Below are 216,531 nucleotides of genomic sequence, written 5' to 3'. Positions count from 1 at the left end.
CACACCCGTTCCCATGCCGAACACGGAAGTTAAGCTCTTCAGCGCCGATGGTAGTTGGGGGATCTCCCCCTGTGAGAGTAGGACGTCGCCAGGCAATATGTGAAAAGAGTAGCTCAGTGGAGTTACTCTTTTTTATTCTTGGAAAGAAGTAGCTGATGTTTCAGATTAGGTGAAAATTGGTAAAATACGCATATAACAAAAAAGTGACGCAAATATCACCGAAAACGACGCATAAAATAAAATTATGACGCAAATATCCCCGGAAATGACGCAATAAAGTTAAAAACGACGCAATTCCTACCAAGTAAGTCCATTCTAAACATACATCTCCCCATCAAAAGTCCGCCAAAGGCTCATTTCCCCTTCATTTCTTCTCTGAAGTTTCCCATATGACTTTATTTTCTGCAGATTCCCATCTTACCCCTCATTTTCCACCAGATGCCTACCCAAAATCAACAACATGTCCCCATCTCCCAACCTGAAACACTAGCCAGACATTCCTCCAAGTCAGGGGTAGGAGCAAGATCGAGAACCGAAGAGATTCATCCTCTCGTTATGAGCTATACCCTTCAGCACCGACAGTCATTGAACTTCCTAATATATTCCTTATTATATTCGGAGAAGTTGACTTCTTCTTCCATTAGTTCTACGATATTAGTAAATAGAGGTTTGATCTGAAAGGGTGGTACTCTTGCAAGGTTCTTCTAGTACAATGATTGATTCGTTTTTAAAGTGGCTTGAACAGGAAGGTAAATCAACAAATACCATTTCGACTTACCATCAAGAACTTAAGAAATTTGAACAATGGCTTCAGGGGAATCATCAGGAACTTGAAGATGTGGCTCAGAAGGATGTTCAGGACTACATACTGTTTTTAGAAGAAAAGGGGAAGAGCCCGATTACAACGGATAAAATACTCGGGGCAATCCGAACTTTTTCAAAATATGTAAAGAAGCCTCATATTACACTGGGGATTCATATTCAAAAGGCGGATAAGAAAGATGAGATAGAGGTTCTTACAAAACAAGAGTGTGAGAGGTTGTTATCTGAAGTAAGAGAGCATGAGAATGAAAGAAACATAGCCATTGTATACATGCTTCTCCATACAGGGATCAGAGTGTCTGAACTTTGTGAGTTGGATCAATCTGATCTTGATTTTCAAGAGGGCGTTCTCAAGGTAGTGTCATCTCATGATGACGAAAGGATTATTCCGCTTTCTGAAGAATTGAAACATCATCTCTTGATTTATTTACCGTTGAATCCGGGGGATAAGGCTTTGTTTGTGTCAAAATCCAATGAAAGGTTAACGGAGCGAGCTGTACAGTATATGTTGAAGAAATACGGTGTAAATGCTCAGAAGTTACGTCATACCTTTTGCCAGCAATTGATAGATAAGGGTGTGAGCCTGGAAGTGGTGTCTAAGCTTGCTGGTCATAAGGATATTAATGTCACGAAGAAATATGCAAGATCGAGGTTGCAGCATGCGGAGTACGAGGATGCGATCCGAAAGACTTTTTCACCTGAGTGATTGCAAGAACGTAATAATATAGAACCCCCCCTTATTTAAATGAATAAGGGGTTTTTGTCATGAAGTATGTCGGAATTTTTGTTATGGATGTCTACATATATATACAATATTATTTATCTGCCTCCTTTATGATAGTACATACTACATGGATGGGGGGATATTGATTGTATGAGAACGGCTTTAATGGTTGGACTTATTGTTGTAACACTTTTCACCTTGATAAGTGGGAAGCTGTATTGGAATGATAGGATTGAGAGGGTACATGCCGAAGGTCAAACAGCGCAACATCCAATTGAAGAAAAGGATATTAGTGAAGATACTGAGCCCGAAAAAAGAAAGAAGATCGCAGATGTCGTTACACTCGATAAGTTGAACTATCTTCCGAAAGAATTGCAATCCAAATTTCGAGATAAAGTGGCCTCTGGACAACCCGTCACTCTTGCCATTCTAGGTTCGGCTTCTACCTCTACTAAAGAAGGGGCATGGCCGAACTTGCTGAAAGAGAAATTGATGAATACATATGGTCCGTCTGTGATCAAGGTTACAACGAAAGAAATAGCTAATAAAACATCCACACAAGTTATTCATGAAAAACTTCTCGATGGACTGGCAGCATCCAAGCCGGACATTTTACTCATTGAGCCTTTTCTATTATATGATAACTCCAAATTATCGATGGAGGACCGCTTAAAAAATCTTTCGACCATCATTAAACAATTTAAGTCTACCAATTCAGGTGTTACGGTTATGATTCAACCGTCCAATCCTATCTATCAGGCCTATTATTATCCTAAAGAGGAAAGTGACCTGGAGGAATATGCATTAGCCCATGGTTATATCTATCTTGATCATTGGAAAGCGTGGCCGAATGGGGAGTCGGATAACCTATTAAGCTACCTTACTGGTGAAGGGCTACCTAATGAAAAAGGTAATGCCGTTTGGTCACGGTTTTTAATAGATTATTTTATTCAACAAGCTACTGGTTGATCAATTTTATTGTCTGAAAATGTTGTCGATAATAAATTATAGATTATTCAGACTTTTATATAATATAATTGTAAATATAATGAAAATATACAGGGAGGAGGACATGGTTTGCCTGTCTATTATATGAAGGAGATTTGGACACCCCTCAAGATCATTGGTATTAAATTTTTCAGGTGTGAAGAGAAGAGTGTTTACGTAAAGGTGTTTCAAAATCCCCGCAGAAGGCTGTTTAACTAAATAGATAGGGGTCAACATCAATATGTACGATAAAGGCAAAACCATTGAAAGATGGTGACGCAAAACTATAGGGGCTAAGGTTCGTAGACTATGCCTGCCAGTTGCCGAATACATATCCTATCATGCGTTCAGTTTAAACCTTGCAGAAAGGTTTTTTTATTTGGCCAAAAATGGTCGAGAAGTCAGCTTTGATAGAGCATTTGCAAAAAAGGCAGATAAACAAAATGTTTATCCGCCATGCATCAATGCCCTATTTTGTTATTTTCATGGATAGATACTCAAGCCCGTCTGTTTCAATGAAAGAACATCCTCCCGGAGCGGGCGTTTTCAATACCTCAATAGACAACTTATTTAACAATTTCATCAAGTGTGCTTGTTCAGAAGGGCTTAGAATAAATTGAACACCGTATCTAAAGAAGTCAGAATGAGGTTCTTGCTTCCATACTACTTTCCCTGGAAGACTGATTGTTTCGCCAAGGATGACAGTATTGAAATCAAATACGATGCCCGGGGATGCAGGCAATCTCAAATGAGTCAGGAATCGTAATCCGCCCGGTCCGATATTTTCTACCAGTACTTCTGTTGTTCCTACTTTTGCAGGCTTCCCATTTACGCTGGCTATGGTCATATCCGTTTTTAGGGGGTACGTAAAGTCGATTCTGAATACATCACGTCTTTCCTCCATGGGGAGTAGGGTTTCAACCTGCTCCGGCTGAAGGACCGGCTCTCTTAGATACCGATCGAAGTCTTCAGGAGGAATGGGCTTACTGAATAGGTACCCCTGTATACTATCGCATCCATTCTCCAGTAGGAACCTTCGCTGACTTTCTGTCTCCACACCTTCTGCTACTACAGTCAAGTGCAATCCATGTGCCAAGTTTATGATGGATTTTGTGATTTCGGTATCACTCTCATTCAGGTAGTCCCGTATGAAGCTCCGATCAATTTTGACGGTATCAACGTTAAATTTCTTTAAATATAAGAGAGAAGAGAACCCGGTGCCAAAGTCATCCAAGGAAAATCGTACGCCAATCTCTTTCAATCTTTCTACAGATGATATAAATGATTCTTCGTTCTGGATCAGTACACTTTCTGTTATTTCGAGATCCAGCAATGAAGGGTCTACACCGTTTTCTTCTATTATACCGAGAATGGTTTCGACCCAGTCATTTCGCAGAAAACGTTTGGGTGACATATTGATGGATATCGGAATGAGTGGAACTTGTAAACTTCCCCATTCTCTTACTTGCTGACATACTGTTTGGAGCACCCAATCGGTGATGGGGATGATGAGCCCGTTTTCTTCAGCGATCGGAATGAATTCATGAGGGGAGATCAGTCCCCACTCTGGATGCTGCCACCTGATTAGGGCTTCTGCTCCGACCAAGCGCCCGGATTTGCTGTCGACTTTAGGTTGGTAATGTAAGAGAAGTTCGTCATTCTTTAGTGCTTTACGTAAATCCTTTTCTAATTGAAATACTTTGAAAGACTCTATATTCATGGATGACGTATAGATTTGGAAATTATTCTTGCCCATATCTTTTGCTCTGTAAAGGGCTGTATCTGCTCTCATCATGAGCGTCTCCGGATCTTCTCCATCGATTGGAAACAGTGTCATCCCGATGCTTGCCGTGATAAATAATTCATAGCCTTCAATAAAGAAGGGTTCTTCCAAGGAGGCGATCAGGTTCTTGGCGAACGAAATGGCTTCTTCTATATCCTGTATGTGGCGAAGTAGAATCGTGAATTCGTCTCCGCCCATCCTTGCGACGAGATCAGGGTCAGGAGTATTCTGTACGAGCCGGGAGGATATCTCTTTAAGGAGGATATCTCCTTTTTGGTGCCCAAGGGTATCGTTGATCCGTTTGAATCCATCCATATCTATGTATAAAATGGCAAATTGCTTCTTTAATATGCTGGAGCTCTCTATAAGAGTGTCAAGTTCCACTTCAAACTTTCTTCGGTTCGGAAGGTCGGTTAAATAGTCATGGTAGGCATGGTGGGCCATGGCTTCTTCTGACTTGATCTGCTCCGTTATGTCTGTGATGATCCCGTCCATTCGTATCAGTATACCTTCAGGGTTGAATACGGGTATCGTATGATCCTCGACCCAGCGGATATGCCCTTCCTTATGGATGATGCGATAGCGTCCTTTTGGAGGTTTGGTTTCGGCCAATATTTCTTGCCTTGAATGGTAGTATGGTAGATCGTCAGAAGCGATGAGGTCCGACCAAATAATCTTTCCTTCTTCGAATTCCTGGCTTGTGTACCCGGAAATATTCTCAATTCCCTTTGAAGTAAACAGAATCTTGTTTTCTCGTACATCCATGGACCAGATTCCTGCGTCCAGATTATCGTAGATTTTCTTGACATACTGTTCCTGCTCTTTCATCTTCGTTTGGATGTGTACTTGCTCTGTGATATCATGTGACGTTCCGATCATTCGGACAGGAAGCCTGTTTTCATCAAGAAGGACATCTGCATATTGATTTACGATCCGCAGAGAGCCGTCTTTTTTTATGATTCGATAGGAAATGCTGAAGAAACATTTCTCTTCAATGGCTTTCCGATATTGAGTATCGAAATTCTCCCGATCATCTGGGTGGATGCGCTCGTATACTTTTTCATAGGTAGGGGTCTCATCCTTATCCATATCGAACAGAGTATACATTTGATCGGACCAAAGAGCTGTATCAGAAACGATATCATAATCCCATGTTCCGAGGTCCACAAGTTCCTCTACCGTATTGGCACTCATTTCTAGTTTTGAAAGAATGGATTTCTGAGCTTCCCATTCAGAGATGTCACGAATGAGCAGAACGATAGCGAAGACCTTGTTCCGGTTGAAGAGAGGCTGAAAATGGACATTTGTTTCAATGAGCTTCCCATTTCGACGGATATGTGCACATCGATACTGCTGGTATTCCCCTTTGACAGCCATACTGAAATGCTCAAGAGTATCCGGGATATAGGGCTGTGGAACGCATTCAGAAATAAAATGCTGAATATTCTTAACTTTTTGATCAAAAAATGATTTGATCGCTTTATTTGAGGCAAGCATTTGGCCTTCGAGATCCAGGATATAAACAGGATCAGGATAATGATCAAATAATAATTCATATATATTCATCAGCTGCTCGTCATCAACTGAACCATTTTGAGATTTTCTTAGAAGATTCATAACATTAATCAAGCAACTTGCCCCTTTCGAAACATGAATTACGATATAAAAACTTACAATTTTAATAAAAATATACCATAAGAATGATGGGGAATGGAATGAACCATATGCATAATTCGACTAAAAAAACCCTATTTCCTCAAATTATGAGATTTTTATCAATAATATACAAATATAAATGGAAATACTCTGGAAATGATATATAATAGTAATAAAGTCTCGTTTCTTTAAAAAATCAGATAATAGAGACTTATATAAAAAGGAAAAAGGATGGTGTTGGGTTTGAAAGGTTTAAAAGAGATGGTTACTCGATGGACGACGGCGATCAGTCCTGCTTATGATGGGATTCATCAAACAGTCGTCCATGATTTTGGAAGGACGAAGACGTCGAGTAAGAAATCGGCAATGGACATACTGGATGAATCCTGTCTTACGCACAGGTCGACGTATGATGGCAGGATCAAAGCCGTCCGGCACGCATTCCGCTACCCTAGAAAGACACCTCTTATGATTTGCCCGCAGCAGTACATTTATGCGATACCCACCAAGGCCCCAACCGATTATGACTGCATCTGGCTGTTCTGTCAGCATATTGAATCGACCTCCACCTCAGAAGGAAAAACCTATGTTCATTTTACCAACGGAGAAAAGCTTGCCATCAATTGCTCCGAGAGCGTCATCATGAAACAGCGGGAGCGGGCGGCAGTCACCATGACCCATTTCTCCACCATCCCGACAATCTCATCCTTGAATCGGAACGAAACCGAACTCTATCTCCCGGGATTTCAATCAAACCTCCCCAACCCGGACGGATTCGGCGCGCATCACTGAGGGACGGACCTCTAAAAAAATAACCAAAACAGGAGTAGGAAACTTGTTCCAACTCCTATTTGTGGTTGTTCTACATTTCTAGTAAAATCCTCCTTTATTCCCACATAAAACATAGGTCTAATCTAAAATTAAATTTCATATAATATAAAATTCAATTGAAATAATATTTTAAACGTGAGTATAATAGAGTTAATGAAAACGCATACAGCTTTGTGGGAGGAATGACGTGTGAAAGAGGATAATGTTTTCGAATTATCAACAGAGAAGGTGAACCGGAATACGCTGGGAATCGATACGGCGGGTACCGGTGAGATTCTTCGAATGATGAATGAGGAAGATCAGAAGGTGGCTTCGGCTGTTAAGCTGGTGATTCCACAAATAGAAGAAGTGGTCGACAAGGTCGTGACGTCTATTTCTCAAGGTGGAAGGCTGATTTATATGGGGGCAGGTACGAGCGGGAGGCTTGGTGTCCTGGATGCCGTGGAATGTCCACCGACGTTCAGTGTGGACAGTGACGTGGTAGTCGGTTTGATCGCGGGTGGAGAAAAGGCATTTGTAAAGGCGGTTGAAGGAGCCGAGGATGACGAGGGGCTCGGTGTATCTGACTTGAAGGAAATCGGATTGACGAAAGCGGACACGGTTGTCGGCATTGCTGCGAGCGGCCGTACCCCATATGTGATCGGCGGACTGAAATATGCAAGGGAGTTAGGGGCGACAACGGTGGCTCTATCTTGTAATACGGGGTCCAAAATCTCTGCTGAAGCAGAACATGCGATTGAAGTCGATGCAGGACCAGAAGCATTGACGGGATCCACCCGGTTAAAAGCAGGTACGGCGCAGAAAATGGTTCTGAACATGATCTCGACAGCAGCCATGATCAAGCTCGGAAAGGCATATGGAAACCTGATGGTGGATGTGAACATCAGCAACTACAAGCTTGAACAGCGGGCGATCGGGATCATCGAAAGCATCACGGGAGCCGATAAGGATATGGCAGCAGCGACGTTGAAGAAGGCGAATAACGAAGTGAAACCCTCGATTGTGATGATCATTCTTGGCTGCGGATATGAGGAAGCGAAGAGCAGGTTGGAAGATGCGAACGGATATGTCCGGCTGGCCATTGAAAAATAGTCTATTCGTATAGGGGTACCCGTCCACTCGCATTCATAGAGATAAAGTGGAGGGTGGATCAAGAAATGAAAGGGGAAGGTGAAATTGACAAACAAAGAACTGGCTGGAGTCCTATTGGAACGGTTTGGCGGTGCTGATAATATCGCAAGCTATGAACATTGCATGACGAGATTAAGAGTAAAGGTATATAACGAAGAGCTCATAGATAAAGCAGAAATTAAAAGAATAGAGGGTGTGCTCGGATTTGTGGAGGATGAAACGTATCAGGTCATCCTTGGACCCGGGAAGGTCAATAAGGTGACGGAAGAATTCGGGAAGCTGGTTGCGGACAAGAAGGGAGAGCTTGACTTAAAGGCAAGGGCAGCAGAGCAAAAGGCTGATCTTAAGAAGAAGAATGCGACACCGTTCAAGCTTCTCCTGCGTCGCGTCGCGAACATCTTCATTCCCCTGATTCCTGCGTTGATTGCGTCCGGCTTGATTACGGGGTTCACGAAGTTCTTCGTACAGGCTGGCTGGTTGAACGGTGAATCACAGCTTGTCATGATGCTCTCCATCATCGGTAGTGGATTATTCGGCTACCTTGGTATCCTTGTCGGGATGAATGCGGCGAAAGAATTTGGGGGATCGGCGGCACTCGGTGGTTTGGCGGGTATCTTGATCATCAATCCGGCGATCGGTGACGTAACGCTGTTTGGGGAGAATCTTCTTCCAGGGCGGGGCGGGTTGATCGGAGTCTTGATTGCCGCCATATTCATGGCTTTTGTTGAAAAAAATGTTCGAAAGGTCATCCCGCAGGCGGTCGATATCATTGTGACGCCTACGATAGCGCTACTTGTTACAGGTTTATTGACGTACACCGTATTTATGCCGGTCGGCGGTTTTATCTCAGATTTGATTACCAATGGTCTACTTTCTCTTATTGATATGGGAGGCATTGTTGCCGGATTCGTTCTTGGTGCCACCTTCCTGCCACTCGTGGTGACTGGACTGCATCAAGGGTTGACGCCAGTCCATTTGGAATTGATCAATACGATCGGGGACGATCCCCTCTTGCCAATCCTTGCCATGGGTGGTGCCGGTCAGGTTGGAGCGGCGTTTGCCATCTTCATGAAAACAAAGAAGAAAAAGTTGAAGAGAGCGATCGGCGGGGCGCTTCCTGCCGGGATGCTCGGTATTGGTGAGCCTTTGATCTTTGGTGTGACTCTGCCTTTAGGGCGACCGTTTTTGACAGCGTGTTTAGGAGCGGGGTTCGGTGGGGCATTCCAGGCTTACTTTGATGTCGCAACCTTCGCGATAGGGGTATCGGGACTTCCTTTGATTTTCTTAGTTAACGCCGGAGAAATCCTCTACTATACTCTTGGACTATTGATTGCCTATGCAGCAGGTTTCGCTTTAACGTATCTGTTCGGGTTCAAGGATGAAATGGCGAGTGAATTTGAATGATCGGGATCTCCGTTTATCTGTCTGATGAAGAAGATGCTGAAGAGCGGATTCTTCGAGCTTCTTCATCGGGTATCAAGCTTGCCTTTACCTCTCTTCATATACCGGAAGAATCGGATGTGACTTCTGAACGCGTCGGAAATCTTTTATCCCTATTTAAAAAGGAAGGGTTTGAGGTGTTCGCGGATGTATCGAAGAAAACACCCGACATGCTTGGACTCAGTGGTTTTGAAGAGCTGAAAGAACTGGGCGTCACCTCCTTGAGGCTGGATGATGGATTTACGACGGAAGAAATGCTGGAGTTGTCCCTTAAGTTTCGAATTGCCATCAATGCCAGTACGGTGGGGGAAATAGAACTGCAGAAATGGATTGAAAGTGGACTGGAAACGGGGAATATGATTGCCTGGCATAATTTTTATCCAAAGCCGGGAACGGGGTTGGATGAAACGTATTTCCTCGAACAGCAGAACCTCTATGATTCGTTATGCATACCCGTGTATGCGTTTATCCCAGGGGATGAAAAAATGCGGGGGCCACTGCATCTGGGGCTGCCCACTTTGGAAGATCACCGTCAACAAAGTCCATATGTGAGTGCTGTACAATTGAAGCGGTGGGGCGTGAAAGGTTTGTTTGTTGGAGATCCCGGTTGTTCCACTGAGCTCCTGCAAAAGCTCGAACGCTTTGATCGGGAAGATGTCATCGAACTTTCTTACAATGGTAGCGGGGAAATAGAAGGAGCGTATCAGCTTCGTCCTGATCCAGGGAGGGATGTGTTGCGACTGCTGGATACAAGGACGAATGATAATGTTCCTCCATCAAATACGGTTGAAAGACCACGGGGCACGATTACGAGGGATAATAATTCCTATGGACGGTACAGAGGAGAGATGCAGATTATCAGGCATGATCTGGCTCGTGATCCTGCTGTCAATGTGATGGGGAGGATCTGTCAATCCGATTTTCCTCTATTAGAATCTCTTCAACCAGGTCAAAAGATTCAACTCGTAAGAGGGACGGACCTTATTGAATAGTGTAGAAAAGAGCATGGGATTTTAAATCATGCTCTTTTCTCATTCGCACGGTATAAACCACGAACGTTTTCATTACATTTTAAATATTGTAACCGAATTCTCTTTAATTTCTGTTATGATAATATCAGTGAATATTTCGACAATAACCGGAATGAAGGGAATGCCGATCAATGACTAGTGCTTCAACCATGCTGATACAATACCTGGAAAACCATTCGGATGAATTTTTACATAATTGGCTTAAGAGAATCGTGATTTCAGAAAACGATATTTATAAAGAAGAAGTGTTGAACAATGGCATGAAAATGTTCCAATTGGTGAAGCGTGCGATTGTGAAGCCCCTCAGTGAAGAAGAGATCACCATCCTTGCCCACAAGACGGCTTTGGAACGAGTCAATGCCAACGTGAATATTAGCGAGTTTGTTTACAATGTAAACATAGGGAAGAGTATCATTATTAAGTGGGTGAGCAATTCTGGCATAGAGCTTCGGCAATTACAGCCCATATTCGAAGATATTAATGCTCTGTTTGATCGATTTTCTTACCTTGCCGTTCGAAAATATACGGAAATCAAAGAGCAGCAGCTTCAGGAGAAAGAGCTGTATATCGACCAGACTCATAAAGAACGGTTGACGATCCTCGGCCAGATGAGCTCGAGCTTCGTACATGAGTTCAGGAACCCGTTGACGTCCATCATTGGATTCACCAAACTCTTACAGAACGACCATCCCGAGCTACCTTACCTGGATATCATGCAGCATGAACTTGAACAATTGAATTACCGCATCTCACAATTCCTCCATGTATCGAGGAAAGACTTAATTGACAGCACGAGGGAAGAAATCATTCTGACCGAGCACCTGGAAGAGACAATCGAGTTCCTGTACCCGAGCCTGCTTGATGGGGATGTATCCATTGATTTCAATTGTGAAGGTGACATCAGGGTACTTGGAAACAGGGATGAGTTAAGGCAGGTATTTCTTAATTTGATTATGAACTCCATCGATGCCCTTCAAGAAGTGGAAGGAGATAGGCAGATCCATGTGTCCTGCAAGGTAAGAGAGGGACGGACCAATCTGGAGATTTCGAACAATGGCCCTCGAATCAAAGAAGAGACGATCGGAGCGATTTTTGAACCTTTTTATACAACCAAGGACCTTGGAACGGGAATAGGTCTTTATATTTGTAAAAAGCTGATTGAAAAACATGGGGGAGAAATACTATGTCAGTCTAATGAGGAATGGACGACCTTTACGATCGGTATACCTGTGGAATTGAATGTAGCTCAGTAATGAAAACACCTCATTCATTTGGAATGAGGTGTTTTTAAAGTGGAATGAAGGACGGGTGGTCTGCCGATCGAATAATAATCGATGGTAGTACTCTTTGCTTCTTCAAGGGAAAAGCAATTTCGTCCATCAAAAACGATTGGGGTTTTCATTAGCCTGGAAATGGTTTTCAGTCGTAAGACCTTAAATTCTTCCCATTCGGTCGCAATGAATAACATGTCTTGATCCTCAATGGCGTCGAAGCAATTATCTGCGAATGTCACTTTCGACCCAAGGATGGATTTCGCATTTTCCCGGGCCACCGGGTCGTATACCGTTACCTCGGCACCTTCTTCCAGTAATTGTTTGATCATTTCCAAGGAAGCAGCTTCTCGGATATCGTCCGTATTCGGTTTGAAGGAAAGACCCAACATTCCTGCTCGCTTACCCTTTAAATCCTTTACGACTTCCTTCGCCTTTTGTACAAGTTTCACCTGTTGTTTCGCATTGACGTGAATCACGGCTTCCAATAAATCGAACTCATGCTCAATTTCCCCTGCTATTTGAACAAGGGCATTCGTGTCTTTCGGAAAGCATGAGCCCCCATAGCCTATCCCTGCTTGCAGAAAGGAAGGGCCAATTCGGTTGTCCATTCCCATCCCTTTTGCCACATCTTCCACGTTTGCCCCAAGCTTTTCACATAGGTTGGCGATTTCATTGATGAAGCTGATTTTTGTTGCCAAAAATGCGTTAGAAGAATATTTAATCATTTCGGCACTTTCAATAGAAGTGTGTAAAATCGGCACTTCAAATGGCGCGACCATTTCTTCCAGTTTTCTTGCTGTATCGTCATCTTCGGTACCGATGACGATCCGGTCACCGTTGAAGGTGTCATGAATGGCGGAGCCTTCTCTTAAAAATTCTGGGTTCGAGGCGATCATAAACCTGCGAGCTGGAGAGGAATGAGCTTCAAGCCAGGATTTCACCTTGCGATTGGTTCCTACCGGCACAGTGCTTTTTGTTACCACGATCGTCCCATTCTTTCGGATGTGGGAGCCGATTTTTTCAGCCACATCCTGGAGTGCAGACAGGTCGGCGGAACCATCCGGACGGGAAGGGGTCCCTACGGCGATGATGATGACTTCAGCTTTGTCACACGCGACTTGATAGTCTGTAGTGAAAGAAAGATGGCCGGATCCAGCATTTTTTTGCAGTAAACGTTCTAATCCTGGTTCATAGATGGGGGAATGGCCGTTTTTTAACATGTCTACTTTCTCCCTGTTTGCGTCAAGACAGATGACGTGATGCCCGATTTCTGCGAGGCATGTGCCTGTCACAAGACCTACATAACCTGCTCCAATCACGGATATATTCATTCCACTCCCTCCTTTTCCAGCAATTCTTTCAGGTATGACGTTAAATGCCTTTTCAGCTCGGGCCTCTTCATGGCACATTCGATCGTCGCTTTAATGAATCCAAATTTATCTCCGATGTCATATCGATCTCCGTTAAAGACTTTGGCATACATCGCATGATCCTTATTATATTCGTTCAATGCGTCGGTCAATTGAAATTCCCCGCCAGCACCCAATTGTAATTTTTCTAAATACGTAAATATATCAGGAGTCAGAATGTATCTCCCCATGATTGCCAGAGTGGAGGGAGCTTCATGAGGAAGCGGCTTTTCAACGAGTCCCTGGATTTTATGGATCGAATCCTCTTCCCTTTTTTTCGTAAGTAAAGGATCGACGACCCCATACTTCGATACGTCTTCATCCTTTACTTCCTGAACCCCGATGATGGGAGATTGAAACTCATTGTAAGAGTCAATCAGTTGACTGACACACGGTTGTTCAGAAAGAATCATATCGTCTCCAAGCATGACGGCAAAGGGATCATCCCCGATGAAGGAACGGGCACACAGAACTGCGTGCCCCAACCCGAGAGGCTCCTTCTGCCTGATATAATGGATGTTTGCGAGATTTGCGATGGACTGAACTTCCTCAAGGGCGTCCCATTTTTCTTTTTTCTCCAATGAAGCTTCCAGTTCATAGGATTTATCAAAGTGGTCTTCAATACTCCTTTTGCCTCGCCCGGTAATGATGATGATATCCGTGATGCCGGAATGAACGGCCTCTTCTATGATGTATTGAATGGTCGGTTTATCTACGATCGGTAGCATTTCCTTCGGTTGAGCCTTTGTAGCCGGAAGAAATCTCGTACCCAGTCCCGCTGCAGGGATGATGGCTTTCGTGACTTTTTTCTTCGTTGGGAAGGATGATGCCAATAATAAGGAGAGATCAGATGGTTTCACTCTATACACCTCCGAAAATATGTATCTTCTTCTATATTATCAGAGGCGAGGGGAGGATATCCCTTGGGAAAGGTTGGTTTTACGAAGAATTTACATTGAGTATGGATGATGGGATTTCTGTTCAGACTGACGATTATATTGAGTGGAGGTCAGGTGAAAGTCGTGAAGGAAGATGGCAGTCTGTTCGTCGGTTTGTTCTGGGGAGTGTTATTCAGTATCCCTCTTTGGATTTCGATAGTGGGGTGGGTGAAGATGTGGCGGTGGATGTTCGGGTGAAGGACCTTATTGGAATTAAGGGTCGACAAATGTAAAAACCCCACTGAATATTCATCAAGATTCAGTGAGGTCATATAGTCGGTCATCCAATCACAGCCGCGCGTTTCCGCTCTTTCATAAAGTCACTCAGTCTCTCAGCCGGAACCGGTCTGCTGAAGTAGTATCCTTGAGCATACTCACATTGTAATTCCTTCAGCCACTCCAGTTGGGACTCAGTCTCTACACCTTCAGCCACGATGGTTAGCTTCAAATGTTTGGCCATGGCGTGAATGGCTGAAACGATCGCTTTATTGGATTCATGTTCGTCCAGTCCCATAATGAAGCTTCTGTCGATCTTCAGCGTTTGAATCGAGAATTTCTGTAGATAGCTTAACGAACTGTATTCAATGCCGAAATCATCGATTGCGATGGAGACGCCGATCTCCCGCAAGGCATTCAATTTCGCCAGTGCTTCTTCGACATGATGCATGGTTGTGCTTTCAGTGACCTCTAGCTCGACGAGGGAAGGAGGAACATCGTATGTCGTTACCACATTCCGCACCATTTCCACAAAAGTGGCATCATGAAACTGCCGGGATGAAACATTGATAGATACCTTGAAGTCATAGCCTTCATTCTTCCAAACTTTAAGCTGCTTGCAGGCTTCAATCAGAATGCGCTCCCCGAGTGGGATGATCAATCCCGTTTCTTCTGCCAGGGGAATGAAATCCGCAGGTGGTATCAGTCCTTTTACCGGGTGATTCCATCTGATCAATGCCTCGACTCCAACGACTCTGCTCGTCGTCAAAGAGAGTTGTGGCTGATAATACAACTCAAATTCTTCGTTGATTAGCGCTTTTCTAAGGTTTTCTTCCAGTTCAATCGGATTGATCCCCTTCTCTTCAAGCTGATCGGAAAAGAGAAGCTGATAGGCTCCTTCACTCTTTTTCATCGTATACATGGCGATATCCGCTTTTTTCAAAAGAGTGGAAAGGTCATGGCCATCATGGGGGTAGAGGGAGATCCCCATGGAAGTGCTTGTCATAATTTCATGCCCGCCAATGTCAAAAGGTGTCTTCAGGCTTTCGTGGATCGCTGCCGCCATTTTATGGACGTCACTCCTGCTATCGATGGACGGAAGCAATATGATGAATTCGTCCCCACTCATCCGTGCAATGAACCCCTTCGTTCCCAATACCCTCACGCATCTTTTTCCTACCCGGGAGATGAGTTCATCTCCATATCCATGGCCCAATGTGTCATTGACAATTTTAAATCGGTTCAGGTCGAGTAGAAGGAGAGCCATCTGCTTATTACCTTCTAGCACCCTTTGCTCAAACTCTTCGTTAAAATACCGTCTGTTCGGTAATCCGGTCAGTTCATCATGAAAAGCGAGATACTGGATCTTTTTCTTGTCACGAATTGCTTCCGTAATATCCGTCGCCAGTACGTGTGCTCCAGTTACTTCTCCATCAAGATGGATGGGGACTACGATTACTTGAATGGACATGATATGCCCTTTTTGGTGAGGGAATTCCATTTCAAATTTTGATGGATTTCCAATCAAGGATTGTTGAAACGCCATCTGAATCTGGTCCAAATCTTTCTCCATCACATAGTTGCGGAACCCCTTGCCCACCATTTCATCTATAGAGTAACCCGTCATGTCTGCAGCCCGTTCATTTGCTTCCACGATGACCGCATCCCGGTTATAGGTGAAGATGGCAGAAAGATTATTCTCATATAATGATTTGTATTCCTGCTCTTTCTCGTAAATCTCCTTCATCTGCTTTTTATGCAAATCATTGGCTAAGTGATCTGGGATGAACCAAAGAATTAAAAGGAGGGCCATTTCAATAATGAAGGGGATCATATGATTGTTTTCCACAAGGGAAAGATACGATCCATATTTCACAGGAGAAAGGAGGGAATAAGCCGTCAGATAGGTAATACCGGAGAACCCGAGACCCATCACAATGCTCCAAAAAACAATCTGCTTTCCTTGATAGGAGCTGCTCTCCTGATTATTAAGCTGTAAGAGCATCCGGAAAAAGGGAAAGGTCACACCAAGTGTCATCAGAATCGTTAAACAGATATACATGGGTTTGAAAACGATATGAGGATAGATCAATCCACTATACGTGGCGAAGTTTCCCGCCATCATGATCAGGGAAAAGATGAACCCGCCTCTTAAGAAATTCACTTTATCCGTATTCACGTCCTCAAACAGACGAAGAGATAGATAAATACTGAAAAAACATATCACAAAAAAAATCGGAGCGAAATAGAAAAAGCGTTGAATGAAGATCTCGTAAGAAATCATCAACGTTACAGACGCATGAAGCAGACAATAAAACAACGTATAAGTAAAGGAAGGAAGCAAAAGCTCCTTCTTTCTTAACGCTTGCTTTTGACCATTTCGTTTAAAAGCTTCCTTCAGTGAAAGGTAGCTGCAGCTAGCCGATAAGAGGATGCTCATTATGATATTGATGGATATCACCAGGAAATCAGCCATTAGTACCTCCGTCTAAATACCTATTTATAACATTATATCATGTATTTCGACAGAATTTTCTTTTTATCTACTATTCTTAAGGTTTTATAGAGAAACGTTTCTTATTATGAAATAAAGATTTTTCGACATTGGGTATAAGTGCTTGAGATGTAGCATGATCTATTTGAAGAACTTGTCAACCAAATTAAGTGATTTGTAAATGAAATGAAAAAATATCCAAATAAATGAAATATTTATAGGTTCATAATCGTCTAATATGTATAAAGGAAAAACGGGGGGAATGGGATGTCTGACAACAGGCTGGTAGCAGATTGGTTTCATCTTTACAGTGACTCGATTTATACGTTTCTTGTCTATCGGATGGGCTCAGCGGATGTGGAAGATCTTGTTCAGGAAGTGTTTATACGGGCGTTAAACTCACTGGATTCTTTTGAGGGAAAAGCGAATCCTAAGACATGGTTATATTCCATTGCGAGAAATTTGGCTCTTGATGAACTGAGGAAAATGAAAAGAAGTAGATGGTTCAATACTTCATTTTCATCCATTCGCCATGAAGGAGCCTCATTCGAAACCCCTGAATCTCTTTATTTTCTTAACGAAGGAAGCCGAGAGCTTCTTGCAGTTATACAAAACCTAAAATCGAATTATCGTGATGTGTTGATATTAAAAGGAGTAAATGACTTTGACGTAAAGGAAACGGCTACGATTCTTGGGTGGACGGAGAATAAAGTTCGAATCACGTATCACCGGGCGTGTAAAAAGCTGCAATCGATAACAGGAGGATATCCAAATGAAGAAAGTTAACGAAGAAAATTTCAAACAAGAGCTTCCACAGTTACAATTAAACGAATCGGCGAAGGAACGGATTCATACTACGCTTCTCAATCATCAACCATCTTCACCTTCTAAGAAGAACCTGTGGCAGAGAGGTAAATGGAGTAGTTTAGTTGCCACAGCACTTGGTATTTTCGTATTTTCATTGCTTACAGTCTATATCATTTCAGAAACAGAGAGAAACAGGGAACATGAACGATATGTTATGGCACAGGAAGAAATTCAAACGGCCTATGATGAAATGGAAGGAAACTTGCAAAGTACAGAAGAAGGCCAACTGTTGGTTCCAATAGCGGATTCAAAAATGAAGTCGGCTCAATCGTCACTTTCAAAGGTTGATGCATCTGAAAATGAAAAAGGAAAGAAAAAGTTAATTTCCTTGATGAGAGAAATTGAAATGTACAATCACACCGTACCACAAGCCAATGAGCTCCAAAACCATATAAATGATATCAACAAAATCCTTTCTCAAAGCGTTTTTGACGAAGACCTTGAGGAGAGCATATCTGTGCTCAAAGATGAGATGACAAGAAAAATGAAGACGTTTGATCGACTAGAAAATGCTTCCCTCAAAGCGTTTTTAGGTAAATATACCGACAGGGTGAATACTCTAGAGAATGAGTTTAACAAGTATATGGAGATCCAGGAAGAAGTTCAAGATCTTAATAAACTGGCTGAAGAACAATCGGTCGGAGCGCAGGATTTTGATCAGAGGGTAGAGAAGGTAATGAATCAGGTTCAGCGTTTATCAAACAAACAAATGGCTGTCTTGATGGAGGACGAAATCAACAAGGCGAAAGCCAAGTATCAGCAGCTTAGAGTGGATGCAGAAGAGAAAAAGCGTAAAGAAGAAGAGAAGATAGCCTATGAAACAGCTTCAAACTCAAACGAAATGAACAGCAGCGCAGGATCGAAAGACAAGGACGAAGAAAATGTAAATTCGAACAGTCCTGAAGAAGAGTTGTACCCGTTGGAGTTTACCATGACTGATTCAAATGGGTTTACATTCAAACTGAGTCGCGATTTTGACAAATATCAAAAAGGAAAAGGATATGATGAAATCGCCCGCAGATATGGAGCGCGTTTCTACTATACTCCACACTCAGATATGTCCCATGTCATCATTGGCAGAAAAATCATCGCAACCGTATCTCTTGTATCAGGAGCCCCAGTTGAATATAAAGACCTTTTCATTGATCTTATGACCTATCAGTCTAAGAAATATACAAGGGAACAATTTGCGGCCATTGTTGAAGGCGTCATTGAGAGCGGAGAGCCTTATACAGTAGAGGAAGGGAACGGGGGAGAATTACTGAGTTTAGAAAATGGGGTATTGCGCTATGATAGTTGGTAGATTTGTACTGAATGAAGGCAGGATCTTGCTATTGGGAGAGCAGAAGATAGTGACTTCAGAACTGGCCATAAGAAAGTGCAATTATTAAATAGTTGCTAAGTAAGCTGTATCTTTCGTAAGTAAGATACAGCTTTTAGTATGGGTGATTTTCTGAATGCATAAGAAAATAGTCGTTTTTAACCATCCCGAAAAGGGTAACCCTATACTAAAGAACATAATTTTAATTCAACCAATAGGAGGGACCCATTTTGATCAGCCAAACGAGAGATATTGTCCAGAAATCATTGGATGCGTTATTAGAGGATCATTCATTTTTACCGGATGTCAAAGGAGAGACAAGAAAGAAAGCGTTTACGTCTCTAACGTCGATTCTATCGACGCCGAATCACGTACATAAATCGTATTTGAGGATTCCGCTGGGGGATGAGAAGGTTGTCCGGATTCCCGCATTCCGTGTCCAGCATAACAATGCCCTCGGACCTTATAAAGGAGGAATCCGGTTCCATGAATCGGTGAATGAGGAAGAAGTCGTGAACCTGGCTTCATTAATGACCTTGAAAAATGCTTTACACGATGTTCCTTTTGGTGGCGGGAAAGGCGGGATCATCCTGAATCCCCGGGAGTACTCGGAGAAAGAGCTTCACTTGATTTCAAGGAAATATGTGCAGTACTTCAGTGATATCCTCGGTCCCGATAAGGATATCCCGGCACCTGATATGGGATCCGGCGAGCGGGAGATGGATTGGATGATGGCAGAGTATAAGAGCATTCGTCCCGGGATGCCATATAGAGGGAGCTTTACAGGGAAAAGCATCGTAAATGGAGGCTCCCTTGGACGGAGGGAAGCGACGGGGAAAGGAGTGTTCTTCACTTTCCGTTATCTCGTTCATGACTTTGTGAGGGAGCAGAAGAGCCTGCTGACGAAGACGGATAATATCTTCGCAAAAACGGCTCTCGATTATGAGGATCGACCTTTGACGATTGCCGTCCAGGGGTTTGGGAACGTCGGATCGGTGGCAGCCCTTGAAGCCCATCAATCCACTCATTTGCAAAATAAAGTGGTGGCGGTGAGTGACCGGAATGTGACGCTATTCAATGCAGATGGCTTGGATATTCCTGCTTTGGTTGAATTTACGATGAAGAATAAAGGGGATCTGCCGACCAAGGAGGAACAGCTGAATGAAATCAGCGTAAAGGCTGATATTCGTGACCGTGATGAAGTCCTCTTTCTGGACGTCGATGTCCTGATGCTTGCAGCCCTTGAAGATCAGGTTCATAAAGATAATGTAGGGAAAGTGAAAGCGAGGATCATCGTCGAAGGGGCGAATGCGCCAATCACCACCGAAGCGGATTCAACTTTGAGTAAAAAAGGAGTCATCATCATCCCGGACATCCTCGCCAATGCCGGAGGGGTCATCGTCTCCTACTTCGAATGGCTGCAGGGAAGGGAAACCCAGTTCTACACCGAGGAAGAAGTATTCAACCTCCTCTACGACAAAATGAAAACAACCTTGGACACCGTGCTGCCGCTCTTCTTCGGAGACCCATTCCCACTCCGTCAGAACTGCTACATCCACTCCGTTATGAAACTATCGACGGTCCTATATCGCCAAGGGAAACTGTATTAAGATTTGAGGGACGGACCTTCATTCCTAGGACTTGGTCCTAGGAATGAAGGTCCGTCCCTCTTTTCCTCTTTGAAACTAAAACGGGAAGATGTTATAGTTGAATCTAGAATGGGAATTGAACAAAACACTGATTTGGTCAGGAGGTTTAAAATCGAGGATGTCTATTGATCGAAGGGAATTGATTGTGGAAGCGGCGACGAAGTCTTTTTCGTTGTTTGGGTATAAGGCGACGACGATGGATCAAGTAGCAAAGCTTGCAAATGTCGGGAAAGGAACGATATACACGTTCTTTAAGAATAAAGATGAATTATTTGAAGAAATCGTTTATACAATGGTAAGGGAAATGAAATCGTCAGCAGATCTTGCCATTCAACCTGACAACAGCTTTTATGAAAATGTCCACCAGGCATTGACTAAGCTGCTTGAGTACCGTACAGACCATCAACTGATGCTGAAGCTTATCGAGGAAGAAAAGCAAATCGGTACCCGTGCTGTACAGGAAATGCTTCATCATATTGAGAATGAATTGATAGCGTATGTGAAAAGCAAGATTGATCGGGCTATGGAGAGTGGGCAGATCAAGCCGTGCGATACGGAAATCGTTTCATTTATCTTGTTGAAGGTATACATTTCACTGGTATCTGATTGGGAACGGAATCATCCACCCCTATCGTCTGAAAAAATCGCCGCAATCATGGAGGATTATTTACTGAAAGGATTATCCACGTAAATGGTCCTTCCTTTTTTTAGAGTCCTATGACCAAATGGTGAAAATAGTCATATATTCGAAAGGAATTGATAAAATGAAAGGATTGCATTCACTCAAGGGTGAATTTCGTAACATTTTCACGAATAAGACCCTGTTGATTGCCGTCTTAGCCGTATTGTTTATCCCTGTGTTATACAGCGGTACGTTTCTTTGGGCATTCTGGGATCCGTACGGACAGGTGGATCAGCTCCCTGTCGCCGTCGTCAACAATGATAAGGGTGCCGATTTCAACGGTGAAGAACTAACAATTGGAAAAGACTTTATAGAAGATCTGAAAGAAAACGACACATTCGATTGGAGATTCGTAGATGAGGAGAAAGCCGATAAGGGTCTTGAGAACCGGGATTATTATTTGAAGATCGAAATCCCGGAAAACTTCTCCGAAAACGCGACGACCCTCGAAGACGTTCATCCTGAGAAATTGGAATTGGTCTATACGGCCAACCAAGGCTCAAACTATCTTTCTTCTAAAATAGGAGACTCAGCGATTGAGAAAATTAAGGAAGAGGTATCGGGAGCGGTCACCAAAACCTATGCCGAATCGATGTTCGATAAAATCAAGGAGGTCGGGGACGGCTTGACTGAAGCCAGTGATGGTGCAGGTGAACTGAACGATAAGCTGGGAGATGCTACATCGGGTTCTAATGACCTCCATGACGGGATCGACGATGCTTCTGAAGGAGCGAATAAGCTAGAAAATGGAGTCAACTCTGCCCAGAACGGAGCAGGTGAACTGAAAGAAAATATCGGCAAAGCACAAAACGGCGCCAAAGACCTGAACGGCGGTGTCAACAGCATTAACAAAGGAGCCCAAACGCTGAATGAAAAGCTTCAGGAACTCGCCGGGAAATCCACTTCCTTTTCAACAGGTGTCGATACTGCGTATACGGGCTCCCAAAAGGTATTGAACAGCCTTCAATCTTTTGATGCAGCCCTCGTGCAATTGACAGAAGGGAACCAAAAACTTCTGACCGGGGCGAAGGACTCACAGAAAGGTGCCCAGGATCTTGCAAGTGGCCTTCAGAAGTCACTGGCCGGATTAAATGAAATGAATGGTAATCTGCCTTCTTTGGCAGAAGGTTCAAAAAAGGTGGCAGATGGTGCAGCATTATTATCTGGCAAAGCCATTGATTTTAAAAATGGTGCCAGCGATACAAAAACAGGATCTGATCAGGTCAGCCAAGGGCTCCAAGAAGCAACGGCCAATGTCGACGCGCTGATCGAACAGGAGCAGGATCCTGATCAGAAGCAACGCTTGCAAGAATTAAAATCATCTCTTGGTGAATTGTCTGGTGGTAGTCAGAGAGTAAGTGGAGGATTGCAACAGCTTTCTGACAATGCAACTCTGCTCCAGTCCAAATCGGAAGAACTCTCATCGGGTGCGAAAGAAGTATCTGATGGACAGTCAAAGATCTTAAACGGATTCAGTCAAATCACAGAAGGTCAACAGCAGTTGGCAGACGGAGCGGATCGACTGGCTGAAGGTCAAAATCGACTTGTATTAGGTCTTTCCCAAGTGGAAGAAAAGGTTTCAGACGCTCAAAATGGAATCCACCAACTACTAGACGGAAGCACCGCTCTAACGAAAGGGCTCGGTAAACTCGACAAAGGAACCGATGCCCTTCAAGAAGGGTCTACGAAACTCGCAAAAGGATCGTCGGACCTGGCAGATGGAACGAGCCAATTATCATCAGGCTCTAATCAACTGGTCAACGGTCTCGGCGGATTGTATGACGGTTCTGGTAAACTATATAACGGACTGGGAGAATTGAGAAACGGTTCGACGGATCTATCTTCGGGTCTCGGTAAACTGTCAGACGGCTCAACCGACCTGACAGATGGATTAAATAAACTAACGGATGGATCATCTGAGCTGAAAGATGAGCTTGCTGACGGTGCAAAAGATGTAAATGACGTCAACTCCAATGACGATATTTATGACATGTTCGCAAAGCCTGTCACACTCACCGACAAGCCGATTCATGATGTACCGAACTATGGAACGGGCTTCACTCCATACTTCCTGTCACTCAGCTTGTTTGTCGGAGCGCTCGTGATTTCGATCATCTTCCCAATGAGGGAACCGGCCGTCACTCCGCGAAGCGGATTCGGATGGTTTATCGGGAAGTTTGGGGTCCTGATGTTTGCAGGGCTGTTCCAGGCTCTTCTTGCGGATTCCATCCTATTATTTGGACTCGACCTTGAAGTGACGAGTATTCCGCTCTTTATTATGATGAGCATCCTGGCGAGCTGGACTTTCTTATCGATCGTCCAATTCCTGGTGACATCCCTTGATAATCCAGGCCGATTCCTTGGGATTCTTATCTTAATTTTACAATTGACGAGCAGTGCAGGAACTTACCCAATCGAATTGGTCCCTGAATTCCTGCAGCACTTCTCAAACTTCCTACCGATGACGTATACGATATCTGCTTTCAGGGCCATTATCTCCACAGGGGATTATGCGTTCATGTGGCATAATGTGATGTTCACCCTCATCTTCTTATTTGTGGCAACAGGAGGAACCATCCTTTATCTCACATTCAGATTTCGTATTCTTCGCAGGAAGCATTACAGAGAAATAGAAGCATAATGGAAAACCGGAGACTTTGTTCTCCGGTTTTTTTCGTTCGAGGTGCCCTTTCTTCTTTCAAGTCCCTATATAAAGGGTGAAAGGAGGTGAGGTACATGGCAACAGCGGATCTGAAATCGACGAGAATTCGTTTGGCTTACAATGATGGCCAGGACGAGAAAGGGAAACCTACATTCGCGTACAAATCGTACAGCTACATCAATGCCCTTGCTTCGGCAGATGACATGAACAGCGCAGCTTTATCCATCGCCAGTCTGTCATCCAAAGCGCTTTTCAACGTTGAGAAGCTGCAGAACTTCGACATTAACGAGTAAGCCCAGGTGAAATTTTTCGGAAAGGAGGAATAACTTATGGCGAAAGTATTGGAACTTGAATTCAAAACGGAAGCGGGGAAGTCAGCGAAATTATCCATCAATGACCCCATCGAGCCGATTGACACAGTGGCTGTGAAAGCGGCGATGGACAATCTGGTTGCAACCAATGTATTTGGAAGTGCGACGGGTGCGTTTGTCAGTGTGGAAGGAGCCCGTGTGGTGGAGCGTAATGTGACGGATTATGATGTGATGTAATGAAGTAGAAGTGTCCTCTCTTAATGGGGACACTTTTTTCGTAAGAAAAGAGTAACCCCTAAAAGGGCTACTCTCTATGAAGCATTATTTCTCCAACAATCCCTCAGCCTGCTCCAACACCTTCGCACCATTCATCATTCCATAGTGCATCCCGTCGATGACATCGACTTTAATATGATGGGGTGCAGCTTTTTCGGTGATTTTAGAAGATAGATAGCGGACTTGAGGTCCGATCAGGATCACGTCCAGTTTATCTAAATGATTGCTTAGGTCAGCTTCGGAAGTGGCATTGATTGTGGCCTCGAGGCCTTTTTCTTCTGCCGCTTTACGCATTTTCTGCACCAGCATACTCGTTGACATGCCTGCTGAACAGACCAGCATGATATTCATATAAAACACTCCTTAACGGGATTGATGGATTTCAATGATTTCCTGAGCGAGTTCTTTGACGGTGATAGCGTTCATTAGATGATCCTGTGCGTGAATCAATAGAATCGTAGGGTTCTCTCCATCACCACTCGCTTCTTTTTGTAGTAATTGAGTTTGATAGTGATGTGCCTGATGTACTTCTTTCTCTGCTTCTGCCATTTTCTCTTCTGCCGTTTCGAATTGTTTCTTTTTTGCAGCTTGCAGGGCTTCCATGGCGGAAGAACGGGCGTTACCGGCATGTAAGATGATGTGAAATGAGATTTCTTCCAGTGTTAAAGTCATGCGATTTTATCACTCGTTTCAGTTGTTTTCTTTAATTGGGCACGTTCAGATGCAAGCAGGAATGGGATGTACATAAGTGTTGCGATTGTCAGATTCATTAGCTGTAGAACGATACCACTCCAAGATCCTCCTGTAACAAGGTATCCACTGATGATCGGTGGTGTCGTCCAAGGAACGATCGCTACGGTTTTTGGTACGATTCCCAAGCTCAGTGCAAAATATGATGTAACCGTCAGGACAACTGGTACAATTAAAAACGGAATGAACATCAGCGGGTTTAATACGATCGGTAATCCAAAGATGACCGGTTCGTTAATATTGAAAATTCCAGGTGCGGCTGACAGTTTTCCGACAGTACGGTAATGTTTTGTTTTCACCACAAGGAAGATGGCGATGATCAGGGCGATGGTCGTACCGGAACCACCCATGTACACATACGCGTCAAAGAAAGGCTTGGTGACGATGTACGGAACGTCGAAAGCACTTGTGCCTGCTGCGAACAGCTGCTGATTTTTTTCGATTAAAGGTAGGTAGATCGGTTCTATGATCGGACCTAAAATGTTCGTGCCGTGTAACCCGAAGAACCATAAGAAATGATTTAAGAAAGCAACGACAATGGCGGATGGCAGTGAGTTCGATACGGCTTGCAATGGTTCCTGGATTAACGTAAATACGATTTCAAATAGGCTTTTTTCTGCAAAAGAAGTTAAGAGGGCTTGAATAAGACCAACAAGAATCAGGATGATCGTGGCTGGAATCAGCGCTTTGAATGATTTAACAACACCTTCCGGAACCCCGTCCGGCATGCTGATCGTAAACTTCGAGCGAATTAACACCTTAAATAATTCCGTGACAAGGAGGGACGTAATGACGGCGACGAAGATCCCTTGAGCACCGGTCCAGGCGTAGGAGATGCCCCAGTCTTCTGTTACCGGCGTGAGAATGATGAGGGAAGCGATCGACACTAATGCCGCTGACAACCCATCGATGTGATAGGATTTCGCCAAGTGATAACTGATGGATGCGGCGACAAGCAATCCAAGAATCGCAAAGGAACCATTCCACATATTTCCTCCGACGGATTTCCAGCTTTCACCGAATACAGACACCATGAAATTTTGAAAGGCATCAATCGGCAGGTTATTCAATAACACTGCCAGGGATCCAACGATAATCAGTGGCATGATCGAAACGAATCCATCACGGATGGCGACCAGATGCCTTTGTGAGCCGATCCGACCTGCAACAGGCATAAACTTACTTTCCATAAACCCCATTACTCTACTCATTTTTCTTTCCCCCATTTGCTAGATTAATTGAATTGCGGCAGAAACTCTTTGTGAGCTTCCAATAATTCATCGACCAGCTGTCTTGCTACCCCTTCGTTCTGTATTAACGGATTCATCACCATGGCCTGATAGACATGAGTGTATTCCCCGGACCTGGCAGCTCGGATGACGAGCTCCTCGAACGCTTTCATCTGCAGGATGATTCCTTTGACAGATGGAGGAAGCGGTCCGACCGTCAGCGGTTGAGGTCCGTCCCTCGTAATGACGGCGTTGACTTCGATGACGGCGTCGTGTGGAAGGTCGGGAATGGATCCGTTGTTCAGCGTGTTGACGGTCTGGATGTCCCCCCTGTTGTTGTAGATGCTTTCCATCAGGCTGCAGGCTGCGTCACTGTAATAGGCACCTCCTCGATTTTCCAGTTCTTTTGGTTTTTCGTTCAACTCTTCTTTCCTATATTGAATGAAAAGTTCTTTTTCAACTTTTCGAACAACCTCTGCCCGTGTACCATTTTCTTCAAAGGCTTGAAGATCCTTTTCTAATACAGCGTCCCTTTGGAAGTAATATTGGTGATAAGGATTAGGGAGCATCCCCAGTGCCTGTAAAAATTCCTTTGACCATCCCAGTGAGACGATATTGGCTGGTGAATAGTCTACTTTTTGATGGATCAACTTATCGAGGACAAGGTCCGTCATATCCTCACCCTTGACCCAAACCCTTTTTCCAAACACAAAATGATTCATCCCTACAAATTCAATTTGTACTTCCTCTGCCTTACAATTCATCATCTCGGCTACGCTGTTTTTCATGTTGAAAGGGATATTGCATACACCGATGCCCTTCCTATGAGGACTGTATTTCAGCAATGCCTCCGTGACGATGCCTGCCGGGTTGGTAAAATTAATGAGCCATGCGTCAGGACAAATATTCTGGATGTCATGACAAATGTCCATCAGGACCGGTATGGTACGGAGGGCTTTAAAAATCCCGCCTGCCCCGTTGGTCTCCTGCCCAATGACACCATGGCTCAAGGGGATTCGTTCATCTTTCTCCCTGGCAGAGAGGCCACCCACCCTGATTTGTGTCGTGACAAAGTCAGCACCGATCAGGGCTTTCTTCCGGTCGAGCGTCCACTCCAACTCAATAGGGACACCGGCTTTCTTGATCATGCGACGAGCAAATTGGCCAACGATTTCAAGCTTTTCTTTTCCCGCATCGATGTCAACCAGCGTAATCGTCGACACCGGAAAATGGCGGTGTCTTTTGATGAACCCTTCAATGATTTCGGGTGTATAGCTGGATCCGCCTCCGATTATGACAACCTTTAATGACATTCTGTCGATCTCCTTTCGTCATGAAAGCGATTTCTATTTTTTATAATGTATCATACAAATTTTCGCTCGTCTATATATTGTAATAACAAATTAAGAAAATATGTCTCTTTTAAATTTATTTGTAATAACGAATTGAATTTATGATAAGATGAAGTATGGATAGAGAAATGAACGTGAATGTGTTATAAAAAATGTAGGAAGAAAGTGGAAGGGAGAAACAAAATGAAAGACACACAAGAAGCTAAGGCCCTGCATTCACATGTGAAGGAAAAGATCATTGAAATGATAAAAAATAAAGAATACGAACCGAATAGTAAGCTGCCTACAGAAGCCGAGTTTTGTGACACGTTCAATGTCAGCCGCACAACAATCCGGACGGCTCTCCAGCAGCTGACTCTTGAAGGCTATGTCTACCGGGAACAGGGAAGGGGAACCTTTGTGGCTGAAGAGAAGGTCAGTCAGATTCTTTCATCGACGATCGACAACTATACGGAACAATTACGTTTACAAGGGAAAAAGCCGAAGATCAAGGTTCTCAGCCTGAATGTGATCCCGGCAGAATCCGCAGTGGAAAAAGCACTCGAGCTGAAGAATGGAGATCCCGTTAATCGGTTGGAGAGGATTCGTTATTCGGACGGCTTACCCCTGCAGTATGAGGTTGCGTACCTGCCTTGGTACAAGACACCTGGTCTCGACAAAGACGAGTGTGAAAAATCTCTCTACAAACTGCTTGAGACGCAGTTTGAATTAAAAATCAAAAAAACAGTGGAATCAATCGAGTTGTTTTTAGCTGATGAACGAGTCTCTGAGAAGCTTGAAGTGCCGGAAGGAACACCATGTTTCATGATCGAAACCACAGCCTTTCTTGAAGATGGGTCGGTCATCGAATTTTCCAAGGCGGTCTTTAGAGGAGATAAAGCCAGTTTTCTTGTAGAACGAACCTATTAGAGAAAAAGGGGATGGGGGTTTATGAGAAATGTGATCATCAACGCAGATGATTTTGGTTTATGCCGGGGGGTGAATTACGGGATCTTGGACAGTCACCGGTTTGGCATTGTCAACTCTACGACGATGCTCGTCAATATGCCGGGAACAGAGCATGCAGTGGAACTTGCGCGGATTCATCCGGAACTGCAGGTCGGCATCCACTTATCGTTGACATGTGGCAGGCCGGTTTCAGGAGGCGTTCCTTCGCTAGTGAATGAGAAGGGGTATTTTCGATATACGAGCAGAATTTTCGAAGAGAAAGAAATCAATGTGAATGAGGTTGAAATGGAATGGGAAACGCAGATTGATCGATTTTTATCCTTCGGTTTGCCCCTTTCCCATATTGACAGTCATCATCATGTACATAGCTTCCGCCCCTTGATCCCAATAGTGAAAAGGCTGTCGGAGCGGTATGGGGTGCCTGTCCGGAATGTGTTTGAAGAAGATGTAGAAGGAATAAATCTACTGACCGATCAGTTTTCCATGGATTTTTATGGGGAGGGTGTGTCGGTTGAAGGATTAAAAGGAATCTTGAAGAGTAGTCGTGCTGGAGAGTCGCTTGAGATTATGTGTCATCCTGCTTATATTGATTCCTTTCTGAAGGAGAATTCTTCTTATTGTGAGGAACGGTTGAGAGAGTTGGATGTGTTGTCGAAATCGAATTTGTTATAACAAATATAAAGAGTGAGGGGAATCCCCTCACTCTTTTTGTGACTAGATGAATATCTCAATCGTATTTGATTCCTCGTGAAGCATTTTTTCCATTTCCTGCTGTTTCACTTTAACCCCGCCTTGACGATAACGGTTGGTCAATGATTCACCTTGTACCTCCTGCCCGTTCACCACAACCCGTTTTGGATCAGGCTGCCCAAGGTGATAGACAAACGTGACAGGACGGTTCAACATCTGAAATTCCATCTTCAATCCGTCAAGGTTGTCCGGAAGTACCGGATCGATGACTAGATTTTCCCCTTCCTGACGAATGCCAAGGCAGTTTGAAATCAATTGATTCATATAGATTCCCGGTCCGCTGGAGTAAATTCTCCATCCGCCTTTCACGGGCACGCTTCCGTCACGCAGTTCGTTGAAACGTTCCTGTGCTTCGTAGCGGGTATTGAATTTGCCGTCGGAGCTGCTGAAATAGGCATTGCTTTGTCTTCTTTCGGCGTTTGGCACGACGTCTTTCAGGCCGATTGGATTGATGATTTGCAGTCCATTCCATACTTCATCGGTTTTTCCCAGCTTCGCCATCGCTTCCACATAGCGGATATGAGCATGTACGTATTGCAATCCAATTTCACGGCCGAAATTTGAAGCCTGTTCGGCCCGTTTGAAATGGGTGCTTACACCGCCTTCGTATTTGGCCGGGCGGTTCATCAAGCGAACGCCGTCGGGACAGTACAGATGCTCCTTCACCAACTGATAATGAGAGTCAGCTTGTTCCGGTGTGAATAACTCGGAAATGATACTCCGGTTCATTGGCAGCAGACGGTAATGAATACCGGTCTTTGTATCGCTAGGATGAACCATGAACTCTGGGTTCCCCGGCTCTTCCATATATACAAATCCAGGAATGACGTCATCCTTCAGGATATACGTATTGAAATCCTCCTGTATTCCCCGTGCCAATGCACTGATTTCCTGTGATTCCTGATCGAATGTTCCCTCAAGGACCGTTCCCAGTTTCACAAGCACCTGATACGTAAGGGCGACGGTCCAGCTGCTTGCCATGTATTTCTTCAACTGAGCGTTGGCAGGCTGCAGGGTGTCATCCCAGTCTCCATCCCCATAAGAAGAGAGGAAGGTGTCATGGAGGAAGTTCTCCTTGATGTAGGAGATTTCTTTTTGAATATGATGAAGCAACGTTTCCTTTTCCTCTGTAAAACCAAATCCATCCCGCTCGGTGTAAGGGATCCTCTCATGCAGGATGTCATGATCGTTCGTCGCGGCGATGTAGTCACCAACGACTTTCAACGGCCAGACGATGATATCCCCGTGACTGTCGTCCTGTTGGAACTTGTAGTATCGATCAAACATGAACCATTGCGGCCAATTCCCGTCATCTTCATATTGATGGGAGTAGACGGTTTTGATGATTTCTTTAACAGATTGATAGTTTTGGGTGGCCATGAAGTATTCTGTCGGCCCCTGACATACATCACGGGTTCCCCATGCTGCACCGCCGTATTGCTCCAGTCCGTGTGGAACCGAATAATGGACGAGCATATTATGGGTATACCACCAGGCAAGGGCATTCACTTTTTTCAATTCATTGGGTACATTCTCTCCTAAAGAGAGTTTGAATCCGTTCATAACCTGGTGGTAGTAGGCACGATATGTTTCGATTTCTTCTGATAAGTCCCGTTCCTTTATCGGTTGTTCTTCCCCATGAATCGAACCTTGTATCGTCATCTTCCATTCAGCCGTTTTACTCACATTCATCACAATCAGGGAAGCAGAATCTTTTTCAACATGGTGAGCAATTCTGTCTTCGTTCCCTGTTGCAATGGAGGCGCCATCGACTTGGATTCGATACGTCAACTTCGGGAAAAACTTGCTGCTCTCAGACTGACGATCAGCCGTAATGATTAACCTATTGTCCTCTTGATCTACGTGGTACCCGACTTCATATTCATTGTTGTTCATGGACACTTGATTCGTCACGAGGTAGCGGTAGTGCTTTTGGTTTTTTGACTCAACATGAAGGCGCACTTCAGGTGAATCGACGACTGTGTAATTCGTGATGATCAGCGTATCATCGGCTGTTTTGTAGTACCAGCGAGCGTAGTTGAAGCCGATCTCAAACATTGAAGGCATGGTCAGTAAACGGTACACACCATCCATTTCAACGTAAATCCGCTGACCGGACGTTTTCATGACGTTCAAATGATTTCGTTGATTGGTCAGCATTTTATTGAAAGACGTGTTGCCGACCACGAGCTGTGAATTGAATAAACCATACATGAATGAAGTCGTCGTGATGGTATCTTCTTTCAGTTGATGATTGTTCCCTGACATCAGGATATGTCCATGGGGTCTTTCGGTCATCAGTTCCTTTTCTTTCAATACAACATGTTCATGGGTATCGGTGAAGAAGGAAAGAAGGGAGTCTCCCTCGCGTTCTTCATTATGTTTGGTTGGAAAATAAGTGCCGATCTCTTCCTCTGTCATCGATAGGGAAGGAAGGGGCTGTCCGATTTCCGGAAGGATCCGTACAGTCTCTTTTGATTCTTGAAAATCCGATTGGCAGTGCACTGCTTCTTCCCAGGCAGCTTGTATTTCTTCCTGGGATTCCAGTGAAGTGATGGCCGTTTCGTGATTTTCTTTGAATACCCCGTAGAAAACAAAGCGCTGTGTCCCGTTAAGTTGCACTTTTTCTGATTGTAGTGCGGAATAAGCGAATTCGTATTGGTAGACTTCGTTTGCCAGGGAGTCCTTTTTTAAGGCTTCGGGTACATTGGTGTCTTTATAGGCTAATCCGAAAAACTGAAATCCATCGGTCGAGTAGCCGATTGTCTTGTTGAGGGAGCCCTGTTGGATGTACGGGAATCCGCTTGATTGCGGCTGGTTTTGCCTGGAACAAAGAACGTATCCTTTCTCTTCATCCTGGAACACTTTGTGATCGATGTATTGTGACATATAGGCTTCGTTGGAACGGACGGCTCCCGAATCTGCAAGGCCGAGGTCCTGTCCGTAAATGACGTCCACTTCAGCATTCGTCCCATCAAGCGTCACATCCCAGAACCATATGCCTTTTTCTGTTAAGGTAAATGTGACTTCGTATGAAAGATGTTCGAATGTCCCCGTCCATCTGACTTGTGATTCGGAGAATTGAACAGTGCTTGATGATTTCACTCCAATAAGAGGGATGAAGCTGATTCCGGAATCTTTGTGAATGCGCAAATACAGATTATTGAGTGAGCCGTCGATGGGATTCGTCACTAACTGATTGATCATATTCTGTTTATGTGTGACGGCGAAAAGATCACCGCTTTTTAAAAATTCGAATACAAGCTCTCCTGATGTTAACTGAACATATGATTGCATCGTTTTCCCCTCGATTCTTTTATTTTTCCAACCTAAACGTTTGTTCCATGGTGTCCTGGCTGTTTCTTCCTATAAATACTGTAAACGTCCCTGGATCGCTTTTATATTGAAGGTCTGAATGGTGATACCTTAATTGATTCTCTGATAACGTAAACGTGATGTCTGCCGTTTCGCCCGGATCCAAGCTGATTTTCTGGAAATCCTTCAATTCCTTTACTGGGCGGATCACTTCGCCGCTGTGATCGCGGATATAGAGCTGTACGACTTCTTCGCCTGCCACCGGACCGTCATTTGTAACAGTAATCGAAATGTCCAACGTCTGCTCTTCGGTCATCGTTGCACTGGATAGCTTCAAGTCAGAATACGTAAAGGTCGTGTAGCTCAAGCCGAATCCGAATGGAAGCAGGGGCATGTTCGGGATGTCCAAGTATTGTGAGACATATCGTTCCTGTGCGTCGGGTGCCCCTTGGGGTCTCCCTGTATTAAAATGGTTGTAATAAACGGGAACCTGTCCGACGTGATAAGGGAAGGACATGGTTAACCGGCCGGACGGGTTTACGTCCCCATATAGTAAATCGGCAACGGCATTTCCGCCCTCAGTGCCTGGATACCATGCTTCGAGTACTGCGTGGGTTTGGTCCAACACTCCGTGCAAGTCGAGTGGACGTCCATTAAACAGGACAGCCACCATCGGCTTATCTAAAGATTTCAGATGTCTAATGAGCTGTAATTGAGCAGAAGGAAGCTGTATGTTCGCTCTGCACCCTGCCTCACCACTCATATTGGAGTCTTCACCGAGTGCCAGGAGGATGACATCCGCATCGCTGGCGGCCTTTAGAGCTTCTTCCGTTTGTGCATCTGTGATCGTTTCAATGTCACAGCCTTTGGCGACGGTCAAACGGCTGGTTTTTGAAAGAATTCCTTCCTTCATTGTGACGGCTTCATCTCTAGATCCCAGCCACGACCAAGGTCCCAAAATGTCTCCGCTTTCGGCGAAAGGACCGATCAGCGCTACTTTTTGTTCCTTTTTTAATGGAAGGATGGATTCGTTCTTCAATAATACGGAGGATTTCGCGGCCAGTTCACGTGCGGCCTTACGGTGTGCCGCGCTCATGATCACTTCAGATTCAAGCTCCACGTTCGCACCGCGATACGGATTTTCAAACAAGCCCAGCTTTTCTTTTAACTGTAGGATTCGCAATACGGCTTCATCAATGATAGACTGGTCCACCATTTTTTCCTCTACAAGCTCTTTTAAATGGTTCACATAGCCTGTAGTCATCATTTCAATATCCACACCAGCACTGATCGCTTTATACGCTGCTTCTTTTTCGTTCTCTGCCACGCCATGGGGAATCATTTCTTTCACAGCTCCCCAATCGGAAATGAGGACGCCATCAAATCCCATTTCTTCCCGCAGCAGCTGTCGCATCAACCGTTTATTACCGGTTGCAGGAATGCCGAAGACCGAGTTAAATGCGGTCATGACCATTTCGCAGCCTTCCTCGAGGGCGGCTTGATAGGCTGGAAGGTAATTCTCGCGAAGCTCTCTTTCAGACATATCGACGGTATTATAATCACGTCCGCCTTCAGGTGCCCCGTAAGCGGCAAAGTGCTTCACGCATGCTGCCACCCGTTCCACATCCGTCGTCAATTCTTCCCCTTGAAAGCCGCGGACGAACGCACGGGCAAATTCGCTATTCAGATAAGGGTCTTCTCCTGTCGATTCCATCACTCTTCCCCAGCGGGGGTCACGGACAAGATCGACCATCGGAGCGAACGTGACATGAACGCCGGAAACGGAAGCTTCCCTTGCTGCAATCTCTGCGCTTTTTTCCGTCAGTTCGAGATCCCATGAACAGCCGATCGCCAGAGGGACCGGGAAGATTGTTTTAAAGCCGTGGACGATATCGGACATGAATAGGAGAGGGATGCCCAATCGGTTTTCTTCCATGTGGGTGAGTTGAATATTGATGATTTCCTGTGCTCCGGATGCCCCGAGGACAGACCCGCTGTTTTGGATGATATCATCGGTGACTCCCATTTCAGCCATCGGTCCGGTGATTTGTCCCTGCTCTTTTGCCCCTTTGAAAAAAGGTGTCGCCAACTGCATGAGCTGAGCGATTTTTTCGTCCAATGTCATTTGATTCAATAATGATAGCAGCTTATTCTCCCTCATTGATAGAGCCTCCATAGTTCAAATTTATCAGCTTTAGTGAAACGTTTCGATTAACAATTGAGTTGAATTATAAGCGGGTTTCATATGATAGTCAACCCGTCTATTGACATCCAATAACTACCTTTTCCCTTCGTATATCAGTGTTTTAGTACTGATATAGAGGTTTGTTGCAAGCTTAATTCATTTTCAATTCAGTAATTTCTAAAAAAGAGTTGAAAGCGTATACACGTTTGATTATAATATAGTCATCGAAACGTTTCAATAACTTTGGATGACTTTTCATGTTAGGAGAACCCTTCTAATCTATGAAGTCTCATTCAATGACGCTTTACCATTTTTACTAGTTTCAAAACCAATGGAAATGGAGATGGGGAAAATGAGTAAGAAAATGTGGTCTTTACTGCTGATTGGTATTCTCGCTTTATCTACGATTCTTACAGCTTGCGGAGGCAACGGTGGATCGAAGGATGGAAAGAAAGAAATCACCGTTTGGGCGATGGGTGAGGAAGGTAAGAAGTTAAAGGAGATGGCTACAAAGTTTGAAGAAGAAAACAAAGACATCTCAGTGAAAATCCAAGCGATTCCTTGGGGGAATGCACATGATAAATTGCTTACGGCAGTCGCTTCCGGAAATGGCCCGGATGTCCTTCAATTAGGAACGACTTGGGTACCGGAATTTGCAGATGCAGGGGCGCTGCTAGACTTGACTCCTTATTTGGAAGACTACCCGGAATTTAAACCTGAAAATTACTTCGAAGGCTCTGTTACTTCTATGAAGTATGATGATAAAGTCATCGGGGTCCCTTGGTACATCGATACACGCGTATTATACTATCGTACAGATCTATTGAAGGAAGTCGGATACGACAAGGCTCCTGCTACATGGGATGAACTGAAGGATGCCGCAGGAAAGCTGAATGATCGTGGTGACGATGTATATGGTCTGGATATCGACCGTAATGACCAGATCACTCCATTCATCTTTGCATGGCAAAATGGTTACGAATTCGAAGGGAAGGACAAAATGAACTTTGATTCTCCTGAATTCAAAGAAGCAATACAGTATTACACGGACTACTTTAAAGAAGGAATCAGTCCTACGACAGAAGGAATCGATATCGTACAAGCATTTAAAGACGGCATGAAGCCAATGTTCTTCAGTGGTCCTTGGATGATCAACATCATCAACGATCAAGCACCTGACTTAAAGGATAAATGGGCAGTAGCCGTGATGCCTAAGAAAGAAACGAACACATCCAGCATGGGTGGATCCAATTTATCCGTCTTCCATAATTCTGAGAATGTGGACGAGTCCCTGAAATTCATTTCGTATATGAATAAAGTGGACACGCAAATGGAATGGCTGGACGTATCAAATACGCTTCCTTCACGTGTTGATGCATGGGAAGAGCCTAAGTTGAAAGAAGATCCGATGCTGTCTGTTTTCGGACAACAATTAGAAGATACGAAAGCATCACCGCAAATCAAAGAATTTGAAGTGATTGCACAGGAGTTCCTTTCTACCATTGAAAAGATTACGGTCGGTGGGGCCGATGTGGACAAAGAGCTTGAGAACTTCAACAAGAAAGCAAATGAAATCGTTAAATAGTAAGCAAGACCAATAAACAAAATGGACGCTGTCATAAACATAAAATGGAGTTACAGGTGTGCAGCCTGAACTCCATTTTTAGAATCATTGTGCGTACGTTTAGATAGGTGGGATATCATGAGCAATGGATGGAAAAACAGCATTAACAAAAATAAGCATCCCTATGTGTTTATTGCTCCTGCAGTGATCATATTAACCGTTTTCAGCATTGTGCCCATTATTGTCGCTTTTTTGATCAGTTTTACCGACCTTGATTTAAAAGGGCTCGCCGACTGGTCGAATGTCAGCTTCATCGGTATGGACAACTACTCGGCATTACTCACAGACGAATTGTTTCACAAATCGATATTCAACACTCTGTTCTATGTCATCATAGGTGTGCCTCTTGTCATCATATTCTCACTAGGCATCGCCTTGCTGCTGAACTACGGGACAAGTAAGTTGTTTACTGTCTTCCGCGGTGTGTACTACATGCCGTCGATTACGAATATCATCGCCGTAGCGGTCATCTGGGGGTTCCTGTACAACACGGAATACGGATTGTTTAACTATATTTTATCACTGCTGGATGTCGATAAGATTCCTTGGTTAGGAGAGCCAACGATCGCCAAGCTATCGTTGATTGTGTTAGCCGTATGGAAAGGGATCGGGATCAATATGATCATCTTTCTCGCTGCCCTGCAGGGGATTCCGAAGTCCTACTACGAAGCGGCGGAAATGGATGGGGCGAACCGCTGGCAGGTATTGTGGAATGTCACAATACCGTTACTCCGCTATGCCACTTTCTTCGTCACGGTTACGACGCTGATCGGATGGCTGCAATTCTTCGAGGAGCCATTTGTCATGACGAACGGAGGTCCCCTTGACGGTACGATCTCCATGGCCTTATTCATCTATCAAAAAGGGTTCCAGTTCAGTGAATTCGGCTATGCGGCAGCAGGATCATTCATCCTGTTCATCATCATTATCATCATCACGCTTCTTCAATTTAAGATGAGAAAATCTGATACAGAATATTAAGAACGAAACTATACAGTATCGGGGCTGAATATATGAAAACCAAAACAACGAAAACGAAGGTGGAAAAGCTCTTTATCATCCTGTTGCTTGCTCTCGGAGGAATCATTGTTTCCGTTCCTTTTATATGGATGATCTCAAGCTCATTCAAGCCTGAAAGTGAAGTATTACAAATACCGCCAAGCCTGATCCCGGAAAATCCGACACTCGAAAATTACGTAAATTTATTTGAAAGCATGAATTTCGGTGTGTATTTACGAAACACCCTGATTATCGTGTTATTCTCTTTTGTCGGCTTATTCTTTAATGCCATGGCCGGATATGGATTTGCCAAGTATCAGTTTAAAGGCAGGGAGAAAATCTTCTTTATCGTGCTTGCCACGATGATGATTCCGGCACAGGTTACCATGATCCCAGTTTATTTGATCCTGAATGAAATGGGACTGACGAATACGATGACGGGAATTGTGCTGCCAGGTCTCGCAGCAGCCTTCAGTATTTTCTTATTCAGGCAGTTCATGACGACAATCCCGACTGATCTGATCGAAGCGGCAAGGCTTGACGGGGCAGGGGAGTTCTATATTTTCTTCCGATTGATCGTGCCGATTGCGAAGCCGATCTTCGCGGTACAGGGTATCCTGACATTTATCGGGGCATGGAACAGCTTCCTATGGCCGCTGATCATCGCGAACGATGAAAGTCTCTACACATTATCTGTCGGACTTTCATTGCTGCAAGGGCAATACGCCAATAATTTCGGCCTGCAGATGGCGGGGGCAGCCTTCATGGTGGTCCCGATCATCATCATCTTCTCCTTCTTCCAGAAATATATCGTGGAAGGGTTTACGATGTCGGGTATTAAGTGAGTGACGTGTACCAGGTACAGAGCTGGATGAATGTACCTGGTACATTTCTTTTATCTTCAGTGGTGAAAACCAAGAACCTCTAATTCTTTACCTAACCAGTATTATTAAATTAGTGAGCAGAATTTTCTTTGCATGGAGCTAGGTGTTGACCGAGCATTCAGTGCCTCGATTTACCTGTTTTTCTGTATACAAACCAGCTACCTCTTACTACCAAAGGAGATTTGCTCCGCAGATCTTAATAGTTCTTTTAATAGGAACTATTTTAGCAAGTGTTTAAGGAATCTATGCAAAAAGATTGGAGCGGAAGGTGCTCGACTCCTGCGGGAAACGCGGGAAAGTTGAGACCCCACAGGGCTTTAGCCCGAGGAGGCTCAACTCACGCCCCGCGGAAAGCGAGCACCTGGAGCGGAAATCAACACTATATTATTGAGGTGAAACGATGGAAAAAGCATGGTGGCAGCAGTCCACAATTTATCAAATATACCCAAGAAGCTTCAATGATACGAACGGAGACGGTATCGGAGATCTTCAAGGCATCATTGAAAAGCTCGATTACCTCCAGCTTCTCGGGATCGATATTATCTGGCTAAGCCCGGTCTATCAATCCCCGAACGATGATAACGGCTATGATATTAGCAATTATTATGACATCATGGATGATTTCGGTACGATGGAAGACATGGAAAGATTGATTGAGGAAGCGAAGAAACGGGACATCCACATCATGATGGATCTCGTCATCAACCATACGTCGGATGAGCACCCATGGTTCATGGAGTCCAGGAAATCAAAGGACAATCCTTACCGGGATTACTATATTTGGAGGGAAAGTCAGGACGGTCCCCCGAGTGACATCCAGTCCGTTTTCAGCGGATTTGCCTGGGAACGGGATGAACAATCAGGCGAATATTACTTTCATCTTTTCAGTAAAAAACAGCCGGACCTCAACCTCCATAACCCGGAAGTCCGTGAGCATTTGTACAACATGATGAACTTCTGGCTCAGTAAAGGAGTCAGCGGATTCCGCATGGATGTGATCGATCTGATCGGGAAGGAAATAGATGAGAAAGTACTTACCAACGGGCCGAAGCTTCATGAGTATTTACAGGAGATGAACGAACGGGTCCTCTCTCAATATCCGACGGTCACGGTGGGGGAGACCCCTTCCGCTACGCCGGAAACCGCTCAGCTTTACACAGGGAAAGGACGGAATGAACTCGACATGGTGTTCACCTTTCAGCATATGTCCCTGGACGAAAGAGCCGGCGAAGGGAAATGGGCATTGAAGGAACTGGATTTCGTCGAGCTGAAAAAAGTGCTGAGCACCTGGCAGACATCCCTGTTTCAAAAGGGATGGAACAGTTTATACTGGAATAATCACGACCAGCCGCGTATCGTATCGAGGTGGGGGGACGACCAAGAATACCGAGTTGAATCCGCCAAAATGCTCGCAACCGTTCTTCATATGATGCAGGGTACCCCTTTCATTTATCAAGGTGAAGAAATCGGGATGACGAATATCGACTGGGATAATATCAGCCGCTATCGCGACATTGAAACGATCAACTATTTTCATGAAAAAAGATCTGAGGGCGTGCCGGAGAAGGAGATCATCCAATCGATCCGTGCGAAGGGAAGGGACAATGCCAGGACCCCTTTTCAATGGAATGATGAGGCTCATGCCGGCTTTACGAATAGTGTGCCTTGGATTGAAGTGAATGAGAACTATCCCGAAATAAATGCTCTACAGGCAATGGAAAATCAAGACTCTATCTTTTATCATTATCAAAAGCTCATCGCACTGAGGAAACGATTGGATATCCTCATTTATGGAGAGTATGAATTATTATTGGAAGATCATCCGGAGATCATGGCGTACACGAGGAAATGGGAAGGTCAAACCCTGTTGGTCGTCGCGAATTTTTACGGAGGAAATCCTGACTTTCATTTGCCTGAAGGACTGGATGAAGCTCATGGAGAAATGATCATCAGTAATTACTCCGATACGAGAGAAAAACCGTCAGGAATTGGGCGTCTTCGTCCTTATGAAGCCGTTGTGTATATATTGAATGATAGGGAAGAGTGAGGATAGGTAGGGTCTGGTTTGAAATATGTGGATTTTTCGACAAGAAGCTCATATATTTGTGAAATGGATCAAAAAGTCTTGCAAGTGGCTCATATATCTAGATTCCGGCTCATAAAAAATGGATGCGGATCATAAAGTCTGAAAACCGGCTCATATAAGGCTCGAGATATAGGTTTAAGAGGATGCAGATCTAAAATAAGACCTCATTAGGTCAATGTTTAAGAGGTTCTATCCGATGAACCACTAAAATGCTCGTTTCAATCAACATCGTAGTGAATGTCACTTGAAAAACAACCAATTAATTGAAACGCTTTCATGTATAATGAAAAGAAGAATCTAGTGAAGAAGGATGCCTTCATTTTTAGAAGCAATAGGATGTGAACTTATGGCAACCATCAAAGATGTGGCCAAGCTTTCCGGTGTCGCCGTTTCGACCGCTTCTTATGCACTGAACAACAGTAAAAAAGTGAGCGAAGAAACAAGACAAAAGGTATTAGCGGCAGCCAAACAATTGAATTACCAAAAAAACGGGCTTGCTTCCGATTTGAAAAGGACAAGTACCAATACCATCGCCTTGATATTGAGCGACCTCTCAGGTCCCTATTATTCTGAACTGATCAAGGGCGTACAGGATGTTACCTCCACGAATGGATATGATTTAATAGCTTGCAGTTCCATCGGAGGAGTGCAGTCGACCGCTGTTAAATTTCTGAAGGAAAAACGTGTAGATGGAGTCATCATCCTTGCTCATAATATCAACGACGAGACCATTCTCGAATCAGCAAGGGAAGGCTTTCCGATCGTTGTTCTAGACCGGAGCATCAAAAGCGATCACGTCACCCAGATCGAAGTCGACAATGTGCACGGAGCATTCGTGGCGACGGAACATTTGATTGAGAGGGGGAACCGGGATATTGCCTATATAAGCGGACCATACAACTCTCATGACAACGACCGGCGCTTCCAAGGTTTCCGGGAAGCGCTGAATAAAAACGGAATCGAATATAAATCAAAGTGGAAAGTATCTGGGGGCTTCACACGTGAAGGTGGCTATCAGGCTACCAAAATGCTGATCGCCCAGAGAGATGTCCCCGAGGCCATCTTCTATGCAAACGATGAAATGGCGATCGGCGGCTTACAGGCACTGAACGAAAAAAATATTTCCGTACCAGGGGATATTTCCGTCATGGGTTTTGATGATATCCAACTGTCAGAATATGTGTCCCCACCACTGACGACCATGAGGCAGCCGAAATATGAAGCCGGTGCACTGGCCGTTCACCTCATCTTTCAAATGCTCATGAAGGAAGAAGTCGATTCGTATTATAAATTGACTACGGAGCTTGTTGAAAGGGAATCGGTGAGGAAACGATAAAATAAGGAACCTGGTCTTTCCTGGATGGATGGGAGAGGCCAGGTTTTTATTACTAAAAGTTTTTGTTAATAAGACAACAAAGATTGCGCTTACATAAAACTCTATAAAAAATCATCTATTGACTTCCATTCCAATACCCAGTATTATCCTCTATAAGATAAAATTTTGAAAATTACATACATTCAATTATCCAGAGTGACCGAGGGATCAGGCCCTATGACGTCCGGCAACCTCCAGTATTGGAACGGTGCTAATTCCTGCAGAATGATTTCATTCTGAAAGATAAGTCGAGATAGACAAACGATGCTTCTTTCAGTTGAAAGAGGCATTTTTTTATTGGAGAAAAAGGGGTGTGCACATTGATCGAGATCCGGAATCTAGTGAAAACATACAAAACAAAAAAGCAGACGGTGGTTGGTGTTGATAACGTCTCTGTCACCATCCAAAAGGGAGAGATTTTCGGGATCGTCGGATACAGCGGAGCTGGGAAGAGTTCTCTCGTCCGCTGTCTGAATCTATTGGAAACCCCTACATCAGGGGAAATCATCATTGATGGGCAGGATTTTACGAAGCTCACTCCAAAAGGGCTCCGACTCGCCCGTCAGAAAACGAGTATGATCTTTCAGCATTTTCATCTCATCAAATCCAAAACGGTTTTTGACAATCTTGCCTTTGCTTTGAAAGCGGCACATGTTCCAAAAGCTGAGATCAAACCAAGAGTCGTTGAACTTCTCGAAATGGTCGGTCTATCCGACAAAGCGGATGCCTATCCTGCCCAGCTCAGCGGCGGACAGAAGCAGAGAGTCGGGATAGCAAGGGCCCTCGCAAACAATCCATCCGTATTACTTTGTGACGAAGCGACATCGGCTCTCGATCCGAATACGACGAAATCGATTTTAAGGCTGTTGAAGAAGATCAACAAAGAACTGGGATTGACGATCGTCCTCATCACCCACGAAATGGAAGTGGTGAAGGAAATCTGCGACCGGATGGCTGTGATGCAGGACGGGAAGATTGTGGAGGAAGGACCGGTGTATGACCTGTTTGCAAATCCGAAACAGCCTTTGACGAAGCAGTTTATCGAAACGATTCTCCAATTCGAACTGCCGCCTCATCTGGTGGAATCACGAACGGGGAAGCTTATCAAAATCCAATTCAAAGGATCCATCGCTGAGGAAAGCGTTGTGTCAGAGGTGTTTCAGCGGTACAAGGTACGGGGGAATATCCTTCATGGCAAGATTGAATATATTCAGGACGTTCCACTCGGGATCTTCATCATGGAGCTGATTGGTCCGTCGAGTGAGATCGATGCGGCGATCCACTATATCACAGCGAAGACACAAAGTCTGGAGGTGCTCGAGGATGCTGCCTGATTCATTGACTGCTATTTTACCAGAGTTGAATAAAGCCTTTTTTGAAACGGTGTATATGGTGGGGATCTCACTGGCTGTAGCGATTGTGCTTGGCTTACCACTGGGAATATTGCTATTTGTGACAGATAAAGGGTTGTTTTTACAAAATAATTTTATAAAAAAGGTCGTCGGATTCGTTGTGAATATGGTCCGTTCAGTTCCGTTCATCATATTACTAGTGGCCCTTTTACCTTTGACGAAGTTTTTGACAGGGACGACGATTGGACCGACGGCCGCTTCCGTATCCCTTTCGGTAGCGGGCATTCCATTTTTTGCGAGAATGGTAGAAACGTCTTTAAGGGAAATTGATAAGGGAGTCATTGAAGCCTCGGTTTCCGTCGGGGCAAGTCCTTGGATGATCATTAAAGATGTGCTGTTACCTGAAGCACGACCGGCCGTCATACAGGCCATTACGATTACAACGATCAGTTTAGTCGCCTATTCCGCTATGGCCGGCATCGTCGGTGGAGGTGGGGTCGGGGACCTGGCGATCCGCTTCGGATATTACCGATATGACAACACGGTGATGATCACTACCGTCGTGATTCTGATTTGTTTGGTTCAACTCATCCAATATACGGGTGATGTGTTTGCTAGATTAGTTGATAAACGATAACGACTTTAGGAGGAACAACGAGTGAAAAAGTGGATTTTAGTAGCAGCAATCGCACTAACAGTGAGCGTATTAGCGGCTTGTGGAGGAGAAGAGGCAAGCTCTGAAGATAAAAAAGAAGTGACGATCGGAGCGACATCCGGTCCATACAGTGATATGGTGACCAAGGCGATCAAGCCCGGTCTTGAAGAAAAAGGATATACGGTGGAAGTGAAGGAGTTCAGTGATTATATCCAGCCCAATAACGCACTGGCCCAGGGAGACCTTGATGCGAACCTGTTCCAGCACAAGATCTACATGGAGACCTTCGCGAAGGAGCATAACATGGATTTATCCGAAGTGATTGTCGTTCCGACGGCTCCGATGGGAATCTACTCTCAGAAGTTTGATTCGATTGAAGACATTAAGGAAGGCAGTGCCATCGCAATCCCGAACGATCCGACGAACGCAGCAAGAGCGTTTCAGATTCTTGAGGATGCAAAGCTGATCACGTTAAAACCGGACACGAATCCACTGACGGTTTCGGAGAAAGACATCGATGAAAACGTGAAAAACCTGCAGTTCAAGCCAATCGAAGCAGCACAGCTTCCAAGAGCCGTCGACAGTGTGGACCTGTCAGCAGTACCAGGCAACTATGCACTTGCGGCTGACATGGACTTACTGGATGCCCTTCAGCTTGAAGAAATGCCTGACCAATACCGTAACCGTGTAGTTGTCAACACAAAAGATGTCGACTCCCAACTCGCCAAAGACATCAAAGCAGTCGTAGAAGCGGAAGAATTTGAAAAAGTCATCGACAAAGAATTCAAAGGCTTCGGCAAGCCTAAATGGATGAAATAGAGGGACGGACCTCTAAAATTGGATTGATCGAAAAGTAGAATTGAAATTGGAGGGACGGACCTTAATTTTCGTCCGAAACCAGCAGGAAAATGTTATAGGGACGGGCTTCCGCATGAAAATGCGGAAGCCCGTCCCTCATCTATTATAAGCAACACTTCTTATACTTCTTCCCGCTTCCGCATGGGCAGGGGTCGTTGCGGCCTACTTTGTCACCGGTTTGGACGGGTTGTGGAACCAGGAGTGGTTGTTCAACCAATGAATGGTGCTCCACTTCTTCGATGAGATTTCTCCACTCGTCCAGTTTCGGATGATCAATCCCGTTCATGACGCAGTTCACGTAAAGGGACTCTTCCAGGCAAAGCATGTTTTCATCATAGCCTTCTTCTAGGAATGCTTCGACTTTTGGAATCGCGTCAGTTGACAACTGCTGACATAAATAATCTGAGATTAATGTTTTAGCGGTAATGTCATCTGTTTGATTGAATAATCTTAATAGGGCTTTTTCCGCTTCTTTGGTTTTGATTCTTCCGAGTACGTCCAAGGTGTAGAAATAAGTGTTGCCATACAACGCGACCTTTTCAACTTCTTGTACCACTTGCTCCGTCCCAATTTTTACCAGAGCATTGGCCACTTCCTCCAACAGCAAGTCATCTGCTTCCTCGTTCTTGAAGAGGTTCACAAGTTGTGAGATTACGCTCTCTTCCCGGATTTCCCCAGCCATATATACTGTGTATACGATCTCAAAGCCGACTAGCTCATCTTCCTTAATCTGTACTTCCCAGCTTTTAATTTCGCCTTTCTTAACGAGCTCGTGAATGATCCTTTTCCCTTGGTCAAAATACACTTGGTCATACTCATTCGTAGCCAAGTAATACATGATGTCAGCAAGCTCCATGAATAATTCCTCATCTTTTAAAGCGGGGAGCTTCGCAATTTTTTTCATTTGCCTTTCATCTAAAAACGGTTTTACTTCGTTACTGTACTTGATCAGCAATTCTGTATCGGCATTCGCTATTAATTGAATGTAGAAGAGTACGTCGGTATCTTTCTTGCTCAGGCTTTTTAACCGCTTGACTACCTCTTTCATCCCTTCCTCACTCAATGGCATGTACATTAAATATGGAAGTACAGGCGAGGAGTATTTCGAAACCTGTCCGCGGTCATGAGCTTTTAAACCGGTTAAGAATGTATCACCATTAACCAAATAAGAACCTTCCAGCATTTCAATCGCATACCTCTGCACAAACGGATCCTCACTGAAAAAGTAAGGCTCGACTCTCTCAACAAAACGGTTCATCCAATCATCCTTTATCAATTGTTTATTTCCTTCAGTGTAATGGGTTGAAGGGGAAAAGGGAAGAGGGACGGACCTTTGTTATGTCAACTCCAGGAGCGATGTTTGTGATAAGAACAGGGTTTCCTGAAAAAACACTGAGGTCCGTCCCTCAAAAAGTTCCGTTGTTAAAAAAGGGATTTCCGGTTTGGTATCGAATGTATATATTAACGGTATTATTAAGGAACTTTTCCTTAAATAATCAATCGACGGAAAAAGGAGATTTTTCATGGAATTAAAGCAGCTTGTCCAATCAGTAGAGAATGAAGTCATTGATATGCGCAGACATCTTCACCAGTATCCGGAGGTGAGTGGGGAAGAGTATGAAACATCTAAAACGATTCAGAAGAAATTGTCCGAAGCAGGCATCCCATTTAAAACCGGTTATGCAAAGACAGGTGTCCTTGGTATCATACAAGGTGAAAAGCCAGGCGGAACGGTCGCCCTTAGAGCCGATATTGATGCCCTTCCCATCCAGGAAGAAAACGATCTTCCCTACAAATCCACCATCCAGAATAAGATGCATGCCTGCGGCCACGACGCCCATACGTCTATGCTCATCGGTACAGGGAAAGTGCTCCATCAATTGAAGTCGGAAATAGTGGGTACCATCCTCCTTGTCTTTCAACCTGCAGAGGAAAATGCACCTGTCGGGGGATCGCAGCAGATGATGGACGATGGGGTGTTTGATGAATATACACCTGACGTCATTTTCGGACAGCATGTGTGGCCGGATCTGCCTGTCGGGGAGATAGGGGTTGTACACAACGAGATCATGGGTGCGTCAGACCGCTTCAAGATTACGGTCAAGGGTTCCGGTGGACATGCGAGCATGCCCCATCAGTCTAATGATGCCATCATCATCGCGAATAACCTTATCACACAGCTTCAGACGATTGTGAGCAGAAACACTGATCCCATTGATTCCGCGGTCCTTACGATCGGGAAAATCGAGGGAGGCTATCGATACAATGTCATCGCGGATGAAGTGAACCTTGAAGGAACGATTCGTACGTTTAAACCGGAAGTGAAAGAGATGGTGAAGAACCGTTTCTATTCCATTGTTGAAGGGATAGGGAAGAGTTTTGATGCCCAGATGACCATTGAATACTTGGACGGCTATCCGGCGACGATCAATTCACCTCAATGGGCAGATGAAGTACGGAATGCTTCCCGGAAGGTTCTTGGGGAAGACGCGACCCCAACCGTATCGCCATCTCTTGGAGGAGAAGATTTCTCCCGTTTCCTTCAGAAATATCCTGGAGCGTTCTACTGGCTGGGAACGTCTGTGAAGGATTCAGAACCTCAATATCCCCTTCATGATCCCCGGTTTAAGTTGGATGAACGTGCTCTAAGTAAAGGCGTAGAAGTGATGTCCCAGTTGGCGCTTGATACATTAAAGAACCTTAATGAAGAGGAGACTCGCAAATGACTCCACTCGAACAGTTTATTAAAGAACTAACGCCGACTCTCACTACTTTCAGGCGTACTTTTCATCAAAACCCTGAACTCGGATTTACAGAGTATGTGACCACCTATTTTATTGGCAAGGAACTGGTCAATCTCGGTTTCACGATTCACCTTGGAAAAGATGCTTTGGAATCTGAAGTCCGGATGGGGGTTCCCGCTAAAGACTATTTATCTCTTCAAGAAGAACGTGCCTTGAAAGAAGGGGTGGAGAAGAGCTGGCTCGATCAAATGAAAGGTGGACACACAGGTCTGGCAGCCACTTTAGACACAGGGAAGCCCGGGCCTCATATGGCGTTTCGTTTTGACATTGATGCCTTGCCTATCAATGAGTCTCAAAACCCAGAGCACTTTCCTACAAGTGAGAAATTCAACTCACGCAACCAAGACGTCATGCATGCCTGCGGACATGACGGCCACGCTGCCATCGGGATCGGTGTGGCAAGCTTCTTATCAGCATATAAAGATGAACTTGAAGGCAGGTTCACGATCCTTTTTCAACCGGCTGAGGAAGGTGGCAGGGGATCGAAGGCCATGGTGGAAAAAGGTTGGCTTAAGGATGTCGATTACTTTGCAAGCGGTCATATCGGAATCCGGGACACAAAGGTCGGAAGGGTCTATGCTACGACTCATTCTTTCCTCGCATCTTCCAAAATCAACGTCACGTATAAAGGTAAGGCTGCACACGCTGGCCTCGAGCCCGAGAAAGGGAAGAATGCTCTACTCTCTGCGGCTGCTGCCAGCCTGCACCTCTATACTATTCCACGTCATTCGGATGGGGCGACCAGAATCAATGTTGGAAAGCTTCAAGCCGGAACAGGACGAAACATCATTGCCGATGAAGCGCATCTCGAATTGGAAACAAGGGGAGAAACGACCAAGATCAATCAGTACATGCTAAAAGAAGCCCAGCGAATTCTCCAAGCATCAGGAGACCTCTATGGTGTGGAAACGGAAATCAATCTGGTAGGAGATACAGTGGAAGCCCGTTGCAACGAAGAATGGATTCAGTGGTTACAAGAAGTAAAAGAAGAAAGCCCTTATCTATCAGAAGTTGTCAACACCGTCCCGTTAAAGGCATCTGAGGATGTAACCTATATGATCAATGAAGTGCAAAGGCTGGGCGGGAGCGCAACGTTCATGGTTTTTGGCACTCCATTGAAAAACGGGCATCACCATCACGAATTCGATTTTGAAGAGAGTGTCCTACAGGTCGCGGTAGATGCCTTTGCCCGGCTTATTTTAAAACAATCACAACAAATAGAGGAGGTTTCACATTGAAAGAATGGTTGGATGCAACGTTAAAAGCATTAAACCTGGTCGATACCATGGACCAGCCCGCTGGATTTACGAGACTAGGATATTCAAAGGAAGAGCTGGCTTCCATGAATGTCTTTCGTGAGGTGGCAGAAAATCTGGGATTATCTGTCCGCAAAGACGAAGCAGGAAACCTTTTTGCCAGATGGGAAGGAGTAAAGCCACATGCCGTTCTGACAGGATCTCATCTCGATACGGTCGAAAATGGAGGCGGTTATGACGGTGCAGCCGGTGTCCTCTGTGGTCTTGGTGCCGTAAAAGTACTGAAGGACCGGGGATTCAAACCTCACCACTCCATAGAAGTAGTCTGCTTTGCCTCTGAGGAATCAGCTCGTTTCGGTGTTTCGACCATTGGGAGTAAGAGTGTGGCAGGAATCCTCGATAAATCAGTAGAAAACGTTAAAGACCGGCACGGGACAAGTATTAAGGACGCTGTAGAATCTACAGGCTTAGACTGGTCCTCCATAGAAAAAGCGGAACGATCCCGAGACGAAATCCTTTCTTTCATTGAACTCCATATCGAACAAGGGACTCAAATTGAAGATCATGGGGCACAGTTCGGAATCGTCCGCGGCGTGGCCTGCCCGATCCGGTTGAAAGTGAAAGTAGAAGGAATGGCCGGGCATACGGGCACGACTCCCATGGGGAAAAGAAGCGACGCCCTTGTGGCCCTTTCCCCACTCATTACATTCGTTTCCGAAGAGGCAGAAAAACTGTCCAATCGATCCTCAAAACCACTCGTGGCAACCGTTAGCACTTTAGACGTAAAACCGAACGTCATGAATGTCATCCCCGGTTACGCAGAAGCGGGAATCGATATCCGCTCCGTCGACGATCACTTGAAACGAGAAATGGCAGATCACATCATTGAAAAATGCCGAAGCGTCGAGAAAGCATTTAATGTTACAATCAAAGTAGAAACTCTTGTAGATAATCCTTCTGTTCTTTTAGATGAAGAGCTGACCTCCAGGGCGAAGTTTGCCGGAGAAAATCTCGGTTACAAAACCTTGGTAATGGACAGCGGGGCGGGACATGATGTCATGAACATGGCGGCAAAATGGCCGTCTGCATTAGTGTTCATCCCGTGTGAAAATGGGATTAGCCACCATCCGAAGGAGCATAGCACGCCCGAAGACTTACATGCAGGAGTCGAGATTCTAGCTGAAGTATTACAGCAAGAAGCAGGTGAATAATCATTGTTAGTTAAAATTGGTGTCATCGGTCCTGATGACTCGATCAAACGGATCACTCATGTAGCAACATATTTTGACAGTATTGAACTTGTGAACTTTCCCTACGATCAAGTGGATGAAATCGAGCACATCTTAGAGAGTAACCGAGGTCTTGTTGATCAATGGTTCTTCTCAGGGCAGTCTCCTTTTTACTATGCTCTTGAAAAAGGCTGGATTACGGAAAAGGAAGGGAGCTATCCTCCCCTTCATGGATCAAGCTTCTTCGGGGCATTATTAGAGGCGCAGCTGAAAGAGAAACGTCTACTACATAAAATCAGTATTGATACGATTTCGAAAGAGGAAATTGAAACGGCTTTGGCGTTTCATTCCTTTGATCAGCTCCATATCGCAAGCTATCCGTATGAAGGATATCGCAGTGCCGCTGAACTTATTGACCATCACCGTACCCTTTACGAAAAAGGTGAAATTGAAACCGCCATAACATGTATCCAAAGTGTGCAAAAGAGCCTGACCGAAATGGGCATCCCATGCTATCGTGTCGTGCCGACGAATTTATCCATTCGGATGATCCTGCAATATTTACTAGAAAGGGCCCAGTCCAGAAAGTATCAGAAATCACAGATTGCCATCGTCGGGATCGAAGTGATCTACTCCACGCAAACACTGGATGAGTCCCATTTTTCGTATAAAATGAAGCATCAGGAGCTGGATCTGAAACGGAACCTCCTGGATATCGCCCAAAAAATCAACGGATCCATGGTTCAGCTTGGAGATGGATTATTCTTTGTATATACCACGCGTGGGGAGCTGGATCTTCATGAAAAGGAATCGATTTTCTCTACTTTGACTCAGGAAGTGAAGGTTCATACAGATCTGGATATCCGGGTGGGATTAGGATTCGGAGTCACCGTGTTGGAAGCGGAGCACCATGTCCGCCTAGCGTTTCAGCATGCGAGAAAGCACGAATCGTCCATCGTCGTCAGTGTCAATGAAGATAAGACGGTGACGGAAATCCTTCCATCTACTACATCCATTACCTACTCCCTGAACAACTTTGGGGAAGAATGGAAGAACGCCTTCAAGGACGCAACGGTCAGTTCGGCCATTGTTTCAAAAATACTATCTCTTTCCCGTCACTATGATAAAGAGGAAATCACCTCCCAGGACCTTTCCCGCTGGCTAAAAAGCACAGAGCGGAACGGCAGGAGGATCCTGACTGAAATGGAACGGATCGGTATTGTGAAAATCAGCGGTGAAGAACAAAGTGGAGGCAGGGGCAGACCAAGAAAATTATATCGTTTCCAACTATAAAGAAAGGTCTCATTCAATTAATGAATGAGATCTTTTTTTAATAAAAGCTCCCGTAATCCATAAATTAAAAATTTTCTAATAAATTTTCGATTATTAAAAGGAATTGAGCGTTTTGTATCGAAATACTTATTAACGGAAGTAAAAAGGAATTATTCCTTAAAACATTTTATGAAGGAGTGACCTCATGACAAATCCTAATGTAGAAACGAATCCACCCCAAAAAGAGAAAGGATTTCTTCGATTTCTCGGTGGCATTGAAAAGGTAGGGAATAAACTTCCCGACCCGTTTATGTTATTTGTGTATTTATCTGTTTTTATTGTTCTTTTTTCATGGTTTATTTCCAGTTTAGGTGTGACAGTCGTTCATCCGAAAAATGGGGAAGTACTTCCCATCAAGAGTCTTGTTTCAGGTGAGGGGCTTCAATATATCCTGACTTCCATGCTCGATAACTTTACCGGCTTCGCGCCACTCGGCCTCGTGCTGGCCATGATGCTCGGTATTGGGCTCGCGGAAAAAGTAGGGTTACTTGAAACGGCCATCAAGAAAACGGTATTAAATGCTCCAAGAGGATTGATTACGTACGCGGTCATTATGGTGGGAATCATGGGGAACCTGGCATCAGATGCTGCGTTTGTCATCATCCCGCCACTCGCCGCTATGATCTTCTATACAGTAGGCAGGCATCCGTTAGCGGGACTTGCCGCAGGCTTTTCCGGAGTAGGAGCAGGATTCACGGCAAACTTCATCATCACGGGTACCGATGCCCTGCTTGCCGGAATCTCAACAGAAGCGGCTAAAGCATTCGACGTAGGGGTTACGCCGGTAGACAACTGGTACTTCATGATTACTTCGGTCGTATTCCTGACAGTCGTCGGGGCTTTTGTGACGGAAAAGATCGTTGAGCCACGACTCGGAACATATAAAGGAAAAGTCGATAAAGTGCTGGAAGAAGAAAGTCCTTTAGAAGGAAAAGCATTACGGAATGCAACGTTAGCTGGATTGGCATTTGTGCTGCTTCTGGTCGTGTCCATCGTATGGCCAAACTCACCGATGCGAAATGAAGATGGCGGCCTCATACCGTCCACCTTCCTATCAGGCATCATCCCTATCACTCTATTATTCTTCATTATCATCGGTGTCGCATATGGAGTGACAGTAAAGAAGATCCAATCAACAAGAGATGTACCGAAATATATGACTGAAGCCATGAAGGACATGGGTGGTTATATCGTTCTGATCTTCGCGGCCGCTCAATTCATCGCTTACTTCGACTGGACCAATCTCGGAACATGGGTAGCGGTCAGCGGGGCGAATTTCCTGGAATCAATCAATATGACAGGACTCGCCGGCATCATCGGATTTGTCCTGTTAACAGCACTATTGAATCTATTGATCTTCAGTGGATCGGCACAATGGGCACTGGAGGCACCGATCTTCATCCCGATGTTTGCAACTCTCGGATATAACCCGGCGTTCGTTCAAGCCGCTTACCGTATCGCAGATTCATCCACCAACATCATCACACCTATGAATCCGTACATCATCGTCATCCTAGCCTTTATGCGGGAATACGATAAAAAAGCCGGTCTTGGAACCTTGATTTCGCTTATGCTTCCATATACGATAGCCTTCTTGTCGGTCTGGATCGTATTGCTTCTTGCGTTTGCTTTGTTAGGGATACCATTTGGACCAGGTGTAGGGGTTTATATGTAGCATTAATAAGAGACTTACTTCGGAAACGACGGCCTGTTTTCGAAGTAGTTCTTTTTTTTATTATATCTCTCCTCTTTTATGGACAAATTGATAGGGGAGGTGTAGTGATTATGAAAGTATTAACGGTTTTCCTATTTGGCGTATTCATTTTTATCCTGACCTGCACGAAAAACGTCCATGAGCTAATTCTCTATCAACAAATCTATTTCCAATGGAATGGTCAACCTGAGTTTAATCATTTCCTTGATTTCACAGGCTACCCATTTCACTCCCCGACTTATCTGTTACAGAAAATAGGACATAGTATGTTCTTTTTTTTATTTTCCTTCTTCTTAAGCAGATTGTTTTTCTCCTTGAATGCTGTTTTTGTGATAGGTGTTATTTATGGATTATTGACCGAATTTGCACAACTATTCTTTTCAAGAACAGGATGTCTATTGGATGTGTTTTATGATTCGATGGGGGTACTGTCTTATTGCACGCTTGCTTTTATTTCTAAGGTACATTACTTCCATAAAGATGAATAATGGATCGTCGTCAGAACTGATTTGAATATCTTTACTCATTTCTCATTCAGCAATTCTCAGGAAAGAGGTAAATGGTACTAAGCCCAAAGAATCATCTTTTGTAAAACAGCGAATTTACCCAATATTTACACTTATTTTGACAATTCCTGTTGTAAAATGGAATGTGTTGGACATTTTTTGACCAGTAAACTATTTATGAACAGGAGGAAGAGTAATGAATCAAAAGAAAGTAAGACAAAAGACATTAAGTTTGTGCATTGTCTCAAGCATGGCTTTAAGCCTTATGGTACCTTCCGTATCTCGGCATGTATCCGCTGCAGGCGATGCTTTTCAGGATCTAATAATATCTGAATATATCGAAGGTTCTGGTTACAACAAGGCAATTGAGTTATACAACGGAACGGGTGAAGATATCAATCTATCAAACTACTCCTTAGAATTACATACAAATGGTGCCCAAACGGCAGACAAATCATTGGCGTTGTCGGGGACACTAGGTACAGGGGAAGTATTGGTGCTAGCGAATGAGGGTGCAGACCCGGCCATTCTTGCACATGCAGATATTATGAATAACGTCGTCATCAACTTTAATGGAAACGATCCTATCACATTAAAGAAAAATGATACCGTAATCGATTCAATTGGTCAGGTAGGATCGGTCGCAAACTTTGCAAAAGATGTGACGATTGTACGTAAAGACTCCATTACAACAGGTGATACAGATATAACAAACAGTTTCGACCCTTCAATCGAATGGAATTCGTTTTCTCAAGATACATTCGATTACTTAGGATCCCACCTATCAGGTGACACTCCTTCAGACCCGACTCCAATTGAACTATCCACCATTGCCGAAGCCCGTACAGCTGCTAAAGGCACAACGGTAAAAGTACAAGGCGTCGCGACAGCAGCCTTTGAAGCAGGCGGACAAACCAACCTGTTCATTCAGGATGGTACGGCAGGCGTCATCATCCGCGGCAGCGGTCTTACTGCACAACCAGGTGATGAAGTGACAGCAGAAGGAGTATTAAACGACTACTATGGAATGCAGCAAATTGAAGCACCTGCTTCAAAGGTAGAAATCACTACAGAAGACAAAGGAATCCCTGCACCAACATCACTTGTCTCTACTGACCTTTCATCTGAAAATGGGGAAGAGCATGAAGGAATGCTTGTTGAGTTTACCGATGTGACAGTGGAAGCTAAGGATAGCAACGGTAACTTTACTGCAACTGACAGCGCGGGACAATTCGTCATTAAACCAAGTGACAGCTCCCTTTTGGAAATCGGTCAAACCTACGAAATCCTTCGTGGAGTTATTGACTATAACTATAACGAATATAAGCTGGTACCACGTAATTCTTCAGATGTGATTGAAAACGCTTTTTCGGTAACAGCAAGTCCTGGAGCAGGATCCGTTACGGAAGGAACGAAAGTCACTTTACAAACGGCTACGACAGATGGAACCATTCATTACACTACGGATGGAACGACTCCTACTGCTTCAAGCCCGGAGTATACAGCGCCAATTGAACTGACTACAAACACAACGATTAAAGCAATCGTCACAAAAGAAGGCGAAATGAGCGAAGTAGCTACTTTCACTTACAAAGTTCTTAAATCTGCTGACGGTTTAAGCATTCATGATATCCAAGGGGATTCGCATTCTTCACCTTACGAAAACATGAATGTTGCCAATGTAGAAGGGATCGTCACAGCAAAAGCGGGTTCGAATGCATTTTATATGCAGGAAGAGAATCCCGATGATGATATTGCAACTTCAGAAGGAATCTATGTGTATGCTAGAGGGAATTCTGTTAAAGTCGGATACAAAGTAAATGTTTCAGGACAGGTGAAGGAATGGAGAGAAGATGGGTACTCAGATGCCAAGGATCTTCTAACAACTCAAATTACAGCTTCATCTGTAAGTGTTGTATCTTCTGATAACATGGTTCCTGCAGCTGTTGTCATTGGAAAAGATCGCACACCGCCAACGGAAATCATCGAAGACGATGAAATGACATCTTTTGATCCTGAAATGGACGGTCTTGATTTCTATGAAAGTCTTGAAGGAATGCTAATTGAGATTCCAGACGCAACGATCACAGGTCCAGTCAAATATGATGAATTGCCTGTTATCGTCAATACAAGTGAAGATCAGCTTCGCACAAGAGCAGGCGGAATTTTGATTTCACCTGAAGACTATAATCCTGAGCGCATGTTGATTGACGTCGATGGATTGAACATCAACGCGAAAACGGGTGATACCCTGGATGGCTCAATCGTCGGAAATGTAAGCTATGATTATAGCAATTTCAAGATCCGTCCAGCTGGTGAATTCCCATCTATCGTCGATGGTGGAACGGATCGACAAGTGACAACGATCAAGCCTAAGAAAAATGAATTGACGGTTGCTTCTTATAACATCGAGAATTTCTACGCAGGTACAGATGCAGATAAAGTAGGAAAGATCGCAGAGTCGATCGTTACAAATATGAAAAAACCTGATATCATCGGACTGATCGAAGTGCAGGATAATAATGGCCCGACAGATGATGGCACAACGGATGCAAGCGAGTCGTTCCAAACGATCATTAAAGCGATAGAAGAAAAAGGCGGCCCGACTTACAAGTTTACAAACATTGATCCTCTAGACAAAACGGACGGCGGGCAACCTGGTGGGAACATCCGCGTTGGTTTCCTTTACAACCCGGATCGTGTGAAATTAACGGATAAACAAGCGGGGGATGCTGTAACGGCAGTGGGAGTGACGAAGGATGGTCTGACTCACAACCCGGGACGCATTGATCCGACAAATGAAGCATTCGAAGATTCTCGTAAACCATTGGCGGCAGAATTCGAATTTAACGGAGAAAAGGTTGTCGTCGTAGCCAATCACTTAAATTCCAAAGGCGGCGATGGAGCATTATTCGGAGCTGATCATCCAGTGGTGCTTGGCAGTGAAGCTCAACGCATCAAACAAGCGACCGTCATCAATAACTTTGTAAATGAGTTAGAAAGTAAAATGAAGAATGCGAATGTCGTGGTTCTTGGGGACATGAACGACTTCGAATTCTCAGCTCCAATCAAAACGCTTGAAGGTGATGTCTTAACGGATATGATGAACAAACTGCCAGCAGCAGAGCGTTACACATATAATTATCAGGGGAATGCCCAAGTTCTTGATCATATCCTGGTATCGAATAACTTAGCGAAAAAAGCCGATATCGATACGATCAACATCAACTCTGATTTCAGTGAAGAAGATGGACGTGCAAGCGATCATGATCCAGTCCTTGCGCAAATTAAAATCAAGAAGAGTCATGATGTGAAAGATAAGGTTTGGGATTACTTGAGTCAGTATGAGTTTTTATTTGCCTGGCTTGAGAAGCTATTGAAGTGGAAACAGCTTTTACCATAATGAAAAAAGCACTGGCTTAAAGTTAAGCCAGTGCTTTTCTTATTTTAATTAGATCGTAGCTGTTTCTTTCTCACGCTCAATCACTGCCAAACGCTCTGCCACTTCTTCCTCTGTTAAACCATGCTCCACAATGTAGCGGTTCTCAGGGCTCTTGCGGCACTCATCCGAGCAGCTTCTCATATATTTATGCTCATTTTCTTCAGAGCAAAGAATTTTACGGTTACAAGGCGGGTGGGCGCAGTTTACATAGCGTTCACAAGGTTCCCCGGTGTAGTAATCCTTCCCGACAACAACGTGCTCGGTCTGATTGACAGGAACACCGATACGCTCGTCGAATACATAAAGCTGACCGTCCCACAGTTGACCTTTTACTTCAGGGTCTTTTCCGTAGGTTGCGATTCCACCATGCAGTTGTGCAACATTCTCAAAGCCTTCTTTCACTAACCAGCCTGAGAATTTTTCACAGCGGATACCACCTGTACAATACGTGATGATTTTCTTGCCTTCTAGCTTATCTTTATTGTCGCGGACCCAGTTCGGAAGATCGCGGAAGTTTTTAATATCCGGCTTCACAGCTCCTCTGAAGTGTCCCAATTCATATTCATAGTCATTACGAGCATCTAGAAGAATTGTATCTTCCTGCTGGATTTGTTCAAAGAAATCCTTAGGCTCAAGGTATTCACCAGTGAGTTCATTAGGATTTACGTCATCTTCAAGACGAAGGGTCACAAGCTCTGGACGGTGCTTCACTTTCAATTTCTTGAACGCATGCTCGTCAGCTTCGTCGATCTTGAACACAGTGTCCTTGAAATGAGGATCCTGTCTCATCGCTTCCATATACGCATCCGTCTGCTCAATCGTTCCTGAGCATGTTCCGTTGATTCCTTCAGATGAAATCAGGATACGTCCCATCAGGCCAAGATCCGAGCACAATTGTTTGTGCTGGGCAGTGACTTCTTCCGGGTTCTCAATGTCAACATAGTTGTAATACAGTAGTACTCGATAATCTTTCATGTTTATTTCCACCTATCGATATATATTTGCAAGATATAATCTTAGGATTCTGTTCCTTATTACTCTTACGATGTACTATTATAACAAATTTTTTTGAAATTGCATCATGTGTTGTGGAGAAAAGCTGGGGATTGTGAGGAAAAGGTGGTGGATATTGGGTTTTGTGGGGGATGGTTGTGGCGGTAGTTGCGGGATATATGCCGTATTCAGGATTTATCTGCCGAATTCAGATTTTATCTGCCATATTTCGGGTTTACGTGCCATATTCCATTTTTATCTGCCGAAAATCCAATATATGTGCCATTCGCTAAGACTCGACAAAATACGCCCGTGTTGAAGAAGGACATACTCCGTTCACGTAAAGAATATAAATTCATTAAATTTGTAAATATGGATAGTATTTGAAACAATGAATATACCAAATAATAAGGGGCTGTCACTACATATGGTCAAAAAAGTCATGCTGCTTTGTCTCTTTGTCGCTCTCAGTCTAATGGTCGCCGGATGTCAGGAGAAACCTCAGCCTGATGACCGCCTGCAGGAATACGTTGATCTTTGGAACAAAGAGAAATTTGATGAGATGTTTAAAGACTACATAACCTCCTCAACCAAAGATACCTACAAAAAAGAAGATTTCGTCACGAGATATAAAGACATCTACAAAGATCTGGAAGTAAAGGATGTGAAAATATCCTTCAAAAAGCCGGAACAAGAAGTGGACTGGGACAAAGAAACGAAAGCGGAATTCCCAGTGTCCATTTCATTCAAAACTCTGGCCGGTGAAGTGTCGTATAAAAAAGATGTCACCTTGACGAAAGAAAAGAAGGATGACAATGAAAACTGGTTCGTGAATTGGGATCCTTCGTTCATCCTTCCTGATATGGAAAAGGGCGATAAAGTTGGAGTGGAAAGCATTTCAGCGAAGCGCGGCGAGATATTGGACAGGAATCAGCAGCCTCTTGCCATAAACGGAGAGGCATTGGAAATCGGTATTGTTCCCCAAAAATTCAGCGAAGGAAATATGAACGAATTGATTTCTTTGCTCGATGTTACCAAAGAATATATCGAAAAACAGCTAAACCAAAGCTGGGTAAAACCAGAGCACTTCGTACCTATAAAAAAGCTCTCACTTAATGAAGAAGCACTAGCTTCAAAAATTGTAGAGATTCCTGGTCTTGGATATAGAACGGTCCCGGCAAGACAATATCCATACGGTGAAGCCACGGCCCACCTTACAGGATATATCGGAAAAATTGATGCGGAAAAGTTAGAAAAGCTGAAAGATAAAGGATATACAGCTCAATCATTTCTCGGAGTGAGCGGTTCTGAAGAAGTGTATGAAGATCAACTGCGTGGCAAAGACGGGCAGCGCATCTATCTGAAGAAAAAAGATACAGATGAAGCCGTAACCGTAGTGGAACAACCTGTTCAAGATGGGAAGAATATCAGTTTGACCATCGATGCTGAAATGCAAAAAAAGATTTATGATCAAATGAAGGATGAGGCAGGAACGGCAGCTGCCATTAATCCACAAACCGGAGAAGCACTGGCACTCGTCAGTACGCCAGCCTATGACCCCAATGAATTTGTATTAGGGATTTCCTCTGAGAAGTATAAACAACTGACCGATGATCCTAAAAAGCCTATGAGGAATCGTATTCCCCTCGCCTATTCACCAGGATCAACAATGAAGGGCATCACGGCCTCCGTCGGACTGAAATCCGGCAAGCTGGACCCTGACAAAATCTATGACATCAAAGGAAAGACGTGGAAAAAGGATGAATCGTGGGGGAATTACAAAGTCGTCCGTGTCTTTGATAATGAAAGCAGGGTGGATTTAGAAAGCGCCCTTAAATTCTCGGATAACATTTATTTCGCCCGTGTCGGATTAGAGATGGGTGCCGACACCTTTATTGCCGGTTTGAAGGATTTCGGCTTTGGCGAAGAGATTCCGATGTCTTATCCGATCTACAAATCACAAGTCTCGAACGACGGCAGCATCTCCAAAGAAGTTCAATTGGCTGATTCTGCCTTCGGTCAGGGTGAGGTGCTGATGAGTATCGTTCATCTGGCAAGTGCTTACGGCAGCATCATCCATGACGGGACCATGATGGAACCGCGACTTCTGAAGGACGAAGAGCAGAAGGTGTGGAAGAAAGATTTGCTATCGAAAGAACAAGTAGACATGATGAAGACGAATTTGCGAAAAGTCGTCACAGAAGGAATTGCCGGTAAGGCAAGTGTAGAGGGGAAAGCGATCGCAGGCAAGACCGGGACGGCAGAGATCAAGTCAGAGCAGGGGACAACCGGAACGGAAAATGGACTGTTCGTTTCGTATGACCAGAATGACCCGTCCATGGTTTTGGCCATGCTCCTTGAAGATGTGCAGGACGCAGGCGGCAGTACCCATACAGTGCAGGTGGCAAAGAAGTTTTATGATAGCTGGAAATAATGGAAGAGAGGGGCAGGTGCCCCTCTCTTTTTGTCACTATGTTCCATGACGCTTTTCCCGACGATTCCGCTTTCAATCTGTGATATGATAGACAGAATGACCGACGTGGTTGAAATTCAACAGGGGTGATCAATGTGAATATATTTTTAACGGGATCGACAGGTTTTCTTGGAGGAAAGCTGATTAAGAAGATTTTACAAAATAATCGGAATGAAGTGTATATATTAGTAAGGAATGTTGGGAAGGCCGAGAGATTAAGAGATTATTTTCCAGAAAAAGATCAGAGAAGAATTCATATTTTTCAAGGGGATATCACGGTTCCGAACGCCGGACTGAGCATGGATGATCAGGAATGGTTGACAGGTAAGATGGATGCCGTTTATCATCTGGCAGCCCTTGTGAAATTTGATCAAGATCTGCGTGATGAACTCTTCGCCGCCAATTACGAAGGGACGAAGCATATACTGGAGCTTGCAGCACGTCTTCAAGTGAAAAAGTTCTATTATGTGAGTACGGCTTACACGGTAGGAAAGTTATCCGAAGGTGTGGAAGAGCTTTATCCTCAAGATGGAAGGTTTAACAATCCATATGAAGAGAGCAAAGTGAAATCCGAGCATCTTGTGTTTTCATACCGCGATAAAATGGACGTATCCATCTTCCGTCCGGCCATCATTGTGGGAGATTCGAAAACCGGTGAAGCCGATTCGCAGTTTACTCTGTATGGTTTTATGCGTGCTCTCGCCGTTTTCAAGCGTAAGACTGCGAGACGAAACGGGGAAGAGCGGACGTACAGGCTAGTAGCCGCCAAGAATGGTACATCCAACCTCGTACCGGTGGACTATGTAGCCGACATTTTAAGCCTGGCTCCTGATAAAGCACAGCCGGACAAAATCTATCACATCACCAATCCGAATCCACCTGAAAACATTGATCTGCTCAACATGTTGAAAGATGCCCTTCAATTTCAAAACTTATCTGTGGTTGAGAATACAGGTGAGTATGAATTGGATGAAGAAGAGGTAAAGCTTAACAGCTTGATTGATGTGTTCAAGGTATACCTGGCTGGTGCGTTAACATTTGATGACCGAAATACCCAAGAGCTGATCGAAGGGACGGATGTATCTCATCTAGAGATGTCGGAAGAGACGATCGAGATGATCATTCGTGCCGGATATGGAGAGAATAGTGGGAAACAAACTGTATAATTGAAGAAAACCCAAAAGGATTTTAACCTTTTGGGTTTTCTAGTTATAAAGCGGTCACCATTCCACCGTCCACCACAAGGGATTGCCCCGTTAAATAGGTGTTGGCCTCAGAGACTAAGAATGCGATCACTTTGGCAAACTCCTCGGGCTCACCATAGCGTCCTATAGGAATCGCTTTTTCGCTCATACTCTTTAACTCGTCCACGGATATATTTCGCTTTTCAGCGTTTAACTGATCCAGCTCTGCGACCCGATCTGTTGCGATTCTTCCAGGACCGACCGTGTTGATAAGGATCTGATCTTGTGCGAGTTCCCTTGATAAGCTCTTAGACAATCCAACCATTCCTGTTCTAAAGGTGTTGGATAGAATCAGGCCGTCGATGGATTGCTTCGTGGATGAAGAAGCGATATTCACGATTCGTCCACCATTCTTCTTTTTCATATGAGGGATTACCTCTCTGATCGTTCGGATATAACTGAGTAGGTTCAATTCAAAGGCATATTGCCAGTCGTCATCATCGAATTCCTGGAATCCTCCCGATGGTGGACCGCCGGTGTTATTGACGAGAATGTCAACACCACCTAGTTTCGTAACCGCTGTTTCAACGAGTGATCGGATATCTTCAGGTTTCGTCATGTCACATGTTTTGTAATGAATGTGCTGGTTGTCAGTCAGTTTTATGATTTCACTTGCTGTCTTTTGAAGCTCTTCTTCATTTCTACTTGAAATAAGCACGCGTGCACCTTCTTTGGCAAGCTCCAGTGCCGTTGCTTTTCCTAAGCCTTTACTTGATGCGGTCACAATCACTGCTTTATCTTTTAAACCAAAATTCATTTATATCCACCTCATTTAATGAGTTATATTAATCTCTTTATTTATCGTTTTACCCTTTCCCTGATAGTTCCAAAACAGTACGAAGACAAACACGGTGAACCCGATGATATCTGTGATCCAGCCAGGGTAAATCAAGAGAAAAGCTGCAATCGTGCTGATGAGACGCAGGCTGACAGGGAATTTTTTCTTGAAATAGCCCTCAATGGATACAGATAAAAGAAATACGCCGATGACAGAGGTGATAGTGAGAGTGATGATGCTCGTAACCGTGGCATCTACCATCAACATCTCATGGGAAAACACGAACATAAACGGAACAATGAATCCAGCTATGGCAAGCCTCATCGCCTGGAATCCCGTCTTCGTCGGATCACCGCCGCTGATTCCTGCTCCGGCAAAGGCTGCCAATGCGACAGGCGGGGTGATATTGGCAAAGATTCCAAAGTAGAACACAAACATATGAGCGACAAACACAGCTGTTTCCGTCGATCCTGCCAACTCACGGAACAGTGGCAGTTGTAATAGAATCGGGGCGGCCATGGTGCTTGTAATGATATAGGTTGGAATACTTGGTAGTCCCATTCCCAACACGATGGACGTCACCATCGTCAGAAGTAACGTAATCACCAGCTGAAGTAGCGGACTGTCGATCATTTCACCAATGCCGACAATGCTGTTCGCTAATTCAAGGGCGACTCCCGTAAGAGAAGCGACTCCCACTACAATCCCCACGGCACCACAGGCAACGGCAACAGGGATTGTCGTTTTCGCCCCTTCTTCCAATGCCTGTACACAATCCTTCAAGCCGATTTCTTCTGCTTCGAGATTCTTCGTCTTTCTAAACAGGTTGATGACCAATGGGATTACAATGACCAATAGCAGTTCCCACCAGCTGCTTTTCAGTGGAGGAATCCCATGACCGGAAATAAGCCCGTTCACCTGTGGTTGAAAAACAAAGAATAATCCGAGCAGAGTGGATAAAGTCAGAACCTGCTTTGATCCGGAAATGATCACCGTAGCTAAAATAGACCAAAAGGCAGCGTAGAATGGTGTTTTTCCCGAGAATAATAAGTAAAGAAGAATCACCATCGGGATGATCAGGTGTCCACGCTCTGCGAGCACAGCTTTTACGGAAGGAAGTTCTGATTTCGGTACTCCGTGTAATCCGCGCTTGGAAGCTCTAAAGTGCACCTGAAGCAGAATGCCGATGTAAAATAGCAGGGCAGGGATGATTCCTGCCAAGATCACCTTGGTATAAGGGATATTAAGATTCTCAGCCATAATAAAGGCCGCTGCTCCCATGATTGGAGGAAGGATTTGCCCACCAACACTTGCTGCCGATTCGACTGCGCCTGCAAACTCTTTCTTATATCCGATTTTTTTCATCAATGGGATGGTGAAGGCACCGGTCGTCACGACATTCGCAACGGCCGATCCATTAATGGAACCAAGGAATCCACTGGCAATGACCGCCACTTTGGCGGGACCGCCCTTTGTATGACCTGCAACAGCCAGAGCTAAATCATTAAATAATTTTCCCATTCCGGAGCGGCTCAGGAATGCTCCAAACAAGATGAATAGAATGATGTAGCTTGCGGATACGCCAATCGCTGTACCAAGAATCCCTTCTGTAATGTAGACCAGCTGAGAAATCATTTTCTTCGTTACAGTTAGTGTGATCTGTGAATTCAATTCCGGATAAATGGATAGCTTCACGTATAGGCCGTAGATCAAGAATCCGAGGGCCAGAAGGGTCAGCCCCCAACCAGTCACACGTCTGGTTAATTCGAGAAGAAGGATGATGACGAGAATCCCCACATAGAAATCCATATCGTTGATTTGTCCGCCTGTCCGGATGATGCGTTCGGCGCTGAATAACATATAAATGCCAACAAATAACGATAATCCGCTGAAAATATAATCATAAAACGGAACAGAATGACCTTTCTTTTTACTCACCATAGGGTAGAGGATAAAGCCGATCGCCATCAGTCCATATAAATGAATGCTTCGCTGCTTTACATCCACTAGTGCTCCAGCGTAAGACGTATATAAATGAAAGAGGGCAATTCCAGCTGCTAGTACCAACAGAAAGAGACCGATCACCTTAGGATACTTACTCCTCGTATTCCCCTCCCGGTCCAACTCTTCCACCGATGTATTTTTCTGATTTTTCATCATGAGTCACCTCGCTTAATCTTTAACCATCATAGTTAACACTTTATACAGTGGGACGGACCTCACCGATAATTCGTAGGATACCTGAGGCTCCAGGGCAATGGTCCGTCCGTTCATTTCAATGCGATGATTTGTTTCCTTACCTGTTTGAAAGCGTAAGGTGCTTCCGATCACTTGATGGATGCCTGTCATATAGACCCAGCCATCTTTTATATATGTATCATCTCCTGCGTGATCAGGGACGCCGGCTCCGAACGTTTTGAACCGGGTTGAAGTCAAGAGAATGGTTTGATCCTGAATATGAAAGAATTCTTCCCAATCTTCTTTTTCAACAGAATGGGTCCATCGGATGGACACGGCTTTCACTTCTAAAAACGGCTGAACGATTTTTATTTTATTTTCATAGGATAAGATCAATGTATTCATTGGGACAAAGGCGGAAAGTGAGAGAAGGAGAAGAATTAAGATAACCAGTATTCTTTTTTTCATAGATAGAAAGAAGAGGGCACCAGGATTGATGCCCTTTTTCGATTATTCCAGTAATCCTTTTTCTTCATAAAACTTCTTTGCCCCTGGGTGAAGAGGCGCAATGAGTCCCTTCGCCATTTCGTCCCGGTCCACTTCCTTAAGCGGTGCAACCGCTACGGCGTCTGTTCCTAAGTAGTCATAATATCTCTTAGTTAAGTCATAGACCGTATCTTCGCTTAGATCCTTAGAAACAATGAGCATGTTTTGGATTCCAACGGTTTCCACTTTTTTATCGAGGTTGTATTTCGCTTTGTCACCGGATTCGATTGTGAACGTTTTATAAAATGGGTATTTCTCCATTAGCTTATCAGCGAGATCTCCATTGATTTCAACAAACGACACATCGTTTTGTTGCATGAGATCGGTGATATTGCTGTTCGGGACTCCTGATGTGAAGAAAGCAGCATCCAGCGTTCCATTCTTCATTTCCTGTACAGAATCCGCATAGCCAGTATGAGTCACTTTCTCCAGGTCGTCATACGTTAAACCGGCAGCTTCCAACACCTTTTTAGCACTCTGTTCCACACCCGATCCAACCTGTCCGACGCCGACTTTCTTACCCTTTAAATCTTCAATACTCTTAATTCCGCTATCTGACATGGCCACAACTTGCACGACGTTTTGATACATACCTGCAATAGGCTGAACATCGACCTTGTTCCCTTCGAATTGTCCTTTTCCTTCTACAGCGTCATACGCCACATCACTCATGACGATGGCCATTTGGTTTAACCCATCGGTGATGTTTTGGATGTTGGCAACAGAAGCACCTGTCGATTCCACTGTCACGTTTCCGATTGAATCACTTTCTTCGAAAATCGGCTTTAATGAACCACCGATTGCATAATATGCTCCTGACGTACCACCTGTACCAAATACGATGGATTGACTGGATGAATCACTGCCGCTTCCGGATTCTCCTCCACTTGCACCGTCGCTTCCGCAGGCAGCCAACAAGAGTGAGACAAGGGCTATGATTGAAATCCATTTAAATTTTTTCATCGTTGCGTCCTCCTTTTTATTACCTATATAGAATGGTAACGCTTTCAGTAAGATATTAGAATATTTAGAACTTAAAGGACATTTTGGTCTTTTTGGTCTTAAGTTGGATACAAAAAGGATGAGGCAATAACGGCCTCATCCTTTCTCTTTCCACTGATAACGATTGACGGGTCTTCCAATACTGCCATACTCGATGACCATTTGAACCTGGTCTGATTTAAGCAGGTAATCTAAGTATCTCCGGGCAGTGACGCGGGCAATCCCGATTCCTTCCGCCGTTTCTTCGGCTGAAAGGGGGAGAGATTGTCCAGAGAGAAACTGAACAATTTGTTCAAGAGTTTGCTGGTTCAATCCTTTTGGTAAGTCTACTCTTTGTTTGTCAGTTCGGGCAGGGGAGGGGCCTCCTTGCAGTCGATCAATTTCTTCCTGGCCAATTGTACCGTCCCCGATCATGTGTTGTTTGAAAGATTGATATTTTTCAAGTGCCTGCTTTAACCGCTCAAATTTGAAAGGTTTGATGATGTAATCGACAACGCCTAATCGCATCATCGCCCTGATGGTTTCTTTATCCTGTGCAGCCGATATCACAATCACATCCACGTCTGTGTCTTGTTGCCGGAAGGCTTGTAAGGTTTCGAGACCACTTTGTTTCGGCATGAAATTGTCCAGGAGCACAAGGTCCGGTTGGAAAGAGGCTACCTTTTCAGCACCCTCTGTGCCATTGCCTGCAATGGCGCAGACTGTAAAGCCCGGCACCCGTTCGATAAACATCCGATTGACCTCCTGAACCATCGGATCATCTTCTATAAGCAAGACGTTAATCAGTTTCGTCATGAGTCTTCCCTCCATTCATGGGAAAAGTAAGTTGGAAAAGCGTTCCTTCAAGCGGTGTTGATTCTACGTTGATGTGGCCATTCGCTTTCTCAACGATGCTATGAATTAAGTAGAGTCCGATTCCAGACCCGTTCTTTCCTTTGGTCGTATACCCTTTCTGGAATAACTGTGGAATCTGTTCGTTTGACATACCGATGCCATTATCCTCTATTTCGATATGAAACGTATCCGACTCCTCTTTTAGATAGAGATGAATGAACTTTGATTCATCACACATTTCCTTTAAAGCATAGAAACTATTTTCAATGAAATTTCCAAGTAGAATCACCAAATCATGTTCATCCAACAGAGGAGGAGGGGAGGAAAGATAGCTATCGGGATCAACCTTCACCTCAATTCCCATTTCCTTTCCACGCATGATCTTGCCCAGTAGTAAACCTTTCAACCGGTCAAGCTTGATTCGCTGGGCCAGAAAAGCAGAAAGGTCGTCCTTTTCCTGAGAAGATTGAAAGATATATTCGAGTGCTTTCTCGTTTTCTTCCAGTTGAATCAGTCCGGCAACAGTATGTAATGTATTCTGGTGTTCATGAGTCTGAACCCTTAATGCCTCAACGAATTCTTTCACCCCAGTCAGCTCTTCCGCTAGCGCTGTCATTTCTGTTCGGTCCTGGAACACGGCGACAGCTCCAACGATCTGTTCGTTTACCAAGATGGGAACCCTCGAGCTTAATACAATTTTGCTCCCTAATTTCATTTCCTCACGATAAATAGGTTCTTTTGTTGTCATGATTTCCGGCAGTTTAGAAGAAGGCAGGATCTCCTGAATGGGTTTTCCGGTTAGATTTCCGGTTACCTGTACAATATCTTTGGCCTTTTCGTTAAATACGGTGATTCTTTGTTGATTATCGATGGCGATGATCCCTTCATTCATCGCTTGGAACGTAGCCGTCCGTTCCACCAAGAGCTTCCCGATTTCATAGGGCTCAAGCTCAAAGGTATCTTTCTTGATTTGTCTGGCTAACAACCATGAACCCATCATCCCGAATAAAAGGGTGATTGCCCCTATAATCATCAGTTCATTTTGTAAATTCCTCATAATATCAAGGGTGGAAGGAAGAAGAATTCCGACGACTACGACACCGATTTGTTTGTGATCAGCGTTCATGACGGGCACAAACCCTCTTACCGCCATGCCGAGCTCGCCTTTGGCAGTTGAAACATAACTGTGCTCAGCAAAAGCCGGTCCTTCATCTTTCCCAGCCGATATTGTCCCAAGCTGCTCATTGGATGGGTGGGAGTACCGAATGCGATTCATATTGAGCACAACGATATAGTCTGATCCATTGACGGTTCTGATGTTCTCGACCATCGGCTGAATTTCCTTAAAGCCTTGAGGCTCTTCCAGATGACTTTGAACGGTAGGAAGATTTGCCACAGTTCTGGCCGTAATGAGTGCCTGGTTTCCTAATTCTTCTTTCTTCATCTCGATCGCTTTTCCGACAAAAATAATGAATCCAATGATAAGGGCAAATAAGACAACCCCGAAGGATAAAATCGTCATTTTCCAGCGAATAGGCATTTGTTTTCGGTTCATTCTGAATATTCCTTCCTCTTTGTTCAAAGTTATTGTACCATTTCTAATAGAATCTGAAAGAGGAGGATTCCGCTTGTGAGGGCCTTTTTATTTATAGGTTTCTTTATATTGACAGGGATTGTGACTGCCTATGTGGTTGGATTTCAAACCCGTGATGGATTTTCCGCTGAATATGACGATGATCAAGAAAAAATGAGGGATCAAATCGTCATTAAGGTGAGTCATGTCGTGTCAGAAAACACACCAAAAGGAAAAGCGGTCAGGCGCTTTAAAGATCTGGTAGAAGAGAGTACAAAAGGAAAAGTAAAGGTGGAGATCTACCCGAATGGATCTCTTTATTCAGATATCAGTGAATGGGATGCCCTTAAGAATAATAATGTGCAAATGATTATTCCTGCTACATCCAAAGTTTCACAATACGTACCTGAGTATGGTCTATTTGATTTACCTTTTGCCTTTAATAGTTATGATCAAGTTCAACAGGCGTTTGAAGGGGAGATAGGGAAACGATTACTAGAGAAAGTTGAAAAACACGAAGGCGTGAAGGGTGTTTCCTTCTGGTATAACGGATTTAAACAAATCACGAATAATGAGCGTCCTTTAATAACTCCGGCTGACTTCAATCGACTACATTTCCGCACGATGCCGGGTGAAGTCATTAAAGATCAATACCAAGCCATGGGGGCAGCAGTAAGTGATCTGCCATTTAATAAAACGTATGAGAACCTTGAGGTCGGTTTTATTGACGGACAGGAGAATACGATCACTAATATTTACTCTAAAAAGCTTTATGACCATCAATCGTATTTGACGGTCAGCAATCATTCCTATCTTGGATACGTGGTGTTGATGAACGAAGAGTTTTGGGATGGGTTACCTGAGGAGTACCAGGAAGAAATAGACAGTGCGATGGTACAAACAACAGACTGGATCCGCAGGCATTCCATCGAAATGAATGACAGTCAAATGAGGGAATTAAAACAAAACACTGATCTGGATGTTCATATTCTGTTGAATGGAGAGAAAGAAGAGTGGAAAGAGAAGCTGGCACCTTTGTATGAAGAATATGAAAATGTGTTTGGGAAGGATTTAATGAGAGAGTTGAGAGAAATCAACGGCAGCACCGGACAACAGGGTTTTTAAAGTCCACGTTTATTCCTGTACTCTTTTATAACGCAAAATTTGGAAATATTACCTCCATCATCAATGGAAAAAATCTTCCCCAACAGATACGGTTTTGCTTCTATATATGGTAATATAAGAAAATGTAAAGAGAGAAGATTAACGAACCACATTACATAGAGTTAGGAGATTGATCAATGAGTAAAACACTAATTTTCGGCCACAAAAACCCTGACACGGATACGATTACATCTGCACTGGTTTATGCTGATTTAAAAACAAAGATTGGCATGGACGTCGAGCCTGTACGTTTAGGTGAAGTGAACGGCGAAACGCAATATGCCCTTGATTACTTCAACGTAGATGCACCTCGTTTAGTAGAGAAGGTTGCCGGTGAATCCGATTCGGTCATCCTAGTTGATCACAACGAGCGTCAGCAAAGTGCTGAGGATATCGAGGAGGTACGCGTTCTTGAAGTTATCGATCACCACCGTATCGCGAACTTTGAAACAGCAGATCCCCTGTACTATCGTGCTGAGCCGGTTGGATGCACAGCAACGATCTTAAACAAGATCTATAAGGAAAAAGGCGTAGAAGTGACGAAGGAAATGGCTGGATTGATGCTTTCAGCGATTATCTCGGATTCCCTTCTATTCAAATCTCCTACGTGCACAGACGAAGACGTAGCGGCAGCTAAAGAACTGGCTGAAATCGCAGGAGTCGATCCTGAAGTGTACGGATTGGAAATGCTGAAAGCCGGCGCGAACATGAGCACGAAATCAGTCGCTGAACTTGTGACGCTTGACGCGAAGGAATTCTCAATGGGTACAGCGAAAGTGGAAGTGGCTCAAATCAACGTTGTCGATACGAATGATGTATTCGGACGCCAAGCGGAAGTCGAAGCAGCAATGGAAACCATGATCAAGGAAAAAGGACTGGACCTGTTCCTTCTTGTTGTCACTGACATTCTGGAAAATGACTCTACGGCACTTGCACTTGGTAGCAAAGCAGGAGATGTTGAAAAAGCGTTTAATGTAACGCTTGAAAACAACACGGCGTTATTAAAAGGCGTGGTATCCCGTAAGAAGCAGATCGTGCCTGTGTTGACGGATGCGATGAAATAATAGGTTGATGAAGAAGAAGCAGTTTATGTGACTGCTTCTTTTTTTGTTCCACCACTCTTCACTGAGCATTTTTACTGCAGCCATTCCAGAAGAGGATTTATCACTTCTTGTCAGTTACAGTGGAGCATCCGCTATATCGTACATTATTTATGAAATAAGTAGGATAAAATATTTAATTTGTCAGTTAATTTGATTTTTCTGAAATTTGTATATATAATCATAAATATACAACAAAAACGGAAACATATTTCCGAATAACGGAAACACCTGTGAGAATGAATAAAGTAATGGGGGTGAAAGACGGTTCTAGAAAAGAGACTGTTGAGCAAATCACATAAAACAGAGCTTTTAAACATGATCGAACATGATCAAGTAAACCATTTACAGTTTTATGAGTACATAGATTATTTGTATAATCAGGATAAGAAATTTGGATATTACGGTTATTACATTCAAAATCGACTTATAGCCATTCAGTATTTTAGCCCTCTTAATTCTGGTTTCACCATGATCAATCATCAATATACTCCACTTCTCAAGGAAGAGTTGCTGAAATCTTCCTCCACCTACATATATGGTCCAGCAGATGTGCTCTCCAAATTTGATCTACACCCAGACAGACGTTCCTATTTATATCAGTTTGGATATTTAAACAATAGAAAGTGTATAAAGAAGGATACTAGGATCCCGGTGTCTCAGGCATCTTTCAAGGATATCACGGGCATAACAGAGTTTTATCATGACAAAGAGATCATGATAGAAATTCCTGAGAGACTTCCCAATCTCATAAAGAATGGATCAATCTTCATTGTTAAAGTAGAGGGAAGGATCCAATCCATTGCGCTGGCCCACTCAGAAACGGCCGATTATGCGTTAATAGGCGGAGTCTATACCAGCAATGAAGCCAGAGGGAAAGGCTACGCATTTGCCTGCTATCAAGCATTGGCAGGTCACTTATTTGATCATCATAAAACCCCTTATTTATTTTACGACTCCACCCTTCCGCATTTAGACAAATTTTATCGTGATTTGGGATTTGCATTTACAGAACATTATTTGCTCCTTTACTAGCAAAGGTCTGTAAACGATTGAAAAAATTTAAATTCAGAATGTTCTGATTAAAGAATGTGCTGAATAAACATTTTATATCCCAATTACGGAAATGACTTTCCGCACAGCGGAAAGTTCTGAGGAATATACCGTCCTTGAAAGGAGGGATTAAAATGAGACAAACGGCAGAAAGCGGTAAAACAGGGGTCCGAGCAGTTGAAAGAGCATTAGAAATCATAGAGACCTTTACCATGAGGGAGAGGGAGCATACGTTGGTGGACCTATCCAAAAAGACGGGGCTTCCCCTTACAACCGTTCATCGAAATGTTCAAACACTTCTTCAAAAAGGTTACTTAGAGCAAGATGAAACGACAGGGAAGCTTCGCCTTGGGATGCAATTTGTCCGTATAGGAGGCATCATCATTCAAGGAATTGACCTTGTGCAAAAAGCAACACCGCATTTACAACGGCTCTCCAAAACAACAGAGATGAATGTAAATTTAAGCGTCTATGATAATGAGCAGGCATTATGTCTGGTGAATATCGAGTCATTTCATAATTTTGGACATGAAATCAAAGTAGGACAAAAAATTCCGATATACGCTGGAGCCCTTTCGAAAGTCATTTTGGCTTATCTGCCAGAAGAAGAGTTTAATAGTCTTTCAGACACATTTAAAACCTTTACTCCCATCACGATTTCTCAAAGAAAAGAACTGAAAAATGATCTCGAGTCGATTCGGGATCATGGCTATGCAAAGTCTGAAGGAGAGCTTCAATTAGGAGCCGTTGCCTATGCGGCACCGATCTTTAATTATGAAGGAAAGCTTGTTGCCGGTATTGCCATCACAGGACCAGAACATTTTTACAAGGATGAGAGTAGACCGTTCTATGTAAAAACATTGCTTCAAACAGCAGAAGAAATCTCAAAGGATATGGGATATAAAAAAGTTTACTAGTGTTGGAAGGAGTTACGTATGGAGAAAATCAAACCGAAAAGGCTTGAAAAAGGAGATACGATTGGCATCATTGCCCCAGCGAGTCCCCACTATAATCGAAGCGATATTACTCGAGGAATCGAAACCCTTGAAGAATGGGGCTTTCATGTCATCACTGGCGAGAATCTTCATAACAAACATGAATACTTGGCAGGAACTGATCAAGAAAGGGCTCATGATTTCAATGAAATGTTCCGAAACGACGAAGTGGATGCCATCTTCGTGACTCATGGAGGCTATGGTTCAGCCAGGATGTTACGATACATTGATTTCGATCTTGTGAGGAAAAACCCTAAGATTTTTATCGGGTACAGTGATATTACCTCCCTTCACCTGGCGATCCAGAAATACACCGGGCTGGTGACGTTCCATGGGCCTGGCATGGCGGGTTTTAACTCAGAGGATTTAACAGATTATCGAAAAGAATATGTATTTAAAGCCCTTTGTCAACAAGAACCTATTGGAGAAATACGTAAAGCCAATGAGAAAAAGTGGATTAATCGTATTCAAAAAGGTGAGGCCGAGGGAGAGCTGACAGGAGGCAATCTTACGCTTGTTTGTGCTTCTTTGGGAACGCCGTATGAAATTGATACAAAAGGGAAGATCCTGTTCCTGGAAGAAGTCTGGACAGAGCCTTGGAATATTGATCACATGTTCACCCACTTGTATAACGCCGGAAAGCTTCAGGAAGCTGCCGGGATTGTCATTGGGGAATGCACGGATTGCGGACCGAAAAAGATGGATCCAGGCTTCCATGTCACCTTCAGTCTGGAAGACATCTTATATGAGTTTATTGAACCACTTGGGATTCCGGCCATTCATGGATTGCCTATTGGGCATACGAAAGATCTTGCCACACTCCCTATGGGTGTCAATGCGTACCTTGATGCGACGAATAAGAAATTATTTGTGAAAGAATCAGGTACGCGATAGAAATAAATGAAATCGAATCGAACTTAGGAGGGGTAACTATTCATGTTTAAGAAATCATTCAGTTTTATTCTTATGTTTGTGTTATTGATCAGTTGTTTCTTGGTCCCTGTTTCAAAAGCGAAAGAAGCCGATCCATTCACTCTGAATATAGGCTGGACATCTGAGCCGGACAGCATCAGTCCTTTTATTGCTTACAGTATTTCTGCTACTGAAATTTTCAAGCTAATCTACGATCCGTTAGTTGCCTTTGACAATGATGTGAAACCTGTCGGACGACTGGCAAAGGATTGGAGCGTGAGTGATGATCGTTTAACGTGGACGTTCCATTTACAAGAAGGGGTAAAGTGGCATGATGGAGAGCCTTTTACATCTGCAGACGTGAAATTTACATACGAAACCCTGCAGGAAAGTGGATTAGGCTTATACGCTGGATATTTAGATGGCATCACGTCGATTGAAACGCCGGATGATCTTACTGTCGTGATGAAAACGGATAAGCCTAAGGCAAACATGCTGCAAAGTACAACCCCTATTTTACCGAAGCATATTTGGGAAGATGTCTCGATGGAAGACTTAGAGACGTGGCCAAATGAAGCGCCGGTCGGTACAGGTGCCTTCAAATTTGTCGAATTTAAAAAAGGTGAATTTATTAAACTTGAGAAAAATGAAGACTATTTTTATAAAAAGGCAAACATTGATAATCTTGTTTTTATCCTGTATGCCAATACCGATACGATGGTCCAATCCTTGAAAATTGGAGAAATTGATTCCGCTATTAATCTAGGAGCCAACCAAGTACCTCTATTAGAAAAAGAAAAAGATATCGATGTGGTTTCTACTTCTACCCATGGGTTTACCGAGCTTTCGATCAACAGTTGGCCGGACCCGAAATCAAAAGGGAATCCACTGTTATTAAATAAAGATATAAAACATGCCATAAGCTATGCCATTGATAAACAAAAAATTGTGGATGTTGCTTACGCAGGCCAAGCAACACCAGGTACCACCTTGATTCCACCTAGCCTAGAATTCTGGCATTATGAGCCTTCAAAAGAGGAATTGAGATCATACAGTCCTGATAAAGCGAAGGAAACGTTGGATTCTGCAGGATTTACAGATCGAGATGGAGATGGGATCCGTGAAGATAGTGAAGGAAATCCATTGAAATTCAGATTAATGCTGCGATCCAAAACGTCTGAAGAGGTCCGTGCCGGTGAAATGATCGAAAGTATGTTAGAGAAAGTAGGTATTGGCACCGAGATCGAAACCGTTGATGATGGCTTATTAGGAGATCGAATTTATGATGACGCTGACTTTGATATGTTCATTTGGGGTTGGGGAACAGATGCTGATCCAACGACGATTCTTCGCGTGATGACCTCTGATCAGATTGGTAATCTAAGTGATTCCTATTATGCGAATGAAGAATACGACAAGCTTCTTCAGGAGCAAGCGACCACCATCGATGAAGAAAATAGGCAGGACGTTGTGTATAACATGCAAAAAATGTTATATGACGATGCGCCGTATATCATCCTTATGTATGAAAATGCCATTCAAGCTGTTAATACAGATAAGTTGGAAGGCTGGACGAAAGTGAACGGAGTATACTTCTTTGCATTCAACAATGAAAATTACCTAAATGTAAAACCTGTAAGTGCAGCAGGTGATTCAGGTGCGAAGGATAATGAGAGTGATGTGGCTGGAGCATCGGAAGATTCCTCTTCTTCTTCCACTGTACTATGGACGATTCTCATTATTGCCGTCCTTGCTGTCGGAGGAGTGGTTATAGCAAGAAGAAAAAATAAAGGCGTTTCCATTGATGATGATATGTAAGGGGTGTGGGGGCAGAGTAAGTTACTTTGCCCTTGCTTTCAAAAATGGAGGTGCAACAGGTGAATAAATATTTCTTACTGAAAAAACTCTATCAATCGATGATTACGATTTTTCTGGTTCTTATTCTTAACTTTTTCTTATTCCGGGTCATGCCGGGGAATCCCCTATCTATGATCGTGCGAAACCCTAATGCTTCTCCTGAGGCAATTGAGAAGATCAAGCATTTAATGGGATTGGACCAGCCGATGTACGTTCAACTATGGCTTTATTTCAAGCAGCTGTTCCAAGGTGACTTAGGCTTGTCCTTTATGTTTAAGCAGCCGGTTATGGATGTCATCGCCGAACGATTATTTCCGACATTGCTATTAGTAGGAGTGTCAACGATGTTAGCCATCATCGCAGGTGTACTCATCGGGATTGTTGCAGCTTCCAGGCAAGGGAAGAAGATCGATGTAGCATCATTGACGTTTTCCCTCATAACCTACTCCATGCCGACATTCTGGCTGGGGATCATGTTGGTGATTTTCTTCAGTGTGACCCTCAACCTATTCCCGACAAGTGGGATGGTTTCGGCAGGTGTCGTATTTAGTCATTCATTTGATCAAGCGCTTGATATTTTAAAGCATTTATTTCTTCCTACCATCACACTAAGTCTTGTTTTGATCGGTCAGTTTGTTTTGATTATGCGAAATTCATTGATTGAGGTATTAACAGAAGACTATATCACCACGGCAAAGGCAAAAGGCTTCTCAGAAAAGTTGATCATGAAGAGACATGCCTTACCGAATGCGATGCTTCCGATGGTCACCATTATTGCAATCAACTTAGGATTTATGATTGCTGGTGCGATTCAAATCGAAACGGTTTTTTCATGGCCAGGGCTAGGAAGGTTGATGTATGAAGCGTTGAATAACAGAGACTATCCATTGTTACAAGGAATCTTTCTCATCGTAAGTGTATGTGTGGTTTTGGCCAATCTTATTGCAGATATCATTTATGGATACCTTGATCCAAGAATAAATAATAAAGCCTAGGGTGAAATGAAATGAAAAACTCAGTTGTCACAAACAACTCAATGGTCACAAGTAAATGGAAAGGGTTCTTGGAAACCTTTATGTCGAATAAGATGGGGTTTTCTGGAGCCATTATTCTAGGGATCTTTGTCCTGATTGCCATATTCGGCCCGCTCTTGACTCAATACGATCCCAAGGAATATGGAGTGGCAGAAGTATTAAGCTCTCCATCCCTCCAACATCTATTGGGAACGGATGATTTGGGAAGAGATGTGCTAGGTGGTGTGTTATTAGGGGCACGGATATCGATTACAGTAGGGTTCCTTGCAACCTTGATCTCGATGATCATCGGCACGGTCGTTGGGATAGCGTCCGGGTATTATGGAGGAAAAGTAGATACGCTGTTAATGAGGTTCACCGATGTTTTTCTCGTATTGCCTTGGCTTCCATTGGCCCTTGTTCTGACAGCCATTTTAGGGGCGAGCATATGGAATATCATTTTTGTCATTGGTTTAACCAGTTGGCCAGGAACAGCCAGAATTGTTCGTTCACAAACCCTGTCTGTTAAGGAGAGGCAATTCATTGAACGTGCCAGGGCAATCGGGGCAGACAATCTATACATTATGAGAAAGCATATTCTTCCGAATGTCTTTCCTCTCATATTTGCCAATACGATTCTTGTTTCGGCCGTGGCCATCCTCTCAGAAACGACGTTAAGTTTCCTCGGGATGGGGGATACAACGCAACCAAGCTGGGGAATGATGCTCCATTATGCGTTTGAATCCGGGGCGGCAAGTCTGGGTGCATACTGGTACCTCATATCCCCAGGCATATGTGTCGTACTGGTTGTACTGGGCTTCACATTTATCGGGTATGCATTTGATGAAATATTAAACCCACGGTTAAAAAGGAGATAAACCATGAGCCTTTTAGAGATAAAGAATTTGAAGACTTATTTTGAGACAAAAGACGGCGTGGTGAAAGCAGTAGATGACGTGAGCTTTACGTTGGAGGAAGGTGAAGCAATCGGCCTGGTGGGAGAATCGGGCTGTGGGAAAACGACGACCGCTCTTTCCATCATTAATCTGCTTCCTCAGGAAGGAAGGGTAGTAGGAGGGGAAATTAATTACAATGGCAAAAACTTGGCCGAGTTAGACCAAAATAAGATCCGGAGATATCGGTGGAATGACATTTCGATTGCTTTTCAAGGGGCGATGAATGCATTGAACCCTGTAAAGAAAATAGGGGAACAAATTACAGAGGTGATGATGTACCATAACGGGTTGGATTATAAGTCTGCCAGAAAAAAAGCCAAAGAACTCCTCGAATTGGTTGAAATCGATTCAGCGAGAATCGATCAATATCCCCATGAATTCAGTGGAGGAATGAAACAGCGGGTGATGATTGCCATGGCGTTGGCATGTGACCCTAAAGTATTGATAGGGGATGAGCCTACAACAGCCCTGGATGTCATGGTCCAGGCTCAAATCCTCGAATTACTCGAGAAATTGCGTAAAGAGCTTGGAATGTCGGTCATTTTGATTACACATGACCTTTCTGTTATGGCGGAAACCTGTGATAAAGCAGCCGTCATGTACGCGGGCAAAATCGTGGAAACAGGAAGTGTCGAAAACATCATCAATAACAGCTCCCACCCCTATACTCAAAAACTGGTAAAAGCCTTTCCTGATATTCACGGAAAGAAAGAAATGACTGAATCCATACCCGGGACACCGCCTGACTTAATCACCCCTCCTTCAGGTTGTTACTTCCATCCAAGATGTGAACACGCAACGGAGGAATGTAGGGTATCTGCTCCTCCGTTAAGGAAAATGGCTGAAAATCATTATGTAGCATGTCATTTAAAGGGGGTATAGATGTGGGGAGTTTACTGAAAACAAAGGATTTACGTGTGAATTTTAACGTTCAAAGTGGATTTTTGAAAGAGCTTTTTTCAAAAGAAAAAAAACAAGTGAAAGCGGTCGATGGAATCGATTTTCACATCAATAAAGGGGAAATTGTTTCCCTTGTCGGTGAAAGTGGAAGTGGAAAAACAACAACAGGCAAGGCCATCTTACAACTCCTCGATCATGTAGAAGGGGAAGTGTTGTATGATGGATCCCAAATCAATAAGAGGGATAAAAAACAGATAAAATCCTTCCGCCAAAGGGCGCAAATGATTTTTCAAGATCCATACGAATCGTTGAACTCGAAATTTAAAATTATGGACATAGTTGCAGAACCATTAGAAATTAACAAGAAAATTCGAAATGAAGACGAGAAGAGAGAAAAGGTAAAAGAAGCCTTGGAATGGGCGGGTCTGAAGCCTGCAGAAGCCTATATGGATCGTTACCCCCACGAATTGAGTGGAGGACAACGACAGCGGGTGGTCATTGCAGCTGCACTCATTTTAAATCCCGAATTCATTGTCGCCGATGAGCCGGTATCCATGCTCGATGTCTCTGTCCGGGCGGATATTCTTCGGTTGATGGTTGATTTACGGGATAAGAAAGGTATTTCGTATTTATTTATCACTCACGACATCTCACTGGCGTGGTTAATTTCTAATCGAATTGCCATTATGTATTTAGGGAAAATCGTTGAAATCGGTGACGTAAATAAAGTGATCTCTTCAAGCTTACATCCCTATACAAAAGCACTCATCAATGTCATGCCAAAACCGAAAATATCGAAAGAAAAACGAAAAAGGATGGTTCTCAAAGGAGAAACACCAAACCCGAGTAATATCCCAAGTGGGTGCAGGTTTCATACAAGATGCCCGTTTGCAGAGGAGAAGTGCAGAGTCGAAGAACCTGCCTTGGCCCAATATAGTGAAGGGCACTTTGCGGCATGTCACTTTGCCGAAAAGCTGTTGGAAGGAGCTGAATAATCGATGGAAAAAGAACAAATCCATTCGATCATTGATGGAGAGAAAGAAGCTTTAATTGGACTAAGTCAATATATTCAACAAAATCCAGAGTTAGGCGGGGAGGAATATAAATCTTCCAAAGCCCTATGTGATTATTTAGAAAGTCAGGGATTCAGTGTTCAAAGAGGTGTAGGGGAGTTGGATACGGCCTTCATCGCCCATTATAAAAAAGGCGACGGAGGGTTCCATGTTGCGTTTTGCGCTGAGTATGATGCGTTACCTGATATCGGCCATGCCTGTGGTCATAATCTGATCGGGGTGGCAAGTGTGGCAGCGGGACTGGCACTTGCCAAATTAGATACGGATGAACCATACGAGGTGTCTGTCATTGGGACACCTGATGAAGAGAATGTTGGTGGGAAAATTGATCTCTTACATGAAGGTGTGTTTGAAAACGTGGACATCGCCATGATGTTCCACCCTGGATATTCTACCATCATTGACGTAAAATCCCTTGCTTTCCATAGCTATGAATTTATTTTCCACGGCAAAAACGCCCATGCGGCATCTGAGCCTTGGCAAGGAAAGAATGCACTTGATGGTGTCATTCAAACGTTTAATGGCGTAAATGCATTGAGGCAGCACGTCAAGCCGGATGTACGAATCCATGGAATCATTAAAGAAGGCGGAAAGGCGACCAATATCATTCCTCATAGAGCGGTAGCGGAATTTTGCATTCGCTCGATCGATAACCTGTATCTTGAGGAAGTCGTTGAACAAGTGAAGAACTGTGCAAAAGGTGCTGCCCTTATGAGTGGTACAGAGCTTGAAATCAACGAAATTGGCCATCCCTATGATGCCATGGTCAGCAATCAGACACTGGTGGAACTCTATGAGGATGCACTAAATGAATTTGAATTTGTTGATATTTCAAGATTTAACGAAGGCATGGGTTCCATTGATATGGGGAATGTCAGCAGAGCCGTACCATCCATACATCCCGTGTTGGCTTTAACGGACCAGCTGATTCCTGGTCATACGAATGAATTTGCTGATTTGTGTAACTCCTCTAAAGCATACGAAACAATGCTGTTAGCAGGCAAGACGATGGCTCATACGTGTCTTAAAGTAATTAAGGATAAACAGATTCAAGAAAAAATCAAAGAGGAGTTTAGACAATCGTTTTTATCCGTAAATATATAAAATAGACTCTTGAAAGAAGGGATACATAGAGATGAAAAAAAAATATTTGTTTGGAGAGATGACCTGGCCGGAAGTGAAAGAAGCGGTGAAGGAAGAGAGAATAGCGGTTATTCCAGTCGCCATGATTGAAGAGCATGGCCACCATTTACCGATTGATACAGATTTGGTACTGGCAGAAGAAATTTGTCATAGGGCCGGGAGAAAGTCTCCAGAAAACATGGTGATCATCCCTGCCATCAATCATGGGTATGCCCCGCACCAGATGGACTTCCCGGGGGTCATCTCAATCAGTAGTGACACATTCATAAACTATGTGGTAGATGTTTGTAACAGCCTGGCACATCAAGGATTTAAAAAGATCCTATTGATGAATGGCCATGGCAGCAATGTATCATTATTAAAAGTAGCCGCAAGACAAACGATCCTTAAATACCCTGACGTTCAATGCACCTCTATTTCTCATTGGGATCTGCAGCAGGTCGTGGACTTAACAGAGGAAATACGTGACTCGGAAAGTCCCGGAGGCATCAACCATGCCTGTGAACTCGAAACATCTATGTATCTGGCGATTAAAGAAGATCTGGTTCAAATGGACAAAGCCGTGAGGGACATCGATAAGTATCAGATGTCAAAGTACTTCTGGCTGGATTTAGTCGGTAAAGGAGAAGGGCGGCCGGTCGTCATGGTCCCTTATTGGAGCTCGATCTCTGAAACCGGAACGTTGGGTGACCCCACACAAGCCACGAGAGAAAAAGGAGAGAAGCTTCTTGATGCCGCCGTTGAAGGATTGGTTGAATTTGTTCAGATCTTTAAAGAACGCGAAGCGAATCATCCCCGGGTGAATCATCATGTAACGGAATAGTTTGTAGGTAATAAATTTGACTTCCTGTTCAGTGCAGGAGGTTTTTTTATGCTCGAATGGGAAGGTGGAGAATCAACACTGTATGATATAGTGTGAGTCATAACGAATTGATATAGAAGGAGAAGGACTATGAATTTCAAAAAAATCCACCACATCGCTATCATTTGCTCTGACTATGCCAGATCTAAAGACTTTTATGTCAATAAACTTGGCTTTAGAGTAAAGCAGGAGATTTACAGGGAAGAAAGAGATTCCTATAAGCTGGACCTCACGTTAAACGGTGAATATATCCTTGAACTCTTTTCATTCCCGGAAGCCCCGGTACGCCCGAGTTATCCTGAAGCACAAGGACTTCGTCATTTAGCGTTTGAGGTGGAAGATATAGAGGGGACCGTATTGGGGTTGAATCAAAAAGGCATTGAAACAGAAAAAATTAGGATAGATCCTTTTACACGTAAAAAGTTCACCTTCTTTGAAGATCCGGATGGGCTTCCATTGGAATTATATGAAGAATAGCAGAGGTCCGTCCCTCCAAAAAAAAGAGCACCTCCCACAAGGGGAAGTGCTGTCTAAAGGTATTGTAATTTGTCGTTGATTCTATTAAACCACATATTGATATCGGATGATTTTCTGTTATGGATTCATTTCCTCTGAAAAAATGGAGGGAATCTTAAGAATATCTTCATTTACTACATTAATATAAAGATATTAATATTTAATCGTTTTCTTACTATATTGATATAAACTGATCTTAAAGGAAAAGTATATGAACAGAAGGTCCGTCCCTCAACCAAAAAAAGAGCACGTCCCGCATGGAGAGGTGCTATCAAAAGGTATTGTAATTTGTCGTTGATATTATTAAAACATAGATTTTATATCTATGTATTCACGGTCTGAGTCTATTATGGACAGCATATGAAGATATACCTAAAGAAATGCTCGTTTTTCTGATAGAATATAAAAATATTAATATTTCTGAGAGGTGGGTTTGTGGACTATTCGGTTATCGGAAAAAAGATCAAAGAATTGAGAAAAGGTGTTCGATTGACGCAAGGGGAGTTAGCAGAAGGGATATGTACTCAAGCTCTCATCAGCCGTATGGAAAAAGGGGACATTTACCCAAGTGCAACGGCTCTTTATCAAATTTCTAAGAAACTTGGAGTCGATGTGAACTACTTTTTTGAAATTGGAACAACCCCTCGCCTTGACTATGTTCAGGAAGTAGAAAGGCAGCTAAGGAAATTAAGGGTAAAGCATCATTATGAAGAAATGATAGATATTGTAAAAGTAGAAGAAAAAAATCCACTCTTTACCCAAACCGACACTAATGTTCAATTATTATTATGGCATAGAGCGATTTATACACAAGAAGTATTGAAAGATAGAAAGAGTGCCCTGTCTCTGCTACATGAAGCCCTTGAACTTACCTATAATAATAAAAAGGCTCTGTCTGAAAGGGAAATGGAAATCCTGCTCAGTTTAGGTGTCATTTACTTTTCCGAAGAAAAGTATGAAGAGGCTCTTGATTATTATAAACAGGTGAAAAATGGACTGAATGCGAGCAAGCAGCTGCATGATAAAGCCATAAAAACACGTTTATTATATAATATTGCCCGGCTTTATACTCGATTGGGGAGATATAAAGAGTCAAATGAAAATTGCAAAGAAGCCATCCGTTGGAGTATAAACGAAGAGAATATGTATGCATTGGGCCATCTACATTATCATGTAGGATACAATTATGAGCTTCTAGAGCAAAATGATAAAGCACTTCCTTATTTTGAAAAAGCCATTCTCATTTTTGAACTGCAGGATGAACATGTTTATCTTGATTATCTAAGAAAGCGGAAAGAAGAATTACTTCTAAAAATCCAAAATGGATAAATGAGTCGTATCCAAACTGGTTACATACATCGCCCCGATCTCTCATATGGATAAGTATAGACTGGCCAGTGAGAGGTGAAGAGATGAGGAGGAAGAGTCCGGTTCCTTTATTTATTGGGGTGGTTGTTGCCATCCTCCTCGGGGCGGCTCTTTTCATATTTATTGGGAAAAGCCGAGAACCTGAAACACCTGAAGAAGTAATCAAGCAATTTTATGACTTTGAGAAAGTAGGGGATTTCGGTAACGCATGGGAATTGTTTCACCCCGAAATGAAAAAACTGTTTCCAAAATCCACCTATATACAAACGAAAAATCACGTATTTTTGGGTCACATGGGTGTGGATGAATTTGACGTAAGTATAGGTGAAATCAAAAAGCTCAAGACATTTACGTTTAATGAAGATGGGCTGACATTCAAAAATGTAAGAAAAGCAAAAGTTGACTTACATTTCCAAAGTCAATTTGGAGAGCTGGTCATAAGCCAGAACTGCTATGTTGCTCTTGAAGAGGGTGAATGGAGGGTCTTGTGGAATTATCATTTCTAAGTAAGCGCACCACCATTTGGGATTATTATGGTAAAATTCAGAAAACGAGAATGGTTGTGAGCAGATTGAAAAAACTTATTATGATTATTGTTTTAACAATTGTCGTTACAATCTACGTAAGTGTAGGATCAAACGCTCATTACCCCAGTCAATCAGGTGAAAAAGGGAAAGAAGCCTTCAATCCAGAAACCTACTCTAAAGTGGATATCTATAATCAAACAGAATATGTCTACAATGAAAATAAATACAACCGACTAGCGACTATTATCCGAGAAACACCAGAAGGGCTTATTTCTCCTGGGGAAAATGCATCGATTATCATTGCTGAAAAATCCATTTCGAAAGGTCAATCCGTGAATGTTCAGATAGTGGAGAGGGATAAGAATTGGAAGAAGGTAAAAGAGGTTAGTAATGTCAGATACGACCCTGACGATTCCTTTTATCCCGTAGAGATTCCAAAGAAGGAAGATGTATTCTATACTCTGAATATTGAATTGGTTAATCCAGAGGGTAAATCAATTGGTCAGACGGTATATCCACTCTTTGCTCCTAAACGAGAAATCAATGCAAAATTTAGTACGAGCAAACATACACTTGAATCAAAAGAAATACTGCCCCTACTTATTGAAAACTGGGGCCCTACTCCCCTCACATTTGGAGAAGAGTATGTACTGCAAAAAAAATCTCTTCTAAGCTGGAAAAATATGAATAAAGGACAGGCATTTTCCACTGGTGGTTACGAGGTAGGTGTAAATAAGGATAATAAACAGGAAATAAATCTGGAATCCTTTCGTCTTACTAAAGGTAGGTACAGGGTGGTTAAGGAATTTTCAGCTGCAATGTTAGGGATAGAGAAAAAGCTTGCGGTAGAATTTGAAGTGGATTAATCAGAAAACAGGAGACTCATGAAGAAATTGAGTCTCCTGTTTGATATTCATTCCAAGTCTTCACCAATAATTCGTACTTCACGCTCCAGCTCAACATCAAATTTCTCTTTTACCGTCTTTTGAACATGTTCAATCAAAGAGATATAATCCCGGGCAGTTGCGTTGTCTTTATTTACAATGAATCCCGCATGCTTGGTTGATACCTCGGCACCACCGAAATTTGTTCCTTGTAGCTCACTGTCCTGGATGAGTTTTCCTGCAAAATATCCAGGAGGTCTTTTGAACACGCTGCCGCAAGAAGGATATTCAAGCGGTTGTTTGGATTCCCGTTTGTATGTCAAATCATCCATGACCGCTTTGATTTCTTCATATTCACCTGGCTTCAGGCTAAAGGTTGCTTCCAATACAATATCGCCTTTTTCAGAGATATTGCTATGGCGGTAATCCAGATCTAGTTCAGCAGCGGTACGTTTCACTAGATTACCTTCACGATCGACCACATGGCAATAATCCAATACGTCACTAATTTCACCACCGTAAGCACCTGCGTTCATAAATAGTGCTCCGCCGACGGTACCTGGAATACCACAGGCAAATTCCAACCCGGATAACTTTTCCGCCAATGCTCTTCTGGATACATCGATGATGGCAGCTCCGCTTTGAGCGACAATGTGCTGATCGTTTGCTTTAATTTCATTGAAGTTTACTAAATGAAGCACGATCCCCCGGATTCCACCGTCTTTCACGATCAGGTTGGAACCGTTCCCTAATAAGGTAAAAGGCACATCGACTTCATTTGAAAGCTTCACGATGTTTTGCACTTCTTCATAGGTTGTCGGAGTCAGGAAGAAATCTGCCTTTCCGCCCAATTTCGTATATAAATGATCTCTTAATGGTTCGTCACGCTTAATATTATCCTCGTGCATGACATCCTTTAGTTTTTCAAAAACCAATTCCTTATTGTACATTTCATATCAGTCCTATAAAAATATTTTCAAAAAATATCTAACTGCCTTTTATTAATTAAGCCTACCCAACCATTATATGACGAAAACCCTTGAAAGTTAAATGGTTTAGGGGATTTTGAGAAATAAGGAACGAATGTCATCATACTTAGTATCCAACAATTAGAAAACTCCTTCCAAAAGGGGAAGGAGTTTCAAGGCATACTTACTTATTTAATAACATGTAAATCGTCTTGGCTGCTTGTGCTCTGGAGGCCTTCTCAAGTGGTCCGAAGCTGCCGTCATCATGACCTGTCATAAACCCTAATTCATTAGCAGCATCCACATATTCTTTAAACATACCTGCAATTTTTTTGCTGTCAGTATATTCCTTAGTAGTGGAAGAATCGTATTCTTTACCGATTTTGTAATTATAAGCACGAATCAGCATAGCTGCCATTTGCTGGCGGGTAATAGACTGGTTAGGAGCGAATTTCTCTTTGGATACACCTGTCGTAATCCCAGCTTCATAAATCGAGTTGATTTCTGGAGTGAGGGAACCGGATACATCCGAGAAATGATTTGTACTGCTAGGTTTTAAATCCAATGTTCTTGCAATAAGAGCAGCGAACTGGGCCCTGGTCACATCGCTTTGTGGTGCGAAAAGGCTGTCCGTTTTTCCTTTGATGATATTTTTCTCGGCAAGGTCATAAATATATTCCTTGGCCCAATGTTTTTCATCTACGTCATTGAATTTTTTTACGGCACTTTGTTTCAGTTTAATGGAGTATTTACCGAATCCACTGTCCTGTTTACCAAGGAATTTATATGTGCTGGAATCTTTGATGTAATCCTGAGCCTTCAATGAAGTTTCAAAGACTACATTCGTATTTCCTTTCACAGGGGCAAATGTCCAGTTTCCATCCGCTTGAGGATCGATGGTCTTTTTCTCCATAATATAATCAATGATCACGTTTCGGTTCTCGTCTGGTGATTTCACAATGACTTCTGAGTTCTTCACGCCAGGGAATTTACCACTAGCACGATAGTTATTGGTCGCAACGATAAACTTCTGGTTCGGATCGATGGCTTTGCCATTGAACGTAAGATTCTTGATACGGCTGGAGTCTTTATTTACCAAAACACCTTCTGCATCGTATTTAGAAGGCTCGGTTACATCGATTTCATAGGAAACCCCGTCAATCACGTCAAAGTTGTATGAACGGTAATCTCCGTTCACAAGGTTTTGCTCCTCGGATTTAGAAGGATCGATTTGATTGAATTGCCCTGCAGACATTTCCAACCATTCTTTCACGTCAGCACCTGTAAGAAGCACAGCTTGAAGTGTGTTCGGATACAAGTATAAGTCAGATACGTTTTTAATCGCGATTTCACCTGCAGGGATGTCTGTATAATAGTCCGGATTTGCACGTGTACCCGCTTTAAAAGGTGCGCCGGCAGACAATACAGGGATACCGTCATATTCTGTCCCTTTGATATACTTCTCTACATACCATTTCTGTGCGTTCGTCACGATCTGAACGGAAGGGTCATCACTTACAAGAGCGAAATAACTGTTGATTGGAGCGGTTGTTTTCCCGACTGCACTGCGTACCCATTCAATGGTTGCATCATGTTCTTCTTTAATAGCATCAAGGATGTCCTGGTCAGCTTCTACAGCAGGAGTTCCGTCTGCATTCAGGATGGAACGGGTGGTAGCTTGCGTATTCGTCACAGTCCATTTTCCATCTTTAAGTTCAAGTTCAAGGTCAACCAGTCCAAGATGATCTCCCCATGAACCAGGCATAACTGAAGGGACACCGTTGATGGTTCCTTTCTTCACATCTACGCCGTCCATTCCTGCGAATGACTCAGAAGGGAAAACACCGTGAGAATGACCAAACAAAATCGCATTGATTCCTTCTACTTTAGAAAGGTCATAGGTTGCGTTCTCTTCCATACCTTCCTGTGTCACGTTCCCGATACCGGAGTGAGGAATGGCAACGATAATGTCAGCACCTTCTTCCTTCATTTGTGGTACGAATTTGTTGGCTGTTTCAATAATGTCTTTTGCAACCACTTTTCCTTCAAGGTTCGCTTTATCCCATTGCATGATTTGAGGAGGGACGAATCCGATGACACCTACTTTGATTTCGTGTTTTTCACCGTCTTCATCGACGACAGTCCGATCAAGGATTTCATAAGGCGTGAAGTAGTTTTCATCATTATCTGGATTTCCATCTTTATCATCTACATACACATTGGCATTAACATATGGAAAGTTAGATCCTTTTAATGAAGTACCAAGGAAATCAAGGCCATAGTTGAATTCGTGGTTTCCGACATTTCCTGCATCATAGTTTAGTAGATTCATCGCTTTGTAGACCGGATGTATTTCACCATCTTGCAGAGGATCTTGTTTGGCTACATAATCCCCAAGAGGATTTCCTTGAATAAGATCTCCGTTATCAAACAATAAAGAGTTCTCTGATTCTTCGCGGGCTTGCTTAATGAGAGTAGCTGTTTTGGCAAGGCCGTATTTATCTGTTACAGTATCCTGATAGTAATCATAGTTTGCGAGGTTCACGTGGATGTCAGTTGTTTCAAGAATGCGAAGCTTTACAATATCTTTGTCCATCACTTCTGCGTATGTAATAGAAGGAGTTGCTTGTGGGATTAAAAGACCTAAGGCTAAAGTGGTGCCGGCAATAACTTTTTTCTTACTGGATACTTTTTTCAACGTAATCTCTCCTATTTATATAGTTAGTCTCAAACAATTCCATGCTAGCATATAATTGTAAAATAAAAATAGTATAAAAGTATGAACTGTTAGAAAAGTGTAAAAGTTTCGCAAATGGATTACATTTGTTTGTTTACTTTAGGTAGTTTAGTAGTATAGGATTGAACGTATAAAAATATGCTATAACATCTATTCATCTACTAAACTATACATACTGAAAAGAGGAAGGAGGAAGTGAATTGGCCCGATTGTATACTGCGTTGATCGGTTTAAGCATGATTTGGGGGATGTCATTCGTTTTTATCAAATGGCTGGTGGAACCTGCAGGAGTATGGGGGACGGTATTCTTAAGGTGCCTGGCAGGAGCCCTTGTACTTCTCCCGATTTTTTTCATGCAGAGGAAGAAAGAAGGCAAGAAGCCACTTCCCATATGGAAGCTTTTTGTGGTGGGGATTGGGAACGCTGCACTGCCCTGGACACTGATCGCCTTGAGTGAGACTCAAATCAATAGCAATACCGCTTCCATCCTGAATGCGACTACGCCGATCTGGACGGGGCTGATCGGATTTTTATTCTTTGCCGTGGTGTTGACAGGATATCAGTGGGTTGGAATCGGGGTCGGGTTTATCGGGATACTCGTTCTGATGAACTTTGAAGTGAGCGGAATCTTTTCATCTGACTTTGTAGGAGTGGGAACGATGGTACTCGCGACGATGAGCTATGCGTTTGCTTCCCAGTTTACGAAAAAGCATTTGGCTGGAACAAGTGTAGTCGTGATTTCCACGTTCCAGCTGTTAGTCGGAGCAGCAGTGGGGTTTATTGGCATGATGATCACCAATCCAATCTCTGTCGGGGATTTAGCGTCAGGTGAGGTCATTTTGGGCATTTTAGGACTGGGTTGTCTTGGATCAGGTGTCGCCACGTTACTTTACTTCTACATCATGACCAATGGGAGTCCGGAATTTGCGTCGACCGTGACGTATTTAATACCGGGTACTGCGATGATCTGGGGGTTCGTGTTATTGAGGGAGCCGGTGACACATAATCTCATTTTAGGATTGCTGATTATCTTTGCAGGGGTATTCCTGTCGTCAAGAAAGTCCAAGAAAATCATTTCATCTCTACCTGCTGGGACAAGGTAAGACCTTTAAACAAACGTTTGATTAACATGTCGAAACCCTTTTATTTTAAGGGATGAGACTACTAATCAAACGTTTGTTTAATTTTTGCAAATAGAATCATTTCATTTCCTACTATTTGCTATAATATCGGTAATGAGGATGTTCCCTAGATATCAAACCAACCTGATCGGAGGAGATTTGCAATGAAATATAAAAGAGATGAAGCCTATCGCTTTACTTTCTCCCAACCCATTCCCTGTTCGTTTACCATCGTCGGAATAGGAGATCAAACGATTCAATCCAAGACAGCCAAAGGGGAGATGATTGACCTCAGTCCTCAAGGTTGCAGACTTCAATCTTTATTGGATATTCATTTGGAAAAGGAAGTCAGGTTGAAGGTGACATTCAAGTTGGATGAAGACTTTACTGAAATCACGGCAGTAGGAGTCATCCAGTGGAAAAAAAAGAAAGGTCTTTCCCATTATCAATATGGGGTGAAGTTTCCAAAAGACGCCGGTCTTAAAGCGAGCATAACCGATGAACTGAAGAAATATGTTAAAAGATGATGACGCTAAGAGGGGTCTATACTTCCTCTGGATCCCTGGAAAGAGTTTTTCTGATGAATTTAATGCAAAAGAATACATATTCATATAAAATGGTTAGGATACATAGCTTTGTATAGACAGGTCTGATTCAAGATCTCGATAAAATAAATAATAAGGATGGTAATTCGATATGAAAACGGCAATTGTAACGGATAGTACCGCCTACATCCCGAAAGAATTGCGTGATCGACTCAACATACATATGATTCCTCTCAGCGTTATTTTCGGAGGAGAAACGTATCAAGAAGAAGTTGATATTACAGCTGAGGAGTTTTATGAAGAGGTCAGCGTCCAGGAGAAGCTACCGACCACATCACAGCCTCCTGTTGGAAAGTTCGTGGAGCTTTTCGAAAAACTTTCCAAAGACTACGATGCCGTTATCTCCATTCATTTATCCAGTGGGATCAGCGGGACATACCAGGGTGCCGTCCAAGCAGGTGAGATGGTCGAGGGTATTAAAGTGTATCCCTATGACTCGGAAATCAGCTGCATGATCCAGGGCTTCTATGCCATTGAAGGTGCGAAGCTTGAACGTGAAGGGAAAACGGCTGAAGAAATCGTCGCATTATTGGATGAAATGAAGGAGTCGGTTCAGGCTTACTTCATGGTGGACGATCTTGCCCACCTGCAGCGCGGTGGACGGTTATCACAAGCTCAGGCGATCATCGGGAGCTTGTTGCAGGTCAAGCCATTGCTGCACTTCGTGGACAAAGTGATTGTTCCGTTTGAAAAAATCCGCACCAAGAAGAAAGCATTGAAGCGGGTGGAAGGAATTCTTGAAGAAGCGGTTCAGTCCGGTGAAGCCTATCAGGCTTCCATCATTCATGCCAATCGAGAAGAAGAAGCGATTGAGTGGAAGAAGGAGCTTCAAGAGAAGTATCCGAATGTGGAATTCAACGTGAGCTATTTCGGTCCGGTCATCGGGACTCATTTAGGTGAGGGTTCGATGGGGATGGGATGGGCAAGGAAAATGAGTAAGTAAGGTTTTATTTTTGAGTGTTCCCAAGGTGCCAGGCGCGAAACCATGTATTCGTGCCTGGCACCTTTTTTACTTAGCAGGATTTTCTTCCTTTTATATAGAATACATTATTATCCAAATAAGGAGTGATGTCATTGCGTTTTGCTTTAATGGACAAAGTATTAATTCCCGAATCACTTGTAAAAGATCCAGCAAATCTCCAACGAATCTCAGACTTTCCTACACTGCCTCATCAACCTCTTAACCCTTTCTATCGCTTTTCAACAGATCTACAATCCTACTTAAGTGGACGAGCATTATTGTTAGATGAAATCCCGTTTCCAATCAAATTTCTCCACGAGCACTATATGAATGGCTATGTTTCATTTAAAAAAGGAGTCATTGATGGTCAATGCCGCCGTTGTGGGAATAACCGGTTACATTTATTTTCTGTCTTCCACTGCGCCAGGTGCCATTCGTCATGCACCTACTGCCGGAATTGTATCATGATGGGGAGAGTGTCTGAGTGCACTCCGCTCTTGGAGTGGAACGGGCCTACGCCGGAACCACCTATGCCTGCGTTCGAATGGTCCGGTATCCTCTCAGATGCACAAAAAGAAGCATCCCAGCAAATGATTTCCGCCATTCAGAATCAAAACGATCTTCTCGTCTGGGCGGTATGTGGAGCCGGCAAAACAGAGGTTCTTTTTGAAGGGATATTTGAAGCTCTACAGCAAAACAAACGAGCCTGTATTGCCGCACCCCGTACAGATGTCATTCTGGAATTATCTCCTCGTCTTAAAGAGGTTTTTCCTGATACGCCGATTACTACTTTGTATGGAGGCTCAGAGGAGCGGCATCGTTTTGGACAACTTGTACTCTCTACTACCCACCAACTTTATCGTTACAAAGAAGCCTTTGATGTCATGATCATTGACGAAGTCGACGCGTTCCCTTATTCATTCGATTCCTCCTTGAAATGGGCTGTGGAAAAAGCCCGTAAACCCCGTTCATCTATCATTTATCTGACAGCAACTCCGGATTCGAAAACACAGAAGGAATGTGTCAAAGGGGGGAGAAACTTTATCCAAATTCCTGCACGTTTCCATCGGCATCCGATTCCTCTTCCCAGGTTTATGTGGTGTGGTCTTTGGAAAAAAGCTTTGACCAAAAATCGGATTCCTCCTGCGTTAAAGAAATGGACTTTATTCAAACTTCAACAATCCAAGCAAGCGTTGATATTTTTTCCAACAGTCGACTTAATGGAAAAAGCGCTGCCTCTGTTTCAAGAAATGAATCCTCTCATTGAGTCTGTTCATGCTGAAGACCTCGATCGAAAAGAAAAAGTGATGAAAATGAGGAGGAAGGAGATTCCTATTTTACTAACGACAACAATATTAGAACGGGGGGTGACCATACCCAACATCGATGTCGCTGTCCTCGGGGCTGAAGAAAAGATATTCACCGAAAGCGCACTTGTACAGATTGCCGGCAGGGTAGGGAGGAGTTCTGATCATCCAACGGGGGACATCGTTTATTTTCATTACGGCCGTACCAGGGAGATGATCAAAGCTCTTCTTCATATCGATTCTATGAATAAGGAAGCGGGAAAGAGAGGCCTGGTTCATGGTAAATAACTGTTTGAATTGTGAAGGTGAGTTGGTGGAGGTGTTGTCATGGAGGGGGTTATTTCATAGAGAGCCTCAATTTTTATGCCAGGAATGTGAGAGGCAGTTAGAATATATAGAAGGAGAGAGATGCAGCGGGTGCTCCAGGTCTATGACCAATCTGCCTTCGAATCTGCTGAAGGATGATGTTTGTTTAGACTGCTATAGATGGGAAAGGGATCCTGAGTGGTTGGGGATCCTCGAGCATAATCACTCCTTTTATCATTATAATGATTTTCTTAAAGATTATCTGGCAAGATACAAATACCGGGGAGACTATGCCTTGGCCCAAGCCTTCTCCCAAACGATCAAAACATATCTTGCCGAAGCAGAGTATGACTTAATCATCCCTATTCCCCTCAGCGATGAACGACTCTATGAACGGGGTTTTAACCAATCCACCGCATTACTTGAAGAAGCAGAGGTCCGTCCCTCCCATATTCTCACTCGATGGCACTCTGAAAAGCAGTCTAAGAAAACGCGAAGTGAGCGTCTTCTGCAGGAGCAGGGTTTTCGATTAGAGGAATCTGATGTGAAAGGAAAGATCATTCTATTGTTTGACGATATTTATACAACAGGAACCACCTTGAGGCAGGCGGCCAATCTATTGAGGGATGCAGGTGCTGACACAGTTTCTTCCCTGACTCTCGCAAGGGGTTAAAGCAATCCTCTATCCTGCCGATATATTGGGTAAGAGAAGCTTTACCGGGAGGAAACGATTATGTCAGAAATCATCAATTGTCCACGCTGCAATGCTATTTTTATGAGAAATAAATTCCGCGATGTATGCGACAAATGTTATAAAGAAGAAGAAACTATGTACGAAACCGTTTATAAATTTTTAAAGAAGCGGGAAAACCGTGCTGCCACTATGGATCGCGTCATCGAAGTCACTGGGGTAGACGAGGAACTTCTATATAAGTGGGTGAAAAAAGGCCGAATCCAGACGAGGCAGTTTCCGAATATGGGTTATCCGTGTGATAAATGCGGTAAGATCATTGTGACAGGACGGATCTGTAGTGATTGCTCTTCGGAAATTGTGAATGATCTGAAACAGTTTGAAACCGAGCAGGAATGGAAGAATAAATCTAGGGAATCCGGTCAAAGAACGTATTATACTATGAGAGATAAGAACTAGTCTTTAGTAAATGAATTCAGGAAGAACTAACCAGTCCCTAACTCTAAACAAAACGCGTTCTCATCCGATATACTAGGTAGAAACCATGTACGTGAAGAAAGCGAGGGAAAATGATGAAGATTAACAATATCGGAAATCAGAACATCAATCCTTATAAGCGCAACTTAAACAAAATGGATCAGGTCGGGAAAGCGGGAAAACCAGCATCCGACAAAATTGAAATCTCTTCTGCAGCCAAAGAGATGCAGGAGGTTTCCAAACTCGGCAAAGAGCGCCAGGCCAGAGTAGAAGCATTAAAAGATCAGGTTCAGAGCGGCAACTACACCATCGATCCGAAAGCCATTGCTAAAGGATTAAAGAATTTCTATAACGGACAATAAAAGGGAGCGAACAAACATGTCAGCCACAAACCTTACGACAACTCTTGAAAAACTGTATAAGCTGCACAAAAGTTTGTTCGACCTTTCTGTGAATAAGACAGATGTGATCAAAAAAGGCGATATGACTGAGCTTGATCGTGTCCTGAAGGATGAGCAGAAGCATTTGGCCGCCATCAATACAGTGGAAGCGGAGCGGCAGAGAGAATCCAGTTATTATCTCCAATCAAGGGGAGTTCCTGATAACGAGACTCCTACAATATCTCAGTGTATTGAACATGGCTCTCCTGAAGAACGGGAAGCCCTCAACCATTGGCAGCAAAAATTGGTCATGATCATTCAAGAATTGAGAGGTCGAAACGAGCTGAATCAAAAGCTTGTCTATCAATCTCTTCAATTTGTGAATATGAATCTATCCATGATGCAGCCGCAACCGGATCAGTCCACCTATTCACGTCCGAACGGCGAAAAAAAATCGCCGGCAAGTCGATCGATCTTTGATTCGAAAGCATAGCACTTACTAATTGAAACGGAGGCAACACCATGCGATCCACATTTATGGGCCTTGAAACGGCAAAGCGAGGCATGTACACCCAGCAGGGCGCCCTTTATACGACCGGCCACAATATCTCCAATGCGAATACTCCAGGATACACTCGTCAACGAGTTAACTTTGAACAAACAGAACCCTATCCTGCCCCAGCTATGAACCGCCCTCAAATCCCTGGCCAAATCGGAACGGGAGTAGACGCCGGATCAATTCAGCGTGTCCGTGACTCTTTCCTGGATATGCAGTACAGAGGCGAAAACCAAAAGCTTGGCTACTGGGAAACCAAAATGGAAGCCATGAAGAAGATGGAAGAAGTCATGAACGAACCGTCCGATTCTGGATTGTCCAAAACGATGGATATGTTCTGGCAGTCCCTTCAGGATTTAGCGGTTAACCCGTCCAACTCAGGTGCCCGCTCAGTTGTACGTCAACGTGGTATCGCTGTTGCTGAAACGTTTAATTATTTGTCTTCATCTTTAACAAGTGTACGGAATGATTTGAAAAATGAACTGTCTGTCAGTGAAAAGCAAATCAATTCCTTGACTCGACAAATCGATAATATCAATAAACAAATAGCAGATGTAGAACCTCATGGTTATCTCCCGAATGATTTATATGATGAGCGGGATCGTCTAATTGACGAACTTTCAAAGCATGTTTCCATTCAAACGAGCTACCAATCCAATGGAGGAGCTTCTTCTCCTGTTGCAGAAGGTGCAGTTACCGTGACGTTGGTCGGTAAAGATGGAAACCTTGCTGTGAACCTGGTTGGGAAAAGTGGAGCGAATGAACTCAAACTTACCTATCAGGGACCTCAAAACACTGTGGATTCGGTAACGATTGGAAAGCAAACACTGGATATAAATGACTTTTTATCACAAGGTGAAGGTAAACTGAGAGCCCTGGTTGATACGTACGGCTTCAAAAATAAAGACGGGGAAGCAGAAGGCTCATACATCAGCATGCTGCATGAACTCGACAGTATGGCGTATGAATTCGCCAAAGCGTTCAATGCCCAGCATCAGCAGGGGTTCACACCTGAACAGATGAATGATCCAAACTTTGATCCTGACAACGATACTCCGGATACACCGAAGTTCTTCCAGGATGCAAAGAATGCTTCAGCAGATTTGGATAGTGTACAGAAAGAAGGCTTCGCTCAACGAATTCAAATTGCCGATGAACTGAGCAATCTGGATAAGATTGCAACTGCAGGTGCAAATAACCCAACTCTTGGAGATGCATCCAATGTTCTGGCATTGGCCGATATTATTACAACGACTAAACTTCCTTATGGTGATAAAGATGCCTCATTCCAAGGACACTTTGAATCCGTTATCGGAAAAATGGCCGTAGAATCTCAAGAATCTGTCAGATTGGCAAGCAACTCTGGCGTACTAAGAGGAGCGGTGGACGAACGTCGCATGTCTGTAAGTGGAGTCTCGCTGGATGAAGAAATGACCGACATGATCAAATTCCAGCATGCCTACAACGCCTCTGCCAGAATGATCACACTTCAGGACGAAATGCTCGATAAAATCATCAACGGCATGGGTACCGTTGGAAGATAGGTAGGTGAAATGATATGCGCGTTACTCAAAGTATGCTGACGGCAAATTCAATGAGAAACCTTAGTTCTTCTTATGGAAGGATGGGGCAATTACAGGATCAGTTGGCGACAGGGAAGAAGATTACGAAGCCCTCGGATGACCCGGTTGTGGCGATGAAGGGGATGTTTTATCGTTCGAATTTGACTGGGATTGAGCAGTATAAGCGGAATTTATCAGAACTTTATTTATGGATGGAGAACTCGGAAGCGGGAATTGAACAGGCGAATCAGGGGTTGCAGCGTGTTCGGGAATTGACACTTCAAGGGAAAAATGGAACGTTAAGTCCTGAAGATAGGAAAGCTGTTGCCGCGGAAATCGAACAGATAAAAAATGATCTCGTCAGTGTTGCTGAAACGAAAGTAGCGGGAAGATATATTTTTCATGGGACGGATGTTGGGAATTCTCCGATTAAGGATGGAAATCCCACAGACGGAAGTGCTCCACAGGTCGCTAATAATTTAGGCAGTAGTGCCATCGATGCTTATCCGGTTGAAGTTTCTCAGGGTGTGTCTTTAAAAGCCAACGTCAATCCGAATCATGTTTTTAATCAGAAATTGTTTGAAACAGTGCACAATATTCAAAATGCATTGGAATCTGGAGATGATTCTGTTCTCGATACAGAGCTCGAGAATCTGGATGGCGTAATGAACACATTATCAGCAGAACGGTCTGAACTTGGTGCTCGTTACAATCGTCTAGAAATGGTAGATGACCGATTGTCTCAGCAGGAAGTCACAGCAAATCGAATCCTTTCAGATAATGAGGATGCTGATATCGAACGAGTTATTACGGACTTGAAAACCCAGGAAAGCGTTCATCGTGCCGCTCTCGGTGTTGGTGCCAGAATCATTCAACCGACCTTAATGGATTTTCTACGATAAATGCATGGGGACTGACCCTTTAAGGTGTTTTGTCACCTTAGGGTCAGTCCCTTTTTATATGGAGGTGAGTATGTGAACGTTCCACAAATAAGATTGCAGTCCACGTCAGCAGCCATTAGCATCCGGACGACTCCAGGACGTATGGATATCGAACAGCCGCCGGCAGACTTGGATATTCAGCAGCAACAGGCGAAGATGGAGATTGAACGGACACCTTCCAAGCTGACCATCAACCAAACTGAGGCCAGGGCTGATATGGACTTGAAGTCAGTGCGCCGGAGGATAGAAGAATATTCCCAGCAAGGGTATGAAGACTGGATGGCAGGACTTGTCCGGGTCGCACAGGACGGGGATGAACTGATGATGATTGAGAATGGCGGGGATGCGATTGTCACTCAGGCTAAGAGGAACAGTGAGAATCCGATGTATGAATTCAATATAGGATGGATTCCTTCTGCTGGGAGCGTCAAAATCAGCTATCACCCAGGAAGTGTGAAGGTAAATATTGAACCGCAAAAAGTGGTGAATCACTCTCGTCCTCAAAAGCCAAATATACAGTATACTCCAGCACATGTGGATGTCAGTCTGAAACGATACGCAGATCTGCAAATAAATTTTGCAAACCTAAAACACGTCGGGATCAACTATGAACAAGAAATATAGAATAAAGGAATGAAACGGATGAAAATCAATACGAAATATCATGGAGAAATAGATGTGAAATCAGAAGAAGTTTTGACATTTGAACAAGGGATCCCGGGCTTTGGGGAAGAGAAGCAGTTTGTATTAATGCCACTTCCGGAGAATGAGTGGTTTCATATTCTGCAATCCGTGACGACTCCTCAGCTTGGGTTTGTGGTGACAGATCCGTTTTTATTCTTCAAGGAGTATGATTTTGAGCTGGATCAGGCGAGTGTTGAGTTACTAGAAAATCCTACAGAAAAAGAAGTGCAGGTTCTGTCTATTCTTACTGTAAGAGAAACACTACAGGAATCGACAGCAAATCTACAGGCTCCTATCATTATCAATCTAGCGAACCAAAGAGGAAAACAAGTCATTTTAAATAATAATCAATACCTAACGAAGCACCTAATTTTTGCTCAACCTGCTGGAAAGAAGGGATGAGGGAATGTTAGTACTTACTAGGAAAAAAGGAGAAAGTATTCAGATTGGAGATGACATAGAGCTGACAGTCATTTCTGTTAAAGGGGATCAAGTGAAATTGGGGATCAACGCACCAAAGAATGTGGATATTCATAGGAAAGAAGTCTACCTTTCTATCAAGGAAGAGAACACCGAAGCGTCGAAAGGAATCGACAATCTGATTAATCTTTTGCCAAAAAATGATTAATTATTTTTCTAAAACTATTAAAGACAAATAGAAACTACCGATAATAGTATTGTAAGCAATGAGGAAAAGGGCGGCCGACCTTTGAGACTTGTTGCAAACTAAAAAGGATATAGTTCACATGGATGTGGGCTTACTTTCAAGGAGGAAATTTCAATATGAGAATTAATCATAATATTGCGGCGCTTAACACTTACCGTCAATTAAACAGTGCTTCTACTGCACAAGGGAAATCTATGGAGAAGTTATCTTCAGGGCTTCGTATTAATAAAGCTGGGGATGACGCTGCAGGACTTGCAATTTCAGAAAAAATGAGAGGGCAAATCCGTGGTTTAGATATGGCTTCCAAAAATGCACAAGATGGTGTGAGCCTGTTACAAACAGCAGAGGGAGCTTTAAATGAAACACACTCGATTCTTCAGCGTATGCGTGAGCTATCTGTTCAAGCATCTAATGATACAAATACCGCTGATGATCGTGGTGAAATTCAAAAGGAAATGAATCAGTTAACTTCTGAGATTAGCCGTGTTGGTAATAATACAGAATTTAACACTAAAAAGGTTTTAAATGGAGATATGGTTGGTGGAGGAAGTGGAGCTACTCAACAAAAGTATACTATAACTGCAGCAAATGTTGGGTCAACTTTTCCGAGTGGTTCTACAAGCTCTTTCAAAATGAAAATTGGTGGGGAAGAATATACAATTACAGGTGATTCAGGTGCAGCGCCAGGAGCAACTCCTGGAATAACTGCCGGTACTAAAACTATAACCATTGGTACCCAGGGTGGAGCTGGAACGGTTGATGATATTGTAGCAGGTTTCACACTTCTTGCATCTGCCGACAGTAGCTTGAAAATTAATGAATTCGATATTGCTAAAACTGGATCGGATTTAACAATTACTGCTAAATCAACTGGTACATTCGCTGGTAATGCAGGTAAAGATTCTGTATTTGTAACTGCTGGGGATGCATCCTACCTCGCTAGTACAACAAGTGGTGCTGATGGTACAGGAGGTAAAGCAAAATTACAAATTGGGGCAAACTACAATCAGTTATTTGAAGTAGAAATTACTGATATGCGTTCAAATGCGTTGGGTGTTTCTTCCACATCATCCGCTGGATCGACAACTGTTAATGGTGCTACAGCAACCTTTACAACAGTAGCTACAACAGATAATAGTGGGAGTTCTGAATATGCTTTAGATATTACTTCAACTACTAAAGCAACTGCGGCTATTGAAGTCATTGACAATGCAATTAAAACCGTTTCTGCAGAACGTTCTAAATTAGGTGCATACCAAAATCGTCTAGAGCATACAATTAATAACTTAAACACTTCTTCTGAAAACCTAACTGCTGCTGAGTCTCGTGTACGTGACGTTGACATGGCGAAAGAAATGATGACTCAAACTAAGAATTCTATTCTTTCTCAAGCAGCACAAGCAATGTTGGCTCAATCCAATCAAATGCCTCAAGGAGTACTACAACTTTTGAGATAATTGATTAGAGGGCGTCCAGTTTGGTAACGAGCTGGATTATAACTGGGTGAATTGCTGGAACTTCCTAAAGCTCTATCAACCACAACGAAACTGGAAACGGTAAACGGAACGGTTTGAAAATGATAGAGATTTAACAATGGATAATCAGCAGCCAAGCTCCTGTGAGGAAACTCTGGAGAAGGTTCAACGACTAGAGAAAACGGTCTAAAGCGAAAGCTATGATTATGAATCTCGTAGGGCAGTATACCTGTTCGAAGTGCCCAGCCCCTTTCGTAAAAGGGTGAAGATATAGTCTATTCTATGATTGAAAGACATAGTCGCAAAGCAAGCGAACCAACAACCACAAGGAGTTTTACAACTTCTTCGTTAATTTTAAACTTTTTACGAGAGACTCTAGGATTTCTAGAGTCTCTTTTTCTTCTTTTCACTAATGATTACAATATCCCATTCCTCCGTAATTCGCGCAATTTATACACTAACGACCAATAGCTTCTGGATAAGGTATTCGAAATTTCCATATCTTTCAGACCACTTTTCTTTAGGGCTATCATCTCACTTATCTCTTTATCAGAGTATTTCTTATTTCTTCTTGAAGAAGAAACTATAACTTGATAATTTGGGTATAGTTCTAAAAACTTTTGCTTCTCTTGGCTCAGGATATCTATCATTTTTCCGACGTGAATTAGGATATATTTATTTGATTTCACCGTCACTTAATATGCTCCCAACAAGTAAATTCCTATGTATAGAAGATAGACATAGGAACTTCTCCATCCAATACAACTCCTTTCCGATGTGAACTTATGTTCTGTATTTATTTTAAGTGTACCCTCATGGAAACAAAATAAAGCCTATTCTCCCTAAACTTTCCCCACCAAATTCCGATATAACCCATATAACCTTCAGGAGGATCAAAAGATGATTGATAGAGTGACAGGCGCAGTACAAGGAATACAATCATTTACTAGATTAGAGAACCAAACAAGTGAAGAAGTGCAACAAATTCAAGCGCAGGAACGACACCATGAAAAAACACCAACCAAGGAACCTGTCACCAAAGAAAAAATAGAAGATGTCGTTCATGGGATGAATGAGTTTATGGCCACTTCTAATACACACCTCAAATTTGAATTTCATGATAAATTGAAAGAATACTATGTGACGATTGTGGATGATCGTACGCAGGAGATAGTGAAGGAAATACCAGCAAAGAAAATGCTTGATATGCATGCCGCGATGACGGAATTTGTTGGTTTGCTGATCGATAAGAAGATTTAACGGAAGGAGATACATATGGCTGATATGCGCATTGGTGGCCTTGCCAGTGGTATGGACACGGATCAAATCATTAAAGATTTAATGAAGGCGGAACGCATTCCTTTAGATAAGTTAGGTCAAAAAAAGCAATACCTTGAGTGGCAGCGTGATGATTACCGGGATATGAATAAGATGATGTTTGATTTTAGTAATCTTATTTTTGACGGAGTGATGAAGCAGGGGACTTATACGCAGAAGACCGTTAATCAGTCTAATGCGTCTGTTGTAGATATAAAGAGTTTAAGTGCAACAACAGATTTCTCTGGAACGTTAAATGTTACACAGCTAGCTCAAGCTGCAACAATGAGTAGTTCAGCTAGTTTACCTAATATTACTGACCCGACTGAAAAGCTTAGTAAATATGTTACAGGAACACAAACGATTACCATTCAAGCAATAGGCAGTGATGGGAAGCTTCAAGCCACACCAACGTCAATTACATTTGATCCATCGGAACATACTTTAAATAGCTTAATAGAAAAAATTAACAAAGAGTCGAATGTTTCGATGTTTTATGACTCAACACAAAAAAAGGTATCTATGATGGCTAAAAATACCGGTGATACAGGAGGGCATGAGATTGTCCTCACCGGTGGCTTTTTTACGGATGAATTAAATTTGGGAACAGATAATTCATCAGCAGGGGTAAACGGGAAGAATGCTGAATTCACTTTTAACGGATTAACGACCTCCAGAAGCTCTAATAGATTCACCATAAATGGTGTAGAATATAACTTAAAAAATATTGGAAGTACGACTTTTTCTTCATCACCCGACACCGACAAAATCCTAGAAAAAATCGTCAAATTCGTCGACGAATACAACAAACTCATTGAAAAAGTAAACGGGGAAGTGAACGAAAAGAAATACCGTGATTTCCAACCTTTGACGGCAGAACAAAAAGAGTCAATGGAAGAAAAGGAAATTGAACTATGGGAAGAAAAGTCACGCAGTGGTACTCTGAGAAACGATTCCGTTCTGACATCTGGTCTCAACAAAATGAGAACGGACATGTATACGCCCATCTCTGGAGGAACATCAGGTCTTGACCAATTAGCCCAAATCGGAATCAAGACATCAAGTAACTACCTTGATCGTGGAAAGCTGATTATTGATGAAAGCAAGCTAAAAGAAGCGATTTCCAAAGACCCGAATGCAATTTACGAGATTTTTGCTAAAGATGGTGCGACGTCAAATGAACAGGGTATTGCCCGTCGTTTACGTGAAACGTTAAAAACCACCATGGACAGTATCGAGAAAAAGGCTGGTAAAGCTTCTAGTACCAACAATACGTTTACACTAGGTCGTTTATTAAACAATATGGAAAGCCAAATGGACCGTTTCGAAGACCGGTTAACTCAAGTTGAGGACCGCTACTGGCGTCAATTCACCGCCATGGAAAAAGCCATCCAGCGTTCCAACCAACAATCCATGTTCCTCATGAACCAATTTGGCGGCTAATCATAACTAAAGGAGTGTCAATATGGCTATCAACAACCCGTATGCAGCATACCAGAACAACTCGGTCAACACCGCATCACCAGGTGAACTCACCCTTATGCTCTATAACGGAAGCCTGAAATTTATTCATATCGCGAAAAAAGCCATTGAAGAGAAGAATATTGAATTGAAGAATACAAATATCCAAAAGACCCAAGCCATCGTGAATGAACTGATGGTGACGTTGAATACGGATCTTGAAGTCTCGCAAAATCTCATGGCCCTTTACGACTACATCAACCGCCGCTTAACAGAAGCCAATATTAAGAATGACGTGGCGATTTTAGAAGAAGTAGAAGGTCTCATCACAGACTTCCGTGATACATGGAAAGAAGTCATTCAACTGAACCGCCAGAAGCAGCATGCCGGTCAAGGTGGACAGGCGTAATGAGCTCAGTTCTTCTTTGCTATACCATCACGAAGCAATTGAAACAAGCGTTGGAACAGGTGAATGATGAAAACAGAGAATCTACGATTGAAGAAGTGGAAGCTCTTTTAGAAAAAAGACAGAGCGTACTTGGTACCATCAAGCCTCCATATACTCAGGATGAGCAGGAGCTTGGCAAGCAGATGATCGCCTGGAATGGGCAAATCGATCGGCAGCTGGCTCAATTGCGTCTCCAGATTAAGCGTGACATGAACGGCTTAACCAAGAAAAAAACGTCCGTCCAAAAGTACTCAAACCCATACGAATCCCTGCAATATGATGGAATGTTTTACGATAAAAAGAAATAGGTGATTCTTTGTCAACAATGAAACTAGACGAAAAACAGTACGAATTGGTCAGCCAATACATCGGGATGCTCGACACAATCGAAGAAGCACTGAAGTATGTGGAAGCAAGCTTCACGAATTTAAGCAAAACAGAAGGGGATCGGGTCCTTTCAGATGTCTTCATGGCTATTGGGCAGATTTCAGAAAGCAATTCATTATTGAAAGAGATTTTTGATTTTGATAGGGAAGGCATTCAGAAAGCTTTAAACGCATTTGATACGGTAACTGACCAGGCATGGAAACTGGACGGACAGTTAGACAACAATGTAGTCAAACAAAGTCTCGTTCAGGAAAACCTGTCACCGGCGTTTTCTGCATGGAAAGCTACGATTGAGAGTGAACTTAATCCTTACCTAGCACACTAAGCCTCGCATCTTCGGGGCTTTTTTCTTTTTCCAAATCCTCTCATGGTATAATAATAGAAAAATGCTGGAGGACGCCGGTATGAAAACGAATGTAATAGATGAGATTAGAAGACTTAGCCTTCTCTATCCAGAGGTTCATGAACATGTAGATGGTTTCGGACATATTTCTTTCCGCGTGAAGGACAAACCATTTGTCATCATCGGTGAGACCTTATCGATTAAAACGCTCCCTGCTACTCAGGAAATCCTCCTCGAACAGCCAGGCTATACCAAAGCTCCATACATCGGAAGACATGGATGGGTGTTAGTTGAGATAGAAGAAGTAGGCTGGCAGACCATTGAAGGGTTGATTCGCAATGGCTATTTGATTGTGGCTCCAAAGAGACTATCAAATACAGTTCGAAATGGGTAATGGAACATGATAAATTTAATTACTAATGAACTTATAAAGCAAACCTCTCACTCACGGATGTGGATTTCCCTTGCACTCATTGTGTTCGTGGATGCCATCGCATCCATATTTGTCTACATGCTCTTCGATGGCATCCAATTTTCATTCTGGGAATATATGCGGATCAGCTCGAATCTACTCATAATCATTCAACTCTTCAGTCTGATCATTGCCGGGGATATCGTATCAAGTGAATTCTCGTCGGGCACCATTAAGTTATTACTCATACGGCCCATTAACCGTGTGAAGATTTTACTTTCTAAATACATAACGGTGATAGTTATTGCTACTATTTTAACAGCCTCTCATTTCTTATTTTCTGCCGTACTGGGTTCACTGTGGTTTTATGATAGTTTTTTTGATTTGAACGAGAATTTTTTTATTGTGGCAGGTGCTTACGTACTGAGATTCATAGAAATGATGGTAGTTTGTTCCTTTGCTTTTACCTTTTCTGTCGTAACGAGAAACAGCTCATTTGCGATTGGTTCAACGATCTTTCTTACTTTTTCTACAGGGACGTTTCTGATTTTGATGAACGAGCGAGGCCTTGAGTGGGGGAGGTATCTGTTGTTTGCGAATACCGATTTGCAGCAGTATTTCTTCGGGACCCCGCCGTTTGTAGGGATGACGTTTTGGTTTTCGGTAGGGGTGATTGTGGTGTATTTGGTTGGGTTTGGTGGATTGGCTTGGTGGAGTTTTGGTAAGAGGGATGTGGATGTTTAGGGGCTTGAGTTTTGTACCAGGTACAAACGATACCAGCTGTACCTGGTACGAACACGTTCAATTGTACCAGGTACAAAATGAAACTCTCAATGAATTACCACCCTGAAGGAATTTTTTGGATTATGTCGAATTGATATACTTGTACCTTATTAGAGAAAGGAAGAGTATATGACAAGAAACCTTAGAGTTTGGTATCCAGGAGCCATTTATCACATTACTGCACGTGGAAACAGAAAAAATAATCTATTTCGGGATAGAAAAGATTACAATCATTATGTAGGTTTAATGCAAAGAGCGAAAGAAAAAACCCCATTCCTTCTCCACTCCTATTGCCTCATGCCGAATCATGTTCACCTCATTATTGGAACACTCAATGATTCTCCTTCAGACATTATCCATTATATTCACTCCATTTATGCCAGATACTTTAACCGAAAATACGATTATGTAGGACATGTGTTTCAGGATCGATACTACGCCAAATTAATTAAGAACTCTAAGCAATTGATTGATACGAGCAGTTACGTTCATTTAAATCCAGTGAAGTCGAAATACTCAAAGAAACCAGAAGACTATCATTGGAGCAGCTACAAAAGCTATATAGCCGCCGGTAACAAGTCAATTGTTGATACTCAAAAGATTCTTTCGTATCTGGGAGATTCCCCATATGAAAAGTATAAATTTTATGTAGAAATGAAATTTAAAATTAAGGATTGGAACCAGCCAATTTCAAAATCCTGATTTCAATTTGTACCAGGTACATTTGTGAATTATTGTACCAGGTACAAAGAGATCATATTGTACCAGGTACAACGAGACCATAATGTACCTGGTACATTCCAATCCATCTGTACCTGGTACACAACCTATTTACACAACCGCCACAAAACCTCCCCAAACTCTCCACAAAACCTCCACATCCCCACCGTCTAATCCCCCGATAAAGTGAGATAATATAACTATAAAGAGTGCCGGGTGAACCCTAAAAACACTCGCAACCCTCACCTCACTCTAAACATTCTCCACCCCCTTCTCCATCAACATTTTCGACACTACATTACAAACTTTACGAAAAATTGACAAAAAATTAAGAAAGTTTAAGAAGGATTATTTAAGGGAATGGAGAATATATAAACATAGCTTTATTTTTAAAAGGAGGAGTTTACATGTTGAACTACAACATTCGAGGCGAGAACATTGAGGTAACTCCAGCGATTCGCGAACACGTGGAGAAGAAGATTGGCAAGTTAGATCGTTACTTTAATGAAACTCCTGATGCAAATGTACATGTTAATTTAAAAGTGTATCCTGATAAAAATACGAAAACTGAAGTGACTATTCCAATGCCGCATTTAGTGCTACGAGCAGAGGAACGCAACACAGATATGTATGCGGCCATTGATCTGATAGTAGATAAATTGGAGCGTCAAATTCGCAAACATAAGACAAGAGTGAACCGTAAGATGCGTGAAAAGGGCAGCCCGAAGGAGTTCTTCGCGGCTCAGGAAGATCTGAATCATGTTTCTCCTAATGGCGCAGCTGCCATTGAGCTTGAGGAAGAGGACGATACGGAAGTAGTAAGAACGAAGCAGTTCAATCTGAAGCCGATGGACAGCGAAGAAGCCATCCTGCAGATGAACATGCTCGGTCACACATTCTTCATCTTCACAGACGCAGAGACAAATGCAACAAACATTGTGTACAAGCGTCGTGACGGTAAGTATGGACTAATTGAAACAAACTAAATTCATAACCTGGAAATCCTGCGGTCACAATGAACGCAGGATTTTTTGTTGATAGGAGGATTTTACCATTTTTTGTCGAAGTTTGAAGATAGACAAAAAAGGGGGAAATGAAATGAGAGATCCACGGTTAGAGAAATTAGCGGACGTACTACTGACGCATTCATTAAAACTAAAAGAAGGGGAGAAACTCTTGATTGCGGGAGAGCATTCAACTAAACCCCTGATCAAAGAGCTTCTTAAAAAGGCATATGAGTTGGGGGGCATCCCTTATTTTGAATTAGGAGACCTTGAGTTAAACCGGATAATGGCTACTAATGCAAAGGCTGAACAGATGATCCTGAGGAATAAATGGGACCTGCAAAAGTTTCAGGATCTTGATGCCTTTATCAGTATATCCAGTGATGCCAACGACGCAGAGATGAGTGAGGTTCCTGCTGAACAGTGGCAGCTCCTCATGCCGCATATGAAGGAATCCAATGATTACCTTATTCAAAATAAGAAATGGGCCCTCTTAAATTATCCGAATCAATCACTCGCCCAAAAAGCAAAGATGAGCTATGACACGTTCTTTGATTATCTATTGGAAGTTTGCACCGTCGACTACAAACAGATGGAAGAAGCTCAGAAGCCGCTTAAAGAGCTCTTGGACAGCACGGATAAAGTACGCATTACCGGTGAAGGGACGGACCTTACATTCTCAATCAAGGATATTCCGTCTGTTATGTGTTTTGGTGAGCGGAATATTCCAGACGGAGAAGTATATACGGCTCCTGTGAAGGACAGCGTGAATGGAACCATTACGTATAATACTCCGACACTTTATCGTGGATTCACTTTTAATAATGTCTCACTTACGTTCAAAGACGGAAAGATCGTGAAAGCTACAGCTGATAAAACGAAGGAATTGAACGATATTCTGGATACAGATGAAGGTGCCCGTTTTATCGGTGAGTTTGCCCTTGGGGTAAATCCGAAGATCAATGAGCCAATGCTGGATATTTTATTTGATGAAAAAATAAACGGAAGTTTTCATTTCACCCCGGGACAGGCCTACGAACAGGCAGACAACGGAAACCGTTCAAGCGTCCATTGGGACATGGTATGCATTCAGCGTCCTGAATACGGCGGTGGGGAAATTTACTTCGATGATGTGTTAATTCGGAAAGATGGGTTATTTGTAATAGAAGAGCTAAAAGGGTTGAATCCAGACGCTCTAATCTAAAGGAGGACTACATCATGACGTATTCCATTGTGGGTTATGACCCAGAAGAGAAAGAGTGGGGGATTGCGGTTCAATCGAAATTCCTCGGTGTTGGATCGGTAGTGCCTTTTGCAAAAGCGGGAGTCGGCGCAGTCGCGACTCAGTCTTATGCGAATACTTCTTACGGACCACACGCTCTTCAAGTGATGTCGGAAGGGAAGACGGCGGAAGAAGCTCTTGACATCATCACAAAGGACGATCCGGAGCGACCGTTACGCCAGGTGGGATTGATTGATGCGGGTGGAAATGCAGCCACGTTCACCGGTGAGGGGTGCTACAACTGGGCAGGTGGACAAACGGGGAAGCATTTTGCAGCTCAGGGAAACATTTTAGTCGATAGGAACACCGTGAAAGCAATGGCGGAAACCTTTGAGGCGACCACTGGGTCCTTGGCTGAGAGGTTGCTCCATGCACTGGATGCCGGCCAGGAAGCAGGCGGCGATTCCCGCGGCATGCAGTCTGCAGCTCTGGTAGTCGTGAAAGAAAACGGTGGATATGGTGGGTTCAGTGATCGATATATTGATTTAAGGGTGGACGATCACGCCTCCCCTATTAAAGAACTGAAGCGAATCTATCAACTCCACCAGCTTTATTTCAAAGAATCGGATGCCGGTAGAGTGGTATTGTTGGAGGGAGATATTCATGACCAAGTGGAAAGTGAATTGACGCGACTCGGTTATGCTAAAGAAAACCAATCCCTCTATCAAAATCTGAAAGATTACCTCCATACGGAAAACTTTGAAATGCGTGAGCAGGAAGAGAATTATATCGATTTAGATGTTTTCGAACATATGAAAAACCAAGGCAAATAGTAGGGAAAAGAACCAGTCAAAAGGGATTGGTTCTTTTTTCTTGTTTTAAAACAGTTTAAGGAATGCCTGAAATGTTATATAATGAACATTTGTGTACAGGACTCGGAGAAGTTGGAGGTAAATACAAACATGAGTACAGTCGGTAGAAATGAACCATGCCCATGTGGCAGTGGAAAGAAATATAAGAAATGCTGTGAAAACGTTGTGAATATAGATACACTGGTGAGTCAGGAGTTGGATGTGCTTCAGGCACAGCTGTATGATTTTATCGCTTCGGCGCAGTCTACAGAGATGGAAGAATCCTACCATCATTACCTGTCCAAGATGGATTTAATGCAGGCTGATCCTGATATTTATGAAATGGCGTTTGTCAGCTGGTATGGAGCGACTCAAAAGGACGCGGATGGTGTTCGTTTGATTGAACGGTTCGTCGATAAACAGCTGAGTACGGTGACTCGCCCTCAGACAGCAGCAGTATTGGAATCATGGAAGAACATCCGAGTGACAGCCGGTACGGTTGAGAAGCTTGATGACAATACGCTTCGTGTCGAGGAAGCCATCACGGGAGACACCCTGGTCGTGACAGAAAAATTCGGAAAACTAGAGGAGAGCAGCTTCTTCTTAGGTTTACTATTACCAAATGGAGAAAAGTACCTTCCATTTGCCCAATACTTCATTTATCCAACCATTGAAAAAGCGGCAATGGAATTAGTGAAGATTCGCTTTGAACAGGGCGAGTTTGATAATCTGCATGATTATCTATCAGGTCAGTACCTGGAAATAGCAGATGTCGGTTTTGTTCTTTATAGTGCGGAGAAGAAGAAGGCAGGGAAAGCATCATCTAAGCTTGCTGAATCAGAGCAGAATTCAGAAGACAATTCCGAAGACTCCATTGAAGGAGTAGAAATTTGGAAGACGCCGGAATACACGGAAGCCATCACATCCCTTCAAACCTTCCTTTCTGAAAAAGGGGAAGACAAGAAAGAAAGTGAGCTCCTCGTTGCCGTGTTAGAAAAGTACTTCTACACAGAACGCCCAACGATCCGCAATCCGAAAATCTATTCAGGAGCAATGGTAGACATGGCGAAAAACATCGACGAAATCAGTATCCGCCACGTTCAAAAAGAATTGGCCGAATACTTCGATGTCTCTGCCAACAGCATATCAAGACGAAGCAAACAAATCTGGGAAAGCTACGAGGACACCGTCTACGAACTACTGAAAGCAGTGAACGCATAACCCGAACTATATACCAACCCTACAAAAGTCGCCTATAATAGGCGGCTTTTTTTGAGGGACGGACCTCCCGTTTTATAATCATTTAGAATAGAAAGCTTGATATAATAACATTCATTCCTTCGAAAGTTTGAAAAAGGGAGGTCCGTCCCTCAAAGCCTTAAGTTGTAACCAATATGGGATAGTGGTAAGATTGATAGGGAATATATCGTGTTTTGGTGGGAGGATTATTGCGTTTTGTAGCGAATGTAAAGTAGAGTGATGGGGATGGATTTCCTGGGATTTTACAGGGATTTCACATATTTCTCATCTGAATCTCATTTTCATTCGTTATACTTGTGACGTTTGGCTCTCATTCCAACACAGATAAAGGAGCGTTTACACATGCTTGGTCTATTAAACAAAGTGTTCGATGCAAATAAAAGAGAAATTAAGAGGCTGGAGAAACTGGCCGATCAAATAGAGGAATTAGGCCCCGATATGGAGCGCCTCACGGATGATGAAATCCGCGAAAGAACAGAGCGATTCAAGGAACGCTATCAAAAAGGTGAAGATTTAGAGGACATGCTCGTTGAAGCCTTTGCTGTTGTGCGGGAAGCGGCTCGCCGCGTGCTTGGACTATATCCATACCGTGTACAGCTAATGGGTGGTATTTCCCTTCATGGCGGGAACATCTCCGAGATGAAAACCGGTGAAGGTAAAACCCTGACGGCGACAATGCCTGTTTACTTGAATGCCATCACTGGAAAAGGCGTTCACGTTATCACGGTCAATGAATATCTTGCCAGCCGTGATGCCGAGGAAATGGGTAAGCTTTATAACTTCTTAGGACTTACTGTTGGCCTGAACCTCAACTCTATGTCTAAAGATGAAAAACGTGAAGCCTATAAGTCTGATATCACATATGGTACGAACAATGAATTTGGATTCGATTACCTGCGCGACAATATGGTCCTTTATAAAGATCAAATGGTACAGCGCAGCCTTCATTTTGCCGTAATCGATGAGGTCGACTCCATCCTGATCGATGAAGCACGTACACCTTTAATCATTTCAGGTAACGCCCAGCGCACGCCTCAGCTTTATATCCAGGCGAATGCCGTTGTACGTACCCTGAAAAAAGAAGAGGATTACACGTACGATGAAAAAACGAAAGGTGTTCAATTAACGGAAGAAGGTATCAGCAAGGTAGAAAGAGCCTTCCATATTGATAACCTGTTCGATATTTCACATGTAACTCTCAACCACCATATCAATCAGGCGCTGAAAGCCCACGTTAGTATGCACCGTGATGTCGATTATGTGGTTCAGGAAGGCGAAATTGTCATCGTTGACTCCTTCACTGGTCGTCTGATGAAGGGCCGCCGTTACAGTGACGGTCTTCACCAATCGATCGAAGCTAAAGAAGGACTCGAAATTCAAAACGAAAGTATGACGATGGCAACGATCACGTTCCAGAACTACTTCCGTATGTATGAAAAGCTGTCCGGTATGACAGGTACAGCGAAGACGGAGGAGGAAGAGTTCCGTAACATTTACAATATGAACGTTATCGTCATCCCTACAAACAAACCAATCGTTCGTGATGACCGCGCCGATTTGATTTACGCTTCCATCGAAGGGAAATTCAACGCGGTAGTGGAAGACATTAAAGAGCGAAACGATAAAGGACAACCTGTTCTGGTCGGTACGGTTGCTGTTGAAACGTCAGAGCTTATCTCTAAACTTTTAACGAAAAAAGGCGTACGCCATAATGTACTGAATGCGAAAAACCATGGCCGTGAAGCGGAAATCATCTTAGAAGCCGGTCAGCCTGGTGCTGTCACGATTGCGACGAATATGGCCGGTCGTGGTACGGATATCAAACTAGGTGACGGAGTACTCGATCTTGGTGGTCTTGCAGTTATTGGTACTGAGCGTCACGAATCGCGCCGTATCGATAATCAGCTTCGTGGACGTGCAGGTCGTCAAGGAGATCCTGGGGTGACTCAGTTCTATCTTTCAATGGAAGATGAATTGATGCGCCGTTTCGGCTCTGACAATATGAAGAGCATGATGGAACGTCTTGGAATGGACGATTCCCAGCCGATCCAAAGTAAAATGGTCAGCCGTGCTGTAGAATCCGCTCAAAAACGAGTGGAAGGAAACAACTTTGATGCTCGTAAACAGCTTCTTCAATATGATGATGTTCTGCGTCAACAACGTGAAATCATCTACAAGCAGCGTAACGAAGTTATCGATTCCGAAAACCTTCGTGAAATCGTTGAAGGCATGATCAAATCAGCCATCGAACGCCAGGTAGCGGCACATACGGCCGAAGAAGAGATGGAAAACTGGAATCTGCAAGGCATCGTGGATTACGTGAATGCCAATCTTCTACCTGAAAACGACGTGACGGTTGACGATCTTCGTGGAAAAGAAGCAGATGAAATGATGGCTCTCATCTATGAAGATGTACAACATCGCTATAATGAAAAAGAAGAGCAGCTAACGCCTGAACAGATGCGCGAGTTTGAAAAAGTCATTCTTCTTCGCGCGGTTGATACGAAATGGATCGATCACATCGATGCCATGGATCAACTTCGTCAAGGTATCCACCTCCGTGCATACGGACAGAACGATCCACTTCGTGAATACCAGCATGAAGGATTCGCCATGTTCGAAAGCATGGTACTCGCCATCGAGGAAGACGTTGCGAAATACGTCATGAAAGCGGAAATCCGGAACAACCTTGAGCGCCAGGAAGTGGCCAAAGGCCAAGCGGTGAACCCGAAAGAAGAAGGCGGAAAAGCCAAGAAACAACCAGTCCGCAAACAGGAAGACGTCGGCCGTAACGACCCATGTCCATGCGGAAGCGGCAAAAAGTATAAACACTGCCACGGCATAACTGGATAAATAAAAGAAATGAGATGATACCTGGGACTTATTTTGCTAAAATGAGTTCCAGGTACTTTTCCGTTTTTTATGGGTGTATCTGTGTAGTCATTGTTTGTACCAGGTACATTTTCCATAGATTGTACCAGGTACAAACAAAAACACAATCCAATCCCAACAATCCAAATAACTATAGAGGTGACCACACATGGAACTATCAGAAATCAGAGCAGAGTTAGAAAAATCAGCTAAAACATTAGCGGACTTCAGGGGGTCTCTTTGACTTAGAAAACAAAGAGGCAAGAATCCAGGAGCTGGACGAAATCATGGTCCAGCCCGACTTCTGGGATGACCAGCAAAAAGCACAAGGGCTCATCAATGAAGGAAACGGATTAAAAGATCTTGTCAATGAATACAAATCATTGCTTGAATCCCAGGAAAACCTGGAATTGACTCTTGAACTGGTCAAAGAAGAACCAGACGAAGAACTTCAAAAAGACCTTGAAGAGGAACTTGGTGACCTGGTCAAACGATTAAATGACTACGAGCTTCAGCTTCTCCTCAGTGAAGAACATGATAAAAACAACGCGATCCTTGAACTGCATCCAGGTGCAGGTGGAACCGAGTCACAGGACTGGGGTTCCATGCTTCTACGCATGTACACTCGTTGGGGTGAGAAGCGTGGATTCAAGGTGGAAACACTCGATTATCTTCCAGGGGATGAAGCGGGAATCAAGAGTGTAACGTTAGCGATTAAGGGCCACAACGCATATGGTTACTTAAAAGCTGAAAAAGGCGTACACCGTCTTGTGCGTATCTCACCATTTGATTCCTCGGGACGTCGTCACACTTCTTTCGTGTCTTGTGAGGTCATGCCGGAATTCAATGAGGAAATCGAAATCGACATCCGTACGGAAGATCTGAAAATCGATACGTACCGTGCAAGTGGAGCAGGTGGACAGCACATCAATACAACCGACTCAGCCGTCCGTATTACTCACTTACCGACTAACGTTGTTGTAACGTGTCAGTCAGAACGTTCGCAAATCAAGAACCGTGAATCAGCCATGAAAATGCTGAAAGCGAAGCTTTATCAAAAGCGGATCGAAGAACAAGAGCAGGAGCTTGCTGAAATTCGTGGAGAGCAAAAGGAAATCGGTTGGGGAAGCCAGATCCGTTCCTACGTCTTCCATCCATACTCCATGGTCAAAGACCACAGAACCAACACAGAATCAGGAAACGTACAGGGCGTAATGGATGGAGACATCGATCCATTCATCAATGCCTACCTGAGATCCAAAATAAAATAAGTACCCCGCAACCGACCTTCCCTCTGGGAAGGTCGGTTTTTCTTTGGGATGCGAGGGACGGACCTCTAAAGGTATATATTTGTTTCGTTTTGCACCCTTCACAGAGGTCCGTCCCTCAAACAAACACCATATCAACAACCTCATTCCATTAATGCTTTAACACGTTATTGGACTGTTATTTACACCTTTGTATGCCCATGCTATACTCTCAAAGGTTGATGTAGAGGGAATGAGAGCAATTAATTTCCTTGATATGCATCACTTTATTTACTTGTAGTCATTCAAATTGAGTGTGCAGATTCGTCATTGATTGTATATTTCTTCACAAGAACGGTGTCCTGATTAAGAGGTCCGTCCCTGAAGAGCATTGCATCAAAGGGAGGGTTTGTACTCATACTATTAATACATAGGTTAAAGGAGTCGTACTGGATGGGTTTGAAGGAAAGGCGTCGTGAACAGGTATTTAATCCACGGAAAGAAAAGTTGTTAGAGTATTTGTTTGTTGTGTTTGGGTCGACGATTGTGGCCATTGCGTTTAATGTGTTCTTGCTTCCAAATGAGGTTGCCTCCGGAGGGGTGAGCGGGATATCGACCATCTTGAATGGACTGTTTGACTGGAAGCCCGCATATGTACAATGGGCATTTAACATTCCGTTATTCATAGCAGGTCTGATCTTTCTAGGGCTGCAATTCGGTGTCAAAACAGCCATTGGAACTGTGTTTCTACCACTTGTCGTATTCTTGACTGAAGACTGGAAACCTTGGACGGAAGACCCGCTGCTTGGTGCCCTTTTTGGAGGAATCGGTGTAGGTCTTGGTTTAGGGATTGTGTTCCGGGGAAGGGCTTCAACTGGAGGGACGGACCTTGCCGCGCAGATTGTCAACAAGTTCACTGGACTGTCACTTGGGACTTGTGTAGCCCTCATCGATGGAATGATCGTTCTTTCGGCAGCTATCGTCTATGATATCGAACGGGGGTTATATGCCCTTATCGGTTTATATGTCACAAGTAAAACGATCGATCTCGTCCAGGTTGGAATAAGCAGGTCCAAAATGGCACTGATCATCACCAACCGTCAGGAAGAGGTTCGCGAAGGAATTTTGAATAAAATCGACCGCGGGGTGACAAAACTATCTGCATACGGTGGGTATACAGATGATGAGCGCCCGATCCTCATGTGTGTTGTCGATCAAACAGAATTCACAAAACTGAAACAACTGGTTAAAACCATTGATTCTTCTGCCTTTGTCGTCACTATGGACGCTTCTGAAGTATTGGGGGAAGGTTTCAAACGGGTTTAAACTTGGTATAATTATGTAAGAGAGGAACGGACTTCTCATCACATCCGCGACTCTGAAAAATGTTTTCCGAGGGGGATAATAAATGAAGAAAAAGCTACTTGGTGTTCTATTTGGCGCTTCATTGGTACTTGCCGCATGTGGCGGTGACGGCGGCGACAGTACAGAAACAAGCTCCGGTGGAGTGGACCCTGAAAAAATCGTCAACAATAAATGCACCAGCTGCCATGGGGGGAACCTTGAAGGCGGAATGGGACCAGCCCTGAAAAACATCGGTGCTGAATTAAGCAAAGATCAAATCCTTGAAACCATCAAAAATGGTAAAGGTCAAATGCCTCCTGGACTCATTGAAGGTGATGAAGCAGAGGCTGTGGCTGAGTGGTTATCGAAAAAGAAATAAGATCAGAAGGAGAATCCGAGAATGGGTTCTTCTTTTTTTCTGCAAATGAGGCAGCAAATCTTGCACTGCTCAACATTTTCTTATAATGGTAGTTTACCCACAGGTATTTTCTATTCCTTCTTTAAGTGTTTGTTACAGAAGTTTTTCTAATTACATCCTTAAACCCTTGTTTATTTAAACGCTCCCATTTATAACCTAGTAACTTAATAGGAATGGCATCAGCTTCATGTTTTTCTCTTTATAAACCTAAAACTTTAGAATGTAGTATTAGTACCTGATAATAGGTTATAATACCTATATTTTCGTCTTTATATAGGTAAAATCGACAATAAAACAGGTAAAAAATTCACATTTTTTCACGTTCTGAAATGAAAATGTAATAATTTTTTTCCTTAACTTACTATAAAGTGATGTTATAATTATTTTCGGAAGCGTAATTCGAGTTTTTTCACCATTTTTTGTCTAATGGTGGTAAAGACGACTTCGGTTACGTGCCATGTACATATGTCGAAAACAGCCAAGAGGGTAACTACATAATACAAATTAGGTGATTTTAAAATGATAGAAATGAAAGACGTCTACAAGCAGTACAGCAACGGTGTCATGGCTGCTAATGGCTTTAACGTCCACATTAAGCAAGGTGAGTTTGTGTATGTTGTGGGTCCAAGCGGCGCCGGGAAATCTACGTTCATCAAAATGATGTACCGCGAAGAACGTCCTTCCAAAGGAGATATCATTGTAAATGGTATTAATCTCGCAAAACTGAAAAATAGTAGAGTTCCATACTTAAGAAGAAATGTGGGGGTTGTATTTCAGGATTTCAAGCTTCTAACATCGCTTACAATCTATGAAAATATTGCCTTTGCACTTGAAGTAATAGAAGAGCATCCAAAGCAAATTAAGAAGAGAGTCATGGAAGTATTGGATTTGGTAGGACTTAAGCATAAAGCAAGAATGCTGCCGAATGAGTTATCAGGAGGGGAACAGCAGCGTGTATCGATTGCGCGTTCAATTGTAAATACGCCTAAGCTTGTCATTGCAGACGAGCCTACAGGTAATCTTGATCCCGAAACATCTTGGGATATCATGAACATCTTTGAAGAAATCAGTAACCGTGGTACAACGGTTATTATGGCTACACATAACCGTGAAATCGTAAATACTATCAAGCATCGGGTAATTGCCATCGAAAATGGCCGCATTGTCCGGGACGAACAGCGAGGTGATTACGGTTATGAAAGCTAGAACGTATGGCAGGCATCTTAGAGAGAGTTTCAAAAGCATCGGCCGTAACGGCTGGATGACCTTTGCATCAGTGAGTGCGGTTACCGTAACATTACTCCTTGTCGGTGTGTTTATCGTATTGATGTTAAACATGAACAAGGTAGCGACGGATATTGAGAAAGACGTCGAAGTTCGGGTGTTGCTCGAAATTGGGACTGAAAAACCCCAGATTGATCAAATAGAAAAGAAGATTCAAAATATAAGTGGAGTCGAATCTGTTGAGTATTCTTCTAAAGAAAAAGAGCTTCAGAACCTTGTTAAGGATCTGGGAGACGATTTCAGATTATTTGAACAAGACAATCCACTATATGATGTGTTTATCGTTAAGGCAATGAATCCACGTGACACTGGGAGAATTGCTGGTCAGATCAGTAAGTATGAAGGTGTAAATGAAGCCTTATACGGTGAAGCCAAGATAGAAAAATTATTTAATGTGCTGGAAATGAGTAGAAACGTAGGACTTGTATTAATTATCGGTCTCCTGTTTACTGCCATGTTCCTCATTTCAAATACAATCAAAATCACTATTGTTGCCAGAAGAAGGGAAATCGAGATAATGAAACTCGTGGGTGCAACCAACTGGTTTGTACGCTGGCCGTTTATATTAGAAGGCTTATGGCTGGGTGTTTTAGGTTCTATTATCCCGATCGCTCTTGTAACAACTGGTTATTATTATGCCTATGGATTTATTAAACCAAAACTACAAAACAATTTTATTCAGATATTAGATTTTACCCCCTTTATCTATCAAGTAAACGGATTAATTCTATTGATGGGTTGCCTCATCGGGGCCTGGGGAAGCTTTATGTCTGTACGTAAATTCTTAAAAGTGTAAAATTTGATAGGTTGATAGAAGCTGAAAGGAGCATGCCGCTTGAACAAGAAGTATTTTGTATCATTATCTATTGCAGCAGCATTAACAATCGGAAGTCTACCAACGTTAGCTACAACTGCTAGCGCTAACTCCTCCGTGGAGGACTTAAAGAAACAGCAGGGCGATGTTTCTTCTAAAAAAGAAGAGGTCAATGGCAAGATTGATGAGAAAAAATCACAAATTGATCAAAACATCAATAAACAAAAAGATATCCAAGCTCAAATCACTGAAATCAGTACGAAGTTAAAAGATACAGAAACAAAAATTGTGGAAAAGTCAAAAGAAATTGATGAAACCACTGCAGAAATTAATGAGCTAAAGAAAGATATCAAAGAACTAAAAGAAAAAATCAAAGAGCGAAACGAACTTTTAAAAGAACGTGCCCGTGCTATCCAGGAAAAGGGCGGATCTGCTAATTATTTAGATGTACTTCTTGGAGCGGAAAGCTTTGGTGACTTTATCAACCGTGTAACAGCAGTTAATACGATTGTCAACGCAGATAAAAAGATCATGGATGAGCAAAAACGAGATCAAGCTGAATTAGAAAAGAAGCAGGCTCAAGTAGAAAAGAAACTTGAATCACTTGAAAGTGCAAAAGCGAATCTTGAATCATTAAAACAGGACCTGAACAGCCAAAAAGCTAAAAAGGCTCAATTGTTTAAACAATTAGAAGCTCAACAAGCAACATTAAAAGTTGAAAAAGCCGATCTTGAAAAAGAATCGGAAGAACTTTCTCAAATGGAGCACCAGCTTGAAGGTGAAATCCAGGCAGAGCAAGCCCGTTTAGCAGAACTTGCCCGTCAGCGTGAAATCGAACGTAAACGTCAGGCAGAAGCTGAAGCAGCTAAGCGCGCAGAGGCTACATCAAGCAACAGTGGTGGCTCATCATCAACCCCAAGTACACCAGTAAGTTCAGGTGCTTGGACGGCTCCAGCTCATGGAACAATCACAACCAATTTTGGCTGGGATGTCTTAAATGGTGAAAGAAGATTCCACTACGGTACTGACATTGCGGCACGCGGAAGTGTTCCAATTTCTGCAGCTGCAGATGGATACGTCATTAAGAGCCACTACAGCTCAAGCTATGGTAATGTCGTATACATTACTCACTCTATCAACGGTCAAACGTTCACGACTGTATATGCTCACATGTCTTCATCATTAGTGAGCACAGGACAAGCCGTAAACAAAGGTGACCAAATTGGTTACATGGGTAATACAGGCTTCTCTTTCGGTCAGCATTTACACTTCGAGCTTCACAGAGGCACATGGAATGCATCTCATTCTAATGCTGTAGATCCACGTCAATATATTAACTTTTAAGTTTTGAAACCCCGTTCTCGAACAGAACGGGGTTTTTAAAATATCCTATATACCCACTATATTAGGAAGAAATCATCAGCATATTACGTTATACTGTTTTCATTTCATAATTCTTCTAGTATAATGACACTATATTTATATGATTTTCGAAAAAGGCAAACTAATTGAAAAATTAGGACGCAAAGCCACGGGTCTGCCATTTTATTAAAATAATGATCGCCGGGTTACCGAAATAATGGAAGCAATGAATACTGATTCGAGCATTATTCCAGTATGATTTAGCCTGCCTTTTGGTAGGTTATTTTTATCTTTAAGGCTCGTAATGGTATGAGTTGAACCTGCAAGAAGGATGATAGTATTGGAGTTAGCTAGTATAAAAAGACAATTAAGAAGTTTTTGCAGAAGAAATCGTACGGCACTAAAGTATACCCAGATCGGCCGGTATACTGCGGAAGAAGTCAGTGACATGTTACTCAAGTCTGTCGGTGCTGAAGAAGTTGAAAAGGTTTTACAGGATATTGAAATTATCAACCAGCGCGGCGGAGACAGTGTGAAATATTTCATGCTGATACTGGAAGGTATAAAAGCAGCATAAGATCTTTTCTTCATCGGAAATGGAATAGGAAAATTACATAAAAAATCGTCAATCTAGTTGAAAGGATCCTTCTCTACAAGAAGGGTCCTTTTTCATTAGATAAATTCAACTTTTAGACACACACTCCACCACCATTTCTGTAATAATTCAACTAAGGGGTACACTATGAGTAAATAACTTGATTGTAAGTTGGAGATTTAAGATTATAATACAATGTGGGGTATTTAATGGAACGGAGTATTTTCAATGACGGGACACTTATTTGAACATCACAAAGCTTCAAAACTTCTTGATCCCAAACGACAAGAACTTGTGCCGGTAGACAAAGTTTTAGAACTGCTACAATTAAACTCTGATGATATTGTTGCAGACCTGGGCTGTGGAAATGGCTATTTAACCCTTCCGATCGCTCGAAAGTTGGAAACAAAGGTACAGGCAGTGGATTTGCAGCAAGAGATGCTTGAGTATCTGAAACATCGTGCAACGGAAGAACAGATTGATAATATCGTTTATGTGAAATCATCACTTGAGTATCTTAGCTTCAACAAGAAAACGTTAGATAAGGTTGTATCTGCTTTCGTGCTACACGAAGTACCTGATTTGATTAAAGTCTTTCAAGATCTTCATGATATGTTGAAAGACGACGGGATCTGGCTGATCTTTGATTGGGAAGCGGTCGAATCAGAAATGGGGCCACCCCTGGATGAAAGGATTGCTTCTGAGAAGCTGGAACGTCAGCTCAATTCAGCGGGCTTCACGACAACGGTTGGGCATCTGGATCCATCGGTCTATTATATTGTCGTGAGAAAAAACGTTTGTCGTTGAAGGGAGTAGGGGTTGATGGCTGAAACATGGTACACCATAGGCTCCTTCACTTTCCCGTCTTCTTGGGGAGGCATCCTCGCCTCCCTCATTCTGACGTATCTATTCCTGTATTTCTGGAATAGAGAAGCGAGCGACTGGTATTCAAGTGCGGTTTTTATCTTTATAATCGTATGGAAGCTAAGTGTCATAGTTGTAGATTATCCGATGGTCATCGAACATCCCCTGACGATCCTTTACTTTCATGGAGGCAAGATTGGGTATTGGCTGGGGATACTGACGACGCTGATCTACATTTATTTAAAAAAGAGAGTGAGCTCGACAAACGTCATCACTTCCTGGATAAGTACTGTCGTTTTCTTTGAAATGGTTTATCATCTTTTGGAGCTGGACTTTCTCTTAGCGGTTATACATTTTATCACCAACGGTACACTCCTCGTATTTTTATTAAAAAAATCAAATGGCCCAAAATGGGATCTGTGGGCAGTGCAATTTGTTATTGTCTTTACACTCCTTCAATTCTTTTTTCAATCGATTCTTGAAGGATTTGCTTTTACTACCGTTACCTGGACGTATCTTGCTGTCATGATCTATCTCATCTTACTATATGGAAGGAGGAAGCATATTGAATAAACGGAATTTTGCCCTGGTGATCGTTGCCCTGCTCATTGGGATTTTTCTGGTGAACCTGTTCCAGGATCAGCAGGAAAAGAAAGCAAAGGAAGAAGCGGCGCAATTAGCGAAAGAATCGATGGATTTATCCAATGCGCAGCAAGGGCTGACAAAGGGTGACCGAGCCCCCGATTTCACCTTGACCACTTTAGATGGTGAAAAGGTCAAGCTGTCGGACTATCAGGGCAAAAAAGTAATCCTGAATTTCTGGGCCACATGGTGTCCGCCATGTAAAGCTGAAATGCCCCATATGCAGCAGTACTATGAAAAACATGCGAAAAAAGAAAATGTCGAAATCCTGGCTGTCAATCTGACTTCTCAGGATGACGGAAAGAAGGCGGTCCAGCAATTTGTCGACGGCTATGAACTCACCTTCCCGATCCTCATGGATGAAAAGGGTGATATCGGGGACGATTACCGTGCCTTTACAATCCCGACCACCTATATGATCGACACGGGCGGCATCATTCAACATAAAATTGTCGGACCCATGAACGAAGAAATGATGGGTAAAATGGTCGAACAGATGGAATAATGGAAGGGACGGACCTGGTTTCGTTACATACGCTGTGAGGTATAAGTAACCATGACATATAAAGGAGGATCAATATGTTCCATTACACTAAAGAAGTTTCAATGAATGTGAAAGAAGCGGTGACAGCTGTCGAGAGCGCACTTAAAGAAGAGAGTTTCGGTGTTCTGTGGAATCTTGACCTTGCCGGGAAGCTCCAGGATAAGGGGCTGGACTTCAACGAGGAAGTGGTCGTGCTCGAAGTATGCAATCCACACGAAGCCAAAAAAGTGCTGGAAGAAAGCATGCTCGTAAGTTACTTCCTGCCTTGTAAAGTGACGGTATACACAGAAGGCGGAGCAACCAAGATCGGTATGGCGAAACCGAGCAAGCTGATTGAAATGGTGGACAATGATGAACTGAAACGTCTGGCATTGGACATCGAAAATCGTCTGATCGGCTGTTTAGAAAACGTTTGATCCACAGGGGCCTGTTGCAGTTAAGCAACGGGTCCTTTTTTTATAGAACCGGAATCCTCTCACTCCTCACAATCTTCTGAATATGGTACACTTTTTAAAATACATAGATTCAGGAAGGATGACAGGGATATGAAGTTCACCACCAAAGTCGTACATAGCCAATTGAAAGGAACGCAGGAAATCCGCAGTAAGACAACGCCAATCTATCAGACCTCAGCTTTTTCTTTTACATCACTTGAAGAGCTGGAGGGTTTTTATGAAGGGAAGTCTCCCTACCTCTATACAAGAACGGGAAACCCCAACACTGATGAACTTGGAAAGATGGTGGCGGACCTAGAAGGAGCGCCTGCAGGAGTCGCTACGTCCTCGGGACTGTCAGCCATCCTTGTGGGAATCCTCGCAGTGGTTCAGTCTGGAGATCATATCGTGGCAGCGGAGGATTTATATGGCGGCACGTTCCATATGCTGAAAGAAGAATTAAATTCATTCGGTATTTCCACATCTTTCGTAGATTTTACAAGTGTGAACGAAATAGAGGCAGCAATCACACCGCAAACCAAGTTGCTATACAGTGAGACCGTTACGAATCCTTTTATGCGTGTAGAAGATATTCCCGGCATGGTAGCTTTGGCGGAAAGACATGACTTGAAAACGATGATCGACAATACGTTTGCCACCCCATATCTGCGTCAACCTTTCCTTGAGGGTATTGACCTGATCGCTCACAGCGCTACGAAATATATCGGGGGACACAGCGATATCACAGCAGGGGTAGTCGTAGGTCACGAAGAACTCGTCCAAAAGGCAAAAGAAAAGGTGGTCAACATTGGATCAAACCTAAGCCCATTCGAAGCCTGGTTGACATGTCGCGGAGCCAAGACGCTGGCACTGAGAGTCGGCACCCAGGCACATAATGCCGGGACTCTCGCTGAAGAGCTACGTAAAAATGAACAAGTGAAATCGGTCTATTATCCAACGAACCTATCAGAAAAAGGAAATGGGGCGATTGTGACGATTGAACTTGAGCAAACATGTGACATCAGCACATTCTTCAAATCAATTGGCTGGATCAAGATCATCCCGTCTCTGGCAGGCGTGGAAACCACGGTATCGTATCCGCTTGGAACGTCGCACCGTGCTCTCCCGAAAGAGGCACAGGAGAAACTTGGCATCAACACCCATGTGGTGCGAATATCGTTGGGCATCGAGGATAGTGAAGACATCGTAGCTCAATTTACCGAAGCGATCGCAGTTTCGGTGAAAAAATAAAAAATTCTGAAAATACCCTTGACGTTGATGCTGGTTACCCTTTATAATTCATCTCAACGCAAGAATTTTCACATTGACAACTATATGCTCTTATCCAGAGAGGTGGAGGGACTAGGCCCGATGAAACCCGGCAACCTTCATGTACGCGAAAGGCGTCACATGAAAAGGTGCTAATTCCTGCAGGCGATCTGCCTGAAAGATAAGAGGAGGACCCTATTAAATTAGACCCTCTTCTTAGGAAGAGGGTTTTTTGTTTTTTCCTCTTCTATCTTCTTCAGTATTTGTGCTCAGCAGGAGAATGTTTGGAGATGTTCAGCTGCTGATTTTCTGCAAATGTTCAGCAGGTGAACTCGACCCGATTTTCAGCAGCTGAAAAAACCATCCTATTCAACAGGTGAACAAAAGAAACCTTACGCCAAATCCAAAAAACTCTAGGAGGAATTCCAAATGACCAAATCATTCGATTTCGACACTCTGCTTCTTCACGGCGGCCAAGAGCCGGACCCAGCCACAGGCTCAAGAGCGGTACCTATCTATCAAACCACTTCCTATGTTTTCGACAACAGCGACCATGCAGCCAAACTATTCGCTCTGGAAGAGCCAGGTAATATCTATACCCGCATCATGAATCCGACCGTTGATGTGCTCGAGAAACGCCTTGCCCTATTAGAAGGGGGCATCGGAGCCCTTGGGGTTTCATCTGGAATGGCGGCTATCTCCCTATCCATTCTGAATATCGCCGGTGCCGGGGATGAAATCGTGGCAGCCACGAATCTCTACGGCGGTACGTATAATTTATTCTCTACGACTCTACCGAAATACGGCATCAAAGTCCATTTCGTAGATCCAACTGATCCGGAGAACTTCCGTAAAGCGATTACGCCGAAAACGAAAGCCATATTCGCTGAGACAATCGGGAATCCAAGCCTCCATGTCCTGGACATCGAGGCGGTCGCGAAAGTGGCTCATGATAACCATATTCCGCTCATCATCGATAACACATTTGCCACCCCATATGTGTGCAAGCCAATCGAGTGGGGAGCGGATATCGTCATCCATTCAGCCACAAAGTGGATCGGAGGTCACGGTACGGCGATAGGTGGTGTGGTCATAGACGGTGGTAAGTTTGACTGGAATCATGAAAAATTCCCTGGATTCACAGAAGAGGACAGAAGCTACAACGGACTTCGCTACGCCCAAGATGTAGGACCGGCGGCGTTCATCACCAAACTTCGAGTGCAGCTCCTCCGTGATCTCGGGGCATGTTTAAGTCCTCAGAACGCGTTCCTGTTACTGCAAGGACTGGAAACCCTGCACCTCCGCATTGAGCGTCATACAGAAAATGCCTTGAAGATTGCAGAGCACCTGGATCAGCATAGCGGTGTCGCATGGGTATCCTATCCCGGACTTCCGCAACATCCTTCCTACGCACTGGCGCAAAAATACTTGAAAAATGGATCGGGTTCCATTGTTGTATTCGGGATCAAAGGGGGGAGGGATTCAGGACGGAAAGTGGTTGATAACATCTCCCTCTGGTCCCATGTAGCCAACGTCGGGGATGCGAAATCACTGATCATCCATCCTGCTTCCACAACGCATCAGCAATTAAATGATCAGGAGATCCGTGCTACGGGTGTCACGGAGGATCTGGTGAGGCTTTCCGTCGGGTTGGAATCTGCGAAGGACCTGATTGAAGATCTGGATCATGCGATTGAAGTTGCGTTGGAGACGTCACGGGTGTAATATTCACGAAAATCAGGGGATGGACGCTAATGACAGGGCATACTGGGCCTGGGTATGAAAGATATCAGCGAAAATCTGATTTTATCAGCGATATTTTCAATATATTAGCGAAATCGGACCTTTTATCAGCGAAATGTCAAATATATCAGCGAAACCTGTTCACGCTGGCCATTTCAATGGAATCGAAGACGCCAATCAGCTCACCTTAACGAAAACCGGGGTGCCCTCATCACCCCAAACAACACCAAAAAGGAGGTGGAGGAATGGAGAGCTCATATTCGTACGAAGTCAGCTCCATTACCATCCCATCCCTCACATTAGAGTCAGGCATCACGATGAAAAATGTAAATCTGGCATATGAACGTACAGGAAATAAAGAAGGGCCCGTCATCCTTGTATGCCACGCCCTTACCGGTACCCATATAGTGACAGGGACGAGGGAAGACCGTGGTTGGTGGGATGGACTGATCGGTCCCGGGTCGTATATTGATACCGACAGCTTCAATGTAATTGCCTTTAATGTACTGGGAGGGTGTGAAGGAAGCACGGGGCCGACGTCTCTCAATGCCGAATCCGGAGAGCGTTACGGTTCCGATTTTCCGCACATTACGATAAGGGATATGGTCCAAGCCCAATTTGAAGCGTTAAAGAGGCTGTCCGTCGACCATATCGAAGCCGTGATCGGAGGTTCACTGGGGGGAATGCAGGCGCTTGAGTGGGGAGTCCTGTATCCTTCTTATATCAAAAAAGTCTTCGCCCTTGCCGTCTCGCCTGCATTAAATGATTACGGCATCGCCTTTAATCATATTGGAATCACAGCGATTGAAGGAGATCCCGATTTTCACGATGGGCACTATCCACACGGTGCCAGTTTAAAAGGATTAGAGATTGCCAGAATGGTAGGCATGGTGACCTATCGAACGCAGGAGTTGTTCGATCAGCGTTTCAAGCGGGAGAAGACCAATGAGCAATTTAATATCCAAAGTTATCTGGATTATCAAGGAAAGAAACTCGGGAAGCGTTTTGATCCCAATAGCTATCTTACCCTTCTGAAAGCCATGAATACCCATGATATTGGAAGAGAAAGGGGAGGCGTGGAAAAAGTCGCTGAATCGTATCAATGCGAGCTGATCTCCATCGGCTACGAGGGTGATTTGATCTATTCCCCTCAATACTTAAAGGACTTCACAAACCAAATCCAACTAGGAGAACACTACTTTATCCCAACGTCATTCGGCCATGATGGGTTTCTAGTAGAATTTGAAAAGTGGGGAGGGATCATTTCTTCCCATCTTAATAACCATAAAGTCCAGAAAGTGGTGACGGGTATTAAATAATTTCCTGTCATTCATAACTCGTCCCCCTCGGGCATATAGTTAGATAAGCAAAGACATCGCACCGCCTTAACGCGTTTTTGTGTGGTGTCTTTTTTCGTTGGGTGGAAAGCTTTCTTCTTCATCAGGCTTTTGTCATCCTGACCATAAACAAACGAGTAGCTGGAGGGGAATATATGGAGTGGACGGGCAGAAAGCACATCATCACCATCATCATTAGTATGCTGATCGGTGCAGGAGGAATGTATGGCGGCTTGGAATGGACGGACTTGGCAGGGGACGAGCCTACTCAGTTTAATGGAAAAGGTGAGCTAAATGACAAGCTCCACAAGGTGGAAGTCGCTTATGATCTCATCAGCGATAAGTTCTTTCAAGATGTAGATAAGGGACAGCTCGTGGAAGGAGCAATTCAGGGGATGCTGAAAACCCTGGATGATCCGTACTCTGTTTACATGAATGCTGAGACTGCTTCGCAATTTAATGACGCATTGGATTCTTCCTTTGAAGGGATCGGGGCAGAGGTCACCATCATGGACGGAAAGCTCATTATCGTGGCGCCGTTTAAAAATTCACCTGCTGAAAAAGCAGGGTTGAAGCCGAATGACCGGATCGTCAAGGTGGATGGAAACAGCATCGATGGCCTTGATCTTTATGAAGCAACGTTGAAGATCAGGGGGAAGAAAGGGACAGAGGTAAAATTGGAGATTACGAGGGAAGGACTCTCGGATCCAATCGAAGTGTCCGTAAAACGGGACGATATTCCGGTTGAGACGGTGATGTCGGATGTGAAGGAAGTCAATGGGAAGAAGACGGGTTATATTCAAATTACCACTTTCTCGGAAAACACCGCCGTCGATTTTAAAAAGCAGCTGGCAGAACTAGAGAAGAAAAAGGTAGAAGGGCTGGTCCTTGATGTAAGGGGCAACCCGGGCGGTCTCCTATCAAGCGTGGAAGAGATCCTCAAACAGTTCGTTACAGAGAAAAAACCGTATGTCCAAATTCAGGAACGAAGCGGTGAGGTGCTGAAATCTTTCTCCAACAGCAAGGAAAGAAAAGCATATCCAGTGGTGGTCCTCATCGATGAGGGAAGCGCATCTGCATCCGAAATCCTTGCAGGAGCGTTGAAGGAAGCGGAAGGATACCCACTGATCGGGACAAAGAGCTTCGGCAAAGGGACCGTCCAACAGGCAGTACCGATGGGAGACGGCAGCAACATCAAGCTGACGATGTTCAAATGGCTGACGCCGAATGGGAATTGGATTCACAAGAAGGGGATCAAACCGGATATACCAGTCAGACAACCATCCTACTTCTATGCCCATCCTCTTCAGGTAGAGAAACCTCTGGAAGAAGGCGCAAACAACGAACAGGTGAAAAACGCACAGGAGATGCTCCAAGGATTGGGATTCACTCCTGATCGGACCGATGGATACTTCAGTAAGAAGACTGCAAAGGCGGTAAAGGATTTCCAAATCCAAGCAAGTCTGGACGTCACGGGCGTCATTGATGCGAAAACCGGAGAAAGATTGCAGAAGGAAATACTTGAAGCGGTTCAGAATGAAAAGAACGATTTGCAGTTGCAAGCAGCGTTGGAGTATATAGAGCGGACTGCGAAAGGTACGAAAAAAGAATAGTGTGTGTAAGAGAAAGGTTCTTAAAGTCATGAATCTTTCTCTTTTTTCAGTTTTATTCGGGAAAAAAGAGGGGAAATAGAAATGGGTGTCGAATAATATAACTTAATTTACCAATTTGAGGTTCTAAATGACTAAAGGGAGGTGTGGGAACAATAAATAGATAACAAGTAATGAATATTTAGTCCTTATCCTCAATATAGTAGAATATCATTCAATCTCATTACTTTTTGAAGGAGGTGAGGAATATTGATAGAACCGAATAAAATTCATGAAGAAAGCGTTACAATCGAACGATTGGGTATGAAGTCTCACATAGAAAAGTTGAACGGTAAGAGGGTGATGGATGTCGTCATCAGTTTGTTGTCAATTATACTATTAAGCCCGATCTTTCTCCTCCTATACGTGCTCATCATGCTGATTGATGGGGGGCCGGTCATATTTAAACAAACCCGGACAGGCATCAATCATATTCCCTTTACGATTTATAAATTTCGAACCATGAGGGAATCAGGTGAAGTGAAGTACGGATGGAAGGATAAAGTCCCTGAAGACTTTGTGTTCAAAGGAGAAACGAATCCGAATATTACCACCTTGGGAAAGATCCTTCGCAAAACAAGCCTCGATGAAATCCCGCAACTATTGAATGTTCTGAAGGGTGAGATGAGTATGGTAGGTCCAAGACCGGAAGTACCAGCTATCACCCGGTATTATGATGATCAACAGGAACAGCGATTATTTGTAAAACCAGGAATGACCGGGTATGCTCAAGTAAATGGTCGTTCCGATATCAACCACGGTCAGAAAATAGCCTACGATTTATATTACGTTTATAATCAATCTCTTCGGTTGGATTTTAAGATCCTCTTAAAGACAATCGTTACTGTTTTGCGGCGTAAGGGTTCTTATTAGAGAACCACGGAGGTTGAAAGGAGTGTAGGGGTGGAGCAATCATTTAATTATCAAGTTATTTTAAAAGAGTTAAAAAACGGTTCGAAATTCATTTTCCTTACCACATTACTCACGACGGTCCTGGGGGCACTCATCACGTTTTTCTGGCTTTCTCCTATGTATGAATCCAAGACAGATCTCTTGGTCAATGGAACGGTAGTGAAAGGAAATGGTGAAGATTTATCCCTGAATGAAGTGGAAATCAACATACGGTTGATTGAAACCTATAGCATTATGATCAAAAGTGATCGAATCATGGATAAGGTCGAGGAGAAGCTTGATCATAGTATCAGTAAGGAAGAACTTGTGAAACAAACAAGAGTCGTCACCAATGAAAACTCTCAAATCATTTCCATCATCGCTGAAAGTCCAAATGCTGAAAGAGCTGCAGATATCGCCAATGACGTGGCTACAACGTTTAAAGAAGAAGTAAAGGAAGTAATGGATATAGACAATGTCCATGTCCTCTCATCTGCAAGTCCAAGTGAAAAACCAGTCCGTCCCAATAAAATGATTAACATCCTTCTGTCTATGGTCATTGGGTTTATTTTGTCTGCTACATGGGTTCTCTATAGGAAACACTTCGATATGAAATTAATAACCATACATGAGGTGGAAGACGCATTATCCCTTCCAGTATTGAGTGGGATCCCTCATATGAAGAAAGCTAAAAAGATGGGAGGGGATTTATCTCAGCACTTATTAAAAGCAGGAGAGGTACATTCCCCACTAGCAGAAGCTTATCGTTCTCTAAGGACGATTGTTCAGTACAAGACGAGAGCCAATGCTTCTTCTGCATTAATGGTGACAAGTAAGCATCCAAACGAAGGGAAATCATTGACCAGTGCAAACCTGGCGATTGTCATGGCACTGGACAATAAGAAAACGGTGTACATCGATTGCGATTTAAGGAGACCGGATGGGCAATTCCTCTTCGGTGTCAGTAGCAGAAAAGGGGTTACTTCTTATTTAGAAGGATATTCTACAGCGAAAGAAATTGTATCAGGAACGCATATTCCGAATCTTTCCGTCATCGTCGCAGGGATCATCCCTCCGAATCCTACAGAGCTCCTTTCATCCAAGAGAATGGACCAATTGCTGCAGGAGCTGAAGAAAGAGTACGAATATATCATTATTGACAGTCCGCCTATGGTTGTTTCGGATTCGTTGGCATTAGCAAACAAGGTGGATGGATGTATCTTTGTGGTGAATGCACAGAAGTCCAAACGTGATGAAGTGGCCGATGGGATTCAGCAGCTACAGCAGGTGAAAACGGAAATACTCGGTACCATCCTGAATGAAATCGCTCCATCCAAGAAAGTTCAGTATTACTATTAATCGTTTTAACAGAGGAGGAATCAGTGTGATTGTAGATATACACAACCACATCTTGCATGGTATCGATGATGGACCCGGAACTCTTGAAGAATCGATTTTAATGGCAGGACAAGCCGCAGAGTCGGGAATCTCCCATGTCATTGCCACTCCCCATCAAGGGAATGGAATCCATTTTAATCAAGGGGATCGTATTATCCATCAAGTGATGGAACTGAATCGGGAATTGAAGAAGCGACACATCCCCCTTACTATACTTCCCGGAATGGAAATTCATTTATACGGGGAAGTTGCAGAGGATTTGCAGAAATTGGACTCTATTCTGTTAACGCTGAATGAAACGAATAAGTACGTGCTGATCGAACTCCCTAATAGCCATTTTCCCTCCTATACGGAGATGATTCTTTATAAGCTTCAATTGGTGGGATACGTACCGATCATTGCCCATGTTGAACGGAATGAAGAGTTGAGGAAGAAGCCGGAGCTGCTCTATTCGTTATTTCAAAAAGGAGCCCTATTTCAGGTGAATGCGGGAAGTATCTTAGGTAAGTTCGGCAGGAGTATTCAAAAGTTTGCGTATGAATTGATTAAATATAACCATGTTCATGTTGTGGCTTCAGACGCTCACAATCACCATTCTAGAACCTTTACATTAAGTGAAGCATATCAAGCGATTCAACATGAGTTTTCGGCTATGTATACTAACTATTTTCGTGCCAATGCGGTGTATATTGCCAATGGCATGGATTTCACCAGCTTTACACCAGAGAAAATAAGGAAAAAACAGAGATTAATAGGATTCAGGTAATCATGCCGTTCCTTGAAGTTATACGTGAATAAGGTGGTACAAGGAGATGAAATTCATAAAACAATTAAAAGCTCTTATGTTAAAGGGAAACTTCTTTCGAAATGTCTCCATACTCGTTTCAGGAACAGCCATTTCTCTCATTGTTATCGTGTTAACGACTCCGTTGTTGACTCGACTGTATACACCTGAAGAATTTGGTGGGTATTCAATCTATGTCTCCATCTTATACACGACTTCAGTGATGGCTTCCTTACTATATGAATCGGCTATCCCGCTTCCGAGGGATGAAGATGATGCGGTTAATCTCTTAAGTCTTTCACTCATCATCGTATCCGGAATGAGTGTTCTATGCTTGATGGGGGTGTGGTTGTTCCGTCATTCCGTAGCATCCATCGTGAATATTCCCCATTTAGAAGAATATTTATGGCTATTGCCTTTGAGTTTATTCGGATTTGGTATATTCCAAGTGTTGAATACATGGCTAATCAGAAGAGAAGCCTATCCCTTCATGGCAAAGGGGAAGGTGTTTATGAATATGAGTCAAGTATTCTCGCAAATAGGTCTGGGTCTTCTCCAATTTGGGCCGGTCGGTTTGGTAATGGGAGAGGTAGTAGGAAGAGTGGTAGGAAGCGGTACTGTGCTCCGGCTTTCTTTTGAATCGATCAAAGCTCGCTTTCATACAATCACTCTCAAGAAAATGAGGGACTTGGCCAATCGATATAAGTATTTTCCACTCATATCCAGCTGGTCGTCCATATTGAGTGTTGCCAGCGGGCATTTGCCTGTATTCTTTATCGCCGCATCCTTTGGTTCAAAAGCTGCTGGCCTATATATGTTAGGTCAACGGGTCCTTTCCATTCCCGACGCCTTGATCGGGTTTTCAGTGAAGCAGGTTTATTTTGCCAGCGCGACTAAACAAATACGTTCGACTACCACACCATTGAATACTCTTTTTTGGCAAATGGTTTGGAAGCTGTCCGGTATAAGCTTCTTGGTCATTTGCATCATTGTTTTGGCAGCACCATGGACGTTTGGTCATGTGTTTGGCGAGAGTTGGATTGAATCAGGGACATACATTCAAGTAATGGCCATCCTCTTTTTCTTCCAAATGGTTGTTAATCCGATTACAGCCAATTTTTTTGTCTTTGAGGCTCAGAATTTACAACTGATTGGAGAAATCATTCGCTTCGGTCTCCTATTGCTGGCTGTTTTGGTCTCGACTCATTCCCAATTTTCATCCATCCAAAGCTTGCTATGTTTAAGTGTTCTTGGTTCCGCCGGATATCTGGTTGTTGCTTTTCTTGCCTGGTATGCAATGAGAACAAAGGGAGTAAAACAAGATCAGTTCGAATGCGAAATAGGAGTTGAAGCCAGTGAAGCTAAATGAATCTCTTCCAGGATGGCTGAATGCGTTTCTCTATTTTACATTGGCTTGCAGCTCGATCGTATTGGTAGAACCCTCTCCCTATGATGTTCTGTTAATCATCCTAATCGCGTTAACTATGAAGAAGATGATTCCCTTTGCAATGGAGTTCCCAGCTCCGATGCTTCTATTAATCCTATTTATCACGTGTAACCTGGCTTCTCTTTATTTTGCAAAGGACCCAATCCATGGTCTCAACTATAGTGTCATCACCTTCTACCTTGTCTTGACTTGGATGTGTATCGGGAGTGTGGTCTCCTTTTATAAAGAAAAAGCGGTAGAGGCCATATTCAATGGGTACATTATTGCTGCCATGGCAGCGGCCTTAATCGGTCTCGGTTCATTCTTTCATCTGTTTCCGTTTTCAGATCTTTTTATGTGGGAAGGCCGAATAAAGTCGATGTTTAAAGATCCAAATGTGTTCGGTCCCTTTGTGATTCCTGCGGCCCTTTTCCTGTTGCTGAAGATTGAGATGGAAACAGGGAGAGAAAAGGTGAAGGCATTGATGTTCATCAGTTTCATAGTTCTCACGTTAGCCGTTTCACTAAGCTTCTCCCGTGCTGCCTGGGGTCACCTTGTTGTCGCATTGTTCATTTATTTCGTATTTTTTAAAGGGAATATCAACAAACGGATCGGTATCATCATTCTTCTGATCATTTCCTCCCTTCCCATACTCTACTTTGTGATGGCCTCTACTGATTTGGTCGATCTGTTTCATGAGCGCTTGGGATATCAGGAATACGATAATACTCGGTTTGATAAACAGAAGGAATCTTTGGAAGTAGCCATGACCCATCCTTTAGGTGTGGGGTCCGGGCAATCGGAAATGATGTTCAATCACTCTACTCATAGTTTATATGTGAGGATCCTCACGGAAAATGGATTTCTGGGATTTATCTCATTCCTTGGTTTCGTCGGGCTGAGTATGTTGACTTGCTTCCGAAATTTACGAATGACAGAAGGGATGTATCAGGGATATTTTGTTGTGATACTTGCATCCATTGTAGGACTGCTTTTCAATAGTTTCTTTATTGATACATTACATTGGCGTCATTTTTGGCTGCTGCTTGCCTTACCTTGGTGCATTGTAGTCGGTATTCCTAAACAAAAGGAGGGGAGCATGTGAAAATTATTCAGTTCATTACCAGGATGGATGATGTAGGGGGGGCTCAGGTTCATGTTCTCGATCTTTCTCTAAGTCTTATGGGAGCGGGACATGAAGTAATCGTTCTGTCCATGGGGAGCGGGCCGGTTACCGATGAGCTTCAGAAGAATGGGATTAGATGTGAAGAGTTGACCCATCTGCAATTAAAGATTAACCCGATGCAAGACTGGCTTGCATTGAACGAGCTATGCAAATGGTTGAAGAGGCTAAAACCTGATATCCTGGCTACACATTCTTCGAAAGCGGGGATGCTGGGGAGAATGGCAGGGAAAATCTGCCGAGTTCCAACTGTATTCACAGCACATGGCTGGGCCTTCTCTGAGGGTGTGCCTGAGAGGAAAAGGAGAGTCTATACAATTCTTGAAAGGTATGCAGGCAAGATATCGAATGGAATCATAACCGTATCCGATTACGACCATCAGTTAGCATTAAAGCACCGGATCATTCACGAATCAAAAATGCAGACCATCCATAATAGTGTTCCTGATGTTCCAGAGAATCTACGAAGAAATCCATTGGGATCAATACCGAAATTGATCATGGTAGCAAGGTTTGCTTCCCCAAAGGATCACCGATTCCTGCTCATGGCACTGGAAAGCATGAGAGAGCTTTCTTGGGAGCTGGATCTTGTGGGGGACGGACCTTTGATGAAAGATATAAAGGATATGGTAGCCAGAAGTTCGATTGCACACCGTGTCCATTTTCTCGGAAACAGGCGAAATATACCAGAACTATTGGCAGATTCTCATCTCTTTGTACTTATCTCCCGGCATGAAGGTCTTCCTATCAGTGTCATTGAAGCAATGAGGGCCGGGTTACCGATCGTTGCATCAGATGTTGGAGGACTGAGAGAACTTATTGAAGAAGGAAAGAACGGCTTTCTAATACCGAGGAATGATACAAATACATTTATACAAAAGGTAAAGACGCTGATTGCAGATCCTCAACTCATGAAGCAAATGGGGCAGTGCAGTAGAACTCAATACGAGAGTCACTTCTTATTTGAACAAATGCGTGACCAGACGATACAGATGTATCAGACAGTACTGGAAAGCAGTATCAGAAAGAGACCAGTCGGTTTTCAAAATAAAAGTAGAGAGGTGTAAGGATGAAGGTATTGGTAACAGGAGGAGCGGGATTCATTGGCTATCATGTGACAAAAAATCTACAGAAAAAAGGACATTCAGTCATACTGATTGATTCTTTGATCACTGGAAATGAAGAGAATATTCCAGAAGGTGTTGCATTTTACAAAATGGATATCACCAGTCCAGAAATTGAAACCGTTTTTATAAAAGAAGAGCCGGATATCATTATCCACTTGGCAGCTCAAATTTCCGTGTCCTACTCAATGAAGAATCCACAGGAAGATGGGAAGGTCAATATCATCGGTACCATCAACCTCCTTCATCTGAGTGCAAAATATCATCTGAAAAAATTCATCTTTGCTTCGTCGGCGGCAGTGTATGGTACTCCTGTAAGACTGCCGATTGATGAAAGTCACCAGCTTATGCCTACCTCATCCTATGGATTATCCAAGATGACTTCTGAAAACTATATCCAAATGTATCACCAATCGAATTCTTTATCCTATACGATTTTGCGATTTTCCAACGTGTACGGACCGAGGCAAACATCAGAAGGAGAAGCGGGTGTGGTCTCGATCTTTCTTAACAATGCCGCACAGGACAAACCTATTCAGGTCTTTGGCAACGGTAACCAAACACGGGATTTCATCTATGTAAAAGATGTTGCAGAGGCTTGTGTCCGGGCTCTTGACCTAGGAGAGAACACGACCATCAATATTGGTTCGAGGACACAACTGAGCATCAATCACCTCATTCATACCATTGCCAAAATCAGCGAAAAACCTTTATCTGTTCAGTTTGAACCTGCCCGGGAAGGGGATATTGAACATAGTTCCCTGCATTATTCAAAAGCAAGGGAGCAGCTGGATTGGGCTCCACACTACACATTGGAACAAGGGCTTCGTGAAGCGTTGAAGGAAATTCAAAGAAAGAGAAGGAGGACCCATGAAGCTGGTTGGGAAAAAAGTCACTCCATTTAATAAAAAACATCCAGGAACACTTGTCATTTCATTGGATTTTGAGCTGTATTGGGGAATGCAGGACCAACTCTCCTTCCATACGTATAAAGATCAATCGGAAGAAGATGCCGATCATGTTGTGAACTCCATATTGAACAGTTTTGATCGATTTGATATCCATGCGACGTGGGCGGTTGTCGGATTTATGTTTTATAACAATTTTAAGGAGCTGCGAAGGGATTTCCCGGACAAAACACCGAGCTATCGTGATTCTCAGCTTTCACCTTATCTTTATCTCAACTCCTTGAAAAGTGAAAAGGATCGCCATGACTTTCATTTTTCACCATCATTGATCCGGGAAATCGCGAAAGCCGATCATCAAGAAATTGGGACTCATACCTTCTCTCATTATTACTGCTTGGAAGAGGGACAGACGATCGAACAATTCCAAGATGACTTAAGTAAAGCCATTGAAGTCATGAAGAAGGTGCGTCATGAACCGAAGAGTATTGTTTTTCCCCGCAACCAGATCAGCAAGGAATATGTGCAGCTTTGTAAGCGTAATGGGATTACTTCCTATCGGGGAACGGAAAAGTCATGGATTTACGATTTAAAGACGGGTGAAAACAGGAGATATGTAAAGCGTGCTCTCCGATTTCTCGATGCGTATGTCAATCTCACTGGGCATCATACTTATTCACTCTGTGAAGGGGAAGCTGACTTGCCGTTAAACATTCCTTCCAGTCGATTTCTTAGACCCGTTTGCCCGACATTGAAAAAACTTGAACCGCTCCGGTTAAAGAGAATAGTGGATGATATGACATACGCTGCAAAGAACGGTGAAATCTATCATTTATGGTGGCACCCACATAATTTTAATTCAAATTTACAAAGCAATATTGACTTTCTTAGTCGCATCCTGACAGCCTATTCGCATTTGAAAGAAGAATATGGGATGAGAAGTCTCAACATGTCAGAATTACAATTGGAATTCAACGCTCAGAGGGGGAAACGTGATGAAGCCGATTTATTGGAAGAAATGGATGTTAGATATAACTGATTTGTATGGCACAAATGAGATAGAAGGTCATTGTAAAAAAACGGACATCACGATTGTCTCTCAACTCCCTAAATATACGAACGAAGAAAACTATCATTTGCTCAAAAAATTTAAAACACTGCACATTGATCTTGAACAATCTGAAGAAGAGTTATTGAAAGGTATGAACCGAAGCACAAAATATCAAATCAACAAAGCTTCAAAAGAAGCATTGGAAGTTATTATCACTGAAAGACCTTCTTCACAAGACATACAGGAATTTGTTCAATTCTTTATTCCATTTGCAAAGGAGAAGGGGATCCCACCATGCAGCCATAGTAAGTTGCATTCACTCCGTACCGAAGGAATGCTGGTTATTACCAAGGTGATGGACGAGAATGGGCGTAAATTAGCTTCGCACGCCTATTCTCTGACAAAAGGTAAAGCGAGTATGATCCATTCGTGTTCAGGGCGATTTGATTTCGGGAACAATCAAGAAAGGAATCGGATAGGCAGGGCTAATCGCTTTCTGCATTGGAACGATATTCTATTCTTTAAGAAGAAAGGCTATGAAATTTATGACTTTGTCGGTCTATCCTTCGAGGAGGATGAGGATGAAGCCATGAAGAATATCACACATTTTAAGAAGGGGTTTGGAGGCAGGGAAGTCATAGAATACAAATACTATAAAGCCAGTAGCTTGGCAGGGAAAGCGGTATTATTCATTCTAAGTAAGAGGTGGAGGAATAGACCTGACTTTTTAGAGTACAGTTATAAATAAAAGACTTGGTTTAAAAGATGATGGCCTCCTTTATACAGGGAGGCCATTTGTATGCGATATAGTGGATTCCTTTTCTTTTGCCGCTTTCAACAGGCGTATCATTCAATTTCAATGGAAATCTCAAATAGTAAGCACTCATTCCCCAAATCTATCTATTATAATAATGACCCTCATTTTAATAGAAAGGAGATTGATAGAATGTTCTCTGTAAAAGACAAAGTGGCCATCGTCACAGGTGGTGGACGGGGTCTCGGGAAAGAGATGGCCCTTGCATTGGGGGAAGCGGGAGCGCATGTGGTGGTTTGTTCTAGGAACCTCCCGGCATGTGAAGAAGTGAAAAAGATGCTGATTGGTTTAGGTGTACGATCGCTTGCCATCCCTTGCGATGTTACACAGAAATCAGATGTGATCAACGTAGTGGAAACGGTCATGAATGAGTTTGGAAGAATCGATATCCTGATCAATAATAGTGGGACATCCTGGGCAGGTCCTTTTGCAGACATCCCTGAAGATAAGTGGGACAAGGTGATGGATGTGAATGTTAAGGGAGCTTTTTTGTTTTCACAGGAAGTGTCCCGGATCATGGTCAAACAGAAAAGTGGGAAGATCATTAACATTGCTTCCGTGACGGGATTTGGCGGGACGAATTCGATGCTGATGGATACCGTTCCCTATAATACAAGCAAGGGAGCTCTTATGACCTTTACGAAGGATCTTTCCGTGAAACTTGCACCTCATCGTATTCAGGTGAATGCGATAGCGCCAGGATTCTTTCCTACCAAGATTACAAAGGAATTATTCGAAAAGCAGGGAGCCGTGATCAAGCAGCATATACCGGCTGGGCGGTTTGGCCAGGCGAAAGATCTGAATGGGGCAGTCATCTTTCTTTCCTCACCGGCCTCGGACTATATTAACGGTCATATTCTGGTCGTGGATGGCGGCATCCGTGCACAGGTATAAGGAGGCGAAAGAATGGATCAATTTTATGAAAACCTGAAACAATTCGGGATGGGTGTAGAGTATGAATTGAATAAAGTCATTAAAGAGAAATTGGATGAACCGGAAATGGTAGAGGCCTTCAAGTTTTGGCTGCAACTAATCCAGGTGGTAACCAGTTTTATCGAATACCTGCTTCTTACACACCTAATGTCGTCATGTAAAGAATAAAGAATGGAGGTGAAACGATGAAAGAAGAGTACAATCAAAAAGAACTCGCAAGGTGGAAAGGTTTTATCGATACTTTACAAGATGAAAGCGAGTGGCATCCGAACTTTAACAGAAAAACAATCTGGAAACAATACAATAGTAAGCTTTGGTTCTATCCTTCAGAGGAGTACAATCGTCATATCCCTGTATTTTTACTATACTCCCACATCAACAAACCGACCATTCTCGATTTGACAAAAGAACATAGTCTGATCGGGAAATTCTTGCAGGAAGGCTATGATGTCTATCTTCTCGAGTTTGGCGAACCTGTTATGGAGGAAAGAGGAATCGGTTTGGCGGAGTATCTTTCTCAATATGTTGATCCATGCATTAAAAAAGCCCTTCAACATAGCGGGAAAGAGCAGCTCTCCCTTTCTGGTTTTTGTTTAGGTGGAACAATTGCGATCATTTATGCAGCATTACATCCTGACCTCATAAGGAACCTCATGCTGTTTGTGACCCCAGTCGACTTTGATCACATTCCTGATTATCACAATTGGGTCGAGTCCTTGAAAAAGGATGAATTAGATGTTTCAGCTATCCTGGAAGAAATGAATATCATACCCGCACCCTTTGTCCGTTATGGAATGAGGGCCTTGACCTCTCCTATTTACTTTTCTCCTTATTTATCACTCCTGAATAAAGCCTACGATAAGGATTATACCCAGTATTGGCTACGCTTCAATCAGTGGACAAATGATCATCTTTCCCTTACTGGTGCGATGGGAAGGGATATCCTGACTTATTTCCTTAAAGAGAATCTACTAATGAAGGGAAGATTTACGCTATCAGAAGAAGAGGTCGACTTGCAAAACATTCGATCGAATCTCTACCTGATTACCTCTCAATATGACCATTTGGTCCCTCCTGCGATCAGTACACCTCTATTGGAGTTGGTTTCAAGTGAAAATAAGCAAGTATCAGAGGTAGCAGGAGGGCATGCAAGTCTCATTAAATATGGAATATCAACTGAACTCATACAGTGGTTACACGGACATTCCAAATAAGAGGAGGGATTCATAAGGTGCTGGATTCGGAATTCGAAACTCCTTTGGAATATTTAAGTTTTGCCTTCTACGTTTTTAAGGATTTCATTATAGCCTATTTCCATTAATGAAAGGGACGGTTGGTACTAGATACCAGCCGTCGCTTTTTCTTCAAATAATGATCTTTCTATCTCCCAATCGACATCATTTCCCGGGAAAATATGCAGAATGGTGTCGGAAATGACATCGAAACGTAAAATGAACCAATAAAATTGCAATAGGTTTTAGGAGAGTCTTTTGATAAAATAGTAGATAATGCAAATTTTCTTGCAAAAGGTGGTGATGGATCATTGGTTGAGCTTTGGCTGCTGGAGACCCTTAAAGGATTCGGGAAATTATTTCTACATCCTGTTTTATATTTATCTGTGTTTTTCTCTATCATGACGGGCTATTATCGAGTGAAGAGGGAGCGGAAAGATTTCAATTCGAGACTGCTGGATGGATATCATGATTTGAGGGTGTTATTTTCTTACGGAATTGTCCTTGGATTGCTGTTCTCTTTGGTAACGGTAGGAGCTGGAATGGTCATTCCTGTCGCTGGAATCCTCCTTTTTGGGGCGGTGTCGATTCTGTTTGCGTTGACGGGGCGTTTTCAGCTTATGTCAGCGACCATGACTGTAGGTTTTTCCTATTTCCTCTTGGTTTTGGTGGATTATTTTCAGTGGAACATACCTTACGTGAATACATATGTGGAAAACTTGAACATGGGGCTGTTGAGTTCCATTGTCGTTTTACTCGGAGTGTTGACGATAGTAGAAGGAATGTTGATCAGATTGAACGGCTGGAAGCATACTTCGCCTCGTTTGTTCAAAAGTTCTCGTGGTCTGAAGGTAGGAGCCCATTTCGGGAAGAAATTATGGCTTGTGCCGATGTTCATACTGGTACCAAATGGGGCATTGACCCTTCCATTTGACTGGTGGCCAGTGTTTACGATGGGTACTGAAACGTATTCCTTATTGTGTGTACCGTTTCTACTCGGGTTTCAGCAGCTGGTGAAAAGTACGTTGCCGGAAATTGCGATCAAACAAACCGGGTCCAGTGTTTTCTGGCTGGGTGCATTCGTATTAACGTTAGCCGTAACCGGATTATTTGCCCCGATGTTTTCTGTCGGTGCAGCTGCCATGGCCATCATTGGGCGTGCGTGGATCGCTTATCGATACAGAAGAACTGAGAATTCAAAACCGTATTTCTTCAAACGTCAGCCTAAGGGAGTCATGATTCTCGGAATCCTTCCGGGATCGCCTGCGAGAAAGCTGACGCTTGAAGTAGGTGAAATCGTCCTGAAGGTGAATGGGGTCGACGTGAATACGGAAAGAGCGTTTTACGAAGCACTTCAAAAGAATGGAGCCTATTGCAAGCTCGAGGTACTTGGGACAAACGGAGAGAACCGTTTCACTCAAGGGGCTTTGTATGAAGGTGATCATCACGAACTGGGAATCATCTTTGCCGATGAAGCTTCGGGTTGGGAGCATCATCAGGTGTCATAATAAGAAAAAGGATAGCCGCGGCTATCCTTTTTTTAATGGATTTATGAAAGGGAAGGTGTTTCTTCGCCTATCTTCTCCGTCTTATCAATAATGGACGTACCAACCAAATCCCCTGTCACATTCAGTGCCGTGCATCCCATACCGACAAGGGCATCAATCGCTGTTAATAGAGCGACGGTTTCCATCGGCAAGCCGAGCTGGGCGAATACCGTTGCAATCATGATGATACCTGCACCGGGAACACCTGCTGTTCCGATTGAAGCCAATGTTCCTACAAGGACAACGACCAGCATATCCGTTAGAGATAACGGATCGCCGACGACATTGGCAGCGAATACGGCCGACACGGCGATTCGAATCGCAGCGCCGTCCATATTGATCGTCGCACCCAGAGGTAAACTGAAGCCGTACAAGCTTTTCGGCAAGCCGAGATTTTTGGCTGCATTTAATGTCAACGGCAGCGTTCCCGAGCTGCTTTGAGTAACAAATGCCGTCAACATTGGTGTACGGGCTTGTGCAAAGAATCTTCGGGGACTGATCTTAAAACCTGCCAGTGCGACCATGTAGATGACGATCTGAACAAGCAACGCAATATATAGAACGAGTATCATATTCCCAAGGGATTGTAATGTGCCGAGTCCCTGATTGCCGACTGTATTGGCCATGATGGCAAAGATTCCGATGGGAACATATTGGAGAATCGCCTTCATGATGACCATGGTGGCTTCATTCAGGCCGTTTACCACTTTATAGACATGCTCTCCAAGTGCGTGATACTCCGTTGATGACCGTAAATACGAAATCGCAATCCCGAACACGATGGCGGTGAATATGATTCCCAAAAGGTTCATTTCAGTAAATGCCGTGACGATATTGTCCGGGATGATATTTAGGAGTACCTTGGTCACACCAGGATTCTCCGGTACTTTGAATTTTTCCGTCGTATCAAGAGTCATGCCAGTTCCCGGTTTGAAGATACTTGCGACGGAAATACCAACGATGATGGCTAAAGCTGATGAAAATAAATAATATAAGAACGTTTTTCCACCCATCCTGCTGAGTTTGCTTACGTTCGTCTGGTTCACTCCGACCATCAGTGTGAACAGGATGAGGGGGATGATCAGGAACTTAAGCAACCGAATCAGGATGTCGCCAAGAGGTGAAAGGACGGATGCCTCCTTTCCGAATATGAAACCGACAGCTATTCCGAGTATGAGAGCCACGGTTATTTTCATGATAAGGGATGAATGAAGATAACCTCTCCAAAGAGCTTTCATGATTTAATGCCTCCTTTTTATAAATAGTAGATTTCCCCAAAGTGCTAAAACATAACATTTATATAAATCTTATAGGTTTAGTGAGGATTTCATTTTCATAAGATACAACAGATCGCAAATAGTGTCAAAGTCCATTTTTTATGCCGGGGTTTTTTGCCAGAAAAAAAGAAGCTGCCGAATCGACAGCTTCTTTTCACGATTAATAAATCGACAAATGACGGTTCTTTCCTTTCAGGATCTGAAAGACGCCGTATAGAAATAATCCAACGGCGACTATTCCGAGTAGCCATTGTCCGAATGGCTGTTGGGCGAGTTTGGATAATGCGCCGTCCAGTCCCTTCGTCTTATCCGGGTCGGCCGTGAGGGCTGTTTGGATAAAGAAATATCCGATCAGTAAAAAGACGACACCGCGCGAATACAGTCCGAGTTTTCCGGTTTTTCGTCCAAGTTCCCATTCTTTCTCGGTCATTTCATGTCGCTTGAATTTGTCGGTGTATTTTTCCGTATAAGCTTTATGAATTTCATAGAGTGCAAATCCGATGATGACAAGTCCGACAATCCCGACGATCCATTGTCCGAAAGGCTGGGCCAATAGTTTGGCTGACAGTGTCTGCTTAGAACCCGAACCGGAACCGGAGCTTTTGGCGTGCATGGCGATGGCAAATGCGTTATACGTTAAGGAACCGTAGGCAATGCCGCTGATGAGACTGGCCAGTCTTCTGAAGACGGACTTCCCGTCATTGTTGACATGCTCAGGATCTTTAATCACCTGGATGATGCGCCAAAGGACGATCCCGATCAGTCCCACCCCGAGTATCCAGAGAAGGACTTCCCCAAAAGGCTTGCTGGCAACAGCCGAAAAGGCACCACTGGAATCGGACGTACTTCCCCCTATACCGAGTGCAGCCATGACGGATAAAGCCCCGATGAGCATATACACGATGCCTCTTGAGATATATCCAATTCTTGCAAAACCTTTAATCCAGGGCTTTATATCATTAGATGATGAAACGTTTTTGCTCCCACTTGAAGAAGGGAGGGATGAAACTCCTGCCATAAACATTTCTTCCTTTCTGATTCAAATTTCGTAAGACTTATGTATGCTATTCCCCGCATCAGGTAAGTACAAACCTTTTTAACGAACAGTAAATGTTGGATGTATTGAGACAATTTTGCCTGTTTTTCTTCAAGAAATTTTTACAAAGAATCTATTTACATCCCTTGTGGAGAGGAGTAATATATCTATCATCAAATGAATATTCTTTATCGCTTAATTCATGAATTGAAGCGGGGGAACCATTAGTACTATAGGGGTGAATCCTTTCATATGAAAGGTAGGGCTACTTCCATGTCCCGAATCCGTCAGCTAACCTCGTAAGCGTAGCGGGAGAGAATGATACTTGTGATCTTTTTGGATAATGACCACAGGCTTAGTTCCTGGTGGTCTTTTTGCGTTGTTCAGTATGAGAATATAGTCATGAACAGCTAGTAGATGGTTAAGCTATAAAAAAGGTTTTGGAGGATTTCACCATGAAAAAGCAGTTTGCCGTTATTGGATTAGGGAGATTTGGAGGGAATTTGGTCCAGGAGTTGGCAGATCTGGATGTAGAAGTGCTGGCGATCGATATTCATCATGATGTGGTTCAGCAATATATCGATATCGCGACTCATGCAGTGCAAGCGAATGCCATGGATGAGTCGGTTCTCAGATCACTTGGTTTGCGGAATTTCGATCACGTGATTGTTTCCTTTGGGGATAATATCGAAGCCAGTATCCTCACGACGCTTCTTCTCAAGGAATTAGGGGTGAAGGAAGTGTGGGTAAAAGCGTCGAATGCCTATCACCAGAAGGTACTCGACCGTATCGGAGCAGATAAAGTCATCCATCCTGAACGTGATATGGCAAGAAGGATCGCCCACCATATCACATCTGAAAAGATCATCGATTACATTGAGCTATCAAAAGAGCACAGCATTGTAGAGGTATGCGCTTCTAAGAAGGTAGCCAATAAAACGTTGAATGATCTGAATGTCCGGGCAAAATTCGGATGTAATATCATCGCTATCCACCGAGGAGAAGAGGTCATTGTATCCCCTTCTGCCGATGAGGTGGTTGAAATAGAGGATCTTCTGATTGTCATAGGACATAATCGGGATATTAACCGGTTTGAAAAAGAAGGTGTATAAAAGAATGAAGCAGAAGGTCATTCAGTTAAGTCCGCCGCAACTACTTGTGGTGACCTTTCTATTTTTTATCCTATTGGGAATGGTGCTCTTAAAGCTTCCTTTCGCCACCACTGAACCGATCACGTGGCTGGAAGCCCTGTTCACGACGACGTCTGCCATGACCGTGACGGGTCTCGCTGTCGTTGATACGGGGAGCGTCTACACCTTATTCGGGGAAGTTGTCGTCATGAGCCTGATCCAGATCGGAGGACTCGGGATCATGTCCTTTGCCGTTTTAATCTTTATGATGCTTGGGAAGAAAATCGGATTTAAAGAACGATTGCTCCTGCAGCAGGCACTGAATCAAACGTCTGTGGGAGGTGTCATCAAGCTTGTAAAATACTTATTTATCTTTTCTTTTATAGTAGAGGGTTTGGCAGTTCTTTTATTAGCGACGGAATGGGTGCCGGAGTTCGGATGGAAAAGGGGCTTATATGTGAGTGTCTTTCATTCTATCTCCGCGTTTAACAATGCAGGCTTTTCCCTGTGGTCTGACAGTTTGATGGGATACGTGGGAAGTCCGGTCATCAACATAACGATTTCATTCCTGTTCATAGTAGGGGGGATCGGTTTCACGGTTCTTGTGGATATGTGGAAATCCAAGACGATTCGTCAACTATCCCTGCATACGAAGATCATGGTACTGGGTACCTTCGCAATCAACGTCATCGCCTTTTTGTTGATCTTCGTACTGGAATATAATAATCCGAATACCCTGGCCCATCTGTCGTTTTCGGATAAGATATTTGCTTCTTATTTTCAAGCAGTCACTCCCCGTACAGCAGGGTTTAACTCACTCGATTATGGAAGTATGGAGCGATCCACGCTGCTTTTCACGATATTACTGATGTTTATCGGTGCTGGTAGTGCTTCCACTGGCGGAGGGATTAAGTTAACAACCTTTGTTGTTATCTCGTTAAGTGTGTTTGCCTTCTTAAGAGAGAAGAAAGAGATTCGTATTTTCAGACGTACAATTGATCAAATGCACATTTTTAAAGCATTGGCTTTATCGATGATCAGCGTACTCCTGGTTTTCACCGCGCTGTTTTTCCTTGAAATGACGGAAAAACATGTCTCGTTCCTGTCCATTGTGTTTGAAGTGGTGTCTGCATTTGGGACGGTAGGGTTGTCCATGGGGATTACGGGCTCCCTTTCCGTTGCTGGAAAATGGATCATTATCATCGTGATGTTCGTCGGGAAACTCGGTCCCCTCACCCTGGCATTCTCATTGTCACGTCCTGATAAAGAAAAGATCCGCTATCCGAAAGAAGATATCCTGACGGGTTGATCATCGGCTTTCCTGCTTTGCCTATCCAGGGCATGTGGGAAGGGCGATTTTTTTATCAATCTAGCAAGAATCCATCCATGTCTGCGCATGAGGCTAAAAACACCACAGTTAAGCGTTTTCATCATGTCTTTTTGTTATTGACTAAAGTGGTGCACGGGATTATACTGTTGAAAAATTCTGACTTTGGTGGTGCTGTTGTTGAAGCGAGTGTATAACTTTTCTGCTGGTCCTGCTGTGTTGCCTGAGCCTGTATTGAAGAAGGTTCAGGAGGAGTTATTGAATTATGGTGAAAGTGGGATGTCGGTCATGGAATTAAGTCATCGGTCGGCCCCTTTCCAAAATATAATAGAAGAAGCACAAAACTTACTGCGTGAATTGCTGTCGATCCCGGACGATTATCAGGTTGTTTTCATGCAGGGGGGAGCCTCCATGCAATTCTCCATGATCCCCTTGAACCTGCTCGGTAAGGGGCAGGAAGCGGATTACATCGAGACCGGAAGCTGGTCGAAGAAAGCCATTAAAGAGGCGGTGAAAGTCGGAAAGGTCCATACACTATCACCAGCAGAGCCCTTTGAGATTCCTGTTTATTCACCAGAAGATTTCTCACCTCAATCAAGCTATGTACATATCACATCGAATAACACAATCGAGGGGACCCGGTTCCATGAGTATCCTGATACAGGAGGCATCCCCCTTGTGGCAGATATGTCTTCCCATATTCTTTCGGAGAAGATAGATGTATCATCTTTCGGTCTCATTTATGCCGGGGCCCAAAAGAATTTAGGCCCATCCGGCGTGACGGTGGCCATTATCCACGACAGACTGATCGGGGGGGCAACGGACACATGCCCGACCATGTTGAATTACGACACGTACGTGAAGCATGATTCCCTCTTTAATACGCCGCCGACCTTTTCCATCTATGTTTTGAAGCTTGTACTCGAATGGGTGAAGGAGAACGGTGGAGTGGAAGGGATGCAGGCTCATAATGAGGAGAAGGCAGCCCTTCTTTACAACTGTATAGATGAATCATCACTTTTCCATAACCCTGTTCCGGAGAAAAATCGTTCTCTGATGAACATTCCTTTCTCGACAGGTAATGAAGATCTTAACGCCCAGTTTTTAAAAGAAGCCAAAGCGGAAGGATTCGAGTTCCTAAAAGGACATCGTTCGGTAGGAGGAATGAGGGCGAGTTTATACAATGCCATGCCACTTGAAGGTGTAGAAGCACTTGTAGATTTCATGAAAAAATTTGAAGCGAAGCAAGGAGGAGAATGAACATGATTTCAATCAATACGTACAACGCCATCAGCCAAAGCGGATTATCCCTGATCGAAAAAGATATTAACTATCATTTAAATGGAAATGGCGATCCCGATGGAATTCTCGTCAGATCGAAAAACCTTCATGATTATGATTTTCCTGCATCCGTCAAAGCCATTGCACGTGCAGGAGCAGGGGTGAATAATATTCCCATCGATCTCTGCACGGAAAAGGGAATTGTCGTCTTTAATACACCCGGTGCCAATGCGAACGCAGTCAAAGAACTCGTCCTCGCCAACTTAATTGCTTCATCCCGAAATCTATACTCTGCCGTTGGGTGGACAAACTCGTTAAAGGGGACAGAAGAGGATGTTCCCGGTGTCGTGGAAGCGAAGAAAAAAGAATTCGTAGGAAGTGAAATCAAAGGGAAGAAGCTTGGAGTTGTAGGTTTGGGAGCAATCGGTGTCCTCGTTGCCAACGATGCTCTTGCCCTCGGGATGGATGTCGTGGCTTACGATCCATTTATCTCCGTAGATGCTGCGTGGCGCTTATCACAAGATGTGAAGCGTGCCCATCAAATTGAAGAAGTGTGGACAGAGTGTGATTTTGTCACCCTCCACATCCCTCTGACGGATAAAACAGAAAGCTTCGTGAGCCCGGAAGCATTTGCGAAAATGAAGAAGGGAATGACCATCCTGAACTTTTCAAGAGGTGAGCTTGTGGAAGAAGGGGCCATGGAAGTGGCGTTGAACTCAGGGGTTGTAAGAAAATACGTAACGGACTTTCCAAATAAAAAGGTCCTCGCCATGAAAAATGTCGTGCCTGTTCCTCATTTGGGCGCTTCCACCGTCGAATCGGAAGAGAACTGTGCCATCATGGCCACCAAGCAGCTGAAAACCTATCTTGAAACGGGCAATATCAAGCATGCCGTCAACCTGCCGGACGTGGAGCTCCCTTATAGCGGGAAAATGAGGGTGACCGTCATGCATCAGAATATCCCGAACATGGTGGGCCAAATCGCCACGGTCCTTTCCGGATATGCCGTCAACATCGCCGATATGATCAATCGAAGTAAACATACGTGGGCGTACACTATGATTGACCTTGATCAAAAATTAAACGAAGAAGAACAAGCCGATGTCAAACAAAAATTAAAAAACATCACCGGCGTCGTTTCCGTGCGCCTCATTTAATGAAATAAAACTCCCTCGTACAGTGAGGGGGTTATTTTTATCCCTTCTTGCCATCCAGAAAAAATATGGACAGGCAACACGCATCATTCCTTCGTAAAATACCATATTAATAAAGATTGTTGTGATTATTTAACAGACTTTATCTCATCAATGCACTTAATGAGTGTTTACTGGAGGGTGAGGTAAACTGCTCTGCTTGCTAAGGACGTTCGGACAAGCCTTTTTTAAAATTCGCTTCCCGCGTCTCCTCTTGCCCATTATCTGTAGGAGTCTACGCAGTTCCCTTCACTAGAGAATAAGGTGATTGTAAGGTTTATGACAAATCGCAATACACTATCAACCACTACTCGCTTCATTAAAAGTAATAGTGTTCATTAGGATATCCAAGGGAAAAGCCACGAATCTTTGCATCGGCTTACTCTCCTTGATACTATTTTCATAAAGCAAAGAACATGAGTGAGAGGAGAATAAAATGGGAATTCATCACTATTTCAAAAGCTTATCAGATCTTGAGACCCTCACCCGCTGTCCGGGTCGATTCAAATATCATGAGCATAATGTAGCCAGCCATTCCTTTAAAGTGACCAAAATCGCTCAATTCCTTGGTACGGTGGAGGAGCAAAACGGAAAAGAACTTGATTGGAAGTCCCTCTATGAAAAAGCACTGAACCATGACTATGCCGAACTGTTCACCGGCGATATCAAAACACCAGTGAAATATGCTTCAGGAAAGCTGCGTGAGCTCTTCAGCCAGGTGGAGGACCAGATGGTGAATAAATTCATCACAACGGAATTTCCACCTCAATTCCAGGAAGTGTATCGGGAACGATTCAAAGAAGGAAAGGACGAGTCCCTTGAAGGAAGGATTTTATCCGTAGCGGATAAAATCGATTTGCTCTACGAATCCTTTGGGGAAATCCAAAAAGGAAATCCAGAACCGTTGTTCATTGAAATTTATCAGGAAGCACTATCAACCATCGTGAAATTCAAGGACCTGGACTGCGTTCAATATTTCCTGGAATACGTCCTTCCTGATATGCTGTCGGAAAAATTCATTCCCCACAGTGAGCTGAAAGAACGGACCCGGAAACTGATCCGGGATGGTGAGAAGTAAGAATTCCCTTTCCAGATAGGGGAAACTTCGGTAGAATATGTTGTATTCCCTTATCTTTCAAGGAGAGTTGAACGTGTCCAAAATAATTTTAGGCTTGTTTTTACCAGGATTGCTTGTCGTTCTGTTCACAAGGGTGACGTATAATCATTATGTCGGCTTGGCCCTGACTGTTGCCCTCATTGCAGCTTCGGTGTCAAAAGGATATACGGATTCTTGGTTACTCATCGTCATAGACGCGGCATCGCTGACCGCCGGATTCTGGTATAGTGACCGGATGATGAAAAAAGCGAAAAGAAGTGCATGAGAAAGAAAAAAACCAGGTCCCTCTTTAGTGAGGGACCTGGTTTTTTTCATTGTTAATGTCTTCGGTTATGGGGCAGCCACTACATCTACATCGCTCGCTCTCACAAACGCAAGGCGGTGATTCAGATGAATGAGATAAAATTCATCATCTCCCCACACAATTTTATGGGTCGTTTCAGAATTATACGTGTAGACAGGTGCACTGTAATAGCTTCCTTTCACTTTTTCAGAAGCGACATATTTCTGTCCGGAAGAAAGGGTATATTGCAGTTTACTCATTCCCCTCACCGGAATGCCTTCCGGGAATGCATCTGCTTCTGGATAAGCCACACCGTAGACAGGAATGCCTGTTTTTCCTTCTTTCGGCGTAACGACAATTCCTGAACCTTTCGTGGTATTCGTTCCTTTCGGATTATAAAACCACGCTTTTTGTCCTGCGTACCAAATCGCCGTCCAGTCTCCTTCTACTTCTGCCTTATAAAAGGTTTGACCTATTACGGCTTTATTTCCCCAGTTAGACGCGTCTAAAGGATGTGCATTCGGTAGGGCTGCATCTTTGATAAGGGGAGCATCAAAGCTTGGAGCCGTATATAAATACACAAAGTTGGCCGATTGTTTCGGTACAGGTTCGCCAGTCGGTGTCTGTAGATCCGGCATGTTGGTATTGAAATTAGGACGGATTTGTACAACGTCTTTTTGTTTCTTACCTGATTCAAGAGGAGAACCTAAAATTTGCATATAATGTGCCCAATCCCAGAACGGTCCTGGATCCCAGTGCATGGCGGGCTGTCTTGCTGCTGATGTTCCCGGCACTTCATCATGAGCGATGATGTGATCGCGGTCCAGCGGGATATTATATTCCCTTGCCAGATGCTTTACTAATCGCGCAGATGCATGATAGAGCTGTTCGTTATACCATGCTGCCCCTTCAATGGCGATTCCTTCATGTTCGATCCCGATGCTTTTGGAGTTGAAATACCAGTTACCGGCATGCCAGGCAACATCTTTGTTGTCGATCATCTGGGTGATATCACCATCTGAAGAGCGGATGACATAGTGTGCGGAAGCCTGGGTCGTTTCCCTTTGAAACACCGTTTTTGTTAAATCATAGCTGATTTCCGTGTCGTGAAGGACGATGTATTTGATCTCCTGATTATCATATGGGCGGTTGGCTTTATCGTAGTTGCCGTAAGACCATTCATAGACTGTCCCGTCATGATCAATTTGTTTGTAGGCAGCCGGGACGTAGTGGCAGGCAAGGCCGTTCGGACAATCTGCCTTCACTTCTCCGTCGTCAGATTTTAAGTGTAAGGAGTTGATGGTTTCTTTATTAGGTTCTGTTTGTTTCGAAGTAAGTTCCAAAGAATATCCGTCTTCAGTTTGTTTTGTTACTCCTTTGTTAATCGTTTCGTACACACGATCGGCAAAATCCCTTGCTCCAGTCTCATCAGAAGTGCCACTGTATTTTGCCACTGCCCCATACCATTCATTGAGGTCCGAAGGGGTTTGTCCCACCGTTTGTTTTGCATATTTGGCAAGTAATGCGGCAGCTCCACGGATGTTCTGTTTTTTATCTTTTTTCAACGTTTCTTTTGGTAGGGATAGTAAGTCTGCTGCCGTATTTAAGGTGTGGAGATTGGGATCGGTAATGGATAGATCTGATACTCTTTCAGCCGTCATGGTTTCCTGCACGTGCGAATCTTCCTTCCCTGATAGAAACATGTGAAGGGGGTCATCCGAGTGCGCTTCTTCGAGTGTATCAAGGTCGACATTCGTCAAATGCATCAGTCCATAGCCGCCGGAAGCACTTGGCTTGCCGTCATGATGCTCCCATAAGGACATGTTATAACCGACTGAAAGCAGAATTTCGACCGGTACATTAAACTCCTGAGCGGCTTCTTGAAAGACTGACTCAAGCGCGAGCTTGTCTACCATAGCTGCCCTGGCGATTCCATGAGAAGAACTCGAAGGAGACACCGGGGATATCGCAGATCCTAATAGGAACCCTGTCATACTCAAACTGCCTGCAACTTTCATCCATTTCGACTTTTTCATACATTCCTCCTGTTGTGAAGTATTTTAGTAGAACACATAAAAAAGCTTATAGAAAAATAGACTGAATAGTCAATCAATTATTAGATATATGCCTAGATGAATATTTAGGAGGAAACTAGAATAGAGAAGATTGAATTGTGGATAAAAAGTGAATAGTGTGAATAACATCCATATCCAATACGTTATACACAGGTTTAAATCGAATACATAAGGATTGTTCACAAGAAAATTGACGAATTGTGAATAAAATCAAGGATTTTCCACAAGGGGAATTGACTTATGCACATGTTTATACACAGGTTGTGTATAGAAAAGCTCGGATTCTGTCGAAAGCGGCCGTTTTTCCACCTCGGTTGTGTCGAAAAATCTAATACACGCTGTACTAAAGTCTGATCATAAAACTTATCCACAAAATTGGGGGTAGTTGAATAAGAGGTTCGATCCTCAAAAAATAAACGAACTTTTGTTCGCTTATTGTTGGTTAATCCAGAAGGAAATGTGGTAGAATGTGTATAAAAGAATTTACAGTGCTAAAGATGGGTATAAGTAGATAAATACAAGGTAGCAGTCCTTTATTATAGGAGGTTTCACGGTGAAAGATCAATTTGAACTCAAGTCTAAATATAAACCAGAGGGTGACCAGCCCCTGGCCATAGAGAAACTTGTGCAGGGTATCAATGAAGGGAAGCACCATCAAACCCTACTCGGAGCAACTGGGACCGGAAAGACCTTCACTGTCTCCAATGTGATCCAGAAGGTTGAAAAGCCGACCCTTATCATTGCTCATAATAAAACATTGGCAGGACAGCTCTACAGTGAGTTTAAGGAGTTCTTTCCTGATAATGCCGTTGAATATTTTGTAAGTTACTATGATTACTATCAGCCAGAAGCATATGTCCCACAGACCGATACCTTCATTGAAAAGGATGCAAGCATCAATGATGAAATCGATAAATTAAGACACTCCGCCACATCGTCATTGTTCGAGAGGAAGGATGTCATCATCATCGCCAGCGTATCGTGTATTTACGGTTTGGGTAATCCGGAAGAGTATCGTGAGCTAGTCCTTTCCCTGAGAACGGGGATGGAGATCGAACGGAATCAATTGCTCCGGAAGCTTGTGGATATCCAATACGAGCGTAATGACATCGACTTCCAGCGCGGGACATTCCGTGTGCGGGGAGACGTCGTGGAGATTTTCCCTGCTTCCCGTGATGAACACTGCATGCGTGTGGAATTCTTCGGAGATGAAATCGACCGGATTCGTGAAGTGGATGCCCTAACAGGGGAAATCATGGGAGATCGTGACCATATTGCCATCTTCCCGGCTTCCCACTTCGTAACCCGTGAGGAAAAAATGCAGGTGGCCATCAAGAACATTGAGAAAGAACTGGAAGAACAGCTGGCGATCATGAAAGAAGAAAACAAACTGCTTGAGGCCCAGCGTCTTGAGCAGAGGACACGTTATGACCTTGAAATGATGAGGGAAATGGGCTTTTGCTCAGGAATCGAGAACTATTCCCGACACCTTACATTACGTCCTTCGGGATCGACGCCGTATACACTTCTGGATTATTTTCCGGATGATTTCTTGATCGTGGTAGATGAGTCCCATGTGACCCTGCCCCAAATCAGGGGGATGTTCAACGGTGACCAGGCACGTAAAAAAGTGCTCGTGGATCACGGGTTCCGCCTGCCTTCAGCCATGGACAATCGTCCCCTGCGCTTTGAGGAGTTCGAGAAGAAAACCCAGCAGCTTCTCTATGTTTCGGCGACCCCGGGACCATATGAGCTGGAGCATACCCCTGAAATGGTCGAGCAGATCATTCGACCGACGGGACTACTGGATCCTATCATCGAGGTACGTCCAATCGAAGGACAAATCGATGACCTCCTGGGTGAAATCAATGAACGGATCGAGAAAAATGAACGGGTCCTTGTCACGACATTGACGAAGAAAATGTCGGAGGATCTATCTGCTTACTTAAAGGAAATTGGAATCAAGGTCCAATACCTCCACTCGGAAATCAAGACACTTGAGCGTATTGAGATTATCAGGGATCTCCGACTGGGTAAATTCGATGTACTGGTTGGAATCAACCTGCTCCGTGAAGGACTGGATATACCGGAAGTGTCACTTGTCACCATACTTGATGCTGACAAGGAAGGCTTCCTGCGTTCAGAACGGTCCCTGATCCAAACGATCGGCCGTGCAGCCCGTAACAGTAACGGAAGAGTCATCATGTACGCAGATAAGATCACGGATTCTATGCAGAAGGCACTCGATGAAACCGAGCGCCGTCGCACGATACAACAAGAGTATAATGCAAAACACGGCGTGACCCCGACAACGATACAAAAAGAGATCCGGGATGTCATCAGGGCGACTCATGCCGCTGAAGAAGCAGGGGTTTATGAAGGAGAACAGACAAAGGTTTCGAAAATGTCTAAACCGGAGCGACAAAAACTTATTGCTAGCCTGGAAGTGGAAATGAAGGAGGCGGCCAAGGCACTCGACTTCGAACGTGCCGCCCAGCTTCGTGATACCATTCTTGAGCTCAAGGCGGAAGGATGAACGAATCATGGCGCAGGATCAAATAATCGTACAAGGAGCTAGAGCTCATAATTTAAAGAATATAGATATAAAAATCCCACGGGATAAACTGGTTGTATTAACAGGACTATCTGGGTCGGGGAAATCTTCCCTTGCCTTCGATACCATTTATGCGGAAGGCCAGAGACGTTATGTGGAATCCCTTTCCGCTTATGCCCGTCAATTCCTGGGACAGATGGATAAGCCGGATGTCGACGCCATCGAAGGGCTATCCCCGGCGATTTCCATCGATCAAAAGACGACGAGCCGTAATCCCCGTTCAACAGTGGGGACGGTAACGGAAATTTATGATTACCTCCGACTGCTGTTTGCCAGGGTAGGAAAACCGATCTGTCCGAACCATGGGATTGAAATCACGTCCCAAACGATCGAACAGATGGTGGACCGGATCCTTGAATACCCTGAGAGGACCAAGCTTCAAGTCCTGGCACCCGTCGTGTCGGGCCGTAAAGGGACCCACGTGAAGACCCTTGAAGACATCAAGAAACAGGGATTTGTGAGGGTCAGAATTAATGGGGAAGTGCAGGATCTTGGAGAAGAAATATCGTTAGAAAAAAATAAGAAACACTCCATTAAAGTGATCATCGACCGGATTGTCGTGAAAGAAGGAGTGGCTGCCCGTCTCTCGGACTCGCTTGAAACGGCCCTTAGACTGGCGGATGGACAAGTGATCATCGATGTCATTGGAGAAGACGAGCTTTTATTCAGTGAGCATCATGCATGTCCATATTGTGGTTTCTCCATCAGTGAGCTTGAACCTAGGATGTTCTCTTTCAATAGTCCGTATGGTGCATGTGTAAGTTGTGATGGTTTGGGGACGAAGCTTGAAGTGGATAAGGAGCTTGTCATCCCTAATTGGGACCGTACCCTCGATGAGCATGCGATTGCTCCATGGGAACCGACAAGTTCTCAATACTATCCTTCTTTATTGAAGGCTGTGTGCGACCATTATGAAATTCCCATGGACATTCCCGTAAAGGATCTTCCGAAGCACCAGATGGATAAGGTTCTGTATGGATCGGGAAAAGATGAAATCTACTTCCGCTACGAGAACGATTTCGGTCAGGTAAGGGAAAACTATCTTCGTTTTGAAGGGGTCATCCCGAATGTGGAACGCCGTTACCGGGAAACAAGCTCCGATTATATCCGCGAGCAGATGGAAAAGTATATGGCTCAGCAGGACTGCCCGACCTGTCATGGTCACCGCTTAAAAGAGGAGAGCCTTGCCGTAAAGGTGGATTCTCTTCATATAGGGGAAGTAACGGCCTTTTCGATTGAAGAGGCAGAGCAGTTCTTCCAAAAACTCGAACTCTCTGAAAAAGATATGAAGATCGCTAATCTTATCTTGAGGGAGATCCGTGAACGTCTCGGCTTCCTTGTGAATGTGGGGTTGGAATATCTTACTCTGAGCCGTGCTGCAGGAACGCTCTCTGGAGGAGAGGCTCAGCGAATTCGCCTCGCTACTCAAATCGGTTCCCGTCTTACCGGGGTCCTTTACATTCTCGACGAACCGTCCATCGGATTGCATCAGCGGGATAATGATCGCCTTATCGATACGCTGAAGAATATGCGCGAAATCGGGAATACACTGATTGTTGTGGAGCATGACGAAGATACGATGGTGGCAGCCGATTATCTGATCGATATCGGACCGGGAGCGGGTGTCCACGGAGGTGAGGTCGTATCGGCAGGAACACCTCAGGAAGTAATGGATGATCCGAACTCGTTGACGGGTCAGTATCTGTCTGGGAAGAAATTTATTCCGCTTCCTCAGGAAAGACGCAAACCAGACGGCCGTTATTTGGAGGTTGTAGGGGCAAAGGAAAATAACCTGAACAACGTCAAAGTGAAGCTGCCTCTAGGAATCTTCACGGCTGTCACTGGAGTGTCGGGATCGGGTAAAAGTACCCTGATCAACGAAATCCTCCATAAATCACTGGCTCAAAAGCTTCATAATGCGAAATCGAAGCCTGGTGAGCATAAAGAAGTGAAGGGGATCGAGCATCTTGATAAAGTCATTGATATCGATCAATCCCCGATCGGCCGTACGCCAAGGTCGAATCCGGCTACGTATACCGGGGTATTCGATGATATCCGAGATGTGTTTGCCACGACCAACGAGGCGAAAGTTCGCGGCTACAAAAAGGGCCGTTTCAGCTTTAACGTGAAAGGCGGCCGCTGTGAGGCATGTCGCGGAGACGGAATCATCAAGATAGAAATGCACTTCCTTCCGGATGTATACGTTCCGTGTGAAGTGTGTCACGGGAAACGATACAACCGTGAAACCCTTGAAGTGAAATACAAAGATAAAAATATTTCAGACGTTCTGGAGATGACGGTAGAAGATGCGGTGAAATTCTTTGAAAACATCCCTAAGATCAAGCGTAAGCTTCAGACCATATTTGATGTTGGGCTTGGCTACATCACCCTAGGGCAGCCGGCGACTACGCTTTCAGGTGGGGAAGCCCAGCGCGTGAAGCTGGCATCCGAACTGCATCGCCGTTCGACTGGTCGCTCTCTCTATATCCTGGATGAGCCGACGACAGGACTTCATGTAGATGACATCGCCCGTCTCCTCGTCGTTCTTCAACGACTCGTTGAAAATGGCGATACGGTTCTTGTCATCGAACACAACCTTGACGTCATCAAGGCAGCCGACTACCTGGTGGATCTAGGTCCGGAAGGAGGAGACAAAGGCGGAACGATCGTCGCAAGCGGGACACCTGAAAAAGTGGCCGAAGTACAAGGATCCTATACGGGTAAATACCTGAAACCTGTACTTGAACGCGATCGTGAACGCATGAAAAAGAAGGTTCGGGAAAAAGAAGAAGTGACAAATTGATAATGGAGGGAGATGCATGGGGCATCTCTCTTTTTTCTTGATTAGATGTTGGTTCCGTCAAACTTATTTTCAAAACCGGACCGTTTATTTTCAAATCTCACCTCTTTATTTTTAAAATCAAGATTTTATTTTCAAAAAGCCATTTTGTGTTTCATTCACCACTGAAAACCACAACCCCATACCTACCCAAATTCAGCCTTCAGATGGAGTGAAGCACAATCTTCATATGTGAAAATAAGATTAGTAACAAATGCATTGAAACTTTTTGCCCAGCGTATCGTAAATAGTAGTAGAGGAGATGATGAAGATGGAGACCAATAAGGTATTGTCTGCCCTATGCTATTTTAGTATCTTTTTTGCCGGCTTCCTTTTCCCTTTGATTGTCTATTTTGTTTCAGATGATCAATACGTGAAGAAGGATGCAAAAACGGCCTTTTTATCTCACTTATTACCGGTCATTGCCGTTCCCCTCGTACTTGCAGGCCTGGTTTTCGATATGGGTGTTTTTGCAAGTGGTGCGGGGCTGCCGATTTATACTCTGATCATGATCGGTTTAGCTATATTAATCAGTGTTGTCGTGGTCATTTGGAATGTGTATAAGGGAATCAAAGTACTTTTATAATCAATAAAGGGGATGAAAGAGTATGAATGAAGAACGCAAACGCATTTTGGATATGTTGGAAAATGGAACGATTTCAGCGCAGGAAGCACTGGCATTGCTGGAAGCACTCGATAAAAAGCCTCACGAATCGAAGAAAAAAGAGAAGGATTTTCTTGATGACTTCGTTTCCATTTTTCAGGATGACAAAAAGGGACCAAAGGATCATTCCACTCAAACAGGGAATCCGAAAGATAAGCTTCTCGATTTCATGAATTCGGCTTTAACGAAAATCAAGAATTTCGACTTTGACTTTCAATGGAACCAATCGGTTGAAGTGTCTCATGTTTACCAACAGCCCAATACCAATTTCGAGAAGATCGACGTAGACGTGGCGAATGGGAAGGTGGAACTGATTCCATGGGATGGGGAAGAGGTTCGTGTGGAATGCGAAGCGAAGGTTTACCGTACGGAGGATCAGGAAGAAGCACGAAAGCAGTTTATGGAGAATACGTCTTTTAACGTTGATGGAGATACGCTCTATTACTCGACACAATTAAAGTGGATGAAAGTGGATGCTAAGCTCTACATTCCGAAACATCAATATAAAAGGATTTCGGTCCGTTTATTCAATGGCGGGTTAAGTGCCGAGAAATTAGAAGTGGAGGACCTTCGCGCAAAGGCGGCAAATGGGAAGATTCATATCGATCGTCTGACATCGAAGAAAACGGAAGTCGAGACGTCAAACGGTGCGATTTCTATCCTGAATGCCAAAGCGGATCATGTCGAAGCGGAATCCATTAATGGAAAGGTCCATGTTGAAGGAGATATCTTATATTCTGATGTGCAGTCCTTGAACGGAAACATCATATGTGACCTAACCGGCGAAAAAGCCGACACTGTGCATGCCAAAACGGTGACAGGGAATATTGATTTATTTGTTCCTGAAAACATCAAGATTTCCGGAGAAGCCAAATCGAATTTCGGCAGTTTCAAGGTTGAATTGCAGGGTATGGATGTACTAGAGGAAAAAAATGAAGTGGTGCAGAAATCGATCCGTTTCAGTCGTAAAACGGATTCACCCGATAAGCTTCATCTTTTTGCGGAAACAAAAGCAGGATCTGTCCTCATAAAAAAGCATGAACAGAAGAATGTTAATAAGGACAACGCATAAGATGAGAAAGAAGGAATCATAATGAAAAAACGATTAGCACGATCAAGGTCAGACCGAAAGCTGGCTGGAGTGATTGGTGGATTGTCCCGTTATGTAGGGATCGATTCCACGATCCTAAGGGTGATCTTCATCATCCTGCTCATTCCAACGGGATTTTTCCCGCTGGGTGTCATTTATGCTTTACTGGCCTTCGTGCTGCCACATGAGGAGGAAACCATCAGATAATGAGATGGATTATTGGGATTTTAATCAATGCAGTGATCTTTATTGCATTAGCCGGTTTTTTTGAAGGATTTGAAGTGTCGGGGATCGGGGCGGCCATCGGAGCGAGCTTTATTCTGTCGATCCTGAATGTGCTCGTAAAACCGATTTTAATCATCCTGACTCTGCCGGTCACGATTTTATCACTGGGACTGTTTCTTTTTGTCATCAATGCTATTACGCTGTTATTGACAGATGGACTGATGGGAAGCAGTTTCGAACTATCTGGGTTCGGGATGGCATTTTTGGCATCCATCATTTTGTCACTTGCCAATTTGGTGATTCAAAAAACGGTGCTCGAACCAATGAAAGAAAAGTAAACAGGAAGGACTCCGGGCTCATCCGGAGTTTTTTTTGTGGTCAAAAAAGGAGATTTCCCCTTTGAAATAGAAATAGATGGAAAAAGGAGGAGGAATTCATGAAAGTCACATCGGATGTAATGAGAGGATATCGTCACATCGAGGTCCCGTATACTCTTTTATCCCCAACAGAAGAACCAGGTGGTATCGCTATTTTCCTGCCGGGTATGGGTTACACGGTGCAGGCGCCTTTGCTGCACTATTCAACGGGGCTGTACTTGAATAAAGGATATGATGTCCTCCATATCAATTATCAGTATTCCTCATCAGACTATAAGGGGTTTTCTATAGAAGAAAAGGATGATGCATTAAGGCATGATGTGAAGAAGATGATGAACCAGATTCTGACTGAAAAAAGCTATTCTCATATACACGTAGTAGCCAAGTCCCTTGGCACACTTGCCCTGGGCAATGAAATACATAATGAAAGACTACAGGATTCTAAGTTTGTCTGGTTAACCCCTCTATTGAAAGAGGATGAGGTCTTTCAAGCTGTGATGGATAGTGAGCAGGAAGGGATATGCATCGCAGGGGACCGTGACCCACATTTTGATGAGGAGCGATTCAACCGACTCAAAGGGAATAAGCGCATGCATGTGCATGTAGTCAAGGATGTCAATCACAGCCTGGAGCATGATTTTCAGGTCATTGATTCGATTTCCACTCATAGAGAGATTCTCTCAGTGATAAAAGCATTCATTGAAGCGTAGCCGTGGCTGCGCTTTTCATCATTTGGGCGGTTGAGCAGGTCTCCTTGCGCTTTTCTCCATAATTGCTAAAATAGGTTAGAGTACGCTTATTATGACAAAGCGAGTGTAACGTGAAGGAGGAGCTACTTGTGGCAAAAGTTCGCACTAAAGATATCGTCGAGAAGTTCAATTTGGAGCTTGTCGGGGGAGAAGAAGGTTTACATAGACCCATTACAACGAGCGATATTTCCCGTCCGGGGTTGGAGATGGCCGGGTATTTCAACTACTATCCTGCAGAACGTATTCAGTTACTGGGGAAAACTGAGCTTTCCTTCCTGGAGTTATTGGATGAAGCAGAACGCAAACGGAGAATGGAAGCACTTTGTACGGATATCACTCCAGGTATCATTATCTCAAGAGACCTGGTGATCCCTGATGAGCTTGTGGAAGCGGCGAATCGGTATGATGTTCCTGTCATGCGCTCATCCATGAAAACGACACGGTTTTCTTCAAGGCTGACGAATTACTTAGAAAGTAAGCTTGCTCCTACAACGGCAATCCATGGTGTTCTGGTCGATATCTATGGAGTCGGAGTATTGATCACGGGTAAGAGCGGCGTCGGGAAAAGTGAAACCGCCCTTGAACTTGTGAAGAGAGGGCATCGTCTGGTAGCCGATGATTGTGTGGAAATTCGCCAGGAAGATATGGATACACTGATTGGTAGCTCCCCTGAGTTAATTGAGCATCTTTTGGAAATCCGAGGCTTGGGAATCATCAATGTGATGACATTGTTTGGTGCCGGAGCGGTCCGCAGCTATAAACGTATTACCCTGTGCATCAATCTTGAGCTATGGGATAAAACGAAACAGTATGATCGCCTTGGACTGGAAGAAGAGAAAATGAGAATTATCGATACGGATATTACGAAATATACTGTACCGGTACGTCCGGGACGAAATCTTGCCGTCATCATCGAAGTGGCTGCCATGAACTTCCGTCTGAAGCGCATGGGAGTGAATGCTGCAGAACAATTTACGAACCGTTTGGCAGATGTAATCGAAGACGGTGAAAACGAGGATATTTAAGCTTTACATAAACCAAATAGCCCATATTCATAAAGGAGAGACAAAATGAACGAGAACATTACGCCAATCGATCCTATTGCCATTTCACTCGGGCCAATCCAGGTACACTGGTATGGAGTCATCATCGGACTTGGGATTGCACTGGGACTTTATTTAGTCATTCGTGAAAGCAAACGCTTAGGCCTTCATCCCGATACATTCATTGATTTACTCGTGTGGGCGATCCCCATCGCCATCATTTGTGCCCGTGCTTATTACGTCATTTTCGAATGGGATAATTATTATGCCGATCATCCGGGGGATATCATCAAAGTATGGAATGGAGGAATCGCCATTCATGGTGCCTTGATCGGTTCGGTCCTGACGACGGTCGTTTTTGCCAAAGTGAAAGGATTGTCCTTCTGGAAATTGACGGATATCGCAGCGCCTAGCATCATCCTCGGCCAGGCAATCGGTCGCTGGGGCAACTTTGTGAACCAGGAGGCACATGGTGGGGAAGTATCACGTGCCTTTCTTGAAAATCTGATGCTTCCTGATTTTATCATCAACCAGATGTACATCGATGGTGCGTATTATCATCCTACGTTCCTATACGAATCACTTTGGAGCTTTGCCGGACTGATCCTGCTTCTTGTGTTGAGAAGAAAGGCCGGCTGGCTGCGAAGGGGAGAATTGTTCCTGACATATGTGATCTGGTATTCCATTGGTCGTTTCTTTGTTGAAGGGCTCAGGACGGATAGTCTGATGCTGGGGTCCTTGCGGTTCGCTCAAGTGATTTCCATCTTCCTGATCATTGCCGCGATCGCTGTGTTTATTTATAGAAGAAAAACAGGTCTTGCCCAAAAGGCTTATGAAGAGAAGTCAGATAGCTTGAACGCTTAACAAAAGGGGAGTAGGAACTATGTGGATGTCATCTTTGAAAAATGGCGGACTCACAGGATTGAAAACAACGTGGTCGTTGGGGAAAGTCATTTTTCCGATCACACTCATCGTCTTTCTACTGCAATACACACCGGTCCTTCCGTGGATCATGGAAAAGATTTCACCTCTCATGAAACTTCTCGGTCTGTCAGGTGATGCGGCTATTCCCCTTGTTCTGGGAAATTTCCTAAATCTTTATGCGGGAATAGGTGGGATTTTGTCCCTGGATTTAACGGTGAAAGAAGTTTTCATCATCGCGGTGATGCTCTCTTTTTGCCATAATCTTTTCATTGAATCGACAGTTGCTTCAAAAGTCGGTGTGAAAATCTGGCTGATTGTTACCGTGAGGGTCAGCCTTGCTCTCCTATCTGCTATTGTCATTAATCTAGTATGGAGCGGCGGCTCGGAGATTGCGAAATATGGGATGATGCCTCCTCAACAAGCAGAACCAAATGGATGGGGAGAGATCTTCCTGCTTGGACTTGAGAAAGCGGGATTCGGGGTCTTACAATTGGCACTGATCGTCATCCCCCTTATGATGGTCATTCAGGTGATGAGAGACTTGAAATGGATGGACGTGTTTTCCCGCTGGATGTCGCCTGCAACACGGGCACTCGGGATGAATGAGAATACGTCTTCCACAATGGTGGCTGGACTCGTCATCGGTCTTGCCTACGGGGCTGGCGTCATGATCCAGGCGGTCAAGGAAGACGGGGTCAGCAGGAAAGATGTCACCATCGCCTTTATCTTTTTGGTGGCGTGTCACGCGGTGGTCGAGGATACATTAATCTTCCTTCCGCTTGGCATACCCGTCCTTCCATTGCTATTGATCAGGCTGGTGACGGCGATCGTGCTGACGATGGTCATTGCGTATTTCTGGAACAAAGTCGATGCTAAGAAAGAAAAGGAGCTGCATTATGAGCAGGATTACAACAATCTTATTTGACTTGGATGGAACGTTGATCAATACGAATGATCTGATCATTTCATCCTTCTTGCATACATTGAATCACTATTATCCAGGACAATATGAAGAAAAGGATGTTCATCCATTCATGGGTCCGCCTTTGGAAGAATCGTTCGGGGAGTTGAACCCTGAGAAAATGGAAGAAATGTGTGCCCATTACCGGGCATACAATCATGAACATCATGATTCCCTTGTGACGGAGTTTGAGGGAGTGTATGAAACCGTTCAGACGCTTCACCAGCATGGATACAAATTAGCCATCGTATCGACGAAGGTACGAGACGTGGTGTTAAAAGGACTGGACCTGATGAATCTAAGACCGTTCTTTGAAGTCATCATCACGCTGGATGAGGTGGAAAACGCGAAGCCCCATCCGGAACCGATCGAGAAGGCGTTGATCGCATTGGGATCTTCGCCGGATGAAGCGATCATGATCGGTGACAATCACCACGATATTTTAGCAGGGAAAAATGCAGGCGTCCTGTCGGCAGGAGTTGCCTGGAGTGCAAAAGGCAGAGAGCATCTGGCCCACTATGAGCCGGATTTCATGCTTGATAACATGAAGGACTTATTAGCCATCGTGGGAGCCCCGACTGCATGAGACGGACGACCCGCTATCCTGTAGAAGGAGCAAATTCCCTTTGGCATGTGTATAAAACCGTTCCATTCGGGAAGGTCGTCAAAAATTTCATCGTCATCCAGCTCGCCCGCTACACACCATTTCTGGGAATGAAGAATTGGCTGTATAAGACGTTTCTTCGGATGAAAATCGGTGAGCACACCTCATTCGCCCTGATGGTGATGCTCGATGTGATGTTTCCTGAGAAGATTTCCGTGGGGCGGAACACGGTCATCGGTTATAACACGACAATCCTTGCCCATGAATACTTGATTAAGGAATACCGGTTAGGTGATGTGGAAATTGGATCGGAAGTGATGATCGGTGCCAACACCACGGTGTTGCCGGGAGTGAAAATTGGTGACGGGGCCATCGTCTCAGCCGGGACCCTCGTGCATAAAGACGTTCCCGAAGGTGCGTTCGTCGGGGGAAATCCGATGAGGGTCATTTATACAAAAGATGAATTGGCAGAACGATGGCAGGAAGATGCCATTTATGGATTGAATAGAGAAAAATAAGGGAAAAAGCAAAGATAGATTGTATTCTATCTTTGCCTTTTTTGTTTGTGAAAGAGGAAGGAGGGTGGGTGGATGGCGGAATTTGTCGAATGGCAGATATATCGGATAATCGGCAGATAAATTCAATTTTCGGCAGATATATGATGAAAACGGCAGATAAAAATAAAATATGGCAGATATCCCACAACAGCACCACCCCGCACGCTTCTGCAATCTCCCAGAAAATCATCCCGTCAAACGGTTGACGAATAAAAAAAGAAACGCTACACTACATTTAACTTTATTTTATTAGCACATTAGCGAATTAAAGGATTTCTGAATAATCGAGAATTAGTAGCAATCCCTCTATCGGGGAAAAATAGATGAATTAATACTTCAAAGGTGGTTCTTATGACTAAGTTGTTTATGTTCGAGAAGCCATTGGGAATGAGAGATACATTTCCTGATTTATATGAAATCAAAGACCAGACAAAGAAGAAAATGGAACAAACTATGAAGCTTTGGGGATACAAGTTTATTGAAACCCCGAGCCTTGAATATTACGAAACCGTCGGGGAAGCGTCAGCCATCCTCGATCAGCAGCTTTTCAAGCTATTGGATCAGCAGGGACATACTCTGGTGTTGAGACCTGATATGACTGCGCCGATCGCGAGGATCGCTGCGTCAAAATTATTGAAAGATGAAGCACCATTGAGACTCGCCTATTCTAATTCCGTATTCCGGGCACAGCAGCGGGAAGGTGGACGTCCTGCTGAATTTGAGCAGGTGGGCATTGAGTGCATCGGCGACGATTCCGTCAGTGCCGATGCTGAAGTGATCGCCCTGATGGTATCCGTATTGAAGGAAGCCGGACTGGAACACTTCAAAATTTCCATCGGCCATATCGGGTTTGTCCAGGAGTTGTTCACACAGATCGTGGGGACGGAAGAACGGGCGGATACGTTAAGAAGATATCTATATGAGAAGAACTATGTCGGGTATCGTCAGCATGTTAATGACCTTGCACTGTCATCCATTGATAAAGAGCGTCTTTTCCGGTTCCTGCAATTACGGGGTTCAGAAAACGTACTCGGTGAAGCCCACAGTCTTCTTGAAGGTGAGAGAGGGCTCCGGGCATTGGAACAGCTGAAGGATCTGTGGAATATTTTGAAGGATTATGAAGTGGAGCAGTATGTCAAGTTCGACTTGAGTCTTGTCAGCCACATGAGCTATTACTCAGGCATTTTATTTGAAGTGTACGGTGACAATGTCGGGTTTGCCATCGGAAATGGCGGACGCTACAATAAACTTCTTGAAAAATTCGGAAAGAACTCAGGGGCGACAGGCTTCGGATTGCGCCTCGATTACGTACTGGAAGCGATGCAGGTTAAACTATCTTCCTCCCTTCAACAGTGTGTACTGTTCAGCGATGAGCGCAGGAAAGAAGCCATCGGCCTGGCACGTGACTTGAGGAATGAAGGTGTCGAGGTCGTCCTTCAGAACTGGAAGGGTGTAGGAGATGTGGACGAGTTTACGAAGGGGTTCAGCAATGTTCACTTCGTAGTCGGACAGGATAGAAAAGGCGGTGAAACATCATGAGTGCGTTAACGATTGCGATGCCAAAAGGGAGGATCTTCGAGGAAGCGGTGGATTTACTAAGAAAGGCAGATTATAATCTGCCGCCCGAATTCGATGATTCAAGAAAGCTCATCATCGAAGTGCCTGAGGAGGACTTGCGGTTCATCCTCGCAAAGCCGATGGATGTTCCGACATATGTGGAGCATGGCGTCGCAGATTTAGGGATTGCCGGAAAGGACGTCATGCTGGAAGAAGAGAGGGACGTCTATGAACTTCTCGATCTGCGGATCAGTGGATGTTACCTGGCTGTTGCGGGACTTCCCAATACGAAAATGAGTGATGTGGCACCGAAGATTGCAACCAAATATCCGAATGTCGCTTCATCCTACTTCCGGGAGCAGGGTGAACAGGTGGAGATCATCAAGCTTAACGGTTCCATCGAGCTTGCCCCCTTGATCGGGCTGGCTGACCGTATCGTCGATATCGTTTCTACAGGTCGTACCCTGAAAGAAAACGGCCTCGTCGAATACGAAACCATCGTAGGCATCACCTCACGCCTAATCGTGAATCCCGTCAGTTACCGGATGAAAGACGAAAAAATCGAAGACCTCGTCTCCCGCCTCACCCGCATCATCGGGTGAGAGGGACGGACCTTGCTCGATTGGGTCCGAAAGTGAGGAATGACAAGCATTTGAGGAAATTTCGGGGCGGTAAATCGGTGTATATCGAGGTCCGTCCCTCTGAATAGAGAATACATAGAGAAGGCGGTACCTTATAGGAGGTCCGTCCCTCTAAAAGGTTGGTGATTTCTGTGAAGATTATGAAGGATGTCAGCGTGGCGTCGATTAAACGCTCTGTGGATAGTGGCACAGAGGAACAGCGGAGAGCGGTTCAGGAGATCATTTCTTCTGTACAGAAGGATGGAGATAACGCGGTCCGTCACTATACTAAGAAATTTGATGGTATCCAATTAGCAAACTACAAAGTTTCTGAGAGTGAGATAGAAGAAGCGTTCTCAACTCTCGATCCTGAACTCATTTCGATCATTGAAGAAGCGGCGGATAATATTCGTGATTTCCATTCACAACAAAAAAGGTCGTCATGGTTCACAACAGATGAAAATGGAACGATGCTAGGTCAAAAGCTGACACCGCTTGATTCAGTGGGTGTGTACGTTCCGGGTGGAACAGCAGCCTATCCGTCGTCTGTATTGATGAATGTACTTCCAGCAAAAGTGGCCGGAGTCAAAAGGATCACCATGGTTTCTCCTCCAGGGAAGGATGGAAAGCTGTCTCCAGGAGTACTTGTGGCAGCAAAAGTCGCCGGAGTGGAAGAAATCTTCAAGGTCGGTGGTGCCCAAGCGGTAGCGGCACTGGCATACGGAACGGAATCGATCACTCCTGTGGATAAAATAACGGGACCAGGAAATATCTTCGTTGCCCTGGCCAAACGCGAAGTATTCGGTGATGTGGATATCGATATGATCGCCGGCCCCAGTGAAATCGTCATCCTGGCAGACGAACATCAGCGGGCCGATGAAATTGCAGCGGATCTCCTTTCACAGGCTGAGCATGATGTGCTTGCGTCTGCAGTCCTGGTGACGAATTCAGCGACCCTTGCCGAAGAAGTATCCGCACAGGTTGAACGCCAACTAGCGACTCTTCCCCGCGAAGAGATCGCGCGTCAATCCATCGTGGATTTCGGGGCCATCTATGTAACGGAAGATATGGAAGAAGGAATTGGGCTGGTCAACCAGCTTGCGGCAGAGCATGTTGAAATCCTGACGGAAAAGCCGTTCGAAACGATGGCCAAAATCCGTCACGCCGGAGCCATCTTCCTGGGACGCTTCAGCTCGGAGCCTGTCGGGGATTATTTCGCAGGGCCGAATCACGTCCTGCCGACGAACGGGACAGCCCGTTTCTCAAGCCCGTTGAACGTGGATGAATTCATGAAAAAGACAAGTGTCATTTCCTACAGTGAAACAGCACTGCAGAATAACTATGAAAAAATCGCGAAGCTCGCCCGGTTAGAAGGGCTCGAGGCCCATGCAAGGGCAGTGGAAATTCGATTCGATAAAAAGTAGGGAAGAGGGACGGACCTTTCATTGAAAGGTCCGTCCCTCCCAAAAGGAGGACAACATGGTGAGAAGTGCAGAGATTGTGCGTAAGACGAATGAAACGGATATCCGGTTGAGTTTTGGGGTCGATGGGGAAGGAAGCTCAAAGATCGAGACGGGGGTTCCGTTTATGAGTCATATGCTGGATTTGTTCACGAAGCACGGACAGTTTGATTGTACGATAGAAGCTAATGGTGATATTGAGGTCGATGATCATCATACGACAGAGGATATCGGGATTTGTTTGGGGCAGGCACTATTGGAATCCCTTGGAGACAAAAAGGGCATCAAACGTTACGGATCTGCTATGGTTCCAATGGATGAAGCGCTCGCACAGGTCGTGGTGGATCTGAGTAACCGTCCGCACCTGGAATTCCGCGCAGAACTTCCAAGTCAGAAAGTCGGAACCTTCGATACGGAGCTCGTTCATGAATTCCTTTGGAAGCTGGCACTTGAAGCACGGATGAATCTGCATGTCATCGTTCATTATGGTCACAACACGCACCATATCATTGAAGCAATCTTTAAAGCGCTTGGCCGTGCCCTCGATGAAGCTACGACGATTGATCCCCGTGTCAAAGGGGTTCCGTCTACGAAGGGAATGTTATAGTTCATGATCGGAATTGTGGATTATGGAATGGGGAATCTGTTCAGCGTCAGCAAAGCACTGGAACGCTTGAACGTCCCTTACTTCATAAGTGATGTACAAGATGAATTAGTAAAAGCAGATGGGTTGATTTTACCGGGGGTCGGGGCATTTAAAGATGCCATGAACCTTCTTGAAACCACCCATTTAAAAGAGACGATCCTCACCTTCGCCGAAAGCGGGAAGCCTCTCCTTGGCATTTGTTTAGGCATGCAGCTCTTGTTTGATGAAAGCAAGGAAAATGGAGCGACGAAGGGATTAGCTCTCCTTCCTGGAGAAGTGATTCACATCCCGAAAGAGGACAGTGCAGGAAATGCCTTTAAAGTCCCTCACATGGGGTGGAATTTGCTTCGGTACGAGAAAAACTCTTCCCTTTTAGAAGGATTGACAGAAGGCTATGTGTACTTTGTTCATTCTTATTATGTGCATGAGGGAACTAAGGACGTTATTGTGGCAAGTGCGGATTATGCTGGTGTCACGATCCCTGCCGTCGTGAGTCGGGACAATATATACGGAATGCAGTTTCACCCTGAAAAAAGCGGTGAGCTTGGTATGCAGCTGTTAGAAAACTTTACAAAACGGGTGAAGGAGGCGGTCTCATGAGTTTTACGATTTATCCAGCCATTGATATGCGGGGAGGGAAATGTGTTCGTCTCGTCCAGGGAGATTATAATCAGGAAACGATTTATGGAGATTCTCCATTTGATATGGCGAAGAAATTCGCCGAAGAAGGGGCAGAGTGGATCCATATGGTCGATCTTGATGGGGCGAAGGAAGGCTCCCGGATCAATGATGAATTCGTGATTGCCGTTGCAGAGAAACTCGATGCTAAGGTACAAATCGGTGGGGGAATACGTTCCAAAGATGATATCGAGCATTATTTGAACCGGGGTGTGGATCGTGTGATCATTGGCAGTATCGCCGTTTCCAACACAGAATTGGTAAAGGAATGGCTGTCTGAATATGGTGATCGTATCGCCATCGGACTTGATGCGAAGGATGGTTATGTGGCTACCCATGGTTGGCTGGAAACGTCGAACCTTAAAGCAGTCGATCTTGGAAAAGAACTGGCCGCTGCCGGAGCCGAAACGTTTATCTTCACCGATATTGCCACAGACGGAATGCTATCTGGTCCCAATGTAGAAGCGATTGTGGAGATGGCTGAACAAACGGGAAAATCAGTTATTGCGTCTGGTGGAATAAGCTCATTGGAAGACCTCAGGGATTTAAAAAAGTATGAATCCAGGGGCGTATCAGGAGCTATTTGCGGGAAATCGATTTATACAGGGAAATTCACTGTGAGTGAGGCTGTAAATGAGGTGAAATCATGTTAACAAAACGAATCGTTCCCTGCCTGGATGTGAAGGATGGCAGAGTGGTAAAAGGAATTCAGTTTGTGGAACTCCGCGATGCGGGTGATCCCGTTGAACTTGCGAAGGTCTATGACGAGCAGGGGGCGGATGAGCTAGTATTCCTTGATATCTCTGCTTCTCACGAAGGGCGGAAAACCATGGTGGAAGTCGTTCAGCATGTAGCTGCGGAGCTGGCGATTCCCTTCACCGTAGGCGGCGGAATCAATTCAGTGGAAGATATGAAAGCAATCCTCCGGGCAGGTGCAGATAAAGTTTCCCTTAACACAGCTGCCGTCCTTCGGCCGGAACTTGTACGGGAAGGAGCCGATTATTTCGGATCTCAATGCATCGTTGTAGCGATTGATGCCAAGTATGATGAAGATAGCACGGGTTGGAAGGTGTATACCCACGGTGGAAGAAAGCTGAAGGACCTTGATGCCGTAGAATGGGCGAAAGAAGTGGAAGCTCTCGGTGCCGGGGAAATCTTACTCACGAGCATGGACAGTGACGGGGAGAAAAAAGGCTTCAATCTGGCTCTTACAAAGGCCGTCAGCGAAGCCGTCTCGATTCCTGTGATCGCTTCAGGGGGAGCAGGGAATGCCGATCACTTCAAAGATGTGTTTACAGAAGGCAAAGCGGATGCGGCCCTCGCAGCCTCCATTTTTCACTATAAAGAAACAAGTGTAGAAGAAGTAAAAAGCTACTTAAGAGAGCAGGAGGTGCACGTAAGATGACGAATAACGATTGGATTGCATCCGTGAAGTACGATGATAAAGGATTGGTGCCTGCCATCGTTCAGGATGCCAATACGAAGGATGTTTTGACCCTGGCATATATGAATGAAACGTCTCTAAAGAAAACCGTTGAGACAGGAGAAACCTGGTTTTATTCCCGTTCGCGACAAGAGTTGTGGCATAAAGGCGAAACGAGCGGGAATACCCAAAGAGTCAGGAACATCACGTGGGATTGTGATCGTGATGCCCTTCTTGTCCTAGTCGATAAGAAAGGTCCTGCCTGCCATAAAGGGGAAGAAAGCTGCTTCCATGAAAATGTGTATGGTGAAGAGAAGTCATCAACAGAAAATATCCTTCTCACCCTTGAAAAACTCATTGGAAATCGTGAAATGGAGCGACCGGAAGGAGCCTACACGACCTACCTTTTTGAAGAAGGGGTAGACAAGATCCTTAAAAAAGTCGGCGAAGAAGCATCAGAAGTGATCATTGCCGCGAAGAACAGGGACAGCGAGGAACTGAAATGGGAAGTCGCAGACCTCTTTTACCACGTACTTGTCCTTCTAAGAGAACAAAAACTTCCACTCGAAGATGTACTGGGAGTCCTAGTGGAACGTCATAATAGATAATACCCTTGAGGGACGGACCTTCGCGCATGCGCGAAGGTCCGTCCCTCAAAATATGGTAGTTTAGTACGGGTGTATTGTATGATATACTACTGTAGTTATACTATGAACGTTTCGGAGGACTTTGATGAGAAAAGGGTCAAAATTAAGTAGTGAAGAAGCGAAAGTGTTGTCTTTTGTCCCGACTGGAGAGTATTACTACAACAAAGGGATGAAAGCTTATCAACGTCGAGAGCTTAAGAAATCGTTAAAATATTTAAATAGAGCGTTTCAATTAGAACCGATCGAACCGATGATTGCCTGTCAATTATCGATTGTGTATACAGAGCTTGGTGAATACAAGCGTTCCAATGACCTATTGCATAACATAATAGAGGATCTTGATCCTCATATGTCGGAATGTCACTATTTCCTGGCTAACAATTATGCTCATTTAGGCTTATTTAAAGAGGCGTACGAACAGGTCTCCACGTATCTGGAAAAAGAAGAGTACGGTGAATTTGTCGAAGATGCCGAAGATCTGCTGGAGCTTTTAGAGCTTGATTCCGATTTGATCGTGGATGATCTCTATGAGCATGATGAGCTCATCGTGCAGCAGGAAAAAGCGAGGGACCTCCTTGAATCCGGTCACTTCCAGAAAGCTGTGGATACCTTGCAGCAGGTGATCAAGGACTATCCGGAATTCTGGTCGGCTTATAACAACCTGGCACTTGCTTATTTCTATTTAGGGGAAGTGGATAAAGCGTCTGCTACCCTGGAAGAAGTGTTAGAAAAGAATCCTGGAAATCTTCATGCCCTGTGCAACACGGCCGTTTTTTATTTCTATCAAAAGCGCCATGATGAACTGGATGAATTGATCCAAGGTCTTGAGAAGGTCCGTCCCCTGCTTCATGAGCACCGTTATAAGCTCGGGGCCACGTTTGCCCTGATTGGTCATTCGAAAAAGGCCTATGAATGGTTGAAGTATCTTCAGAAGATCGGATTTGAAGGGGATGCGAGCTTTTATTATTGGTTGTCTTATTCAGCGCATGAGACGGGGCACGGGGATACTGCCCGTACAGCGTGGAAAAAGGTGTTGGAAATCAATCCTGAAAAAGAAGGACTCGAGCCCTGGAACGATCAGAAGAAAGCGGAGGGCTTTGAAAATCATGTAACATCGATTTTAAAAAAGCTTCAAAGTGACTATACCGAGGAGAAATTATTCGGTCTTTTCCTGACGTCCATCTCTGACAATCAACGGGCCATCCTCACTCATGCGGACTTTTGTGAAGTGGAGGACCTGTCGATCGTGGAAAAGGTTTATTTAGCCCAGGTGTTAAACAGCCATGGGAACAGTTCGATCAAAGTGAATCAGGAAATCCGTAATATGCATGAGGTCGCCCTGCACCTTTATGGTAATCATCGCCCGATTACGAGTGTGGAATCCGGCTTATTCCTGACGTGGTTCACCATTGCTTACCGGGGGATTAAAGAACGGGAAACCTTCAAGAATGCAAAAGCCTTCGCAGCGGCTACGGAATTTGTCTGGAATCGCCTGCGGAATGAGAAGGTCACGAAGAAACAGATTTGCGACCGGTTCAATGTCTCCACAAGTACATTGACAAAATATATAGAGGTCGTGGAAAGTTACCTTCCTTGAGCATATTTTTGGACGATATGTGTCTAATTTTTATAGGATAGGTGTAGGAAGTTAATACTATGGATGGAAGCCTGAAGCACCATAAGAGCCCTATCCATATGATTGAAATAAAGCATATGTTTATGAACGTTTCGGAAGGAGAATGTCATCATGTCTGAAGAAAAAATTTATGACGTAATCATTGTAGGTGCAGGCCCTGCAGGTATGACTGCAGCTGTTTACACGTCACGTGCCAGCCTTTCAACGCTTATGCTTGAAAGAGGAGTACCGGGCGGACAAATGGCGAATACGGAAGAAGTGGAGAACTATCCTGGCTTCGACCATATTCTAGGTCCTGATCTTTCTAATAAAATGTTTGATCATGCGAAAAAATTCGGTGCGGAATACGCTTACGGAGACATCAAAGAAATCGTGGACGGCGAGGATTTTAAAACCGTTAAAACCGGTTCCAAGGAATTCAAGGCCCGTGCCGTGATCATCACAACAGGTGCAGAGTACAAAAAAATCGGCGTTCCTGGTGAAAAAGAACTGGGCGGTCGTGGAGTATCTTACTGTGCCGTATGTGACGGAGCATTCTTTAAAGGAAAAGACCTTGTCGTAGTCGGTGGAGGGGACTCTGCCGTGGAAGAGGGAGTTTACCTGACAAGATTCGCCAACAAAGTGACGATCGTTCACCGTCGTGACGAACTGCGTGCCCAAAAGATCCTGCAACAGCGCGCCTTCGATAACGAGAAAGTTGATTTCATTTGGAACCATACCGTGAAAGAAATCAATGACAAAGACGGAAAAGTCGGAAGTGTGACGCTTGTGTCCACTGAAAACGGTGAAGAAAAAGACTTCCAAGCGGATGGTGTCTTCATTTACATCGGAATGCTTCCGCTGACGAAGCCATTTGCCAACCTTGGAATCATCAACTCTGAAGGATACATCGAAACAAACGAACAAATGGAAACAAAGGTTCCTGGAATCTTTGCAGCCGGTGATGTTCGTGAAAAACAACTCCGTCAAATCGTGACAGCAACAGGTGACGGCAGTATTGCTGCTCAAACAGCTCAGCACTATATCGAAGAGCTGAAAGAAAAAGTTAAAAACGGTTAATTTATAAAAGCCTTCCGAAAGGTGAATCCCTTTCGGAAGGCTTTTTTATAAGTTAATTCTTCTTATGCTTATTAAACACATACACCAACTCCGAAAGCGTCAGCTTCTGTAATCCTTTATCACATGACTTGTAAACACCAGCTTCTACTAACCGACGAATAAATTGCTGCCTCTGTCTTTCAACGGCTTCACGTAAAAAGGGCATGCGTGTTCACTCCTTTTGGATTCTTATTGGTAGTGTAAGGTGGTCTTCGTGAAAAATCATCCACCTTGTTAAGTTTTCTATCAATTTAGAATTCTTTGTCAGGTTTTCTAACATAATAGTCCAAAGAGGAGTAGGAGACATGTATAATCAAGATATTCCCTGTTTAGGAGGATGAGGACAACGTGGACAATGAACCTTCCTATAAGGATAAAAAAGTGATATCCATCGGAGTTGTGAGCGAATTGACCGGTTTGACCGAGAGGAAGATCCGGTACTATGAAGAGAAAAACCTGATCTTTCCACATCGCTCCAACAGGGGCTACCGGAAGTACTCCTTTTCCGATGTGGAACGATTGATGGATATCGCCGATCAGCGTGAAGAAGGAGTAACGACGAAGGAAATCAAATATGAACTAACGAGAAAAGAGAGAAAAGAAGCAAAGCAAAAAATGATCAAGGGACAGTTGAATGCGCGGTTCGGGGTACAGAAGAAATGAATAAGAGGGACGGACCTCTGGCCGGGCGTCGTGGGGGTATGTGCTGCTTAATTGGTGTGAAAAATGTAAATCGGCTGGTTTATTTCCGATTTCGGCTGGATCTAACTCGAAAACAGCTGAATTCTCGTCCGTTTCGGCTTGTTTCTTGCCCGAATCGGCTGGATTTCTCTGAACGCCTCCCCGATCATACCCCGCTAAGCATGTGGGAGATACCGCTCCTCACGAAAATTCAACGAGAATCATCTCAACAATCATAAAAAAAATATCAATTTCCTAACCTGAAAAACATGATAACCAACCCTACCACCACACTTCCAAAAATAAACAAGATTACACCCTTTCCAAAAGGGAATAACGTCTATTATGAACGTCATCTAAAGTTTATTGCGGAAGGTTGGATCAACTATGAAAGTGCTGAAATTTGCAGCAATCGCTGTCTTATTTGCCCTTATCCCCGTCATCTATTTCAGTTTTTTTGCCGACGAGACGGAGTCATCTACGAAGAAACGTGTCATTGCTTTAGGCGATTCTCTCACATATGGATACGGTGATAAGAAAGAAGAAGGTTATATCGGCCGATTAGAAGAGAAAGTAAATCAACAACATACGAAGAGGTCGTATCACTTTCAAAATCTTGGGATACCCGGGCAGCAGTCGGATCAGTTACTCGCTCAGATCGTGAAGCCCGATGTTGCCGAGGATTTAAGTGAAGCTGATGTATTTATCATCAATATCGGAACCAATGATTTAATTAAAAACAATGGTGGAGACCTGTTTCCTTTACATCACGACGAAATCATGGATGCAAAAAAGGATTATCTCGACCATCTGGATAAAATCCTGAATATTGTCGGGACAGCGAATAAGGATGCGGACATTATCGTTTTGGGCTTATATAATCCATATCCGGACAAGGACAGTGATAAGATCGAAGCATACGTGGACGATTGGAATAAGTCGATGATGAAAGAAGTAAAAAAGCATGAAAATGTGAAATACGTCTCAACTAATTTATTGTTCAAAGGGAAGTCCAAGGAAAACTATTTTCATGACTCCCTGCACCCCAATGGGAAAGGGTATGAATTAATCGCAGACCGGATTATGAAGAACTATGACTTTTAACCTGGTTTTGACAGGATTCGCGAGGATTCGAGAGAAATTGTAAAATCTCGTTGGAAACATTAACATTCCGTAATACCGTTTTAAATCTGTTGTAACACTAGTGAAACAATTTTCGGGTAATATAGAAAATAAGAAATTGACCCCCTTTTAAGTAATAAATCCCGTAGACGACACAGGACTCGCCTGTGTCTATTTTTTTGCTCTTTTTTACCTGTTATAGTCACTCCGGCGCTCTGTATCAATGATATACAACAACTGATCCTGTCAAAACCTGTCCTATTATCTTTCGATTCCATTCGACATATTCATCAGCAAGCCAAGACATTGTAGCTTGTCTACAATCATAGTATAATGTAAGCAACGAGATTGACTGTAAATGGGATGGATGCATATATCACTCCCGAATCATCAAGATTGAGGTGAAGGTAGTGCAACGTGTCACAAATTGTTTATATCTGGATGGGGACAAGGTGCTCCTTCTCCAAAAACCAAGAAGGAACTGGTGGGTCGCTCCTGGTGGAAAGATGGAGTCTGGTGAATCGATCAGGGATGCCGTGATTCGCGAATATCGTGAGGAAACGGGTATTTACTTGAAAAATCCTGATTTGAAAGGCGTCTTTACGTTTATCATCAAAGATGGCGATCAAATCGTATCGGAGTGGATGATGTTCTCCTTCTTTGCAACAGAAGCAGATGGAGTCAATTTGCAGGAATCAGAAGAAGGCAAGATCAAATGGCATCCAATCGAAGAGATCAAGAATTTGCCGATGGCTGAAGGAGACTATCATATTCTGGACTACCTCTTGCATGGAAAGAATACGATTTATGGAACGTTTACCTATACTCCTGATTTTAAATTATTGTCATATCGACTGGATCCAAGTTAAACAACGAACTTTTATATAGATCATTACGATTAAGGTGGGGAAGAGTATGAGTACAGGTTCTACAAACGACGTTCAATTGGTCATCATTACGGGGATGTCCGGGGCAGGTAAGACTGTTGCCATTCAGAGCTTTGAGGATTTAGGATTCTTCTGTGTGGACAATCTACCACCCACTCTTCTTCCAAAATTCTTGGAACTGATGAAAGAGTCCGGTAATAAAATGAATAAGGTCGCCCTTGTCATGGACCTCAGAGGAAGAGAGTTCTTCGATCATCTATTCAAAGCATTAGACGAACTGGCGGAAACCTCATGGGTATCCCCTCAGATCCTTTATCTCGATGCAGATGATTCTTCCCTTGTCAGACGATACAAGGAAACGCGCCGTTCCCATCCGCTGGCTCCTTCGGGACTTCCTCTTGAAGGGATCCGTCAGGAAAGGGAGCTTCTTGAAGAGTTGAAGGGGCGCGCGCAGTTGATATATACCACTTCCACTATGAAGCCAAGAGAGCTTCGGGAGAAAATTCTAACGGAATTCTCGGTGAATAAGAAGACGATTTTCACGGTGAATGTCGTATCATTCGGATTTAAGCACGGGATTCCCATCGATGCCGACCTGGTATTTGATGTACGATTCCTCCCGAATCCTCATTACATCGATCATATGAGGCCGAAGACGGGATTGGATGAAGAAGTGTCGACGTATGTGCTGAAATGGAATGAAACGAATAAATTCATTGAAAAAGTAACCGACCTGCTATCGTTCATGCTTCCCCAATACAAGCGGGAAGGAAAGAGTCAGCTTGTCGTTGCGATCGGCTGTACAGGCGGGCAGCATCGTTCGGTTGCGTTAGCAGAATATCTTGGACATCATTTTGAAAAAGACTATCAAACGAAAATTTCTCATCGAGACATTCAGAAGAGAAAGGGTCTAACAACATGACACATACACCCAAGGTCGTCGTAATCGGGGGAGGAACGGGCTTACCGGTCCTTCTCAGGGGATTGAAACGACACCCGATTGATATATCGGCCATCGTCACCGTCGCTGATGACGGTGGCAGTTCCGGTCGTTTGCGGGATAGCTTGGATATACCTCCACCGGGGGATATACGGAATGTCCTTGCTGCTCTTTCAGAAGTAGAGCCATTGGTTGAACAAATGTTTCAGCATCGTTTTGAAACGACGAATGAACTTTCCGGCCATGCACTGGGTAATCTGATCATTGCGGCACTGGCCTCCATCACGGGGGACTTCGTTCATGCGATCCAGGAAATGAGCAGGGTGTTGAATGTGAAGGGCAAGGTGCTGCCGTCGGCGAATCAAAGTGTCATCTTGAAGGCTGAAATGGAAGATGGGACGATTGTGACGGGAGAGTCTGCCATCCCGAAAGCCGGGAAGAAAATCAAACGTGTCTTCCTGAAGCCGGACAGCATCAAGGCGTTAGGGGAAACCTTGCGTGCCATCAAGGAAGCTGATTTAATTGTGATGGGACCGGGAAGCCTATATACTAGTATCTTACCGAACCTTCTTGTCCCTGGAATTGGCGAAGCCGTCTGCAGGGCGGAAGCGAAGAAGATGTATATTTGCAACATCATGACACAGGCGGGGGAGACCCTGGATTATTCAGCAAGCGACCACGTGAAGGCTTTATACGATCATTTGGAAACGCCGAGCATCGATTATATCTTGGTGAACAAAAAGCAGGTGCCCAAAGAGGTGCAGGAAAGATATAATGAAGAACAGGCGAGCCCCGTTCACTTTGATGTGGATAAATTAAAGGCTATGGGGCTGGAAGTGATTGCCGAAGAGATTCTCTCTTATGACAACCATCTCGTTCGTCATAACACAGAAAAGGTCGCGGATATTATTTATTCTTATCTTAAAGATACAAACCCTTGATACACAAACGAAAATTTCTTGTGTATAAGGTTGTGCAAGCGTTTGCTAGGAGGTGATGGGGATGTCGTTTGCGTCCGAAACAAAAAAAGAACTGACCAATATTGAAGTGAAGGATTGCTGTGCAAATGCAGAGCTGTCCGCATTGATTCGTATGAATGGTTCATTATCCTTCTCGAATCAAATGCTCGTCGTCAATATTCAAACCGAAAACGCCGCCATTGCCAGAAGAATCTATACACTGATCAAAAAAGGGTACGACACCCCGGTAGAGCTTCTGGTGCGAAAGAAGATGCGGCTGAAGAAGAACAATGTCTATATTGTACGAATCAAAGAAGATACAAAGATGATCCTTGAAGACTTGAATATACTGGGTGAACATTTCACCTTTATCCATAATATATCGGAAAACCTGATCAAGAAGAAATGCTGTAGACGTTCATATTTACGGGGAGCGTTTCTGGCAGGCGGTTCAGTGAATAACCCGGAAACGTCATCGTATCATTTAGAAATCTTTTCTCTTTATTCTGAACACAACGAGGCGTTGTCCGAGCTGATGAATTCCTTCGGATTGAACAGCAAGACCCTTGAAAGGAAAAAGGGCTTCATCACGTATTTGAAGGAAGCAGAAAAAATCACGGAGTTCCTGAATATTATAGGGGCTCACAATGCCTTGCTTCGATTTGAAGACGTGCGGATTGTCCGTGATATGCGAAATTCCGTTAATCGTCTTGTGAATTGCGAGACGGCTAATTTAAATAAAACCATCGGGGCAGCTTTAAGGCAGGTTGAAAACATCAAGTTTATCGAAAAGCATGTAGGATTACAGGTTTTACCCGATAAACTAAGAGAAATCGCCGAGCTTAGAGTGAATTATCAAGATGTCACGTTGAAGGAACTTGGGGAAATGGTGTCAGGCGGTACCATCAGTAAGTCAGGAATCAATCACCGCTTACGGAAAATTGATCAGCTGGCAGAGAAGTTAAGAGCGGGAGAAAAGATGAATACTTAATTAAGGACAAAGGGGAGAGAAATAGTTATGGTGGAAAAACAAGTAGAAGTGAAATTGAAGACGGGTCTTCAAGCAAGACCAGCGGCATTATTCGTACAAGAGGCAAACCGTTTCTCATCTGAAATTTTCTTGGAAAAGGATGGGAAGAAAGTTAATGCGAAAAGCATTATGGGCTTAATGAGCCTGGCCATCTCCAAAGGCTCAGATATCAAACTTGTGGCCGACGGAAGCGACGAAGAAGAAGCCTTGGTGGCCCTTGAAGGATTCGTCCAAAAAGAAGCATAAAATCAACCTCACAAAAAGCCGATGACCAGGGAGTAGTCATCGGCTTTTTTTAGTGCGTTGTTTTTTTATAGTCAGACTGAAAGGTTTCATTATGTCTTCATCACTTCCAACCACATTCTAATAGCTGAAATGATAACCTAAAGTAAAATGTTTTTTTCTTCACCACATCATTTAGCTCTGTCACCAAAAACTGTATAGAGGTTGAGGGGAAATGCGTAGACTCCTACGGAAAACGGGCGTGCGGAGACCCCGGAAGCGTTTTTTGCTGAGGAGGCTCGGCCGAACGTCCGTGGAAAGCGAAGCAGTTCCCCTCACCTCCAGCACATGCTAGATGACAGAGTAATTGCAAAGCATAGTCCGTAGTCCGTGTGAATACTCCGATAATCATGGTGAAAAGAGTTTACTTAAAGTAATAACCAACTAATCCTTTCGAACCTTTTTCCCAATTATTTCACATCCAGAATGGATGTCTTCCCATTTTTTTGATACATTGAACTTTTCAGGATAAATGAAGAAAAAGTCACATAATATTTCCATCCCCAACCTATTAAACTAGCGAATCCGAGAGTATAATGAAATAAGTTTGGAATACATTTACTGTGTTGCTTAAGGTCAATTTAAAAAGAAGTTTACGATAAAGGAAGACGATGCCGAATGGAAAAATACACAAAGCATTTCTTTAATAATGTACGAAAAAAACTGGGAGAGTGGGAAACAGCGGGATCGGTCCCTCATGAAGAGGTATACCGGTTCATTCATTCCATGGCTGGATCCGCCTCGGTACTTGGCTTACATAAAATCGGGGATCTGGCCCGTGAATTGATGGATCAGCATAATGAGAAGGAAGAGCGGATGTGGACGGTTTCAGAAGTAAAGGAAGAACTGTTCGAAATTATTCAGTACTGTTATCACTATGAAGAGGAAACCATTGAAGTATTCCCCGGCAAGCAGAGTCGGGATGGGGAAGAGCCTGTGGTATTAATCATTGATGATGATACGTCTTTCCTCATGTATATGAAGGAAGAGCTGGAGAAGATCGGATGGTATGTTGTCCCCATTGCCAATCCTGACAAGGCCATCATGTCCTACTACGATGTGAAGCCGGATTGTGCCATCATCGATATTTATATGGATGGGACGAATGGATTCGAAGTGCTTGACTTTTTTAAGAAAAAATTGAAGCAGCAGTTCATCCCCACTGTCATGGTGAGTGCGGAGAACAGTAAGGAAGTCCGTATCAAAAGCTATCAGATGGGGGCGGACGATTTTATAGCCAAGCCCTTTGACCTTGAAGAGTTTATTGTGCGTGTGAAAAGGCAGATGGAACGAAAGAAACAGATGGAAGAACTTGTGCTGATCGATGAGCTGACCATGGTGTATAACCGTAAATATCTGGGACAGGCGTACGCACAGGTGCAGAGTAACTCGGCAAGGAACGGTGATTCGTATTGCGTGGCCGTCCTTGATATTGATCATTTTAAAGGAGTGAACGACCGGTACGGACATCTGGTAGGGGATCGGGTCTTAAAGGGATTTGCCTCACACCTGAAGACGGAAACCAGAATCCAGGACACCGTCTTCCGCTTCGGCGGAGAAGAATTTGTCATCCTGCTCCCTAATACTTCGTTAAAGGAAGCGTACACGTTTGTCGATATTATTCGTAAGGGGTTCAGTCAAGTAGTGTTCCAAGGGGATGAGGACTTCTCCTGCACATTCTCTGCAGGGGTGGCGGAGATTGCTGATCCGACAAAGCCTTTCGATACTTGGCTTAAGCTTGCCGATAACGCTCTATATGAGGCCAAGAGCAGTGGCAGAAACGTCGTGAAGGTGGATGGGAAGGCAAGCGAGCATTCTCCTCACAAAACGATGAAGATCGCCATCGTCGATGATGATCCGATCATCCGGACGGTGATGAAGGACATCGTGTCGAAGCTGCCGGGTGAACCTCATATTCAATATGACATCCAGACATTTCAAGATGGAGCGGCCTTTGTGGGGTCAGACTGGCATGGTAAACATCCTTGCCTCGTCATTTTAGACGGGGTGATGCCGAAGATGGATGGTCTTGAAGTATTGGAAAACATTCGTTCAAGAAGTAATTCCGACCGGTACAAGGTGCTCATGCTTACGTCACGGAAGAGTGAAAAAGACATTTCGAGATCCCTTCAGCTCGGAGCCGATGATTATATGACGAAACCGTTTAAACTACTAGAGCTTGAAGCCCGTTTGGGTCAAATGCTGAAAAGGATGAGGTAATTGTACTCTCAGGAACTTTTTTATTTTTCAATAGTACTGCTCGGTTTGCTGATGGTGTTAACAGGACTGTGCCTGTATTTAATAATAAAGAAGATGATGGATAATAAGAAGCGGGTGACGATTGAGAAATATAAAGAGGAGTATCAATCAGCCCTTTTTCAATATTTACAAGAGGGTGTTGGGGACGAAGGTTTCCAGAATAGCTCGCCCTTACAAACCAGGGCGTTGGTGGAATTGTTGGCGGGCTTTTCAAAGGTTATCTCTTCACCCGGCATTCAGGAGCGGTTGCAATGGTTTGCAGAAAACCATTTTCAACCGTTTATTTTGTCTCAGTTACGGCACAGAAGATGGAGTATCCGGATGAATGCCCTTTACTGGATTCAGGATTTCAAGATGAGAAGTATGAAAGAACCATTGAAGGAGCTCCGGGGATCTGGATACATGAGCAAATCGGAAGAAATTCAATTATTGAAATTGGATGTGCTCTTCGATGATCAGGAGCTGCTGCCGCGATTGACGGACACGAAGCATGAGCTGACGGAGTTTGAGTACAGTCTGCTGTTTCAGTCTTTCGGGAAAGATCAGTTCCAACCATTGGTATACGCTTTTGATGAATTACCGGAAGTGATGAAATTTGCCCTCATCGATTCGATCGGGGTGATGAATCGAATGGAACATGTAGGTTTCCTGGAGCGGTTATTGTCTGAGGACTCTACTGAATTGAGGGTACGTGCATTAAAGGCAGTGGTGGGTATGGAATTTTATCTGAACGTACCGAAACTTTCCTCTCATTTACGTGCTGAATCCTGGCAGGAACGATTGATGGCCCTTAAAGCATGTGAGTACATCCGTTCTCCGAAACTGACTCCTTATTTGAAGGAACTAATGAGCGACCCGTCATTTTATGTTAGGTCCCAGGCAGCTCAATCCCTCTTGCGTCTTGCGGACGGTAAAGTTGTGTTAGGGGAAATCGCTGTCCATGCCGAAGATGAATATGCGAGGGATATGGCGGAACAGTGGCTTGAAAGGGGGGCGGTTACATGAACATCTTTGCAGACTGGGGAAATATCATGATGTTCATCGGATGGTTCGTTTTGATTTATATGATACTGGTTATCTCTTTTTATACGATTCTTCTCGTGATATCCCTCTTTCAATTGAGGAAAACCTATGGTCTTGATGAATGGGGACCATACGAGGAGCTCCTGCATCTGCATCAGACCAAGCCGGTGTCGATACTCGTACCTGCTTACAATGAATCAGTGGGGATCATGGCAACGGTGCGATCTCTCCTAAGCATTGAGTACCCCGAATATGAAATCATCATCATTAACGACGGCTCCACCGATGATTCTCTGGAAAAACTCATAGAGTCGTTTCAATTGGTGAAAATCAAGTGGGTCATCCGTCAACAATTGGAAACACAGCCGGTGAGGGGTGTTTATCAATCGAAACTATATAAAAACCTCCTGGTGATCGACAAAGAAAATGGAGGGAAAGCTGATGCCTTGAACGCCGGGATCAACGTGTCAAACTTTCCTTATTTCTGCTCTATCGATGGAGACTCGGTGCTTGAGAGGACCGCTTTTCTGAAAGTGATGAAACCGATTGTTGAATCCGACGGGGAAGTCATTGCATCCGGTGGAAGCATCCGTATTGCCAATGGATGTGAAATTGAAAGCGGGGAAATCGTCAAAGTCGGGCTGTCCCGATCACCACTTGTTGTCATGCAGGTGATTGAGTACTTAAGAGCATTCTTAATGGGCAGAATCGGTTTAAGCAGGCACAATCTACTCCTAATTGTATCAGGGGCATTCGGTGTATTCTCAAAGCGTTGGGTCGTCGATGCCGGTGGATACTCCCATACCGTGGGGGAAGACATGGAGCTCGTTGTCAGGCTTCATCGATATGTAAAGGAACAAAAAGCAAATAAAAAAATCGTATATGTTCCCGACCCAGTAAGCTGGACGGAGGCACCTGAATCCCTGAAATACTTGAGGCGTCAACGGAGCAGATGGCATCGCGGATTATTTGAAAGCCTCTGGATACACCGTAAGCTCCTGTTCAATCCGAAGTACGGTTCGATCGGGATGGTGTCCATGCCCTATTTTTTAATCATTGAATTCTTTGGACCAGTTGTTGAATTGATGGGGTACATCATCATGATTCTCTCCATCTTTCTAGGCGGGGTATATCTCGAGTTTGCCATTCTATTATTCTTGTTATCCATTCTTTATGGGTCGGTATTGTCCATGGCAGCCGTCCTCCTTGAAGAATGGTCCGTCAGAAAGTTCCCGAAAGCATCTGACATCGCCCGACTATTTGCCTATTCACTGACCGAGACGTTATGGTATCGTCCTCTCACCGTTTTCTGGAGATGTGAGGGAATCCTTGACGTGATACGCAAAAAAAGAGGCTGGGGAGAAATGGCGAGAAAAGGAGTTTCAAAATGACAAAGCTGAAATCTTATTCATTTGTCTTGTTCATCGTCGGCATCGTGCTGCTGATTTCTGCCCCTTTTTGGCTATGGCAGGTGAAGGGTGAGAAGGATCTGGATCTGTTGATCATTGATAAGACGGTGCCTGATACCACGTACAGGGAACATAAAGGGCTTATGTGGCTTCTGAATCAACAGAAATATGTTCAAACAGACGGGAAACGATATGATTTAAAAAAAGACTATATCGGATTTGTTCCGAAAAAGGACCAAACCTTCGATATTAAAAATATCCCTTCATCTACTGATCAATATGATGCGGTCTACATAGCCGATACGTATGGCGTGTACGAAGAAGAGTTTCATAATAAAAATGTCTCCGGTAAACGGTCCTCCAAACTATACGGAGGCTTGACCGATCAGGATATGGACGCATTAAAAGACATGGCGATGAAGGATGGAAAGACATTAATTGCCGAGTTCAATTCCATGGCGCAGCCTACGGAAGAAGGAACCAGGAAGAAGTTTTACTCTCTTTTCAATTTGGAATGGTCCGGTTGGATCGGAAGGTACTTCCCTGAACTGGAAAATAGCGAAGTGCCTCAATGGGTAAGGGATAATTACGAGAAGCAGTATGAAGAAACATACAATTTCAATGGTCCAGGTTATGTCCTGGTGGACGAAAATGATCGTCTCGTCGTGTTGGACAAGAAAGACATCGGAAAGAAGGGTGTTGTATTTTCAACTACCTCAGAGGGTGAAAAGTTGATCGGCGAAGAAATCAGCACCCCTTATTCCTACTGGTTTGATATCGTAGAAGCGATCAACCCAGATGAAGTCGTGGCCAATTATACTCTGTCATTGTCAAAGAGCGGGAAGGACACCATGAAGGCCTTGAACCTGCCGATGACATTTCCGGCTGTTGTTCATGGACAGAACCGTCAATACGACACGTACTACTTTAGCGGAGATTATGCGGATCAGGCAGATGTGCCGGACCTTTATCAAACCGTGGGATTCTCTTCTTGGAGAAAGTGGACGGGGTCATCCAAACCGGATGATACTTCCCAATTTTACTGGAAGGCCTATACTCCGCTGATGACGGCGATCCTTAAGGATATCCAAAAGGAAAGTGGCGATAAGAAGAAGGAAACCGTCGAAATCACCAATGAAAATGGTCTGAAGCTTGCAGGAAAGACAGGTACTGACTACATTCAGGTGAAGAAGGACGGAAAATGGGAAGACCTCCTTATTAAAGGGGTGAATATGGGGATCGCAAGGCCGGGTTCATTTCCAGGCGAAACAGCGATCTCAAAAGAGGAATACATGAGGTGGTTCAAGCAAATCGGAGCGATGAATGCCAATGCCCTCCGGATTTACACCATTCACCCTCCTGAATTTTATGAAGCCTTTTACGAATATAACCAGATTGCGGATAAGCCATTGTATTTATTCCACGGGGTATGGGTCAATGAAGAGATTTTCTTGAAGTCTGAAGATGCCTTTGCAAAAGAGAACAGTGACGAATTTGCATCGGAAATCAAAAAGACCATCGATCTCGTTCATGGGAACGCAGAAATACCCGAACGGAAAGGTCATGCGTCCGGATCTTACACCTATGATATCTCCCCTTACGTCCTAGGCTGGATTTTCGGGGTGGAGTGGGATCCCGAGGTGGTTCTTGCGACAAATGATAAGCATCAAGGACTCCAGGATTTCAAGGGTGAGTACATTGAAACGGAAAAGGCTCAGCCATTTGAAATCTGGCTGACAGAAAGAATGAACGACGGAATTAAATATGAAACCGATACGTATCAGTGGCAAAGGCCTGTAAGTTTTACTAACTGGGTCACGACTGATCTGTTGGATCATCCGAGTGAGCCTTTGGAGAAGGAAGACATGGTGTCCGTAAATCCGAACGTCATGAAGGGAACCGACAAATTGAGAACCGGTTTATTTGCTTCCTATCATATCTATCCATATTATCCGGATTTTCTGAATTACGAGACGAAGTATATCGACTATATCGACCAACGGGGAGAAAAGAACAACTATGCAGGCTATTTGAATGATATGAAAAAAGCCCATTCCATGCCGTTGGTAGTGGCGGAGTTCGGTGTCCCGGGATCAAGGGGACTTACTCACAAAAACGTCTACGGTATGGATCAGGGACATCATTCAGAAAAAGAGCAGGGTGAAATCGATCGCCGATTATTCGAAGATATCGTCGAAGAGAAAATGGCTGGTGGAATGGTCTTCGCCTGGCAGGATGAGTGGTTCAAACGGACATGGAATACGATGGACTATGACAATCCGGACAGGCGGCCGTTCTGGCAGAATGCCCAAACGAATGAGCAGCAGTTCGGGATGTTAAGCTTCGACCCGGGTCAAAGTAAAACCGACATGATCCATGTGGATGGAAGATCGGAAGACTGGACCTATAATGGGATCAAACCGGCTTTTAACAAAGAAGGGCACAGCATGTATATGACAAGCGATGAACGCTTTGTGTATGTACGGCTCGATTCGGAAGAGATTTCTGAAGGGGAAAACACCTATCTTCTGTTCGATACGATTGGGGATCAGGGGCAATCCACGATTCCGGATGTGCCGGCTGTTTCCACAAAAGGAGTGGACTTTGCTCTTCACATAAAAGGAAGAAAGGAAGCCCGTTTATGGATCGACAGCTATTATGATACCCATCACTATCAGTATGGTCATGTCCTCAATATGATCAAAGAAGAGACCTATGCGAAAGTGAAAGATAACGGGACATATCATCCGATCCGATTGACGTTAAATAAATCTCTGGATGTAGAAGGAGATACAATCCCGTTTCAGTCCTATGAAACAGGAGTTCTTCAGTTCGGGACATCGAACCCTCAGGATAAAGGGTATAATTCTTTAACAGACATCAGTGTCGATTCTTCTGAAGGTCGATATGAGATCAGGATTCCTTGGCAGTTACTAAATATAAAGGATCCGAGTTTGAAAGAAGCAGTGGGGGATATCTGGTCCGGTAAAGGATTGCAAAGTTCAACCACGCTGGAATCCATTAAGGTCGGAGTGTATGAAACAGGTGGAGGAAAGGAATTCTCCTATCCTGACCGGAATCAAGACGGGTTCATGGACCCTCAACAATTCTATCCATACTCCTGGGATACGTGGGACCAACCGATTTCCCATGAACGATTGAAACAGTCTTATTATGAAATGAAAAAGGCATTTGAGAAAGAAGGGGAATAACAAATGGCAAGAATTCTAATAGCGGAAGATGAAGAAGTCCTGCGTATGTTAATGGTGGATACACTCGAAGACGAAGGGCATGAGCTGGATGAAGCAGCTGACGGTCAGGAGGCGATTGATCAAATCATGGAGAATGAGTATGACCTCATTCTCCTCGACTATATGATGCCTCTGTTAACTGGCCTGGAAGTGATCGAAAAGGTGAGGAACTCATCCGAAAAAAGTACGGTGAAGATCATGATGGTGTCTGCCAAGAGTCAACAGACCGATAAAGATCTCGTATTGAAATCGGGAGCAGATTATTTCATTGCCAAACCGTACAGTCCGGCAGAGCTCGTTCAGCGGATCGAGGATATCTTGAATGAAGAAAGTTAGGGATTTATTTCAAACAAGTTTACGTAATCAATTTATTGGATTGATGAGCGGTTTTATTATTATTTTCTTCATTGGGGCTGCGTGTTTGTACATGTACGACCAATCCATTGGAAATGCGTATCAGGTAAAAAGGGATCAGCTCAATCAAAAAGAAGATGTGGCTGAGCAATTGGACAGAGACTTTCAAAAGGCTTTCTTTGATGCGAGGGGATATCTTGCATTTGGGAGAGAGACGTTTAAAGAAAGTATTTTCATACAGGAGAAAAAAGTAGCTGACACGCTAAGTAAGTTAAAGGAATCTCAAACAGAGCCTGATGATCAACTCTTCGTAAAAGATGCGGAGGAATTTTCTACTCTATATTTCAAGGATATGGTTCCGCCTGTTATCAGCAATTATGAAAAAGGGGATTTCGAAGCGGTAAAAGAGGCTTCTGCCAGTGGGGCAACAGCCACTATCGAAACCTTTCAAACCCAACTCAATATGTATGCAGACTCCATTGAACAAACTAAGAGACACGCCTATGACGAATTGAAACGAAAAGAGTCCTTAAGTCAGACAGCCTTTGTTGTCTTTATATTTCTGATGCTCCTTGTTCTGATGAGGATGATGAGAATGATCGCGAAGCAAATTGGTCAGCCTCTCAATCAAGTAGCTTCAGCAGCAGAGCAAATTGCAGAAAACGATGCATACCAGCAATGGAACTTTGAAAATAAAAGAAAAGATGAAATCGGTAAAATGTCCAGGGCATTTGAAAAGATGATTTATAAAATCCAGGAGAAGGAAGAGCATCTCTTGGCTCAGAATGAAGAATTGCAGGCTCAGCAGGATGAGCTGGAATCCCAGCAATCGGAGCTTGAGCACTTATTGAATATGACGAAGAACCGTGAATCGCAGCTGGAGCGGAGAAATGAGTTCATCCATGGGATCTCGAGTTCTCTGAATAAACAAGAAGTATTAGTGAGCATTGTGAAAAGTATGAGTCAAGTGATGGGAGCTTCCCGGGGGATGATTGTCCTTATGGATGATCAGAAGTCCAACGCGTCGTTTGGAATTTCCGAAAAAGGTGCAGAACAGTTCTTGGCATACATTTATAACGGCATCCATCAACGATTATTTGATTCGAAAGAACCCTTCTCACTCAAGCGGGAGATGACGCCGTCCGAGAAAGGGTATCATGAAGAAACGCTTTACTCGTACGACCTATTCTTACCAGTCCTGTCAGCCGACCAGCAAGTGGAAGCGATCATGGTATTCAGTCGCTTTGGACATGATTTCGCTAAGCAGGAATTGGCTGAGTATACGAGCCTTGCCAAGCAAATCTCTATTTCATTGCAGAAGATCACCCTGTTCGAAGAGACTGAGGCGAACCGTCAATTAACCCAGGATATTCTCGACAATATTCAAGAGGGGATACAACTCATAGATAAAGATGGCAACAACTTATTGATGAATAAAAAATTGTCAGCTCTAATCGAAAGTGAAATTGATGTTCTTAAACAGTCATGCTATCAAACCTGGAAACAGGCCCTGATTGATCGGGTAGAAGACAAAGAGAAACTGGATGAGTATTATGAATCGATCGTGAAACAAGGGAAGACAGGTAAACATCTCTTAACCTATCACCTCGAGGACAGTAAAGAAGTCTTCCAGGTATACTCGGAATCTCTCTATCGCGGGGAGGAGCAGATCGGTACCATATTCGTCCATCGGAATATCACGAAAGAATTCGAAGTCGATCAAATGAAATCGGAGTTCGTGAGCACGGTCAGTCATGAGCTTCGCACTCCATTGTCAAGCGTGCTTGGTTTTACGGAATTGATGCTGACAAAAGAGTTAAAACCGGAAAGAACAAAGAAATATTTAACGACAATTTATCAAGAAGCGAAGAGATTGACGTCTCTCATCAACGACTTCCTTGACGTCCAGCGCATGGAGTCGGGGCGCCAAACCTTTGAGCGTAAATTTGAGGATGTTGTCCCGATCATGCAACATGTGATCGATACCCAAAAGGTCAATGCACCTCTGCATTCGTTTAATATCGCAAGGGAGACGGATTGTACGATCGTCCTTGGAGATCGGGATAAGTTGTCCCAGGCGTTCACTAATCTGATCAGCAATGCCATCAAGTATTCACCTGATGGTGGGACCATTACCGTTATGTTCCGTGAAGGAGAAGAATGCATCATCATCGATATTCGGGATGAAGGACTTGGCATACCACAGGAGGCAATTCCAAACCTGTTCACCAAATTTTATCGGGTCGATAATTCCGATCAGAGAAGAATTGGCGGTACCGGATTGGGGCTTACAATCGTGAAGGAAATCATCGAAACCCATGAAGGGAAAATCACGGTTTCATCCCAAGAAGGGAAAGGCAGTGTGTTCACTATCCGCTTGCCGATTGTCACCATCGAAACCTTTAAGGAGGATGAACATGGTGGGGATGGCATGAATATCATTGTCATTGAAGATGATATCAATCTGGCATCTTTACTCAAAGCCGAACTATCCGACAGTGGCTTCAAAGTGAAGCATACCCCGTCGGGAAGCGAAGCCTTAACCAAAATGCAAGAGGAGAAGCCTGATGCCGTCGTCCTCGATATTATGCTTGAAGGAAGTATGTCGGGTTGGGATGTGTTAGAAGAAATGAAATCGAATGAAGCCCTTTCTCACGTCCCGATCATCGTATCTTCGGCACTGGATGAGAAAGAAAAAGGACTCACACTGGGAGCCAATGACTATCTGGTCAAACCTTATCATCCCAGCAGGTTATCTAAAACCATCCTGCACCTTTTATTGAAAAAAGGGATGAACGGTGAAATTCTGGTGCCTGTATGTGATAAGAAGACTAAAAAAGAATAAAATAAAAAGCCCTTCGCATAATGTTGCGAAGGGCTTTGAATGTTTTACTTATTATTCATTTCGTTACGCGTGATGATACGATCGATCAATCCATATTCAAGCGCTCTTTCAGCTGTCATGAAGTTATCGCGATCCGTATCTTTTGAAATTACTTCAAGTGGTTGACCAGTACGATCAGCCAGGATTTGATTTAATTTCTCACGAAGGAATAGAATGCGCTTCGCAGCGATTTCAATTTCCGTCGCCTGACCTTGAGCTCCACCAAGTGGTTGGTGAATCATAACTTCAGCATTTGGAAGGGCTAATCGCTTGCCTTTTGCACCTGCTGCAAGAAGGAACGCACCCATTGAAGCCGCCATACCGATACAGATTGTTTGTACATCAGGCTTGATGTATTGGATCGTATCATAGATAGCCATACCCGCTGTGATGCTTCCACCAGGAGAGTTTATGTAGATGGAAATGTCCTTCTCCGGGTTTTCAGATTCAAGGAAAAGAAGCTGTGCAACGATGGAGTTCGCCACATTATCATCAATGCCGCTTCCAAGCATGATGACACGGTCTTTTAACAAACGTGAATAGATGTCATACGCACGCTCACCGCGGTTTGTTTGTTCAATTACTGTAGGAATTAAATTCATCCTCGTTCCTCCTTAGAAATCCTTTTTTATTTTTTTAAGTTACTTATTCACTTTGTACTGTTATCATACACCCATGGTCAATAAAGGTCAAACTAAACGATTCCTTTATGACCCTGTATATAAATCCTTTCTACATGATACCCATTCATTCCTTTTTTAAACGGGGGGATTTGGGAAGTTTATTCTTATTTACATAGATTGATGTGCGGACCTTTTCTGTTAATGGTAACCTATCCTGAACATAGTATAGAGAGAATCATAGTCCGTTCCTTTCCGCTGCAGGCACTTGCTTTCCGGCGGGGCGTGAGTTGAGCCTCCTCGGGCTTTGCCCTGTGGGGTCTCGATTGTCTAGCTACAGCGGCTAGCCCCTCGAGGTCATAAGCTAAATGGTCCACGAAGGCAAAAAACGCCTTCTTAGGCCCATTCATCTTATGCTTGTCGGGGCTGGGCGAGCCGCTTCCGCTTTTCGTTCCTTCCCTCTATTCCCGCAGGAGTCAAGTGCCTTCCGCTCCAATCCACTTTGTGGTCTTATATAAGGATGTAAAAGAGTAAAGGGTCCTTATAGAAATTAACCATTCTTCACAAGATTCCCGGTACATATAAAAAAGATATTAGTAGAGGAACTAAAAAAGACATAAACCATAATATCTATTGCAAACAAGCAATATCTACCTTATAATATATATTCGTGACGGTTAATTATTACATGCCCTCGTGGTGCAACGGATAGCACGTAAGATTCCGGTTCTTAAAATGGGGGTTCGATTCCCTCCGAGGGCGTACCAGAGACCTTGTGTTTGTTGAGTTTATCAGCAGGCATGGGGTCTTTTTTAGTGGGAGGCATATGCCTCTTTTTTTTTGTTGAAATTTAAGGTTCCTGAAAGGTTCCGTTAAGCTTCCTGTTAAGGTTTTGTAATAAACTAGTGTGAAAGAGTGATTGTTGGGGGAGGGGCAGGATGTAAGACAGTCCTTATATGCTTATAAAAATAACATTCTATTGATAACAACAATTCACTCTAATTCTCAATTCTATTAAACTAATCAGGGATTTAATTATCTGAAAAGTCTTAATAGATAGAAAAAAACAGGAGGTAATTTCATGAAGTGGAACAAATGGTTCATTGTTTTGGTCATCTTCCTGATGGCTTTTTCCAATCTGGCAATGGGAGCCAGTGCAGCTATTAACAAAAACTTTCTGAATGTTAATGGCAATAAGGAAAAAGCAGCAGTGAAGACGATTAATAAAGAAGATAAGAGTAAGCGTGATCCTGATGAAAAGGTAAGGGTGATTGTCGAATTGAAAGAGAAGCCGGCAATTTTCTTCGCTCAAAGCGTTGGGAAATCCTACAGCGAGCTTTCTGGTTCAGAAAAGGAAAAGATGAAAGAGAAAGCGCTTGACGCACAAGAGAAAGTAAAGAAGGATATCTCGAGAGCGTCAATTAATATGTCTTACCAGGAAAGCTTTACGACGATCGTAAATGGTTTCAGTGGGGAGACTACGTACCAATCGGTCGAAGACATACAAAAACTTCCGAATGTTGAAAAGGTACATATTTCACACGAGTACAAGCGGCCATCTCAAAAACCAGAGATGAAGTACAGTAAAGAGCTTATTAAAGCACAGCAAACATGGCAGGACTACGGTTATAAAGGTGAAGGAATGACGGTCGCTGTTATTGACACGGGTATAGACCCCTCTCACAAAGATATGGTATTGAGTGAAGATACAACCCCTGAGATCTCCTCAAGCATGGTAGAAAAGTTGAAGAAAGCAAAAGGCCTCAAAGGAAAATACTACACAGAAAAAGTACCGTATGCTTACAACTATGCAGATAATAATAATCAAATATTGGATTTGGGACCAGGTGCCTCCATGCACGGTATGCACGTTGCCGGGACAGTAGGAGCAAATGGGGATGAAGAGAAAGGTGGCATTATGGGAGTTGCTCCTGAAGCACAGATCTTAGGAATGAAAGTGTTCGGGAATGACCCTGAAATGCCGTCAACTTACAGTGATATTTATGTGAAAGCAATTGATGATGCAATCATGCTAGGAGCAGATGTCATCAACATGAGTCTTGGCTCAACTTCAGCCTTTGTTTTGCCGGAAGATCCTGAGCAGAAGGCAATCGCCCGCGCTGTGGAAAATGGAGTGCTGATGGCCATTTCGGCTGGTAACTCTGCACGCTTCGGGGAAGGGCATGACAGCCCATTCGCTGAAAATCCTGATATCGGTGTAGTCGGTTCCCCTGGATTGTCAGCCGATTCCTTACAGGTAGCTTCCTTTGAAAATCAATACCTTGATTTAGGAGGCTTTAATGTATCGGTTAATGGAGAAGAAAAGGAAACCGTTGCATTTCTATCTGCAAGCAATGTCGACCCATCGAACCTTGGGGAAGTCAAGTATGAAGTAGTTGACGCAGGCCTTGGGAGAATGCCGGGCGATTCACTAGCGAACCCGAATGCAAATGATTTTACAGGTTTGAAACTTGAAGGGAAAATTGCGTTGATTCAACGCGGGGAAAGCTCGTTCATTTCGAAAGCATTGAATGCCCAGAAGAATGGTGCGGTAGCCGCCATTATTTACAATAATACAGGCGGTTTTGTCAGCATGGCGACAGACAGCTCCATTGAAATTCCACAATTATTCGTATTAAAACAGTACGGTGATGAAATAAAGGCGCAATTAGATGAAGGAAAGAAGGTGGAAGCGGCTTTTAAGGGACAAAAAGTTAAATCCATCAACCCGGAAGCAGGAAAAATGTCTTCCTTCACTTCATGGGGGGTGACGCCGAATCTGGATTTTAAACCGGAGATCACGGCTCCTGGTGGTAATATTCTTTCTACCTTGCAGGATGATAAATACGGACTGATGAGCGGGACCTCTATGGCTGCCCCGCACGTAGCTGGCGGAGCGGCCCTTGTCCTTCAGAGAGTCGATGAGGAATTCAATCTATCAGGTGCTGCCAGGGTGGAGATGGCCAAAAATATTCTTATGAACACGGCCAAACCGCAGATGGATAAAGGAACGTACAATGATCATTACAAGACAGGTCTTCCTTATTCACCGAGAAGAGAAGGAGCCGGATTAATGGATTTACATGCAGCGATGAGCACGCCAGTTGTCGTAACAGAATCCAACTCAGGTTCGGGTAAGGTCGCACTGAAAGAAATTGGAGAAACATCTACCTTTACGTTGACACTTAAAAACGTAAGTAAGAAGGATGCCGAGTATAATGCGAGCGGGACCGTCCAGACAGACTTAGTAGCCGAGGGCTATAATACACTTGAAACTCAGGGGATTTTTAAGAAAGGGACCATCGGAGAAGAAGAACCGTTCCTTGGAGAATTCCCGTTGACATTCTCTTCTTCGCAAGGAAAGAAAACGGACGACGGATATATCGTAACTGTTCCTGCAGGAAAGTCAGTAGAATTGAAGGTGAAAATCAACTTAAAGGATACAGTCGATTGGTTCAATACTGCTTCTTTACAGGAACTATTTGAAAATGGCTATTTTGTGGAAGGATTTATTACATTCAAAGATACTCAAGATGTCAACCCGGAAATATCTGTTCCTTACGTAGGTTTTAAAGGGGAGTGGGATCAAGCCCCGATCGTAGACGATACGATTTACGATGAACAATCCTTTTATGGGAAAACAGGATTGGTAAGTCCGGGGAAAGAAGTGGATTACTATCTTGGAACGAACCCGGCTCAGGAAGAAGCTTTTGCAAGCAAAGTTGCTTTCTCTCCTAACGGTGACGGTGTTCAGGATGTGATTTACCCTGCGCTTTCCTTCCTCCGAAATGCAAAGAATGTATCATTCTCCATTTTGGATAGTAAAGAAAGAACATTATTAAAGCTTCGTACAGAAAAAGAATTGGCCAAGCATTATTACGATAGTGGGGCAGCCGAAGATTTCACTGCGTTCACTCAGGCGAAATGGGACGGAAAGTTGAAAGGAAAGGCAGTGAAGGACGGATGGTATGTCTACGAGATTAATAGCATTGTAGACTATCCGGAAGCAAAATGGCAGTCGAAGAAAATAAAGGTGTATGTGGATACGAATAAACCAAACGTAAAGACTACCTTTGATGCTGAAACGGGCAAGCTCGCCTGGGAAGCAAGTGATGACGGAATCGGTGTGTCCCATGTGGACATCCTGGTAAATGGGAAGAGCATTCTAGAAAAACCACTTACATCAGATAAGAATGAATATATGATTGAAAAAGCACCTAAAGACGCAACGATCAAGGTGGTCGCCTATGACTGGGCCGGTAATATCGGTGTAGGGTCAGCGACTAAGGATGATACCATACCGTTTGTCACAGCGTTGACACCGGAAGCATTGAGCGTCACAAAAGATCGTGTTGTACCAGTAATGGGGTATGTAAGTGATGATACGGATGTGAAAGAACTTCTTGTCAATGGGAAGGAAGTTGCCTTGAAGTGGGATGACGAACATCACCGATACACCTTTGAGACAAAAGTGAAGTTCCAAAAAGATGGGGTGCATGAGATCACATTTGACGGAATCGATGCAAATGACAACCACATTTCCTTCATCCGCAAGGTTATGGTGGATTCTACATCACCTAAGATTGAGGTGAAAGCACCTTATTATACGAAGGAAGCAACTGCAGACATGAAGATCAACCTTTCCGACAACTTTAAAGAGCTTCGTTTCTATATAGATGGAAGTGAGAAATTCTATCAAGAATTCAGGGAGCCTTATGAAATGAAAGCAATCCAAAAGACGTTATCGGAACAGGTTTCCTTAAAGGAAGGGGCGAATCACTTTGAGTTGAAACTAGTGGATCTTGCCGGCAACGAGACAGTGAAAGTTATCACCATATATCGAACGGAGAAAGACGCTAAAGCATTTAGAGATGTGCCTTCTTCCCATTGGGCTAACGGTGCCATTCAATACTTGAGTGTCATGGACGTCATCAACGGGTATCCGAACGGTAAGTTTGGTGTAGATGATAAACTGACTCGTTTACAGGCAGCCCAAATGATCGTTCGTGACTTAAAGATCAGCACTGCCAATCGACCAAACCCTGGTTTGAAGGATGTGAAGCCGGGAGATGAGGGGTATGAAGTGATAGCTGCCATCGCCGATGAGGGCATCATGACAGGTACATCTGAAGGAACATTTGATTCGAAAGCGCCTTTGACACGTGCCCAGATGGCTAAGATTCTTGTAGAAGGCTATGGATTCAAAGGAGAATCCCATGCAGACTTCAGAGATGTTCCGGAGAATCATTGGGCGGCGGATTATATCAATGCACTAGCTGCAAACGAGATTACAACGGGGTATCCCGACGATACGTTTAAACCGAACAACAAGACAACACGTTCGCAATTTGCCGTCTTTTTAGCACGGACGAAGGACGATCGTTTCTAGAATTATAGAAGAATAGAGAGGCCATGTGCCTCTCTATTTCTCTTTTTAGTTTAGTTGATAAGAAGGAAAAGGGCATTCGCTATATGTTGTACATTTAGTAATTGTCCCTCTTTTAAGCATTATATATTGATTCTTTTCTTCATAGATTGTAAGAGTACATAGTACAAACCCACCAACTACCAACGAATTCCCATTAACGAACAACCATTTTTATTGTAGAATAAATAAATGGGAGGTTAGTAATTATGAATTTGAAAGCAGGACTTTTTCAAAATCAACAATTGAAACTTCAAATGACTCAACAGCTTTCTCAAGCCATCACCATCCTCCAATATTCTACGATGGAACTGAATGCTTATTTAGAAGCTAAGCAATTAGAGAATCCTCTTATACAATTAGAGCCACCAAAACAAGACCCCCTCCATCAACGAGAACCTTATACGAATAAACGAAATGCCGGCAGTGAAAATACGGTGGATTGGTATGAATATGTATCTGTACCGAAGAGAACGCTTGCGGATGCGTTATCTGTTCAACTGAATTTGAAATCGCTTACTTCAATGGAGAAAAAGGTAATGGAAGAATTAATATACAGCCTCGATGACAATGGATACTTAAGGATAGAGGAAGAATCCTTCCTAAATAAATATGGTTTGGAAATGGATCAGCTAGTGAACTATATTAATAGGCTTCAGGAATTAGAACCGGCAGGCATCGGGGCGAGATCCTTGCAGGAGTGCATTTCCCTTCAGCTTAAGAGGGAATTTGATGTTCCTCCTTTGGTTACGATGATTGTAGACAACCATTTTCAAGCTTTTGCCGAAAAGAAGTGGAAGGCGATCGCGAAGATTCTTTCGGTTGAAATGAAGGACATTCAGCAGGCTGCCGATTTTATCCGTGAGTGCAATCCAAGACCCGGATCGAAATATTCCCAGCAAATCGCCGAGTATATCATTCCCGAGCTGATTGTGAACGTGATTGACGGACATACGGTAGCGGTATCTTTAAATGATGGTACAACCGTCAATGTCACTTATAATGAAGAGTACACAGATTTCCTGAAGCATCATGGGGATAAGGAGGTTCAGTCCTATCTTCAAGAGAAGGAGCAGGACTTCCAGTGGCTGCTGCAAAGCCTGCGGCAGCGGAAGCAAACGATCCTGAAAGTGGGGAAGATGCTTGCTGAAAAACAGAAAGCCTTCTTTCTTAAAGGCCCATACGCTATCCAGCCCCTCACGTTGAAGCAGGTGGCAGACGAAATCGATGTTCATGAATCGACCATCAGCCGCGCTGTAAAGGGGAAATATATGCAAACTCCGTTTGGGATTTTCGAATTGAAGTATTTCTTCACCTCGGCGATTAAATCGGTGAGGCTTGAAGATTCAGAAGCGGCTTCTGCCACTACGGTGAAAAATGAACTTCAAAAGCTGATTGACGATGAAGATAAGAAAAAACCGTTATCGGATCAGAAAATAGTCAATCTTCTAATGGATAAAGGGTACGATGTTTCAAGAAGGACGATTGCGAAATACCGGGATCAATTAGGGATCACTTCTTCAACGATGAGGAAGAGGTATGAATAGATGATGGGAATGGTGGATTGTACCTGGTACAAGATGCAGGTTTTGTACCTGGTACAATCAAACTTTCATGTACCAGGTACAATTACAGACGGGCCACCAAACCAAGACTAAACAAAGCGAGGCAGCAAAATGAAACAAGTCATTTTCTACACACGTGCACAATGCGGACTTTGTGAAGACGCAAAAATTACCTTAAAGCTTCTCAAGGATGAGCTGGCATTTGAAATCATAGAAATGGACATCGAGGAAAGCGATGATCTGACAGAGCGTTTCGGACTGATGATCCCGGTTGTGGAAATGGACGGGGAAATCCTTCAGTATGGGCAGATTGATTATTTTACGCTTAGCAAGCGTTTACATGAAAAAACCCGATAGTTTCTAGTTGAATTACAATTCATACCCTGATAAAATAAGTCTTGAAAGCAGGGATGAATTTTTTTTGGAGGTAGTGGGACACAATATGTCTATGTGGGACTTTTATAGTCCAACTCACTCAGATACTCCATTTGAAGGGGCTTTTAACTATGGAAACATTAATTGACATACAAAAGCGATTATTACCTGACCTGCTTGAAGTTATGCAAAAAAGGCATCAAATTCTTCGTTCCATCCGGTTCATGCAGCCTGTCGGACGCAGAAGTCTTGCCCAGAATATGGGCCTGACGGAACGTGTGCTGAGAAGCGAAGTGGAGTTCCTGAACAATCAAGATCTCATTGATATCAAAACCTCTGGCATGATCATGACGGAGGAAGGGATGCAGCTTTTAGAAAACCTTGAAAGCATGATGAGGGAGATTTCAGGAATCAACGTTATGGAACAGGAATTAAAATCGTTACTTAATCTTCATGAAATTGTAATCGTTCCGGGGAATAGTGATGAGTCACCTTGGGTAAAAGAAGAATTAGGGCGTGCAACAGCTTCTAGTATGAAACGCCGACTTAAGGGAAATACTATCATCGCTGTGACTGGAGGTTCGACGATGGCAGCCGTAGCAGAACGGCTACCCGATTTCTCTGATGATACCTTGTTTGTTCCTGCTCGAGGTGGAATCGGGGAAGATGTCAAGAATCAAGCCAACACCATATGTGCCAAGATGGCAGAGCATACGGGAACGCGTCATCGTGTTTTATATGTGCCAGATCAGGTTAGTAAAGAAGTATACAAATCCTTCTTGAAAGAACCGATGATCAAAGAAGTCTTGAACTTGATCAAATCGGCTAACATGGTTCTCCATGGAATTGGGGATGCTATCACAATGGCTGAAAGACGAAAGACCACGGAAGTAGATTTCGAGAGAATCACCGAGGGTCATGCCGTCGGGGAAGCATTTGGTTATTATTTTGACGAAGCGGGTGAAGTGGTACATAAGGTGCCAACGATCGGCCTGCAACTTGAGGATTTAAGCCACATCGAACATGTGATTGCCGTCGCCGGCGGCAGCTCGAAGGCGAAAGCGATTCGAGCGTATATGAAGAGTGCTCCGCATAAAACCGTGCTCATCACGGATGAAGGAGCGGCAAGAGAGCTTTTAAAAGGGTAAGCCCTTTTGAAATATAAAAAATCATCCTTAACTATCTAAAGGAGGAAATTATTCATGGCAACAAAAATTGGTATTAACGGATTTGGACGTATCGGACGTAATGTATTCCGTGCAGCACTTAAAAATAACGACGTAGAGGTAGTAGCGGTTAATGACTTAACTGATGCAAACATGCTTGCTCACCTTTTACAATATGATACAGTTCACGGAACTCTTCAAGAGAAAGTAACTGTTGACGGTGACTACCTTGTAGTTGGCGGCAAGAAAGTTAAAGTATTGGCTGAGCGCGATCCAGCTCAACTTGGTTGGGGAGATCTTGGTGTAGATATCGTTGTTGAATCTACTGGACGTTTCACAAAGCGTGCTGACGCTGCGAAACACATTGAAGCTGGTGCGAAGAAAGTAATCATCTCTGCTCCTGCATCTGATGAAGACATCACAGTGGTTATGGGTGTTAACGAAGACAAATACGACGCGGCTAGCCACGACGTTATCTCTAACGCATCTTGTACGACAAACTGCTTAGCGCCTTTCGCGAAAGTTCTTAACGATAAGTTCGGAATCAAGCGTGGAATGATGACAACGATCCACTCTTACACAAACGACCAACAAATCTTAGACTTACCACATAAAGATTACCGTCGTGCACGTGCAGCTGCTGAGAACATGATTCCAACAACTACAGGTGCTGCGAAAGCTGTATCTCTTGTTCTTCCTGAGCTTAAAGGGAAACTGAACGGTGGAGCGGTTCGTGTTCCAACTCCAAACGTTTCTCTAGTAGACTTAGTTGCTGAACTTGATAAGAACGTAACAGCTGAAGATGTGAATGCGGCTCTTAAAGAAGCTGCTGAAGGCGATCTTAAAGGAATCCTTGCTTACAGCGAAGAGCCTTTAGTATCAACTGACTACAACGGTAGCCCGGCTTCTTCTACAATCGATGCACTTTCTACAATGGTTCTAGAAGACAACATGGTGAAAGTAATCTCTTGGTACGATAACGAGAGCGGATACTCTAACCGTGTAGTAGACCTAGCTGGTTATATCGCTTCTAAAGGACTTTAATCGATAAAGTTTTGTAAATTGACATCATTAGCATGGTGATTGATGGATAAATTTTGTCCCACCATCTATAATGAAGATGTGATGAAGGGGAGCGGGGAAGATTCCCCTCTCCCCTTTCTTATTGTTGTTTCTATTTTTTTGAAAAAAAGAGTAGAAATTGAAATTCAAAGGAGGCCTTTACGATGAACAAAAAGTCGATCAAAGATGTCGATGTAAGAGGGAAACGCGTATTTTGCCGTGTAGACTTTAACGTACCGATGTCTGAAGGCAAGATTACAGACGAAACCCGTATTCAAGCTGCTCTTCCTACTATTAAGTATTTAGTGGATGGCGGAGCGAAGGTCATTCTCGCTAGTCACTTAGGCCGTCCTAAAGGTGAAGTGGTGGAAGAACTGCGTTTAACACCAGTTGCTGAAAGACTTTCTGAACTTCTTGGTAAAAATGTAGCCAAAGCAGATGAAGCGTATGGTGAAGCTGTTCATTCGAAGATCAGTGACATGTCTGAAGGGGATGTTCTTGTACTGGAAAACGTACGATTCTACCCTGGAGAAACAAAGAATGATCCTGAACTTGCGAAAGAATTTGCAGCGCTTGCAGACCTTTATGTGAATGATGCATTTGGTGCGGCTCACCGTGCACATGCTTCTACTGAAGGTGTGGCGAAGCACCTTCCAGCTGTAGCAGGCCTTCTGATGGAAAAGGAGCTTGATGTATTAGGAAAAGCCCTTTCAAACCCAGAACGCCCATTCACAGCCATCGTTGGTGGAGCCAAGGTAAAAGACAAAATCGGTGTCATTGACAACCTATTGGATAAAGTGGACAACCTGATCATCGGTGGAGGACTTGCTTACACGTTCGTGAAAGCCCAAGGCAATGAAGTTGGGAAATCCCTTCTTGAAGAAGACAAAATTGATTTAGCTAAGCAATTCATGAAAAAAGCGGAAGACAAAGGCGTTAAATTCCTTATGCCTGTTGATGTAGTCGTTGCTGATGACTTCTCAAATGATGCAAATACAAAGGAAGTGGACATCGATTCGATTCCTTCTGATTGGGAAGCACTTGATATCGGACCGAAGACGAGAGCTCTATTCCAAGATACGATCAAAAGCTCTAAGCTTGTGATTTGGAACGGACCGATGGGTGTATTCGAATTAGAAACATTTGCAAACGGAACGAAAGCCGTAGCGGAGGCGTTAGCCGATGCAACAGATACATATTCTGTTATCGGTGGCGGAGACTCTGCAGCAGCCGTTGAAAAATTTGGCTATGCTGATAAGATGAGTCATATTTCTACAGGTGGTGGAGCATCACTCGAGTTCATGGAAGGAAAAGAACTTCCGGGAGTCGTAGCTCTTAACGATAAGTAATCGCTTCTCAAAGACCAACATTTTTGCTGAAACGATATGAAAACCAGAAAGGATGAGTATAATGCGTAAACCGATTATTGCAGGTAACTGGAAAATGAACAAAACGCTTGGAGAAGCTAAATCCTTTACTGAAGAAGTAAAAGGACTAGTGCCGGATCAAGAAGTCGTTGATTCTGTCATTTGTTCACCAGCCCTATTCTTAGAAAGCCTAGTGAACTTAACAAAGGATTCAAAAGTGGCTGTTGGTGCTCAAAACATGCACTTTGAAGAGAACGGAGCATTCACAGGAGAAGTGAGTCCTGTAGCCCTTTCTGACCTAGGCGTTCAATATGTCATCCTTGGACACTCAGAGCGTCGTGAAATGTTCAATGAAACAGACGAGTCAGTGAACAAGAAGACTCTTGCTGCTTTCAAACACGGATTAACACCGATCGTATGTGTAGGTGAGACATTAGAGCAACGCGAAAACAACGAAACAAAAGATCTTGTTGGAAACCAAGTGAAACAAGCACTTGCAGGTCTTTCTGAAGATCAAGTGAAACAAACGGTCGTTGCTTATGAGCCAATCTGGGCAATCGGAACAGGAAAATCTTCTACAGCGGAAGATGCGAACGAAGTATGTGCCCACATCCGCCAGGTGGTTGCAGGAGAATTTTCTCAATCTGCGGCAGATGCCGTGCGCATCCAATACGGCGGCAGTGTGAAGCCTGCTAACATCAAAGAATACATGGCTCAATCAGATATCGATGGTGCCCTTGTAGGTGGAGCAAGCCTTGAACCCCAAAGCTTCCTTCAATTGTTAGAAGGTGCAAGTAACAATGAGTAAGTCACCAGTAGCGTTAATCATCCTAGATGGTTTTGCTTGCCGTAATACGAAAGAAGGGAATGCTGTTGCCCAAGCGAACAAACCGAACTTTGATCGCCTGTGGAACCAGTACCCTCACAATCAACTGACAGCAAGTGGCGAAGCGGTAGGTCTCCCTGAAGGTCAAATGGGGAATTCTGAAGTAGGTCACTTAAATATCGGTGCAGGACGTATCGTGTACCAAAGCTTAACACGCGTGAACCTGGCGATCCGTGAAGGGGAATTCGAACAGAATACCACATTCCTTGATGCCATCAATCATGCGAAGGAAAAAGGTACGAATCTTCATATCTTCGGACTGCTTTCGGATGGCGGAGTGCACAGCCATATCGAGCACCTTTATGCCCTTCTTGGTTTAGCGGCCAAGGAAGGAATGAAAGATGTCTATGTCCATGCTTTCCTTGACGGTCGAGACGTCGGCCCTCAAACGGCGAAGAAGTACATTGAAGACGCAGAAGCGAAAATGAAAGAAATCGGCGTGGGTCAATTTGCGACGATTTCAGGTCGTTACTATTCAATGGACCGCGATAAGCGTTGGGAACGGGTTGAGAAATCCTACCGTGCCATGGTATATGGTGAAGGCCCAAGCTATCAGGATCCAATCGAATTGGTGAACGATTCGTATGAAAATGGAATCTATGACGAATTCGTCATTCCATCTGTTATTACAAAAGAAAACGGAGAGCCGGTTGCGACGATCAAAGATGAAGATGCCGTCATCTTCTACAATTTCCGTCCGGACCGTGCCATCCAGATTTCCAATACATTTGCCAATGCAGATTTCCGTTCGTTCGATCGCGGGGACAAATTCCCTAAAGATCTTCACTTTGTGTGCCTGACACGATTCAGTGAAACGGTTGACGGTTTTGTAGCATTCAAACCGACAAACCTTGATAACACGCTTGGTGAAGTCCTTTCACAAAACGGATTAAAGCAATTGCGCATCGCTGAAACAGAGAAATACCCGCATGTCACGTTCTTTATGAGCGGTGGGCGTGAAGCGGAATTCCCGGGCGAAAAGCGGATCCTGATCGATTCCCCTAAAGTGGCAACGTATGACTTGAAGCCTGAAATGAGTGCTTACGAAGTGACGGATGCCTTACTTGAAGAGATTCGTGAAGACCGTCAGGATGCCATCATCCTGAACTTTGCCAACCCGGATATGGTTGGTCACTCAGGTATGCTTGAGCCGACGATCAAAGCAATCGAAACGGTGGATGAGTGTCTTGGAAAGATCATCGACCTTATCACGGAAAAAGGCGGAACCGCCATCATCACGGCAGACCACGGGAATGCCGATGAAGTGATCACGGAAGAAGGCGAACCAATGACGGCCCACACGACGAACCCAGTCCCTGTCATCGTGACAAAAGAAGGCGTGGAGCTTCGTGACGGTGGGATTCTTGGAGACCTAGCCCCGACCATGTTAGACCTATTAAATGTGAAACAACCAGACGAAATGACTGGAACATCATTAATTAAAAAATAAGGAGAGATTCTAAATGCCAATCATTACAGACGTATACGCACGCGAAGTATTAGACTCACGCGGTAACCCAACAATTGAAGTAGAAGTTTACACACAATCAGGTGCTTTCGGACGCGCGCTTGTTCCATCAGGAGCATCAACTGGTGAGTACGAAGCAGTTGAACTTCGTGACGGTGACAAAGGCCGCTACCTTGGTAAAGGGGTAGAAAAAGCAGTTGATAACGTAAACAACGAAATCGCTGAAGAAATCATCGGATACGACGTAACGGAACAAGTTGCGATCGACCAAGCGATGATCGCACTTGACGGTACAGAAAACAAAGGTAAATTAGGTGCCAACGCAATCCTTGGTGTATCCATGGCTGTTGCACGTGCAGCTGCTGACTTCTTCGGAGTGGAATTATACCAATACCTTGGCGGATTCAACGCGAAGCAGCTTCCAGTTCCAATGATGAACATCGTAAACGGTGGAGAGCACGCTGATAACAACGTAGACATCCAAGAATTCATGGTAATGCCTGTAGGAGCTCCTACGTTCAAAGAAGGTCTTCGCATGGGTGCTGAAATCTTCCACAGCCTGAAATCAGTTCTTAAATCTAAAGGCTACAACACGGCAGTAGGTGACGAAGGTGGATTCGCTCCAAACCTTAAGTCTAACGAAGAAGCACTATCAACAATCATCGAAGCCATTGAAAAAGCCGGTTACAAACCAGGTGAAGAAGTTCTTCTTGCAATGGACGTAGCAGCTTCTGAAATCTACAACAAAGAAGACGGTAAATACCATCTTTCTGGTGAAGGCGTGGTTCGTACGTCAGCTGAAATGGTTGATTGGTACGAAGAAATGTGCAACAAATACCCAATCATCTCGATCGAAGATGGTCTTGACGAAAACGACTGGGATGGTTTCAAACTTCTGACTGAGCGCATCGGTAACAAAGTTCAATTAGTAGGGGATGACTTATTCGTTACAAACACGACTAAGCTTTCTCAAGGAATCGAACAAGGTATCGGTAACTCAATCCTAATCAAAGTGAACCAAATCGGTACACTGACTGAAACATTCGACGCGATCGAAATGGCGAAACGCGCTGGTTACACAGCGGTTATCTCTCACCGTTCTGGTGAAACAGAAGACAGCACAATCGCTGACATCGCTGTAGCAACAAACGCTGGTCAAATCAAAACAGGTGCTCCATCTCGTACAGACCGCGTTGCTAAATACAACCAACTTCTTCGCATCGAAGATCAATTGGCTCACACAGCTCAATATCTTGGAGCGAAAACATTCTATAACGTTAATCGCTAATAGTGGTTGAAGAGAGGCGGCCCCGTCTTTGGACGGGGCTGTTTTTTTGGTTTGTGGAGTATTTAGGAGGGGAATGTGATCGATGTCGAGTGATCCAGCCGATTCAGCTTCAAATCCGGCCGAAACCGCCAGTAATCCAGCCAATAAACATTCAATCCCAATACCCAACATCGATAACCGTCACTCCAAATCCAACTCTTTACATAATTCAAACAATATTACCTTGTCCCCTACATCTTTCCTATGGTAAACTAAAAGTAATGTTATGTTCGTATCAGGAGGTGGGACTCATGCACACTTTTTTAGTCACTTTACTTATTATCGTATCAATTGCACTTATTGCTCTTGTATTACTTCAGTCAGGTAAAAGTGCTGGACTTTCAGGGGCCATCTCTGGTGGTGCAGAACAACTTTTCGGAAAACAAAAAGCACGTGGTATTGACTTAGTACTTCACAGAATCACAATCGTATTATCGGTACTATTCTTCGTACTAACCATTGCTATCGTAGCTATCTAATACGGACTAAAAACCTGATCATTAAGGTCAGGTTTTTTTATTTAAACAGACAGTTTTTTTGAAAATAAGCATATGGATTGGTTTATAAATCAATACACTACGTAGTGTTAATCCTTATTAACTTATGCTTATATGTTGATTGTAGCGGAAGGTGATCGACTCCTGCGGGAAAAGCGGGAAAGTTGAGACCCCACAGGGCAAAGCCCGAGGAGGCTCAACTCACGCCCCGCGGAAAGCGAGCACCTGTAGCGGAAATCAACCAGCACTCACTATTAGTTTTTATCGCTTTCGAAAAGGATTATGAATTAAGGACTTTTTCAAGCGAAATATTGGATTGTCAGACCAATGTTTGCTAAAAATAAGGGTGAAGAGTGGACTAAACGATCGTTTAACTATACGAAGAGTGTAATATCATGCTTCCGTCATTCCTAATCAAACGTTTGTTTAACAAAAATCCACAGAAAATCAGTGTACATAATAAAATCGTTTAAACAACTGTTTAATAGGATAGAGCTTGTTAAATCAAGGTTTCTCGCTCTTAATCAAACGTTTGTTTAAAATGAGATAAAGGAGTCATAAAGATGAAAACTGTATTACCAAAACCGTTTACATTCGAAGCTGGTCCGAGAGCTGTATTACTGCTTCACGGATTCACAGGGAATTCAGCAGATGTCCGGATGCTAGGACGCTACTTAGAGAAGAAGGGCTATTCGTCCCACGCTCCTCACTATAAAGGACACGGTGTTCCTCCGGAAGAATTAGTTCATACAGGCCCCGAAGATTGGTGGAAGGATGTCATGGACGGCTATGAGCATTTAAAGAGCAAAGGATACGAAGAGATAGCGGTTGCCGGCCTATCGCTCGGAGGGGTATTTTCTCTGAAATTAGGTTACACTGTACCTGTAAAGGGTATTGTCCCTATGTGTGCGCCAATGTATATAAAAAGTGAAGAAGTCATGTATCAGGGGGTAGTCGATTACGCCCGGGAATTTAAAAAGTTTGAAGGAAAACCGGAAGAACAAATTGAAAAAGAAATAGAAGAGTTCAAGCAAACGCCGATGAATACATTGAAGGCCCTGCAGGACTTGATTGCAGATGTGCGTGAAAACGTCGATATGATCTATTCGCCGACGTTTGTGGTACAGGCAAGGCATGACCATATGATCAATACGGACTCTGCGAATATCATTTATGATAACGTGGAGTCGGATGAGAAAGAAATCAAGTGGTACGAAGAGTCCGGTCATGTCATTACATTAGATAAAGAAAAAGAACAGCTTCATGAAGACGTCTATAATTTCCTAGAGAAATTAGACTGGACGGTTTGATGAATTCGATGATCAGGAGGGATTGTCATGGACGAAAACATTAAAGAGCATGTGGATAGGCTCCTTTCCTATATGAAGGAAGAAGCTTACAAACCATTGACGGTACAGGAGCTTGAAGAAGCATTCGGAATTGAAGGGTCCACGAACTTCAAGGACTTTGTCAAAGCTCTTGTCGTAATGGAAGAGAAAGGGCTTGTCGTACGTACAAGAAGCAACCGCTACGGTCTGCCTGAAAAAATGAATCTGGTAAGAGGGAAAATATCCGCTCATGCAAAAGGGTTTGCGTTTGTGATACCGGAAGAATCCGGAATGGACGATATCTTCATCCCTCCTAACGAAACGAATAACGCCATGCATGGTGATATTGTATTGGTTAGGGTTTCAACGTCATCTTCAGGTTCTAGAAGGGAAGGTACCGTCGTTCGAATCGTTGAACGCGGTGTCGACCAAATAGTTGGAACATTTACGGAAAGTAAGCATTTCGGGTTCGTTATTCCCGATGATAAGAAGTTTGCCAGTGATATCTTTATTCCGAAATCTGCTCAGATGGGAGCAACCGAAGGACATAAGGTCGTCGTGAAATTGACTTCCTATCCTGAAGGCCGTAAGAGTGCCGAGGGAGAAGTGGTTGAAATCCTCGGTCATAAAAATGATCCGGGAGTCGATATCCTTTCCATTATCCATAAACATGGAATTGATGTTGAATTCCCAGAAGAGGTCATGGAACAGGCGAATAAAGTGCCAAGTGAAATCGACGAGTCTGAAATTCCGAACAGGAAAGATCTGCGGAATCAAACCATCGTCACAATCGATGGGGCAGACGCCAAGGATCTCGATGACGCCGTGACGGTATCCAAACTGGACAACGGGAACTACAAGCTCGGAGTACATATTGCAGACGTCACATACTATGTGAAAGAAAGTTCCCCCATCGATCAGGAAGCCTTTGATAGAGGAACGTCCGTCTATCTTGTAGACCGGGTTATCCCGATGATTCCTCATCGATTGTCCAACGGGATCTGTTCCCTTAATCCTAAGGTAGATCGTTTAACGTTATCATGTGATATGGAGATTTCTCCTGAAGGGGATGTCGTGAAACACGAAATTTTCCAAAGTGTCATTAAGACAACAGAACGGATGACATATTCGGATGTAAATAAAATTCTTGTTGATAAAGATGAGGAGCTTCGCAAGAAATATGAGCCACTGGTTCCTATGTTCGAGGAGATGGAAGACCTGGCGCAGGTGCTTCGCACGAAACGGATGAAACGCGGAGCCATTGACTTTGATTTCAAAGAAGCAAAAGTCCTTGTGAATGAAGAAGGGGAACCGACGGATGTCGTCCTTCGTGAGCGCTCTGTTGCAGAGAAGTTGATTGAAGAATTCATGCTCGTGGCAAACGAAACAGTGGCTGAGCATTTCCACTGGATGGACGTCCCGTTCATTTATCGAATCCACGAAGATCCGAAAGAAGATAAGCTTCAGCGTTTCTTCGAGTTCATTACAAACTTCGGCTTGATCGTGAAAGGAACGGCCAACAGCATCCATCCTCGTGCCCTCCAGGAAATCGTAGAGGACGTACAGGGAGAGCCGGAAGAGATGGTCGTTTCGACGATGATGCTCCGTTCCATGCAGCAGGCGAAATATGATCCTGAAAGCCTGGGTCACTTTGGACTGGCGACAGAGTTCTATACGCACTTTACGTCACCGATCCGTCGTTATCCTGACTTGATCGTTCACCGATTGATCAGAACCTATTTGATTGAAGGAAAACTTGATCAGGCTACCCGCGAAAAATGGGGCGCGCAAATGGGCCATATCGCTGAGCATACATCAAGCCGCGAGCGACGAGCAGTGGATGCCGAGCGTGAAACCGATGAGCTGAAGAAAGCAGAGTATATGGAAGACAAGGTAGGAGAGGAATACGACGGAATCATCAGTTCCGTGACGAATTTCGGACTGTTCGTCGAATTGCCGAACACCATCGAAGGTCTTGTCCATGTGAGCTATATGACCGATGACTACTACCGGTTTGATGAGCGCCACCTCGCCATGATTGGTGAAAGGACTGCGAATGTATTCCGTATTGGAGACGAAATTACCGTCCGTGTCGTAAGCGTCAATAAAGATGAGCGCGCCATCGACTTTGAAATCGTCGGCATGAAAGGCAAGCGCAAGGAGCGCGATGGCAGTGTCCGCACGTTTTCGTCGGATAAAGGGAAATCAAGCCGTGGTAAATCCGATCGTTCGTCATCACGAAAAAAGGACGGGGAATGGTCAACACGTCCACCTAAAAACAATAAGAAGAAAAAGACGAATAAGAAGCACTTTGAAAATGCACCTCGTAGCAAACGCAAAAAGAAGAAATAACACGATCAGGAGCAATGGGACGCCCTTTGCTCCTTTTCTTTTCCAAGTGTATCGATACAATTTTTCTCGGAAATATGAGATAATAATGAGTAAACTATCGGAAATGACTAGGGGGATTCCAATGCCAAAGGGAGAAGGCAAGCTTATTGCCCAAAATAAAAAAGCACGCCATGACTATGCCGTAGAAGAAACATATGAGGCGGGTCTAGTGCTCCAGGGAACAGAGATCAAATCGATTCGTGGCGGCCGAGTGAATCTAAAGGATTCGTTTGCCCGTGTTCAAAACGGTGAAATTTTCATACACAATATGCATATCAGCCCGTATGAGCAGGGAAATCGATTTAATCACGAACCTCTCAGAACGCGTAAATTACTTCTTCATCGTAAGCAAATCAACAAACTGATCGGAGATTCCAAAGAAGCAGGTTATTCCATCGTTCCATTGAAGCTTTACATCAAAAACGGTGTGGCAAAGCTTCTGATCGGACTTGCCCGTGGTAAGAAGAAATATGATAAGCGTGAAGATCTGAAACGGAAAGAAGCAAACCGTTCCATCCAGCGTGAGCTTGCTCAGCGCCAAAAAGGGATGTAGCACTACAGTTTTCCGGAATATGCCATTTGCAATTATTTCAGGATTTGTTATACTAATAGATGTCGCGAGGTAATCAAGCGGCAGTAAGAACAATTGAATAAGTGACTTACACGCTTAACTTATTCTTTCCCGTTCTTCCCTTTTATCATGGGGACGTTACGGATTCGACAGGGATAGTTCGAGCTTGGGTTGCGAGCCGTAGGGGTCGTCTACGTTAAAACGCCAAAGCCAATAATAACTGGCAAAACTAACAATAACCTAGCTTTAGCTGCGTAATAGCACTTTAGCTGTTCCTCCCTCCATCGCCTATGTGGTAGGGTAAGGGACTCACTCTTAGTAGGCTACGCCGGAGTCCACCGTCTGAGGACAAAGGAAGAGACTAATCAGACTAGCTGCACGGACGCCCGTCGATAGGCAGAAGCTGTAGCGAACTTGCGAATATATCGACTACGCTCGTAGACGCTTAAGTGGCGATGTTTCTGGACGTGGGTTCGATTAGTTTATAGTCGCCTTATGTGGTAACACATAAGTGAAAATTTGGCTTTATCGGTGAAACCTAAGTCACATTCGTGTGATAAGGCAATGCCGAGCGGTATGTGGAGCAATCCAACAGCCGTGTATCGACTTATAGGCTGCCGAAGTTCGGTAGTACTAGGATGCGGAATTCTATCTGACAACAGATAAATTTATATTTCGCATAATACGCCAAAGGACCTGAAACGACAAGGTTCAAGATATAGTCAGTGCCATGTCGAAAGCATGGAAGTGCACGTCCCACCGTCTCCACCAAATACATATTTGGTGGTTTTTATTTTGTTCAATCATATAATGACCTTTGAATGGTTATCATCTTAAATTAACATAAGTGAAACCATGTTTTTGCTGTTTGACATAAACATGGTTTTTTAGTGCTATTATAGGTGGGAAATGAGTTCTTAATACATTTTATAATTTGAAAAACTCCTCTTCAAAAGTCACTTTTTGTTTTAAATTATCCGGGTTATACTTTCCGTTTCTGACCGTAACTCGATCGTAATGATCAAGAATCCAGGATACTCGTTTCTTCTTTTTTTGAACCCTAAGGAATGGGGAAACTGAATTTAATACATTTAGAACTTGATTCTTTGCCTTGATAGAAAGTGTGTATGAATTAAGGTGACGATCTGGATGATAGTTTTTCTTTTTAGTGATCTGGCCATTTGTTAGTATTTGAAGATATTCTAAAAGTTCATAATCAGTAGAGGCGATAGTAATGCAGGGGCGTCTGTGCTCTTTGTCATGCATGCGTGTCAGTGTTATAGAACCTTCTCCATCAATAATTCCTGCTAAATAAGCTGCTTCCCAATCCTTCATTATTTACAGCTCCTTTTTTTGAACTATATACAATCCTATGTACTATTCCTCTTTTTAAATAAATATTAACCCACTTGAATTTTCTTTTTGAATTATATTTAAAAATTTATGGATTATTTTATTTCTAATAGGATAATAACTATTTTGAGGTTTTTAATTTTTAGATCCCAAAGATCTTTGTATCTAAACTCTTCAATAAACAAAAGAGCCATGCTACTGCTTACAATCAGTAACATGGCTCTTTTCTATTCATCTTCAAGTTCTTCTATTAATTTCTTCATTTCCGCAATTTCTTTCTTTTGGGTTTTGATAATGCCGTCTGCTAGCTTACGTACCCTTGGGTCGGAAATTTGGGCACGTTCGCTGGTTAAGATGGCAATGGAATGATGGGGGATCATTGCTTCCATATAATCCACATCGTCCACGAGCGTCTGACTGCGTAATAAATAAAGTGAAAATAAGAAGACCACAATACTCCCTAGGATTATTCCAAGATTCATTTGGCGATTTGTGAGCATGTTTTGCATGAAGAGTAGCATGATGACAGCCATCGATGCACCCATCAACACGGCCATATAGGCCCTGGATTCACTGAAGAATATGTGATCAACCTTATAGGTGTTCCAATACGTAAACAAATACATGACGATGGTAGATGTGAGGATCATACCACCAAATTTTTTATAGGCTTTCATAAAGATTTCACTCCTTTTCAGTTATAGTTTTCCATTTTTTATCCATAGTATTTACAAAATAATGATTTTATTTTCTTAAACTATCCATTCACTCAGGGGATACGATCACCCCTACATAAAATGTCTATCAAGTTATGTAGGGATTCATAACAGACATAGAGAATAATCCTATTTTTTTATTGAATTGCATTTAATTTGCACATTTACCGGGTAATGTATGAACACTACATAAATGGAGAGGGTAATTGATTTGAGCCTATTTATGTTCGTATGAATGACTAAGTAAAGGAGATGATTTTTTGTTAGATTTAATCGGCGAATCAGCCAAGACCTCCCTGGGGTACTTTTGGAAATCAGGATGGGCCTTTGTACTGGGGTACTTGATCAGTTCCATGATCCAGGCATTTGTCCAAAAGGATAAGATGGTGAAGTATATGGGGAATGCCAGCTTGAAGTCCGTCGGGTTATCCTCGCTGTTCGGGGCGATCAGTTCATCCTGTTCCTTTGCGGCACTGGCGGCAGGGAGGAATTTATTTAAGAAGGGCGCACATTTCATCCCGACCTTGGCGTTTCTGTTTGCATCTACCAACCTGGTGATTGAATTGGGCATCCTTATCTACATCTTTCTTGGTTGGCAGTTTGTTGTGGCAGAGATGGTCGGGGGTATTGCACTGATTTTGGTTACGTGGGTTTTAGTGAAACTCACTTTCCCGGAAAAATTAGTGGAAGAAGCGAGAGAACATGTTGAGGATGGGGATGATGAAAATGAGGAGTTTGACTGGAAAAAGAAGATAAGGTCTAAAGAAGGCTGGCTCCAGGTCGGTCATGAATTCGTCATGAACTGGAAGATGGTGTGGAAGGAAATTACGATCGGTTTTACGATTGCCGGGATGATGGCAACCTTTGTATCGGAAGACACGTGGAAAAGCTTCTTTCTGGCAGATCAGCCGGACTCATTCTTAAAGGTATTGGAGAACGCACTCATAGGGCCGTTAGTGGCGATGTTGACCTTTATCGGGTCGATGGGGAATATTCCAATTTCTACGATCCTTGCCTCCAGTGGTGTGGCATTCGCTGGGATCATGGCATTCATTTATTCAGATCTAGTCGTACCTCCCATTATTGCAGTTCATAAAAAATATTACGGATTAAAAACGGCCTTATATATTGCGGGAGTCTTTTACGTATCCATTATTCTAACAGCGCTTGGCATGCACTACGGCTTTACAGCCATGGGACTTCTTCCTGAAGATGCCAAGCAGGTCATGAACGAAGATCCGTTTAAGATTGATTATACGTTCTGGTTGAATATCGTCTTTGTGGTGGTGGCAGGTGTGTCCATCTACTTAAATAAATTATTCAAAGAATCCGATGCCCACTCACATATGATGATGATGGAGGGAGATTCAAAGTTCAAGACGATTGTGACGTATATATGCATGCTCTATTTACTAGTAGGAACCATCATATTCATTTTTTAATAGGACATTAATCCACAAAAAAGCTGGAACAAAAGTGTTTTAGCCGATGCAAAATCCGAACGATGATTCATAAATTTGTGATGATAAACGAATGCGTTCGGATTTTTTTTTTTTTTCAAAAAACACCAAAAGGGTAATATGCAGGTTCTAACTGTTTATTGGAGTGCAAGATGAAGACTCCTGCGGGAAAAGCGGAATAGGTGAGACCCCGCAGGAGCGGTATGAGCTGCACCCCTATTGTTGGACACACCAACCAACAATAGGAGGTGCCCGCACCAATGGCCAAGTTTACACAGGAACATAAACTTTACGTTGC

General features: G+C 43.7%; 187 protein-coding genes, 1 tRNA gene, 1 rRNA gene, 1 other RNA gene and 5 riboswitches. Of the genes, 163 read left to right on the top strand and 27 right to left on the bottom strand.

Annotated elements, in window-relative coordinates; translation table 11 throughout:
- From rrf to ACIGG7_RS20010, 3 genes are all read left to right on the top strand, one after another.
- Positions 1-94: ribosomal RNA gene (gene rrf, locus ACIGG7_RS20020) — 5S ribosomal RNA — on the top strand; the annotation flags it as partial.
- A 597-nt stretch (positions 95-691) separates the two neighbouring features.
- Entirely contained in the window at positions 692-1,528 is an 837-nt protein-coding gene (locus ACIGG7_RS20015) for a tyrosine-type recombinase/integrase (protein ID WP_397550829.1), read from the top strand.
- A 168-nt stretch (positions 1,529-1,696) separates the two neighbouring features.
- Positions 1,697-2,515 (top strand): SGNH/GDSL hydrolase family protein, encoded by an 819-nt coding sequence (locus tag ACIGG7_RS20010; RefSeq protein WP_397550828.1) that lies wholly within the window; start codon positions 1,697-1,699, stop codon positions 2,513-2,515.
- Positions 2,516-2,776: 261 nt separating this feature from the next.
- A riboswitch (cyclic di-GMP riboswitch) is annotated at positions 2,777-2,861 on the top strand.
- Between the two features lie 141 nt (positions 2,862-3,002).
- Here the strand turns inward: ACIGG7_RS20010 and ACIGG7_RS20005 are convergent.
- Positions 3,003-5,945 (bottom strand): EAL domain-containing protein, encoded by a 2,943-nt coding sequence (locus ACIGG7_RS20005; RefSeq protein WP_397550827.1) that lies wholly within the window; start codon positions 5,943-5,945, stop codon positions 3,003-3,005.
- Positions 5,946-6,215: 270 nt separating this feature from the next.
- Here ACIGG7_RS20005 and ACIGG7_RS20000 point away from each other — a divergent pair, with 270 nt between their 5' ends.
- From ACIGG7_RS20000 to ACIGG7_RS19980, 5 genes are all read left to right on the top strand, one after another.
- A complete protein-coding gene (locus ACIGG7_RS20000; protein WP_397550826.1) occupies positions 6,216-6,764 on the top strand; it encodes a competence protein ComK in 549 nt (182 codons plus the stop codon).
- A 228-nt stretch (positions 6,765-6,992) separates the two neighbouring features.
- The gene (murQ, locus tag ACIGG7_RS19995) at positions 6,993-7,895 is read left to right on the top strand and encodes an N-acetylmuramic acid 6-phosphate etherase (protein ID WP_397550825.1); all 903 of its coding nucleotides are present in this window, start codon (positions 6,993-6,995) and stop codon (positions 7,893-7,895) included.
- 84 nt (positions 7,896-7,979) lie between these two features.
- On the top strand, positions 7,980-9,338 hold the full coding sequence (locus tag ACIGG7_RS19990) for a PTS transporter subunit EIIC (RefSeq protein WP_397550824.1): 1,359 nt from the start codon (positions 7,980-7,982) through the stop codon (positions 9,336-9,338).
- Positions 9,335-10,366: a MupG family TIM beta-alpha barrel fold protein gene (locus ACIGG7_RS19985; protein WP_397550823.1), complete on the top strand. Its 1,032-nt coding sequence runs from the start codon at positions 9,335-9,337 to the stop codon at positions 10,364-10,366. Before ACIGG7_RS19990 ends, ACIGG7_RS19985 begins: the two co-directional genes overlap by 4 nt.
- Before the next feature lie 170 nt (positions 10,367-10,536).
- Positions 10,537-11,658 (top strand): histidine kinase N-terminal domain-containing protein, encoded by a 1,122-nt coding sequence (locus ACIGG7_RS19980; protein ID WP_397550822.1) that lies wholly within the window; start codon positions 10,537-10,539, stop codon positions 11,656-11,658.
- 14 nt (positions 11,659-11,672) lie between these two features.
- Here the strand turns inward: ACIGG7_RS19980 and ACIGG7_RS19975 are convergent, their stop codons facing one another.
- Positions 11,673-13,010, bottom strand: a complete 1,338-nt coding sequence (locus ACIGG7_RS19975) for a UDP-glucose dehydrogenase family protein (protein WP_397550821.1) — start codon at positions 13,008-13,010, stop codon at positions 11,673-11,675.
- Positions 13,007-13,948, bottom strand: coding sequence for a UTP--glucose-1-phosphate uridylyltransferase GalU (gene galU, locus ACIGG7_RS19970; RefSeq protein ID WP_397550820.1), 942 nt, complete (start codon positions 13,946-13,948; stop codon positions 13,007-13,009). Before galU ends, ACIGG7_RS19975 begins: the two co-directional genes overlap by 4 nt.
- On the opposite strand from galU, the gene ACIGG7_RS19965 reads away from it, so the two are divergent.
- Entirely contained in the window at positions 13,939-14,259 is a 321-nt protein-coding gene (locus tag ACIGG7_RS19965) for a hypothetical protein (RefSeq protein ID WP_397550819.1), read from the top strand. The genes galU and ACIGG7_RS19965 overlap by 10 nt on opposite strands.
- Before the next feature lie 47 nt (positions 14,260-14,306).
- Here ACIGG7_RS19965 and ACIGG7_RS19960 read toward each other — a convergent pair whose 3' ends face one another.
- Complete coding sequence (locus ACIGG7_RS19960; RefSeq protein ID WP_397550818.1) at positions 14,307-16,718, bottom strand: putative bifunctional diguanylate cyclase/phosphodiesterase; 2,412 nt, start codon at positions 16,716-16,718, stop codon at positions 14,307-14,309.
- Between the two features lie 285 nt (positions 16,719-17,003).
- Here ACIGG7_RS19960 and ACIGG7_RS19955 point away from each other — a divergent pair, with 285 nt between their 5' ends.
- The 7 genes from ACIGG7_RS19955 (at position 17,004) to ACIGG7_RS19925 (ending at position 24,465) form a co-directional block, all read left to right on the top strand.
- A complete protein-coding gene (locus ACIGG7_RS19955; protein WP_397550817.1) occupies positions 17,004-17,522 on the top strand; it encodes an RNA polymerase sigma factor in 519 nt (172 codons plus the stop codon).
- Positions 17,509-18,906: a hypothetical protein gene (locus tag ACIGG7_RS19950; protein WP_397550816.1), complete on the top strand. Its 1,398-nt coding sequence runs from the start codon at positions 17,509-17,511 to the stop codon at positions 18,904-18,906. The genes ACIGG7_RS19955 and ACIGG7_RS19950 overlap by 14 nt, the downstream gene beginning before the upstream one ends.
- A gap of 248 nt (positions 18,907-19,154) precedes the next feature.
- Positions 19,155-20,534: a Glu/Leu/Phe/Val family dehydrogenase gene (locus ACIGG7_RS19945; RefSeq protein WP_397550815.1), complete on the top strand. Its 1,380-nt coding sequence runs from the start codon at positions 19,155-19,157 to the stop codon at positions 20,532-20,534.
- Positions 20,535-20,691: 157 nt separating this feature from the next.
- The gene (locus ACIGG7_RS19940; RefSeq protein WP_397550814.1) at positions 20,692-21,264 is read left to right on the top strand and encodes a TetR/AcrR family transcriptional regulator; all 573 of its coding nucleotides are present in this window, start codon (positions 20,692-20,694) and stop codon (positions 21,262-21,264) included.
- Positions 21,265-21,337: 73 nt separating this feature from the next.
- Positions 21,338-23,896: a YhgE/Pip family protein gene (locus tag ACIGG7_RS19935; RefSeq protein ID WP_397550813.1), complete on the top strand. Its 2,559-nt coding sequence runs from the start codon at positions 21,338-21,340 to the stop codon at positions 23,894-23,896.
- 95 nt (positions 23,897-23,991) lie between these two features.
- Positions 23,992-24,210, top strand: a complete 219-nt coding sequence (locus tag ACIGG7_RS19930) for a DUF1659 domain-containing protein (RefSeq protein ID WP_224945020.1) — start codon at positions 23,992-23,994, stop codon at positions 24,208-24,210.
- Between the two features lie 36 nt (positions 24,211-24,246).
- Positions 24,247-24,465 carry a DUF2922 domain-containing protein gene (locus ACIGG7_RS19925; RefSeq protein ID WP_224945019.1) on the top strand — a complete coding sequence of 73 codons (219 nt, stop codon included), beginning with the start codon at positions 24,247-24,249 and terminating at the stop codon, positions 24,463-24,465.
- Between the two features lie 84 nt (positions 24,466-24,549).
- Here the strand turns inward: ACIGG7_RS19925 and ACIGG7_RS19920 are convergent, their stop codons facing one another.
- From ACIGG7_RS19920 to ACIGG7_RS19905, 4 genes are read right to left on the bottom strand one after another with little or no spacing between them, the layout of a single operon-like run.
- Positions 24,550-24,855 carry a PTS sugar transporter subunit IIB gene (locus ACIGG7_RS19920; RefSeq protein WP_224945017.1) on the bottom strand — a complete coding sequence of 102 codons (306 nt, stop codon included), beginning with the start codon at positions 24,853-24,855 and terminating at the stop codon, positions 24,550-24,552.
- 12 nt (positions 24,856-24,867) lie between these two features.
- Complete coding sequence (locus tag ACIGG7_RS19915; protein ID WP_397550812.1) at positions 24,868-25,176, bottom strand: PTS sugar transporter subunit IIA; 309 nt, start codon at positions 25,174-25,176, stop codon at positions 24,868-24,870.
- On the bottom strand, positions 25,173-26,465 hold the full coding sequence (gene celB / locus ACIGG7_RS19910) for a PTS cellobiose transporter subunit IIC (RefSeq protein WP_397550811.1): 1,293 nt from the start codon (positions 26,463-26,465) through the stop codon (positions 25,173-25,175). The genes ACIGG7_RS19915 and celB overlap by 4 nt, the downstream gene beginning before the upstream one ends.
- Before the next feature lie 23 nt (positions 26,466-26,488).
- Complete coding sequence (locus ACIGG7_RS19905) at positions 26,489-27,796, bottom strand: 6-phospho-beta-glucosidase (protein ID WP_397550810.1); 1,308 nt, start codon at positions 27,794-27,796, stop codon at positions 26,489-26,491.
- A 222-nt stretch (positions 27,797-28,018) separates the two neighbouring features.
- On the opposite strand from ACIGG7_RS19905, the gene ACIGG7_RS19900 reads away from it, so the two are divergent.
- Both ACIGG7_RS19900 and chbG read left to right on the top strand, forming a co-directional pair.
- A complete protein-coding gene (locus ACIGG7_RS19900; RefSeq protein WP_397550809.1) occupies positions 28,019-28,744 on the top strand; it encodes a GntR family transcriptional regulator in 726 nt (241 codons plus the stop codon).
- A gap of 21 nt (positions 28,745-28,765) precedes the next feature.
- On the top strand, positions 28,766-29,455 hold the full coding sequence (chbG, locus tag ACIGG7_RS19895; RefSeq protein ID WP_397550808.1) for a chitin disaccharide deacetylase: 690 nt from the start codon (positions 28,766-28,768) through the stop codon (positions 29,453-29,455).
- A gap of 42 nt (positions 29,456-29,497) precedes the next feature.
- Here chbG and ACIGG7_RS19890 read toward each other — a convergent pair whose 3' ends face one another.
- Positions 29,498-32,830, bottom strand: a complete 3,333-nt coding sequence (locus ACIGG7_RS19890) for a GH36-type glycosyl hydrolase domain-containing protein (protein ID WP_397550807.1) — start codon at positions 32,828-32,830, stop codon at positions 29,498-29,500.
- Positions 32,831-32,849: 19 nt separating this feature from the next.
- On the bottom strand, positions 32,850-35,009 hold the full coding sequence (locus tag ACIGG7_RS19885; RefSeq protein ID WP_397550806.1) for a glycoside hydrolase family 3 N-terminal domain-containing protein: 2,160 nt from the start codon (positions 35,007-35,009) through the stop codon (positions 32,850-32,852).
- A gap of 376 nt (positions 35,010-35,385) precedes the next feature.
- Here ACIGG7_RS19885 and ACIGG7_RS19880 point away from each other — a divergent pair, with 376 nt between their 5' ends.
- From ACIGG7_RS19880 to ACIGG7_RS19845, 8 genes are all read left to right on the top strand, one after another.
- A complete protein-coding gene (locus ACIGG7_RS19880; protein WP_397550805.1) occupies positions 35,386-36,618 on the top strand; it encodes a sugar ABC transporter substrate-binding protein in 1,233 nt (410 codons plus the stop codon).
- A 117-nt stretch (positions 36,619-36,735) separates the two neighbouring features.
- Positions 36,736-37,638, top strand: coding sequence for a carbohydrate ABC transporter permease (locus ACIGG7_RS19875; RefSeq protein ID WP_224944999.1), 903 nt, complete (start codon positions 36,736-36,738; stop codon positions 37,636-37,638).
- 32 nt (positions 37,639-37,670) lie between these two features.
- The gene (locus tag ACIGG7_RS19870) at positions 37,671-38,501 is read left to right on the top strand and encodes a carbohydrate ABC transporter permease (RefSeq protein ID WP_397550804.1); all 831 of its coding nucleotides are present in this window, start codon (positions 37,671-37,673) and stop codon (positions 38,499-38,501) included.
- A gap of 439 nt (positions 38,502-38,940) precedes the next feature.
- Positions 38,941-40,587, top strand: a complete 1,647-nt coding sequence (locus ACIGG7_RS19865; protein ID WP_397550803.1) for an alpha,alpha-phosphotrehalase — start codon at positions 38,941-38,943, stop codon at positions 40,585-40,587.
- Between the two features lie 385 nt (positions 40,588-40,972).
- Positions 40,973-41,962 carry a LacI family DNA-binding transcriptional regulator gene (locus tag ACIGG7_RS19860; protein WP_397550802.1) on the top strand — a complete coding sequence of 330 codons (990 nt, stop codon included), beginning with the start codon at positions 40,973-40,975 and terminating at the stop codon, positions 41,960-41,962.
- Between the two features lie 183 nt (positions 41,963-42,145).
- Positions 42,146-42,251: riboswitch (SAM riboswitch) on the top strand.
- Positions 42,252-42,321: 70 nt separating this feature from the next.
- Positions 42,322-43,335 carry a methionine ABC transporter ATP-binding protein gene (locus tag ACIGG7_RS19855; protein ID WP_397550831.1) on the top strand — a complete coding sequence of 338 codons (1,014 nt, stop codon included), beginning with the start codon at positions 42,322-42,324 and terminating at the stop codon, positions 43,333-43,335.
- On the top strand, positions 43,325-43,990 hold the full coding sequence (locus ACIGG7_RS19850) for a methionine ABC transporter permease (protein ID WP_397550801.1): 666 nt from the start codon (positions 43,325-43,327) through the stop codon (positions 43,988-43,990). The genes ACIGG7_RS19855 and ACIGG7_RS19850 overlap by 11 nt, the downstream gene beginning before the upstream one ends.
- Before the next feature lie 21 nt (positions 43,991-44,011).
- Positions 44,012-44,827 (top strand): MetQ/NlpA family ABC transporter substrate-binding protein, encoded by an 816-nt coding sequence (locus ACIGG7_RS19845; protein ID WP_397550800.1) that lies wholly within the window; start codon positions 44,012-44,014, stop codon positions 44,825-44,827.
- A 142-nt stretch (positions 44,828-44,969) separates the two neighbouring features.
- Here the strand turns inward: ACIGG7_RS19845 and ACIGG7_RS19840 are convergent, their stop codons facing one another.
- Complete coding sequence (locus tag ACIGG7_RS19840) at positions 44,970-46,124, bottom strand: SEC-C metal-binding domain-containing protein (RefSeq protein ID WP_397550799.1); 1,155 nt, start codon at positions 46,122-46,124, stop codon at positions 44,970-44,972.
- Between the two features lie 265 nt (positions 46,125-46,389).
- Between ACIGG7_RS19840 and ACIGG7_RS19835 the strand changes: the two genes are divergently transcribed.
- The 7 genes from ACIGG7_RS19835 (at position 46,390) to ACIGG7_RS19805 (ending at position 57,110) form a co-directional block, all read left to right on the top strand.
- On the top strand, positions 46,390-47,592 hold the full coding sequence (locus tag ACIGG7_RS19835) for a M20 metallopeptidase family protein (RefSeq protein ID WP_397550798.1): 1,203 nt from the start codon (positions 46,390-46,392) through the stop codon (positions 47,590-47,592).
- A complete protein-coding gene (locus tag ACIGG7_RS19830; RefSeq protein ID WP_397550797.1) occupies positions 47,589-48,908 on the top strand; it encodes an amidohydrolase in 1,320 nt (439 codons plus the stop codon). Before ACIGG7_RS19835 ends, ACIGG7_RS19830 begins: the two co-directional genes overlap by 4 nt.
- Positions 48,905-50,137, top strand: a complete 1,233-nt coding sequence (locus ACIGG7_RS19825; protein WP_397550796.1) for a M20 family metallo-hydrolase — start codon at positions 48,905-48,907, stop codon at positions 50,135-50,137. Before ACIGG7_RS19830 ends, ACIGG7_RS19825 begins: the two co-directional genes overlap by 4 nt.
- A gap of 3 nt (positions 50,138-50,140) precedes the next feature.
- On the top strand, positions 50,141-51,448 hold the full coding sequence (locus tag ACIGG7_RS19820) for a hypothetical protein (RefSeq protein WP_397550795.1): 1,308 nt from the start codon (positions 50,141-50,143) through the stop codon (positions 51,446-51,448).
- Positions 51,449-51,632: 184 nt separating this feature from the next.
- A complete protein-coding gene (locus ACIGG7_RS19815; protein WP_224944984.1) occupies positions 51,633-53,162 on the top strand; it encodes an AbgT family transporter in 1,530 nt (509 codons plus the stop codon).
- 110 nt (positions 53,163-53,272) lie between these two features.
- The gene (locus ACIGG7_RS19810; protein WP_397550794.1) at positions 53,273-53,689 is read left to right on the top strand and encodes a VanZ family protein; all 417 of its coding nucleotides are present in this window, start codon (positions 53,273-53,275) and stop codon (positions 53,687-53,689) included.
- A 214-nt stretch (positions 53,690-53,903) separates the two neighbouring features.
- Positions 53,904-57,110: a chitobiase/beta-hexosaminidase C-terminal domain-containing protein gene (locus ACIGG7_RS19805; protein ID WP_397550793.1), complete on the top strand. Its 3,207-nt coding sequence runs from the start codon at positions 53,904-53,906 to the stop codon at positions 57,108-57,110.
- Positions 57,111-57,158: 48 nt separating this feature from the next.
- Here ACIGG7_RS19805 and trhO read toward each other — a convergent pair whose 3' ends face one another.
- The gene (trhO, locus tag ACIGG7_RS19800) at positions 57,159-58,124 is read right to left on the bottom strand and encodes an oxygen-dependent tRNA uridine(34) hydroxylase TrhO (RefSeq protein WP_397550792.1); all 966 of its coding nucleotides are present in this window, start codon (positions 58,122-58,124) and stop codon (positions 57,159-57,161) included.
- 445 nt (positions 58,125-58,569) lie between these two features.
- Here trhO and ACIGG7_RS19795 point away from each other — a divergent pair, with 445 nt between their 5' ends.
- Entirely contained in the window at positions 58,570-60,576 is a 2,007-nt protein-coding gene (locus ACIGG7_RS19795; protein ID WP_397550791.1) for a penicillin-binding transpeptidase domain-containing protein, read from the top strand.
- 134 nt (positions 60,577-60,710) lie between these two features.
- Entirely contained in the window at positions 60,711-61,781 is a 1,071-nt protein-coding gene (locus ACIGG7_RS19790; protein ID WP_397550790.1) for an SDR family oxidoreductase, read from the top strand.
- Positions 61,782-61,824: 43 nt separating this feature from the next.
- On the opposite strand, the gene ACIGG7_RS19785 is transcribed toward ACIGG7_RS19790, so the two are convergent.
- The 6 genes from ACIGG7_RS19785 to ACIGG7_RS19760 form a co-directional block, all read right to left on the bottom strand.
- Positions 61,825-62,616 (bottom strand): SDR family oxidoreductase, encoded by a 792-nt coding sequence (locus ACIGG7_RS19785; protein ID WP_397550789.1) that lies wholly within the window; start codon positions 62,614-62,616, stop codon positions 61,825-61,827.
- Positions 62,617-62,631: 15 nt separating this feature from the next.
- Complete coding sequence (locus ACIGG7_RS19780; protein WP_397550788.1) at positions 62,632-64,797, bottom strand: TRAP transporter permease; 2,166 nt, start codon at positions 64,795-64,797, stop codon at positions 62,632-62,634.
- Positions 64,798-64,809: 12 nt separating this feature from the next.
- On the bottom strand, positions 64,810-65,151 hold the full coding sequence (locus ACIGG7_RS19775) for a DUF1850 domain-containing protein (protein ID WP_397550787.1): 342 nt from the start codon (positions 65,149-65,151) through the stop codon (positions 64,810-64,812).
- Positions 65,152-65,325: 174 nt separating this feature from the next.
- The gene (locus ACIGG7_RS19770) at positions 65,326-66,324 is read right to left on the bottom strand and encodes a TAXI family TRAP transporter solute-binding subunit (RefSeq protein ID WP_397550786.1); all 999 of its coding nucleotides are present in this window, start codon (positions 66,322-66,324) and stop codon (positions 65,326-65,328) included.
- Positions 66,325-66,459: 135 nt separating this feature from the next.
- On the bottom strand, positions 66,460-67,158 hold the full coding sequence (locus ACIGG7_RS19765) for a response regulator (RefSeq protein ID WP_397550785.1): 699 nt from the start codon (positions 67,156-67,158) through the stop codon (positions 66,460-66,462).
- Positions 67,142-68,752 (bottom strand): ATP-binding protein, encoded by a 1,611-nt coding sequence (locus tag ACIGG7_RS19760; protein WP_397550784.1) that lies wholly within the window; start codon positions 68,750-68,752, stop codon positions 67,142-67,144. The genes ACIGG7_RS19765 and ACIGG7_RS19760 overlap by 17 nt, the downstream gene beginning before the upstream one ends.
- 75 nt (positions 68,753-68,827) lie before the next feature.
- Here ACIGG7_RS19760 and ACIGG7_RS19755 point away from each other — a divergent pair, with 75 nt between their 5' ends.
- The 16 genes from ACIGG7_RS19755 to ACIGG7_RS19680 all read left to right on the top strand — a co-directional run bounded on the left by ACIGG7_RS19755 (position 68,828) and on the right by ACIGG7_RS19680 (position 85,075).
- Complete coding sequence (locus tag ACIGG7_RS19755) at positions 68,828-69,895, top strand: DctP family TRAP transporter solute-binding subunit (protein ID WP_397550783.1); 1,068 nt, start codon at positions 68,828-68,830, stop codon at positions 69,893-69,895.
- A 176-nt stretch (positions 69,896-70,071) separates the two neighbouring features.
- Positions 70,072-70,998 (top strand): manganese-dependent inorganic pyrophosphatase, encoded by a 927-nt coding sequence (locus tag ACIGG7_RS19750; RefSeq protein WP_397550782.1) that lies wholly within the window; start codon positions 70,072-70,074, stop codon positions 70,996-70,998.
- A gap of 354 nt (positions 70,999-71,352) precedes the next feature.
- Positions 71,353-72,069, top strand: a complete 717-nt coding sequence (locus ACIGG7_RS19745; protein ID WP_397550781.1) for a GNAT family N-acetyltransferase — start codon at positions 71,353-71,355, stop codon at positions 72,067-72,069.
- 152 nt (positions 72,070-72,221) lie between these two features.
- Complete coding sequence (locus ACIGG7_RS19740; protein ID WP_397550780.1) at positions 72,222-73,004, top strand: IclR family transcriptional regulator; 783 nt, start codon at positions 72,222-72,224, stop codon at positions 73,002-73,004.
- An 18-nt stretch (positions 73,005-73,022) separates the two neighbouring features.
- The gene (locus tag ACIGG7_RS19735) at positions 73,023-73,976 is read left to right on the top strand and encodes a S66 peptidase family protein (RefSeq protein ID WP_397550779.1); all 954 of its coding nucleotides are present in this window, start codon (positions 73,023-73,025) and stop codon (positions 73,974-73,976) included.
- Between the two features lie 42 nt (positions 73,977-74,018).
- Positions 74,019-75,812 carry an ABC transporter substrate-binding protein gene (locus ACIGG7_RS19730; RefSeq protein ID WP_397550778.1) on the top strand — a complete coding sequence of 598 codons (1,794 nt, stop codon included), beginning with the start codon at positions 74,019-74,021 and terminating at the stop codon, positions 75,810-75,812.
- Between the two features lie 59 nt (positions 75,813-75,871).
- Positions 75,872-76,846: an ABC transporter permease gene (locus ACIGG7_RS19725; RefSeq protein ID WP_397550777.1), complete on the top strand. Its 975-nt coding sequence runs from the start codon at positions 75,872-75,874 to the stop codon at positions 76,844-76,846.
- Between the two features lie 11 nt (positions 76,847-76,857).
- The gene (locus ACIGG7_RS19720) at positions 76,858-77,742 is read left to right on the top strand and encodes an ABC transporter permease (protein WP_397550776.1); all 885 of its coding nucleotides are present in this window, start codon (positions 76,858-76,860) and stop codon (positions 77,740-77,742) included.
- Between the two features lie 3 nt (positions 77,743-77,745).
- Positions 77,746-78,702 (top strand): ABC transporter ATP-binding protein, encoded by a 957-nt coding sequence (locus ACIGG7_RS19715; RefSeq protein WP_397550775.1) that lies wholly within the window; start codon positions 77,746-77,748, stop codon positions 78,700-78,702.
- A gap of 2 nt (positions 78,703-78,704) precedes the next feature.
- The gene (locus tag ACIGG7_RS19710; protein WP_397550774.1) at positions 78,705-79,715 is read left to right on the top strand and encodes an ABC transporter ATP-binding protein; all 1,011 of its coding nucleotides are present in this window, start codon (positions 78,705-78,707) and stop codon (positions 79,713-79,715) included.
- Positions 79,716-79,718: 3 nt separating this feature from the next.
- Positions 79,719-80,897 (top strand): M20 family metallopeptidase, encoded by a 1,179-nt coding sequence (locus tag ACIGG7_RS19705; protein ID WP_397550773.1) that lies wholly within the window; start codon positions 79,719-79,721, stop codon positions 80,895-80,897.
- 31 nt (positions 80,898-80,928) lie between these two features.
- Entirely contained in the window at positions 80,929-81,759 is an 831-nt protein-coding gene (locus ACIGG7_RS19700; protein ID WP_397550772.1) for a creatininase family protein, read from the top strand.
- A 129-nt stretch (positions 81,760-81,888) separates the two neighbouring features.
- Entirely contained in the window at positions 81,889-82,275 is a 387-nt protein-coding gene (gene gloA2, locus ACIGG7_RS19695) for an SMU1112c/YaeR family gloxylase I-like metalloprotein (protein ID WP_397550771.1), read from the top strand.
- A 474-nt stretch (positions 82,276-82,749) separates the two neighbouring features.
- A complete protein-coding gene (locus ACIGG7_RS19690) occupies positions 82,750-83,643 on the top strand; it encodes a helix-turn-helix domain-containing protein (protein WP_397550770.1) in 894 nt (297 codons plus the stop codon).
- Between the two features lie 83 nt (positions 83,644-83,726).
- Positions 83,727-84,188 (top strand): hypothetical protein, encoded by a 462-nt coding sequence (locus tag ACIGG7_RS19685; RefSeq protein WP_397550769.1) that lies wholly within the window; start codon positions 83,727-83,729, stop codon positions 84,186-84,188.
- A complete protein-coding gene (locus ACIGG7_RS19680) occupies positions 84,170-85,075 on the top strand; it encodes an immunoglobulin-like domain-containing protein (RefSeq protein ID WP_397550768.1) in 906 nt (301 codons plus the stop codon). Before ACIGG7_RS19685 ends, ACIGG7_RS19680 begins: the two co-directional genes overlap by 19 nt.
- Positions 85,076-85,122: 47 nt before the next feature.
- On the opposite strand, the gene murB is transcribed toward ACIGG7_RS19680, so the two are convergent.
- Both murB and ACIGG7_RS19670 read right to left on the bottom strand, forming a co-directional pair.
- The gene (gene murB, locus ACIGG7_RS19675; protein ID WP_397550767.1) at positions 85,123-86,043 is read right to left on the bottom strand and encodes a UDP-N-acetylmuramate dehydrogenase; all 921 of its coding nucleotides are present in this window, start codon (positions 86,041-86,043) and stop codon (positions 85,123-85,125) included.
- A gap of 202 nt (positions 86,044-86,245) precedes the next feature.
- Entirely contained in the window at positions 86,246-88,759 is a 2,514-nt protein-coding gene (locus ACIGG7_RS19670; protein ID WP_397550766.1) for a bifunctional 2',3'-cyclic-nucleotide 2'-phosphodiesterase/3'-nucleotidase, read from the bottom strand.
- Between the two features lie 239 nt (positions 88,760-88,998).
- On the opposite strand from ACIGG7_RS19670, the gene ACIGG7_RS19665 reads away from it, so the two are divergent.
- The 55 genes from ACIGG7_RS19665 to ACIGG7_RS19395 all read left to right on the top strand — a co-directional run bounded on the left by ACIGG7_RS19665 (position 88,999) and on the right by ACIGG7_RS19395 (position 142,405).
- Positions 88,999-89,901, top strand: a complete 903-nt coding sequence (locus tag ACIGG7_RS19665; protein ID WP_397550765.1) for a DMT family transporter — start codon at positions 88,999-89,001, stop codon at positions 89,899-89,901.
- Between the two features lie 182 nt (positions 89,902-90,083).
- On the top strand, positions 90,084-90,446 hold the full coding sequence (locus tag ACIGG7_RS19660) for a PilZ domain-containing protein (protein WP_224944953.1): 363 nt from the start codon (positions 90,084-90,086) through the stop codon (positions 90,444-90,446).
- Positions 90,447-90,615: 169 nt separating this feature from the next.
- Positions 90,616-91,467 (top strand): DegV family protein, encoded by an 852-nt coding sequence (locus ACIGG7_RS19655; protein ID WP_397550764.1) that lies wholly within the window; start codon positions 90,616-90,618, stop codon positions 91,465-91,467.
- A gap of 125 nt (positions 91,468-91,592) precedes the next feature.
- Positions 91,593-93,080 (top strand): ATP-dependent helicase ComFA, encoded by a 1,488-nt coding sequence (locus ACIGG7_RS19650; protein WP_397550763.1) that lies wholly within the window; start codon positions 91,593-91,595, stop codon positions 93,078-93,080.
- Positions 93,081-93,222: 142 nt separating this feature from the next.
- Positions 93,223-93,771: a ComF family protein gene (locus tag ACIGG7_RS19645; protein WP_397550762.1), complete on the top strand. Its 549-nt coding sequence runs from the start codon at positions 93,223-93,225 to the stop codon at positions 93,769-93,771.
- Between the two features lie 60 nt (positions 93,772-93,831).
- On the top strand, positions 93,832-94,248 hold the full coding sequence (locus ACIGG7_RS19640) for a TIGR03826 family flagellar region protein (RefSeq protein ID WP_397550761.1): 417 nt from the start codon (positions 93,832-93,834) through the stop codon (positions 94,246-94,248).
- A 110-nt stretch (positions 94,249-94,358) separates the two neighbouring features.
- Positions 94,359-94,628, top strand: a complete 270-nt coding sequence (flgM, locus tag ACIGG7_RS19635; protein ID WP_397550760.1) for a flagellar biosynthesis anti-sigma factor FlgM — start codon at positions 94,359-94,361, stop codon at positions 94,626-94,628.
- 16 nt (positions 94,629-94,644) lie between these two features.
- The gene (locus tag ACIGG7_RS19630) at positions 94,645-95,139 is read left to right on the top strand and encodes a flagellar protein FlgN (protein WP_397550759.1); all 495 of its coding nucleotides are present in this window, start codon (positions 94,645-94,647) and stop codon (positions 95,137-95,139) included.
- A 29-nt stretch (positions 95,140-95,168) separates the two neighbouring features.
- Complete coding sequence (flgK, locus tag ACIGG7_RS19625; protein WP_397550758.1) at positions 95,169-96,746, top strand: flagellar hook-associated protein FlgK; 1,578 nt, start codon at positions 95,169-95,171, stop codon at positions 96,744-96,746.
- Positions 96,747-96,760: 14 nt separating this feature from the next.
- Positions 96,761-97,666 (top strand): flagellar hook-associated protein FlgL, encoded by a 906-nt coding sequence (flgL, locus tag ACIGG7_RS19620; protein ID WP_397550757.1) that lies wholly within the window; start codon positions 96,761-96,763, stop codon positions 97,664-97,666.
- Between the two features lie 72 nt (positions 97,667-97,738).
- Entirely contained in the window at positions 97,739-98,329 is a 591-nt protein-coding gene (locus ACIGG7_RS19615) for a DUF6470 family protein (protein WP_397550756.1), read from the top strand.
- Between the two features lie 18 nt (positions 98,330-98,347).
- Positions 98,348-98,791 (top strand): flagellar assembly protein FliW, encoded by a 444-nt coding sequence (gene fliW / locus ACIGG7_RS19610; protein WP_397550755.1) that lies wholly within the window; start codon positions 98,348-98,350, stop codon positions 98,789-98,791.
- Positions 98,792-98,795: 4 nt separating this feature from the next.
- Positions 98,796-99,017: a carbon storage regulator CsrA gene (gene csrA, locus ACIGG7_RS19605; RefSeq protein ID WP_397550754.1), complete on the top strand. Its 222-nt coding sequence runs from the start codon at positions 98,796-98,798 to the stop codon at positions 99,015-99,017.
- A gap of 155 nt (positions 99,018-99,172) precedes the next feature.
- On the top strand, positions 99,173-100,513 hold the full coding sequence (locus tag ACIGG7_RS19600; RefSeq protein ID WP_397550753.1) for a flagellin N-terminal helical domain-containing protein: 1,341 nt from the start codon (positions 99,173-99,175) through the stop codon (positions 100,511-100,513).
- Between the two features lie 918 nt (positions 100,514-101,431).
- Positions 101,432-101,791 carry a flagellar protein FlaG gene (gene flaG, locus ACIGG7_RS19595; RefSeq protein WP_397550752.1) on the top strand — a complete coding sequence of 120 codons (360 nt, stop codon included), beginning with the start codon at positions 101,432-101,434 and terminating at the stop codon, positions 101,789-101,791.
- Between the two features lie 15 nt (positions 101,792-101,806).
- Entirely contained in the window at positions 101,807-103,291 is a 1,485-nt protein-coding gene (locus ACIGG7_RS19590; RefSeq protein WP_397550751.1) for a flagellar hook-associated protein 2, read from the top strand.
- 22 nt (positions 103,292-103,313) lie between these two features.
- On the top strand, positions 103,314-103,718 hold the full coding sequence (gene fliS, locus ACIGG7_RS19585) for a flagellar export chaperone FliS (protein ID WP_397550750.1): 405 nt from the start codon (positions 103,314-103,316) through the stop codon (positions 103,716-103,718).
- Positions 103,718-104,065, top strand: coding sequence for a flagellar protein FliT (fliT, locus tag ACIGG7_RS19580; RefSeq protein ID WP_397550749.1), 348 nt, complete (start codon positions 103,718-103,720; stop codon positions 104,063-104,065). Before fliS ends, fliT begins: the two co-directional genes overlap by 1 nt.
- A gap of 17 nt (positions 104,066-104,082) precedes the next feature.
- The gene (locus ACIGG7_RS19575) at positions 104,083-104,469 is read left to right on the top strand and encodes a DUF8042 domain-containing protein (RefSeq protein WP_397550748.1); all 387 of its coding nucleotides are present in this window, start codon (positions 104,083-104,085) and stop codon (positions 104,467-104,469) included.
- 79 nt (positions 104,470-104,548) lie between these two features.
- Positions 104,549-104,881: an MmcQ/YjbR family DNA-binding protein gene (locus ACIGG7_RS19570; protein ID WP_397550747.1), complete on the top strand. Its 333-nt coding sequence runs from the start codon at positions 104,549-104,551 to the stop codon at positions 104,879-104,881.
- 6 nt (positions 104,882-104,887) lie between these two features.
- Positions 104,888-105,643: an ABC transporter permease gene (locus ACIGG7_RS19565; RefSeq protein WP_397550746.1), complete on the top strand. Its 756-nt coding sequence runs from the start codon at positions 104,888-104,890 to the stop codon at positions 105,641-105,643.
- Positions 105,644-105,811: 168 nt separating this feature from the next.
- The gene (locus ACIGG7_RS19560) at positions 105,812-106,384 is read left to right on the top strand and encodes an REP-associated tyrosine transposase (RefSeq protein WP_397550745.1); all 573 of its coding nucleotides are present in this window, start codon (positions 105,812-105,814) and stop codon (positions 106,382-106,384) included.
- A gap of 425 nt (positions 106,385-106,809) precedes the next feature.
- Entirely contained in the window at positions 106,810-107,388 is a 579-nt protein-coding gene (gene hpf / locus ACIGG7_RS19555) for a ribosome hibernation-promoting factor, HPF/YfiA family (protein WP_224944921.1), read from the top strand.
- 112 nt (positions 107,389-107,500) lie between these two features.
- The gene (locus tag ACIGG7_RS19550) at positions 107,501-108,610 is read left to right on the top strand and encodes an aminopeptidase (protein ID WP_397550744.1); all 1,110 of its coding nucleotides are present in this window, start codon (positions 107,501-107,503) and stop codon (positions 108,608-108,610) included.
- Positions 108,611-108,624: 14 nt separating this feature from the next.
- Positions 108,625-109,461: a DUF1028 domain-containing protein gene (locus tag ACIGG7_RS19545; RefSeq protein WP_397550743.1), complete on the top strand. Its 837-nt coding sequence runs from the start codon at positions 108,625-108,627 to the stop codon at positions 109,459-109,461.
- Positions 109,462-109,590: 129 nt separating this feature from the next.
- Positions 109,591-110,700 carry a YecA family protein gene (locus tag ACIGG7_RS19540; protein WP_397550742.1) on the top strand — a complete coding sequence of 370 codons (1,110 nt, stop codon included), beginning with the start codon at positions 109,591-109,593 and terminating at the stop codon, positions 110,698-110,700.
- Positions 110,701-111,081: 381 nt separating this feature from the next.
- Entirely contained in the window at positions 111,082-113,592 is a 2,511-nt protein-coding gene (secA, locus tag ACIGG7_RS19535; protein WP_397550741.1) for a preprotein translocase subunit SecA, read from the top strand.
- Between the two features lie 187 nt (positions 113,593-113,779).
- Positions 113,780-114,881, top strand: a protein-coding gene (prfB, locus tag ACIGG7_RS19530) for a peptide chain release factor 2 (protein ID WP_201715997.1) whose coding sequence is annotated in 2 segments (ribosomal slippage) — positions 113,780-113,851 and positions 113,853-114,881 — 1,101 coding nt in all. Because the reading frame shifts where the segments join, the coding sequence is not laid out codon by codon here.
- 429 nt (positions 114,882-115,310) lie between these two features.
- A complete protein-coding gene (locus ACIGG7_RS19525; protein ID WP_224944910.1) occupies positions 115,311-116,183 on the top strand; it encodes a YitT family protein in 873 nt (290 codons plus the stop codon).
- A gap of 82 nt (positions 116,184-116,265) precedes the next feature.
- Positions 116,266-116,580, top strand: a complete 315-nt coding sequence (gene cccB, locus ACIGG7_RS19520) for a cytochrome c551 (protein ID WP_397550740.1) — start codon at positions 116,266-116,268, stop codon at positions 116,578-116,580.
- Positions 116,581-117,138: 558 nt separating this feature from the next.
- Positions 117,139-117,825: a cell division ATP-binding protein FtsE gene (gene ftsE, locus ACIGG7_RS19515; protein WP_397550739.1), complete on the top strand. Its 687-nt coding sequence runs from the start codon at positions 117,139-117,141 to the stop codon at positions 117,823-117,825.
- On the top strand, positions 117,815-118,699 hold the full coding sequence (gene ftsX / locus ACIGG7_RS19510) for a permease-like cell division protein FtsX (protein ID WP_397550738.1): 885 nt from the start codon (positions 117,815-117,817) through the stop codon (positions 118,697-118,699). Before ftsE ends, ftsX begins: the two co-directional genes overlap by 11 nt.
- A gap of 39 nt (positions 118,700-118,738) precedes the next feature.
- Entirely contained in the window at positions 118,739-120,061 is a 1,323-nt protein-coding gene (locus tag ACIGG7_RS19505; protein WP_397550737.1) for a murein hydrolase activator EnvC family protein, read from the top strand.
- Between the two features lie 144 nt (positions 120,062-120,205).
- A riboswitch (cyclic di-GMP riboswitch) is annotated at positions 120,206-120,293 on the top strand.
- A 126-nt stretch (positions 120,294-120,419) separates the two neighbouring features.
- Positions 120,420-120,656, top strand: coding sequence for a hypothetical protein (locus ACIGG7_RS19500; protein ID WP_397550736.1), 237 nt, complete (start codon positions 120,420-120,422; stop codon positions 120,654-120,656).
- 246 nt (positions 120,657-120,902) lie between these two features.
- Positions 120,903-121,481: a class I SAM-dependent methyltransferase gene (locus ACIGG7_RS19495; protein ID WP_397550735.1), complete on the top strand. Its 579-nt coding sequence runs from the start codon at positions 120,903-120,905 to the stop codon at positions 121,479-121,481.
- A gap of 15 nt (positions 121,482-121,496) precedes the next feature.
- Positions 121,497-122,111: a hypothetical protein gene (locus ACIGG7_RS19490; RefSeq protein ID WP_397550734.1), complete on the top strand. Its 615-nt coding sequence runs from the start codon at positions 121,497-121,499 to the stop codon at positions 122,109-122,111.
- Positions 122,104-122,685, top strand: a complete 582-nt coding sequence (locus ACIGG7_RS19485) for a peroxiredoxin family protein (RefSeq protein WP_397550733.1) — start codon at positions 122,104-122,106, stop codon at positions 122,683-122,685. Before ACIGG7_RS19490 ends, ACIGG7_RS19485 begins: the two co-directional genes overlap by 8 nt.
- Positions 122,686-122,759: 74 nt before the next feature.
- Entirely contained in the window at positions 122,760-123,140 is a 381-nt protein-coding gene (locus ACIGG7_RS19480) for a DUF302 domain-containing protein (RefSeq protein WP_397550732.1), read from the top strand.
- Positions 123,141-123,269: 129 nt separating this feature from the next.
- The gene (locus tag ACIGG7_RS19475; protein WP_224944892.1) at positions 123,270-124,409 is read left to right on the top strand and encodes a trans-sulfuration enzyme family protein; all 1,140 of its coding nucleotides are present in this window, start codon (positions 123,270-123,272) and stop codon (positions 124,407-124,409) included.
- 87 nt (positions 124,410-124,496) lie between these two features.
- Positions 124,497-124,615, top strand: a riboswitch (SAM riboswitch).
- Between the two features lie 241 nt (positions 124,616-124,856).
- Complete coding sequence (locus ACIGG7_RS19470; protein ID WP_397550731.1) at positions 124,857-126,152, top strand: O-acetylhomoserine aminocarboxypropyltransferase/cysteine synthase family protein; 1,296 nt, start codon at positions 124,857-124,859, stop codon at positions 126,150-126,152.
- 263 nt (positions 126,153-126,415) lie between these two features.
- Positions 126,416-127,489, top strand: coding sequence for a homoserine O-acetyltransferase MetX (metX, locus tag ACIGG7_RS19465; protein ID WP_397550730.1), 1,074 nt, complete (start codon positions 126,416-126,418; stop codon positions 127,487-127,489).
- Positions 127,490-127,662: 173 nt separating this feature from the next.
- Positions 127,663-129,120, top strand: coding sequence for a S41 family peptidase (locus ACIGG7_RS19460; RefSeq protein ID WP_397550729.1), 1,458 nt, complete (start codon positions 127,663-127,665; stop codon positions 129,118-129,120).
- A 246-nt stretch (positions 129,121-129,366) separates the two neighbouring features.
- Positions 129,367-130,029: a sugar transferase gene (locus tag ACIGG7_RS19455; protein ID WP_397550728.1), complete on the top strand. Its 663-nt coding sequence runs from the start codon at positions 129,367-129,369 to the stop codon at positions 130,027-130,029.
- A 30-nt stretch (positions 130,030-130,059) separates the two neighbouring features.
- Positions 130,060-131,406: a tyrosine-protein kinase domain-containing protein gene (locus ACIGG7_RS19450; RefSeq protein WP_397550727.1), complete on the top strand. Its 1,347-nt coding sequence runs from the start codon at positions 130,060-130,062 to the stop codon at positions 131,404-131,406.
- Positions 131,407-131,431: 25 nt separating this feature from the next.
- Complete coding sequence (locus tag ACIGG7_RS19445) at positions 131,432-132,211, top strand: tyrosine-protein phosphatase (RefSeq protein WP_397550726.1); 780 nt, start codon at positions 131,432-131,434, stop codon at positions 132,209-132,211.
- A 46-nt stretch (positions 132,212-132,257) separates the two neighbouring features.
- The gene (locus tag ACIGG7_RS19440; protein ID WP_397550725.1) at positions 132,258-133,598 is read left to right on the top strand and encodes a lipopolysaccharide biosynthesis protein; all 1,341 of its coding nucleotides are present in this window, start codon (positions 132,258-132,260) and stop codon (positions 133,596-133,598) included.
- Positions 133,585-134,760, top strand: a complete 1,176-nt coding sequence (locus ACIGG7_RS19435) for an O-antigen ligase family protein (RefSeq protein WP_397550724.1) — start codon at positions 133,585-133,587, stop codon at positions 134,758-134,760. The genes ACIGG7_RS19440 and ACIGG7_RS19435 overlap by 14 nt, the downstream gene beginning before the upstream one ends.
- A complete protein-coding gene (locus ACIGG7_RS19430) occupies positions 134,757-135,905 on the top strand; it encodes a glycosyltransferase family 4 protein (RefSeq protein WP_397550723.1) in 1,149 nt (382 codons plus the stop codon). The genes ACIGG7_RS19435 and ACIGG7_RS19430 overlap by 4 nt, the downstream gene beginning before the upstream one ends.
- 2 nt (positions 135,906-135,907) lie before the next feature.
- Positions 135,908-136,867, top strand: coding sequence for an NAD-dependent epimerase/dehydratase family protein (locus tag ACIGG7_RS19425; protein WP_397550722.1), 960 nt, complete (start codon positions 135,908-135,910; stop codon positions 136,865-136,867).
- Complete coding sequence (locus ACIGG7_RS19420) at positions 136,833-137,906, top strand: polysaccharide deacetylase family protein (protein ID WP_397550721.1); 1,074 nt, start codon at positions 136,833-136,835, stop codon at positions 137,904-137,906. Before ACIGG7_RS19425 ends, ACIGG7_RS19420 begins: the two co-directional genes overlap by 35 nt.
- A complete protein-coding gene (locus ACIGG7_RS19415) occupies positions 137,863-138,666 on the top strand; it encodes a hypothetical protein (RefSeq protein ID WP_397550720.1) in 804 nt (267 codons plus the stop codon). The genes ACIGG7_RS19420 and ACIGG7_RS19415 overlap by 44 nt, the downstream gene beginning before the upstream one ends.
- A gap of 198 nt (positions 138,667-138,864) precedes the next feature.
- Entirely contained in the window at positions 138,865-139,626 is a 762-nt protein-coding gene (locus ACIGG7_RS19410) for a glucose 1-dehydrogenase (protein WP_397550719.1), read from the top strand.
- A 12-nt stretch (positions 139,627-139,638) separates the two neighbouring features.
- Complete coding sequence (locus ACIGG7_RS19405; RefSeq protein WP_397550718.1) at positions 139,639-139,833, top strand: hypothetical protein; 195 nt, start codon at positions 139,639-139,641, stop codon at positions 139,831-139,833.
- Positions 139,834-139,850: 17 nt separating this feature from the next.
- The gene (locus ACIGG7_RS19400) at positions 139,851-140,879 is read left to right on the top strand and encodes an alpha/beta fold hydrolase (protein ID WP_397550717.1); all 1,029 of its coding nucleotides are present in this window, start codon (positions 139,851-139,853) and stop codon (positions 140,877-140,879) included.
- A 329-nt stretch (positions 140,880-141,208) separates the two neighbouring features.
- On the top strand, positions 141,209-142,405 hold the full coding sequence (locus ACIGG7_RS19395; protein ID WP_397550716.1) for a PDZ domain-containing protein: 1,197 nt from the start codon (positions 141,209-141,211) through the stop codon (positions 142,403-142,405).
- Positions 142,406-142,446: 41 nt separating this feature from the next.
- Here the strand turns inward: ACIGG7_RS19395 and ACIGG7_RS19390 are convergent, their stop codons facing one another.
- Both ACIGG7_RS19390 and ACIGG7_RS19385 read right to left on the bottom strand, forming a co-directional pair.
- Entirely contained in the window at positions 142,447-143,682 is a 1,236-nt protein-coding gene (locus ACIGG7_RS19390; protein WP_397550715.1) for a dicarboxylate/amino acid:cation symporter, read from the bottom strand.
- A gap of 199 nt (positions 143,683-143,881) precedes the next feature.
- Positions 143,882-144,739: a DUF1206 domain-containing protein gene (locus tag ACIGG7_RS19385; RefSeq protein ID WP_397550714.1), complete on the bottom strand. Its 858-nt coding sequence runs from the start codon at positions 144,737-144,739 to the stop codon at positions 143,882-143,884.
- 200 nt (positions 144,740-144,939) lie between these two features.
- A riboswitch (cyclic di-AMP (ydaO/yuaA leader) is annotated at positions 144,940-145,079 on the top strand.
- 133 nt (positions 145,080-145,212) lie between these two features.
- Here ACIGG7_RS19385 and ACIGG7_RS19380 point away from each other — a divergent pair.
- The 6 genes from ACIGG7_RS19380 (at position 145,213) to ACIGG7_RS19355 (ending at position 151,070) form a co-directional block, all read left to right on the top strand.
- Positions 145,213-145,869: a potassium channel family protein gene (locus tag ACIGG7_RS19380; RefSeq protein WP_397550713.1), complete on the top strand. Its 657-nt coding sequence runs from the start codon at positions 145,213-145,215 to the stop codon at positions 145,867-145,869.
- A 4-nt stretch (positions 145,870-145,873) separates the two neighbouring features.
- Positions 145,874-147,196, top strand: a complete 1,323-nt coding sequence (locus tag ACIGG7_RS19375) for a TrkH family potassium uptake protein (RefSeq protein WP_397550712.1) — start codon at positions 145,874-145,876, stop codon at positions 147,194-147,196.
- A 198-nt stretch (positions 147,197-147,394) separates the two neighbouring features.
- The gene (gene serC / locus ACIGG7_RS19370) at positions 147,395-148,474 is read left to right on the top strand and encodes a 3-phosphoserine/phosphohydroxythreonine transaminase (RefSeq protein WP_397550711.1); all 1,080 of its coding nucleotides are present in this window, start codon (positions 147,395-147,397) and stop codon (positions 148,472-148,474) included.
- Between the two features lie 2 nt (positions 148,475-148,476).
- Positions 148,477-149,652 (top strand): phosphoglycerate dehydrogenase, encoded by a 1,176-nt coding sequence (locus ACIGG7_RS19365; RefSeq protein WP_397550710.1) that lies wholly within the window; start codon positions 148,477-148,479, stop codon positions 149,650-149,652.
- A gap of 472 nt (positions 149,653-150,124) precedes the next feature.
- Positions 150,125-150,766: an HD domain-containing protein gene (locus ACIGG7_RS19360; protein WP_397550709.1), complete on the top strand. Its 642-nt coding sequence runs from the start codon at positions 150,125-150,127 to the stop codon at positions 150,764-150,766.
- 37 nt (positions 150,767-150,803) lie between these two features.
- A complete protein-coding gene (locus ACIGG7_RS19355) occupies positions 150,804-151,070 on the top strand; it encodes a CsbA family protein (protein ID WP_397550708.1) in 267 nt (88 codons plus the stop codon).
- A gap of 65 nt (positions 151,071-151,135) precedes the next feature.
- Here ACIGG7_RS19355 and ACIGG7_RS19350 read toward each other — a convergent pair whose 3' ends face one another.
- Positions 151,136-153,124, bottom strand: a complete 1,989-nt coding sequence (locus ACIGG7_RS19350; protein WP_397550707.1) for an N-acetylmuramoyl-L-alanine amidase — start codon at positions 153,122-153,124, stop codon at positions 151,136-151,138.
- 592 nt (positions 153,125-153,716) lie between these two features.
- Here ACIGG7_RS19350 and uvrB point away from each other — a divergent pair.
- The 22 genes from uvrB to trxB all read left to right on the top strand — a co-directional run bounded on the left by uvrB (position 153,717) and on the right by trxB (position 175,536).
- A complete protein-coding gene (uvrB, locus tag ACIGG7_RS19345; RefSeq protein WP_397550706.1) occupies positions 153,717-155,699 on the top strand; it encodes an excinuclease ABC subunit UvrB in 1,983 nt (660 codons plus the stop codon).
- A 7-nt stretch (positions 155,700-155,706) separates the two neighbouring features.
- Entirely contained in the window at positions 155,707-158,580 is a 2,874-nt protein-coding gene (uvrA, locus tag ACIGG7_RS19340; protein ID WP_397550705.1) for an excinuclease ABC subunit UvrA, read from the top strand.
- A gap of 307 nt (positions 158,581-158,887) precedes the next feature.
- On the top strand, positions 158,888-159,202 hold the full coding sequence (locus tag ACIGG7_RS19335) for a magnetosome magnetite crystal formation protein family (protein WP_397550704.1): 315 nt from the start codon (positions 158,888-158,890) through the stop codon (positions 159,200-159,202).
- 22 nt (positions 159,203-159,224) lie between these two features.
- Positions 159,225-160,352 (top strand): DUF4097 family beta strand repeat-containing protein, encoded by a 1,128-nt coding sequence (locus ACIGG7_RS19330; RefSeq protein WP_397550703.1) that lies wholly within the window; start codon positions 159,225-159,227, stop codon positions 160,350-160,352.
- A 21-nt stretch (positions 160,353-160,373) separates the two neighbouring features.
- A complete protein-coding gene (locus ACIGG7_RS19325) occupies positions 160,374-160,577 on the top strand; it encodes a PspC domain-containing protein (protein ID WP_397550702.1) in 204 nt (67 codons plus the stop codon).
- On the top strand, positions 160,577-160,933 hold the full coding sequence (locus tag ACIGG7_RS19320) for a phage holin family protein (protein ID WP_397550701.1): 357 nt from the start codon (positions 160,577-160,579) through the stop codon (positions 160,931-160,933). Before ACIGG7_RS19325 ends, ACIGG7_RS19320 begins: the two co-directional genes overlap by 1 nt.
- Positions 160,934-161,031: 98 nt before the next feature.
- Positions 161,032-161,682: an alpha/beta family hydrolase gene (locus ACIGG7_RS19315; protein ID WP_397550700.1), complete on the top strand. Its 651-nt coding sequence runs from the start codon at positions 161,032-161,034 to the stop codon at positions 161,680-161,682.
- Between the two features lie 128 nt (positions 161,683-161,810).
- A complete protein-coding gene (hprK, locus tag ACIGG7_RS19310) occupies positions 161,811-162,746 on the top strand; it encodes an HPr(Ser) kinase/phosphatase (protein WP_224944860.1) in 936 nt (311 codons plus the stop codon).
- Between the two features lie 45 nt (positions 162,747-162,791).
- Positions 162,792-163,628: a prolipoprotein diacylglyceryl transferase gene (gene lgt, locus ACIGG7_RS19305; protein WP_224944854.1), complete on the top strand. Its 837-nt coding sequence runs from the start codon at positions 162,792-162,794 to the stop codon at positions 163,626-163,628.
- 19 nt (positions 163,629-163,647) lie between these two features.
- The gene (locus ACIGG7_RS19300) at positions 163,648-164,613 is read left to right on the top strand and encodes a nucleoside recognition domain-containing protein (protein ID WP_397550699.1); all 966 of its coding nucleotides are present in this window, start codon (positions 163,648-163,650) and stop codon (positions 164,611-164,613) included.
- Positions 164,585-165,235 (top strand): pyrophosphatase PpaX, encoded by a 651-nt coding sequence (gene ppaX, locus ACIGG7_RS19295; protein WP_397550698.1) that lies wholly within the window; start codon positions 164,585-164,587, stop codon positions 165,233-165,235. Before ACIGG7_RS19300 ends, ppaX begins: the two co-directional genes overlap by 29 nt.
- On the top strand, positions 165,232-165,771 hold the full coding sequence (locus tag ACIGG7_RS19290) for an acyltransferase (protein ID WP_397550697.1): 540 nt from the start codon (positions 165,232-165,234) through the stop codon (positions 165,769-165,771). Before ppaX ends, ACIGG7_RS19290 begins: the two co-directional genes overlap by 4 nt.
- A 390-nt stretch (positions 165,772-166,161) precedes the next feature.
- Positions 166,162-167,349: an ATP phosphoribosyltransferase regulatory subunit gene (locus ACIGG7_RS19285; protein WP_397550696.1), complete on the top strand. Its 1,188-nt coding sequence runs from the start codon at positions 166,162-166,164 to the stop codon at positions 167,347-167,349.
- Positions 167,346-167,969: an ATP phosphoribosyltransferase gene (gene hisG, locus ACIGG7_RS19280; RefSeq protein WP_224944846.1), complete on the top strand. Its 624-nt coding sequence runs from the start codon at positions 167,346-167,348 to the stop codon at positions 167,967-167,969. The genes ACIGG7_RS19285 and hisG overlap by 4 nt, the downstream gene beginning before the upstream one ends.
- A gap of 170 nt (positions 167,970-168,139) precedes the next feature.
- Positions 168,140-169,411, top strand: coding sequence for a histidinol dehydrogenase (hisD, locus tag ACIGG7_RS19275; RefSeq protein ID WP_397550695.1), 1,272 nt, complete (start codon positions 168,140-168,142; stop codon positions 169,409-169,411).
- 58 nt (positions 169,412-169,469) lie between these two features.
- Positions 169,470-170,054: an imidazoleglycerol-phosphate dehydratase HisB gene (gene hisB, locus ACIGG7_RS19270; protein ID WP_397550830.1), complete on the top strand. Its 585-nt coding sequence runs from the start codon at positions 169,470-169,472 to the stop codon at positions 170,052-170,054.
- Positions 170,055-170,057: 3 nt separating this feature from the next.
- A complete protein-coding gene (gene hisH / locus ACIGG7_RS19265) occupies positions 170,058-170,693 on the top strand; it encodes an imidazole glycerol phosphate synthase subunit HisH (protein ID WP_397550694.1) in 636 nt (211 codons plus the stop codon).
- Entirely contained in the window at positions 170,690-171,424 is a 735-nt protein-coding gene (hisA, locus tag ACIGG7_RS19260; protein WP_397550693.1) for a 1-(5-phosphoribosyl)-5-[(5-phosphoribosylamino)methylideneamino]imidazole-4-carboxamide isomerase, read from the top strand. Before hisH ends, hisA begins: the two co-directional genes overlap by 4 nt.
- Positions 171,418-172,176: an imidazole glycerol phosphate synthase subunit HisF gene (hisF, locus tag ACIGG7_RS19255; RefSeq protein ID WP_224944836.1), complete on the top strand. Its 759-nt coding sequence runs from the start codon at positions 171,418-171,420 to the stop codon at positions 172,174-172,176. Before hisA ends, hisF begins: the two co-directional genes overlap by 7 nt.
- Positions 172,173-172,802 (top strand): bifunctional phosphoribosyl-AMP cyclohydrolase/phosphoribosyl-ATP diphosphatase HisIE, encoded by a 630-nt coding sequence (hisIE, locus tag ACIGG7_RS19250; RefSeq protein WP_397550692.1) that lies wholly within the window; start codon positions 172,173-172,175, stop codon positions 172,800-172,802. The genes hisF and hisIE overlap by 4 nt, the downstream gene beginning before the upstream one ends.
- A 124-nt stretch (positions 172,803-172,926) precedes the next feature.
- Entirely contained in the window at positions 172,927-174,438 is a 1,512-nt protein-coding gene (locus tag ACIGG7_RS19245; RefSeq protein ID WP_397550691.1) for a tetratricopeptide repeat protein, read from the top strand.
- 150 nt (positions 174,439-174,588) lie between these two features.
- Entirely contained in the window at positions 174,589-175,536 is a 948-nt protein-coding gene (gene trxB, locus ACIGG7_RS19240; protein WP_224944830.1) for a thioredoxin-disulfide reductase, read from the top strand.
- A gap of 52 nt (positions 175,537-175,588) precedes the next feature.
- Here trxB and ACIGG7_RS19235 read toward each other — a convergent pair whose 3' ends face one another.
- Complete coding sequence (locus ACIGG7_RS19235; RefSeq protein WP_224944828.1) at positions 175,589-175,741, bottom strand: Fur-regulated basic protein FbpA; 153 nt, start codon at positions 175,739-175,741, stop codon at positions 175,589-175,591.
- Between the two features lie 182 nt (positions 175,742-175,923).
- On the opposite strand from ACIGG7_RS19235, the gene ACIGG7_RS19230 reads away from it, so the two are divergent.
- The 13 genes from ACIGG7_RS19230 (at position 175,924) to ACIGG7_RS19170 (ending at position 192,617) form a co-directional block, all read left to right on the top strand.
- Entirely contained in the window at positions 175,924-176,238 is a 315-nt protein-coding gene (locus ACIGG7_RS19230; RefSeq protein WP_224944827.1) for a MerR family transcriptional regulator, read from the top strand.
- Positions 176,239-176,643: 405 nt separating this feature from the next.
- Entirely contained in the window at positions 176,644-177,360 is a 717-nt protein-coding gene (locus tag ACIGG7_RS19225; protein WP_397550690.1) for a GDSL-type esterase/lipase family protein, read from the top strand.
- 428 nt (positions 177,361-177,788) lie between these two features.
- Positions 177,789-178,247 (top strand): 8-oxo-dGTP diphosphatase, encoded by a 459-nt coding sequence (locus ACIGG7_RS19220; RefSeq protein ID WP_206857391.1) that lies wholly within the window; start codon positions 177,789-177,791, stop codon positions 178,245-178,247.
- Positions 178,248-178,293: 46 nt separating this feature from the next.
- Positions 178,294-179,187 carry an RNase adapter RapZ gene (gene rapZ, locus ACIGG7_RS19215; RefSeq protein WP_098352017.1) on the top strand — a complete coding sequence of 298 codons (894 nt, stop codon included), beginning with the start codon at positions 178,294-178,296 and terminating at the stop codon, positions 179,185-179,187.
- Complete coding sequence (locus ACIGG7_RS19210) at positions 179,184-180,146, top strand: gluconeogenesis factor YvcK family protein (protein WP_224944823.1); 963 nt, start codon at positions 179,184-179,186, stop codon at positions 180,144-180,146. The genes rapZ and ACIGG7_RS19210 overlap by 4 nt, the downstream gene beginning before the upstream one ends.
- A 61-nt stretch (positions 180,147-180,207) precedes the next feature.
- Positions 180,208-181,155, top strand: coding sequence for a DNA-binding protein WhiA (gene whiA, locus ACIGG7_RS19205; RefSeq protein WP_397550689.1), 948 nt, complete (start codon positions 180,208-180,210; stop codon positions 181,153-181,155).
- 27 nt (positions 181,156-181,182) lie between these two features.
- Positions 181,183-181,440: an HPr family phosphocarrier protein gene (locus ACIGG7_RS19200; RefSeq protein WP_224944819.1), complete on the top strand. Its 258-nt coding sequence runs from the start codon at positions 181,183-181,185 to the stop codon at positions 181,438-181,440.
- Between the two features lie 654 nt (positions 181,441-182,094).
- The gene (locus ACIGG7_RS19195; protein WP_397550688.1) at positions 182,095-183,696 is read left to right on the top strand and encodes a diguanylate cyclase; all 1,602 of its coding nucleotides are present in this window, start codon (positions 182,095-182,097) and stop codon (positions 183,694-183,696) included.
- Positions 183,697-184,740, top strand: a complete 1,044-nt coding sequence (locus ACIGG7_RS19190; RefSeq protein WP_224944815.1) for a HEAT repeat domain-containing protein — start codon at positions 183,697-183,699, stop codon at positions 184,738-184,740.
- The gene (locus ACIGG7_RS19185; protein WP_397550687.1) at positions 184,737-186,149 is read left to right on the top strand and encodes a glycosyltransferase family 2 protein; all 1,413 of its coding nucleotides are present in this window, start codon (positions 184,737-184,739) and stop codon (positions 186,147-186,149) included. The genes ACIGG7_RS19190 and ACIGG7_RS19185 overlap by 4 nt, the downstream gene beginning before the upstream one ends.
- Positions 186,146-189,379, top strand: coding sequence for a hypothetical protein (locus ACIGG7_RS19180; protein ID WP_397550686.1), 3,234 nt, complete (start codon positions 186,146-186,148; stop codon positions 189,377-189,379). Before ACIGG7_RS19185 ends, ACIGG7_RS19180 begins: the two co-directional genes overlap by 4 nt.
- A gap of 3 nt (positions 189,380-189,382) precedes the next feature.
- Complete coding sequence (locus tag ACIGG7_RS19175) at positions 189,383-189,754, top strand: response regulator transcription factor (RefSeq protein ID WP_224944809.1); 372 nt, start codon at positions 189,383-189,385, stop codon at positions 189,752-189,754.
- Positions 189,741-192,617, top strand: a complete 2,877-nt coding sequence (locus tag ACIGG7_RS19170) for an ATP-binding protein (RefSeq protein WP_397550685.1) — start codon at positions 189,741-189,743, stop codon at positions 192,615-192,617. Before ACIGG7_RS19175 ends, ACIGG7_RS19170 begins: the two co-directional genes overlap by 14 nt.
- Before the next feature lie 44 nt (positions 192,618-192,661).
- Here ACIGG7_RS19170 and clpP read toward each other — a convergent pair whose 3' ends face one another.
- A complete protein-coding gene (gene clpP, locus ACIGG7_RS19165) occupies positions 192,662-193,258 on the bottom strand; it encodes an ATP-dependent Clp endopeptidase proteolytic subunit ClpP (protein WP_044338279.1) in 597 nt (198 codons plus the stop codon).
- A 708-nt stretch (positions 193,259-193,966) separates the two neighbouring features.
- Here clpP and ACIGG7_RS19160 point away from each other — a divergent pair.
- The 15 genes from ACIGG7_RS19160 to ssrA all read left to right on the top strand — a co-directional run bounded on the left by ACIGG7_RS19160 (position 193,967) and on the right by ssrA (position 213,184).
- Positions 193,967-194,038 (top strand) — tRNA-Arg (locus ACIGG7_RS19160).
- A gap of 319 nt (positions 194,039-194,357) precedes the next feature.
- The gene (locus tag ACIGG7_RS19155) at positions 194,358-198,665 is read left to right on the top strand and encodes a S8 family serine peptidase (protein WP_397550684.1); all 4,308 of its coding nucleotides are present in this window, start codon (positions 194,358-194,360) and stop codon (positions 198,663-198,665) included.
- Positions 198,666-198,910: 245 nt separating this feature from the next.
- On the top strand, positions 198,911-200,248 hold the full coding sequence (rpoN, locus tag ACIGG7_RS19150) for an RNA polymerase factor sigma-54 (protein WP_397550683.1): 1,338 nt from the start codon (positions 198,911-198,913) through the stop codon (positions 200,246-200,248).
- A gap of 129 nt (positions 200,249-200,377) precedes the next feature.
- Positions 200,378-200,623: a glutaredoxin family protein gene (locus tag ACIGG7_RS19145; protein WP_224944805.1), complete on the top strand. Its 246-nt coding sequence runs from the start codon at positions 200,378-200,380 to the stop codon at positions 200,621-200,623.
- A gap of 149 nt (positions 200,624-200,772) precedes the next feature.
- Positions 200,773-201,789, top strand: coding sequence for a sugar-binding transcriptional regulator (locus ACIGG7_RS19140; RefSeq protein ID WP_397550682.1), 1,017 nt, complete (start codon positions 200,773-200,775; stop codon positions 201,787-201,789).
- Between the two features lie 54 nt (positions 201,790-201,843).
- Entirely contained in the window at positions 201,844-202,851 is a 1,008-nt protein-coding gene (gap, locus tag ACIGG7_RS19135; protein ID WP_044338275.1) for a type I glyceraldehyde-3-phosphate dehydrogenase, read from the top strand.
- 182 nt (positions 202,852-203,033) lie between these two features.
- Positions 203,034-204,218: a phosphoglycerate kinase gene (locus ACIGG7_RS19130; protein ID WP_397550681.1), complete on the top strand. Its 1,185-nt coding sequence runs from the start codon at positions 203,034-203,036 to the stop codon at positions 204,216-204,218.
- A 61-nt stretch (positions 204,219-204,279) separates the two neighbouring features.
- A complete protein-coding gene (gene tpiA / locus ACIGG7_RS19125; protein ID WP_397550680.1) occupies positions 204,280-205,044 on the top strand; it encodes a triose-phosphate isomerase in 765 nt (254 codons plus the stop codon).
- Complete coding sequence (gpmI, locus tag ACIGG7_RS19120; protein WP_397550679.1) at positions 205,037-206,572, top strand: 2,3-bisphosphoglycerate-independent phosphoglycerate mutase; 1,536 nt, start codon at positions 205,037-205,039, stop codon at positions 206,570-206,572. Before tpiA ends, gpmI begins: the two co-directional genes overlap by 8 nt.
- 13 nt (positions 206,573-206,585) lie before the next feature.
- Positions 206,586-207,878, top strand: coding sequence for a phosphopyruvate hydratase (gene eno / locus ACIGG7_RS19115; RefSeq protein WP_224944792.1), 1,293 nt, complete (start codon positions 206,586-206,588; stop codon positions 207,876-207,878).
- A 290-nt stretch (positions 207,879-208,168) separates the two neighbouring features.
- Positions 208,169-208,396: a preprotein translocase subunit SecG gene (gene secG, locus ACIGG7_RS19110; protein ID WP_206857361.1), complete on the top strand. Its 228-nt coding sequence runs from the start codon at positions 208,169-208,171 to the stop codon at positions 208,394-208,396.
- A gap of 581 nt (positions 208,397-208,977) precedes the next feature.
- Positions 208,978-209,724, top strand: a complete 747-nt coding sequence (locus ACIGG7_RS19105) for an alpha/beta hydrolase (protein ID WP_397550678.1) — start codon at positions 208,978-208,980, stop codon at positions 209,722-209,724.
- A 27-nt stretch (positions 209,725-209,751) separates the two neighbouring features.
- Positions 209,752-212,094, top strand: a complete 2,343-nt coding sequence (rnr, locus tag ACIGG7_RS19100) for a ribonuclease R (RefSeq protein ID WP_397550677.1) — start codon at positions 209,752-209,754, stop codon at positions 212,092-212,094.
- A gap of 121 nt (positions 212,095-212,215) precedes the next feature.
- Complete coding sequence (gene smpB, locus ACIGG7_RS19095; RefSeq protein WP_173107530.1) at positions 212,216-212,686, top strand: SsrA-binding protein SmpB; 471 nt, start codon at positions 212,216-212,218, stop codon at positions 212,684-212,686.
- Between the two features lie 157 nt (positions 212,687-212,843).
- Positions 212,844-213,184: a transfer-messenger RNA gene (gene ssrA / locus ACIGG7_RS19090) on the top strand.
- A gap of 447 nt (positions 213,185-213,631) precedes the next feature.
- Here ssrA and ACIGG7_RS19085 read toward each other — a convergent pair.
- Positions 213,632-214,039 (bottom strand): LAGLIDADG family homing endonuclease, encoded by a 408-nt coding sequence (locus ACIGG7_RS19085; protein ID WP_397550676.1) that lies wholly within the window; start codon positions 214,037-214,039, stop codon positions 213,632-213,634.
- 245 nt (positions 214,040-214,284) lie between these two features.
- On the bottom strand, positions 214,285-214,734 hold the full coding sequence (locus ACIGG7_RS19080; RefSeq protein WP_397550675.1) for a DUF305 domain-containing protein: 450 nt from the start codon (positions 214,732-214,734) through the stop codon (positions 214,285-214,287).
- A gap of 299 nt (positions 214,735-215,033) precedes the next feature.
- Here ACIGG7_RS19080 and ACIGG7_RS19075 point away from each other — a divergent pair, with 299 nt between their 5' ends.
- Entirely contained in the window at positions 215,034-216,215 is a 1,182-nt protein-coding gene (locus ACIGG7_RS19075; protein WP_397550674.1) for a permease, read from the top strand.
- Positions 216,216-216,531 lie beyond the last annotated feature (316 nt).

Origin of the sequence: Rossellomorea sp. NPDC077527, from assembly GCF_044542955.1 — a bacterium.
GTDB classification, from domain to species: domain Bacteria; phylum Bacillota; class Bacilli; order Bacillales; family Bacillaceae_B; genus Rossellomorea; species Rossellomorea aquimaris_E.
Note: the sequence above shows the minus strand (reverse complement) of the source record. Positions and strands in the feature narration are given on the sequence as shown.

Bases quoted from the DNA above. Each gene is read 5' to 3' on its own strand.
- ACIGG7_RS20010 (WP_397550828.1), top strand. From the start codon at position 1,697: ATGAGAACGGCTTTAATGGTTGGACTTATTGTTGTAACACTTTTCACC.
- ACIGG7_RS19985 (WP_397550823.1), top strand. From the start codon at position 9,335: ATGATCGGGATCTCCGTTTATCTGTCTGATGAAGAAGATGCTGAAGAG.
- ACIGG7_RS19980 (WP_397550822.1), top strand. From the start codon at position 10,537: ATGACTAGTGCTTCAACCATGCTGATACAATACCTGGAAAACCATTCG.
- ACIGG7_RS19975 (WP_397550821.1), bottom strand. From the start codon at position 13,010: ATGAATATATCCGTGATTGGAGCAGGTTATGTAGGTCTTGTGACAGGC.
- ACIGG7_RS19965 (WP_397550819.1), top strand. From the start codon at position 13,939: ATGGTTTCACTCTATACACCTCCGAAAATATGTATCTTCTTCTATATT.
- ACIGG7_RS19960 (WP_397550818.1), bottom strand. From the start codon at position 16,718: ATGGCTGATTTCCTGGTGATATCCATCAATATCATAATGAGCATCCTC.
- ACIGG7_RS19955 (WP_397550817.1), top strand. From the start codon at position 17,004: ATGTCTGACAACAGGCTGGTAGCAGATTGGTTTCATCTTTACAGTGAC.
- ACIGG7_RS19950 (WP_397550816.1), top strand. From the start codon at position 17,509: ATGAAGAAAGTTAACGAAGAAAATTTCAAACAAGAGCTTCCACAGTTA.
- ACIGG7_RS19940 (WP_397550814.1), top strand. From the start codon at position 20,692: ATGTCTATTGATCGAAGGGAATTGATTGTGGAAGCGGCGACGAAGTCT.
- ACIGG7_RS19935 (WP_397550813.1), top strand. From the start codon at position 21,338: ATGAAAGGATTGCATTCACTCAAGGGTGAATTTCGTAACATTTTCACG.
- ACIGG7_RS19930 (WP_224945020.1), top strand. From the start codon at position 23,992: ATGGCAACAGCGGATCTGAAATCGACGAGAATTCGTTTGGCTTACAAT.
- ACIGG7_RS19925 (WP_224945019.1), top strand. From the start codon at position 24,247: ATGGCGAAAGTATTGGAACTTGAATTCAAAACGGAAGCGGGGAAGTCA.
- ACIGG7_RS19920 (WP_224945017.1), bottom strand. From the start codon at position 24,855: ATGAATATCATGCTGGTCTGTTCAGCAGGCATGTCAACGAGTATGCTG.
- ACIGG7_RS19915 (WP_397550812.1), bottom strand. From the start codon at position 25,176: ATGACTTTAACACTGGAAGAAATCTCATTTCACATCATCTTACATGCC.
- celB (WP_397550811.1), bottom strand. From the start codon at position 26,465: ATGAGTAGAGTAATGGGGTTTATGGAAAGTAAGTTTATGCCTGTTGCA.
- ACIGG7_RS19905 (WP_397550810.1), bottom strand. From the start codon at position 27,796: ATGTCATTAAAGGTTGTCATAATCGGAGGCGGATCCAGCTATACACCC.
- ACIGG7_RS19900 (WP_397550809.1), top strand. From the start codon at position 28,019: ATGAAAGACACACAAGAAGCTAAGGCCCTGCATTCACATGTGAAGGAA.
- chbG (WP_397550808.1), top strand. From the start codon at position 28,766: ATGAGAAATGTGATCATCAACGCAGATGATTTTGGTTTATGCCGGGGG.
- ACIGG7_RS19890 (WP_397550807.1), bottom strand. From the start codon at position 32,830: ATGCAATCATATGTTCAGTTAACATCAGGAGAGCTTGTATTCGAATTT.
- ACIGG7_RS19885 (WP_397550806.1), bottom strand. From the start codon at position 35,009: ATGAGGGAGAATAAGCTGCTATCATTATTGAATCAAATGACATTGGAC.
- ACIGG7_RS19880 (WP_397550805.1), top strand. From the start codon at position 35,386: ATGAGTAAGAAAATGTGGTCTTTACTGCTGATTGGTATTCTCGCTTTA.
- ACIGG7_RS19875 (WP_224944999.1), top strand. From the start codon at position 36,736: ATGAGCAATGGATGGAAAAACAGCATTAACAAAAATAAGCATCCCTAT.
- ACIGG7_RS19870 (WP_397550804.1), top strand. From the start codon at position 37,671: ATGAAAACCAAAACAACGAAAACGAAGGTGGAAAAGCTCTTTATCATC.
- ACIGG7_RS19865 (WP_397550803.1), top strand. From the start codon at position 38,941: ATGGAAAAAGCATGGTGGCAGCAGTCCACAATTTATCAAATATACCCA.
- ACIGG7_RS19860 (WP_397550802.1), top strand. From the start codon at position 40,973: ATGGCAACCATCAAAGATGTGGCCAAGCTTTCCGGTGTCGCCGTTTCG.
- ACIGG7_RS19850 (WP_397550801.1), top strand. From the start codon at position 43,325: ATGCTGCCTGATTCATTGACTGCTATTTTACCAGAGTTGAATAAAGCC.
- ACIGG7_RS19840 (WP_397550799.1), bottom strand. From the start codon at position 46,124: ATGAACCGTTTTGTTGAGAGAGTCGAGCCTTACTTTTTCAGTGAGGAT.
- ACIGG7_RS19835 (WP_397550798.1), top strand. From the start codon at position 46,390: ATGGAATTAAAGCAGCTTGTCCAATCAGTAGAGAATGAAGTCATTGAT.
- ACIGG7_RS19830 (WP_397550797.1), top strand. From the start codon at position 47,589: ATGACTCCACTCGAACAGTTTATTAAAGAACTAACGCCGACTCTCACT.
- ACIGG7_RS19815 (WP_224944984.1), top strand. From the start codon at position 51,633: ATGACAAATCCTAATGTAGAAACGAATCCACCCCAAAAAGAGAAAGGA.
- ACIGG7_RS19810 (WP_397550794.1), top strand. From the start codon at position 53,273: ATGAAAGTATTAACGGTTTTCCTATTTGGCGTATTCATTTTTATCCTG.
- ACIGG7_RS19805 (WP_397550793.1), top strand. From the start codon at position 53,904: ATGAATCAAAAGAAAGTAAGACAAAAGACATTAAGTTTGTGCATTGTC.
- trhO (WP_397550792.1), bottom strand. From the start codon at position 58,124: ATGAAAGATTATCGAGTACTACTGTATTACAACTATGTTGACATTGAG.
- ACIGG7_RS19795 (WP_397550791.1), top strand. From the start codon at position 58,570: ATGGTCAAAAAAGTCATGCTGCTTTGTCTCTTTGTCGCTCTCAGTCTA.
- ACIGG7_RS19785 (WP_397550789.1), bottom strand. From the start codon at position 62,616: ATGAATTTTGGTTTAAAAGATAAAGCAGTGATTGTGACCGCATCAAGT.
- ACIGG7_RS19780 (WP_397550788.1), bottom strand. From the start codon at position 64,797: ATGATGAAAAATCAGAAAAATACATCGGTGGAAGAGTTGGACCGGGAG.
- ACIGG7_RS19770 (WP_397550786.1), bottom strand. From the start codon at position 66,324: ATGAAAAAATTTAAATGGATTTCAATCATAGCCCTTGTCTCACTCTTG.
- ACIGG7_RS19765 (WP_397550785.1), bottom strand. From the start codon at position 67,158: ATGACGAAACTGATTAACGTCTTGCTTATAGAAGATGATCCGATGGTT.
- ACIGG7_RS19760 (WP_397550784.1), bottom strand. From the start codon at position 68,752: ATGAACCGAAAACAAATGCCTATTCGCTGGAAAATGACGATTTTATCC.
- ACIGG7_RS19750 (WP_397550782.1), top strand. From the start codon at position 70,072: ATGAGTAAAACACTAATTTTCGGCCACAAAAACCCTGACACGGATACG.
- ACIGG7_RS19745 (WP_397550781.1), top strand. From the start codon at position 71,353: ATGATCGAACATGATCAAGTAAACCATTTACAGTTTTATGAGTACATA.
- ACIGG7_RS19740 (WP_397550780.1), top strand. From the start codon at position 72,222: ATGAGACAAACGGCAGAAAGCGGTAAAACAGGGGTCCGAGCAGTTGAA.
- ACIGG7_RS19735 (WP_397550779.1), top strand. From the start codon at position 73,023: ATGGAGAAAATCAAACCGAAAAGGCTTGAAAAAGGAGATACGATTGGC.
- ACIGG7_RS19730 (WP_397550778.1), top strand. From the start codon at position 74,019: ATGTTTAAGAAATCATTCAGTTTTATTCTTATGTTTGTGTTATTGATC.
- ACIGG7_RS19720 (WP_397550776.1), top strand. From the start codon at position 76,858: ATGAAAAACTCAGTTGTCACAAACAACTCAATGGTCACAAGTAAATGG.
- ACIGG7_RS19715 (WP_397550775.1), top strand. From the start codon at position 77,746: ATGAGCCTTTTAGAGATAAAGAATTTGAAGACTTATTTTGAGACAAAA.
- ACIGG7_RS19705 (WP_397550773.1), top strand. From the start codon at position 79,719: ATGGAAAAAGAACAAATCCATTCGATCATTGATGGAGAGAAAGAAGCT.
- ACIGG7_RS19700 (WP_397550772.1), top strand. From the start codon at position 80,929: ATGAAAAAAAAATATTTGTTTGGAGAGATGACCTGGCCGGAAGTGAAA.
- gloA2 (WP_397550771.1), top strand. From the start codon at position 81,889: ATGAATTTCAAAAAAATCCACCACATCGCTATCATTTGCTCTGACTAT.
- ACIGG7_RS19685 (WP_397550769.1), top strand. From the start codon at position 83,727: ATGAGGAGGAAGAGTCCGGTTCCTTTATTTATTGGGGTGGTTGTTGCC.
- murB (WP_397550767.1), bottom strand. From the start codon at position 86,043: ATGTACAATAAGGAATTGGTTTTTGAAAAACTAAAGGATGTCATGCAC.
- ACIGG7_RS19660 (WP_224944953.1), top strand. From the start codon at position 90,084: ATGAAATATAAAAGAGATGAAGCCTATCGCTTTACTTTCTCCCAACCC.
- ACIGG7_RS19655 (WP_397550764.1), top strand. From the start codon at position 90,616: ATGAAAACGGCAATTGTAACGGATAGTACCGCCTACATCCCGAAAGAA.
- ACIGG7_RS19650 (WP_397550763.1), top strand. From the start codon at position 91,593: ATGTCATTGCGTTTTGCTTTAATGGACAAAGTATTAATTCCCGAATCA.
- ACIGG7_RS19645 (WP_397550762.1), top strand. From the start codon at position 93,223: ATGACCAATCTGCCTTCGAATCTGCTGAAGGATGATGTTTGTTTAGAC.
- ACIGG7_RS19640 (WP_397550761.1), top strand. From the start codon at position 93,832: ATGTCAGAAATCATCAATTGTCCACGCTGCAATGCTATTTTTATGAGA.
- flgM (WP_397550760.1), top strand. From the start codon at position 94,359: ATGATGAAGATTAACAATATCGGAAATCAGAACATCAATCCTTATAAG.
- ACIGG7_RS19630 (WP_397550759.1), top strand. From the start codon at position 94,645: ATGTCAGCCACAAACCTTACGACAACTCTTGAAAAACTGTATAAGCTG.
- flgK (WP_397550758.1), top strand. From the start codon at position 95,169: ATGCGATCCACATTTATGGGCCTTGAAACGGCAAAGCGAGGCATGTAC.
- flgL (WP_397550757.1), top strand. From the start codon at position 96,761: ATGCGCGTTACTCAAAGTATGCTGACGGCAAATTCAATGAGAAACCTT.
- fliW (WP_397550755.1), top strand. From the start codon at position 98,348: ATGAAAATCAATACGAAATATCATGGAGAAATAGATGTGAAATCAGAA.
- csrA (WP_397550754.1), top strand. From the start codon at position 98,796: ATGTTAGTACTTACTAGGAAAAAAGGAGAAAGTATTCAGATTGGAGAT.
- ACIGG7_RS19600 (WP_397550753.1), top strand. From the start codon at position 99,173: ATGAGAATTAATCATAATATTGCGGCGCTTAACACTTACCGTCAATTA.
- flaG (WP_397550752.1), top strand. From the start codon at position 101,432: ATGATTGATAGAGTGACAGGCGCAGTACAAGGAATACAATCATTTACT.
- ACIGG7_RS19590 (WP_397550751.1), top strand. From the start codon at position 101,807: ATGGCTGATATGCGCATTGGTGGCCTTGCCAGTGGTATGGACACGGAT.
- fliS (WP_397550750.1), top strand. From the start codon at position 103,314: ATGGCTATCAACAACCCGTATGCAGCATACCAGAACAACTCGGTCAAC.
- fliT (WP_397550749.1), top strand. From the start codon at position 103,718: ATGAGCTCAGTTCTTCTTTGCTATACCATCACGAAGCAATTGAAACAA.
- ACIGG7_RS19575 (WP_397550748.1), top strand. From the start codon at position 104,083: ATGAAACTAGACGAAAAACAGTACGAATTGGTCAGCCAATACATCGGG.
- ACIGG7_RS19570 (WP_397550747.1), top strand. From the start codon at position 104,549: ATGAAAACGAATGTAATAGATGAGATTAGAAGACTTAGCCTTCTCTAT.
- ACIGG7_RS19565 (WP_397550746.1), top strand. From the start codon at position 104,888: ATGATAAATTTAATTACTAATGAACTTATAAAGCAAACCTCTCACTCA.
- ACIGG7_RS19560 (WP_397550745.1), top strand. From the start codon at position 105,812: ATGACAAGAAACCTTAGAGTTTGGTATCCAGGAGCCATTTATCACATT.
- hpf (WP_224944921.1), top strand. From the start codon at position 106,810: ATGTTGAACTACAACATTCGAGGCGAGAACATTGAGGTAACTCCAGCG.
- ACIGG7_RS19550 (WP_397550744.1), top strand. From the start codon at position 107,501: ATGAGAGATCCACGGTTAGAGAAATTAGCGGACGTACTACTGACGCAT.
- ACIGG7_RS19545 (WP_397550743.1), top strand. From the start codon at position 108,625: ATGACGTATTCCATTGTGGGTTATGACCCAGAAGAGAAAGAGTGGGGG.
- ACIGG7_RS19540 (WP_397550742.1), top strand. From the start codon at position 109,591: ATGAGTACAGTCGGTAGAAATGAACCATGCCCATGTGGCAGTGGAAAG.
- secA (WP_397550741.1), top strand. From the start codon at position 111,082: ATGCTTGGTCTATTAAACAAAGTGTTCGATGCAAATAAAAGAGAAATT.
- ACIGG7_RS19525 (WP_224944910.1), top strand. From the start codon at position 115,311: ATGGGTTTGAAGGAAAGGCGTCGTGAACAGGTATTTAATCCACGGAAA.
- cccB (WP_397550740.1), top strand. From the start codon at position 116,266: ATGAAGAAAAAGCTACTTGGTGTTCTATTTGGCGCTTCATTGGTACTT.
- ftsE (WP_397550739.1), top strand. From the start codon at position 117,139: ATGATAGAAATGAAAGACGTCTACAAGCAGTACAGCAACGGTGTCATG.
- ftsX (WP_397550738.1), top strand. From the start codon at position 117,815: ATGAAAGCTAGAACGTATGGCAGGCATCTTAGAGAGAGTTTCAAAAGC.
- ACIGG7_RS19495 (WP_397550735.1), top strand. From the start codon at position 120,903: ATGACGGGACACTTATTTGAACATCACAAAGCTTCAAAACTTCTTGAT.
- ACIGG7_RS19490 (WP_397550734.1), top strand. From the start codon at position 121,497: ATGGCTGAAACATGGTACACCATAGGCTCCTTCACTTTCCCGTCTTCT.
- ACIGG7_RS19480 (WP_397550732.1), top strand. From the start codon at position 122,760: ATGTTCCATTACACTAAAGAAGTTTCAATGAATGTGAAAGAAGCGGTG.
- ACIGG7_RS19475 (WP_224944892.1), top strand. From the start codon at position 123,270: ATGAAGTTCACCACCAAAGTCGTACATAGCCAATTGAAAGGAACGCAG.
- ACIGG7_RS19470 (WP_397550731.1), top strand. From the start codon at position 124,857: ATGACCAAATCATTCGATTTCGACACTCTGCTTCTTCACGGCGGCCAA.
- metX (WP_397550730.1), top strand. From the start codon at position 126,416: ATGGAGAGCTCATATTCGTACGAAGTCAGCTCCATTACCATCCCATCC.
- ACIGG7_RS19460 (WP_397550729.1), top strand. From the start codon at position 127,663: ATGGAGTGGACGGGCAGAAAGCACATCATCACCATCATCATTAGTATG.
- ACIGG7_RS19440 (WP_397550725.1), top strand. From the start codon at position 132,258: ATGAAATTCATAAAACAATTAAAAGCTCTTATGTTAAAGGGAAACTTC.
- ACIGG7_RS19425 (WP_397550722.1), top strand. From the start codon at position 135,908: ATGAAGGTATTGGTAACAGGAGGAGCGGGATTCATTGGCTATCATGTG.
- ACIGG7_RS19420 (WP_397550721.1), top strand. From the start codon at position 136,833: ATGAAGCTGGTTGGGAAAAAAGTCACTCCATTTAATAAAAAACATCCA.
- ACIGG7_RS19415 (WP_397550720.1), top strand. From the start codon at position 137,863: ATGAAGCCGATTTATTGGAAGAAATGGATGTTAGATATAACTGATTTG.
- ACIGG7_RS19410 (WP_397550719.1), top strand. From the start codon at position 138,865: ATGTTCTCTGTAAAAGACAAAGTGGCCATCGTCACAGGTGGTGGACGG.
- ACIGG7_RS19405 (WP_397550718.1), top strand. From the start codon at position 139,639: ATGGATCAATTTTATGAAAACCTGAAACAATTCGGGATGGGTGTAGAG.
- ACIGG7_RS19400 (WP_397550717.1), top strand. From the start codon at position 139,851: ATGAAAGAAGAGTACAATCAAAAAGAACTCGCAAGGTGGAAAGGTTTT.
- ACIGG7_RS19390 (WP_397550715.1), bottom strand. From the start codon at position 143,682: ATGAAAGCTCTTTGGAGAGGTTATCTTCATTCATCCCTTATCATGAAA.
- ACIGG7_RS19385 (WP_397550714.1), bottom strand. From the start codon at position 144,739: ATGGCAGGAGTTTCATCCCTCCCTTCTTCAAGTGGGAGCAAAAACGTT.
- ACIGG7_RS19380 (WP_397550713.1), top strand. From the start codon at position 145,213: ATGAAAAAGCAGTTTGCCGTTATTGGATTAGGGAGATTTGGAGGGAAT.
- ACIGG7_RS19375 (WP_397550712.1), top strand. From the start codon at position 145,874: ATGAAGCAGAAGGTCATTCAGTTAAGTCCGCCGCAACTACTTGTGGTG.
- ACIGG7_RS19365 (WP_397550710.1), top strand. From the start codon at position 148,477: ATGATTTCAATCAATACGTACAACGCCATCAGCCAAAGCGGATTATCC.
- ACIGG7_RS19360 (WP_397550709.1), top strand. From the start codon at position 150,125: ATGGGAATTCATCACTATTTCAAAAGCTTATCAGATCTTGAGACCCTC.
- ACIGG7_RS19355 (WP_397550708.1), top strand. From the start codon at position 150,804: ATGTTGTATTCCCTTATCTTTCAAGGAGAGTTGAACGTGTCCAAAATA.
- ACIGG7_RS19350 (WP_397550707.1), bottom strand. From the start codon at position 153,124: ATGAAAAAGTCGAAATGGATGAAAGTTGCAGGCAGTTTGAGTATGACA.
- uvrA (WP_397550705.1), top strand. From the start codon at position 155,707: ATGGCGCAGGATCAAATAATCGTACAAGGAGCTAGAGCTCATAATTTA.
- ACIGG7_RS19335 (WP_397550704.1), top strand. From the start codon at position 158,888: ATGGAGACCAATAAGGTATTGTCTGCCCTATGCTATTTTAGTATCTTT.
- ACIGG7_RS19330 (WP_397550703.1), top strand. From the start codon at position 159,225: ATGAATGAAGAACGCAAACGCATTTTGGATATGTTGGAAAATGGAACG.
- ACIGG7_RS19325 (WP_397550702.1), top strand. From the start codon at position 160,374: ATGAAAAAACGATTAGCACGATCAAGGTCAGACCGAAAGCTGGCTGGA.
- ACIGG7_RS19320 (WP_397550701.1), top strand. From the start codon at position 160,577: ATGAGATGGATTATTGGGATTTTAATCAATGCAGTGATCTTTATTGCA.
- ACIGG7_RS19315 (WP_397550700.1), top strand. From the start codon at position 161,032: ATGAAAGTCACATCGGATGTAATGAGAGGATATCGTCACATCGAGGTC.
- lgt (WP_224944854.1), top strand. From the start codon at position 162,792: ATGAACGAGAACATTACGCCAATCGATCCTATTGCCATTTCACTCGGG.
- ACIGG7_RS19300 (WP_397550699.1), top strand. From the start codon at position 163,648: ATGTGGATGTCATCTTTGAAAAATGGCGGACTCACAGGATTGAAAACA.
- ppaX (WP_397550698.1), top strand. From the start codon at position 164,585: ATGAGCAGGATTACAACAATCTTATTTGACTTGGATGGAACGTTGATC.
- ACIGG7_RS19290 (WP_397550697.1), top strand. From the start codon at position 165,232: ATGAGACGGACGACCCGCTATCCTGTAGAAGGAGCAAATTCCCTTTGG.
- ACIGG7_RS19285 (WP_397550696.1), top strand. From the start codon at position 166,162: ATGACTAAGTTGTTTATGTTCGAGAAGCCATTGGGAATGAGAGATACA.
- hisG (WP_224944846.1), top strand. From the start codon at position 167,346: ATGAGTGCGTTAACGATTGCGATGCCAAAAGGGAGGATCTTCGAGGAA.
- hisH (WP_397550694.1), top strand. From the start codon at position 170,058: ATGATCGGAATTGTGGATTATGGAATGGGGAATCTGTTCAGCGTCAGC.
- hisA (WP_397550693.1), top strand. From the start codon at position 170,690: ATGAGTTTTACGATTTATCCAGCCATTGATATGCGGGGAGGGAAATGT.
- hisF (WP_224944836.1), top strand. From the start codon at position 171,418: ATGTTAACAAAACGAATCGTTCCCTGCCTGGATGTGAAGGATGGCAGA.
- hisIE (WP_397550692.1), top strand. From the start codon at position 172,173: ATGACGAATAACGATTGGATTGCATCCGTGAAGTACGATGATAAAGGA.
- ACIGG7_RS19245 (WP_397550691.1), top strand. From the start codon at position 172,927: ATGAGAAAAGGGTCAAAATTAAGTAGTGAAGAAGCGAAAGTGTTGTCT.
- trxB (WP_224944830.1), top strand. From the start codon at position 174,589: ATGTCTGAAGAAAAAATTTATGACGTAATCATTGTAGGTGCAGGCCCT.
- ACIGG7_RS19235 (WP_224944828.1), bottom strand. From the start codon at position 175,741: ATGCCCTTTTTACGTGAAGCCGTTGAAAGACAGAGGCAGCAATTTATT.
- ACIGG7_RS19225 (WP_397550690.1), top strand. From the start codon at position 176,644: ATGAAAGTGCTGAAATTTGCAGCAATCGCTGTCTTATTTGCCCTTATC.
- rapZ (WP_098352017.1), top strand. From the start codon at position 178,294: ATGAGTACAGGTTCTACAAACGACGTTCAATTGGTCATCATTACGGGG.
- ACIGG7_RS19210 (WP_224944823.1), top strand. From the start codon at position 179,184: ATGACACATACACCCAAGGTCGTCGTAATCGGGGGAGGAACGGGCTTA.
- whiA (WP_397550689.1), top strand. From the start codon at position 180,208: ATGTCGTTTGCGTCCGAAACAAAAAAAGAACTGACCAATATTGAAGTG.
- ACIGG7_RS19200 (WP_224944819.1), top strand. From the start codon at position 181,183: ATGGTGGAAAAACAAGTAGAAGTGAAATTGAAGACGGGTCTTCAAGCA.
- ACIGG7_RS19195 (WP_397550688.1), top strand. From the start codon at position 182,095: ATGGAAAAATACACAAAGCATTTCTTTAATAATGTACGAAAAAAACTG.
- ACIGG7_RS19185 (WP_397550687.1), top strand. From the start codon at position 184,737: ATGAACATCTTTGCAGACTGGGGAAATATCATGATGTTCATCGGATGG.
- ACIGG7_RS19180 (WP_397550686.1), top strand. From the start codon at position 186,146: ATGACAAAGCTGAAATCTTATTCATTTGTCTTGTTCATCGTCGGCATC.
- ACIGG7_RS19175 (WP_224944809.1), top strand. From the start codon at position 189,383: ATGGCAAGAATTCTAATAGCGGAAGATGAAGAAGTCCTGCGTATGTTA.
- ACIGG7_RS19170 (WP_397550685.1), top strand. From the start codon at position 189,741: ATGAAGAAAGTTAGGGATTTATTTCAAACAAGTTTACGTAATCAATTT.
- clpP (WP_044338279.1), bottom strand. From the start codon at position 193,258: ATGAATTTAATTCCTACAGTAATTGAACAAACAAACCGCGGTGAGCGT.
- ACIGG7_RS19155 (WP_397550684.1), top strand. From the start codon at position 194,358: ATGAAGTGGAACAAATGGTTCATTGTTTTGGTCATCTTCCTGATGGCT.
- rpoN (WP_397550683.1), top strand. From the start codon at position 198,911: ATGAATTTGAAAGCAGGACTTTTTCAAAATCAACAATTGAAACTTCAA.
- ACIGG7_RS19145 (WP_224944805.1), top strand. From the start codon at position 200,378: ATGAAACAAGTCATTTTCTACACACGTGCACAATGCGGACTTTGTGAA.
- ACIGG7_RS19140 (WP_397550682.1), top strand. From the start codon at position 200,773: ATGGAAACATTAATTGACATACAAAAGCGATTATTACCTGACCTGCTT.
- gap (WP_044338275.1), top strand. From the start codon at position 201,844: ATGGCAACAAAAATTGGTATTAACGGATTTGGACGTATCGGACGTAAT.
- ACIGG7_RS19130 (WP_397550681.1), top strand. From the start codon at position 203,034: ATGAACAAAAAGTCGATCAAAGATGTCGATGTAAGAGGGAAACGCGTA.
- tpiA (WP_397550680.1), top strand. From the start codon at position 204,280: ATGCGTAAACCGATTATTGCAGGTAACTGGAAAATGAACAAAACGCTT.
- gpmI (WP_397550679.1), top strand. From the start codon at position 205,037: ATGAGTAAGTCACCAGTAGCGTTAATCATCCTAGATGGTTTTGCTTGC.
- eno (WP_224944792.1), top strand. From the start codon at position 206,586: ATGCCAATCATTACAGACGTATACGCACGCGAAGTATTAGACTCACGC.
- secG (WP_206857361.1), top strand. From the start codon at position 208,169: ATGCACACTTTTTTAGTCACTTTACTTATTATCGTATCAATTGCACTT.
- ACIGG7_RS19105 (WP_397550678.1), top strand. From the start codon at position 208,978: ATGAAAACTGTATTACCAAAACCGTTTACATTCGAAGCTGGTCCGAGA.
- rnr (WP_397550677.1), top strand. From the start codon at position 209,752: ATGGACGAAAACATTAAAGAGCATGTGGATAGGCTCCTTTCCTATATG.
- smpB (WP_173107530.1), top strand. From the start codon at position 212,216: ATGCCAAAGGGAGAAGGCAAGCTTATTGCCCAAAATAAAAAAGCACGC.
- ACIGG7_RS19085 (WP_397550676.1), bottom strand. From the start codon at position 214,039: ATGAAGGATTGGGAAGCAGCTTATTTAGCAGGAATTATTGATGGAGAA.
- ACIGG7_RS19080 (WP_397550675.1), bottom strand. From the start codon at position 214,734: ATGAAAGCCTATAAAAAATTTGGTGGTATGATCCTCACATCTACCATC.